The 230,686-nt window shown below is 52.5% G+C and carries 192 protein-coding genes, 1 tRNA gene and 5 pseudogenes (2 of these 198 cut by a window edge); 112 read left to right on the top strand and 86 right to left on the bottom strand.

The genetic code is table 11. The features are described from left to right. Nucleotides 1-135, top strand: the 3' end of a protein-coding gene (locus tag EAH77_RS01030; RefSeq protein WP_140469954.1) for a fumarylacetoacetate hydrolase family protein. The gene continues 555 nt to the left of window position 1, outside the view; 135 of the gene's 690 nt are visible here — the last part of the coding sequence; its start codon lies off the left edge, out of view; its stop codon occupies nt 133-135. Between the two features lie 15 nt (nt 136-150). On the opposite strand, the gene EAH77_RS01035 is transcribed toward EAH77_RS01030, so the two are convergent. From EAH77_RS01035 to EAH77_RS01070, 8 genes are all read right to left on the bottom strand, one after another. Continuing rightward, nucleotides 151-966 (bottom strand): hypothetical protein, encoded by an 816-nt coding sequence (locus EAH77_RS01035; RefSeq protein ID WP_140469955.1) that lies wholly within the window; start codon nt 964-966, stop codon nt 151-153. After that, complete coding sequence (locus EAH77_RS01040; protein ID WP_140469956.1) at nt 966-1,163, bottom strand: hypothetical protein; 198 nt, start codon at nt 1,161-1,163, stop codon at nt 966-968. Before EAH77_RS01040 ends, EAH77_RS01035 begins: the two co-directional genes overlap by 1 nt. 158 nt (nt 1,164-1,321) lie before the next feature. After that, on the bottom strand, nt 1,322-2,803 hold the full coding sequence (gene ansP / locus EAH77_RS01045; protein ID WP_140469957.1) for an L-asparagine permease: 1,482 nt from the start codon (nt 2,801-2,803) through the stop codon (nt 1,322-1,324). A 228-nt stretch (nt 2,804-3,031) separates the two neighbouring features. Then, the gene (gene licT / locus EAH77_RS01050) at nt 3,032-3,880 is read right to left on the bottom strand and encodes a BglG family transcription antiterminator LicT (RefSeq protein WP_140469958.1); all 849 of its coding nucleotides are present in this window, start codon (nt 3,878-3,880) and stop codon (nt 3,032-3,034) included. 163 nt (nt 3,881-4,043) lie between these two features. Next, nucleotides 4,044-5,429, bottom strand: a complete 1,386-nt coding sequence (locus EAH77_RS01055; RefSeq protein WP_140470332.1) for a carbohydrate porin — start codon at nt 5,427-5,429, stop codon at nt 4,044-4,046. A 142-nt stretch (nt 5,430-5,571) separates the two neighbouring features. Continuing rightward, nucleotides 5,572-6,969 carry a glycoside hydrolase family 1 protein gene (locus EAH77_RS01060; RefSeq protein WP_140469959.1) on the bottom strand — a complete coding sequence of 466 codons (1,398 nt, stop codon included), beginning with the start codon at nt 6,967-6,969 and terminating at the stop codon, nt 5,572-5,574. A gap of 25 nt (nt 6,970-6,994) precedes the next feature. After that, nucleotides 6,995-8,872 (bottom strand): PTS beta-glucoside transporter subunit IIABC, encoded by a 1,878-nt coding sequence (bglF, locus tag EAH77_RS01065; protein ID WP_140469960.1) that lies wholly within the window; start codon nt 8,870-8,872, stop codon nt 6,995-6,997. Nucleotides 8,873-9,141: 269 nt separating this feature from the next. Next, on the bottom strand, nt 9,142-10,626 hold the full coding sequence (locus tag EAH77_RS01070; protein WP_140469961.1) for an MFS transporter: 1,485 nt from the start codon (nt 10,624-10,626) through the stop codon (nt 9,142-9,144). A 128-nt stretch (nt 10,627-10,754) separates the two neighbouring features. Between EAH77_RS01070 and ftrA the strand changes: the two genes are divergently transcribed. After that, nucleotides 10,755-11,765, top strand: a complete 1,011-nt coding sequence (ftrA, locus tag EAH77_RS01075) for a transcriptional regulator FtrA (protein WP_140470333.1) — start codon at nt 10,755-10,757, stop codon at nt 11,763-11,765. A gap of 12 nt (nt 11,766-11,777) precedes the next feature. Here the strand turns inward: ftrA and EAH77_RS01080 are convergent, their stop codons facing one another. After that, nucleotides 11,778-12,785: a Gfo/Idh/MocA family protein gene (locus tag EAH77_RS01080; protein WP_140469962.1), complete on the bottom strand. Its 1,008-nt coding sequence runs from the start codon at nt 12,783-12,785 to the stop codon at nt 11,778-11,780. Continuing rightward, a complete protein-coding gene (locus tag EAH77_RS01085) occupies nt 12,782-13,090 on the bottom strand; it encodes a putative quinol monooxygenase (RefSeq protein ID WP_140469963.1) in 309 nt (102 codons plus the stop codon). The genes EAH77_RS01080 and EAH77_RS01085 overlap by 4 nt, the downstream gene beginning before the upstream one ends. Before the next feature lie 298 nt (nt 13,091-13,388). Between EAH77_RS01085 and EAH77_RS01090 the strand changes: the two genes are divergently transcribed. Together EAH77_RS01090 and EAH77_RS01095 are read left to right on the top strand one after the other, a co-directional pair. Further along, nucleotides 13,389-14,576 carry a NupC/NupG family nucleoside CNT transporter gene (locus EAH77_RS01090; RefSeq protein ID WP_140469964.1) on the top strand — a complete coding sequence of 396 codons (1,188 nt, stop codon included), beginning with the start codon at nt 13,389-13,391 and terminating at the stop codon, nt 14,574-14,576. Nucleotides 14,577-14,667: 91 nt separating this feature from the next. Further along, nucleotides 14,668-15,333, top strand: coding sequence for a DUF1345 domain-containing protein (locus EAH77_RS01095; RefSeq protein WP_140469965.1), 666 nt, complete (start codon nt 14,668-14,670; stop codon nt 15,331-15,333). Nucleotides 15,334-15,434: 101 nt separating this feature from the next. Here the strand turns inward: EAH77_RS01095 and EAH77_RS25660 are convergent, their stop codons facing one another. After that, nucleotides 15,435-15,566: a hypothetical protein gene (locus EAH77_RS25660; protein ID WP_277752533.1), complete on the bottom strand. Its 132-nt coding sequence runs from the start codon at nt 15,564-15,566 to the stop codon at nt 15,435-15,437. A 69-nt stretch (nt 15,567-15,635) separates the two neighbouring features. Continuing rightward, nucleotides 15,636-17,300 (bottom strand): lipid IV(A) 4-amino-4-deoxy-L-arabinosyltransferase, encoded by a 1,665-nt coding sequence (gene arnT / locus EAH77_RS01100; protein WP_140469966.1) that lies wholly within the window; start codon nt 17,298-17,300, stop codon nt 15,636-15,638. 423 nt (nt 17,301-17,723) lie between these two features. On the opposite strand from arnT, the gene EAH77_RS01105 reads away from it, so the two are divergent. Next, nucleotides 17,724-18,680 (top strand): bifunctional helix-turn-helix transcriptional regulator/GNAT family N-acetyltransferase, encoded by a 957-nt coding sequence (locus EAH77_RS01105; protein WP_140469967.1) that lies wholly within the window; start codon nt 17,724-17,726, stop codon nt 18,678-18,680. Nucleotides 18,681-18,835: 155 nt separating this feature from the next. Here EAH77_RS01105 and EAH77_RS01110 read toward each other — a convergent pair whose 3' ends face one another. Then, nucleotides 18,836-19,723: a LysR family transcriptional regulator gene (locus tag EAH77_RS01110; protein ID WP_140469968.1), complete on the bottom strand. Its 888-nt coding sequence runs from the start codon at nt 19,721-19,723 to the stop codon at nt 18,836-18,838. A 90-nt stretch (nt 19,724-19,813) separates the two neighbouring features. On the opposite strand from EAH77_RS01110, the gene EAH77_RS01115 reads away from it, so the two are divergent. Beyond that, on the top strand, nt 19,814-20,614 hold the full coding sequence (locus EAH77_RS01115) for an isocitrate lyase/PEP mutase family protein (RefSeq protein ID WP_140469969.1): 801 nt from the start codon (nt 19,814-19,816) through the stop codon (nt 20,612-20,614). A 44-nt stretch (nt 20,615-20,658) separates the two neighbouring features. Continuing rightward, the gene (locus EAH77_RS01120; protein WP_140469970.1) at nt 20,659-21,177 is read left to right on the top strand and encodes an AAA family ATPase; all 519 of its coding nucleotides are present in this window, start codon (nt 20,659-20,661) and stop codon (nt 21,175-21,177) included. Between the two features lie 25 nt (nt 21,178-21,202). Here EAH77_RS01120 and EAH77_RS01125 read toward each other — a convergent pair whose 3' ends face one another. Beyond that, entirely contained in the window at nt 21,203-22,765 is a 1,563-nt protein-coding gene (locus EAH77_RS01125; RefSeq protein ID WP_140469971.1) for a methyl-accepting chemotaxis protein, read from the bottom strand. Between the two features lie 544 nt (nt 22,766-23,309). On the opposite strand from EAH77_RS01125, the gene EAH77_RS01130 reads away from it, so the two are divergent. Both EAH77_RS01130 and EAH77_RS01135 read left to right on the top strand, forming a co-directional pair. Continuing rightward, the gene (locus EAH77_RS01130; RefSeq protein WP_140469972.1) at nt 23,310-24,965 is read left to right on the top strand and encodes a methyl-accepting chemotaxis protein; all 1,656 of its coding nucleotides are present in this window, start codon (nt 23,310-23,312) and stop codon (nt 24,963-24,965) included. A gap of 61 nt (nt 24,966-25,026) precedes the next feature. Beyond that, nucleotides 25,027-25,335, top strand: a complete 309-nt coding sequence (locus EAH77_RS01135; protein WP_140469973.1) for a hypothetical protein — start codon at nt 25,027-25,029, stop codon at nt 25,333-25,335. An 84-nt stretch (nt 25,336-25,419) separates the two neighbouring features. Here the strand turns inward: EAH77_RS01135 and EAH77_RS01140 are convergent, their stop codons facing one another. Then, entirely contained in the window at nt 25,420-26,082 is a 663-nt protein-coding gene (locus tag EAH77_RS01140) for a TetR/AcrR family transcriptional regulator (protein ID WP_241673368.1), read from the bottom strand. 42 nt (nt 26,083-26,124) lie between these two features. On the opposite strand from EAH77_RS01140, the gene EAH77_RS01145 reads away from it, so the two are divergent. Together EAH77_RS01145 and EAH77_RS01150 are read left to right on the top strand one after the other, a co-directional pair. Then, nucleotides 26,125-26,991, top strand: coding sequence for an aldo/keto reductase family oxidoreductase (locus EAH77_RS01145; protein ID WP_140469974.1), 867 nt, complete (start codon nt 26,125-26,127; stop codon nt 26,989-26,991). Between the two features lie 325 nt (nt 26,992-27,316). Continuing rightward, a complete protein-coding gene (locus EAH77_RS01150) occupies nt 27,317-29,104 on the top strand; it encodes a methyl-accepting chemotaxis protein (RefSeq protein ID WP_140469975.1) in 1,788 nt (595 codons plus the stop codon). Between the two features lie 84 nt (nt 29,105-29,188). On the opposite strand, the gene EAH77_RS01155 is transcribed toward EAH77_RS01150, so the two are convergent. The 3 genes from EAH77_RS01155 to EAH77_RS01165 all read right to left on the bottom strand — a co-directional run bounded on the left by EAH77_RS01155 (nt 29,189) and on the right by EAH77_RS01165 (nt 31,974). Beyond that, nucleotides 29,189-29,998, bottom strand: coding sequence for a pyrroline-5-carboxylate reductase family protein (locus tag EAH77_RS01155; RefSeq protein ID WP_140469976.1), 810 nt, complete (start codon nt 29,996-29,998; stop codon nt 29,189-29,191). Nucleotides 29,999-30,032: 34 nt separating this feature from the next. Continuing rightward, nucleotides 30,033-31,190: a M20 aminoacylase family protein gene (locus EAH77_RS01160; RefSeq protein ID WP_140469977.1), complete on the bottom strand. Its 1,158-nt coding sequence runs from the start codon at nt 31,188-31,190 to the stop codon at nt 30,033-30,035. Between the two features lie 70 nt (nt 31,191-31,260). Continuing rightward, nucleotides 31,261-31,974 carry a GntR family transcriptional regulator gene (locus EAH77_RS01165; protein WP_140469978.1) on the bottom strand — a complete coding sequence of 238 codons (714 nt, stop codon included), beginning with the start codon at nt 31,972-31,974 and terminating at the stop codon, nt 31,261-31,263. A gap of 605 nt (nt 31,975-32,579) precedes the next feature. Between EAH77_RS01165 and EAH77_RS01170 the strand changes: the two genes are divergently transcribed. The 9 genes from EAH77_RS01170 (at nt 32,580) to dcuR (ending at nt 42,413) form a co-directional block, all read left to right on the top strand. Then, on the top strand, nt 32,580-33,698 hold the full coding sequence (locus EAH77_RS01170; protein ID WP_140469979.1) for an ABC transporter substrate-binding protein: 1,119 nt from the start codon (nt 32,580-32,582) through the stop codon (nt 33,696-33,698). A 50-nt stretch (nt 33,699-33,748) separates the two neighbouring features. Then, the gene (locus EAH77_RS01175) at nt 33,749-34,642 is read left to right on the top strand and encodes a branched-chain amino acid ABC transporter permease (protein ID WP_140469980.1); all 894 of its coding nucleotides are present in this window, start codon (nt 33,749-33,751) and stop codon (nt 34,640-34,642) included. Further along, on the top strand, nt 34,635-35,522 hold the full coding sequence (locus tag EAH77_RS01180) for a branched-chain amino acid ABC transporter permease (protein WP_140469981.1): 888 nt from the start codon (nt 34,635-34,637) through the stop codon (nt 35,520-35,522). The genes EAH77_RS01175 and EAH77_RS01180 overlap by 8 nt, the downstream gene beginning before the upstream one ends. Next, a complete protein-coding gene (locus tag EAH77_RS01185) occupies nt 35,519-36,298 on the top strand; it encodes an ABC transporter ATP-binding protein (protein ID WP_140469982.1) in 780 nt (259 codons plus the stop codon). Before EAH77_RS01180 ends, EAH77_RS01185 begins: the two co-directional genes overlap by 4 nt. Beyond that, nucleotides 36,295-37,014, top strand: a complete 720-nt coding sequence (locus tag EAH77_RS01190) for an ABC transporter ATP-binding protein (protein ID WP_140469983.1) — start codon at nt 36,295-36,297, stop codon at nt 37,012-37,014. Before EAH77_RS01185 ends, EAH77_RS01190 begins: the two co-directional genes overlap by 4 nt. A gap of 55 nt (nt 37,015-37,069) precedes the next feature. Then, nucleotides 37,070-37,921, top strand: coding sequence for a VOC family protein (locus EAH77_RS01195; protein WP_140469984.1), 852 nt, complete (start codon nt 37,070-37,072; stop codon nt 37,919-37,921). Nucleotides 37,922-38,393: 472 nt separating this feature from the next. Then, nucleotides 38,394-39,998, top strand: coding sequence for a methyl-accepting chemotaxis protein (locus EAH77_RS01200; protein ID WP_140469985.1), 1,605 nt, complete (start codon nt 38,394-38,396; stop codon nt 39,996-39,998). Between the two features lie 73 nt (nt 39,999-40,071). After that, nucleotides 40,072-41,697: a sensor histidine kinase gene (locus tag EAH77_RS01205; protein ID WP_140469986.1), complete on the top strand. Its 1,626-nt coding sequence runs from the start codon at nt 40,072-40,074 to the stop codon at nt 41,695-41,697. Beyond that, a complete protein-coding gene (gene dcuR, locus EAH77_RS01210; RefSeq protein WP_140469987.1) occupies nt 41,694-42,413 on the top strand; it encodes a two-component system response regulator DcuR in 720 nt (239 codons plus the stop codon). The genes EAH77_RS01205 and dcuR overlap by 4 nt, the downstream gene beginning before the upstream one ends. Here dcuR and EAH77_RS01215 read toward each other — a convergent pair. Further along, complete coding sequence (locus EAH77_RS01215) at nt 42,407-43,366, bottom strand: FAD:protein FMN transferase (RefSeq protein WP_140469988.1); 960 nt, start codon at nt 43,364-43,366, stop codon at nt 42,407-42,409. The genes dcuR and EAH77_RS01215 overlap by 7 nt on opposite strands. 63 nt (nt 43,367-43,429) lie before the next feature. Then, the gene (locus tag EAH77_RS01220; RefSeq protein ID WP_140469989.1) at nt 43,430-46,207 is read right to left on the bottom strand and encodes a flavocytochrome c; all 2,778 of its coding nucleotides are present in this window, start codon (nt 46,205-46,207) and stop codon (nt 43,430-43,432) included. A gap of 699 nt (nt 46,208-46,906) precedes the next feature. Between EAH77_RS01220 and EAH77_RS01225 the strand changes: the two genes are divergently transcribed. Both EAH77_RS01225 and fumA read left to right on the top strand, forming a co-directional pair. Beyond that, on the top strand, nt 46,907-48,418 hold the full coding sequence (locus EAH77_RS01225) for a DASS family sodium-coupled anion symporter (protein ID WP_194150464.1): 1,512 nt from the start codon (nt 46,907-46,909) through the stop codon (nt 48,416-48,418). A 193-nt stretch (nt 48,419-48,611) separates the two neighbouring features. Beyond that, complete coding sequence (gene fumA / locus EAH77_RS01230) at nt 48,612-50,258, top strand: class I fumarate hydratase FumA (protein WP_140469990.1); 1,647 nt, start codon at nt 48,612-48,614, stop codon at nt 50,256-50,258. 88 nt (nt 50,259-50,346) lie between these two features. Here fumA and EAH77_RS01235 read toward each other — a convergent pair whose 3' ends face one another. Beyond that, a complete protein-coding gene (locus EAH77_RS01235) occupies nt 50,347-51,291 on the bottom strand; it encodes an AEC family transporter (protein ID WP_140469991.1) in 945 nt (314 codons plus the stop codon). A gap of 495 nt (nt 51,292-51,786) precedes the next feature. On the opposite strand from EAH77_RS01235, the gene EAH77_RS01240 reads away from it, so the two are divergent. The 8 genes from EAH77_RS01240 to EAH77_RS01275 all read left to right on the top strand — a co-directional run bounded on the left by EAH77_RS01240 (nt 51,787) and on the right by EAH77_RS01275 (nt 60,474). Further along, a complete protein-coding gene (locus EAH77_RS01240) occupies nt 51,787-53,472 on the top strand; it encodes an NAD-dependent malic enzyme (RefSeq protein WP_140470336.1) in 1,686 nt (561 codons plus the stop codon). Between the two features lie 194 nt (nt 53,473-53,666). Further along, a complete protein-coding gene (locus tag EAH77_RS01245) occupies nt 53,667-54,548 on the top strand; it encodes a glycerophosphodiester phosphodiesterase family protein (protein WP_241673369.1) in 882 nt (293 codons plus the stop codon). Between the two features lie 120 nt (nt 54,549-54,668). Continuing rightward, nucleotides 54,669-55,901: a SpoIIE family protein phosphatase gene (locus EAH77_RS01250; protein ID WP_140469992.1), complete on the top strand. Its 1,233-nt coding sequence runs from the start codon at nt 54,669-54,671 to the stop codon at nt 55,899-55,901. A gap of 30 nt (nt 55,902-55,931) precedes the next feature. Further along, nucleotides 55,932-56,489: a SiaB family protein kinase gene (locus tag EAH77_RS01255; protein WP_431306739.1), complete on the top strand. Its 558-nt coding sequence runs from the start codon at nt 55,932-55,934 to the stop codon at nt 56,487-56,489. Nucleotides 56,490-56,504: 15 nt separating this feature from the next. Beyond that, nucleotides 56,505-56,897 carry a DUF1987 domain-containing protein gene (locus EAH77_RS01260; RefSeq protein WP_140469993.1) on the top strand — a complete coding sequence of 131 codons (393 nt, stop codon included), beginning with the start codon at nt 56,505-56,507 and terminating at the stop codon, nt 56,895-56,897. 4 nt (nt 56,898-56,901) lie between these two features. Then, complete coding sequence (locus tag EAH77_RS01265) at nt 56,902-57,612, top strand: GGDEF domain-containing protein (protein WP_140470339.1); 711 nt, start codon at nt 56,902-56,904, stop codon at nt 57,610-57,612. 467 nt (nt 57,613-58,079) lie between these two features. After that, nucleotides 58,080-59,735 carry a methyl-accepting chemotaxis protein gene (locus tag EAH77_RS01270; RefSeq protein WP_140469994.1) on the top strand — a complete coding sequence of 552 codons (1,656 nt, stop codon included), beginning with the start codon at nt 58,080-58,082 and terminating at the stop codon, nt 59,733-59,735. A gap of 196 nt (nt 59,736-59,931) precedes the next feature. After that, complete coding sequence (locus tag EAH77_RS01275) at nt 59,932-60,474, top strand: chorismate mutase (RefSeq protein WP_140469995.1); 543 nt, start codon at nt 59,932-59,934, stop codon at nt 60,472-60,474. A 21-nt stretch (nt 60,475-60,495) separates the two neighbouring features. Here EAH77_RS01275 and EAH77_RS01280 read toward each other — a convergent pair whose 3' ends face one another. The 3 genes from EAH77_RS01280 to EAH77_RS01290 form a co-directional block, all read right to left on the bottom strand. After that, entirely contained in the window at nt 60,496-62,268 is a 1,773-nt protein-coding gene (locus tag EAH77_RS01280; RefSeq protein WP_140469996.1) for a sensor domain-containing diguanylate cyclase, read from the bottom strand. A 487-nt stretch (nt 62,269-62,755) separates the two neighbouring features. Beyond that, nucleotides 62,756-64,228, bottom strand: coding sequence for a pyridoxal phosphate-dependent decarboxylase family protein (locus EAH77_RS01285; protein ID WP_140469997.1), 1,473 nt, complete (start codon nt 64,226-64,228; stop codon nt 62,756-62,758). A gap of 9 nt (nt 64,229-64,237) precedes the next feature. Next, on the bottom strand, nt 64,238-65,629 hold the full coding sequence (locus EAH77_RS01290) for a diaminobutyrate--2-oxoglutarate transaminase (RefSeq protein WP_140470340.1): 1,392 nt from the start codon (nt 65,627-65,629) through the stop codon (nt 64,238-64,240). Between the two features lie 726 nt (nt 65,630-66,355). Between EAH77_RS01290 and EAH77_RS01295 the strand changes: the two genes are divergently transcribed. Next, the gene (locus tag EAH77_RS01295) at nt 66,356-67,261 is read left to right on the top strand and encodes a LysR family transcriptional regulator (RefSeq protein WP_140469998.1); all 906 of its coding nucleotides are present in this window, start codon (nt 66,356-66,358) and stop codon (nt 67,259-67,261) included. 117 nt (nt 67,262-67,378) lie between these two features. Here the strand turns inward: EAH77_RS01295 and EAH77_RS01300 are convergent, their stop codons facing one another. Further along, nucleotides 67,379-68,311 (bottom strand): LysR family transcriptional regulator, encoded by a 933-nt coding sequence (locus tag EAH77_RS01300; RefSeq protein ID WP_140469999.1) that lies wholly within the window; start codon nt 68,309-68,311, stop codon nt 67,379-67,381. A gap of 539 nt (nt 68,312-68,850) precedes the next feature. Here EAH77_RS01300 and EAH77_RS01305 point away from each other — a divergent pair. The 5 genes from EAH77_RS01305 to EAH77_RS01325 all read left to right on the top strand — a co-directional run bounded on the left by EAH77_RS01305 (nt 68,851) and on the right by EAH77_RS01325 (nt 74,771). After that, nucleotides 68,851-69,396, top strand: coding sequence for a fimbrial protein (locus EAH77_RS01305; protein WP_140470000.1), 546 nt, complete (start codon nt 68,851-68,853; stop codon nt 69,394-69,396). 91 nt (nt 69,397-69,487) lie between these two features. After that, nucleotides 69,488-72,016 carry a fimbria/pilus outer membrane usher protein gene (locus EAH77_RS01310; protein WP_140470001.1) on the top strand — a complete coding sequence of 843 codons (2,529 nt, stop codon included), beginning with the start codon at nt 69,488-69,490 and terminating at the stop codon, nt 72,014-72,016. A 12-nt stretch (nt 72,017-72,028) separates the two neighbouring features. Beyond that, nucleotides 72,029-72,751 (top strand): fimbrial biogenesis chaperone, encoded by a 723-nt coding sequence (locus tag EAH77_RS01315; RefSeq protein WP_241673370.1) that lies wholly within the window; start codon nt 72,029-72,031, stop codon nt 72,749-72,751. Nucleotides 72,752-72,763: 12 nt separating this feature from the next. Then, nucleotides 72,764-73,933, top strand: coding sequence for a fimbrial protein (locus EAH77_RS01320; protein ID WP_140470003.1), 1,170 nt, complete (start codon nt 72,764-72,766; stop codon nt 73,931-73,933). A 139-nt stretch (nt 73,934-74,072) separates the two neighbouring features. Beyond that, nucleotides 74,073-74,771, top strand: coding sequence for a DUF2461 domain-containing protein (locus EAH77_RS01325; RefSeq protein ID WP_140470004.1), 699 nt, complete (start codon nt 74,073-74,075; stop codon nt 74,769-74,771). A gap of 39 nt (nt 74,772-74,810) precedes the next feature. Here EAH77_RS01325 and EAH77_RS01330 read toward each other — a convergent pair whose 3' ends face one another. Then, entirely contained in the window at nt 74,811-75,584 is a 774-nt protein-coding gene (locus EAH77_RS01330) for a MipA/OmpV family protein (protein ID WP_431306743.1), read from the bottom strand. A 151-nt stretch (nt 75,585-75,735) separates the two neighbouring features. Between EAH77_RS01330 and EAH77_RS01335 the strand changes: the two genes are divergently transcribed. The 3 genes from EAH77_RS01335 (at nt 75,736) to EAH77_RS01345 (ending at nt 78,627) form a co-directional block, all read left to right on the top strand. Then, nucleotides 75,736-76,425, top strand: a complete 690-nt coding sequence (locus tag EAH77_RS01335) for a response regulator (RefSeq protein ID WP_140470006.1) — start codon at nt 75,736-75,738, stop codon at nt 76,423-76,425. A 2-nt stretch (nt 76,426-76,427) separates the two neighbouring features. Next, nucleotides 76,428-77,645, top strand: a complete 1,218-nt coding sequence (locus EAH77_RS01340) for a sensor histidine kinase (RefSeq protein WP_140470007.1) — start codon at nt 76,428-76,430, stop codon at nt 77,643-77,645. Nucleotides 77,646-77,721: 76 nt separating this feature from the next. Next, complete coding sequence (locus tag EAH77_RS01345) at nt 77,722-78,627, top strand: manganese-dependent inorganic pyrophosphatase (protein ID WP_140470008.1); 906 nt, start codon at nt 77,722-77,724, stop codon at nt 78,625-78,627. Between the two features lie 7 nt (nt 78,628-78,634). Here the strand turns inward: EAH77_RS01345 and EAH77_RS01350 are convergent, their stop codons facing one another. From EAH77_RS01350 to EAH77_RS25080, 6 genes are all read right to left on the bottom strand, one after another. Further along, on the bottom strand, nt 78,635-78,982 hold the full coding sequence (locus EAH77_RS01350) for an SLOG family protein (RefSeq protein WP_140470009.1): 348 nt from the start codon (nt 78,980-78,982) through the stop codon (nt 78,635-78,637). Then, nucleotides 78,982-80,622 (bottom strand): Na/Pi cotransporter family protein, encoded by a 1,641-nt coding sequence (locus EAH77_RS01355; RefSeq protein ID WP_140470010.1) that lies wholly within the window; start codon nt 80,620-80,622, stop codon nt 78,982-78,984. The genes EAH77_RS01350 and EAH77_RS01355 overlap by 1 nt, the downstream gene beginning before the upstream one ends. Nucleotides 80,623-80,728: 106 nt before the next feature. Continuing rightward, entirely contained in the window at nt 80,729-83,434 is a 2,706-nt protein-coding gene (gene mgtA, locus EAH77_RS01360; protein WP_140470011.1) for a magnesium-translocating P-type ATPase, read from the bottom strand. Between the two features lie 305 nt (nt 83,435-83,739). Then, nucleotides 83,740-83,985, bottom strand: coding sequence for a hypothetical protein (locus EAH77_RS01365; RefSeq protein WP_140470012.1), 246 nt, complete (start codon nt 83,983-83,985; stop codon nt 83,740-83,742). Nucleotides 83,986-84,329: 344 nt separating this feature from the next. Further along, a complete protein-coding gene (locus tag EAH77_RS01370; protein WP_140470013.1) occupies nt 84,330-85,022 on the bottom strand; it encodes an NAD(P)H-binding protein in 693 nt (230 codons plus the stop codon). 165 nt (nt 85,023-85,187) lie between these two features. Beyond that, a complete protein-coding gene (locus EAH77_RS25080) occupies nt 85,188-85,349 on the bottom strand; it encodes a hypothetical protein (protein ID WP_161985754.1) in 162 nt (53 codons plus the stop codon). A 350-nt stretch (nt 85,350-85,699) separates the two neighbouring features. On the opposite strand from EAH77_RS25080, the gene EAH77_RS01375 reads away from it, so the two are divergent. Then, nucleotides 85,700-86,722 carry a glycosyltransferase family 9 protein gene (locus EAH77_RS01375; protein ID WP_140470014.1) on the top strand — a complete coding sequence of 341 codons (1,023 nt, stop codon included), beginning with the start codon at nt 85,700-85,702 and terminating at the stop codon, nt 86,720-86,722. A 291-nt stretch (nt 86,723-87,013) separates the two neighbouring features. On the opposite strand, the gene EAH77_RS01380 is transcribed toward EAH77_RS01375, so the two are convergent. Continuing rightward, on the bottom strand, nt 87,014-88,108 hold the full coding sequence (locus EAH77_RS01380) for a right-handed parallel beta-helix repeat-containing protein (RefSeq protein ID WP_241673371.1): 1,095 nt from the start codon (nt 88,106-88,108) through the stop codon (nt 87,014-87,016). 443 nt (nt 88,109-88,551) lie between these two features. Further along, nucleotides 88,552-94,569 (bottom strand): autotransporter outer membrane beta-barrel domain-containing protein, encoded by a 6,018-nt coding sequence (locus EAH77_RS01385; protein WP_161985755.1) that lies wholly within the window; start codon nt 94,567-94,569, stop codon nt 88,552-88,554. Between the two features lie 1,018 nt (nt 94,570-95,587). Between EAH77_RS01385 and EAH77_RS01390 the strand changes: the two are divergent. Continuing rightward, nucleotides 95,588-95,766 (top strand): annotated as a pseudogene (locus EAH77_RS01390) (transposase); the annotation flags it as partial. Here EAH77_RS01390 and EAH77_RS01395 read toward each other — a convergent pair. Beyond that, nucleotides 95,729-96,082, bottom strand: a complete 354-nt coding sequence (locus tag EAH77_RS01395) for a recombinase family protein (RefSeq protein WP_140470016.1) — start codon at nt 96,080-96,082, stop codon at nt 95,729-95,731. The pseudogene EAH77_RS01390 and the gene EAH77_RS01395 overlap by 38 nt on opposite strands. A 161-nt stretch (nt 96,083-96,243) precedes the next feature. Between EAH77_RS01395 and wrbA the strand changes: the two genes are divergently transcribed. Continuing rightward, a complete protein-coding gene (wrbA, locus tag EAH77_RS01400; protein WP_140470017.1) occupies nt 96,244-96,864 on the top strand; it encodes an NAD(P)H:quinone oxidoreductase in 621 nt (206 codons plus the stop codon). Between the two features lie 38 nt (nt 96,865-96,902). On the opposite strand, the gene EAH77_RS01405 is transcribed toward wrbA, so the two are convergent. The 3 genes from EAH77_RS01405 to fusA form a co-directional block, all read right to left on the bottom strand. Next, nucleotides 96,903-97,214, bottom strand: a complete 312-nt coding sequence (locus EAH77_RS01405) for a CcdB family protein (protein WP_140470018.1) — start codon at nt 97,212-97,214, stop codon at nt 96,903-96,905. Further along, nucleotides 97,215-97,523, bottom strand: coding sequence for a type II toxin-antitoxin system CcdA family antitoxin (locus EAH77_RS01410; RefSeq protein ID WP_206664872.1), 309 nt, complete (start codon nt 97,521-97,523; stop codon nt 97,215-97,217). Nucleotides 97,524-97,606: 83 nt separating this feature from the next. Continuing rightward, entirely contained in the window at nt 97,607-99,712 is a 2,106-nt protein-coding gene (gene fusA, locus EAH77_RS01415; protein ID WP_140470019.1) for an elongation factor G, read from the bottom strand. Between the two features lie 351 nt (nt 99,713-100,063). Between fusA and EAH77_RS01420 the strand changes: the two genes are divergently transcribed. Continuing rightward, entirely contained in the window at nt 100,064-100,417 is a 354-nt protein-coding gene (locus tag EAH77_RS01420) for an ArsR/SmtB family transcription factor (RefSeq protein WP_140470020.1), read from the top strand. Here EAH77_RS01420 and EAH77_RS01425 read toward each other — a convergent pair. Beyond that, nucleotides 100,414-101,331, bottom strand: a complete 918-nt coding sequence (locus tag EAH77_RS01425) for a LysR family transcriptional regulator (protein WP_140470021.1) — start codon at nt 101,329-101,331, stop codon at nt 100,414-100,416. The genes EAH77_RS01420 and EAH77_RS01425 overlap by 4 nt on opposite strands. A gap of 111 nt (nt 101,332-101,442) precedes the next feature. Here EAH77_RS01425 and EAH77_RS01430 point away from each other — a divergent pair, with 111 nt between their 5' ends. The 3 genes from EAH77_RS01430 (at nt 101,443) to EAH77_RS01440 (ending at nt 104,651) form a co-directional block, all read left to right on the top strand. Continuing rightward, nucleotides 101,443-102,021 (top strand): chromate transporter, encoded by a 579-nt coding sequence (locus tag EAH77_RS01430; protein WP_140470022.1) that lies wholly within the window; start codon nt 101,443-101,445, stop codon nt 102,019-102,021. Next, nucleotides 102,018-102,539 (top strand): chromate transporter, encoded by a 522-nt coding sequence (locus tag EAH77_RS01435; RefSeq protein WP_140470023.1) that lies wholly within the window; start codon nt 102,018-102,020, stop codon nt 102,537-102,539. Before EAH77_RS01430 ends, EAH77_RS01435 begins: the two co-directional genes overlap by 4 nt. Nucleotides 102,540-102,692: 153 nt before the next feature. Beyond that, nucleotides 102,693-104,651, top strand: coding sequence for a glycoside hydrolase family 3 protein (locus tag EAH77_RS01440; protein ID WP_140470024.1), 1,959 nt, complete (start codon nt 102,693-102,695; stop codon nt 104,649-104,651). Nucleotides 104,652-104,775: 124 nt separating this feature from the next. On the opposite strand, the gene EAH77_RS01445 is transcribed toward EAH77_RS01440, so the two are convergent. Next, the gene (locus EAH77_RS01445) at nt 104,776-105,063 is read right to left on the bottom strand and encodes a Bor family protein (RefSeq protein WP_140470025.1); all 288 of its coding nucleotides are present in this window, start codon (nt 105,061-105,063) and stop codon (nt 104,776-104,778) included. Nucleotides 105,064-105,519: 456 nt separating this feature from the next. Between EAH77_RS01445 and EAH77_RS01450 the strand changes: the two genes are divergently transcribed. Beyond that, the gene (locus EAH77_RS01450) at nt 105,520-107,640 is read left to right on the top strand and encodes a TonB-dependent siderophore receptor (RefSeq protein ID WP_140470026.1); all 2,121 of its coding nucleotides are present in this window, start codon (nt 105,520-105,522) and stop codon (nt 107,638-107,640) included. Between the two features lie 83 nt (nt 107,641-107,723). Here EAH77_RS01450 and EAH77_RS01455 read toward each other — a convergent pair whose 3' ends face one another. Next, nucleotides 107,724-108,308, bottom strand: coding sequence for a TetR/AcrR family transcriptional regulator (locus tag EAH77_RS01455; protein ID WP_140470027.1), 585 nt, complete (start codon nt 108,306-108,308; stop codon nt 107,724-107,726). Nucleotides 108,309-108,373: 65 nt separating this feature from the next. Then, nucleotides 108,374-109,501: an HlyD family secretion protein gene (locus tag EAH77_RS01460; protein ID WP_140470028.1), complete on the bottom strand. Its 1,128-nt coding sequence runs from the start codon at nt 109,499-109,501 to the stop codon at nt 108,374-108,376. Between the two features lie 78 nt (nt 109,502-109,579). Between EAH77_RS01460 and EAH77_RS01465 the strand changes: the two genes are divergently transcribed. Further along, nucleotides 109,580-111,142: a DHA2 family efflux MFS transporter permease subunit gene (locus EAH77_RS01465; RefSeq protein ID WP_140470029.1), complete on the top strand. Its 1,563-nt coding sequence runs from the start codon at nt 109,580-109,582 to the stop codon at nt 111,140-111,142. Nucleotides 111,143-111,408: 266 nt separating this feature from the next. Beyond that, nucleotides 111,409-112,329 (top strand): L,D-transpeptidase family protein, encoded by a 921-nt coding sequence (locus EAH77_RS01470; protein WP_140470030.1) that lies wholly within the window; start codon nt 111,409-111,411, stop codon nt 112,327-112,329. 51 nt (nt 112,330-112,380) lie between these two features. On the opposite strand, the pseudogene EAH77_RS01480 reads toward EAH77_RS01470, so the two are convergent. Continuing rightward, nucleotides 112,381-113,384: pseudogene (locus tag EAH77_RS01480) on the bottom strand (IS4 family transposase); the annotation flags it as partial. Between the two features lie 113 nt (nt 113,385-113,497). Here EAH77_RS01480 and phoA point away from each other — a divergent pair. The 8 genes from phoA (at nt 113,498) to EAH77_RS01525 (ending at nt 122,965) form a co-directional block, all read left to right on the top strand. After that, nucleotides 113,498-114,916, top strand: a complete 1,419-nt coding sequence (phoA, locus tag EAH77_RS01485) for an alkaline phosphatase (RefSeq protein ID WP_140470033.1) — start codon at nt 113,498-113,500, stop codon at nt 114,914-114,916. A gap of 461 nt (nt 114,917-115,377) precedes the next feature. Continuing rightward, nucleotides 115,378-115,644: a helix-turn-helix domain-containing protein gene (locus EAH77_RS01495; protein WP_241673390.1), complete on the top strand. Its 267-nt coding sequence runs from the start codon at nt 115,378-115,380 to the stop codon at nt 115,642-115,644. Nucleotides 115,645-115,912: 268 nt separating this feature from the next. After that, complete coding sequence (locus EAH77_RS01500) at nt 115,913-117,145, top strand: oligosaccharide MFS transporter (RefSeq protein ID WP_140470344.1); 1,233 nt, start codon at nt 115,913-115,915, stop codon at nt 117,143-117,145. A 16-nt stretch (nt 117,146-117,161) separates the two neighbouring features. After that, nucleotides 117,162-119,168, top strand: a complete 2,007-nt coding sequence (locus EAH77_RS01505; RefSeq protein ID WP_140470035.1) for a beta-galactosidase — start codon at nt 117,162-117,164, stop codon at nt 119,166-119,168. 78 nt (nt 119,169-119,246) lie between these two features. Next, entirely contained in the window at nt 119,247-120,149 is a 903-nt protein-coding gene (araC, locus tag EAH77_RS01510; protein WP_140470036.1) for an arabinose operon transcriptional regulator AraC, read from the top strand. 204 nt (nt 120,150-120,353) lie between these two features. Continuing rightward, nucleotides 120,354-121,790: a cytochrome ubiquinol oxidase subunit I gene (locus tag EAH77_RS01515; protein WP_140470037.1), complete on the top strand. Its 1,437-nt coding sequence runs from the start codon at nt 120,354-120,356 to the stop codon at nt 121,788-121,790. Further along, nucleotides 121,780-122,787, top strand: coding sequence for a cytochrome d ubiquinol oxidase subunit II (gene cydB / locus EAH77_RS01520; protein WP_140470038.1), 1,008 nt, complete (start codon nt 121,780-121,782; stop codon nt 122,785-122,787). Before EAH77_RS01515 ends, cydB begins: the two co-directional genes overlap by 11 nt. Nucleotides 122,788-122,818: 31 nt before the next feature. Next, the gene (locus EAH77_RS01525) at nt 122,819-122,965 is read left to right on the top strand and encodes a DUF2474 domain-containing protein (protein ID WP_140470345.1); all 147 of its coding nucleotides are present in this window, start codon (nt 122,819-122,821) and stop codon (nt 122,963-122,965) included. Between the two features lie 232 nt (nt 122,966-123,197). Here the strand turns inward: EAH77_RS01525 and EAH77_RS01530 are convergent, their stop codons facing one another. Beyond that, on the bottom strand, nt 123,198-124,118 hold the full coding sequence (locus tag EAH77_RS01530; RefSeq protein ID WP_140470039.1) for a cation diffusion facilitator family transporter: 921 nt from the start codon (nt 124,116-124,118) through the stop codon (nt 123,198-123,200). A 279-nt stretch (nt 124,119-124,397) separates the two neighbouring features. Between EAH77_RS01530 and EAH77_RS01535 the strand changes: the two genes are divergently transcribed. Genes EAH77_RS01535 through corA form a run of 4 tightly spaced genes read left to right on the top strand, consistent with a single transcriptional unit; the run spans nt 124,398 to nt 129,798 of the window. Beyond that, nucleotides 124,398-125,651 (top strand): HlyD family secretion protein, encoded by a 1,254-nt coding sequence (locus EAH77_RS01535; protein WP_194150465.1) that lies wholly within the window; start codon nt 124,398-124,400, stop codon nt 125,649-125,651. Further along, complete coding sequence (locus EAH77_RS01540; protein WP_140470041.1) at nt 125,648-127,216, top strand: DHA2 family efflux MFS transporter permease subunit; 1,569 nt, start codon at nt 125,648-125,650, stop codon at nt 127,214-127,216. The genes EAH77_RS01535 and EAH77_RS01540 overlap by 4 nt, the downstream gene beginning before the upstream one ends. 5 nt (nt 127,217-127,221) lie before the next feature. Then, a complete protein-coding gene (locus tag EAH77_RS01545) occupies nt 127,222-128,784 on the top strand; it encodes an efflux transporter outer membrane subunit (protein WP_140470042.1) in 1,563 nt (520 codons plus the stop codon). Nucleotides 128,785-128,790: 6 nt separating this feature from the next. Beyond that, nucleotides 128,791-129,798 carry a magnesium/cobalt transporter CorA gene (gene corA, locus EAH77_RS01550; protein ID WP_140470043.1) on the top strand — a complete coding sequence of 336 codons (1,008 nt, stop codon included), beginning with the start codon at nt 128,791-128,793 and terminating at the stop codon, nt 129,796-129,798. Between the two features lie 744 nt (nt 129,799-130,542). Here corA and EAH77_RS01555 read toward each other — a convergent pair. The 3 genes and pseudogenes from EAH77_RS01555 to EAH77_RS01565 form a co-directional block, all read right to left on the bottom strand. Further along, nucleotides 130,543-132,969: a DUF3772 domain-containing protein gene (locus EAH77_RS01555; RefSeq protein WP_140470044.1), complete on the bottom strand. Its 2,427-nt coding sequence runs from the start codon at nt 132,967-132,969 to the stop codon at nt 130,543-130,545. A gap of 179 nt (nt 132,970-133,148) precedes the next feature. Next, on the bottom strand, nt 133,149-133,967 hold the full coding sequence (locus EAH77_RS01560; protein ID WP_140470045.1) for a hypothetical protein: 819 nt from the start codon (nt 133,965-133,967) through the stop codon (nt 133,149-133,151). Next, nucleotides 133,964-134,183: pseudogene (locus EAH77_RS01565) on the bottom strand (multidrug ABC transporter permease/ATP-binding protein); the annotation flags it as partial. The gene EAH77_RS01560 and the pseudogene EAH77_RS01565, both read right to left, overlap by 4 nt. 194 nt (nt 134,184-134,377) lie before the next feature. On the opposite strand from EAH77_RS01565, the gene EAH77_RS01570 reads away from it, so the two are divergent. Further along, nucleotides 134,378-135,664, top strand: a complete 1,287-nt coding sequence (locus tag EAH77_RS01570; RefSeq protein WP_140470046.1) for a DUF445 domain-containing protein — start codon at nt 134,378-134,380, stop codon at nt 135,662-135,664. A 33-nt stretch (nt 135,665-135,697) separates the two neighbouring features. Here the strand turns inward: EAH77_RS01570 and EAH77_RS01575 are convergent, their stop codons facing one another. Further along, a complete protein-coding gene (locus EAH77_RS01575; RefSeq protein WP_140470047.1) occupies nt 135,698-136,795 on the bottom strand; it encodes a glycerol dehydrogenase in 1,098 nt (365 codons plus the stop codon). A gap of 321 nt (nt 136,796-137,116) precedes the next feature. On the opposite strand from EAH77_RS01575, the gene EAH77_RS01580 reads away from it, so the two are divergent. Beyond that, on the top strand, nt 137,117-137,299 hold the full coding sequence (locus EAH77_RS01580) for a hypothetical protein (RefSeq protein WP_140470048.1): 183 nt from the start codon (nt 137,117-137,119) through the stop codon (nt 137,297-137,299). 134 nt (nt 137,300-137,433) lie between these two features. Here EAH77_RS01580 and EAH77_RS01585 read toward each other — a convergent pair whose 3' ends face one another. Next, nucleotides 137,434-139,089, bottom strand: a complete 1,656-nt coding sequence (locus EAH77_RS01585) for a glucan biosynthesis protein D (protein ID WP_140470049.1) — start codon at nt 139,087-139,089, stop codon at nt 137,434-137,436. Nucleotides 139,090-139,503: 414 nt separating this feature from the next. Between EAH77_RS01585 and EAH77_RS01590 the strand changes: the two genes are divergently transcribed. Then, a complete protein-coding gene (locus tag EAH77_RS01590; RefSeq protein WP_140470050.1) occupies nt 139,504-140,898 on the top strand; it encodes a CoA transferase in 1,395 nt (464 codons plus the stop codon). Nucleotides 140,899-140,986: 88 nt separating this feature from the next. Next, a complete protein-coding gene (locus tag EAH77_RS01595; protein WP_140470051.1) occupies nt 140,987-142,411 on the top strand; it encodes a pyridoxal phosphate-dependent decarboxylase family protein in 1,425 nt (474 codons plus the stop codon). A 3-nt stretch (nt 142,412-142,414) separates the two neighbouring features. Here the strand turns inward: EAH77_RS01595 and EAH77_RS01600 are convergent, their stop codons facing one another. Further along, nucleotides 142,415-143,266 carry an AraC family transcriptional regulator gene (locus tag EAH77_RS01600; RefSeq protein ID WP_140470052.1) on the bottom strand — a complete coding sequence of 284 codons (852 nt, stop codon included), beginning with the start codon at nt 143,264-143,266 and terminating at the stop codon, nt 142,415-142,417. A 299-nt stretch (nt 143,267-143,565) separates the two neighbouring features. On the opposite strand from EAH77_RS01600, the gene EAH77_RS01605 reads away from it, so the two are divergent. The 5 genes from EAH77_RS01605 (at nt 143,566) to EAH77_RS01625 (ending at nt 151,005) form a co-directional block, all read left to right on the top strand. Further along, nucleotides 143,566-145,407 carry a DUF2264 domain-containing protein gene (locus EAH77_RS01605; RefSeq protein WP_140470053.1) on the top strand — a complete coding sequence of 614 codons (1,842 nt, stop codon included), beginning with the start codon at nt 143,566-143,568 and terminating at the stop codon, nt 145,405-145,407. 16 nt (nt 145,408-145,423) lie between these two features. After that, a complete protein-coding gene (locus tag EAH77_RS01610; RefSeq protein ID WP_140470054.1) occupies nt 145,424-146,722 on the top strand; it encodes an oligosaccharide MFS transporter in 1,299 nt (432 codons plus the stop codon). A 22-nt stretch (nt 146,723-146,744) separates the two neighbouring features. Next, nucleotides 146,745-147,929: a glycoside hydrolase family 88 protein gene (locus EAH77_RS01615; protein WP_140470055.1), complete on the top strand. Its 1,185-nt coding sequence runs from the start codon at nt 146,745-146,747 to the stop codon at nt 147,927-147,929. A 423-nt stretch (nt 147,930-148,352) separates the two neighbouring features. Beyond that, a complete protein-coding gene (gene rcsA / locus EAH77_RS01620; protein WP_140470056.1) occupies nt 148,353-148,979 on the top strand; it encodes a transcriptional regulator RcsA in 627 nt (208 codons plus the stop codon). Nucleotides 148,980-149,295: 316 nt separating this feature from the next. Continuing rightward, nucleotides 149,296-151,005 carry a methyl-accepting chemotaxis protein gene (locus tag EAH77_RS01625; protein ID WP_241673372.1) on the top strand — a complete coding sequence of 570 codons (1,710 nt, stop codon included), beginning with the start codon at nt 149,296-149,298 and terminating at the stop codon, nt 151,003-151,005. Between the two features lie 149 nt (nt 151,006-151,154). On the opposite strand, the gene dsrB is transcribed toward EAH77_RS01625, so the two are convergent. From dsrB to EAH77_RS01655, 6 genes are all read right to left on the bottom strand, one after another. Further along, nucleotides 151,155-151,352 carry a protein DsrB gene (gene dsrB / locus EAH77_RS01630; RefSeq protein WP_140470057.1) on the bottom strand — a complete coding sequence of 66 codons (198 nt, stop codon included), beginning with the start codon at nt 151,350-151,352 and terminating at the stop codon, nt 151,155-151,157. A 185-nt stretch (nt 151,353-151,537) separates the two neighbouring features. Further along, nucleotides 151,538-151,747, bottom strand: a complete 210-nt coding sequence (gene cspE, locus EAH77_RS01635; protein WP_034789491.1) for a transcription antiterminator/RNA stability regulator CspE — start codon at nt 151,745-151,747, stop codon at nt 151,538-151,540. A 259-nt stretch (nt 151,748-152,006) separates the two neighbouring features. Continuing rightward, on the bottom strand, nt 152,007-152,921 hold the full coding sequence (locus tag EAH77_RS01640; protein ID WP_241673374.1) for an ion transporter: 915 nt from the start codon (nt 152,919-152,921) through the stop codon (nt 152,007-152,009). 163 nt (nt 152,922-153,084) lie between these two features. Further along, entirely contained in the window at nt 153,085-153,429 is a 345-nt protein-coding gene (locus tag EAH77_RS01645; protein WP_140470058.1) for a hypothetical protein, read from the bottom strand. Nucleotides 153,430-153,625: 196 nt separating this feature from the next. Beyond that, a complete protein-coding gene (locus tag EAH77_RS01650) occupies nt 153,626-154,684 on the bottom strand; it encodes an NAD(P)-dependent alcohol dehydrogenase (protein ID WP_140470059.1) in 1,059 nt (352 codons plus the stop codon). A gap of 221 nt (nt 154,685-154,905) precedes the next feature. After that, nucleotides 154,906-155,916 (bottom strand): AI-2E family transporter, encoded by a 1,011-nt coding sequence (locus EAH77_RS01655; RefSeq protein WP_140470060.1) that lies wholly within the window; start codon nt 155,914-155,916, stop codon nt 154,906-154,908. 215 nt (nt 155,917-156,131) lie between these two features. On the opposite strand from EAH77_RS01655, the gene EAH77_RS01660 reads away from it, so the two are divergent. After that, nucleotides 156,132-156,791 carry an epoxyqueuosine reductase QueH gene (locus tag EAH77_RS01660; RefSeq protein ID WP_140470061.1) on the top strand — a complete coding sequence of 220 codons (660 nt, stop codon included), beginning with the start codon at nt 156,132-156,134 and terminating at the stop codon, nt 156,789-156,791. A 104-nt stretch (nt 156,792-156,895) separates the two neighbouring features. On the opposite strand, the gene lpxA is transcribed toward EAH77_RS01660, so the two are convergent. After that, nucleotides 156,896-157,684 (bottom strand): acyl-ACP--UDP-N-acetylglucosamine O-acyltransferase, encoded by a 789-nt coding sequence (gene lpxA / locus EAH77_RS01665; RefSeq protein ID WP_140470062.1) that lies wholly within the window; start codon nt 157,682-157,684, stop codon nt 156,896-156,898. 379 nt (nt 157,685-158,063) lie between these two features. On the opposite strand from lpxA, the gene EAH77_RS01670 reads away from it, so the two are divergent. Together EAH77_RS01670 and EAH77_RS25085 are read left to right on the top strand one after the other, a co-directional pair. Further along, the gene (locus EAH77_RS01670) at nt 158,064-159,695 is read left to right on the top strand and encodes a phosphoethanolamine transferase (protein WP_140470063.1); all 1,632 of its coding nucleotides are present in this window, start codon (nt 158,064-158,066) and stop codon (nt 159,693-159,695) included. A gap of 162 nt (nt 159,696-159,857) precedes the next feature. Continuing rightward, the gene (locus EAH77_RS25085; RefSeq protein WP_161985757.1) at nt 159,858-160,028 is read left to right on the top strand and encodes a hypothetical protein; all 171 of its coding nucleotides are present in this window, start codon (nt 159,858-159,860) and stop codon (nt 160,026-160,028) included. Here EAH77_RS25085 and EAH77_RS01675 read toward each other — a convergent pair. Then, a complete protein-coding gene (locus EAH77_RS01675) occupies nt 160,023-160,922 on the bottom strand; it encodes a LysR family transcriptional regulator (RefSeq protein WP_140470064.1) in 900 nt (299 codons plus the stop codon). The genes EAH77_RS25085 and EAH77_RS01675 overlap by 6 nt on opposite strands. Nucleotides 160,923-161,067: 145 nt before the next feature. Here EAH77_RS01675 and EAH77_RS01680 point away from each other — a divergent pair, with 145 nt between their 5' ends. Continuing rightward, nucleotides 161,068-161,574, top strand: coding sequence for a phenolic acid decarboxylase (locus tag EAH77_RS01680; RefSeq protein WP_140470065.1), 507 nt, complete (start codon nt 161,068-161,070; stop codon nt 161,572-161,574). 127 nt (nt 161,575-161,701) lie between these two features. Here EAH77_RS01680 and arsC read toward each other — a convergent pair whose 3' ends face one another. From arsC to EAH77_RS01695, 3 genes are all read right to left on the bottom strand, one after another. Then, nucleotides 161,702-162,148, bottom strand: coding sequence for a glutaredoxin-dependent arsenate reductase (gene arsC / locus EAH77_RS01685; RefSeq protein ID WP_140470066.1), 447 nt, complete (start codon nt 162,146-162,148; stop codon nt 161,702-161,704). Between the two features lie 63 nt (nt 162,149-162,211). After that, complete coding sequence (locus EAH77_RS01690; RefSeq protein WP_140470067.1) at nt 162,212-163,501, bottom strand: arsenic transporter; 1,290 nt, start codon at nt 163,499-163,501, stop codon at nt 162,212-162,214. Nucleotides 163,502-163,596: 95 nt separating this feature from the next. Next, a complete protein-coding gene (locus EAH77_RS01695) occupies nt 163,597-163,950 on the bottom strand; it encodes a metalloregulator ArsR/SmtB family transcription factor (RefSeq protein ID WP_140470068.1) in 354 nt (117 codons plus the stop codon). A 329-nt stretch (nt 163,951-164,279) separates the two neighbouring features. On the opposite strand from EAH77_RS01695, the gene EAH77_RS01700 reads away from it, so the two are divergent. Continuing rightward, a complete protein-coding gene (locus EAH77_RS01700) occupies nt 164,280-165,818 on the top strand; it encodes an EAL domain-containing protein (protein WP_140470069.1) in 1,539 nt (512 codons plus the stop codon). Nucleotides 165,819-165,874: 56 nt separating this feature from the next. Here the strand turns inward: EAH77_RS01700 and flhA are convergent, their stop codons facing one another. The 6 genes from flhA to hypA all read right to left on the bottom strand — a co-directional run bounded on the left by flhA (nt 165,875) and on the right by hypA (nt 171,622). Continuing rightward, on the bottom strand, nt 165,875-167,980 hold the full coding sequence (gene flhA / locus EAH77_RS01705; RefSeq protein ID WP_140470070.1) for a formate hydrogenlyase transcriptional activator FlhA: 2,106 nt from the start codon (nt 167,978-167,980) through the stop codon (nt 165,875-165,877). A 72-nt stretch (nt 167,981-168,052) separates the two neighbouring features. Continuing rightward, nucleotides 168,053-169,066 (bottom strand): hydrogenase expression/formation protein HypE, encoded by a 1,014-nt coding sequence (gene hypE / locus EAH77_RS01710; protein WP_170215662.1) that lies wholly within the window; start codon nt 169,064-169,066, stop codon nt 168,053-168,055. 5 nt (nt 169,067-169,071) lie between these two features. Beyond that, entirely contained in the window at nt 169,072-170,208 is a 1,137-nt protein-coding gene (gene hypD / locus EAH77_RS01715; RefSeq protein WP_140470348.1) for a hydrogenase formation protein HypD, read from the bottom strand. Beyond that, nucleotides 170,195-170,491: a HypC/HybG/HupF family hydrogenase formation chaperone gene (hypC, locus tag EAH77_RS01720; RefSeq protein WP_140470072.1), complete on the bottom strand. Its 297-nt coding sequence runs from the start codon at nt 170,489-170,491 to the stop codon at nt 170,195-170,197. Before hypC ends, hypD begins: the two co-directional genes overlap by 14 nt. After that, a complete protein-coding gene (gene hypB / locus EAH77_RS01725) occupies nt 170,482-171,258 on the bottom strand; it encodes a hydrogenase nickel incorporation protein HypB (RefSeq protein ID WP_140470073.1) in 777 nt (258 codons plus the stop codon). Before hypB ends, hypC begins: the two co-directional genes overlap by 10 nt. Nucleotides 171,259-171,277: 19 nt before the next feature. Then, a complete protein-coding gene (gene hypA, locus EAH77_RS01730) occupies nt 171,278-171,622 on the bottom strand; it encodes a hydrogenase maturation nickel metallochaperone HypA (RefSeq protein WP_140470074.1) in 345 nt (114 codons plus the stop codon). A 396-nt stretch (nt 171,623-172,018) separates the two neighbouring features. On the opposite strand from hypA, the gene EAH77_RS01735 reads away from it, so the two are divergent. The 16 genes and pseudogenes from EAH77_RS01735 to EAH77_RS25090 form a co-directional block, all read left to right on the top strand. Then, nucleotides 172,019-172,486: a formate hydrogenlyase regulator HycA gene (locus EAH77_RS01735; RefSeq protein ID WP_140470075.1), complete on the top strand. Its 468-nt coding sequence runs from the start codon at nt 172,019-172,021 to the stop codon at nt 172,484-172,486. 206 nt (nt 172,487-172,692) lie between these two features. After that, nucleotides 172,693-173,322, top strand: coding sequence for a 4Fe-4S dicluster domain-containing protein (locus EAH77_RS01740; protein WP_140470349.1), 630 nt, complete (start codon nt 172,693-172,695; stop codon nt 173,320-173,322). Continuing rightward, a complete protein-coding gene (locus EAH77_RS01745; RefSeq protein ID WP_140470076.1) occupies nt 173,322-175,235 on the top strand; it encodes a proton-conducting transporter membrane subunit in 1,914 nt (637 codons plus the stop codon). Before EAH77_RS01740 ends, EAH77_RS01745 begins: the two co-directional genes overlap by 1 nt. Before the next feature lie 10 nt (nt 175,236-175,245). Then, the gene (locus tag EAH77_RS01750; protein WP_140470077.1) at nt 175,246-176,199 is read left to right on the top strand and encodes a respiratory chain complex I subunit 1 family protein; all 954 of its coding nucleotides are present in this window, start codon (nt 175,246-175,248) and stop codon (nt 176,197-176,199) included. 44 nt (nt 176,200-176,243) lie between these two features. Next, entirely contained in the window at nt 176,244-177,968 is a 1,725-nt protein-coding gene (locus EAH77_RS01755) for an NADH-quinone oxidoreductase subunit C (protein WP_140470078.1), read from the top strand. Nucleotides 177,969-177,983: 15 nt separating this feature from the next. Further along, a complete protein-coding gene (locus EAH77_RS01760) occupies nt 177,984-178,541 on the top strand; it encodes a formate hydrogenlyase complex iron-sulfur subunit (protein WP_140470079.1) in 558 nt (185 codons plus the stop codon). Continuing rightward, nucleotides 178,538-179,335, top strand: coding sequence for an NADH-quinone oxidoreductase subunit B family protein (locus EAH77_RS01765; RefSeq protein WP_140470080.1), 798 nt, complete (start codon nt 178,538-178,540; stop codon nt 179,333-179,335). The genes EAH77_RS01760 and EAH77_RS01765 overlap by 4 nt, the downstream gene beginning before the upstream one ends. Then, nucleotides 179,332-179,805, top strand: a complete 474-nt coding sequence (locus EAH77_RS01770) for a formate hydrogenlyase maturation HycH family protein (protein WP_140470081.1) — start codon at nt 179,332-179,334, stop codon at nt 179,803-179,805. Before EAH77_RS01765 ends, EAH77_RS01770 begins: the two co-directional genes overlap by 4 nt. After that, complete coding sequence (gene hycI, locus EAH77_RS01775; protein WP_140470082.1) at nt 179,798-180,322, top strand: hydrogenase maturation peptidase HycI; 525 nt, start codon at nt 179,798-179,800, stop codon at nt 180,320-180,322. Before EAH77_RS01770 ends, hycI begins: the two co-directional genes overlap by 8 nt. A 242-nt stretch (nt 180,323-180,564) precedes the next feature. Beyond that, nucleotides 180,565-181,110: an electron transport protein HydN gene (hydN, locus tag EAH77_RS01780; RefSeq protein ID WP_140470083.1), complete on the top strand. Its 546-nt coding sequence runs from the start codon at nt 180,565-180,567 to the stop codon at nt 181,108-181,110. A 23-nt stretch (nt 181,111-181,133) separates the two neighbouring features. Then, nucleotides 181,134-183,308 carry a formate dehydrogenase subunit alpha gene (gene fdhF, locus EAH77_RS01785; RefSeq protein WP_140470084.1) on the top strand — a complete coding sequence of 725 codons (2,175 nt, stop codon included), beginning with the start codon at nt 181,134-181,136 and terminating at the stop codon, nt 183,306-183,308. Nucleotides 183,309-183,362: 54 nt separating this feature from the next. Then, on the top strand, nt 183,363-185,681 hold the full coding sequence (gene hypF / locus EAH77_RS01790; RefSeq protein ID WP_140470085.1) for a carbamoyltransferase HypF: 2,319 nt from the start codon (nt 183,363-183,365) through the stop codon (nt 185,679-185,681). Further along, nucleotides 185,674-186,702 carry a HoxN/HupN/NixA family nickel/cobalt transporter gene (locus tag EAH77_RS01795; RefSeq protein WP_140470086.1) on the top strand — a complete coding sequence of 343 codons (1,029 nt, stop codon included), beginning with the start codon at nt 185,674-185,676 and terminating at the stop codon, nt 186,700-186,702. Before hypF ends, EAH77_RS01795 begins: the two co-directional genes overlap by 8 nt. Nucleotides 186,703-186,929: 227 nt before the next feature. Beyond that, on the top strand, nt 186,930-187,706 hold the full coding sequence (mtfA, locus tag EAH77_RS01800; RefSeq protein WP_140470087.1) for a DgsA anti-repressor MtfA: 777 nt from the start codon (nt 186,930-186,932) through the stop codon (nt 187,704-187,706). Nucleotides 187,707-187,849: 143 nt separating this feature from the next. Beyond that, nucleotides 187,850-187,925, top strand: a tRNA-Asn gene (locus tag EAH77_RS01805). 184 nt (nt 187,926-188,109) lie between these two features. Continuing rightward, nucleotides 188,110-188,193: pseudogene (locus EAH77_RS25090) on the top strand (hypothetical protein); the annotation flags it as partial. A 115-nt stretch (nt 188,194-188,308) separates the two neighbouring features. Here the strand turns inward: EAH77_RS25090 and EAH77_RS01815 are convergent. Continuing rightward, the gene (locus EAH77_RS01815) at nt 188,309-189,244 is read right to left on the bottom strand and encodes a quinone oxidoreductase family protein (protein ID WP_140470088.1); all 936 of its coding nucleotides are present in this window, start codon (nt 189,242-189,244) and stop codon (nt 188,309-188,311) included. Between the two features lie 71 nt (nt 189,245-189,315). On the opposite strand from EAH77_RS01815, the gene EAH77_RS01820 reads away from it, so the two are divergent. The 3 genes from EAH77_RS01820 (at nt 189,316) to EAH77_RS01830 (ending at nt 190,430) form a co-directional block, all read left to right on the top strand. Next, nucleotides 189,316-189,801, top strand: a complete 486-nt coding sequence (locus EAH77_RS01820) for a MarR family winged helix-turn-helix transcriptional regulator (protein WP_140470089.1) — start codon at nt 189,316-189,318, stop codon at nt 189,799-189,801. A 103-nt stretch (nt 189,802-189,904) separates the two neighbouring features. Then, nucleotides 189,905-190,159: a hypothetical protein gene (locus EAH77_RS01825; RefSeq protein ID WP_140470090.1), complete on the top strand. Its 255-nt coding sequence runs from the start codon at nt 189,905-189,907 to the stop codon at nt 190,157-190,159. Next, on the top strand, nt 190,125-190,430 hold the full coding sequence (locus EAH77_RS01830) for a hypothetical protein (RefSeq protein ID WP_140470091.1): 306 nt from the start codon (nt 190,125-190,127) through the stop codon (nt 190,428-190,430). Before EAH77_RS01825 ends, EAH77_RS01830 begins: the two co-directional genes overlap by 35 nt. Before the next feature lie 143 nt (nt 190,431-190,573). On the opposite strand, the gene EAH77_RS25665 is transcribed toward EAH77_RS01830, so the two are convergent. Further along, a complete protein-coding gene (locus EAH77_RS25665) occupies nt 190,574-192,124 on the bottom strand; it encodes a methyl-accepting chemotaxis protein (RefSeq protein ID WP_140470092.1) in 1,551 nt (516 codons plus the stop codon). Between the two features lie 556 nt (nt 192,125-192,680). Then, the gene (locus EAH77_RS01840; RefSeq protein WP_140470093.1) at nt 192,681-193,277 is read right to left on the bottom strand and encodes a hypothetical protein; all 597 of its coding nucleotides are present in this window, start codon (nt 193,275-193,277) and stop codon (nt 192,681-192,683) included. Nucleotides 193,278-193,364: 87 nt separating this feature from the next. On the opposite strand from EAH77_RS01840, the gene EAH77_RS01845 reads away from it, so the two are divergent. Beyond that, on the top strand, nt 193,365-194,075 hold the full coding sequence (locus EAH77_RS01845; protein WP_140470094.1) for a helix-turn-helix transcriptional regulator: 711 nt from the start codon (nt 193,365-193,367) through the stop codon (nt 194,073-194,075). Nucleotides 194,076-194,167: 92 nt separating this feature from the next. Here the strand turns inward: EAH77_RS01845 and EAH77_RS01850 are convergent, their stop codons facing one another. Further along, nucleotides 194,168-195,061 carry a dihydrodipicolinate synthase family protein gene (locus EAH77_RS01850; RefSeq protein ID WP_140470095.1) on the bottom strand — a complete coding sequence of 298 codons (894 nt, stop codon included), beginning with the start codon at nt 195,059-195,061 and terminating at the stop codon, nt 194,168-194,170. Nucleotides 195,062-195,078: 17 nt separating this feature from the next. Then, nucleotides 195,079-195,777: a B3/B4 domain-containing protein gene (locus EAH77_RS01855; protein ID WP_140470096.1), complete on the bottom strand. Its 699-nt coding sequence runs from the start codon at nt 195,775-195,777 to the stop codon at nt 195,079-195,081. A gap of 43 nt (nt 195,778-195,820) precedes the next feature. Here EAH77_RS01855 and EAH77_RS01860 point away from each other — a divergent pair. Both EAH77_RS01860 and EAH77_RS01865 read left to right on the top strand, forming a co-directional pair. Continuing rightward, a pseudogene (locus EAH77_RS01860) lies at nt 195,821-196,322 on the top strand (helix-turn-helix domain-containing protein). Between the two features lie 25 nt (nt 196,323-196,347). Continuing rightward, nucleotides 196,348-196,800: a GNAT family N-acetyltransferase gene (locus EAH77_RS01865; RefSeq protein ID WP_140470097.1), complete on the top strand. Its 453-nt coding sequence runs from the start codon at nt 196,348-196,350 to the stop codon at nt 196,798-196,800. Between the two features lie 483 nt (nt 196,801-197,283). Here the strand turns inward: EAH77_RS01865 and EAH77_RS01875 are convergent, their stop codons facing one another. From EAH77_RS01875 to EAH77_RS01885, 3 genes are all read right to left on the bottom strand, one after another. Then, complete coding sequence (locus tag EAH77_RS01875) at nt 197,284-198,696, bottom strand: EmmdR/YeeO family multidrug/toxin efflux MATE transporter (RefSeq protein ID WP_140470098.1); 1,413 nt, start codon at nt 198,694-198,696, stop codon at nt 197,284-197,286. A 146-nt stretch (nt 198,697-198,842) separates the two neighbouring features. Next, nucleotides 198,843-199,253 (bottom strand): VOC family protein, encoded by a 411-nt coding sequence (locus EAH77_RS01880; protein WP_140470099.1) that lies wholly within the window; start codon nt 199,251-199,253, stop codon nt 198,843-198,845. 212 nt (nt 199,254-199,465) lie between these two features. After that, nucleotides 199,466-202,327: an inverse autotransporter beta domain-containing protein gene (locus tag EAH77_RS01885; protein ID WP_140470100.1), complete on the bottom strand. Its 2,862-nt coding sequence runs from the start codon at nt 202,325-202,327 to the stop codon at nt 199,466-199,468. Nucleotides 202,328-202,981: 654 nt separating this feature from the next. Between EAH77_RS01885 and EAH77_RS01890 the strand changes: the two genes are divergently transcribed. From EAH77_RS01890 to EAH77_RS01900, 3 genes are read left to right on the top strand one after another with little or no spacing between them, the layout of a single operon-like run. Then, a complete protein-coding gene (locus EAH77_RS01890; RefSeq protein ID WP_140470101.1) occupies nt 202,982-204,010 on the top strand; it encodes an Ig-like domain-containing protein in 1,029 nt (342 codons plus the stop codon). 58 nt (nt 204,011-204,068) lie between these two features. Beyond that, complete coding sequence (locus EAH77_RS01895; RefSeq protein ID WP_140470102.1) at nt 204,069-206,150, top strand: hypothetical protein; 2,082 nt, start codon at nt 204,069-204,071, stop codon at nt 206,148-206,150. Further along, complete coding sequence (locus EAH77_RS01900; RefSeq protein WP_140470103.1) at nt 206,143-208,701, top strand: hypothetical protein; 2,559 nt, start codon at nt 206,143-206,145, stop codon at nt 208,699-208,701. The genes EAH77_RS01895 and EAH77_RS01900 overlap by 8 nt, the downstream gene beginning before the upstream one ends. Before the next feature lie 328 nt (nt 208,702-209,029). On the opposite strand, the gene EAH77_RS01905 is transcribed toward EAH77_RS01900, so the two are convergent. The 5 genes from EAH77_RS01905 to EAH77_RS01925 form a co-directional block, all read right to left on the bottom strand. Beyond that, nucleotides 209,030-209,710, bottom strand: a complete 681-nt coding sequence (locus tag EAH77_RS01905) for an amino acid ABC transporter permease (protein ID WP_140470104.1) — start codon at nt 209,708-209,710, stop codon at nt 209,030-209,032. Beyond that, the gene (locus tag EAH77_RS01910; protein WP_140470105.1) at nt 209,700-210,485 is read right to left on the bottom strand and encodes an amino acid ABC transporter permease; all 786 of its coding nucleotides are present in this window, start codon (nt 210,483-210,485) and stop codon (nt 209,700-209,702) included. The genes EAH77_RS01905 and EAH77_RS01910 overlap by 11 nt, the downstream gene beginning before the upstream one ends. Continuing rightward, a complete protein-coding gene (locus EAH77_RS01915) occupies nt 210,485-211,318 on the bottom strand; it encodes an amino acid ABC transporter ATP-binding protein (RefSeq protein WP_140470106.1) in 834 nt (277 codons plus the stop codon). The genes EAH77_RS01910 and EAH77_RS01915 overlap by 1 nt, the downstream gene beginning before the upstream one ends. 15 nt (nt 211,319-211,333) lie before the next feature. Beyond that, nucleotides 211,334-212,161, bottom strand: coding sequence for an ABC transporter substrate-binding protein (locus EAH77_RS01920; RefSeq protein WP_140470107.1), 828 nt, complete (start codon nt 212,159-212,161; stop codon nt 211,334-211,336). 176 nt (nt 212,162-212,337) lie between these two features. Next, the gene (locus tag EAH77_RS01925) at nt 212,338-213,708 is read right to left on the bottom strand and encodes an LLM class flavin-dependent oxidoreductase (protein ID WP_140470108.1); all 1,371 of its coding nucleotides are present in this window, start codon (nt 213,706-213,708) and stop codon (nt 212,338-212,340) included. A gap of 262 nt (nt 213,709-213,970) precedes the next feature. Between EAH77_RS01925 and EAH77_RS01930 the strand changes: the two genes are divergently transcribed. From EAH77_RS01930 to EAH77_RS01970, 9 genes are all read left to right on the top strand, one after another. Further along, nucleotides 213,971-215,155 (top strand): M20 peptidase aminoacylase family protein, encoded by a 1,185-nt coding sequence (locus EAH77_RS01930; protein WP_140470109.1) that lies wholly within the window; start codon nt 213,971-213,973, stop codon nt 215,153-215,155. A gap of 320 nt (nt 215,156-215,475) precedes the next feature. After that, entirely contained in the window at nt 215,476-217,068 is a 1,593-nt protein-coding gene (locus EAH77_RS01935) for an amidohydrolase family protein (protein ID WP_206664873.1), read from the top strand. Nucleotides 217,069-217,200: 132 nt separating this feature from the next. Continuing rightward, the gene (locus tag EAH77_RS01940; RefSeq protein WP_206664874.1) at nt 217,201-218,223 is read left to right on the top strand and encodes an ABC transporter substrate-binding protein; all 1,023 of its coding nucleotides are present in this window, start codon (nt 217,201-217,203) and stop codon (nt 218,221-218,223) included. A 38-nt stretch (nt 218,224-218,261) separates the two neighbouring features. Further along, complete coding sequence (locus EAH77_RS01945) at nt 218,262-219,011, top strand: ABC transporter permease (protein ID WP_161985758.1); 750 nt, start codon at nt 218,262-218,264, stop codon at nt 219,009-219,011. Between the two features lie 15 nt (nt 219,012-219,026). Further along, entirely contained in the window at nt 219,027-219,803 is a 777-nt protein-coding gene (locus EAH77_RS01950; protein WP_194150466.1) for an ABC transporter ATP-binding protein, read from the top strand. 287 nt (nt 219,804-220,090) lie between these two features. Beyond that, on the top strand, nt 220,091-221,023 hold the full coding sequence (locus EAH77_RS01955) for an ABC transporter substrate-binding protein (RefSeq protein ID WP_140470112.1): 933 nt from the start codon (nt 220,091-220,093) through the stop codon (nt 221,021-221,023). Between the two features lie 25 nt (nt 221,024-221,048). Then, on the top strand, nt 221,049-221,579 hold the full coding sequence (locus EAH77_RS01960; RefSeq protein WP_140470113.1) for a GNAT family N-acetyltransferase: 531 nt from the start codon (nt 221,049-221,051) through the stop codon (nt 221,577-221,579). Beyond that, nucleotides 221,572-222,480 carry an amino acid ABC transporter permease gene (locus EAH77_RS01965; protein WP_140470114.1) on the top strand — a complete coding sequence of 303 codons (909 nt, stop codon included), beginning with the start codon at nt 221,572-221,574 and terminating at the stop codon, nt 222,478-222,480. The genes EAH77_RS01960 and EAH77_RS01965 overlap by 8 nt, the downstream gene beginning before the upstream one ends. 19 nt (nt 222,481-222,499) lie before the next feature. Then, nucleotides 222,500-223,351, top strand: coding sequence for an amino acid ABC transporter ATP-binding protein (locus EAH77_RS01970; protein ID WP_140470115.1), 852 nt, complete (start codon nt 222,500-222,502; stop codon nt 223,349-223,351). Here EAH77_RS01970 and EAH77_RS01975 read toward each other — a convergent pair. Together EAH77_RS01975 and EAH77_RS01980 are read right to left on the bottom strand one after the other, a co-directional pair. Then, entirely contained in the window at nt 223,346-223,939 is a 594-nt protein-coding gene (locus tag EAH77_RS01975) for a GNAT family N-acetyltransferase (RefSeq protein WP_140470116.1), read from the bottom strand. The two genes, EAH77_RS01970 and EAH77_RS01975, sit on opposite strands and share 6 nt — an antisense overlap. Before the next feature lie 45 nt (nt 223,940-223,984). Continuing rightward, nucleotides 223,985-224,875 carry a LysR substrate-binding domain-containing protein gene (locus tag EAH77_RS01980; RefSeq protein WP_140470117.1) on the bottom strand — a complete coding sequence of 297 codons (891 nt, stop codon included), beginning with the start codon at nt 224,873-224,875 and terminating at the stop codon, nt 223,985-223,987. A gap of 124 nt (nt 224,876-224,999) precedes the next feature. Here EAH77_RS01980 and EAH77_RS01985 point away from each other — a divergent pair, with 124 nt between their 5' ends. Further along, nucleotides 225,000-225,581: a nuclear transport factor 2 family protein gene (locus tag EAH77_RS01985; protein WP_140470118.1), complete on the top strand. Its 582-nt coding sequence runs from the start codon at nt 225,000-225,002 to the stop codon at nt 225,579-225,581. 37 nt (nt 225,582-225,618) lie between these two features. On the opposite strand, the gene EAH77_RS01990 is transcribed toward EAH77_RS01985, so the two are convergent. Further along, nucleotides 225,619-225,819 carry a hypothetical protein gene (locus tag EAH77_RS01990; protein ID WP_140470119.1) on the bottom strand — a complete coding sequence of 67 codons (201 nt, stop codon included), beginning with the start codon at nt 225,817-225,819 and terminating at the stop codon, nt 225,619-225,621. Nucleotides 225,820-226,033: 214 nt separating this feature from the next. On the opposite strand from EAH77_RS01990, the gene EAH77_RS01995 reads away from it, so the two are divergent. Beyond that, entirely contained in the window at nt 226,034-227,761 is a 1,728-nt protein-coding gene (locus EAH77_RS01995) for a potassium/proton antiporter (RefSeq protein ID WP_140470120.1), read from the top strand. Between the two features lie 95 nt (nt 227,762-227,856). Here the strand turns inward: EAH77_RS01995 and osmE are convergent, their stop codons facing one another. Further along, the gene (osmE, locus tag EAH77_RS02000; RefSeq protein ID WP_140470121.1) at nt 227,857-228,192 is read right to left on the bottom strand and encodes an osmotically-inducible lipoprotein OsmE; all 336 of its coding nucleotides are present in this window, start codon (nt 228,190-228,192) and stop codon (nt 227,857-227,859) included. 253 nt (nt 228,193-228,445) lie between these two features. On the opposite strand from osmE, the gene EAH77_RS02005 reads away from it, so the two are divergent. Beyond that, nucleotides 228,446-229,048 carry a cupin domain-containing protein gene (locus EAH77_RS02005; protein ID WP_140470122.1) on the top strand — a complete coding sequence of 201 codons (603 nt, stop codon included), beginning with the start codon at nt 228,446-228,448 and terminating at the stop codon, nt 229,046-229,048. 4 nt (nt 229,049-229,052) lie between these two features. Here the strand turns inward: EAH77_RS02005 and EAH77_RS02010 are convergent, their stop codons facing one another. Together EAH77_RS02010 and EAH77_RS02015 are read right to left on the bottom strand one after the other, a co-directional pair. Next, nucleotides 229,053-229,553 (bottom strand): GNAT family N-acetyltransferase, encoded by a 501-nt coding sequence (locus EAH77_RS02010; RefSeq protein ID WP_140470123.1) that lies wholly within the window; start codon nt 229,551-229,553, stop codon nt 229,053-229,055. 57 nt (nt 229,554-229,610) lie between these two features. Then, nucleotides 229,611-230,686, bottom strand: partial view of a methyl-accepting chemotaxis protein gene (locus tag EAH77_RS02015; protein WP_140470124.1) — the 3' portion only. It continues 574 nt past the right edge of the window; 1,076 of the gene's 1,650 nt are visible here — the last part of the coding sequence; the start codon falls outside the window, past its right edge; it ends in the stop codon at nt 229,611-229,613.

Here is a 230,686-nt window from a genome sequence, read left to right on the forward strand (position 1 = left end):
TCTCAGGCAGTCGAACTGCAACCCGGTGACCTGATTTATACCGGCACCCCCGCTGGCGTGGGCGAGATAAAACCGGGCGACGTGGTGACTGGCGGTATCAATAACATCGGTACATTCCGCTTCACTATCGTCTAATGTCACTCCGTTCAATTACCGCAACGGCGTCCGATCTGCGGGCGCTGTCTGCTCAATTGGCTTTTCCATCATCGGGGCAAATTTTTCAAATCCGCAGGCGGTGGCCGGATCAAACAGCGACAGGGATTCAATCTGGCTCAGCAGAATCACCTTACGGAAGTTCAGTGCATTATTCGGCTCCGACACCTGCGTTATCCAGTGTTTTTGAAAATACGCCGCATAGTTATGTTCCACCACCAGCCGCTGGGTTTCACGGTCGCGGTAACCACTGATCATCGGGATGACCACCACGTTGTCCGTCGATGAGGTCTCGCAGCGTGCGGTATGCACCATGCCGATATACACCCGGTGCGAACTTAGCGTGATATACACCATGTCACCCTGCTCCATGCACTGGTACAAAATCCCTTCTACGCCGTTGGCGCTGGTGAGCTGTTTGTATAACTGCTTGCGCCCGGCAGTATTGAGCCTCAGCCCCGGCCCCCAGGTGGTGCGAAACAGACACAGCATCACCGAGACACACAACATAATCACTACCGGGGCCTGAATGCCTAAGAAACTCCAGTTGATGAAATCGCGGTGATAATGCACGTTCTGGCTCAGTGAATAGATCTCAGGTAGATGATTAATTGCCGACGACACACCCCACAACAGTATGTAGACCATGGCTATCGCCAGTACGCCCTGCAAAACGAAGACGCAACCGTAAAGCGCCACCAGAAAGTAGACGTCCCAGCCAAAGGTACGTTTGAGTTTAAAACGCGTGGAAATATCTCGGGTGGTGTACCAGTAGCCGCACACCATGAGCACCATAAAAACTGCCGTTGCCATTAAAGTACGCTCATCTTTTTCACGTGACGGGTGAAGTCCTGCTGCACCTGCTCATTGGCCGGATTCACTGACGCGATGCCATTTTCGTCGATGATAATACGCTCACCCTCTTCGAGGGTTTCCTGAATGTCGTTCGCACTGAACAACCCCAAGAATTTCTCGGGACTGGAAAAGATCCGCATACAGATTTTCAGCATGTCAGCTCCTTGTGGCTAAACATACAGAGTAGCGAAGAAAGCGGGCTGTGCGGTAAAAGTGCCAGGTTTTCGGATTAGTTACTGGCTGGAAAGAAAAAAGGGCGCAGCAATTAAGCCGCGCCCTTCGCATTCTTCACATCAGCCGGAGCCGTCAGTGATTATTTATTCTCTTCACTCGCATGATGCGCTTCTTCGTGGGCAACCTGTGCGGCTTGCACCTCTTTGGCGCGATTACGCAAACCGTACCAGCCAAGCACCAGCAGGAGAATGATGATAGGAATGGTCGAGATCGTGAAGGTGCCGTTCGGATAGTCAAAGGCCATCAGGACTAATACGCTGGCGAGGAAACCCAGCGTTAACCAGGACGTGACCGGTGCCCATGGCATCTTGAAGGAGACCTCTTTGGCCTTGCCCTCTTTGATGGCTTTACGCAGTTTCATCTGGCAAACGATGATAAAGGCCCACGAGCTAAGAATACCCAGAGATGCCACGTTCAGTACGATCTCAAATACCTGCGACGGTACGTAGTAGTTCAGTACCACACCGATGATGTAGATGCATACGGTGACCAGGATCCCGGCGTAAGGCACCTGTTGCGAATTCATTTTTGACATGAACTTCGGCGCAGAACCGCCCATCGACAGGGAGCGCAGAATACGCCCGGTGGAATACAGACCAGAGTTAAGGCTCGAGAGTGCCGCAGTTAATACCACGATATTCATGATGGTACCGATGTACGGCACGCCCAGTTTGCTGAAGAAGGTCACGAACGGACTTTGTCCCGCCTGATAAGCATTCCACGGCAGCAACAGCACCAAAAGCACCACGGAACCGACGTAAAACAGCGCGATACGCCAGATAACGCTGTTAATGGCTTTCGGCAACACGGTTTCAGGATCTTTGGTTTCACCGGCGGCGGTTCCCACCAACTCGATAGCCGCAAAGGCAAACACCACGCCCTGCACCAGCACCAGCGCCGGTAACAGACCGTGCGGGAAGATCCCGCCGTTGTCGGTGATCAGATGCAGGCCGGTCGCATTACCGCCGACCTCCTTGCCAGTACCGAGTACCACCACACCGACAATCAGGAACAGCGCAATCGCTGCCACTTTGATCAGCGCAAACCAGAACTCCATTTCGGCAAACCACTTCACGCCGATCATGTTCATGGTGCCGACAATCGCCAGCGCACCGAGGGCAAACATCCACTGCGGGATATCGCCGAACGTGCCCCAGTAGTGCATGTAGAGCGCGACGGCGGTGATGTCCACAATGCCGGTCATCGCCCAGTTGAGGAAGTACATCCAGCCAGCCACATACGAGGCTTTCTCGCCGAGGAACTCACGAGCATAGGAGACAAAACTGCCGCTGGTTGGGCGGTGCAACACCAGTTCGCCCAGTGCACGGAGGATGAAGAAAGAGAAAATACCGCACACCGCATACACAATCGCCAGTGCCGGACCGGCCATTTGTAAACGCGCACCAGCACCGAGAAATAACCCCGTACCGATAGAGCCACCGATAGCAATCATCTGAACCTGACGATTGCCCATGCTTTTGTGATACCCGTCGTCATGTGAATCCAACCAACGTCGCTTGGCGGCTTGTTTCGCCTCAGCAGACTTTCTATGTAATCGCATTCGATCCTGTTCTCCAAAATGCCCGATGCCTGATGTCCTTACAGGCAAACGATTGCAGATGCTGACGTTTGCACGGCTCTGCCGCTGTATTATTTTTAGTCTGACGCTATATCAGTACATTTCCGGCGTTGGATGCTACCCGTTCTCACCATTGGTGGCAAAAAAAAACGTAGGGTAAAATTGTGAACACTCATAATTCGTGACAAAAATTTTCTAGCCAAAAAGTGCTTAATGCCCGTCTGCGTTCCGGCTCTCTTTACGCACTCTTTCTATATTAATCGACAGATACATGATCTCTTCGGTACTGAGTTCACGCTGATAATGCGCGGTCAAATAGGCACTTATTTTCTCGGCACAAGCCCAGGCCTTGGGGTAATTCTCTTTCACCGCGACGTGCAGCATCAGGTCATCGTCAGGGACCACAGAACGGCTGAGCATACGCTGGGAGAAAAATTTAAGATGGGTGACAAATCGCTGATAAATCAGAGATTCTTCGTCATAGTCGAGCCGCAATTGGTATTTGACCATATGCAGAATTTCCTGCATCACCTTGGTGATTTGCGTCACTTCTGCCATTTCACCGTTGAGCTGCGCATTGACCAGATGCAGGGCAATAAATCCGGCTTCGTCAACCGGCAGACGAACACCGAGCCTGCTGTCGATCATCTCCAGCGCTTCCAGCCCCAAAGCGTACTCTTTCGGGTACAGCCGCCGCGTTTCCCACAGCAGCGCATTACGGATAGGCACGCCCTGTTTTTGCCGCTCGATGGCAAAATTGCAGTGATCGGTCAGCGCAATGTACAAATTTTCCTGTAATTTCCCCAGACGTTGGCTGGCCAGTTGAATGATCTGGTCACAGGTGGTCATCACCTCTATCGAAATATGACCCAGTAATTCGGCAAGCCGTGCCACCAGTTGATCATTCTTCAGCGCGAAAATTTTCTCAATTTTGCTGTCGTCTACGCTGTCCCCAACCTGTTTTTGAAAAGCCAGCCCGCGGCCCATCACCACCTGCTCACGCAGCTGTTCATCAAGCACTACCACCACATTATTATTAAGTATTTTGGCGATTTTCATTTGCTTCCCCTGAAAACAAAAAAACCTGACCGCCCGGACATTAGGGTGATCAGGTTTTGCCTGCCGGAGCAGTAACAATCCAGCGACGAATTTTATCAGCTTTGGCCGCCGTCTCAACGGCGGCTTGCTACAAACGTGATAAAGATCGCCAGTGTCTGGAATTTTAAAAGGTGACGATGGCCTTCAGTCCGGTTATCCATGCATCCTGCGTCTCTTTAATACCCGCCGGACGGTACCAATATTGTAGGTCAGGTTGCAGAATCAGCCATGGCCTGACTTTTATTTGATAGTAAAAATCAGCATTCACAGAATGCCCCGGCAGCGGGCGATAAAGCGCATTGCCGTAGTCATCCACCTGATTGAAATCATTGATGTTGACCTGATTCTGGCGGTAGTGATCGCTCATTTTAATGTAAGTCACGCCAAACCCCAGCCAGTCATCTGGACGGGCATCAAACAGACCGCGATAGCGCATGGATGCAGCCTGAGAGTAATGAATATAATTACTGCGCGGGTCACCGACTCCGAGGCTGTAGGAGAGACTCATCCCCCGGTTTGGGTCACCGTCTCTTTGCGTGATCTGCTGGTTAAAACCAGTATACATAAACCAGGTGCGGTCATGGCTGTCATACCCTTCGGGATCGGTTGCCCCATTGCTTTGGGATTTCCCCTCAGACAGGTCCTGCTGCGGTGCATTGGTAAACAGCACGCCGAGGTTATAAATTCCTGGCAGACCGTTGACCGTGGTTTTCAATTCAGCTTCCACCGGCAACAGCACACCTTTGCTGCCCTTGGTTGACCAGCTCCAGGCATGGCTTCGAGCCGGCGCTTGCGGGTTTTGTTCCAGCACACCGGTTTTTAACGTCAGTTCCGGCGTCAATTTATACTGAACGGTGGTGCCCCAATAGTGAACATTCCAATTGTACCAGGTTAAAGAGTTCGCCGATTTCCCGCCGCACTGGTTCAGCACCTGAAAATCACAGGGAATGATTTGGTCGAAGTCCTGATTTTTATTCATCATACCGATACGCCAGTGCAAACGGCGATCGTCAAAACTACGGGCAAAAGTCAGCCAGCCGAGGCGGGTGATTGACTGTCCTCCCCAACTCTCCTGTGCAATATCATTAAACGAAACGCGAGGGTCTTGCGTGCGTTCAGTGGTCATATTGTCATTATGATTACGATTAACAATATTGCCTTCAATGGCGGCATCGGGAATACCGGTCCACATTTCGAGATCCTGAGTGAACGTCAGTGAAAACTGATCAATATAGGCGGTCTTTTTATCATGATTATATCCGCCACCCGCGTTATAAGCGGATTCACTCAAATAACCCAGATTATAATGAAAACCGTTATTTTCAAGAATAGGACGAATACCGAGCATATCGCCCAGCATACCTTCCGGCTGAGCCTCAAAGCCAAGCACGGTACCATTCCAGGCAGTTTCTGCCTGAACAGATATGGGGAGCGTCAGGCAACCGGCGATGACAGCGGCGCATCGTATTTTACTGCGGGTAGGAATAAGAGTATTTGAATGGGGCTTCATCATGATAACCTTATTGATCATTTTATTATTTTACTCATCCGCAGGACATAGAAATCCCTGCGAAATAGGTCGCATCTGCTTTTTAATTATTTAAAAAACCGGCTTAATTGAGGGAATTCAATTAAGCCGTTATAGAGATTAATTATGCTTTAAGTGTCGCACCGTTATTTTTAATAATATCGGCATACCAGTAGAAGCTTTTTTTACGGCGACGTTCCAGCGTGCCATTCCCCTGATCGTCACGGTCAACGTAAATAAAGCCGTAGCGTTTGGAGAACTCTGCTTTTGAGGCGCTGACCAGATCAATGGGTCCCCAACTGGTGTAACCCATCACTTCCACACCGTCTTCAATCGCTTCACGCACCTGGACCAGATGGTCATTGATGTATTGAATGCGGTAATCATCGTTGATGCTGCCATCGGCTTCGACGGTATCGCGTGCGCCTAAACCGTTCTCGACGATAAACAGCGGTTTCTGGTAACGGTCATACAGCTCGTTCATCAGATAGCGCAGGCCTTCCGGGTCAATCTGCCAGCCCCATTCGGAACTCGCCAAATGCGGATTTGGCACCATATTGAGAATATTAGCGCGGGCTTTGTTGTTTAGCGTTTCGTCAGTGGTCACACAACCGGTCATGTAATAACTGAAGGAGATGAAATCGATAGTCTCTTTCAGCGCCGCTTTATCCTCTTCGGTGATAGTCAGTGCAATATTATTCTGCTTAAAGAATCGTTTCATATAAGCCGGATAATAACCGCGCACCTGCACGTCACCGAAGAACAACCAGTCGCGGTTCTGTTGCAACGTTTCCATCACGTCAGTGGGTTTGCAGGTCAGCGGATAAAGCATACCGCCGAGCAACATATTACCGATTTTCGCGTCCGGGATGATCTCATGGCAGGCTTTGACCGCTTTGGCACTGGCCACCAACTGATGGTGAATAGCCTGATAAACGGCCTGCTTGTCACTGCCCTCCGGTAAACCCACGCCAGTAAAGGGTGCATGCAGCGACATGTTGATTTCATTGAAGGTCAGCCAGTGTTTCACTTTGTGCTGATAGCGCTGGAAGACCGTGCGGGCGTAGTTCTCGAAGAAGTCGATGGTGTCACGACTGCCCCAGCCGCCATGTTTTTTCACTAATCCGTAAGGCATCTCATAATGTGACAACGTCACAAGAGGCGTAATGCCGTACTTTTTCATCTCATCAAACAGGCGATCGTAATATGCCAGGCCCGCCTCGTTCGGCTGCGTTTCATCCCCTTCAGGGAAAATTCGGGTCCAGGCAATTGAAGTGCGCAGTACGCTAAAACCCATCTCGGCAAATAGCTTCATGTCCTGCGGGAAACGGTGATAGAAATCGATAGCGATATCCTTGACGCCGAAATCACCTTCCACACGCGGCTTAATGTCACCAAAGATACCGTTAGGTTGCAGATCTGAAGTGGACAGCCCTTTGCCGTCAGTCAAATAGGCACCTTCAACCTGATTTGCAGCAACCGCGCCGCCCCATAAAAAACCATCAGGAAAACGTAAATTCATTGGAACCTCCTCTAAAGAAACGAAATTAACGTAAAAGTGTCAGTAAGGGTGCATTTTGCGTGATGTCCTGCCCGCTGCTCGCAGGAATGACATCCAGATAGTCGTCGCTGTTGGTGATAATCACCGGCGTAGTCAGGTCATAACCCGCTGCGGTAATGCCCTGCATATCGAACTCGAGCAACAAGTCACCCTGTTTCACCACGTCATCAACCTTAACGTGGGGTGTGAAGAACTGGCCGTCGAGTTTGACGGTATCAATGCCGACGTGGATCAACACTTCTGCGCCGTTGTCGCACTCAATGCCTATTGCATGATGGGTGCGAAACAGCGAGGCAATCACGCCGTCCGCTGGTGCAAACACCTGCCCGACCGTCGGTTTTACCGCCACGCCTTTCCCCAGCAAACCACTGGCGAACGTCGGGTCCTGTACATCGGCAAGGTCAACCTGTGCTCCGCTTAGTGGGCTGCTGATAGCCGTTTTTTCGCGGACGATGCTGGCCGGAACCGCGTCCGGGGCTTGTGTCACCTCAATCACCGGTTGCCTGGTTTGCTGACCAAACAGATAGGTGCTGACGGCGGCAAAAATCAGGGCGGCCAGAGTCCCGACAATCGCGGCGGTTACCGTCTTGTCAAAGCCCGTCGCCGGGATAACCTGCGTAAAAGTAAAGATGTTGGCGAAGCCGAAAGAGTACGCCGTCGTGTGGAAATACCCCAGGATCGCCGACCCTATGGCACCACCAACGCAGCCGAAGATAAACGCCCGGCGATTAGGCAGCGTGATGCCATAAACTGCAGGCTCGGTGATACCGAAGATCCCGGCGCTGATGGCTGAACCTGCCAAGGCTTTGGTGCGCGCATCTTTCGTATACAGCATCACACCCAGCGTGGCCCCGACCTGTCCCATCACCGCAGGCAGCAACAGCGGCAGCATGGTGTCATGGCCCAGGATGCTCAGATTGTTAATCATCAGCGGGACCAGCCCCCAGTGCAGCCCGAAGATCACACACACCTGCCAGAACGCTCCCATAAATGCACCGGCAATCACCGGGCTGACGTTGTAAATCGCCAGATAACCGTGCGCCAGCTGCTGACTCGCCCAGGTGGCCAACGGGCCAATCACCAGGAAAGTCAGCGGAACGATCACCGCCAGACAGATCAGTGGCGTAATAAAGTTACGTAATGCACCAGGCAATATTTTCATCACCCTGCGCTCAAGCCAGCTGGATGCCCACGCGGCAAGAATAACGGGGATCACCGATGACGCGTAATTAATAAACACCAGAGGGATGCCGAGAAAATGCTCGGATACCGCGCCAGCTTGCTGCGACAGGTTAAAAGCAGTGATCATCAGTGGGTGCATCATCGCGCCGCCGATCATCATGGTGATAAAGGGATTCCCGCCGAATTTTTTACCGGCGGTATAGCCGATGATCAGCGGGAAGAAATAGAACATCGCGTCACTGGCGGCAAACAACACTTTATAGGTGCCGCTTTCGGCTGAGGTCCAGTGGCAGGCCATCGCCAGCGCCAGAAATCCTTTCAAAATACCCGACGCCGCCATAATGCCGATAAATGGCGTGAAAATACTGGAGATAACATCGATCAGGCGCGCAAACAGCCCCTCGCTGCCAGGCTGCTCTGATCCCGGCGTTTCGGTTATTTCAGCGCCGTGATTCAGTGCATTAAACACGTCACCCACGTGATTACCGATCACCACCTGAAACTGCCCGCCGCTCTCCACCACCATGATCACACCCGGATTCAGCTTAAGCCGTTGTGCATTCGCCTTAGTGGTGTCTTTAAGTTTGAAGCGTAAACGAGTGGCGCAATGCACCACGCTTTTCACATTCTCCCGGCCACCAACACCCGAGAGGATCTCTTCCGCTAATATTGTGTATTCCATTAAGTTATCTCGTAATAATGACTTTTCTGCGAATGAAATGGCGTCGTGCACGACATTGCCGTTAAGAGTCTGAGTAAAAGGATGTCGCTGATTTCAGGCCAAAAAAAAACCTAAACTTCATGCCTCTTCCACCGTTGGGGTGAAGAAGCAGAAAGTTTAGGTTTTGCCTGATTAACAGTAACAATCCTGTTTTCTGGCAATGATTTTGTTGCGAACCCGCGTCAGATACAAGTAGCAAATTCCGCGGAACGCTTAATTTGTGACGGACTTCAGATTTTGGCTTCAGGTGATTCGCGTGGACAATTAATCCGCCAGTTGAAGAGCAGATAGCTGGCCAGCGCCAGCAGCCAGACGCCCAGCGCGCCATAAAGCAGTACGCCACCGAAGCCGTCAATCAGCGCCTGTCGGGCTGCGCTTTGCGCCGTATTCAATTCTGCGCCACCGGCGATCCGTTCGGCCAACCGGTACAAATCGCCTTCCACCACCGGTAACGGCAAACGCCCGCGCAGGCTGACCGCAATACCCGCCACCAGCAGGCTTCCCATCAGCGCAATATTGATAGCCAGCGTGATCAGCCGTGCACTGATATCAATCCCCGACGCCATCCCCGCGCGGTCACCCGGCACCGATCCGGTGGTGGTATTGGTGACGGGCGTGTTAGTCAGCCCGAGCGCCGTTCCTGCCAACAGCGCGCCGGGCAGCAGCGTCAGGCCGTGCGCGGCGGCGTATTTCATCAACATAAAACCCGCGCCGATAGCGAACAGGCCAAGCGGAATGACTTTCGCCGCGCCGTATCGCGCTACCAGTTTCTCGGCCAGCGGCGGCATGACTAACGTCGGTAAGGTGTAGGCCAGCAGCGCCAGCCCGGTTGCCACGCTGCCATAACCCAGACCGCTCTGATGATAGACCGGCAGATAAATCATCAACGGCCAGAAGCTGAAGTTCATGCCCACCGACCCCATCAGCGCACCAGAGAAACGCCGGATGCGGAACACGGCAAAATCGAACATCGGGTGCGGATGGCGTTTCTCAATCCTGACAAACAGCACGGCGCTTAATACGGTAACCAGCGCAATTGCCCGTGCCGACACGCTTTGCCAGCCAAGGCTGCTGCCCTGCGTAATAAGAAACGTGGTGCCTAATACCGCGAGTGACAACGTCACAAGCCCGCCAATATCGAGTTTTCTCGCGTTCATATCGCGGGATTCCACCACATTTCCCAGTGCTAAAATCAGTGTCACCAACGCAATGAACACATGAACCAAAAACACCCACTGCCAGCTGAACAGCGCCACCAGTGCACCGCCGATAATCGGCCCGAACCCCAGCCCGAAACCAAAGATAATGCCCCAGGCGGCAAATGCCCGGCTGCGCGCTTTGCCATGCGGAAACTGATACGACAGAATAGCGATCAGGCAGGTCAGCATCGCGCCACCGCTCAGCCCCTGCAAAAAACGCCCGGCAATGAGCCACGCCGCGCTGCCCGAAAGCCCGCACATCAGCGACGTCAGCCCGAAAGCGATGATGCTGATAATGAAAATACGTTTGCGGCCGAAACGGTCAGCCAGGGTGCCGGTGGCCATTAACACCGTGGTGCAGGCCAACGTATAAGCATTCATGATCCATTGCAGATCGTTGAAACTGGCGTGCATCTTTTTTTCCAGCACGGGCAGGATCACCGGCACGCTGGAGATTTCCAGCCCTGACATCAATGCCGCCAAACAAACGGCGGTCAGAGCCAATACATTCTTCATGAACATTTCCTGCAAAGCGTTAAGAGAGCGCCAGCATGGAAGAAGTGCGTCACGGTGGAAATCAGCCCGGATGCCATGTATCGTCAAGATTATGCCAACTTCTGTGAATCCTGCCTTTTATGCCAAAAATGACTGCCCTGACGAAAATCTCCATGCCCGCCTCTGCTGCTGCGCCCCGTAACCGGCGGCTGGTGCTGCTGGCTTACGAATGTTTATGCACCTTTGAATTCGGTATTGCGGTCGAAGCGTTTGGCCGGGCCGATGAGCTACTCGGGCAGCCGCTGTATGATCTCGAGGTAGCATCGGTTGAAGAAGGCACCTTTGGCGCACAGGGCGGTGTACGGCTGGTGGTGGATGGCGGTCTGGAATTACTCGAGGATGCCGGAACCATTGTGATCCCCGGCTGGCGCAGTATTGATGAACCGGCCACTGAGCGGTTGATCGTGGCGCTGCAAAAAGCCCATGCACAGGGCACGCGGATTGTGTCCATCTGTGCAGGCAGTTTTGTGCTGGCGGCCGCAGGGTTGCTGGACGGCAAACGCGCCACCGCGCACTGGAACAGCGCGCACGCGCTGGCGCAGCGGTTTCCGAAAATTCAGGTGGAACACAGCATGATTTATGTCGATGAAGGCAGTGTGATCACCTCTGCCGGCGGGGCTGCCGGTGTCGATTTATGCCTGCATCTGATCCGGCGCGATTACGGTATTGACGTTGCCAACCGTACTGCGCGGCGCATGGTAACGCCGCCGCACCGTGAAGGCAGTCAGGCGCAATTAATTCAACAACCGGTGCCGGTGCGCCCGGCCAAAACGCTGTCACCGCTGCTGGACGAACTGCGCACCCGTGTGAATAAACCACTGGCCATTGACCAACTGGCGGCCGAAGCCGGTATGAGCCGCCGTACTTTCCTGCGCCGTTTTCATGACGCCACCGGCACCTCGCCGGGCGAATGGATGCTCGGTGTGCGGCTGGAAAAAGCCTGTGCGCTGCTGGAAAGCGGCACGCTAAATATTGACCGTGTGGCCGAGCAGTCCGGCTTCGGTTCACCAGAAAGCCTGCGCCACCACTTCCGTCAGCGCCTCGGCACCACGCCGACGCTTTACCGCCAGCAATTCAGTGACCGCGCGCTGACCTTATAACGACATAGCGCCTTACCGGCAGACTGTGTTGCTTTCCCACTCAGTCAACAGCTGCATGATCTCGCGGGAGTCCGCCGGGCGCGCCGCTGGTCGGTTCAGAGCAACCTCACCCGCCTTCAGCGCCTGCCATACCTGACGCACCTGATAATGGAATGCATCTCCTTTCGCATCCAGCGAGTAAGTCTGCGGCTCGCCTTCCCCTTCATAGGGCAGCACGCGGATCTGGTTGCCCTGCGCTTCGGGCAGCCACGGATTGGAAATAACCTCCATACGCCCTTGGGTACCGGCCACGGAGAACGCCCAGAACATGCCGTAATCTTCCGCGCAGTGCAGCTGTGCCAGCGTACCGTTGGCGAACTGGATCACCGACGCCGTTTCACACACATTATCGTCGCTATTGCGTCGGCCCTGGGCCGTCAGGCTCCACGCCGGGCATTGGCCATCGGCACTGGCATTTTGCATCACCAGATGAATCAGTGATGCCGGATAGCAACCCAGGTTGTAGATAGCCCCTTTACTGCCAGGATTGACGAACTGGGCGATTGACGCGCAGTAGCTGGCATTGATGGATTTAATCTCCCCCAGGGTACCGGCGCGGATAAGGTCGGCGATTTGCGTGGCGAAAGGATGGGTCAGGTACATCAACCCTTCGAGGAAAAACACCCCGTTGCGTGCCACCGCATCCAGCGCAGCATCGGTGTCGGCCATATTCACAGAGAGCGATTTCTCACACAGAATGGCTTTACCGGCGTTGGCCGCTTTAATCACATATTCATGATGAATGTGGTTCGGCAGGCCGATATACACCACGTCAACATCAGGATCGTTAATCAATGCATCGTAGTGGTCATACTGCTGCTGTACCGGATGCTGCTGCACAAAGTCTGCCAGCCCTTGGGGCGAACGCCCGGCCACGGCATACAGTGTAGAACCATCATGCTGCTCAATCGCATCGGCCATGATGCCGGAAATAAAGCTGGTGCCGAGCACGCCCCAGTTGAGTGGTTTGGTCGTGGTCATGCGGCAGGCTCCTGTTCCGGTAACTGGCACAGCGTCGCCTGGACAAACTCAGTGAAACCAGACTGGATAAAGCGCTGGGTATGGGGTTCATCAAAATGACGGTGTGAAGCGGCCTCATCCTCATAGCGCTCCCAGAGAATAATGCGGCGCGGATCCTGTTTGTCCTGCAACGCCATAGCGAAAGAGCACCCGGCTTCGCTGTTCATATCGAGACAAAATTGATGAATAGCGGCAAGTGCATCGTTGATCTGCACATCCTCTTTGATGCGGATCTCGGCGTTAACAAAGTGACCTTGAATAAACATATTTCCCCAGGGGTTTTGCAGATGAAGCAAGGTTCAGCCTTGCATAAATAATCTCTCTTTCTAGCAGAGCAAAAAATGAAAAGCCAATATTATTAATATATCGACACTCCCCAAAATAGTGCGAAGTAATAGAAATCTCACCATGATGGGGCGTTATTTAAATTAGCAGAGCTTCTTCGTTGCTTTTTTGAACGCAAGCGATTACCTGTGAGAAACGTAATGAAAAAACCGGATGAGTTTTGTGAGCTTGCTGTTATAGTTCGCTTTTAAAACACCACTCAAACTTTCTGGGATCCTTATGGCGTCAAATATTCTGCATTTCCTGCTGAGTCTTATAATGGTATTCGGTATTAGCTGGCTGATTAGCTACAACAAACGCGGTGTTAAACTGCGTTATGTGTTGCAAATCCTGGTGATTGAGATTGCGCTGGCATGGGTTCTGTTGTACAGCCAGGCGGGTGTCTACTTGATCTCTGGTCTGTCTGGTGTGTTCACTAACCTGATGAGCTATGCCCGCGTCGGCACCGATTTTGTTTTCGGTGGTCTGGTCAATGAAAACCAGTTCAGCTTCTTCTTATTTGTTCTCTGCCCTATCATCTTTATTTCTGCGCTGATTGGTATTTTGCAGCATCTGCGTATTTTACCATTAATGATTAAAGGTATCGGCTGGGCTTTATCCAAAATTAATGGCATGCCAAAACTGGAATCTTTTAATGCGGTGAGTTCATTATTAGTTGGTCAGTCTGAGAACTTCATTGCGATTAAAGATATTGTTCCTCATCTTAATGAACGCCGCATGTACACGTTATCGGCAACGGCCATTTCGACCGTTTCCATGTCGATTGTCGGTTCGTATATGACGCTGCTGGAACCGCGTTATGTCATGTTATCGCTGATCCTGAATATGCTCTCTACCTTCGCCGTTTTGCAGGTGGTGAACCCGTATTCCGATGAAGCCGACAACGAAATGCCTAAGATGGAAAGACCCAACCACAGTTTCGTAGAAATGTTGGGGGAATACATTATGGCCGGTTTCAAAATGGCGATGATCGTGGCGGCGATGTTGGTCGGCTTCAACGCCTTGCTGGCGATGATTAACGCTATCTTCTTGCACGGCGTCGGTCTGAGCTTCCAGGACATCATTGGTTACTTGTTCTATCCGGTAGCCTGGCTGACCGGTATTGTCAGTCACGACTCCCTGACCGCAGGCAGCATCATGGGCACCAAGATTGTTGCCAATGAATTCGTGGCCATGTTGCAGATGAAAGACTTGATTGCCCAGCTAGAACCGCGCACCGTCGCCATTCTGTCGGTGTTCCTGGTCTCATTCGCCAACATCTCCACTGTCGGTATTATTGCCGGTGCGGTAAAAAGTATTGCGGAAGTTCAGGGCAATATGGTCGCCCGCGCGGCCTTCCGCCTGTTGGTCGGCGCAACGTTGGTCAGCCTGCTGTCCGCGTCTATCGTCGGTCTGGTTTACCGCTAAGTTCCTCGTCATCTTTTAAGGGCAGCGCGTTGCTGCCCTTACTCTCCACTTAAGCTACAGTTAAGCCATTATCTTTCCACAAGGTTTAACTATGCTTTCCGTTAAGCACTACATTCACGCCCGTCCGCGCTTACTGATCGCCATCGCTGCCGGTATTGCCTGTTATTTTTCGCTGCCTCTATTGCCTGCGCATTTGTCGCAATTTGAACGGCTGATGGTCAGCTGGAACGTACTGGCGTGGTTGTATCTGATCATGATTTGGCTGTTAATGATGACCGCCCCACTGCAGAGGATCCGCACGATTGCCCGCGCACAGGATGAGAGCGCCACTCAGGTGTTGATGCTGGTGAGCATCACCTGTCTGGTGAGTATGCTGGTGATTTTTATGGAGCTGAGCACGGTCAAACAGCTTTCCGGTGCGGCCAAATCATTCCATTTGATCCTCACCGCCACGACGCTCATTGTCTCGTGGTCACTGCTGCCGACCGCCTTTTCGATGCACTACGCCCATCTCTATTACCGGCAGGGAGCGGAGCAACATAAAGCGCTGCTGTTCCCGGATAAAATCGAAAAACCGGAGTATTGGGATTTTCTCTACTTTTCCTTCACGCTGGCCGTTGCCTGCCAGACCGCCGATGTTGCCACCGGCAGTACCGAAGTTCGCCGCATTACGCTGATTCAGTCCGTCATGGCGTTTGTGTTTAATTTGGCGATTTTAGGCCTGTCAGTGAACGTGGCCGCCGGGCTGATGAGTTAAACGATAAACGAACGTGACCTCAAGCGAGCCGGCAATATTGCCAGACGTAGGCCTTACCCTGCGGAGAAACCCTTCGACCGTCGAGATCAAAGAACGCATTATCAGCGCAGATTCACTATCATCAGCGCCTTTTCTTTCATTTCGTGATAACTCATATCAGCCAGCGCCTCAATAACGAAGCCGCTAACGAGCAACACCGAAAGCAACGCTAAGCTGTAGATTGTATAACGCATTGTGGATCTCACCGTTGAGGGAATGATCTCTCAGACAACACAGCCGGGAGATCATTCACCGCCGGCACACTAGGATTTCTGGTACCAAAATAACGCCATCCTGCCGCTGCGTATCACTTTATCCGCTGCGGGTAGATTGTCTGGCAGTTCATCATTTCCAGGCAGTTGTATAACCAGAGAAATATTCCCCTGTTTCCTTGCTTCAGCTAACCATGCAGGGAAATCATCGCGCTTCACAAAATGGCTGCGGCTTTCAGGGTAAGAAAGACCATATTTCATCTCACCTTTTGCATCATACATGATGATATCGCTGCGTTTTAATTCCCACGCCAGTCCCGTTGCAATACCCACATTATTACTGAGCACCGTCTGGCTTTCGCTCAACATATTTTCATTATTGGCAATAAAATTCTGCGGCTGGTTTATATCAACAATCTGCTGAGGAATGATGTATCCGATGGAGAGCGCCAATAATAATGGACATGCTGCCGCAAACGGCCAATATCGTGCATCCTCGCGCAGCGTAATAAATCCAATCATCGCCCATGCTACAAACGCCAGCGCCGCTAATACTGTTTTCGAATATTCCTGCGGTCCATAAATCACCGCATGAGGAAAGAGTCCCCATCCAAACAGGCAAATAGCCAGTGCGCCGGTTAAGCCAAAGAGCAGGTTAATGTAGCCATTAACCTTAAATACCCGCCGCGACATCTGCGCCACACGCTCTTTCGCATACGCGGCGATAAGCAGCGAGATGGGCGCCATACATGGCAGTATGTAGGTAAGGAGTTTTCCTTTTGCCAGGCTAAAAAACAGCAGCGGCATAATGACCCAGCACAGTAAAAAGAACAGCTCAGGCCGCATAGCTCTTTCACGCCAGCCGCGCAACAGCGCATGCGGGAACAGCGCCAACCACGGCAAAACGCCCACACACAACAAAGGTAAATAGAACCAGAAGGGAGATTTATGCTGTGCATTATCGGAGGCAAAGCGTTGAATATGCTCTACCCAGAAAAAATAGTTCCAGAAATCAGGTTCACGAAGAGCGATGGCAATAACCCAGGGTAACGACAGTAATAAGGCAAACAGCACCGCCACCGGCCCAAAGCAGATCAACTCTTTGACCTTACGCTGTTGTACCACTGCCGGCACCATCGCAATAGCCGGGATGAGCAGCGCCAAAAAGCCTTTGGTCATAAAACCCATCCCACACGCCAGCCCGAGCAAAGCATACCAGAAGCACTTCTTCCATCGCGTGGTGGCCTGGAGCGACAGGCAGGAAGCCACCATGCTGGCGGTGAGCCACAGCGAGATCATTGGGTCCAGTACACTATACGTACCGACACTGAACACCAGCATTGAGGTCAGATACACCATAGTCGCCAGTGCCGCCGTGCTGCGGTTTTGCCACAGTTTCAGTCCCAGCCAGAAAATAAGCGCCGCGCTGACTGCCGTGCAGAACACCGATCCAAACCGAACGGCAAAGTTATTATCCCCCAACAGCCATTGGCTAATATTGTTTATCCAATAACCTGCCACCGGTTTTTCAAAATAGCGTAACCCGAGCAGATGAGGCACAACCCAATCCCCACGCTGCAACATTTCCCGGCTGATCTCTGCATAACGTGTTTCATCAGGTTGCCAGAGCAGGCGACCATTGAGCGGTAATAAATAGAGCAGTGCATAGAGAAGGCCTAATATGAAGATATTAATACGCTTTAAAAATACGAACATCAGAAATTCCTTTTAGTTCTTCTCAGGCTAACGATATGACTCGAACGCGGATAATGAGCGCCCATTTTCTGGCATAAGAATATTCAGTGATGGGCCTCACTGTATAGATAATTACCCATTGCCTCCATCAGCCTGACGACTATTTCGCGATATTCTACTGTTTGTTGAGGGTCGGTTTAGTCTTTACATCATCGATATTGGTTAGTGTATAAAAAATTCGCTTATTAAGGTTTTCCTAAGCTTTCATATATAATGAATTTGTCGATGGGTTAATATTATTATATTTGACCCACTCCCCAGGACGAATATACGGCTATTTGAGTATAGGAAAAAAATGATAAATGGCGGGTTCTGCTCTGCGACCTATTGACAGGACCACACCCAAATGGTTGTATGTTACAACAACTTCCAGAGAACTCACCGATGAACACTGAATCCCCCCTAGTTGAAAACATCCGACTCGCCTCCCGCCTGATGGTTCGGGAGCTCGGATTTATGAATACCACCCTGGCGGCGACAAAATATTCACCGTCGGCGGTTCATAGCCTGCTTGAGATTGAAGCCAGGGGGAAAATGACAGCAAAACAGCTGGTTGATATTTTGTGCTTAGAAAAATCAAGCGTGAGTCGGATGTTGGGGAAGCTAGTCAGTGCCGGGGAATTACGTGAAACAGCCTCTGAAGAAGACGCGAGAATTAAAGAGCTTGCACTCACCGAGCGCGGCCAGGAGAGCGTTAACCGGATAAATGCTTACGGTAAAAAACAGGTATTTTCTGCGCTGGCTAAGCTTAATCCGGGTCAGCAGCAGGCGGTAACGCAGGGAATGGCGGCTTATGCCTATGCCCTGAAATCCTGCCGTGAAGAGAACGCAGCAATAATCTCGCCACCGGTGGTCATCAAAATGGGTTATCAGTCAGGACTGATTGGGCGTATTGCGGAAATGCATGCCCATTACTACTCCCTAAATCATGGCTTTGGCCGTTTTTTTGAGGCAAAAGTGGCCGCAGGACTCTCCGATTTTACTGGCAGTCTTGATGAACCCTGCAACCAGGTTTGGACTGCCATGGTGAACGGACGGATAGTGGGCTCGGTCGCCATTGATGGTCAAGATCTTGGCAACGGTGAGGCGCATTTACGCTGGTTTATCCTTGATGACAGTTGCCGGGGAAATGGGCTGGGGAAAAGGCTTCTGCATGAAGCTATTAAATTTTGCGATGATTATGGGTTCTCTTCTGTCCAGCTCTGGACGTTCGATAAACTGACCGCAGCCCGTCGCCTGTACGAATCCTTCGGCTTTGAACGGGTCAAAGAGTGGCAGGGAGAACAATGGGGCAATAGCATTATGGAACAACAATTTACAAGAAAATTCGCGGCATCCTGATCATGAAGCATCCATACCAAAACCGCTAAACGTCACCTTAAATCGGCGCCCCGCCGGTTAGAGCCGGTGCCGTTAGATAAAGGGAATGGCGACGCCCCCGAAACCAGCCTATTTTTCACGACGGTGTCGCTCTCTGTGCGTCATATCACCTCTGATTAGCGCTGCCAGCATGAGGTCAGAAATTCGAGAAAGGCTTTAGCGGCAGGCCCGATGCGTCGGGTTGGCCGCACACAATAAACACCGGTTTCCCGACCCGTCCATCGCGGCAGTACCTGAACCAAATCACCCGAGTGCAGCGCCGCCTCCATCGTAACCGCTGAATGAAAAGCAATGCCGAGGCCGTCTATGCAGAGTCTTCGGGCCGCATCGGCGTTGTTGACTTTGATCGGGCCTTTGGGGGCCAGCGTACGCTCCTCTCCCGCAGAAAATAGCCGCCAGAGCATGCCATCTTGACTGGCCGACGAGACAATGCACTCATGCTGGTAAAGATCTTCCAATGTTGTGGGAGCTCCACGCCTGTCAATATATGCCGGAGCCGCAACCAGGATACGGCGGTTCGCGAGTATTTTATGCGCCACTAACGACGAATCTTTCATGCGGCCGATGCGCAGCGCCAACATGATGCCGTCAGTAATCAAATCCGCGTAGTCATCGCTCAAGCGCAAATCCAGTTGCACGAGCGGATAGGCAGCCAGGAATTCAGCCAGGTAAGGCACCACATGAGTGTGACCAAAAGCAATGGGAGCACTGACTACCAGTGAACCGTAGGGAAGCTTTTGTTCGTCCCTCACCATTTCAGCGGCATTTCTAAGCTGTACCAGCGCCTGGTTACATTCGGAAAAATAGCGTTTGCCGGTCTCGGTCAAAGACATCGCGCGCGTTGTGCGATTCAGGAGGGTGGTGCCTAAATGCTGTTCGAGTGTCTTGATGAAACGACTGACTGATGAGGGAGTAATACCGAGCGCGTCGGCGGCACGGGCAAAACTATTATGTTCAACCACAGCGATAAAAGCTTGCACCAGGTGCAGTGAAGGCGGGTTCATTATTGCTCTCAAAGAATTAATGAATGTCATTCTGAGCTATTATCAAGCAAATTTAGCATGATTAGAATGTTTCTTTTTTGAGGAAATATCATGAATACGCCGTCTACATCCGCATTTCACGCCCTTCATCTGCACGCCGCTCCCCTGAGATTACCAAACGCCTGGGATGCAGGCAGCGCACGGTTGATCGAGAGCCTTGGCGCAGCGGCGATTGCCACAACAAGCGCGGGCGTGGCATGGTCGCTGGGATATCGCGACGGCAATGCGCTTCCGGTGGAGGAGTATGTCGCACGGGCTTTGTCTATTGCGCGGGTCATTTCGGTGCCCCTCACCGCGGATATCGAGGGCGGATACAGCGATGACCCTTCCACGGTGGCCTTAACCGTATCGCGACTGATCGATGCAGGGGTGGTCGGTATCAATATTGAGGATGGTGCGGGAGATCCGCATTTATTGTGCAAGAAGGTCGAAGCGATAAGAACAGAGAGCGCCCGGCGGGGTGTGGCATTGTATATCAATGTACGTACTGACGTTTATGCACGCAATTTGGTTTCTCAGGACGATAAAGCCGCTGAAGTCATGGCGCGGGCACAGGTCTACCAACGTGCCGGGGCTGACGGACTCTTCGTCCTTGGATTGGCCGATGCCACAGATATGCGAGCTATTGCTGACAGCAGTAAATTGCTGCTCAATGTTGTCGTCTGGCCAGGCCTTCCGCCCGTGGATGAACTGGCCAATTTGGGTGTGCGCCGTCTCAGCGTGGGTTCGTGGTTACCGCAAACGCTATGGGCGCATAACGCACAGCTCGTCAGCGGGTTCTTACAAGATAATGCCATGGCGCCCTTGATGGAAAATGCCGCGCCATATTCTGAAATCAATGCCATGTTTTAAATTTGATGCCCTGAATGCAAACGCTTAAACCTGTGAGGTGAATAATGACAAACGCAACCAACGCCGATACCGTTATACAAAAAGACCCACCCACCCTGCATATTTTATGTGGAAAAATTGCCTCAGGGAAATCGACGCTTGCATTAAAATTGGCAACATCACCTGTCACGGTGGTGATCAGTGAAGACCCGTGGCTATCTCTGCTTTATAACGATGAAATGCAGACGGTAGAAGATTACATTCGCTGCTCTGCCAGGCTTAAAAACGCCATAAAGCCGCATGTTATTTCATTGCTCAACGCGGGGATATCCGTTGTCCTGGATTTCCCCGCCAATACGGTGGCAAACCGCAAATGGATGATGAGCATCATCAATGAGTCATGTGCAGATCATCGTCTGCATTATCTCAATGTCTCCAGTGAGGTATGCAAATCCCGGTTGCACACCCGTAATCAGTCAGGTACTGCTCACTTTAAGGTCACTGATGAGCAGTTTGAATTGATATCTCACTATTTTACTGAGCCCGTGGCCGCAGAAGGTTTCACGATTATTCAGTACAGCTAACCACGGGGCTCGGCAGCACGCGACATTACTCTGAGGCCGTGCGGAAAAATCGTACGGCATTGCGTAATTCAAGACTTTGCTCAGTCAGCGACTGGGCGGCGGCGGCGGCCTGTTCCACCAGCGCGGCGTTTTGCTGGGTCACCTGATCCATCTGATCGACGGCAATACCGACTTCGTGAATGCCCGTATGCTGCTCGGTGCTGGCGGTGGAGATTTCACTGACAATGCCCGCCACTTTGTTCACCGAGCTGACAATATCATTCATCGCCTGACTGGCGCGATCGGCCTGCTGCGAACCTTCGGCAATTTTGGTGACCGTACCGTGGATCAGGTTTTTAATCTCTTTCGCCGCCTGCCCGCTTTTTTGCGCCAGTACCCGCACTTCGCTCGCCACCACGGCAAAACCTTTACCCTGCGTGCCCGCACGCGCGGCTTCCACCGCGGCATTCAGCGCCAGAAGGTTGGTCTGGAAGGCAATACCTTCAATCACGCTGATGATATTGATGATCTCTTTCGAGCTGCCGGAGACTTCACGCATGTGCAACTGCATATCGCTGACAATCGTGCCGCCTTCCGATGCGGTTTGCGAGGTCGCATGCGCAAGCGTACTGGCCTCACGTGCATTCTCTGCATTCTGGCTGACGGTGGTGGTCAGGTTCTGCATGTTGGCGCTCGTTTGCACCAGCGATGCGGCCTGCTCCTCAGTGCGTTGCGATAAATCGATATTGCCTTGCGCGATCTCGCTGGCGGCATGATTGATCGACTCGCTGCCGCTCATGATCTGGTGAATGGTCTGATTTAGCTGCTGATTCATGCAACTGAGCGACGCCAGTAAACTGTCCTTGTCACCAGGTTTCAGGATGATTTCCGTCGCCAGATTCCCCGCGGCAATTTCCTGCATGATCGAGGCGGCGTAAGCCGGTTCACCGCCCAATTGCCGGTTCAGATTGCGCGCCAACAGTAATGCCATCGCCACCGAGATGATCAAGGCAAAAGCCACCAGCACCATGAACAGCACGCTGGCGGTATGGTAATGACTGCGGGCTTGCGACGCCGCCTGCTCGCTGTTACTGACTTCGTTATTGACCAGCGTGGCGAGGTCGGCCATCAGTTGCGTACGGTATTTCCGCGAGTTATCGCCGCTGATTTGGGTGGCCTGCGCAATATCATTGAGATTCATCGCGGCAATCACCTGATCATTCGCCAGTGAAAACTGCGTAAAGTTTTGAATGATTTGCTTAAACAGGGCCGACTGACTGCCGTCGCTGTTCAGCTTTTGGTAAGCGTTTTCTGCCGCTTTAAACGTCGCCACCGCTTGCATGATTTCATCCCGGTGGCCATCACGCGGTGCCCCCGCCGGTGAGGCGATGTATTGCACCTGTTGCAGACGTAGCTCAGCCAGTGTGCCGCGCATCACCAGCGGATACTGAACGCCCGGCAGACGGTATGCCCGGTAGTCTTCAATCTGCTGGTTGATGCTTTTCAGTTGCCAGGCTGACGTTGCTGCAAGCACCAGCATCAGGGTAAGAACGAGTGCAAACGCGCCCAGTAAGCGAGTCAGCACGGAGAGATTTGTTATGTTTTTCATCGGGACACTACAAAGTGAGTGACAGGAAATAGAGATAACGGCAGGAAAAGGGAGAACTTTATGGCGAATTAAAACAATATTTCATTTTGTTAAAACCTGTTGTTCAAAATGTGATTTGAGAGTTACCGGACAAATCTACGATGTTACTTAAGTGGGCGAAAATAGGCTGTAATCGCCACTTTTGTTCTTTTTTCTCCTTACCCGCAGCAGGCGCGAGCGAGGGTCTTTCGTCCCTCTGGGATGCCAGCACATGGCTGATATACGCCGCCCGGGATCTGTTCGCGCAATGATGGGTTATCTGACAGCCATTGTTGATAAATGCCTGCATTTCGATCCGTTCCGGCACGGTGAGTAGAAAGGCTCAGGTGCAATTAATTCATTAAGCGAATAAAATCCACACAAAAGAAACAAACGAAGTATTGACTTAACGTAAATTATTGAATTAGATCATTTTAATTAACGTTGTTGAAACCCTTGCCGATAACCTTGATTCACTGCCTCTCTTTATGTTGAAAAGCAGGCACTACCATTTCAGGGGGATAATATGAACATTACACAGCGTCTTTTATTGACGTTTTCTCTGCTTTCTGCGGCGCTCATCGCTTCAGGTGTCGTCGCCATCATGTTGATTTCGGGTTTTCAATCCCGCTTTGAATATGTCCAGGTCAACACCATTCCTTCAATAAAAGACCTCAGTAAACTCGTAGACCAAAGTAACGAGCTTTCCCTGACGCTTTACAAACACCTGAGCCAGACCGATGACAGTAAAATGCCTGATGTGGAAAAGCGCATTGAGCAGCAGATTAACAGGCTAAAGTCCCTGACGGATTACTATCTGGCAAACGACATCTCCAATGATGAAGATGCCAGGCTGACTCGCGTGGCTTTTGACAATATCCGCAAAGTTGAAGAGAAATTGCCGGTCTTTCTGACCGCGTCACGGGCGCATCAAGATGCGGTCAGTCTGGCGCTTATTGAGGGTAATGAGGGTATCGGCAGTGCTATTCGTCAGCTCATCGCAGATTACCAGAAACAACTCACCCTCAATGTCGACATCGGCGACGGCCTGCGGGCGAGTAACCACAGCATTTTCAACACCACGCTGTGGGGGATGGGGGGCGGCGTGACGGGTACGATCCTGCTGCTGGGCATATTGGCCTTATCGACAATCCGCCGGGTGCGCAGGAGCCTCCTGGCCATCGGTAATATTATGACGATGGCCAGTGAACGGCTTGATCTTACTGTCAGCGCTGACGCCAGCCGCCATGATGAAGTGGGCAACATGGCCCGTGCGTTCAATAACCTGATGCAACGCGTGTCCGGCGCGCTGCGGTCAGTCAGTGCCGCCTCTCAGTCGGTCAGCAGTGCCTCGGCACAAATTGCAGCCGGCAATGAGGATCTCTCTTCACGTACCGAACAACAGGCCGCCTCCCTGGAAGAAACCGCCGCCAGCATGACACAACTCAGTGAAACGGTACGACAGACGGCTGACAACACCCGTCAGGCGAGCCAACTGGCTGATAACATGAATGTACTGTCTGAGAAAAGTGCGTCATCGCTTGAAACGATGCTGGGTACAATGGGGGATATTCGCAGCAGTTCCCGCAAAGTCACGGAAATTATTACGTTGATTGAAGGTATTGCCTTCCAGACCAATATCCTGGCGTTGAACGCCGCAGTAGAAGCGGCACGCGCGGGTGAACATGGTAAAGGGTTTGCCGTGGTTGCCGGTGAGGTCAGAAACCTTTCGCAGCGCTCCACAACCGCCGCGCGTGAAATCAAAGAGCTCATCGATGTTTCTTACAGTCTGATAGAAGCCGGAGCCCATCAGGCGGGCGACGTGAGCGAGAATATGAACTCCATGGGCAATGCTATTCGTCAGGTTACCGATCTGGTCAATGAGATTGCGGCGGCGGCAACGGAACAGAGTCAGGGAATTGCACAGGTTCATCAGGCCGTTAATCAGATGGATGATGTGACCCAGCAAAACGCCGCCTTGGTGGAAGAAGCGTCGGCTGCATCCCGTTCATTGCAGGAACAGGCTGATGCACTGGCCCGTCTGGTGGGAGAGTTCAAGGTCGAACAGGAAACGGAGCACCGCCCCATGCCCGTGCAATATCCACAGAAACTTGCCTCACTTGCGCGAGTGGCAAAATCGGGCGAGACAGTGACAGGTGACACTGATTGGCAAAGCTTCTGATACGGCTGAGACCGTGACAGAGCAGTAACATGATTGTCTCAGCACAGGGAGAAAAACGACCATGGATATCCCTCAGGAGCAGGCTGAACACCTGGCAAAACACAGGGCACTGGTGGAGAGTTTCGAGCAGATGGTTGCTCTGGTGAATCAACTCGCCGTCGGGGAATACCTTTCATTGGATCTGTATATGAATAACTGTAGCCATTTCCGTGACAGGAGCCTTGAGGTTCAGGCATTGCTTTCCAGCCAATCTTTTGAAACGTATCTGATAAGAAATGATATTGCGCTGTATTACAGCATACACAGTGTCAATATGGCATTTGGCATGATGGCCAACATGCTCAATAACCTTAAAGGATTCTTAACCTGAACGGCAACATAGTGAAATAGCCTGTAGAACACAGGGACGATCCGTCCCTGTGTTCTGTTAAGTCCGAAATCTTACTCGCCAACGTTATGTTGTTGCACAGCACTTAAAATAGCCCTGTAACAACAAGGTAAGTTGCTCTGCCAGGCAGGCATCAAACCCTGGCGCAGTGAGCCCTTCCAGAAAAGTCCGCACGGGTCCAGAAAGTGCCCCCAAAGCAATACCCGCCGTCAGCGCCGGGTCATCAAAATGAGCATCCGGGGCGCTGACCAGCATTTGCGTGATGGCGATGACCATCCGCCCATGCATGATGGCGACAAGTCTGGCACCATCCCGTTCCCCGGCAACGCTGTAAAGTGCCTTTGACTCGTCAGGGCTGTGCAGTTTTGCCGCCAGATAGGCCGTGACCAATCCCTCCGCCATATGAATGACGGATTGTCCCCTGCACTGCTGGCAGGCGGTTTCAACCGCTGTCGCCACGGTATTCAAATGCTGCTCCAGCACGGTAGCCAGCAGTGCGTCCCGGTTGGGATAATACTGATAAAGGCTGCCGACCGACATTCCCGCGCGTTTGGCCACCAAGGTGGTGGTGCAACGGCTCAGCCCTTCACGGGTTAAAACCTGAATGGCTGCCGTATGCAATGCAGCAACCGACGCGGCAGATCGCGCCTGGACCGGTGATTTCCGTGGCTTGAGTGTTTTCGTTGTGACGTTCATGAATGCGAATTCAAAACCTGAAGGATCATTCATATACTTGTACTTTCCTCAACGCCCTAAATCAAGCAGGTAACCATGAACAGAATCGATGAAGGTGACACTTTCACACTTGGCACGCGCACAGTTAAACGTCTCGGTTATGGCGCCATGCAACTTGCTGGCCCCGGCGTCTTTGGCCCACCAAAGGATACCCAGGCAGCGATTTCTGTGCTGCGCGAAGCGATTGCATCGGGTGTTAATCATATCGATACCAGTGATTTTTACGGGCCCCATATCACTAACCAGTTAATCCGCGAAGCGTTACATCCTTATCGGGATGACCTTACCCTGGTGACCAAAATCGGTGCCAAACGTGGGGATAACGGCGCCTGGCTGCTGGCATCTTCTGCGCAGGAGTTGACCCAGGCCGTGCATGATAATCTGCATAACCTCCAACAGGAGGTTCTGGATGTGGTCAATTTACGCATCATGTTTCAGGTGGGCGCCCCCACCGAAGGCTCCATCGCGGAACCCTTGTCTGCACTGGCTGAATTGCAACATCAGGGGTTGGTTCGCCACATTGGCCTGAGTAATGTGACCGCCACGCAAGTGGCCGAAGCACAAACCATCACGCCGATTGTTTGCGTGCAAAATATGTACAACATCGTCAACCGGCAAGATGATGCCTTAATTGACAGTCTGGCCCGGCAGGGCATCGCGTATGTTCCCTTTTTCCCTTTGGGAGGGTTCACTCCCTTGCAGTCATCCACCCTGCAAAAGGTTGCAGATTCCCTCAGCGCCACGCCTATGCAGGTTGCATTGGCATGGTTGCTCCGTCGCTCACCGAATATTCTGCTGATCCCCGGCACGTCATCGGTGGCACATTTGCACCAAAACCTCGCGGCCGGCAAACTCGCCCTACCGCAAGAAGCCCTCGATAGACTGAATAACCTCGCCGATTAATCCCGGTCAGATCCTTTCACACCGTGGGATAGCGCGAAAATAATCCCTAAATCGCACGATCCCTGCGGTGTTTTTCATCAAGACATCAGGGCTTCATCCTTTGGCAGAATGGGGCTGAGCCCGCTGTTGCAGAGAGTCTTCAGCAGTAATGGGCAGAGATAATTAAGATGGTAGCGTTTTAACGCTGGATGCTGCGCCATTTCACGCTGAAATAGAAAGGATGGACATCACTGCACTACAAACATCCGTTTTTTGCGCCACACCTCAAGTTTTGTCCATTTCTGCCGTTAGTTAGTTATTAAGATTCCTTCCAGGGAAGTGCCTCATGCTTAAAACTATCCGTTCACGTATCATCATGGCTTGCATCTCGATTGTGATTTGCTCGCTGGCTATCAACACATTCCTCAGTTACACCGTTGCCGATAAATACAACAGTCAGGCAACCGACAGTACGTTGAATGCTCTTACAACCAGCCATACGCAAGGGATAGGCGATTGGGTTAGTTCGAAAACAGCGATGATTGTTTCACTGCAATCCGTGGTGCTGACAGCCGATCCGGTTCCGGCCATGAAGCAGATTGCGACGGCGGGAAACTTCACTAATGTCTACGTCGGCTATGCCAATAAAACCGCGAAATTCTCCGATCCAACCGGCATACCCGCTGATTACGACCCGACCGGACGGCCCTGGTACAAACAGGCCGAAAGCGCCGGGCACCCGGTGGTAACACCGCCGTACATCGACGCTGGTACCGGCAAACTGGTAGTGGCATTCGCCGTGCCGGTGATGGAAAATGGCGCGCTGAAAGGCGTTGTGTCCGGTGACGTGTCGATGGACAGCGTTATCAACAACGTGAAGACCATTCACCCGACGCCGGAAAGTTTTGGCATGTTGGTTGACAGCACGGGGACGATTATTGCTCACCCGAACGTCAAACTGACGCTGAAGCCTTTTAGTTCGATGGCGCAAGGGGTGAATTTGCAAACTTTATTCGCCGCCAAAACCCCGGTCGATATTCGTCTGAATAATGCGCAGAAACGCGTTCGTACTATGCCGGTGCCCGGTACGAACTGGTTTACGCTGATCATTGAGGACAAGGACGAATCCACGGCGGGTATGCGCTCCCTGCTTACGTCGTCACTGATTACGCTGATTGTCATCGTGCTGATTTCTACCGCCGTGATCAGCCTTATCATCAGTAAAGCGTTCCGCCGCCTGTCGGAAGTGCGCGATACGCTGAATGCCATCAGCTCCGGCGAAGACAACCTCACCCAGCGCTTACCGATTGACGGGCATGACGAAGTGACGCAAATCGCCATCGCTTTCAATACGTTTGTCGATAAACTCAGTAAGGTGATGGCCGAAATCCGCACCACCAGTGAGTCAGTGAAAATCGCGGCGGATGAAATCGCCGCGGGTAACCACGACCTGTCCGGCCGTACCGAAGCCGCCGCCGCCAGCCTGCAACAGACGGCGGCCTCACTGGAACAGATCACGGCAACAGTGTCGCAATCCGCCAGCTCAGCCAAACAGGCCAGTGAAACCGCGAAGTCCGCATCGGCGGCCGCATCACGCGGTAACGATGTGGTGACCAACGTGATCACCACCATGGAAAGCATTGAGAGTGCATCATCAAAAATCGGGGATATCACCGGCGTGATCGATGGTATCGCCTTCCAGACCAACATTCTGGCGCTAAACGCTGCCGTGGAAGCGGCCCGTGCCGGTGAGCAGGGGCGTGGATTTGCCGTGGTCGCCAGCGAAGTACGCAGCCTGGCACAGCGCAGCGCACAGGCGGCCAAGGAGATCAAAGTGCTGATCGAATCCACCGTCAGCAGCGTGGCCTCCGGTTCGGCACAGGTTCGCCTGGCGAGCAGCAGCATGAGCGAGATTGTCAGCAACGTATCGAACGTCAGCAGCGTCATGCTGGAAATCACCCATGCATCGGAAGAGCAGATGTTGAGTATTAACGAAATTAACCGTGCTATTACCCAGCTCGACAGTATGGTTCAGCAGAATGCCGCGATGGTTCAGGAGTCCACCGGAGCCGCGTCAGCCTTGCAGGAACAGGCTACCGGGCTGGCCGTCGCCGTCGGGCATTTCAGGGTTTAAGCTGACCGGACATTGAAGGTCAGCGGGTAATACAAACGGCCAGGCGCTTATCACGCCTGGCCGTTTTTTCAATGTGACAACAGATTATGCCGGCTTATTTCCCGACAGTTCCGTGGTTCTTCGTACGGCGGTCATCACGCTGCGCTGTAACCCTGCAGCAAAATCGCTGTTGTTGAGTTCATACAATCCGTTAATCCCCACGCCTGCGGGTGAGTTATTGATGTCCATTAACTGCCGCGGGTGCTTGTCACTGATTTTCAGCATTTCTACGCCGCCGATCAGATTTTCCCACACCACCTTACTCGACTGCGCCCGGGACAAACCGCTCAACACACCGGCATCGGTGAGCGATTCGATAAAGTAATAGACGTAGTTCACCCCGGCGACCGCAAAGCCGGTGAAAGCATCGATCAGGCGCTCTTCCAACAGCATGACTTTGCCAAAACTTTCCAAAAACGGCATCAGCGGTTCGGCTTGCACATGCGGGTTAAACACCACGCCGCTATAGCCGTAACCGGTATCGGTCAGGGTGTTAGGGATCATCCTCACTATGGGCCGCGTGGCACCAAACAGTGCGCCCAGTCGTTCGAGCGTCACCCCGGCAATAATGGAAATGAGGGTGGCATTCGCAGACGCATGCTGGCAGATATGCCGGGCCACGCCGTCAATATCATCCTGCGGACGGACGCCAATCACGATGTGATCTGCCGCAGCAAGGGCTTCGCTGTCGTGGTACACCGACGTAAGCTGGTAGCGATTACGCAGCGTGGTGATCCGCTCCTGATCGATATCAGCAAGGGTGATATCCCCGGCAGAGACCGCCCCCCGGCTAAGGGCTGCGCGGATAATGGCTTCCGCCATCTGGCCAGCACCGACAAAATGAATATGACTCATGGTTGACTCCGTTAAGGTAAAAATACGGTGGGAATTATTCCTTCAATGATCGTTCCACCAGCGTCGCCCAGATACCGATACCCAGCGGGATCAAATCGTCATTAAAGTCGTAACGGGCGTTATGCAGCGAGGCCGAAGGCTTCGCGCCATCGGCACCCAGCCAGAAATAAGCACCCGGACATCGCTCGAGCAGATAGGCGAAATCCTCTGCCGCCATCGACGGCGCATTATTGAAATGTACCTGCTGAATACCGGGCGAATTCTCTGCCGCTTCGCGCAAAATAGTGGCCTGCGCCGGAGCGTTTTTTGTCACCGGGTAACCAAACTCCCACCGCACTTCGCCTCGCACGCCGAAGGGTAATGGCACAGATTGAACAAACTCTTCAATCAGCCGCCAGCAGGCCATACGCGTTTCATTACTCAGGCAGCGCAAGGTGCCGGACATATGCAGCGTTTCCGGGATAACGTTGATGGCATCTCCCGCCTGCAATTGCGTGAGGCTTATCACCGTCTGTTCCAACGGCGACAGACGCCGTGAAATCAGGCTTTGCAGCGACAGGATTAACTGCGCCCCCGCCACCACCGGATCCGCCCCCAATTCTGGCATCGCCGCATGGCAGCCTTTCCCGGTCAGCGTGATGTAGAAATTGTCTTGTGAGGCCATCATCGGTCCCTGGCTGACCGCCACTTCGCCGACCGGCAAGCCCGGCCAGTTATGCATGGCGTAAACCTCCTGCATCGGAAAGCGTTCAAACAGCCCTTCATTCACCATCATCTGCCCGCCTCCGGCGTTCTCTTCGGCAGGCTGAAAAATAAAATGAACGGTACCGCGAAAATGGCGGGTTTCACTCAGATAGCGGGCCGCCCCCAGTAAAATAGCCGTATGACCGTCATGGCCGCAGGCGTGCATCAAACCGGGATGCTGAGAAACGTGGCCAAAATCATTCAGTTCCTGAATCGGCAATGCGTCGATATCCGCACGCAGGCCAATCGATGGCCCTTCGCCGTTACGCAGCGTGGCAACAATACCGGTTTCGGCGATCCCGCTGTGCACTTCCAGACCAAAGGACAGCAGCAGTTCGCTGATTTTTTGGGCAGTACCATGTTCTTTCAGGCCAAGCTCAGGCCGGGTATGGAAATCCCGGCGCCAGTGTCTGGCCTGGTCAATAATCTGTTGGGAAATGACGGTCATAGATCCTCTGTGGTGATCTGTATTGAGATGCAGGTGATTATTCAGACAAGTGCGGGTCTTGATTCAAACGTCACAGAGCCTGTTTCTTACCGAAATAGATTCTCGCCAGCCCTTCTTTTGTCACTTCGACTGCGTGTTCTGAGCTAAGCGACACATGGCGTTCAATTAATCGCGCGCCTTTTTCTACATCGCGATGACGTAGCGCGGAAATAATTTCGACATGTTCATCGTAGGCATTAATACGGCGACTCGGTGTTTCCAGATCGATACGGCGGAAAAAGCGAATTAGCGAGTTCAGGCTATCGAGCATTTCATACAGCCGCGTATTTTGCGAAATACGGGCGATTTCCATATGAAACCGTTCATCAGCCTGAGCGATATCCGACCAGTCAATGATTTCGCTCGGATCCGGCTGCTGCTGGCTGACCTCCTCCCAGATAGCCGCCGTGGTGGCAATGTCTGCGTCGCTGGCGCGCTGGCAGGCAAAACGAAAGGTGGCCTGCTCGATGATCATGCGCACTTCATACAGTTCCCGGACGCCTTCTGGTGTGATGTCCCGGGCATAAAAGCCGCGATTGGGCACAAAACTCATGAACCCGTCTTTCGACAGGCGGTTCAGCGCTTCGCGCACCGGGGTTCTCGACACCCCAAGCTGACCGGCCAGCTCAACTTCATTGACGCGCTCGCCGGGTCGAAAGTGATAGTCGATGGCCAGCAGTTTCACCTTCTCATAAACCTTCTCAACGCTGTCTGCGCTGCGGGACTTTTTCTTGGGAACGATCACAGTGCCTCCTGTTCTGCTTATTCTTCTGATGACATTTTTTGTTCTTTAACATTCGATCGTTAAAAATCTAAGCAGACTTAAAATGAGAGATAACGTTTTAATTGATAACACAGCGATAAAAGCGACTCAACACAAGATTGCATACACTTTTGCATTCACTTTATTAATGTCTTATTTTTCAAATAACTAAATGATATATAATATTTCAAACTTTGTTATTCCCGCAGAAAAACTTTATTTGCACTATTGCAGTGCGGTTATTGCCCTAAAAAAGTGAAAGAATGAATAATAGTAAAAAATAAACATTCCATAAAACTGAAAAATAAATAGTCGTCACTCGCTCGCTATTATTTTTTCTCTCATTCACTGCCGCTGTTTTTCCTGGTTATTTGTTCTTTTTATCCCTTTCCTGCGTCTCCCGACCCGTACACATTGCGCACATGGCATAGAACTTGCCTGTAAACATAAGTGTATGCACTTGTTAATTCACTACTGAGTGCATACGTTGCGCCACACCAGGGAACACACACGCCATCCGCAACGCCCAATCAGGGCTGTGACGATGCCGAACGCCAAATTGCGTCCAAAAAAGCCGGAGATACATCATGAACACTTGCTTTCGCCGTAACCTCGTCCTGTCTGCGATGACCAGTATGACCCTTCTGAGCGTGATCCATCCTGCCTTCGCTGATATCAAACTGGGTGCCATCCTGCCATTAACCGGCACCAGCGCCAGCATTGGTGAAGACCAGCGCCGTGGCATTGAACTGGCGGTTGAGAACCTCAATGCCAAAGGCGGTGTCGCCGGGCAGAAATTGGATGTGGTCGTAGAAGACTCCGCGGGAAGCCCTGTCACCGGGCTGAATGCGGTCAGAAAATTAACCCAGGTGGACAACGTCCCGCTGGTGGTGGGCGATTTCTCCTCCAGTGTGACGATTCCTGTCGGCCAATTTCTGGTGAAGAACAATCGGGTTCATATCAACATTTCCGGCACCAGCGCCGATGTACGCAAAATTGGCCAGTCCTCTTATAGCGTGATCGGGCTTGATGACCTTTCCGCGCGCTTCTCCGCCGAAGATGTCTGGAAGCAGGGTTATCACAAGGTGGCCTTTATCGCACCGGACGGCGCTTACGGGCAAGGCATGGCACAGCAGTTCAAACAGGCGTTTGAAAAACTGGGCGGAAAAGTGGTCGCCAAAGTGCTTTATACCAGTGGTCAGCCCTCTTACCGCCGCGAGCTGGAACAGATCTCCCGCGCCAAACCTGACGCCTATGTTTATACCACTTACGGTCAGGATGCCATTGTGCTTAACCGCGAAGCCTGGGAGCTGGGCCTTAGCCACACCGCGTGGTACGGCATGTATCTGACCATGGCGATTGCGGATTCACCGGCACAGTACACCAACGGGCAAATCGGCATGGAAGTCTCCGGGATGGCACAGAAAACCGAAGGTCAGAGCTACACCGAAAACTACCAGAAACGCTTCCACGAAAAACCACGTTCCGTTTATGGCAGCTACGCCTATGACAGCATCATGCTGGCGGCGGCGGCGATCAATAAAGCCCAAAGCGCCAGCCCAGAGGCCCTGGTCGCCGCAATGAAAACCGTTGCACCACAGTTTACCGGCCTCACCGGCACGCTGAACCTGGATGCCGATAATCAGCGCCAGACCCAACCGTACCTGAAAGTGAAAGCACTCAACGGCGAGCCGGTGGCGCGCTAACGCACGACGACGCGATCGTTTCCTTATGTCACTTTGTTCAGGAAATCACCATGTTTCAGTTTATTGTTGATACGTTGATCCGCACGGCAGATTTATCACTGGTCGCCCTCGGACTGAGTCTGGTTTATGGCCTGGTGCGGTTTGCCAATATCGCCCACGTACAGTACGCCATGGTCGGGGCTTTCCTGACCGCCGGTGGCCTGAAAATGGGGATGCCCTTTTCACTGGCGGTGCTGTTTTCTGCCCTGTCGTGCGGCCTTTTAGCCGTACTGCTGCATCACTGGGTGTTTCAGCGATTGATCCGCGCCGGGGCGGCGAATGCCATGATTGGCTCCCTTGCGGTCTCGATGGTGATGATTGCGTTGATGTTAGGCGTCGAAGGATCGGCGCCCGTCAGCTATAACCTGCCTGTCAGCAACATCTTGCAGTGGGGAACGATCCGTCTCTCCGCCGATGAGTGCTGGAGCCTCGGCACCACCGTCGCCATTATCATCATTTTCAACCTTCTGCTGTTCTTCACCCCTCAGGGGCGATCTATCCGTGCGCTGGCCAGTAATCGCGAACTGGCGGCAGCTTCCGGGCTGAACGCCAACGCCATCGTGCATACCGTCAATATGATTTCCGGCATGATCGCCGCCGTGGGTGGCTCGCTGATTGCCATGACCAGCAGCGCCTATATCAATCAGGGGAATGACCTGATGCTGCCGGTGCTGGCCGCTGCAATCCTCGGTGGGCTGGGGAACCCAATGGGGGCGATTCTGGGCGCGTTACTGATTGCCGTCACTGAAACGCTGGTCACTAACATTAATTGGGGAGGGTTGTACGGCGAGGAGATGGTGTTCATGCCGACCACCTGGATCAACGCCGCCTCGTTCGTGATGTTGTTACTGGCTCTTTTGTTACGCCCCTATGGCTTGTTCAATAAAGAGGTGCGCCGTGTCTGAGTTTCTGCTCCATATTTTCTGCATCGCAGGCATCTACGCGATGATCGCGCTGGCCCTCAATCTTCAGGCCGGTTATGCAGGTTTACTCAATTTCGGACACATTGCGTTTGTCGGCATCGGCGCTTACGCCATCGGGATCGGCAGCCAGTTCTCACTGCCACTGTGGGGGGTGATCCCCGCCGCCATTGTGCTGGCGATGGCCGTTGCTGCCGCGATGGCGCTGCTCGGACGCCAGCTTTCTGCCGACTATTGGGGAATTGCCACCTTGGCCCTGGCAGAGATCATCCGCATTTCGGTGATCAATGAAGAGGCGTTTACCGGCGGTGGTCAGGGCATTGGCGGCATTGTGGCGCCCTGGGCCAGCGGCGAGCAACAGCATGACGTGCTGATTTTCGCGGTGCTGATCCTACTGTGCATTGCCCTTTGCACGTTGATATCCCTGCGTTTCGGCTCCAGCCGGTTTGGACGTGCCCTGCGGCTGATGCGTGAACAGCCTCAGTTGGCAATGTGCATGGGGTATTCCCTGCTGTGGCTGAAATGCCGTGCGCTGATGTGTAGCGCGATCATGTGCGTCATCGCCGGGATGCTGCTCGCCTGGTACACCAACTATGTCAGCCCGGATTACCTGCTCTCGTCTGAGACGTTCCTGATCTGGAGCATGGTGATGATCGGCGGTATCGGTAATGTGCGCGGCGTGTTGGCGGGCGTATTGGTGGTTGAGGGGTTGTACAACTTTATCCCCTTCGCCAAAGATCTGCTGCACATGAGTTCTGACTTAACTGGCGCACTGCGGCTGGGGCTGGTCGGGCTGGTGATGCTGGTTGGTTTGTTATTGCGTCCGGGTGGCATTCTGCCGGAGAAACTGAGGATCCTGCCATGACTACACTGCTCACCGTGGATAACATCAGCAAAGCTTACGGCGGCAATCAGGTGTTGAAGTCCGTCAGTTTTGATTTGAAAAAAGGCGAGATTCTGGGCCTGCTGGGACCGAACGGCTCAGGAAAAAGTACCCTGCTCAACGCCATTTCAGGGTTTACTGCCATTGACAGCGGCACCATTACCGTCGGGGCCGGGCGCATCGACAAGATGCCGCCGCACCGCATTATCAGCACCGGGATCGCCCGTACTTTTCAGCTTCCGGCAATGCCAGCAAAAATGACGGTAATGGAAGTGGTGATGTCAGCGGGCACCCGTCATCACGGTATCTGGAATGGGCTGTTGTCGCTGCCGTCCGGGCGACGGGCAGAACGGGAAGATAGCCTAAAAGCCTCGGCACTCCTCGCCACCCTGTTACTGACTCACGTGCGGGATCTCCCCGCCGCCGCGCTCTCCGGCGGGCAGAAAAAACTGCTGGGCATCGCCTGCGCACTGATGGGTGAACCGGACATTTTGATGCTCGATGAACCAATGGCCGGTGTTCATCCTAAATTGCGTCAGGAATTGGTCGAAACCTTGACCGCCCTCAGCCACCAGGGGATTTCGCTGATCATTATCGAGCACGACATGCACTTTATTAAGTCGCTCTGTCAACGCTGTATTGTGCTGGACCGCGGGCACATCGTCGCCAGCTGCCACCCCGATGATCTGTCTAAAAATCAGGACGTGTTGGATGCGTATCTTGGGCGCGGAAGCCGCACATTGAAGGAGGCCGTATGATCAGACTCAATGATGTTGTCGCCGGTTACACGCCGGGTGTCGATATTTTGCAGGGTATTTCGCTGGAGGTGTCACAGGCCGAGATCGTGACACTGCTGGGGCCAAATGGCTGCGGCAAATCCACCCTGCTCAAATGCATTGCCGGTTTTTTGACGCCACGCAGGGGCGAGGTTCAGTTGAATGGACAGCAAACCGCCGCCATCCCTATCCACCGCAAAGTCCGTGAATGTTCGCTGGGGTTTGTCCCTCAGTTGGATAACGTCTTTAACAGTTTGAGCGTGGCAGAAAACCTGCAAACCGGCGGGCAGTTTTTGCCGCCGATGAAACGCAAAGCGCGCATGGAACAGCTTTGTGAACTCTATCCGCTGCTGCGTAAGAAGTGGCAGGCACCAGCCTCGGCACTTTCCGGCGGTGAGCGGCAAATTCTGGCACTGACGCGCGCCCTGATGCCCGAACCGGCTATTTTGCTGCTGGATGAACCTTCCGCCGGGTTGTCGCCAAAAATGCTCGACGAAGTCTTCAGCGCCATTCAGGTCATCCGCCAGTTGGAAAAGGTCACCATCTTAATGGTCGAGCAAAACGCCATGGAGGCCCTGCACATCTCAGATCGCGCCTATATTTTGTCGCTTGGCAAGGTCGCGCTGACCGGCAATGCACGCGATCTGCTCAACGACCCGCGCATGAGCGAGCTTTATTTTGGAGGGCGTAGCGCTTAACACCATGCATCCAGACGCGGATAACACCATCAAACACCGGCCGGGAGAACCTTTAATGCCTCAATTACTCTGCGTGGTTGATCATGCGGTGATCAACGTTGATGACCATCTGGATGACGCCCAGGCGTTATTCCAGCGCATGGGATTTCAACTGACCGAACGCGGGCACCATTCGATGGGGTCGAGCAATCATCTGGCCATATTCGGTGAGAACTATCTGGAGCTGCTCGGTTACGAGCCGGATGGCGCAGATAACCCCGATGTGCCCAAAGGCTTATGGCAACCACCTTCAGGTTTAGCCGGGCTGGTCTGGAAAACAGATGATGCCGAGGCCACCTATCAACATTTACAGGCCTGCCAGTTGGCCGGTGAGCCGCCGACGGCATTTTTCCGCCCGGTGACCCTTCCCGATGGCAGCATTAAGGATGCCCGTTTTTGCATCACGCGCATTGACGCCCGCCACGTCCCTAACGGTTTCAGCTTTTTCTGCCAGCACCTGACGCCCGAGGCCGTGTGGCAACCCGCGTGGCAGCAGCACCCCAATGGCACACTGGCGTTGAGTGAATTCGTGATTGTGGCCGACGATCCGCACAGTGCGACCCGGTTATGTACGCGCATGTTCGCACCGGACAGTGAAATGAGCAGAGCGGGCGAGACGTTTTATTTGCAGGCGGGGCCAACCCGGCTGCGGTTTATCTCACCACAACAGGCGGAGTCGGAATTTATCGCCTTGCCGGATGACTATCACGGGCAACCGCGCATGAGCGCTCTGGGGTTTACCGTGTCATCCCTTACGCAGGTACGGACGTGTCTGCGCAACGGTGAGATCTGTTTTAGCGACACCGGCAACGCGATTGTCATTTCCCCGCGCCATGCGTTGAATGTCGCGCTGCGGTTTCGCGAGTAAAAAACAGCCGCGAATGTCTTAGCCTGCGCCTGCGGATTCATTTTCAGAATTAGCCCAGTATTTCTCTGTTTATTTAACGGATGGCGCTGAAATAAGCGTCTATCCCACCGTATTTTCTGGTTATAAATAAACCAACGTCGCATAAAAACGCACTAACGTATATTGACCGAGATTTAATGCATTAATTTAACTTAGTGTGAATTATTTCCCTTCTCAATATCGGCACCCTATTTATACATAAAAATTACATTACTATTAATTCAACAATAAAATTAACCTTTTATTTTTAATCACTAAAATAGCAATAATTAATTTTCAAATAGTACTGGTCAGTCACAACAATTCGCTGCATAGTCGCCACGCCGTGAAATACGATCACAATAACCTGCACACTATAGCGCCGTATTAACACAGCCAATTAACAATATAACAACGATATTAACCATTACTGATCAGCGGTTAGAGGATCCACATGCGTGTAAACATGCCAGTGACACAACGGGAGTATGGGCTAGACCCCGATACCACGTTAATGTCCACAACTGATGTCAACAGTCGTATTATTTATGCTAATTCAGCTTTTATTAATGTCAGCGGATTCTCTGAAGAAGAACTGATTTTTAAACCTCACAATATCGTGCGTCACCCGGACATGCCGGTCGAGGCTTTCGCCGACATGTGGTTTACTTTACAACAGGGTGACAGCTGGACCGGGCTGGTGAAGAACCGTCGTCAAAATGGCGACCACTACTGGGTGCGGGCAAATGTCACCCCGGTTTATCATCTGGATACGCTGACGGGTTATATTTCTGTGCGTAATAAACCCGATGCGCAAGAAATAGAATCCGCTGAAAGTCTCTACCACCTGGTCAGGGAAAATAACGCGGGGAGCCGCAAGTTTCATAAAGGATTAGTCGTACGTACGGGGTTATTTTCACCGCTCTCGCTTTTGCAAAAACTGTCCGTCAGTTGGCGTTTACGATTACCGCTGTTTATCGCCGGCCTTTTCCCGCTGTTATTCTCGCTGGCAGGGGGCAGTATTATCTGGCTGGTTGCGCTAACGCTTATTACTCTGCTCGCTGCTGACGCCTTCCTGCAAACCCAGATCCGCAATCCGATAAAAACCCTTCTGACTCAGGCGCAGCAGGTGGTTTCTGGTAAGAAAGTAAATTCAGTCCATATGAACCGCGTGGATGAAATAGGTCTGCTGATGCGTTCCCTGAATCAGTTTGGGCTTAATCTGCACTCACTGGTGGAAGATGTTGGCACTCAGGTCAGCGGGATCACGGATATCAGCAAGCAGCTGTCGAAAAACAGCACCGCCCTCAGCGCGCGCACAGAAGAAACGGCCGCCAATCTCCAGCAAACGGCAGCAGCGGTTGAACAGATCACCGGCGCGGTTCAGCAAAGTGCCGACACCGCCGTACAGGCTACCCGCCTGGCTGATATCACCACCGCCGTGGCAAACAAAGGCGGCCACATCATGCAAGAAACCATTGGCATGATGCAGTCGATCTCTCACGCCAGTAATAAGGTGGTAGACATCATTGCGGTTATCGACAGCATTGCGTTTCAGACCAATATTCTGGCGCTCAATGCGGCGGTAGAAGCAGCAAGAGCCGGTGTCGAAGGCCGTGGTTTTGCCGTGGTGGCCGCTGAAGTTCGCGTGCTGGCACAACGCTCTGCCACTGCCGCCAAAGAAATTAAAGCGCTTATCGACGCCAATATGCACAGCGTCACAACCGGCGGCCATATGGTCGAAAGCGCCGGGAAACAGATCAGCGAGATTATCGAGGAAGTCGTGCAGATGTCGGGGCTGATTAAAGAGATCAGCCACGCCACGCATGAGCAAACGTCCGCGCTGACGCTCATCAATACCTCTCTCGCCCAAATTGAGACCATGACGCACAACAATGCCGAGATGGTGTTGCAGTCATCGCAATCTGCCGACAGCCTGAACTATCAGGCCACCCGGCTAAGAAGTGCGATTGATGTGTACAGCGGGCAGATGACCAAAATGGAGGCGGCGAAACACACAGCCCCTGAAGCGGATTTTAGTGAAGTAAGACTCGGATAAATAAGGTCATGGGGTAGACGCCGGAGTCGCAAACGTAGACCATGAGACATCTATAATAGCCTCCGGGGCTTCAATGAGCGACTCGCAGCATCCCGTGCGCAAGCACCCCATGAAATTGAGTACTTCGGTCATCTTGATGATCAGCGGCGTGATTATTTCCGTGTTGCTGGTCGTCCATTCACTCTATTTTGTTCAGGTCAGCGATACGACCCGCGACGGCGTGAAAGATAAAGCCCTGGCGGTCGCCAGAACGCTCGCCGATTCCCCCGATATTAAGCATGGCCTATTGCTGCCACCGGACAGCGGCATTATTCAGCCTGTCGCCCAAGCGGTACAAAAAAGGAATGATTTGCTGTTTGTGGTGGTCACCAACATGGACGGCATCCGTTTCTCGCATCCCAATCAAGATATTATCAGCCACCATTTTATCGGTGAGGACATCGGCCCGGCCCTGCTGGGGAAAGAGAATGTCTCTATCAATAAGGGCGTACTGGATGAAGCCCTGCGTGTCTTCACGCCGGTCTATGACGATCACCATCGCCAAATTGGCGTGGTGGCCATCGGGATTTCGCTTGAGAAGGTTGCCGCGCAGATCAATAAAAGCCGCTGGAGCATTCTGTGGACGGTGCTATTTGGCATGATGGTCGGCGCGCTGGGCACCTACTGTCTGGTGAAAATGCTCAAACGCATTCTGTTCGGGCTGGAACCGTATGAAATATCGACGCTGTTTGAGCAGCGACAGGCGATGCTGCAATCGATCAAAGAAGGCGTTATTGCCGTTGATGAGAATGCACAGGTGACGCTCATCAATGATCAGGCCCGGCAAATGTACCAGGAAACCGGTACCGAGTTCACCATCAGCCCTGAGAACAACCGCGAATCGCAGCCGCTGATCCTCAATCTGTGTGATGTATTACGCACCGGGGTCCCACGTCGGGATGAAGAGATTAACTTTAAAGGCCGCTTCCTGCTGAGCAATACCGTGCCGGTACGCAGCAACGGTGTGATTATCGGGGCAATTTGCACCTTCAGGGACAAGACCGAAGTCAGCCAGTTGATGCAGCGCCTGAGCGGCATGGTAAACTACGCGGATTCGCTGCGTGAACGCTCACATGAATTCATGAATAAACTGCATGTCATTCTTGGATTACTGCACATGAAAAGCTATGCGCAGCTCGAAGATTACATTCTCAAAACGGCCAATAACTATCAGGCAGAAATTGGTTCCTTGCTGTTGAAAATCAAATCGCCGGTGATCGCTGGCTTCTTGTTAAGCAAGATTAACCGGGCCTCTGATACGCGTCACCTGCTCACCCTGAGTGATGACAGCCTGTTGCCGGATAACGCTAATGAAAATCAGGTTGCGGCGCTGATCACCGTGTTAGGCAATGTGATCGAAAATGCGCTGGACGCGCTGGGTGAACAACCCGACGGTGAAGTCAGCGTATTGTTGCATTACCAGAATGGCTGGCTGGCCTGTGTGGTCAGCGATGATGGCCCGGGCATCGCACCGGAAAATCTGGATGCCATTTTTGAGAAAGGTTTCTCGTCCAAAGGCGATGAACGCGGCGTCGGGTTGTTCCTGGCAAAACAACAAATAGAAAGCCTTGGCGGAACGATTGCTGTTGAATCGGAACCCGACGTTTATACTCAATTTTTTGTTCAAATCCCCTGGGATGGTGAGAGGAAAACTCCATGATCAATGTGCTGGTAGTCGATGATGATGCCATGGTCGCAGAGCTAAACCGCTGCTATGTGAGCCAAATTGCCGGGTTTACGTGCTGCGGGACGGCCTCCACGTTGCAGCAGGCCAAAGAGATGGTTTTAAATACGCAGCTGCCTATCGATCTGATTTTGCTGGACGTGTATATGCAGCAGGATAACGGGCTGGATTTACTCCCGGAACTGCGCAATGCCAGGCGGCCCATCGATGTGATTGTGATCTCTTCCGCCGCCGACGCAAAAACCATCAAGAAGTCGCTGAACTATGGCGTGGTGGATTACCTGATCAAACCGTTCCAGTTTTCCCGTTTTGAAGAGGCCCTGACCGGCTGGCAGCAGAAAAAGACGCTGATGGATAATCAGCAATATTACGAGCAGTCGGACGTTGACCGGTTAATTCACGGCAATAATCAGGCGGTGGTGGATAATAAAAAACTGCCAAAAGGCTTAACCCCGCAGACGCTGCGCACATTGTGTCTGTGGATTGATGCGCATCCTGATACGGAATTCTCAACCGATGAGCTGGCGCACTCGGTGAATATCTCGCGGGTTTCCTGCCGTAAATACCTGATCTGGCTGGCGGACAGTCATATCCTCTTTACCAGTATTCACTATGGTGTGACAGGCAGGCCGGTGTATCGCTATCGTTTGCAGGCGGAACATTATTCGTTGCTCAAGCAGTATTGTCAGTAAACCGTGCGGTCACTGTTCTCCAGCGGCACGAAGGTAAACTGGCGCTGTGAGGAAAAAATCACCTGGTGATCTTTAGTGACGAAAATGGCCTCGATGTTCGGAAACTGTTGTAAATAAACGAGGCTTTTTTCGACCCCCATCCCGTACAGCAGCGTGGTGTAGATGTCTCCGTCGATAGAATCATCAGAAATGACGGTCACACTGAGCAGTTCGTTATCCAGCGGGTAACCGGTTTTAGGATCGAGGATGTGATGGTAGCGGCGGCCATGGTGTTCAAAATAGCGTTCGTAAATACCGGACGTCACCACTGACTTGCCGGTCACGTTAATCACACCCATGAGCGAATCAGGGGCTGAGAACGGTTTTTTGAGGCCAATAGCCCAGTCACCGTCCCCCCCTGCGCCAAGCGTTTGCACATTCCCGCCCAGATTGATCAGCGCATGTTCAACCTTTTCCCGATGCAGAAAATCCCTCACTACATCAGCGATGTAACCTTTGGCGATCGCCCCAAGGTCAATTTCCATTCCCGCTTTTTGTAGAAATACAGAGCGCGTCGTTTCATCGAGGATCACGTCATTGGGGTCTGTCAGTGCGATCAACGCCCGCAGATCACCGGCGTCGGGAACGCTGTTGCCGCTGAAGCCAATTTTCCAACGTTTAACCAGCGGGCCGATAGTGACGTTAAAACAACTGCCTGGCAGCAGACTGACCGCTTTCGCGCGCTGGATCAGATCAAACACCGGCTGGCTGACCGCGACGGCATGACTGCCCGCCGCATGGTTGATCGCCATGACGTCAGAATCGTGGCGGTTAACCGTGAAGATATTTTCCTGTTGTTTGATCAACCTGAAGACGCGGGACGCCAGACTTTCGTTATGTTCAAACAACTTGAGAAGAATGGGCGAGCCCATCAAAACAGCGGAATAAGCATAAACACGGGCGTCTGGCGTCATAGAATGTACCTGAACTGAAGGGGAGAAACCTGCACCGCATAAGACAATGCAGGTTGTTAACCGTTACCGCATAGCGTGTTTAGCGGCATTACGTCCCGCCAGAATACCGAAGATGATGATATCTGCAACGGCATTACCGCCAATACGGTTAGCCCCATGAAGACCACCGGCCACTTCACCTGCCGCATACGCACCGTGGATCACCTGTTCCTGAAGGTCCAGCACACAGGTGTCGGTGTTGATCATCACGCCACCCATCGTGTGATGCACGCCCGGTGCGATACGGATAGCGTAGAACGGCCCTTCATGAATCGGCTGACGCAGCGCCGTTTTGCGGCCAAATTCGCTGTCGTCCTGCTTTTCGACGGCGACGTTATAGCTTTCCAACGTGGCCAGGAAGGCGTGGTGATCCATCTCCAATTTGGCAGCCAGTTCACGCGGTGAGTCAGCGCTGATGACAAAACCGCGGGCAATATATTCATCCGCCGCTTTGTTTTTCATGCGAATCTGTTCGTCAAAGATCACGTAGGCGAATTTCTCAGGCAAGCCAATAATGTTGGCCGACACTTTGTCACGGGTTTCCATCTCGTTGAAGAAACGCTTACCCGCCTGACTGACCAAAATCGCACCGCCGCCGCGAATGGCTTCGGAAATCAGATAAGAGGTGGTTTGTTCAACGGTGGGGTGGATCTGAATCTGGCCCATATCCACGGTACCGGCACCGATTTTTTGCAGCATCGCGATACCGCCGCCGGTGGCACCTTTATGGTTGGTGGTCACAAAACCATCCAGCTCAGGGCGGTATTTCACCACCATCTCACTGTTTGCGCTGAAACCGCCGGTGGCCACAATCACGCTTTTGGCGTTGATGGTCAGGATTTCATTGTCATCATTAAGCAGTTCAACACCCTGCACTGCGCCATCCGCGTAACGGATTTCGGTCACAGAAGTGTCCAGCATCACGTCGATGTTGCGCTGGTTAAGATTCTTCACCAGACCGCTGATCAGGAAACCGCCCACCGCGCTACAGTCTGCCGGACGGTGTGTGCGGTCGATGCTCATGCCGCCGGTAATGGTGATGTCACTCAGTTCAATGTTGCGCTCTGCCAACCATTCGATCGCCTGCGGGGCGTGCTCCACAAACTCTTTCAGCAGTGCGGTATTGTTCTTGAACTGGCCGCCTTTTAGCGTTTCCTGATAGAACAACGCTTTGCTGTCGACGATGCCTTTGAGTTTCTGGAAGCGGGTTTCTGCGGCGTTCATGCCGACAGACGCCTTGATGGTATTACCGCCAATGGTGGACATTTTTTCCACGATCAACACTTTTGCCCCTTCGTCACAGGCCTGAATCGCCGCCGCCAGACCGGCACCGCCGCTGCCAACCACCACCACGTCGTAGCTTTGTGGCTCAGTCAGGCTGCCGCCCTCTTCCAACAACTGCGCTTTACAGGATTTAGCCATCGCTTTGGAGACGGCTTTTTTCACCGCTTCGCTCTGCTCGGTTGCACCGGTCACGGCATCGACGTGCGGGCTGTTGGCGTCCAGAATACGCGAACGGATGATGTCAAAGCTGGTGGTGAATTCGACATCAATATCATCACCGGTTTGCAGCGTAATATCGGCAATGCGGTCGGTTTCCAGACTGACGCTGATCGCCAATTCATTGGTTACATTCTGTACTTTTTCCTGGAATACACCGGCTTTGAATTTCTTCGAGGTCATGCTGATGTCACGGATCATTGCATCCACCAGCGAGAAGCGCCACAGCGGCTCAGGAATGGTCAGCGCTTCGCGGTGGGTGCTGTCGATGAACAGTTCGAGGTTCTGATCGCGGGCAATACGGTCGGTCCAGTCGGGATAGGCGATGCAGGCTTTACCGATGGCAAGCATGTCGTAGCCGTGTTCCAGCGCCAGTTCGGCATCGGCTTTATTCACGATACCGCCCACCCCCATCACCGGGATTTTCGCCAGGGTGTCTGAACGCATCGCGACGTACTTGTCGATAAGCGGTGTCGGGTCCGTGGTATCGATAATAGACGGACGCAGTGAATACCCCAGAGAGAAATGCAGGTAATCCAGACCGCGCGCCGCCAGCTGTTCCAGCAAGTACAGGGTATCGGCAAAACGGATGCCCGGCACTTCAAGCTCTTCCGGCGAGAAACGGTAACCAATAATGAACGAGGAGTCGGCGTATTTTTGCGCCATGCGGTGTGTGATGTCGAGAATGGCCAGCGGGAAACGGGCGCGGTTTTCGCGGCTACCGCCCCATTTGTCGTCACGCTGGTTGGAGTTGGGGGAGAAGAACTGCTGAATCAAATAGGTATTAGCCCCGTGGATTTCCACGCCGTCAAACCCGGCTTCAATAGCACGACGCACACCTTCACCAAACTTGGTGATCATGTCTTCCACTTCTTCTGCCGTCAGCGCCACAGGGGTCGCTGCGCCATCACGCGGCGCGGCCAGCGCACTCGGTGCAACCGGTGTCTGGCCACCAATCAACTTAGGTTCACTCATACGGCCGCCATGGTAAATCTGCAGCACGGCCTTAGACCCCTGGGATTTTACAGCCCTGGCGATTTTCGCCAGGCCATCAATTTTACCGTCGTTATCAATGCCAATGGCTCCGGGGAACGCCAGGCCTTTATCATCAATAAAACAGCATTCAACGATGACCGTACCGATGCTGCCAGCACGCGCACGGTAATACTCCACCAGCTCACTGGTCACTGTGCCGTCGTAGAAACCGGTACAGGTGGTCATCGGTGCCATCAGCACACGGTTTTTTAGCACAGTGCCATTTGGCAATGTGAAGGGGCTTAATAATTGTGGGTTCTGGCTCATAATAATAACTCCAAATTTCAAAATGTTTAATAATCTATGAATTCTTTATCGGATTAATTTTATACATTTTATTTTCGCCCGATCTCATGGTGGTAATATAACGATATCTTTAGTTTCAAAAGGTCTAACGTTAGTTAATTAACTATTTATTCATTAATAGAGAACCTGTTTTATTAAATTAATGTTAACCATGTTATTAAATGATCACATTAATTTAAATTACGGGCTTTTTATCCTTTATATGAGGGAGGAAATATTACAATTGCGCGTGCAGTAAGGCGCGAAGCCCTGCGGCATAAAGGGAGATTTGTGGCAACATGAGGAGGTTAACGACCTCCTTTTCTGGCGAGATCTTCTACCTCTTCTTTCACCGGGTTTAGTTTTTAAAATACCCCCAAATACAGTCAATAATAAACAGTCAAAAAATAGCGCCAGCGGGCACCTCACCCTCCTTTTTAAAAATTAAAGCAGCCCCGTATTTTGTTGATCGAGATCAACAGCAATAAATATGAAAAACGCATTATATAAACATTTACCCCCTCCTTAAGGGGAATGTAAGTAACCCAACATAAATAACAATAATGGAGCAGTTCAAATGCCACCATTAAATAACTAAAAAAGCTTAAGTAACTAAAGAAAGCACAAACATCTTACCTATGCGCCATTAAAAGAATTCTCAACTACTCGTAGACAAATAAAATGACAGATATCTCAAATACTACTGTTACACCACCGGTGAACAAAGCGGCAGGCGGTAAAAAACACCGCATGCTCTTCATGTTCTTGCCCGTGCTGGTTGCCGTGTTGTTGCTACTCACCCCTGTACCCAACGGGCTACAGCCTTATGCATGGCATTTTTTCGCCATCTTTATGGGTGTCATCGTTGGCCTGATCTTCGAACCTTTGCCCGGTGCCGTTATCGGCCTGACGGGGGTCGTGATCATCGCGTTGTTCGGACAATGGGTGCTGTTCAGCCCGGCTGAACTGGCCGACCCTAAGTTCAAAATGGCGGCACAGTCCTTTAAATGGGCGGTAAGCGGGTTTGGTAACTCAACGGTGTGGCTGATCTTCGGCGCATTTATGTTTGCCGCAGGCTACGATAAAACCCAGTTTGGCCGCCGCCTGGCGCTGATTCTGGTGAAATATCTTGGCCGCCGTAGCCTGACACTGGGCTATGCCATCGCGTTTGCCGATCTGCTGCTGGCACCGTTCACCCCGTCCAATACCGCACGCAGCGGGGGCACGATTTACCCGATCATTGCCAATCTGCCGCCGTTGTACGGCTCCAAACCCAATGACCCAAGCGCGCGCAAAATTGGCTCCTACCTGATGTGGGTCGCCATCAGTGCGGCCTGTATCACCAGCTCGATGTTCCTGTCTGCGCTGGCCCCTAACCTGCTGGCACTGGCGCTGGTGAAAAGCATCGTCGGTATCGATATCTCGTGGGGAACCTGGTTTATCGCCTTCCTGCCATTGGGTGTGCTGCTGCTGCTGGCGATGCCATTACTGGCGTACTGGCTCTATCCGCCTGAAGTCAAAATTAACGACGAAGTACCACGCTGGGCCAGCCGTGAGCTGGAAAAACTGGGCAAATTATCGCGTAATGAAATCCTGTTGATGCTGTTCGTTTGTAGTGCATTAGCCATGTGGATTTTCGCTGCCAACTTCATCGAACCGGCACTGGCTGCGTTACTGGTCGTTACCCTGATGTTGTGGACTGGCGTATTGAACTGGAACGATATCACCAGCAATAAACCGGCCTGGAATACCTTTGTGTGGTTCGCCACGCTCGTCGCACTGGCTGATGGCTTGTCCCGCACCGGCTTCATTGGCTGGCTGGGCCAGGCCGGCGGTTCGCTCATGGTCGGTATCTCTCCGGGCGTAGCGACTATCGTGCTGCTGGTGGCGTTCTACCTGTTGCACTACCTGTTTGCCAGTACCACCGCACACACCACCGCATTGTTACCGGCTATGTTGACCATCGGTGCGACAATTCCGGGTATGAATATGCAAGTGTTCTGTCTGCTGATGGTGACATCACTGGGGATTATGGGGATCATCACCCCTTACGGTACCGGCCCAAGCCCGATTTACTACGGCAGTGGCTACCTGCCAACTGCTGATTACTGGCGTCTCGGCACCATCTTTGGCGCGATATTCCTGGTAGCATTGCTGGTGATTGGCTACCCGTGGATGATGATGATGTTCTGATCGACGGGTTAATTCATACTTATAGGCATTAACAGAACATTTACTGAAATAAAACATCTATATCCCGTTGCCAGTCAGAGCCTTTGGCTGGCAACATATGGAACGAATAAAAACGTCGCCCTGATTTTCCCGTGATTTACTCCAAAAATCGGCCTTACCTAATGGCGGCAATAACGGATTAAGTGAGAAAACAATGTCGAATAAATCCTTCTATTATCAAAATCCCTTCCCCGTTTCCAAAGAAGATACCGAGTACTACCTGCTGACCAAAGAGCACGTTTCTGTCAGCAAGTTTGAAGGCGAGGACATATTAAAAGTCGCGCCTGAAGCTCTCACCTTGCTGGCACAACAGGCCTTTCATGATGCGTCATTTATGCTGCGCCCTGCCCATCAGCAACAGGTTGCTTCCATTCTTCATGATCCTGAATCCAGCGAAAACGACAAATACGTTGCGCTGCAATTTCTGAGAAACTCCGAAATCGCCGCAAAAGGCGTGCTGCCGACCTGTCAGGACACCGGCACTGCGATCATCATGGGAAAAAAAGGCCAGCGCGTCTGGACCGGCGGTGGCGATGAAGCCAGCTTGTCAAAAGGCGTCTACAACACCTTTATCGAAGACAACCTGCGCTATTCGCAAAACGCAGCGCTGGATATGTACAAAGAAGTGAATACTGGCACCAACCTGCCAGCGCAAATCGACCTCTACAGCGTGGATGGCGACGAGTACAAATTCCTGTGTATTGCCAAAGGTGGCGGTTCAGCGAACAAAACCTATCTGTATCAGGAAACCAAAGCGTTGATCACGCCAGCGAAGCTGAAAGATTACCTGGTTGAGAAAATGCGCACGTTGGGTACTGCGGCCTGCCCGCCATACCATATCGCGTTTGTGATCGGTGGCACCTCCGCTGAAGCAACGCTGAAAACCGTGAAACTCGCCTCCACACATTACTACGATGGTCTGCCAACCGAAGGCAACGAGCACGGACAGGCATTCCGCGATGTGAATCTGGAACAAGAGCTGCTGGTCGAAGCGAATAATCTGGGTCTGGGCGCACAGTTCGGGGGCAAATACTTCGCCCACGACATCCGCGTCGTTCGTCTGCCGCGTCACGGCGCTTCCTGCCCGGTCGGCATGGGCGTTTCCTGCTCCGCAGACCGTAACATCAAAGCCAAAATCAACCGCGACGGCATCTGGATCGAAAAACTGGAAGACAATCCTGGCCAGTACATCCCTGACTCCCTGCGTCAGCAAGGTGAAGCCGGCGTTGTACAGGTGGATTTGAACCGTCCGATGACCGAAATTCTCGCCCAGCTCTCCGAGTATCCGGTGTCTACCCGCCTTTCCCTGAGCGGTACCATCATCGTTGGGCGAGATATTGCTCACGCTAAGCTGAAAGAGCGTCTCGACAATGGCGAAGGGTTGCCGCAGTACATCAAAGATCATCCGATCTACTACGCAGGCCCGGCGAAAACGCCTGAAGGTTATGCCTCCGGTTCCCTCGGTCCGACAACCGCTGGCCGCATGGATTCCTATGTTGACCTGCTGCAATCCAACGGCGGCAGTATGATCATGCTGGCAAAAGGCAACCGCAGCAAACAGGTGACGGATGCGTGTCATAAACACGGCGGCTTCTATCTGGGCAGCATTGGTGGCCCGGCAGCCGTTCTGGCACAGAACAGCATCAAGAGTCTGGAATGCGTGGAATACCCTGAGTTAGGGATGGAAGCTATCTGGAAAATTGAAGTGGAAAACTTCCCAGCTTTCATACTGGTTGATGATAAAGGCAACGATTTCTTCGAGCAGATTCAGCGCAACCAGTGCGCAAAGTGTGTGAAGTAAATACCAGGGTGACGAATGTCACTGTCTGAAAACCAAAGGCTTGCCCGACAACGGCAAGCCTTTTTTCATTGAGGAACGCTGAGCAACACTACGACATCATGTAAATCATCACCCCTTCCGTCACAATGCCGACGGCGGTGCCTATCAGGATCGAAGAAGAAGCAGACTCTACATAGGTATCGCTGCGTACTGCGAACATCCCGGCTGCAATCGCCGATGGCGTAGCGCCAATGATCACCACCTGCTGCATCAGCGTGTGGCTAAGTCCGAATGCCATCCCCGCCGCCGCCATAATCGCAGGCTGGATCAAATTCTTCATGCCGATGTTGGTGAATGTATGAATATTCAGCGTCGGACGTTCTCCGAAGAACAGCAGACCCAGTGCAAATAGTGAAATCCCTCCCGCCGTTTTACCCATCATTTCAACCGACGATGAGAGCAGCTCTGGAATTTTAATACCCGCCAGACTCATCACCACACCGAGCACCGGGATCCAAACAATCGGGTTACGCGCTGCTTTGAACAGATTGGTCAGGATCATTTTGCCCAAACTTCCCTGCTCCGCCAGCTCACTGTTTTTATCCCCCATGCGGATCAGGACGATAGTCAGTGGGATCATCAGCACGCTGGTGACCAGATTACCAATAAGTACGCCCAGAAAGCCTTCCGGGCCAATGAGCACCGCCAGAACCGGCGCACCAAAGTACGCCATATCCGGGAATGCGCAGACCAGCGACTGGATGGCGCTGGTTTTGATGTCGTGGCGAAACAGAAAGCGGGAAATGCACAATGTCAGGAGATAAGAGCCCATCAGCCCGATCACCAGTACCGCCATAAACGACAGATTCTGTATTTTCGAAGGGTCCGTATGCAATGCTCCGATGAAAAGATGTAGCGGCAGTGCAAAACGAATGACCACGGTGGCAAGCACCGTGGCGTCATCACGTTTCATATAACCGAGTTTTCCACTCAGCCAGCCTAACAACATGACAAATACTAAAGGAAATAAAGAAGATAAGAGTAACGTTGGCATAATATAACCTTTTTATTTTTATAGTTAACAGAAGAGATAAAGTGGCGAGTATTTATATTCTTTTAAATTTGGTACCATTGTGATAATCATCACATCCATTAATTGGGCAGTAATAACAATAATTACTTAACCACAATGTACTTATCAATCAATGAGATGAGTAATAAATCAATTTATTCAAAATTAAATGAAATTTAATTTCTTATTTGGACACATTCTGAAAAAACCAACAGATTTATGGAGATATTCGTCACTAAGTAAGTATTAAAATACTTTTGTAATTTAAGTAAGCGGAACTCACCCGCTACGCGTGCTATAAAAAATATCGATAAACATGTTTTTAAAAAATGTTTCAACCACTCAGGCTGCTATGTGCCACGGTTATATTTATCTATCTTGTTTACATTGATTATGGGGTTTTACTGCGAGGGATCCTGAAGCATAGTCGCAACGCTTCGGGAAATAATTGAGTTAAGATTTATTAAGGCTTCAATGATGTTAAAAAAACGCCCACTCTACACGCATTACACAGGTTCACTCTTACTGGAAAATCCGCTGCTGAACAAAGGCTCAGCTTTCAGCCGCGAGGAACGCCTGGCACTCAATCTGAACGGTTTATTGCCCAATCAGGTTGAAACTATCAGCGAACAAACTGACCGAGCTTATTCCCAATTCTCAGATTTCAAACGTGATATTTCCAAACATATCTATTTGCGTAATATCCAGGACACGAACGAAACGCTGTTCTATAACCTGGTGAATTCGCATTTGGAAGAGATGTTGCCGATCATCTACACCCCGACCGTCGGGGAAGCGTGCGAACACTTTTCTGATATTTATCGCCGTGCGCGCGGCCTGTTTATTTCCTACCCGGACCGCGACCACATCGATGAAATGTTGCAAAACTTCTGCAAAAACGACATCCGCGTCATTGTCGTTACCGATGGCGAACGTATTCTGGGGCTGGGCGATCAGGGCATCGGCGGCATGGGCATCCCGATTGGTAAACTCTCGCTCTACACCTCCTGCGGCGGAATTAATCCTGCCAACACGCTGCCTATTATGCTGGACGTCGGCACTAACAATGCCCAGCGTATTGATGATCCGCTGTATATGGGCTGGCGCCACCCGCGTATTACCGACGGTGAATACAATGACTTTATGGATCTGTTCATTCAGGCGGTGAAAACGCGCTGGCCGGATGTGCTGTTGCAGTTCGAAGATTTTGCCCAGACCAACGCGATGCCCTTGCTGGAACGCTATCGCGACCAGTTGTGCTGCTTCAACGATGATGTTCAGGGTACCGCCGCCGTCACGCTCGGCTGCCTGATTGCCGCCAGCCATGCCGCGGGGACACAACTGCGCGATCAGCGCGTCACTTTCCTCGGGGCAGGTTCAGCCGGTTGTGGTATTGCTGAGAAGATCATCGCGCAGATGGTTGCCGAAGGGGCGACGCAAGAGCAGGCACGCAGCCAGGTCTTTATGGTTGACCGTTTTGGATTATTGACCGATGACATGCCTAATCTACTCGATTTCCAGCGCAAGCTGGTCACGAACAAAGAGAAGATCAGCCATTGGGCGGTCGATGCGCAAAACATCTCCCTGCATGATGTGGTGCGTCACTCAAAACCGACCATTCTGATTGGTGTATCCGGGCAACCGGGGCTGTTCACCGAAGAGATCATCCGCGAGATGCATCATCACTGTCATCATCCAATCATCATGCCGCTGTCTAACCCAACCTCCCGTGCGGAAGCCCGTCCGCAGGATGTGATTGCCTGGACAGAAGGCGCAGCGCTGATGGCAACCGGTAGCCCATTCGCACCGGTTCATTATCAGGACCGCACGTATGTGATCCCGCAGTGTAACAATGCCTATATTTTCCCAGGTCTGGGACTGGGGATCCTGGCCTCAAATGCGCGCCGCGTGACCGATGGCATGTTGCTGGCCGCCAGTCAGGCGCTGGCCGGCCTCTCGCCGCTGGCGACGACCGGCCATGGTTCATTATTACCGGCTCTGGCCGATATTCAGCAGGTGTCTAAAGTGATTGCGGCAGAAGTGGCCCGCGCAGCGCAGCGTGAAGGCGTGGCCCCGGTGATGTCAGAAGAGACGCTGCAAAGCCGGCTGCATACCGAGTTTTGGCAAGCTACCTATCTGCCTTACAAACGATCCTCGTTCTGACCCTCCTCTCAGCCGGTACATCAGTACCGGCTTATTCATGCCGCCAGTCGTTCACTTCGCCAGTCCCTGTAGGATTGAGCGGCACGCTATATCAACACGTTGTCATTTCTTCTTCATGATTTCCCCTCCGGTTTGTCATACCGGCGTGCCAGGGTACCCCCCTGATACCCCGAAGCATTCCAGCCTGAGGGAACATGAAAAAACCCACTTACCTGAGTTTACTGGCGATGATGAAAACGTTGACCCACCCTTTGATTGCCCCGGAAAACCCAGATGTTCTGGTCATTGCCCATCGTGGTGCGTGGCAAACCACCCCCGAAAATTCCCTGGCCGCGCTGGATGAAGCCATTCATTTGGGTGCCGATATCATCGAAATCGACGCGCAAACCACCGCCGATGCGCAGTTGGTGGTGATCCACGATGCCCATCTCGACCGCACCTGTGATTATCAGGGCGAAGTGGCGACGATGCCGCTGTCAATGGTGCGTCGCGCCAGACTCAAAGCCGCTGACGGACGAGAAGGCATGGTGCTGACCAGCGAACGTGTGCCGTTATTAGAAGAGTTACTTGAGGAAGCACGCGGACGCATTGTGGTCAACGTGGATATCAAGTACCCGCGAGATCTTGAACGCGTCGTGTCGCTGATTCTCAGCATGAACATGGCTGATGGCGTGCTGCTGAAAAGTAAAATGGACATCACCGCGCAGCGTTTTCCACTGGCGCTGGCCGGGGTGCCTAAGCCGATCCCGTTTATGCCGATCCTGCACGCCCGACCCGGCCTTTTTGCTGCCGACCTGCGCAATATCAAACAGTTCGGTGCACAAATGATTGAGCTGAATTTTACCGATCTCGCCGACGTGACCGCCGCCCGTGATGAGCTGAAACGTCTCGGCGTGCGGTTGTGGGTCAATACACTGGATGTCTCTCATTCATTGGATTTCTGTGACAGCCGTGCGACACAGGATCCCGAAGGCGTTTGGGGCGTTTTGATCGAGGCAGGCGTGCGGGCATTCCAAACTGACAATGTCGGACAACTGGTGCGTTGGTTGAAAGACCGCGGAAATAAGAGGTCGTAAATGAAGCTGTGAGACGTTATCGGCACAAGGCTTCAAACTCGGAATTATCTTAGCCCGCCCCGCGAACTGTCATAATTCCGCAGTAATCTGTTCATCTTGTTCATCAACGGGTCCAGCCAGATGGAACACGCAGCACAGCCACTGAGCCATTTTACTGCCCGCTCCCGCCTGCTCACCGCGCGGGAGCTGTGCATTGATGTGCCTTTTGTCACACCCGACAGCGATAACCTGAAGGTGATGGCGCTGTTCACCGAACATAGCTCGCTAATCAGTCTGCCGGTTGTCGAAGGCACTCGCCCGTTCGGCCTGATCAACCGCCACATATTTCTTTCGCAAATGGCCCGGCCATTTTTTCGCGAACTATACGACCGCAAAAGCTGCATCGCCTTTATGGATAAGTACCCGCTGGTGATTGATTCTGCCAGCACACTCGATGCCGTGGGGCAGAAGATGGTGGAGTCTGGCGACAGATCAGTCACCGACGGTTTTATTCTGACCACCAACGATGAATATATCGGTATGGGGTTGGGCATTGACGTGATTAAAACAGTGTCGAGTTTGCAAGCCCAGCAGCATCAGCAAATCGTGCAAAGCATTGAATATGCCCGCGTGATTCAGGAGGCCATGCTGAATCAGTCTCAGCAATCTCTCGCGTCACAGCTGACAGACTGGAGCCTGGTCTGGCAGCCGAGAGATTGCGTCGGTGGCGATTTTTATGCTTTTCATCAGGTAGACGGCGGCGAATTGTTGTTTATGGCCGACTGCACTGGCCACGGGGTACCGGGGGCATTTATGACCGTGATCCTGTCATCCGCGCTGGAGAAGGCGATGAGCAAATGTCAGCCCGACCAGCCAGAACAACTGCTCACCCACATTAATCACGTGATCAAACAGACACTGGGACAACAGCGCCAGTCTCAACAAACCTCAATGTCCAACGACGGCTGCGACGCCATGGCAGCGTTTATCGACCATCGCCACCAGCGCCTGATCTGGTCCGGCGCGCGGTTATCCGGGTTCCTGCTACCGGCATCCGGTGAAGAGGCGGTGATGCTCCGCGCTGACCGGATGGGTATAGGTTATACGGATACGCCGCTTGACTACTGCTGGGAGCGCCATGAGATGCCGCTCAGCCCACGGGACCTGCTGTTTATCTTTACCGACGGTCTGACCGACCAGATTGGCGGTAAACGCAACATTATGTTTGGCAAGAAACGGATCAAAACGCTGCTGGAACAGCATCGCACACGACCGATGCCTGATATTTCAGAGGCGCTGATGCAGGCCTATCTCGACTGGCAGGGTAATCAACCGCGCCGGGATGATATGACATTTTTAGGTTTCCGGTATTGAAGCCTTCCAGGACGGCAACGTCAGAGTCTAATGATGAAAAACGATCACCTGTTTTCCGGTCTGTTCAGTGCGCCCATGCCTGATGTGGTCGCGCTGCAGTACACCGGATTTTTTTCCCAGCACAATATTACGGCGATGGGCGAGGTGCTGCGTCTCTATCTGGAGCAGCATGAGAGCTCTTTAATCATCCGGCGTAAGCTCTTTTCCACGTTTATCGAGATGGTCCAAAACATCCTTCGTTATTCCTCGGACAGCCGTGCGCTGACCAGAGAGGATAATGAGATGCGCTTTGGCTCGGTGACTTTTGGGATCGATAACGGTAAGTACGTGTGCGAAAGCACCAATTTAGTCAAGGCCAGTGAGATAGCGCGCCTGCGCCAGTGCCTTGAAGCTCTGAATATGATGAGTGCCGATGAGATTAAGCTTAATTATAAAGCCTCACTGCGGGCCGACACGCCGGCCTGGAGCAAAGGCGCGAACGTCGGTCTGTTGACGCTGGCCCGCGATGTCAGCGTGCCGCTAGAATTTACGTTTCGTCAGGTGGAATCATCCGATTTTTCCGCCTTTCATTTGAAAGCCATTATTTAAAACGGACGCAGCACAATGAACAACATCAGCATCCCTGCGACTTCCTGCACGCCGGAAGTTGAGTTTGATTTTGACGGCTGCACGCTGTCGCTAACCGGGGAGTCCTACCCGGAGAATGCGGCGGCTTTCTACCGCCCGTTGGTGACGGCGGTGGAAGGTTTTGTGGCGGCCCATACGCAGCGCAGTGGCGCAGTGCTGGCGCTGCACGTCTCGCTGAGCTACTTCAACAGCTCCAGTACCAAAATGCTGTTTAGCCTGTTCGGCGCCCTGAACGGCGCCGACACCGCGGGGATCGCGACCACCCTGCACTGGTATTACGACCCGGAAGACGATATTTCAGAAGAGTTTGGCCAGGAGCTGAGCCTTGATTTTCCGTCTATCACTTTTCATCTACATCCGGGGCGCTGACATGATGAGTCTCGATGAGCTGTTTATCACCGAAAATGCCATTTTGCACCATGCCCGCGAGCTGGCAAGCCAACGAGGGCTGGAGACCGAGACCTATCGCGAGGCGCTATTCAGACTCAGCGGGCATTATCAAAAGATGATGAGCGAATCTTACCGCCTGATCTCGCGCAGTGACCGCGCCGAACGCGAGCTGAACCGGCTCAACGAGCAGTTACAGCAGTTGGCAATCAAACTGGAATATGAGGCCACCCACGATCCGCTGACGGAAGTATTCAACCGCAGCGCCATCATCCATCAGATTGATCGTGCGCTCCATGACGGCGAAGCATCGCTGATCTTGCTGGATATCGATCACTTCAAGGCCATTAACGACCGCTACGGGCATCCGGCCGGTGACGCGGTGATCTGCGAGCTTATCCGGCGCATCGCACAATCCGTGCCGGAGGCAGGCAGCATCGGGCGAGTTGGCGGCGAGGAGTTCACTATTTTGCTTCCCGGCTATACACAGGCGCAGGCAGTGATCGTGGCGTACTACATTCATGCGGCACTCAATGCCTCACCGTTAGCCGCTCTGCCGCAACAATTAGTGACAGTCAGCATGGGCGTCAGCTGGGGCGGCCAGCTCGGTGGTTTCAATGCGTTGTACAGTGAAGCGGATGTGGCAATGTACGAAGCCAAAAGAAGAGGCCGCAACCGGGTTCACTGCGGCGCGTGAATCCCGTCATTACCCCGCTACACCGGCAAAGGGACTTTGCTCATCGACACAACCTCCGTTTAAAGCAGTGTTTATCATGTCGGCATTCTGGTTTTAACTGGCGCAGGATTTTGGGAGAGGATCCGGCATGGTGCTTCCCTTCAACCTGCTATGCCCGACGAGCCCGTTGTCACCCAAGTTGCGATGGTAATGGGCCTCGTTGTAGCACACCTTAAATGTCGTCGAAAATATACGAACGCAAGACTAATTGAATATTTATTGCCATTAAGCAGGGCTTGCGTGTGAACTCTCTCTTACTGCACAAAACAAAAAGAAATGACTCAAGATAAAAATCAGTTATCCGATACTAAAGATGGGAAGACATGTTATCCCGATAAATAGCATCGCCTTTTAACTGACAGAGAAGAGCACCCTCAACGTTTTTTAATTGACGACCTTAATGCATGTGCCACTCGAGGTTTCAAATTATGAACTTTTTGCGGAATATTAAAATAAGAACGGCACTCGTACTCATTCTCATCTTTTTCTCACTATTATGGGCAGGGGCATCGGGTTTTGCCTTGTACTCTCTTAAAGAACTCAAGCTTGAACTGAGTGTGACCAATATTCAGCAGAATAATGGCGATATTATCAACGGAGCCAATGCACAGTACTACCGCGCGATCACCTCGCTGGAACGTGCTATGAGCAGTTTAGATAAAAATAACAGCGCCATTTATGACCTTGAAATGAATGCCACCGCCATCGAGTTAGACAGCCTCAAGAAAGGGCTGGAACAATTTAAGGCCATTAATCACGGAAATCTCGATGCCGCAACAGTTGATGATATTTATAATAGTTCATTTAACCTTTATAATACGTCAATGTTACCATTGTTTGACTCAGCAAAAGAAAAAAGAATCGGCGATTTTGAAAAAATTAAAGATGATAAATATCTGCCGCTTAGACGTGATTTCAGCTCAGCCATTGACAAGTATAATAATAAAATCACTTCATTAAATGCAGAAGCGAATGAAAGAATTACGCTTTGGGTTACGTGGTGTCAGTATATTCTCATCAGCGCATTGATTATTAGTGGGCTGATTATGCTGGGCACCGACCGTTATCTGGCGAACTTCCTTGTTAAGCCTCTAAATATTATGAAAGCGCATCTTGAAGCGCTGGCCGTGGGCGTACTTGACAGCAAAATTGCCGATCAGGGCAAAAACTGTATTGGCCAGTTGATCCCGTATATCGACAAAATGCAGGAGAACTGGGCCAAAACCGTGCGCGAAATTCGTAACAGTGCAGATTCTATTTACAGAGGGGCCAGTAAGATCTCCATCGGCAATACCGATCTCTCTTCACGTACTGAAGAACAGGCGTCGGCGCTTGAAGAGACAGCCGCCAGCATGGAAGAACTCGGTTCGACGGTGAAGCAGAATGCTGATAATGCCGGTCAGGCAAGTACGCTGGCAGGTCATGCAACCCAGGAAGCCCATCAGGGCGGCGATATTGTCAACGGTGTCATTGTCACCATGACCAAAATCACCGGCAGCTCACATAAGATCGTCGACATCATTGGGGTCATCAACAGCATTGCTTTTCAAACCAACATTCTTGCTTTGAACGCCGCCGTAGAAGCCGCACGGGCTGGTGAACAGGGCCGTGGGTTTGCGGTGGTTGCCAGTGAAGTTCGCAGTCTGGCGCAGCGCAGCGCCCAAGCGGCAAAAGAGATCGGAGTATTGATCAACGAGTCGGTTGAAAATATTAAGTCCGGTTCGGAACAGGTCACCCGCGCAGGTGACGCGATGGAGAAAATTGTCACTTCAGTCAGTCATGTGAATGACATTATGAGTGAGATAGCCTCCGCCTCAACGGAACAAAGCAAAGGAATAAGCCAGATTGGTACCGCCGTGGTGCAAATGGACAGCGTCACGCAGCAAAATGCCACCCTGGTGCAACAGTCAGCCGCCGCCGCCGCTTCGCTGGAAGAGCAAGCCCGTCAGCTGACTGAAATCGTCTCGGTGTTTAAAGTCGAAGAGAGCCCTGCCGCATCGGCCAATAGCCCGCTGCTCAGGCCTGTCCCACGAAGTAAAACCCCGGCCTTAGCCACCGATCAGGGAGGTTGGACGAAGTTCTAATCGTCACCGTCCTTCTCAGGATCGCTGAGAAGGACGACTTTCCTCGCAGGGCCCCACACAAATTGCTGCGTTAACACAACGCGTTAGCCATCATCGCATGAACATTACATCCTCCCTCAGACTTGCAGATTGTAACACTCCGGTATTATTTATTTTGTATGCTGTCTTTTTCTTACCCCCCAAAGGAGGAGGCCACATGCGCTATATCGTATTGTTTCTGTCGTCATTATTTATGGTTGAATCTGTTTTCACCAACGCGGTAGCGGCTGTTTCGCTGCCCTCACTTTCGTCGGCCATGAACCAGCGCCTGCTGGTGATGAAAGATGTCGCAGGTTATAAGGCGGAGCATCATTTACCGGTAGAGGACCTCGTCCGGGAGCAGAAAGTGATGTCTTTAGCCAGGGAGGAAGCCACGGCAGCCGGCCTTGAACCCCAGTCGGTGGTGCCTTTTATTCAGGCTCAGATGGATGTCGCGAAAGCCATTCAATACCGTTATCTCGCTGACTGGTTATCCCGGCCCGAAAAAGACTGGCGGGCCAGAGACCTGGATGAGGTTAGGAAGATTATTTCTGACCAGGACAACGTCATACTGCATTCGATCAGTCAGCGCTTACTGGTGGGGGGGCTAAGTGAGGCGGATAAGTCGGCGATGGTGAGCGAACTGACTGCGCCGCAATTAAGTAACGCGGACAAACATCGGCTGGTTGACACGATGGCGGCGATAAAACGCCGCACCTAGATGCCGATAACTGCCGCCTGTTCAGGTGCGCCTGATTGTCAGCCATTTTTCGAGCGCAGCAGGTTCGAGGGGTCTGGAGTAGAAGAACCCCTGAACCTGGTCACAACCATAGTCTTGCAGGATTGCGACCGTTTCGGCGTTCTCTACGCCCTCGGCGACCACGGTATACTTCAGGTTCTTCAACATCTGGATGGTACTGTTCACAATGATTTGGCTGTCCATGTCCGTCAGCAAGGCGGTGATGAGTGCCCTGTCGAGCTTAATCGTATCCAGCGGCATCCGGCGGAGGTAATTAATGTTGCTGTAGCCTGCGCCAAAATCGTCCAGTGAAATGACAAAACCAAATTGCTTTAACCTATTCAGACCGCTCAGCGCATCGGTATCTTCGGTGATTTCTTCCGTTTCGAGGCACTCAATGCCCAGCATTTTTGCCGCCAGGTTTGCTTCGCGCATTTTCCTCTCAAGGGATTCAGCAAAACCTTTGCGCGAGACATCACTGGCACTGACGTTTATCGAGACCGGCAGGGCAAAAGGCGTGCCGGTCCATATTTTCATCTGACGGATAGCATCATCTACCACCCAGTCTGTCAGTGCGGCCATCAAATTGGTTTGTTCCGCGAGAGGTAAAAAATGGCAAGGAGACAGTTCACCGCGATCGGGGTGACGCCAGCGGATAAGCGCTTCAAGGCCCACCGGCTGGTTAGTCAACAGACACACCTTAGGCTGGTAAACCAGATAGAGTCCCTGGATATCCTGCAATGCCGTCGCCAGTTCGTTCATTAAGCGGAAATCACTGTTACGTTGGGCGTCCGTCGTCTCATCAAATTTGCAGGAGGGTACTTTCAGGTTAATGGCTTCATGCAGCGCGCTTAAGGCGCGACGGAGTATCTCCTGCGCGGAGTACTCAGATGGCGTGAAGCATACTTCGCCGGTATGCACCTCCAGACGCACGGAGACCCCGCCTTCGAGCGTTGCACTGGCGCCCTCTAACCTTGCGCTGATTTGCGCCGCCGTCATGGACTGGTGGGTGGGCGCAAGGATAGCGTAGCGACCGACAGCCACCGTATACAGTAACTGTTCTGTCGACATGTTCAGCCTCTCCCTGAGCAGGGACGCCATCGCTTTCAGTAAACTCTCGACCGGCGCCATCCCCATTGAGCGGGCCAGTTCATACAAGCGTTGTATCGCAACGCAGTCGATAATGACCAGGCAATAAGCGTCACTGATCTCGTCGGTTTGCAGCAGTTGCAGCTCACGAATAATTCGCTGTCGGTTGGGCAGTCCCGTAGCCGCATCCGTAAACCCTGCCGAATGCCAGATTTCAAGGAAAGACATCACCAGACTGGCCAGCAGCTTTAGCGTTTGGAGCTTCTCCTCGGGGAATACGTGAGGTGTGGTGTCAGTCACGCAAAGTGTGCCAAGGATAATACCCTCGCGGTTTTGCAGCGGCACACCCGCATAAAAACGGATATACGGTGCGCCACGGGTCAGCGGATTTGACGAAAAACGGTCATCAAGATAGGTGTCAGAGACGACTATTGCTTCGCTGTTGTCCACAACGTAGCGGCAAAATGAGTCCTCTCTTAATGACTGGCGAAGATCAAAGTTATGCGCCGCCCTGACGTACTGATGTCGGTCGTCAATCACGGAAATAAAACTGCCAGGAATATTCAGCGCCTTACCTGCCAGCATCACAAATTTCTCGAGAACATCATCCCTGCTTTCATCTGGAGCCTTCAGCGCGGCAATAGCTTCATGCCGTAACAATTCATCGCCCGTCAGGTTAATTAACATCTATGCTCCTACTCCGGCAGTAAGGTTCCGAAGTGACAGTATCGAATGATACCTAATAGACTTATCGTCAATTTGACTGTTTTCTTGAGGGACGCACGCATTTTAATTATTGATCTGTGAAAGGGATGCCGCTGTGCAAATCACGGCGACAATCCAATAAATCTGACCCGCCAACGGCGTATGTTTATCAATACCGACAAGGGCGACGATGGAATGTCTAACTCATTGAACATGGGTTTATTTTATTGCTATTCGTTTCGCCTAAACAGGCACAAGAGGGTCCGCGCAGCGCAATTATTGAGCGAATTGAGACTAGCGTAAAATCTGTGGTGATTCGTCATGTGGGTGCTGTCGAGGCTCTCAGAGACTAAACACGCTGATATGGATGCGTCATTAACGGTCAGTACCGGAATGCAAAACAATAAAAAAGCCGATAACCATGAAATGGTATCGGCTCTTTCGCTGCGGGTGGGTGCAGAACGGGCAGTTAAGCGTTCAGTAACGGCTGCGCAGTGCTCTCGACCAGTGCCAGCAGGACTTTAATATCCTCCAGGCTGACCGTTGGGTTAAGCAACGTCAGTTTCAGACAGGTGACACCGCTGTGCTCGGTAACACCGACGTTGGCACGACCAGACTCCAGCAATGCATCGCCGATCTTCTGGTTCAGCAACCCGATGGTCGCATCGCTGCTCGCCGCCAACGACTCGGGACGGTAGCGGAACAATACGCTCGCCAGCTGCGGCCGCATCACCAATTCCAGCGACGCCTGTTCAGTAACGTATTTCGCGACGTCCTGCGCCAGGGTCACACCGTGATCGATGATTTCAGCGTACTGCTTCTGCCCTAACGCCTCCAGGCCCATCCACAGTTTCAACGCATCGAAACGGCGGGTGGTTTGCAAGGATTTAGACACCAGATTCGGTACGCCCTGCGCTTCATCAAATTCGGAGTTCAGGTATGCCGCCTGGTAACGCATCAGCTCATAGTGGCGCGCTTCTTTCAGCAGGAACGCGCCGCAGCTAATGGTCTGGAAGAACTGCTTGTGGAAATCCAGTGTAATGGAGTCGACTAACTCAATCCCATCCAGATAGTCACGGTATTTCTCAGACAACAACAACGCGCCGCCCCATGCTGCATCCACGTGCACCCAGATCTGATGCTCTGCTGCAAGCTCGGCAATCGCACGCAGCGGATCGATAGCACCCGCATCGGTGGTACCTGCGGTCGCAACGATCGCCAGAATCTGTTCACCGTTGGCTTGCGCCTGTGCCAGTTTCGCGGCTAAATCGCTTACGTCCATACGGGCAAACTGATCGGTTTTCACCAACGTGACCGACTGATAACCCAGTCCAAGTAACGCCATGTTCTTCTGCACCGAGAAATGCGCATTTTCAGAACAAAAGACTTTCATCTTTCTCAGGTTACCCACCAGACCGTCTTGCTGGATAGAGTGTCCCTGACGGGCGAAGAAAGCGTCGCGCGCCAACATCAGCCCCATCAGGTTACTCTGGGTGCCACCGCTGGTGAACACGCCTGCATCGCCAGCCTGATAGCCGACCTGAGTACGCAGCCATTCAATCAGTTTCATCTCGATGATGGTGGCTGACGGACTTTGATCCCAGGAGTCCATGCTCTGGTTGGTGGCGTTAATCAACACTTCAGCGGCCTGGCTTATCACCAGGCTCGGGCAATGCAAATGCGCGACGCACTGTGGGTGATGCACCGACAGGCTGTCTTTTAAAAAGTACTCAATCGCGCGTTCAATCGCGGCCTGGTTGCCCAGCCCCTGCGGATTAAAATCAAGCGTTATGCGTTCACGCAATTCAGCAACGGTTTTACCCTGATACATCTCAGGTTGTTGCAGCCACTGCACGACAGCTTCGCTACTTTGTGCAATCGCCTGCTGGTAAGCCTCAGTGCTTTGCACTGAGGCTGCCAGAATCGGGTTTAACTCGGACATCGCGATCGTTTACTCCACTGAGACAGGTTTAAGGCCAGCGCCTAACAGCGCCTGCTCAAACTTATCCAGGAAAATACCCAGCTCATCGTTAGTGATCAGCAAGGAAGGCAGCAGGCGCAGAACGCAACCATTACGGCCGCCACGTTCCAGAATCAGCCCTGCTTCGAAGCATTTTTTCTGCAACAGTGCGGACAACTCGCCATCAGCCGGGTAGCAACCCATGTGATCCTGCGCTTCATTTGGTTTAACCATCTCAATGCCGATCATTAGGCCAAGACCACGCACATTACCTATGACCGGATAACGTTTTTGCAGCTCAGCCAGCTTGCCTTTCAGCCATTCGCCCTGAACAGCCACTTTGTCAGCAATATTGTGATCTTTAAGATGTTGCAGGGTGGTCAGGCCGGTTGCCATCGCCAGTTGGTTACCGCGGAATGTCCCGGTATGGTGGCCAGGTGCCCAGGCATCAAACTGTTTCTTAATACCCAATACCGCCAGCGGTAAACCACCGCCGATCGCTTTGGACATGACGATGATGTCAGGCTCAATACCCGCATGTTCGAAGGCGAACAATTTACCCGTACGGCAGAAGCCAGCCTGAACCTCATCAATGATCAACAGAATACCGTGTTCCTGAGTCACTTTGCGGATACGCTGCAACCATTCAACCGGTGCAGGGTTAACACCGCCTTCACCCTGAACGGCTTCGAGAATGACCGCAGCAGGTTTGCGCACACCACTTTCGACGTCATTAATCAAATTTTCGAAGTAATAGGTCAATGCTTTGACGCCCGCTTCACCACCAATGCCCAGCGGGCAGCGGTATAGGTGCGGGTAAGGCATAAACTGGACTTCAGGCATCATACCGTTGACGGCTTCTTTCGGTGACAGGTTACCTGTCACTGCCAGCGCGCCATGCGTCATACCGTGATAGCCGCCTGAGAAGCTGATGATGCCGGAGCGGCCGGTGTATTTTTTTGCCAGTTTCAGCGCAGCTTCAACCGCATCGGCGCCCGATGGCCCGGTGAATTGCAGGCAATACTCTTTACCCTGTCCTGGCAATATAGAAAGCAAATATTCAGAGAACTGATCTTTCAACGGGGTTGTCAGATCCAGTGTATGTAACGGCAAGCCGCTGGTAATGACATTTTGGATGCTTTGCAGCACGTCAGGATGGTTATGTCCAAGCGCCAGCGTTCCCGCACCAGCAAGGCAGTCAAGATATTGATTATTCTCAACGTCGGTGATCCAAACGCCCTGGGCTTTCGCAATGGCTAACGGCAACTTGCGTGGATAACTCCTAACATTCGATTCAAATTCAGCTTGTCTCGCCAAATAGGTTTCATTGTTTCCATGTAATGAATTCGCACCTAAATTATCAATACGGACTTTATCCGTCATCATATCTCTCCTACAACTGGGGTTATCGCTAACACCGAAGTTGAATAATTGAATTAAAAAAGTAACTACCATGAGAAAATCGCGGCCAATATATGGCTTTTTTGCCCCCACCTCAATAATTTATTTTGTATGGAATTGTTTACTGTTTTTCATACGAATCAATATGTTGCTGATTTAACGAGCGATCATGCTACCAACGGCGTGTTACGTAGTCATTAATAGTGGTCGAATCATGCAATTACCCGCGAAGAAAAGGCTGCTGCACGGGGACTTCCCGGCGAAAAAAGTCACCAGGCTGGCTGCAACAGATCCCGCAATACCGGGCAAAATGCCTTGTCGCTGGAAGATGCATCGCCCGGACGATGAACAACGGAGAAATTGATCATCAGCGGGCATGCGTCGGCCATCTCACCAAACCGAAATTATGCCCCACGTACCGACAAACTACCCAGACAGTATCCATGACAAAAACATATCGGGTTGGACCAGCATCTTCCGTGACCCTGCTGAACATCAACAACATTAGTTATGGTTAAATAATCCGTATGTAATTATTAATCCATAGTTACAGACGAATGAACCCACCTGAGTTAAAATTATGTACGCAATTAACGCTTCTTATTGGGTAATACGTTAGCCTGTTCAGTAAATTACTGGTGATATAGGAAAATATTTAGGTTGTAAGAATATAAAGGCCACAAAACCACCAGAATAAGGATATTCGTCATGGAGCATGACAAAAACAATAGGACTTTTTTGGATCGTTTACACATTTTTGATGTGGTAATGAAGCGCAGAAGCATGACAGAAGCAGCAATATCACTCAATATGACGCCATCAAGAGTCAGTATGGCGATGAAGAAATTAAGGGAGCTATATTCAGACCCTCTATTCATTCGCAAAAAAAATGTTCTTGAGCCCACTGAATTCGCCAGAATTTTACATCGGGAAATACAGCATAACCTGCAAAAAAGTAATATCACGAATGAATTACAGATCATTGATAGTGATCAAAATCAGCTGCTTATTTCATGTTCGCCGCATATTGCAACGAATGTGATCCCTTTGGCATTTCAGCTTATTCAAGAGTTACCGCTCATTTCCATGAAACACATTGACTTACCCATGTCAAGGAAAGACCACACCAAACTTCTGATAGACAATGCAGTAGATATTATTTTCGATTATACTCCTGTTGACCACCCTGATATATTTTTCAGAAGACTGTTCAAGGAAGAATATTGTATTGTTTGTTATAACAATCACCCACGTCTTTCTCATTCAATTAGCCTGAAAGAGTATACTCAGGAAACTCACGCAGTGTTAGAAACCCCGTCAAGCCACGAGAGAAAAAGTGATTACAGTCAACACATTCATAATGAAGATAAAATAATTGGTTTTTGCAGCCACTACTATTTGGATCTACTTGCCGTTGTCGAAGTCAGCGATATGATCTGCACCTTGCCGCAGAATATTTATCTCAAGTTGCGCGCTTCATTCAATGTTAAATCATTAAACTATAACTTTAACCTTGGATTCAAAAAACCCAGTCTCTATATGAGCTATTTGAAAGAGTTGAAAAAATCCAAATACAAAAGCATTCTTCTTAAGAAGATGGAAAAGATGCGCTAAGGAAATTATATTATCGTCTCAACAATAATAAGTCATTTAAATGCGTGGACCCACATGAGAACCCGGCCAGAAAAAGCACCGAGATTAACCTGTTGTTTTTCTATAATCGCAAAAATGCTACACGAGTTCTTTTAGCGTATTCATTATTTTCAACAACGCCACAAAACTTGGGTTTTTCAGCGAACTTTTATTGTAGGTCATATATAAAGGAACTGGCTCAGGGACGAAATCACATTCAAGAATTTTAATATTGAAACTGTGACTAAACTTCTCGGCGAACCATCGTGGAATAAATCCAACCACATTAGACTTCTCAATAATGGAAGTATTAGCAATAATTGAACTGCTGCTAAAGAAAAAGTCACGATGTCCGAAGAAATCTAAAATGCCATTTTGCATGCGTTTTACGCCTTCAGAACCCGCGTTCAAAAAAGTAAAACTCTCATGATTAATATCCTCCGCCCTCAACCTGGTCCCCAGCCGCGGGTGCTCCTTACGGCATACGGGTACAGGGTATTCAGTCAAATAGACTTCAGTTACCGTTGAGAAGTTGTAATACGGTTTGCTATCAAAAATAATATCCGCTTTGCGGTAAATCAAAACATCCTCGACAGAGTCAATAAGCGCATCCGAGTTTATATGGCTAATTTCACAATTTAGCTGATCCTCCAGGATTTTGGCACAAATGTCTGGCAGTAAACGCATTGCCGCATAGGGTGTGGAGTGTATAACAAATTTGCTTTTTGTACTTGTGTCCGAAAAATAGTCGAGGCTGTTAATCAGTTGACTAAAACCGTCACTCAGATGAATGTGCAAATTCTCAGCAACCGTCGTGGCGACCAGCCCCTTACCTTCACGAATAAATAATGGATCGGCAAAATAGCTACGAAGCCTGCTCAGTGACTGACTCACGGCTGAAGGGCTGACACTTAACAACGCAGCGGCCTTGGAGACACTCTTGTGAATGAAAATGGCCTCGAAATTCAGCAACAGGTTTAAATCGAAACCTTTGATTTTTGCGATACTCGCGATAAGTGAATTGTTTGACATTTAATCGCCTGATTTGATTGATGTTTTCTATTAAACCCTGATGAAACTTAAAGGTAATAACGTATTTTTGATAATTATAGCAGAAGAAATCGAGCATCACTTTAAACGCTCTGAAGATTTACTCTTTGAAATCAGTCATCTAACAACGAAATACTTTTGTATTACTTTTAATCCGATAAGCTGCTACATGCGAACGGTAACCGTAGATACCCCTCATCCGCACGAGAGTATAGGTAGAAGATTTCTACCTGATAGTATTTATCATATCAAGTAATAAACCAGAAATGCAGCTGCAATATTTTAGCGTCGTTATCCCTCTGAGTTGTTAATGTCAAAGATTTAGATTTAAAACAATAAACCCAATATATTTTATAAAAAATTATCTTATCACCAAAATAATTAACATAAGCAATGCTTAAAAATGATTTAAGCATAAATATATTCCGTTATGGATATAATCCCACTTTAATGATGGGCAAGCTGGATTATTAGACCTGACTATCAACACGAAATTAATCAAATCATTTTTAAGGTGGTTTATGAAAATAAAAACGTTAGCATTAATGACTGTCTGCCTTTCCCCTGTGTCCTCATTTGCCTCTGATGGTGACATTACTTTCAATGGTGAAGTGACGGCAGCCTCTTGTAGCCTGAAAGGTTTTAACAACGGCACAACCACGACTGGCGAAATAATGACGCTGTCCAATGTGACACCTCAGTCCTTCACAGAAAACAGCGGTTATGCGGGCATGCAGGATTTCACCATTGATCTGAAAGAATGCAATATCACCACGATCAAAAATGCCCAGGTGGCATTTAGCGGGTCGCCTGACAGCGCGGATAACTCCATTTTAAGCAACATCGCGACAGCGACCCCGGCAACAGGTGTTGGCGTCGCTATTTTGGAAAGTAACGGGACTACGCTGGTTGATATCAACGGGGGTACACCGTCTAATGCTCAGGCACTGGTTGAAGGTGACAACGCATTGAAGTTTAAAGTTGCCTATAAAGCGAATAGTACAACACCCGCTGTAACTGCCGGTAAAGTGAGCGCCAAGACTTTTATTGATATTACATATAACTGACATTGCCGAAAATATTTTTAACATTTTCAATGTTTATTAATTATTAATAAAAAGCAGGCCATCTGTGAACAGAAATCATTTATCCTTAATAATGAAAACTTTCATTTTTTCGCCTGCTTTTTTTAGTCTCCCCTCCTATGCAACGGAAAACCAGCCAGCACCAGACAATGGCGAGGCGGCCTTTGACGTGGATTTTTTGCGCAAAGATACACAGGTTATTCCTCAACAATTTTATCATCCCAAAGACGTCACTCCCGGAATTAAAACAGCGGATATTGTTTTAAATGGACACACGTTATTTAAAACAAAAGTCGAGTTTATTACGCTTAAAGAAAGCAACAGTGCCTCTCCTTGTTTAACACAAGCATTATTGCATCAGTTGGGTCTGGATCATCATCTTGAAGAGCTGACAAAAGCCGGTAATGAAGTGTGCTATGACCTGTTATCCAAATGGCCTGACGCCAAAATTCAATACGATGACGCGATGCAGCAATTGCTGATCTCGGCACCGCAAGCTGCGATGAACGTCGCCAGCCAGAGTGAAATGATTGACCCGTCGTTATGGGATAACGGCGTCAATGCACTGCGCATGAGCTATTCCGGCTATGTTTATCATACAGATAACCATGGTTCCAATTCAGATTCGTCAGGCAGCGATACGGCGTATCTTAGCCTGAACTCCGGTCTTAATCTCGGTAGTTGGCGTTTCTACAGTTTCGATACTTTCAATAAATCTGACACAGGCTGGGAGCAAAATCATGACCGCGCTTATGCCGAACGAGACCTGGCCTCACTGGTTTCACGGTTTACCGTCGGGGATGTGTATGCCAATACCTCAAGTGACGTTTTGGGGATTTTACCCGTTCGCGGTATGACGCTGGAAACCAACAACCAGATGCTGCCATCAGGCACCTTTAGCTATTCACCGGTCATCCGCGGCGTGGCGCGAAGTAATGCCCGGGTGGTGATCCGCCAGCGTGGCAACATTATTTACAGCAAGACCGTATCACCCGGCAGCTTTGCCATCACCGACCTGACGAATGGCCAGATTGGCGCTGATTTGGCCGTAACAGTAGAAGAAAGTGACGGCAGCCAACAGCAGTTTACGGTGCCCTACACCTCTTTGCCGAACATGCTCAGACCCGGCACCTGGCGCTACAGCCTGAGCGGTGGCCGTTATCGTGATAACGGGCTGTTCTATCAACCCTTAGTCGCGCAAGGTAGCCTGCAATATGGCTGGGACAAACTCACCCTGAGCGACTTAGTGGTCACCGGCGAGGGCTATCAGTCCATGGCCCTGAGCAGCGCATTCAATCTGGGTTCCCTCGGCAGTGTTTCCCTTGACTGGGCACTGGAACGTCATCAATCCGTTGCAGAGGTCCGCCCCGATGACGCTGACCAGACAGCCGCCCGGAACGTGGGTGACAGTGGCCGGGCGCTGCGCCTGCTTTACGCGCGACGTTTTGATGTCACCGATACATCATTACAGCTGATGGGGTTTCGCTATCAAAGTGCTGACTTTATGGATTTCCCCGAATATGCCGGGTGGCGCTGGGGTAACGATAACAGTCATCATCACCGTAAAAATGAAGTTCAGGCCACGGTAAATCAGGGATTAGGTCATTTCGGCAACGGCTATCTGACATTACAGCGCGATACTTATTATGATTCGAGCGTAGCAAACACCTCGTTAACCCTCGGCTACAGTTTCAATATACGGGCAGTCAATGTCAGCATGAACTATAGCTATCAGGCCAATACCGGGGACGACTCTTTCTCAGGAAATAGCCCAGACCGGCAGCTGTCGTTGAATTTTTCCGTACCGCTGGATATGGGCGAAAGACGTAGCCGCAATCTCTCATTCAGCACGACCAGCAGTAATCATTCTGGTGATGCACAGATGGCGACGGTATCCGGAACTGAACTGGATAGCGCGATGAATTACGCCCTGTCGGCACAGCATGACAGCAGTGGTTACTCGCCGTCGGCGTCGGTGGCCTATCGCAACAGCATGGCCAATATGAATGCCAGCGCCAGTGCCAGCCAGGGTAGCAACCAGTATTCGGCGGGGATTTCCGGGGGGATCGTGGCATATAACCACGGCGTGGTGTTATCCCAGCAGATGGGGGATACCATCGCCATCATCGAAACGCCTGGCGCAAAAAATATCAGAGTGGAAGGCCAGCCAGGCGTATCCACCAACCGGTGGGGACGTGCCGTAGTACCGTCAATTTCACCCTACCGGGACAACGCGTTGTCGTTGGATACGCGTTACGCGGCGGATAATGTAGAACTGATTGACGGTGGGGAAAACGTGATCCCCACCCACGGTGCGGTAGTCGTTCGTCGCTTCCAAACCAAAGTCGGCCGCCGCGCGATAGTGATGCTATCACTGCCCGACGGCAAGCCAGCCCCTTTCGGGGCAAGTGCATGGCAAGGGAAAGAACAGGTCGGCATGGTCGCCGATAACGGATTGTTGTATCTCAACGGCATCCTGGCCGAAGGCGACACGACACTGCACGTGACACTGGAGAATGACACCCAATGCCAGTTCGAATTACCGGTCACTAAAGGTCCGTCAGACCCGTGGTATCAACAAGTTAATGCGGTTTGTCGCTAAACAGAGAAAATGATGAAATTTCATAAAATTGCCGTATCCGTAATGGTGAGCGCCTTATTATTCTCCAATGCGGCCAGTGCCGCAGTACGCCCGGCATTGACCCGGATTGTTGCGCTGGAGAGTGATAAAGAGACCTCCATCAAGTTACTGAATGACAATAAAACTCAGGATTACCTGGTTCAGTCCTGGTTGGAAGATCTGAAAGGCAACGATAAAAACCTGCCTTTTATTCTGACACCGCCGTTATTTAAAATCAGTGCGGGCCGTGAAGGCAAACTGCGCATGGTGGTTGTTCCTGGCAAAATCCCCCAGGACCGCGAGTCCGTCTATTGGTTGTGGATCCAGGAAATACCGCCAGTCAGCAAAAGCAAAGAAAACCAGTTGCAGATTGCGGTACGCACACGTCTGAAAGTCTTTATTCGCCCAACCAGTTTGGCGGAGAAACCGACTGACACCCTTAATAAATTGCAGTGGCAGGTGGTCAATGAAGGGGGGGAAACCTGGCTGAAAGCGAACAACCCGACCGAATATTACGCCAGCCTGGCTGAACTTTCCGTGATGGTCGCGGGTAAAACAGTCCCCGTAGCCGGTAAAAATGACATGGTTCCGGCCAAAGGTGAGGCACGTTACGCGTTACCTACCGGTGTGGCAGGCAAATCAGGTGTCCTGAATTATTCTGTTATCAATGACTTCGGTGGCGACTCATCGGTTCAGCATCAGCAACTGACCTTTTAACGGATTATCACCATGAGAAAACCGTCTCTGCCAATCAGAACCTTACTGCCTGGTGCAGCCCTGATGCTGATCGGCTTATCCCCAGGCTTCAGCCAGGCTGGGGTTTTACATTGTGACATCGACTCCGGGGGAGCCATGCCCTTCTCTCCCTACACCCGCGAAAACCCTATCGCCGCAGACCAAAACACACCCGATTATACCGTGGTGTTGTCATTGGATTACGCCCAGTTCCTGCCCAATATGCGCCTGACTTGTACCTCTGATGGCCAGGACTTTACCGCCCCGGCTGCATTTGATGGCATGATTTCTCTCAGTCTCAGCGCCATTAATGACCGTGCGCTGGACTGGACAGGTGAAGCCCAAACCACCAACAACGGCATCAAAATGAAGATGTACATCAAGGCCGTGTCGATTAATGAAGAAACACTGGCGAACAGTTATCCCCCGGCGAAAATGCCGACGGGCAAGCGCCTTGGTGTGGAATATCCGATCATTAATGGTAAAGATGACACCACGCTTGTCCAGTTTGGCGCTCAATATAATACTGATAAGTCGTTGTTTAAATACGATACCAAATACAATTTCGCCATTGAATCCATGCGCGCTGAGCTTATCAAGTTTGGCTGGATGGAGTACGGTTCAGAAGCTGTCATTCCCGCAGGTTCACATTTAACCTTCACTATTGATGGAATGAGCGGAATTGCCACCGTCGACGTACCTTTAGGCTCGGGCGTCTATATTGCTGCACCGTCATGCAAACTCGACGATAAACACCAGGCCGTCGAGCTAGGCAGTATCCGTAAAAGCAGCGGAGAAAGTTACCCTGTGACTGGCCCACTGACCCGCTTTGGAATGGATTTCACTTGCAGCAGCTACACCAATAATGTGGAACTTACTTTTGAGGATGCCAACTCGATCCTTAAAGGCCGTAACATGCTGGTCGCTCATAACCCTGCTGATGGCAAAGCGCTGAATGGCATCGCAGTCGAAATGTATGACAGCCAGGGGCAAACTGTGCATATGGGCGTGAAACAGAATATAGGTATTGGCCAACAGGGTAAAAACACGGCCTCTTTTCAGGCCGCCATTGTGCAGACAGCCGCTGATATCACTGACGCCAACAATAAAGATTTCACCGGTAAATTCACCGCCAAAGCCAATGTCACGATCTCCTATTACTGATCACCACAGGGCCTCCGCTGACTTTCTGCCTCCAGCGAGGCCTTCTTCCTTTGATCTCTCGCGCCGCTTCGTTGATACTGTATTAATACACAGTTAACCGACCCGTACAGCCAACAGGTTTTGTCATGCAACAGGGAGCATCATGGGAGCATTTACCGGTTTTACTCAATCTGGTCTGACTTTCTTACTGCAGCTCAGCCAGAATAATAATAAAGAGTGGTTTGAGGAGCATCGCGATATCTATCAACAGCAGTTGCTCGAGCCCGTTCGTACACTGGTGACAGATTTAAGCCAGGATATGCAGATCATTGATGACCTGTTTGAACTGCGCCCGGCGATTGGCAAAACCATCTCCAGAATGCACCGGGACACGCGTTTTTCCCATGATAAATCAATATATCGCAGCAATATCTGGATCACCTTTAAACGATCACGTAAAAACTGGACCGACGCACCGACCTACTTTTTTGAATTTGGTCAGGACTGGTGGCGTTATGGTCTGGGCTACTACAGCGCGTCCAAAACCACCATGGACCTGTTCCGTCAGCAATTATTGCGTGACCCGACAGGCTTTCTTAAGATAGCAAAATGCATCGAACCCAATTTTACCCTTGAGGGGGACAGTTACAAACGCCCGCTGGTTAAAGATCAAGCCCCGGAACTGGCAGCCTGGTACAACAAAAAGTCCTTTGCATTAATAAGCAGCCATATGGACATGGACACGCTGTTCTCTGATCGACTGGTGAGCATTCTGAGCAAAGATTTCCAAAAAATCGCCCCGCTTTACCACATGCTGATGAAAATTGAAGCAATGAAGAAAAACCAACTGCCGTTTTGATGAACTGCGCGGGGTGATCCCGCGCGGTCTGCTTGCCTCTTAAAACGTATATAAGACGGCCAACGTGGTATTAAAAGAAGAACGCTTATCGACAATCTGGCTTTTATCCGCTTTATCTGTCAATAACGTATAGTCCACTGCGGCCAACGTACTCCATGAGGCAGTAAATTGATGGCTCCAGCTTAACGTCGCGGATTGCGCATATAATCCCCCTGCAGCGTTATATTCATTGAATGATGTATTTTTGCTTTGCTGTGCTGAAACCCCATAAAAAAGATTATTATTACGATGATCGCCGAATAATAAATCACCTTGCAGATCGACCTCGTCTTTATTTCCCTGCCAGAGAACACCTTTTATTGAACCCTGATAACGTACGCCCTGGCTGTCGGTTAAAGGCAGCGTGGTCATGGCTTCAACCGCCAGACGTGGCGAAAATTGATACCCCAAAGTCAATGAGGTATTGAGCACCCCTTTGATATTGCCCATCCCTTTGAGTTTTTTAGACCCGTCACGCCATGAAGAATCACTTTCTGTCCGGCCAGTCCCATAGCCCAGTGAGTGCTCGAGATACAACCCACCGGCTATCGGCAGGTCGTAGCCAATCCCTTTCGTCGAATCAATAAACATCGCCCCACGGTGGACCTGCACCAAGGGTACCGCCCCCCAGGTCGTCTGTGATGACCCGCTGTATCGCGGTTTATTAACTGCCCCCGCACCTAATGAAACATCCGTATGATCGCCCCAAAAACCGCCGTCCGCCGCCTGAGCCGAAAATTGTAAACACCCCGTTGTGATAATTGATATTGACAATATTAAAGAGTTCTTCATTCTTACAGCTCTCCAAATTCTTTTATTTTTTGCTACACAACACGATCATTGTGACCGCGGTTAAGAGCAAGAATGAAGAGGAAACATCAATTTCCGTTGTGTAATTTATCAAGATTTCATCAAGAGAATAAATATGGTTAACGAACGCATTCTGGTTATTGAAGATGATATGGATGCCGCCAATGTTCTTGAGGCCTATCTTTTAAGGGATAATTTTAACGTTGCCATTGCCGGGAACGGAATTCAGGGTCTTGAAACAGCACTTAGCTGGAAACCACACTTAATCCTGCTGGATGTCATGCTACCGGGAATGAATGGCACCGACCTGCTGTCTGCCCTGCGCAAAAGAAGTGATGTACCGGTCATCATGGTGACCGCCATGGGGGATGAGCCGGACAAAATTGGTGCACTGCGCTACGGTGCTGATGACTATGTCGTCAAACCCTATAACCCCCGTGAAGTGGTAGCACGGGTGCACGCGGTGCTTCGGCGCAGCCGCAAGCAAAATGCCCCGGCGACCTTACTGATCCACGAAACGTTGACGCTGGATCTTGACGCTTTCACCACCAAGGTACAAAACCCCGGGCAATCACCCTTGACGCTGGATCTCACCGCCACAGAATTTACGCTGCTCGCCACCTTATTGCGCGCGCCTCACAAAGCCTTCTCACGCCAGGAGCTGCTTGAGGCGTGCTTGCCAGACAGCGAAGCGCTTGAGCGTGTCGTCGATACTCACGTCTATAATTTACGTAAGAAGTTGGAGTTGCAGGGTATCACTGGCGTCTTGCTGACCGTGCGCGCCATTGGTTACAGGTTCAGATAATCATGAAGAAAACATCTACGCACATCTCTCTTTGGCGCTGGATCTGTGTACGCATCCTTTCCCTGGCGATCGGCACCGTCATTCTCATCGCCTTCTGTATGTGGTTGCGTTATGCGGTGTGGTATTTTTACGCCGTTGACAGCATGTCCCCGCAGGTCCGCCAGGAGTTTGCACAACTGAGCCAAAACCCGTCAGAAAATACAGCGCGCTATCACAGTATCATCGACACCTATTTTGGTGAAAAAGCCACCGACCCGTCCATCTCCTCCAGTGACTGGCTGATGCTGGCTATACTGGTTCTGGTGGCGATTCCGCTGATCGTCATTTTGGGTCTGAAGGCCGCACGCCCTCTTTCCAACCAATTTAGCCAGATCGCCATGGCAGCAAAAGCGGTCGCGCGCGGTGAATTCTCTAAGCGTGCGGGAATAGAAAAACAAGCACCCAATGAGTTGACCCAGTTGGCCGAAGACTTTAACTCGATGACGGCTCAGCTTGAACGTTACGAAAATGAACTGCGTGACTCCAATGCCGCCATGGCCCACGAACTTCGCTCACCACTGACAGCGGCTATCGGGCGTTTACAGGGCATGATGGACGGCGTATTCCCGGCGGATAGCCATCAGATCAGTATCGTGATGCGCCAGTTGTATCAGTTGAACCGTTTGATTGATGACCTGCATTTGCTCTCGCTGGCCACCGCCGGAAAACTGACCCTGGATAAAACCCCCTTTGATTTGAATGATCTACTGGATGAACGTGTCGCCTGGATGAAACCCCGCACGGAAGATACCGATTTCACTATCGTTTTTACGCGGCAGAACACGGCAAATTGTCATGCGGATCCCTACCGGATGGGCCAGGTGATTTCTATTTTGATGGATAACGCGCTGCGCTACGCCAGAGAAGGCAAAGTGCTTGAGATCGCCGTGGTACAGCAGGTCAAAACAGTAAACATTACGTTTAGCGATCACGGCCCAGGCGTCGATAATCTTTTTCTCACGCAGATTTTTGAACGTTTTTCACGGGCTGAAACCTCGCGGGCCAGAAACTCCGGGGGCAGCGGTCTGGGTTTGTCCATCGCACGGGCCATCTGTGAGGCACACGGTGGGACGCTTGAGGCCGCCAACGGGCCGCAAAACGGGATGTGTTTTGTGGTCAGTTTACCGGTACAAGAACTCGCCCAACACAACAGCTTTAGCCAACGCAGAGACATCCGATAAAGAAATCGTGGTTTCTGATATACACTTCGCGCAGCCGGAGAACGCGGTTCTCTGAATAATCACTTTTGAGGTCAACATGATATCTGTTTTCGGGCACCTGAATCCTGACAGCGACACCGTTTGTAGCGCGCTGATTGCCGCTGACTGGCTTAATGCGCAGGGACGTCCGGCGCAAGCCTTTCGACTGGGGGAGATAAACCCGGAAACCCGCTTCATTCTGCACGCAGCAGGCGTAGAAGCCCCGCCGTTACTGGCAGAAAGTGTGGAAGATAAAGATGTCTGGCTGGTGGATTTCAGCGAAATGGAGCAAGGCCCGGCTTCGCTGGCACAAAGCAACATTCTCGGCATCGTGGATCATCACCGTCTGGGGACCGTCACTACCCGCAACCCGGCCGAAGTATGGGTTCAGCCGCTGGGCAGCTGTGCCACCTTGCTGTGGCAGTTGATCACCCGCGAAACCGATCAGACGATCACGGCGTCTCAGGCCACGCTGATGCTCGGCGCGCTGCTAAGCGATACCGTCGCCCTTACCTCACCAACCACTACGCCAGTGGATATCAAAGCAGCAGATGAACTCTTTGCCATCAGCCAACTGGACCGTGAAACTTTTATCAGCGGTCTGCTGGCGGCGAAGACCGATCTGGCCGGTATGAGCCCGAAGACGCTTATCAATAAAGACGCCAAAAATTATCACATTGCCGATCTGAACGTGCTGCTGGCGCAAATCGAAGTCAGCAGCTTTACCCAGACCGACGCGCTCTTGCCACAGCTGATTGCCGCGATGGACAGCCAGTGCAGCGAAAGCACGCTGGACCTGTTTGCGCTGATCATTACCGACATCCGCACCAAAAATTCGGTGATCTACTTCTCGCAAAATACGCTGTTTGACGCCGTCTCCATCTCGCTGCCGGGTATGCTCAGCCGCAAGAAAGAGGTGTTGCCGTGGCTGACGACGACGCTGGAAAAACGTCAGGGCGCGTAACCGCCGCCTAAAGATCCACCTCAACCACCGTAATACCGGCTTTCTTCGCCTGTCGGATACAGTCCGCTGTATCTTCGCCGCCGGGGAAAGCCAGTATTGCATCGGGCTTGCTGTCTTCGAGCATAAACAGATTACGGCGCAGCTCCGCGTATTTGCCGTGCATCGCCCAGTTGGCCGGGTAGCGCACTACATGAAGGTCCGCGTCCCTGGCCCAACGCTCTATTACCCCTCCCGAACACTGATGCCCACCGTGGATCACCACCTGTATCTGATGCAACTGTGAATAGAGATCCAATATCCGGGTCATGCTTTTTGCATCGGCATAAAAGCGCCCGGCGCAGATTAAAACTCTCATTACACGGATTCCTGAAGCCGTATGTCTTCACCCAGCCGGTCAATAACCGGATAGGCGACGGCAGCAATATGGTGATGTACCCGGCGGTAATCCCGCAGTACCCGCTGGAAAATATCCCCAGATTCAGCCCAGGCATTTTTATCCTCCCGCAGCTTTTTGAAATGCTCGCGGCTGGCCGAGGCCTCCAGTTGGCGGATAACCTCTTTGCGGTTCACCAACTGATGCGCGGCATACAGATCTTCCCCCAGAAAGGCGCTGATCGCCAAACGCAGGCTGGTGAGGATTTCCCAGTGCAACAGGCGGATGTGGTTCTGTTCGAAGGGGTTAAACAGTTCACCCCGGCGTGCGCGGCGGGTCGCCAGTTGGGTCAGGCTGCTGGAGAGAATATCCCCCGCGTGTTCCACGTTAATCACGAACATCAGGATCTCCTGTGCGCGGTCCGCATCGGTGTCGCTCAGGCCGTCCTGACCGAGGTCAGCCAGATAGGCGCGAATGGCGGCACTGAGCAGATCCAATGACTGATCAACCTGGCGGATTTCGTCCGCGGTGCGTTGCTCCAGCGTTTCAAACAATACGCACAACCGATCGAGCATCATCGCTAACATATCCGCCGCCCGCAGCGATTCACGCACCGAATTGGAGAGCCCGAGGTAGGCAACGTTCAGCCCTGCTTCATCCAGATACAGTGGCATCCCAGGGTCACCGACCCGCTCTTTCTCAACAAACATCCGCTCCAGCAGTCGCGCCAGCGGGCCGGTCAGCCAGATGAACATCAGCGCCAGCACCGCGCTGAAAGCGGTATGGAACCAAACCACCAGCTGCGGCGTGGTCAGCGCTGTTTTGGCCGCCGTCTGCGTCAGCCATGGCAACAGCGCCATCGCCAGCACCGCGCCCAGCACGCGCACCATCAGATTGCCGATCGGCAGACGGCGGGCGACCGGCGAACCGGCATTCAGTACCGGCGGTAACGCGCCACCGATATTAGCCCCCAGCACCAGCACCATCGCCGTGGCAGGCGTCATGACGCCGGTGGCCGCCAGTGAGGCAATCAGCAAAATCACTGCCACGCTGGAGTGGCAAATCAGGGTGAGCATCACCGCCACCATCAGCGCAATCAGGGTATCGCCCTCCAGCCCCTGCATCACTGCATGAAAAACGGGGGTGGATTCAATATGGCCCAGCGTCGCACTGAGCAGGCTGAGCGCCAGCAGCATCAGTCCGAGGCCAATCATGGCGCAACCGGCGCTTTCAAAGCTGGAATTATCGCGCAATTTGAAGATAACAAAGCCAACCATTATGAGCAGAGGAATGGCGAGGGCGGTATTGAAACTCATCAGTTGCACCACCAGCGTGGAACCGATGTTAGCCCCGAGCATCACCGCCAGTGCAGGCGCCAGACTGAGCGTTCCTGCCGCCGTAAACGACGTTGCCATCAGGCTCACCGCCGTGCTGCTTTGCAGAATACCGGTAATGCCAATACCGGACAGCAGCGCCATCCAGCGGTTATTCAGGTGACGCCCCATCCAGTGGCGCAATGGCGTGCCAAACCCGCGTTGTAGCGCGGTAGAAATCATATGACTTCCCCACAGCAACAGCGCAATGGCACCCGCGAGGTTAATTAACAGGGTAGTTCCAGACATGATAATTCCCCCTTATTCAGGGTTGTACGGGTAAAGCGACTTGATGATTCATCGTATTAAAAGCAGGTGCCGCGATACGGTGCGGCACCTGTTGGTTGTCAGACGGTCAGAACCACTGTTTGAAACGGCGGATATAAAACATCTTCATACCCTGCGCCACACAGCAATACGCCAGTAGGGTACCGGCCAGCCACGGGAAGTACTGCCACGGCAGAGCTTGCAGCCCCACCATCGGACCCAGCGGTGAGAACGGTACGTAGATACCCACCGCCATCACCAGTCCGGTCATCAGCATCACCGGCAGCGCGGCGGTGCTCTGGAAGAACGGGATCTTCTGGGTACGCAACATGTGTACGACTAACGTCTGTGACAGCAGCCCTTCAACGAACCAGCCGGACTGGAACAGCGTCTGCATATGTTCACTGTTGGCGGCAAAGACGTACCACATCAGCGCAAAGGTGGTCATATCGAAAATCGATGAGGTCGGCCCAATCCACACCATAAAACGACCGATGTTTTTGGCGTCCCACTTACGTGGCTTCTTCAAAAACTCCTTATCAATTTTGTCCCACGGCAGCGCCAGTTGGGAAATGTCATACATCAGGTTTTGCAGCAACAGTTGGATAGCCAGCATCGGCATAAACGGTATAAACGCACTGGCCACCAGTACCGAGAACACGTTGCCGAAGTTGGAGCTGGCGGTCATGTTCAGGTACTTCATGATATTGCCAAAGGTCTCGCGGCCTTTCAGTACGCCCTCTTCCAGCACCATCAGGCTTTTTTCCAGCAGAATGATATCGGCAGACTCTTTGGCAATATCGGTGCCGCTGTCAACCGAGATCCCGACGTCAGCATCGCGCAAGGCTGGCGCATCGTTTATGCCGTCGCCGAGGAATCCGACAGTATGGCCGTTGGATTGCAACGCTTTCAGCACCCGCGATTTTTGCAGCGGCGTCAGTTTGGCAAACACCGTGCGCTCTTCCACCAGCACTTTCAGCGTGGCGTCGTCCAGTTTTTCCAGCTGTGGCCCCAGCACCGGCTCGCCCGGCTCCAGCCCGACCTGACGACAGATACGGCAGGTAACAACGGCGTTATCCCCGGTCAGCACTTTCACCGCCACACCGATATCACGCAGCGCGGCAATCGCCGGGCCTGCGGACTCTTTCGGCGGATCGAGGAAAGTCAGGAACCCGCGGATGATCAGGTCATGTTCATCCGTCGTGCTGTACTGTTTTTTCGCTTCGCTCTTTTTAATGTCGCGGGTCGCCACCACCAGCACGCGGAAACCGTCTTGGTTGTAGTCATTGGCCAGTTTCAGCAGCGCATCGCGGCGCGCCTCGTCCAGTTCAACCACTTTGCCGTTTTCATGCACATGGGTAGAAATGCTCAGCATCTCTTCCACCGCACCTTTACACACCAGCAGATGATTGGCCTGCGGGTCTTTCACCACAATCGACAGCCGACGGCGGATAAAATCAAAAGGCATTTCATCGACTTTGCTGAAACCCTGCGGTTTAACAAAGCCAGGCGTATTTTCAGAGAAGTAGATCACGGCCTGATCCATCAGGTTTTTGATCCCGCTCTGGTGATGACTGTTCAACCAGGCCAGTTCCAGCACCGACTCATTCTTTTGTCCGTGGGCATCCATGTGGTGCTCAAGAATGATTTTATCCTGCGTCAGCGTGCCGGTTTTATCGGTACAGAGCACGTCCATGGCGCCGAGGTTCTGAATCGCGTTGAGGCGTTTCACTACCACTTTGCGCTTCGCCATCGCCATGGCACCTTTCGCCAGATTGGCGCTGACGATCATCGGCAACATCTCCGGGGTCAGGCCGACGGCCACCGCCACCGCAAACAGCAGCGCATCCCACCACTCACCTTTCATGATGCCGTTGATCAAGAACACCACCGGCACCATCACCAACATGAAACGGATCAGCAACCAGCTGACACTGTTCACACCCCGGTCAAACGCGGTCTGGGCGCGGGTGCCCACCATCGCTTTGGCCAGCGAGCCGAAGTAGGTGCGCGGGCCGGTTGCCACCACGACCGCCTGCGCCGTGCCACTCACCACGTTGGTGCCCATAAAGCAGATGTTCGGCATGTCGAGCAGATTTTCTTCGTCTTCTGCCACGGCACTGGCCGATTTTTGCGCTACATCGCCCAGCGTGTCGTACTTTTCCACCGGCAAGGCTTCACCGGTTAAGACAGCCTGGCTGATAAACAGGTCACGAGACTCAATCAGCCGCACATCAGCCGGGATCATATCCCCGGCGTAGAGCTGCACGATGTCACCGACCACCAGTTCACGCATCGGGATTTCGTGCAGTTTCCCCGGCATCGCCGCGTTATCACGCCGCAGCACCGTCGCGGTGGTCCGCACCATCGCTTTAAGCGCTTCGGCGGATTTCGCCGAACGGTATTCCTGCCAGAAACGCACCAGCCCGCTCAGGCCGACCATCGTGCCAATGATATAAACGGAGGTCAGATCGGCGTCCTCACCGGCACGCATTGGCAGCCAGAAATCGGTGAAAAAGCTGATAACCGCCAGCACGGCTAACACATAAATGAACGGATTATTAAACGCCTTTAACAACTGGACCACCACATGAGGTGGCTTATCGTGGGCGACTTCGTTGTAACCCTCTTTTTCCAGCCGTCCGGCGGCGTGCGAATTCAGCAGGCCATCCCGAGTGGCATTGACGTTGAGTAACGTCACGGCCACGCCGTTTTTGGCTTCCTGAACAGCGCGCATGGAGAGCTTGTTGTCCTTTGGTTTTTTCTTTTGCGTGTTTTTGATTTCTACAGTCATGGTGGTGCTCCTGTCGCCACACAACAGAGAGTATTTAACGGGGTCCCGGATAACAGGCAGCCGTCAATATTCCGCATCGTTTAAAGCGATCGGTTTTTAATTAATTTCGCGCAGGGTTTCCTGCCCTTTAATAAATAAAGGGGTGTAACCTTATGGGGTGTCTTTTATTTTCGCATGGCTTCGCCGCCCTCTATTTTCGTTAATAAGAAAAGCGAGAGGATAACGTTCAGGCGTTAATAATGACGGAATTCAGAACGTGCGTGCTGGTCTTACACAATCGGCTCAACCGGCGTTCACGGCATGAATCAGGCAAAGAAGGATCGACTATGTGGGTCATCGCTATCAGAAAAGGAGCAACGCTGTTCCAGCTGGCCGGTGACAGGACTGACACGCCAGTTGGTGACTCGCTGGTTCAATTCATTGATTTTAGTCGAAAAAATTGAAACGGAGTGTTTTTTACGCGCAGCCAGAGTCCGATCGCGGGAGTGGCGAACACGCAACGTGGATGTCAGTGAATTGACATCAGGGAAAAGAGTCGATTTGAAGTTCATAATACACCTCGGGACCGTGAACGTTCAGGTTGAGGTGTTTAGACGCGAGAGCGTCAGGCTCTGGCGAGGCACACCCAAACGATGAAACGATCACAATCGATTTCATGTTTAATATTCCGAATGGCGTTATCGGCAACATTCGGGAAGCTACTAGATACAGTGTCCATTAGTCTCTTATGTTAAGTTTAGAAAGGCCGCTACTTCCGGCTCGTGCAATCTACCCATGCACTCTATTATTGTCAACTGTAAATTAGGATTAATAGCATCCGTTTATATTCCGTCGATATTCAGCGCCGAAATAAGGGGAATGCCAATTAATCCTCTGACACATTATTCACTGAATATTAAACGTCTGATCCATTAGCCTGAACTGATTTCGCCAGCGCCCCGATATCTTTGCTTTCCAGCACATAGCGTCCTGCCTCACCCCGCGCTGCGTTAAGCATGGCCTGGCCGAGGATTTCGGTCGTGATGATCTGGCGGGGAAAGAGTTTACGGGCGAGCGCCAGCAGCGGTTTGCTCAGACGGTAGAAAATCCGGTAGCTGGCCGTTTTCGACTCAATACCGTGCAGCGGCACAATGATGCCGGGGCGAAACAGACAAACACTGGCAAAAGGCAGTTTCTGCAAGTCGTTTTCCGTCCGACCTTTGACCCGCGCCCACATTACACGCCCTTTCTCTGAGCTGTCGGTGCCTGCGCCGGAGACATAGGTAAAGGTCATGTTGGGTGAGTGAGCGGCCAGCAGCTTCGCCACGCCTAAGGTCATGTCATAGGTTTCCCGGCGATAAACCGCTTCGCTCTTACCTGACGACGACATACCCAGGCAGAAGAAGCAGGCGTCATAACCTTTCAACTGCTCTTCTATCATTTCCGGGCGATACATATCCGCCAGCAGCACCTGATGCAGTTTCGGGTCGCTCTGCGTTAAGGATGTGCGTCCTACGGCGGTAACCTGTTCGACGTCTGCGGCCAACAGACACTCACGCAATACGCCCTGCCCGACCATACCGGTCGCCCCGAAGATGATGATTTTCATTGCACTGCTTTTCCTCTGCCCGCCGATATGGCGATGAGCGGCCAGCATACGGTGTTCTTCGGGCTTATGTGATGGTAATTCGTGGCTTTATCGGGTTTGGCGCAGCTTAGCCGGTTTGCGTCAGCAAGCCCTCCCGGTGAAACCAGAGCATCTGTATCTGATGACTTATAACATCATCGCTAAAAAGGAGCCGAAAATGGCCAGCAGACTGGCAAACACGGCGTGCATTCCGCGCAGTAACGCGGCAAAAACCGCGATACCCAGCGAAGCAACGGAAACAATCACGCGTGACGGGTTTTCAATGACATATCCCAAAAAAACTTCCATGCCCTGTGATTCCTGAAAAATATTTCAAAATATTGCAAGAGCTTAACATGCTGAGATGTCAGGCCGATTTGCTCTTTACAGGACATTACTTTTATGTGCTGTCACCACTCACTCCGCCCCTCTTAACGGTTCACGTTACGCAGTGCATTACAGGGTAAACAACGCTATTATCCGGCCACAAAAAATGTTGTTAGCATCCGCAATTTGTTCATTAATCGCTCATAAACACAATTTTCGTAAAAATTACATGCAACCCAATGAACCAAGCTAAAACGTCCGAGTCTACTGGTCACCGCAATGATGAGAGATAGATCTTGCGCAATAATAAAAAAATCACCAAGGAGTCAGTGTTGAAAGCGTTAATTATTTGTCGGGATAACATTGGTGACACCATTATCTCCACACCTTTGATTAGAAGCGTTTCAGAGGAGCTTAATTTTGATGTGGATATTCTCGCCAACAGCTACAACGCCGCAGTGCTCGATCGCAATGCCAATATAAATAACGTCTATACCTATAAAAAGACCCACCATCGCGTTGCCGGTGAATCCGTGGTGAAAATTATACTTAGCCGCCTTGCCCTGATGGTTAAATTAAGAAGGCAGCACTATGACGTTGTTTTTATCGCTAAAGGTCGTTGGGATAAAAGAGTATTGCGTTGGATACCGTTAATTCGTCCCACAAAAGTCATTGCGCTGGGTCTTACTGAACACCCACGGATCACCGATCTGGTGATCCCGCCAGAATCCTGTAATGAAAATTGTGTGCAGCGTATGCACCGTTTATTAGAACCTTTTGGTGCCAAAGAAGCGCCTGGCCCGCTGGAGATAACGGCAGATCCGCAACAAGTTATCGCGACGCGTGAAAAGTACGGCATCACCCAGACTTTGCCGGTCTTCGCTTTACACATAAGCTCCCGCAAAATAAGGCAACGCTGGTCAGCCGAAAACTTCGCTGCTCTGGCCCACCGTATTGCAACCATGACGCCCTGCCAGTTGATGCTGTTATGGTCGCCGGGGGATGAACACAACCCAAGACACCCCGGTGATGATGCCAAAGCGGCCGACGTGATGTCACTTTGTGCCGATCTGGCGATGATCGCAGTCCCTACTCTTGAGCTTGACGAGATGATAGCGGCGACAGCGCTTTGTGATTTTCTGGTCTGCAGTGATGGCGGCGCAATGCACGTCGCTGCCGGGCTTCACAAACCTATCGTCGCACTTTTCGGCAACAGTGATCCGATCAGTTGGGCACCGTGGGCAGTACCACACAAAGTTATTCAGAAGAGCGATGAGAACGTGATGTCTATTTCGGTAGATGAGGTCTTTGCTGAAGTCCATCATTTAGCGAAGTCCGTTGGAATTACGCAATAAAATATTTATTAATTATCAAAAAAACAGAGGCCTGTGTTACTGGCCTCTATTTTATTAAATCATTGACATAAATATCAATTAATCTGCACTGCCCGCGCCAACCTGTTATTTATTGCCCGCCTTCACAATATATTTACGAATCGGCGCACCGAAATCCTGCACCATCGCCCACCGCTCAAATATCTGGCTGTCAGATTATTTCATAAACCACAGCATCTTTATCGCCGTAATAGCGACAGCGGGGATCTGTGTGACCTTCCCCTGAAATCATAGCAAGGGTTATTCTACGATTTATAAACCTACAGACTTACAATTTACAACTTGTGGTTTATTATCACTGTCGAAATTCATTACACATCCTTCACCATACTTACCATAAACCATAGGGACAGTGAATTTATTGGTAGCCAAAATATCCTCTTTTGTTGGGACGCCACCTTCAACCGATACAGCCGTTTGTGTACCCACATTATAATCCTGACTAAAAAAATTATCGGTTATTGTAGCAGGTCCCTGGCTCGGAACACCGCGCAAACCAATAGAGGATCGGTTAGACGTACCATAGCGGCCATAATCAAACCAGTTATTTTGAATATTGACATACTCTCCACCAATTTCGCCGCTTTTGTGCATATCAAATTGATGGTATGCGCCATATCCCCCACCGTTTAATACTAAATTTGCATGTGCATAATATCCTTCTCCAGCAGATCCACTTCCTGCAATAGCATGCCTGTTAGCGTTGAAAACGTTACAGCTAATTTCAACTTGAGCATTGCCATTCTGAACAACGATGCCATAGCCTAATTCAGATTTAATATTATTATGAATATAGTTATGGTGGACCGTGTTACTTTCTGATTGCTTAATAGATATTCCTGCCCAAGGCCAGCCATAAATTTCATTGTTATCAATCTGAACCCCCTGACTGCCAGGCAAAGTCTGCAGCCCGATAGTTTGAGCGTTTGTATTACTCTCCTGGTAAGGACCTTCTATTCTTAGGCCTGTCAATCTCGCATGACTCTTAATCATAAATACAGGATAGTTATTAGCATTTTCATTGAGGTAAGGCGTTTTTAACAAAGCCCCCTCACTTCCTTTCTCGCCGCGATCGCTAAAAATCGTCTGATTTTCATTAATAACGATGGCATTTTGCTGGCTTGGGATTTCTATAGTCACATCCGGTGGGATATAAATATAGGTAATACCCTGGGCCAATTGACTTTTCAATTCAGCATATGTGGTGGCAGTTGAGTGGGGAACAGTGTTTTTATCAAGATATTTTGTGTACCCAATTCCGCCACCAAGAATGTCGCACATCTCCGCATGAACACTTTGAGGCATAGCTATAAAACCTAGCAATAGCATTAGGATATTTTTCATCATAAAACCTCACAATAGATAATTACACAGACATTAATTTAGGATAGTTAAATAACAGGGTTTATTCTCTATGAGCTTATAAAAGCTTACAGTATAAATACTATGGCTTACCCCCCTAATTAAATACAGTGCTCACCTGTTTTTTTTGTGATTATCGTCTCAATTTTAGTCCATTCAAAAGCAATAATAATCGATTTGTGGACTCCCACATCTCAATTTACCGTTGCATTTAACGTTACGCGTCAGAAATAGAGAAAAGCAGCGTTGATATTGGCTTCATTTTACAAATTTACATTCGCAGGAGTTCGCAGGAGATAAGGAGATGAGGAGATGAGGAGATGAGGAGATCACCTGAACTTTCAGGTGATCTCCAACTTTTAGACCATCACTTTTAAAATGTCAGTTACTGACCTTTGAGAAGGTATTCCTGACTGCTTTTACTTACCTTACCAGGAGTACTTACCGCCCATCTGTCCCTGCACGCTGGAGTAATCATCCTTACCCGCCTGAACGCCGGTATTTATCCATAATTGCCAGTTTTTACTGACGTTGGTCTGGGCACCCACTTTCACCTCATACCGATTTACCGGAATATTCTGGTCTACCGTCGTTTCATCCATCTGGATGCTGTTGCTGCTGCCTCCGTGCCACCAGTTCAACTCAACGTAGGGTTGGGTGAGGGCCGCGTTTTCTATTTGGCCGTAAAAACGTCCGCCTAACCGGGTAGTGACACCGCCTGAGTCCTGGCTATGAATTTGCGTGCCATTGGCTTCACTGTGGTCACCCTGACTGTAGTTGGAGTAAATCGTCTGGAACTGCGGCTGCAAATAAAGCGCGTGCGCCTCACTCACCGCAATGTCATAGCCCGCTTCCAGCGACCCGGTCCAGTTATGACTGTGGTACTTCTCTTCCGGTAAGTCACTGCCGTTGACCGTGTTATGGAAGGTGCCGTACTGCACCCAACTGTCAACGTACGGCCCGGTTTTCTGCTCCGCGGAGCCGCCATACCAGGTACCGTAAAGACCAAAGTTGTATCCCTTCAGGTTACTGTCCGTCGACCCGCTGACACCCTGGGCATCGCTGTGCGTATCCACGTCGGCATACCCAGTCATGACCCCGGCCTTTATCTGCTGATTACCAAAGTCATGGCGGTAGATGTCACTACCAACCCGCAGGACTGCCGTGTTTGACCCGGTGGAAATCGCCCCGCCCGCCGCTTCGCTGTTGACCCGTCCGGCATCAAAGTGTGCCCAGGTCGCTGGCGCATCGTCGCCGGTCTGACGATTTTCACCATTGCGGTCATGCATCGTCGTCAGAAATACGCTGTTGGCCAGGCTCTGGTTGGCCAGATAGGCTCCCGCCTCCGGACGCAGTACCGGTGTCTGTGGGTCCGGCCCCGGCTCTCCGGATTGTGAACGCAGATACCAGTTGCCGTCGTTCACCGTCGGCGTGCCCTGATAGAGGGAGTACTCATAGGCGCCAGCAACGGCACGGCCCTGCAGGGCAAAAGTGCCACCAGACTGACCTTGTACGTTCACCACCTCAATGCCATTTACCGTCTGTTCGCCCAGACCGTGCATATTATTCACAGTGACCTGCGTACTGCCGCTGGTGTTGCCTTTGATAATCAGCTCGTCAGTGGAAGAGCTGTCACCGTTTAGCTCACTGTTGAGCCACAGCTGACCGCCGTCACTGTTATAGTTACCGTCCACCGTCAGCGTATTGCCGACGGCGTTGTTGGTCAGGTCAACCACCCCGTTGTTCGTCAGGTCGCCGGCAATCAGCAGCTGGCTTGGCGTATCGCTCAGCATCCCGATGTGACCGCTGTTGACGACAGAGCCGCCGACGCTGCCGTTGCCGCGCAACGTACCGGCCGTTTCAACATACACTGTGCCGGTGCTGTCCAGACTGCCTGGCGCATCACCAATCTGCAGCGTCCCTTCGCTGATGTGAGTATCACCGCTGTAGGTCAGGCCACTGTTCACAATCAGCGTGCCGCTGCCTGTTTTAGCAAGCCCGCCGCTGCCGCTGATGACGTTGGTCAGCGTCCAGTCGGTTGCGGTATCGAGCACCACCGTGCCGTTGTCGGTCACGCTGGACGAGCCTAATGTCCCGGCCCCCAGAGCGGTTAACTGCGTCCCGCTGGCCACGTCGACATTCCCACTCAGAGTATTGAGGCTGTTACTCAGGCTGACCTGTGCACTATCCTGCAGGGACAACGTACCGGCACCACTGAGCTGATTGCTCAGGGTACCGGTCGCGCTCAGCAGGTTCAGGGTACCGTCAAGTGCAATATCACCAGTGCCGAGGCCCTGGGTATTATCCAGCTCAACTTCTGCAGGTGCGGCTATCAGTGTCGTGGCGCTCATTCCAGCATTAGCGCCGCTTATTTGCATCAGCCCCCCTTCCAGATTGAGCTGACCTGCGCCGGTTAATGTGCCCTGACTGACACCACCCTGCGCAATGGTCAGGACGCCGTTACCCATATTAAGGCTGCTGCCCGCCACACCGTGCAGTGTGGTGATGGTCTGGGTTTTACCGTTGACGTCCAGACCTGCGCCATTGGCGATGCTAACGTCAGCCGTATTGCCCAGCGCATTATCACTGCCCAGCTGTAAAGTACCGCTGCTGACAATGGTATTGCCGGTGTAGTCGTTGTCGATATTATTAAGTATCACCGTGCCCGCACCCTGCACGTCGAAATTACCGGCACCGGTGAGCTGAGCACTGAGTGTATTATCCTGACCCGGCTCATTTTGCAGGGCGAGAGTCTGGCCCGCGTTGGCCTCCAGTTTCAACAGGTCATAGCCTATCCAGACGCCGTCGCTGGTCACCACAGCACCGTAATTATAGGTGGCAATACCGAGCTGAGTACCGTCGCTGGTAATATCCACCAGGGTTGGGGTGCTGACGGGTGTAACACCATCATAACTGTATAGAGACAGGTGATTGCCAACACCACTTACTGTGCCGGTGGTATTGACCGCCTGTATTGTACGGATGGCATCCTGGTCAAAATAGGAAGCATTTACCGAAATGACCGGTGGTGTCAGCGTCGCAGGAATATTGACGGCTATCGCGCCTCCGGCGCTGGCATCCAATGTTTGGGTGGTGAGCGTATAGGTATCGGGCGGGTTGTTATTAATCCTCAGCGTTCCGCCGCCGGTCGTGAGCCCACCAATACTGCGGTCAGCGTCCAGCGTCGCCATACCGTTTGGCGACAAGGCTAAAGTGGCATTCGTCAGTGCCTGCGCGCCGTTGGCATCGAGTAACATGTCCCCTTGTTCCATTTGCACTGTGCCGGTGAAGGCTGAACCTGTGGAGCTGGCAAAGGTGAAATCGTCGTTTTTACTGTTCTGGTTAATCTGCAACGTACCGTTGCCGCTCAACGCATTATTGAAATCACTGCTGAAATTGTTCAGCGCAAGCTGGCTGCCGGTGCCGTCAAGTTGTACGCCCGCGCTGCCAAGCTGAGACGCCTGTGTGACGATAGCACTGCCGGTAATGTCCCACGCTCCCGTAAAGGCGGTGTTGTCGCCACCCAGTGCCACATCCGTTCCGCTGATGAGTGCTTTACCATCGCCACTCACCGCGTTGGCAAAGGTGGCGTTATTGAAAGCCAGGTCAAGCGTGCCTGCGGCATTTATCAGTGCCGTACCGGCCCCAATAGCCTGCGCCTGGGCCAACGACAAGGTTCCGGCATCAATAACCGTGCCCCCGCCGTAGGTGTTCGTGCCGCTCAGCGTCAGCGTGCCCGCGCCGTCCTTCGTGACGTTACCGGTACCGGAAATCACGCCGTTGTAAGCTGACGCATCGCTGCGGTTAAACACCAGCGCGGCGTTGTTGACGATATTGCCCGTCAGCGCACCGGCCGTGCCGCCATTGCCGACCTGCAATGTTCCCGAGGAAAGCGTGGTATCGCCGGTAAAAGTGTTATTACCGCCCAGCACGAGGGTACCCATGCCGGTTTTACTCAATGAACCTGCGCCGGAGATAACGCCGTCAAACTCATTATTCGCCGTGGCACTCACTACGCCAAGAGTGGCATTTCCAAGGGCAATGTTGCCCGCTCCGCTGAGGGCATTCACATTTTGGTCAAAGCCGTTCAGGTCTAAGGTGGCTCCGCTGGCGACGTTGACACCGCTGCTGGCATCAAGCGTATGGGCAGCGCCTGTGGTCAGGGTCCCGCCGTTAATTGCGGTAGCGCCGCTGTACGTATTCACGGCGGAGAGAGTTAAATTACCGTCGCCGGATTTGGTCAGGCTCTTGCCGTCCCAGCCGGTGGTCGCGTTAGCCGTCTGGTCAGACAGCGTCACGTCAACGTTAAAATGGTCGGTCGGCGCGCTGAGGGTAAAACTACCGTTGGAGCCCGAAGTGCCGGACGTCCAGGCCAGTTCGCTGCCCACGCTGTAGCTCAGGTTGTCAGCGGATTTTTTACCGTCAACCAGCAGGTAATCTGGGGCATCGGTCGTCCCAAAGTTCACGCTGGCGAAATCGCCGGTGATACCCTGGGTAGTCTGCAATACGGTGGTACGCGACTGCGCCACCGCACTGGCGGTGTCGGGCGTGTCGCTGGACAAGCCGGTAACGGTGAGTGCGGAATCGGTACCGATTGCGATGCTGTCGGCCGTTATCAGTGGCCCGCCGGTGGAGATATCAACATCCAGGCCGCCGTTGAGGGTAGCGGCACCGCTGGCGGTCAGCCGGGCGGCATCTTCCAGTTTGAGGGTGGCCTGGGCGGCAACGTTGAGGGTGCCGGTGTTAAACTGGCCGTTTTGCGCAAAATCGAGAGCTCCCTGATTCACATTGACGGCGCCCTGCGAGGATCCCGCACCGGTCAGTGTCAGTGTCCCTGCACCGGCCTGGGTCAGGTTCCCCGTCCCGCTCAGCACAGCATCTTCCGTGTAGCTGTTAGCATGGTTAACGACCAGGGTGCCGTTGTTGCTGATATTGCCTGCCACGCTGCCGGTAGTGCCACCATCACCCATTGAAAGGGTACTGCCGCTGTTGATGGTTGTCTTGCCGGTGTAAGTGTTATCCCCTGTCAGAGTCAGGGTGCTGGCCCCGTCTTGTGTGAGGTCACCGGTGCCGGAGATAATGCCAGCATAGGCGAGGTCATCGCTGTGGTTGAATATCAGCGTACCGTTGTCAACAATAGCCCCGCTGACCATGCCGGTGGTGGTGCCATTCCCCAGAGACAGAGCAGCGCCGTTGTTGACGGTGGTAGAACCCGTATAGGTGTTATTACCAGTGAGGATTAAATTGCCGGGACCGGACTGGGTCAGACTACCGGTTCCGGAAATCGCAGAGGAATAAGTCAGGTCGCCGCTGTGGTTGAATATCAGCGTACCGTTGTCAAGGATATCCCCGCTGACTATACCGGTTGTTCCGCCATTTCCGAGCTGCAAGCTACCCGCCTCGACAGTTGTCAAGCCCTGGTAGGTGTTATCATTGCTGAGTATCAGGAGTCCTTCGCCGGTCTTCGTCATGGCTCCCGTTCCCGAGATAATGCCACTTTGGCTTGCCGCCCCGGCGTTAACAATCATGCCGGTGTCCTGATTAAGCACGACGGCATTCGTCAATGAGACACCATCAAGGTAACCGATATCGCCGCCGTTACCACTGATAGTCCCGCCCCCCTGATTTGAACTGCCAAATACTAAGGTTCCCTCTTCATCGCTCCAGTTAATATTCTGCGTAGCGGTACCGTCAAGCGTCCAGGTGCTGCTTCCCTGTTTCTTGAAATTATCAAAATTACGATATTGTGCGTTTTGCCCAATCGTGCTGACGTCAAACGTATCGCCATCAGAACCGGGGTTAGCCTCACCGCCCAGAACAAAGGTATCATTTGAGTCACTGGTAGCAATGACATTACCAATAATGCTGGAACCTTCTTCCAAAACAAGGCTATTATTATTATAATTATTGAGGAGGCCGCCAAATAAAATGGCAGTTCCCGACCCTCCAATTATTTCACCTGAGTTAATTATCTCTAAACCGCCGAAACCATTAATCGCGAGGCCATTTGAACTTATGATACCTTGATTAACGACAGTTTGGTTGCTGTGGACAAAACTGATTGCCGCTGAATTTCCCGCGTTAATTATGGTGCCACTATTTTCAATGGTATTGCCATAACCCAGTACTGATAAAGTAATTGGAGTGCCGTTGGTTTGTGATACCAATGCATCTTTACCAATCGTAATATGCGAGTCGCCAGCCATTGCTATGGCAGAATTATTTGATGATGCTGATATCACTTGCGCACCGGGCTGCAAAATAATATTGGCATTGTCACCAGTAGTAATCCCCGCGTAACTACCGGTATCAAGGATAGCGTCGCTATCTATCGTTACCGTCGCACCGGTCACACTGCTAAAGTCCAGCGTGCTACCAAAAGGGTTCGGGGAAGAAGTATCACACTCCGCTGATGTGGTTGTAATAACACAATCAGCCTGTGCCATCCCGCTTATTCCCGCTAATACGGCAGCAGAAAGAAAACGCAAAGCAAAGGAGTGAGTGGTTGATTTTATTAGAGAATGACTTCTCTTCAGATGTATCATAAATAGTGCCTTTAAATTTAGTCAGTAAAGTTAAAAAGTTAATATTCAATTTTTCATCAAGACATCGCTGCTGGTATTTTACGATGCTACTAATTACTCATCATAAAAGTAGTCGTTGAATTTGGAGGCATCACTGTAAGACAACCCTATAACACCAACTATTTCACACGCTGATACTGGCTGATACTGGTATGGCGGAGGTTATACTCTCAGGCAGTTTTTATGTCTATAGACAGGCATATTTATATCAGACAGGCAGAGAGACAGATTAAAAATAATTATAAAATCAGTTTATACATTTGTCGCATGAATGAATGCCGTATCACATCATGCTATTCTGACTGTTTCATGTGGGCAATAACTCATTCAAAACGAGAGATGCCTGACATGGCAACATGAACCATGCATAATAGTTAATGTTCATCATCGTTAACGTTAACTGTAAATATTTCATGATGTCATAAAAAAACAACCAGATAAAAAACCATCAATGAGGAGAGTCGGATTTATAAATTCAAAATAGCAATGAATTAAATATTTAACTGGTTATAGATGCTGCCGATTTCAGTCAGCAAGATGTAAATCATTTTTTCGATACAAAACCCTCCCGCTTCAGGCGGATTATAGATGGCGCAAGGATATTCAGTAGGCTTGTCATCATTCAGGCACAGTTCCACCTCGCAGAGTGGTCAAAAAATCACAATCACGGCTTTCATAAAACCAAGATTTATATTCTTCAAAGTTTTTTAGAATAATCATCGCACTCTCCTATAAAGTTTATATCTTGAGGAGGCATTATGGCATAACTTGCATAAATTAATTTTAAAAGATTATTTTCGTTTTTATGTATAAGCCATGAATGATTGAGAATCCAATCTAAAAACACAGTCCAACTGCGGCTTTGTTGAATAAATCGAACGCTGATTTATCCCTGAATAATGTGGCCGATGCGGAGGAATTCCCGGGACTTATCCGCCAGACGCATCGGAAAATCAGGGGCGTTTCAGCCGATGGGGCTTATGACACAAAACGTTGCCACGACGAACTGCGGCGCAGAAAATCAGGGCACTGATCCCGCCGCGAACGCGTGCCAGTTACTGACCGGTGGAGTCTGCGGACAGAAATCAGGCAAGGGCTGGCAGGAGGATCTTTTATCTAAATCCGATTTATTCAACAAAGCCCCACGAGTCATGACGCTAACGCCCTTCCTGAGCATTTTCTTCACGTCTTCGATTGCCGTATCAATGTCAGCACAGGAAATCCTGTCAAAATTCTCTACAATAATTAAAGAGCCTGTGGGAATCGCCTTAGAAATAACATTGTCGAACATGCGTTTAAATGCAGCACTTTCAGCTTTGTGTTTTTGGTGAAACCCTGACTTTCCCTTGTCCACATAACGATGCTCAGGCGTCATAGCATATTCATCCTGATGTTTAGCGTAGAAGCTATCTATCAGTTCCTGTTACCAACGCAGGTTATCGCCTGAGTCTTGCTTCTTGGTTGACCAGCGAATAAACGAAACGAGCAATTTCATAGTGTGGACTGCCTGGATTTACGAGATTAGGAGGATAATACATGTCAGAAGAAAAACGTGGTGGGGCAAGAATACTGGTGCTTTATCATTCTATGTACGGCCATATTGAAACCATGGCGCAAAGTATCGCAGAAGGTGCACGCAGCGTTCCCGGCGTGGAAGTCACCGTTAAGCGAGTGCCTGAAACCATGGACCCCGAGGCGTTCAAAGCCGCTGGCGGAAAAACCGGACAGTCTGCGCCCGTCGCCTCTGCGGCAGAACTGGCGGATTATGATGCCATCATTCTCGGCACCCCAACCCGCTTCGGTAATATGACCGGGCAGATGCGTAATTTCCTCGATCAGACCGGCTGCTTATGGGCTAAAGGCGCACTGGCAGGTAAGGTCGCCAGCGTGTTCAGCTCAACCGGTACCGGTGGCGGCCAGGAAATGACCATTACCTCGACCTGGACCACTCTCGCGCACCACGGCATGATCATTGTGCCTATCGGCTATACCACACCAGAATTGTTTGATATTTCCCAGGTTCGCGGCGGTACGCCTTATGGTGCGACAACCATCGCCGGCGGCGACGGTTCACGTCAGCCAAGTGCTGAAGAGCTGCGGATTGCTCATCATCAGGGCAAACATGTGGCAACGATCACCAGTAAGCTGGTGAGTTAAGCGTCAGGCAATCGCAAAAAGGCGCAAAATATTGCGCCTTAAATTCCCATCACCAGGAGATCCAGCGCAGACACCACATCGTCGCGATGGCTTTCTGCATTCATCACCGGCTCATGCCGTAACTCATGATGACTGATACTGGTCAGCAAATGGGTCATCAGCAGATACTGTTGATTCTCAACCCTGACGGCAGGATGCAACTGCCTGATAGCTTTAACGTTATCGATGGAGGTCAAAGGAATGACGACCCGCTCGTTAAGTCTTTCAATCAGCGGATTTTGAATATCCATAAAATAGGGATATCTGTTTTTCCCCTGTCCCCGATTTTCGTAAATATCAAACTGAGCCATTTATAACACTCCCCGACCTTCGGAAAAGAGTCCGGCTTCTTGCGTAAAAGCATTACACGAATCAATGGCCTGCTGGTTTTCTTCCATAAATTGTTTCCTCCGTTGCGCTCGTACGGCTTCCCTCAAGGCGATATCAAAGGTTGCTGATAGATTGATACCCAGTTCTCTGGCCTGCTCGAGCAGATCAGCACTCAGAGTGACGTTGGTTCTTTTCTTTAATGCGGTAGAAACCGGTGGCATGACACACTCCATAAGCACACCCATCATGCGCATAATAGTCACACACTTCCATTGCTCATACCAGTTCATGTTCACTTCCTGCTTAAATCTGGTTAAAAAACAGGCCAAAAAAAACGGCCTATTCAGGCCGTTTCGTTATACTCCTTTGCACATCACTTACCACGCGACGCGATAATGTTTTCGGCGACATTGCGCGGTGCCTCGGCGTAATGGTTGAACTCCATGGTGTAGGTTGCACGGCCCTGCGACATCGATCGCAACGTGGTCGAGTAACCAAACATCTCGGAAAGCGGCACTTCGGCTTTGATGATTTTGCCACCGCCGCCCGCGATCTCTTCCATACCCTGCACCGTACCGCGACGTGAGGATAAATCCCCCATCACGCTGCCCGCATAGTCTTCCGGCGTTTCCACTTCGACGCGCATCATCGGCTCGAGTATCACCGGGCTGGCCAGGCGCGCAGCCTCTTTGAAACCAAAGATCGCCGCCATCCTGAACGCCATTTCAGAGGAGTCCACCTCGTGATATGACCCGAACGTCAGCGTCACTTTGACGTCCACCACCGGGTAACCCGCCAGAATGCCGTTGTTCAGCGCTTCCACCACCCCTTTCTCTACTGCCGGGATGAATTCACGTGGGACCACGCCGCCTTTGGTGGCATCGACAAACGCAAAGCCTTTGCCCGCCTCCTGCGGCTCCAGCGTAAACACCACGTGTCCGTACTGGCCTTTACCACCGGACTGGCGCACAAACTTGCCGTCCACATCTTTCACGGTTTTACGCACGGTTTCGCGGTAGGTCACCTGCGGTTTGCCAATATTGGCCTCAACGCCGAACTCACGCTTCATGCGGTCAACGATGATCTCCAGATGCAACTCGCCCATGCCGGAGATAATGGTTTGCCCGGACTCTTCATCAGTACGGATACGGAACGACGGATCCTCCGACGCCAACCTTGAGAGCGCAATGCCCATTTTCTCCTGATCGGCCTTGGTTTTCGGCTCGATAGCCTGCGAGATCACCGGTTCCGGGAACTCCATGCGCACCAGCGTAATAATGTCCGTTGGGTCGCACAGTGTTTCACCCGTCGTCACATCTTTCAGGCCGACGCAGGCCGCGATATCACCCGCGCGGATTTCGTCGATTTCGATACGGTCATTGGCATACATCTGCACGATACGGCCAATGCGCTCTTTTTTTCCGCGAATTGGGTTGTAAACGCTGTCGCCTTTCTTCAGTACGCCGGAATAGACGCGCACAAACGTCAGCTGGCCGACGTAGGGATCAGTCATCAGTTTGAAGGCCAGCGCCGAGAATTTCTCGCTGTCATCGGAATGACGGAATATTTCATTACCGTCTTCGTCGGTACCGGCAATCGGCGGAATATCCAGCGGTGACGGCATCAGTTCGATCACCGCGTCGAGCATGCGCTGAACACCTTTATTTTTGAAGGCGCTGCCGCACAGCATCGGCTGGATCTCCCCCGCGATAGTCCGTATACGCAGGCCCTGGGTTATTTCGTCTTCAGATAATCCCCCCTCTTCGAGGTATTTATCCATCAGTGTCTCACTGGCTTCCGCCGCTGCAGAAACCATTTTCTCGCGCCACTCTTCGGCCAGCGTTTGCAGTTCAGCCGGAACCTCACCATAGCTGAAGGTCATGCCCTGCGTTTCGTCATCCCAGTAGATCGCACGCATTTTGCGTAAATCCACCACGCCAATGAAGTGCTCTTCACTGCCGATCGGAATAACAATCGGTACCGGATTGGCCTTCAGGCGGTCCACCATCATCTGGCGAACGCGGAAGAAGTCAGCACCCTGGCGGTCCATTTTGTTGACGAAAGCCAGACGCGGCACTTTGTATTTATTGGCCTGACGCCACACCGTTTCCGATTGTGGCTGCACGCCGCCGACCGAGTCATACACCATCACCGCGCCGTCGAGAACGCGCATGGAACGCTCCACTTCGATGGTGAAATCCACGTGTCCGGGGGTGTCGATAATATTGATGCGATGCGAATCAAACGAGTGATCCATCCCCTGCCAGAAACAGGTGACCGCAGCAGAAGTAATGGTAATGCCACGCTCCTGCTCCTGCTCCATCCAGTCCGTGGTCGCGCCGCCGTCATGCACTTCACCCAGCTTGTGATTCATGCCGGTGTAAAAAAGAATACGCTCAGTAGTGGTAGTTTTACCGGCGTCGATGTGTGCTGAGATACCAATATTGCGGTAGCGCTCGATGGGGGTTTGGCGAGCCATATAACGTCCTTACGTGATGGATGGCAAAGTTGACGATCTGTTCAGTACAGTTTTTCGTCATTTCGTTTTACGGAGCGTATAATACAACTGTACGTGTATATTCGTACAATTATTTTTTCTATTGATGAAATCGGTGCATCAGCGAGCCCGCTGTAAAGTAAAGCGGGTATAGGCTATATTGCGCGGCCGGTAATCACCGAGATACACCAACTGATATGCGCAATAGATTTCGCGTTGCATCAAGGCGGCAACTGAGTGAATCCCGGGAGCTTACATGAGTAAGTGGCCGGGATGAGCAAAGGCAGCCAACGCTGAGGCAACGTGAAAGATGAAGCGCACGAGGATAAGCCAATGATAGCCAATCACCCTGAGCGCGAGCAGATCCGCCTTGAAAACGTCCTGACTGCCCTTGGCAATCCACTGCGTCTGGCCGTGGTACGCACGCTGGCAAAAGGCGGCGAACACCCTTGCGGCACGCTGTTGCAGGGGTTGTCGAAATCGACACTGACACACCACTGGCGCGTACTGCGCGACAGCGGTGTTATCTGGCAGCGCCCGGACGGCCGCGCCAATTTACTGTCACTGCGCCGCGACGACCTCGACGCCCGCTTCCCTGGCCTGCTTGCCTCTTTGCTCAACGCCATTGAATCGGACGGCATCACGCTGGAGTCCACTCAAAAACATATTTCTGAACAACATCTTTAGTTTTTCTCCAGTTGGGTGTGTACCAACTGACAAAACCTATTGATTATAGACGATGCGTGACTCTCCTCCCGCCGGGCGAGGTATAACGGTGCATAAAGCTGTGCCTGCGGCGAAAGCTTGAGAAATACCATGCCGTCGCCGCCCAGACGGGTCATCGACTCTGGCACGATCGATACGCCGAGACCCGCCCCGACCAAACTCAGGCATGAGGTCAGGCGCGGCGCTTCCTGCACAATCTTCGGACTAAATCCGGCACGAAAACAGGCGGCAAGAATGGCGTCGTATAACCCCTGACCCGCAGGACGGCGATAGAGCACGAAGGATTCATTCGCCAGCATTTTCAGTGAAATAGGTTCATCAGCCGGTAAACCTGCCAGACGGTGACGCGCCGGGAGTGCCACCCTCATCGGTTCTTCCAACACCTTTTCCACCGCCAGTTCAGGGATCCCCTTAACCGGCATACGCACGAACGCCACGTCCACCCGCTGCGCCACCACGGCCTGCAGTAATTCTCCACTGCCCGCTTCTTCCAACTGGGTGGTCACCGACGGATAAATCTCCCGGTATCGGCGCAGTAACTCAGGAACAAAAGCGTGCAGCGCTGATGAACTGGTAAAACCAATAGTGATATTTCCCTGCTTGCCTTGCGCCGCCCGTTGCATGGCGGCTTCGAGCTGATCGGCGCGGGTCAGTAGCGCTTGTGCTTCAAGTAACAGCACTTTCCCTGCGTCAGTGGGTATCACACCGCGCGGTTGGCGATGCAACAGCGCGACGCCAAATTCGGCCTCCAGCCCCTGCAATAAACGGCTGAGCGGCGGCTGCTGAATAAACAGGCGTTCAGCGGCAGCAGAGATGCTGCCCTGCTCCACCACGGTGACAAAAGCACGCAGTTTGCGCAGATCGAGTTTTGACATACCTTTTAGGTATCCTTAATGGTCATTAAAGGCATTAGACATCATGGCACGCTACCGCGCATGATGGCAAAAAAACCACGGCGTAATGCGCGATTGCAGGGACTTACCGTTATGACACATCACTCCTTAGACACCCCTTCTGCTGACGCAGCAGATCTGACCTCCCCCGACTGCCGCCAGCTTTTTATGGGGTTTTTCGTGCTCGGCCTGACCGGTTTCGGCGGTGTGCTGCCGATGGCACGGCATATGCTGGTGGAAAAGCGCCGCTGGATGAGCAGCGAACAGTTTGCTGAGTTGCTCGGCCTGTGCCAGTTCCTGCCGGGAGGAAATATCATTAATTTGTCGGTCGCGCTCGGTATGGAGTTTCGCGGGCTGCGCGGTGCGCTGTCAGCGCTGCTGGGTTTGATTCTGGCCCCGACACTCTGCGTGGTTTTGCTGGGTATGGTGTATGCGCGCTATCAGAATGACCCGCTGGTCGAGCATCTGTTTGCCGGGCTGGCTGCCGCTGCAGGCGGGCTGTTACTTTCCACCGGGATTAAAATGCTGGCGCCGCTGTGGGGGAAATGGCTGCAACTGGCGATAGTCGTGGCCGGTGTTATCGCCATCGCCGGGCTGCGTCTGCCGATGCTGCCGGTAATGCTGGTGCTGTCTCCCATCAGTATCTTCATCTGCGCGAGGAGCAAAGCATGAGCCCGGTACTGGTCAGTCTGGCCTTGTTATTCACCCAGCTGTCAGTGCTGGCGTTTGGTGGCGGCAATACCATTTTGCCGGAGATGCAGCGCGAAGTAGTGCAAATTCATCAGTGGATGAGCGCCCAGGAGTTCAGCGCCTTGTTTGCACTGGCACAGGCGGCTCCTGGCCCGAATATGATGATCGTACCGCTGATTGGCTGGCAGGTAGCGGGATGGTCAGGTTTGCTGGTGTCATCGCTGGCAAAATTCGGCCCGTCATCGCTGATTACTCTCGTCGCGATGGGGGGCTGGAAGCGCTATAAGGACCGCCCATGGAGGCAGATAATTCAGCGCGGACTGGTGCCGGTTACTGTCGGTCTGGTGGCATCGAGCGGGTTGCTGATCGCCAAAGCCTCCGCCCCGACCTTACCGCTGGCCGGGGTGATCGCCCTCTGCACCCTGATGGCCCTGAGTAAACGGCTCCACCCGCTATGGGTGCTGGCGGTCGGTGCGCTGTTGGGGCTGGCCGTGGGGTGAAGAAGGCGTGCGCTTTTTTGCCAGTTTCTTGAAGAGGTGCGAAGAGGATCGCAGCAATTTTTCGGAAATTGTTGAAAATGTGATGCAGGCTAATTGTAAGAATATCAACAAAGTGCCTCTTCTTTCCCTTGCCCGTGTTTATTAAGGATGATGATGAATATCAACCCTCTGAGCCTTGCGGTTTCTGCCCTGCTTATCTCCACTGGCGCTTATGCTGCCAATACCCAGCCCGAACTCAGTCAGCGCGAAGTGAGAGTGCTCACCGTCGATGGCCTGCAATTTAAAGACCTTAACCATTCGGGCCAACTCGAACCCTATGAGGACTGGCGTCTGACGCCGCCGTTGCGCGCAGCGGATCTGATCAAGCGTATGACGCTGGAAGAGAAAGCCGGCGTGATGATGCACGGCTCCGCGCCAACCGCCAACAGCCCGATCGGCGCGGGTAAAAATTATGATATAACCGCGGCGAAAAAAATGATTGATGACCAGAAGGTCAACAGTCTGATCACTCGCCTTTCCGCCGATGACGCGGCAACGTTTGCTGAAGAAAACAATAAACTTCAGGCTATCGCGGAAGGCACACGGCTGGGTATTCCGCTGACCATCAGCAGTGATCCGCGTAATTCGTTTGAATATCTCGACGGGGCCAGCACCTCAGCCGGTAAATTTACCCAATGGCCGGAAACCCTCGGACTGGCGGCAATTGGCGATGAGAAACTCACCCGCCGTTACGCCGACATTATTCGCCAGGAGTACACCGCGGTCGGTATCCGTGAAGCCCTTTCACCGCAGGCCGATTTAGCCACCGAACCCCGCTGGGCGAGGATCAGCGGGACCTTCGGTGAAGACCCGACGCGGGTTCACAATATGGTGCGCGGTTATATTGAAGGCATGCAGAACGGACCCGACGGTCTCAATAGCGGCAGCGTGATTTCTGTCGTGAAACACTGGGTCGGTTATGGCGCGGCGCAGGACGGTTACGACAGCCACAATGTGTATGGCAAGAACGCCACGTTCCCCGGTAATAACCTAAAAGAACATATTTATCCGTTTACCGGTGCATTTGAAGTTAACGTTGCCAGTGTTATGCCCACCTATTCGATTCTGAAAAACCTGATGATAGAAGGCAAAGAGGTGGAACAGGTCGGTGCCGGTTTTAATCATCAACTCCTGACAGATATTTTACGCGGCCAGTACGGATTCAAAGGTGTGATCCTCAGCGACTGGTTGATCACCAACGACTGCGATGACGTCTGCATCAACGGCACCAAAGAGGGCGTCGAACCCGTACCGGGCGGAATGTCATGGGGTGTTGAAAACCTGACCCAGCAGGCGCGCTTTGTGAAAGCAGTGGAAGCGGGCGTGGATCAGTTTGGCGGCGTGACCGACTCTACTATGATCGTCAAAGCCGTAGAGGAGAAGCAACTGAGCGAAGCGCGGATTAATCAGTCGGTAGAGCGAATTCTGCAACAAAAATTCCGCATCGGTCTGTTTGAAAATCCTTATGTCGATACGCAAAATGCGGCACAAACTGTCGGCCGTCAGGACTGGCAGAAAGAGGCCAACGCGGCGCAGGGCCGTTCACTGGTCTTGCTGCAAAACAGCGATAATCTGTTACCGCTGAAGAAAGGTAAAAAAGTGTGGCTGTACGGCATCGCGCCACAGGCCGCTGTAGCAGCCGGTTTCACGGTGGTCGATGCACCAGAAAAAGCCGATGTGGCGGTGATCCGGGCCCAGGCTCCGTTCGAACAACCGCATAAAAATTACTTCTTCGGCAAACGTCATCACGAGGGTTCACTGGCGTTCACCTCCGACAATGCTGATTACCAGGCCATCGTGAAAGCCAGTGCCAAAGTGCCGGTGGTGGTGACCGTCTATCTTGACCGCCCCGCCATCCTGACCCATGTGCAAAATAAAGCCAAAGCCATCATTGGTAACTTCGGCGTCAGCGATGCGGTACTGTTCAGCCGCCTGACCAGCGATGAAGCCTACACCGGCAAACTGCCGTTTGAGCTGCCATCATCAATGGATGAGGTGCTGAAGCAGAAATCAGATCTGCCGCACGATACCGAAAATCCGCTCTACCCGATTGGCGCAGGTCTGGCGCGTTAAGACAGAAAGATTATTGAATTTAGGAGATTATTTTTTTTCAAAAAAAACGGGCACATAAGGTGCCCGTTACTATTTATAGTCAGTAAAGTTTATAGCCAGTAAAGACTATTCTTCTCAGCTTCATTTATGAGCAGAAGACGCGTGCATCACGTGGTGTATAGATGCCGAAAGTTACCATCCCCAGCAATACATCCGGGAAGGTTTCCTGAGCTTCAACGCGAACGACTTTATCGGCGCCGCCACAGACTTTTGCTGCATCAATGGATTTGCTCTGGCCAATTCCGCTCACAAAGAAGTGGTGTGTCGTCACTACTTTCGGCTTAGTCGCAATGCCCTGTCCCAGGTTGAAAGTCTGCTGTGCACAACCGGTCAACAGTACGGCGAAAGCCGCTGTAAGTAATACTTTTTTCATTAAAAAATTCCTATGAACCCTAATAAATAACACCGGCAAGCAAAGTGCTTTCCGACAAAACACTGACTGAAAAAGGGTTTCTTGTTGACGAAACCGCTGCAGTGAAGCCTGAGTGTTATCGGCACATACTTTTAAAAATGTAGGGAAAGTTGATATTAACCACGTTCTCCCTCCGGGCTTAGACCAAAACCTCACCTAATTCCATGATATTCATGCGGATAAAAATCCCCTCAGTTCACAACTTTTGAAAAAGTTCACTTGAAAATGTAAAATAATAATGATAACAATTATCATTAAGTTTAACATCTGCGCCAACTATTCCTAAATACACATTCTTTTGACCGGTGGGAATCACTGCGCTGAAAAGTAGACCTCTGGGGTTCGTTTTTTACCGGTGACACATGTATGTCATCCATCACTCGATAATTTATTTTGTTATTTATAGGGACTTTGAACTTGAATAAGCTGGCCTTCCCTCTTAAGCGTTCGGTGCTGCTTTGCGCCGTCGCACTGACGCTTCCTGCTGCCTCTTTCGCGGAAGAAACCGTGGTTGTCACTGCATCACCGGCACAGACTGCGGATACCCCAACGCAGGGTTACAACGCAAAAACCAGCAGAACGGCCACCAAAACCGATCAGCCGATTATTACCACCAGTCAGGCCGTATCCGTCGTGACGCGTCAGCAGATGGATGACCAGAACACCACCACCGTCAACGCCGCCCTGAACTATACGCCGGGCGTGTTTACCAACTTTGCCGGTGGCGCAACCCGCTATGACACCATCTCCCTGCGCGGTTTCCACGGCGGTGACGTTAACAACACCTTCCTCGATGGCCTGCGTATTCTCAGCGATGGCGCCAGCTACAACTCCATTCAGGTAGATCCGTGGTTCCTGGAGCGCATCGATGTGATCAAAGGCCCCTCTTCTGCCCTGTATGGTCAGAGCATTCCGGGCGGTCTGGTGATGGAAAGCACCAAGCGCCCGCAGTTTGCTGAAGAAGGCCACTTCCGTCTCTCCGGCGGCACGCAAGACACCAAGGGCGGCGCATTCGATTACACCAACGCCATCAACGACCAGTGGGCATTCCGCCTGACCGGGTTGACCCGCAGCAGCGACACCCAGTACGACCACCAGCGCGAAGAGCGTTATGCCATCTCCCCGCAGCTGATGTGGCAGCCAGATGAAAACACTTCGCTGTTACTGCGCGCCTATCTGCAAAAAGATCCGTCCGGTGGTTACCACGCCGCCGTGCCCGCCGACGGCAGCCTGTATGGCGACAAACTGAGCCGCGGCTTCTTCGATGGCGAATCTTCTCTCAACCAGTTCAAACGCTGGGAGCAGATCTACAGCTACGAATTCCGTCACGCCTTCAACGACGTGTGGTCATTCCGTCAGAATGCCAACTACACCCACTCCAACACCGAGCTGGATCAGGTCTATCAGGCAGGCTGGAATGCAGATCGTACCCTGATGAACCGTTACTACTCCGGTGAGACGTCATCGCTGGACAGCGTTGCCATCGATAACCAGCTGGAAGCAGATTTCGCCACCGGCGAGCTGGAGCATAAAGTGGTGGTCGGTTTCGATTACTCCTACTTTATGAATGACCTGAAATCACTGGGCGCGACGGCCAGTCAGCTGAACCCGTACACCGGTTACACCGGCGGTCCGAACCTGGCTTACTACAGCAGCAAAACCGGTAAAGATCGTTATGAGCAGATGGGCACCTATCTGCAGGATGATATGAGCTGGAACCAGTGGCACCTGACGCTGTCCGGCCGTTACGACACACTGAAAACCAGAAATACCGCCTATGACAGCATTACTGTCAAAGAGACTGACAGTGAGCGTACCGACCGTCACTTCAACAGCCGTGCTTCTTTGCTGTATGCGTTTGAAAACGGTATCTCGCCTTACGTCAGCTACAGCCAGGCGATGACGCCGTCTGCCCTGCCAGGTCAGGACGGCACTCTGCTCAAACCGATGCAAAGCGAGCAGTACGAAGCCGGTATTAAATACCAACCGGTGGGAACGTCAGACCTGTATACCGCCGCGCTGTTTGACCTGACGCAGGATGATGTCGGTAACCGCGTGGTTGTCGGCAGCTACTACGAGCCGGCAGGGAAAGTCCGTTCGCAGGGCCTTGAGCTGGAAGCGAAGAAACAGGTGACCGAGCGCTTCAACGTGATGGCCGGTTATACCTATAACAAAGTGCGCTTTGATGATTCCACCAGTAACGACGGCAATACGCCATACGTGACGCCAAAACAGATGGCTTCAATCTGGGGTCAGTATAAGACGCCGGTGGGTGTGGATCTGGGAGCAGGTGTGCGTTACATCGGTACGCAGTGGGCAGACAACGAAAACACCCTGAGCATGCCGTCAGCCACGCTGGTCGATGCCTCAGTGCGTATGAATCTGGTGCAGTTTAATCCTCAGTTGAAAGGGGCTTACGTGCAGTTCAACGCTAATAACCTGTTCGACAAGAAATATGTCGCGGCCTGTTACGGCACCAGCTATTGCTACTGGGGTCAGGAACGTACCGTGGTGGCAACCGTTGGCTATGATTTCTGATAGCTGACGACAACGGGAAAAACTTCACACAGTTCCTCCCTCCAATATCGGCCCTTTCAAGCCCTGAGCAATCAGGGCTTTTTTTATGCTAATCCGAGCCGCGCTTTGATCCTCACTCTGGCATTTTCCAGCAGCGCATCCGATGTCGCACGATCGGGCTCACAGCGCGCCAGCGACAGAACGCCCATCAGCTCAGCGATAACCGATACCGCAAGGGTTTCCGGGTCAGAGATTTGCATGTCACGTAACTGGCCGATAATCATGCCACGAATCTTGGCAATACCCGCAGCAAACGCCGCCTGACAAGGTGCGGTCATGCGCGGTGTTTCAGATGCCAGCGCCGACACCGGACAGCCCAGCGCACGGTTATCGCGGTGCCACGGCGAAAGATAAAAATCAATATAACCAGCCAGTTGCTCACGCGGCGCAAGGCCCTTGTTGTCTTTTTCCCAGCGCGCCATGACCTGATCAAACATCTGGCCGATAGCCGCCTGAATCAGCGCATCCTTCGACGCAAAGTGCGCATAAAAACCGCCGTGGGTCAGCCCGGCTTTGCTCATCACGCCCGCTACGCTCACCTGCTGCGGGCCTTTGGCGCGAATCGCTTTCGCCGCCTCTTTGACGATACGTTCACGGATTTTCGGTTTATGTTCACTTTCATAACGCATAGTTTTCTCCCTGATAAACGGCGGTTCCAGCTGCGGCCACAGTCTGGCGCACCGCGCCATGACAATCAATCCCGCAGGTTGATTCGTGCATCGACCGACAGACCCGGCCGCAGCGATACCAGCTCCGGCTGCCCGGGATTCAGACGAATACGCACCGGCACACGCTGCACGATTTTAGTAAAATTACCGGTGCCCGGCTCAAACGGCAGCAGTGCAAAGGTGGAACCTGAACCTGGCGCCAGACTGTCCACCACGCCGCTGAATTTGACGCCCGGCAGTGCGTCTACGCTGACGCTGGCTTTCTGCCCTGGCTGAATGCGTTCGGTCTGTGTCTCTTTAAAGTTGGCCATCACGTAGAGATCGCCAAGGGGAACCAGCGTCATCAGGCGCTGGCCGGGCGTGACGTAATCGCCAGTCTGCACCTGACGGTTACCCACCACGCCGTCCACGGCGGCAAAAATCGTGGTGTGTTTTTGGTCCTGCTGCGCCAGATCCAGCGCGGCCTGCGCTTTTTGCACCGTGGCCTGAGCCAGCGCCAGCGCGGCCTGAATTTCTGCGCGCTGGGCATGCGTCACCTGCGCCTGATTCTGCGCCACGTCGAGCATCGCGCTGGCATGAGCGGCTTCCTGCTCGGCGGTGATCGCTACGGTTTTGTAACGGTCTGCATCGTTACGCGATGTGGCACCGCTCACCGCCAGCGACTGATAACGACGCTGCTCATCCTGCGCGTGTTGCTGTTCAGCCAGTGAGGAACGGATAGCCGTGCGCGCGGCCTGAATCTGCGCCTGCGCCAGTTGCTCCTGTGCCTGTTGGCTGATTAACGCCGCCTGTTGGGCAGCCACCTGCGCTTTACCATCGGCCACATCCCCCTGTGCCGAAGCCACGTGGGCATTGAACTCTTCGCTGTCAATGACCACCAGCGGCTGGCCGGCTTTCACCCACTGGTTATGTTTCACCAGCACCGTAGCGACAAACCCCTTCACCTTCGGTGCTACCGTGGTGGCATCGACGCTGATATAAGCATCATCGGTGGATTCACTGGCAGGCGCGGCCAGCAACCACAATGCACCGCCTGACGCGACCGCCAGCGCAATGCCGCTGACGATCCAGATCCGCGACGAACGACGTGCCCCCACTTTTCCGCTGGTTGAAACTGGAACATCTGCCGGTGCTGTAGCCACTGTTTCGCTCATTTTTGTTTCCGCTCATTGCATGATGGCCATCATCTTAATATGATGCCTATCATATAAACAAGCACAAAAGGTCCGAACATGTCCGATGCAAGCATTCCCGCTTCTGCTCTTATGCCCGTCGCCCCCGGTGACCTGCCGACGGCGCGCAAGTTTCTGATCTTCAGCGTGATGGCATTCGGCATGTTTCTGGCGCTGATCGATATCCAAATTGTGGCCGCTTCGCTTAACGATGTGCAGGCAGGGCTTTCGGCCGGGCCGGATGAAATTAGCTGGGTGCAAACCTCCTATTTAATTGCCGAACTGGTGATGATCCCGTTCTCGGCGTTTCTGACGCAGGCGCTGTCAACCCGCTGGCTGTTCAGTGCATCGGCGGCGCTGTTCACGCTGAGCAGCATCGGCTGCGGGCTGGCGTGGAATATTGAATCAATGATTTTCTTTCGCGCCCTGCAGGGGTTTACCGGTGGGGCCATGGTGCCGACGGTGTTTTCCACCGGTTTTACCCTGTTTAAAGGCAAACAACAGGCGCTGATCCCCGCCATTCTCGGCATGGTCAGCGTACTGGCCCCGACGCTTGGCCCGACGGTCGGCGGCGTGGTGACTCAGTGGCTGGACTGGCGCTGGATCTTCTTCATTAACATCATACCCGGCATTCTGGTGGCGACCGGCGCGGTACTGTTTATCCACGTCGATAAGGCCGATTTTCCGATGCTCAAACGCATCGACTGGGTGCATTTGCTGTCGATGGCCGTCGCGCTGGGCTGTCTGGAATATGTACTGGAAGAGGGGCCGCGTAAAAACTGGTTTAGCGATCCACAAATTCAGGTCTCGGCCTGGTTCTCACTGGTGGCCTTCGTGCTATTTCTTGAGCGTTCGTTTTATTCCAAAAATCCGATCGTGCGGCTCACGCCCTTTCGCGACCCCACCTTCACGTTTGCCTGTGTGTTTAATCTGGTGATCGGCTTCGGGCTTTATGCCTCAACCTACCTGACGCCGGTATTTCTTGGCCGCATCCGCGATTTCGACAGTCTGCAAATCGGCACTACGGTCTTTGTAGTAGGCATCGGGCAATTTTTCAGTACGATTTTGGCGGCAAAATTAATCGGCGTGGTCGACCGGCGGATCCTGGTGGCCGTGGGTCTGCTGGGGTTCTCACTCAGCATGTGGCTGACCAGCGCCGTGACCACACAATGGGGCGCAGACCAGTTTTTGTGGCCACAAATTATTCGCGGACTCTTCATCATGTTGTGCATCGTCCCCAGCGTGAATATGGCGTTGACGGCATTTCAGGGACCGGAGCTGCGCTATGCGTCGGGGTTATTCAATCTGATGCGTAATCTTGGCGGCGCCATTGGTATCGCGACCGTCAATACCTGGTTGCAGGATTGGACGCGCGCGCATACTGCCCATTTCGGCGAAACACTGGGGCACTCAGGCCGCGAAGCGCAGGAGGTGATTGCCGCCGTAGCAGCCCGATTTTCGCAAATTACGCCCGATGTCCAGCACGCGCTGATGATGGCCAAAAGCGTATTCGGTGCAACAGTGGCGGCCGATGCCTTCACGCTGGCCTTTAATGATGTGTTTATGCTGATGTCATGGATGTTTCTCGCCGCGCTGCTGATGGTGCCGTTTTGTCGAAAATAAGCGGTGGAGTGTCATGAAATGTAAAAGGTCTGTGATCAATCCGGTAAAAAATGCAGTCTCTTTAGGGAACTTTTCATACTTACTGAGAAAGCTTTGGCCTGTTTGAAATAAATCCTTATAATTGGCGGCCCAGAAATGTGATTGGTTACACATCTTGATTCTCTCTCAAGCCCATGTGTATCTACAATAGTCATCCGGCCATTTAACGCCGGGGGAACAATCTGACAACAACTGCCTGTGTGGCAATAACAATAACCAACGAAAATATGAAAATGAGCATTCGCGCGATCCTTACTATGGTTTTGGCAGTTGCTGCGTACAGCCAGGCAGCCTCTGCCGTGGTCTATCCTCTCCCGACCAATAACGGCCGGCTGATTGGGGAAAACATCACCGTCACCGTTCCAGAAAACAGCAAATTACCGCTGGAAAGCTATGCAGCACAGTTCCAGATGGGCCTGAGCAATATGCTTGAAGCCAACCCTGGCGTGGATCCTTTCCTGCCTGTACCGGGCACTGTACTGACCATTCCACACCAGTTGATCCTGCCAGATACGCCGCATGAAGGTATCGTCATCAACAGCGCTGAAATGCGTCTTTACTACTACCCGAAAGGCAGCAATACGGTGGTCGTTCTGCCAATCGGCATCGGCGAACTGGGTAAAGACACCCCATTGAACTGGGTGACAACTATCCAGCGTAAAAAAGCCGGTCCAACCTGGACGCCAACGGCTAAAATGCATGAAGAATATGCCGCGCGCGGTGAATTCCTGCCCGCTGTCTTCCCCGCTGGCCCGGACAACCCGATGGGTCTGTATGCGCTCTATGTAGGTCGTCTTTATGCCGTTCACGGTACCAATGCTAACTTCGGTATTGGACTGCGTGTGAGCCATGGCTGTGTGCGTCTGCGTGATGCTGACATCAAATGGCTATACGATAACGTGCCGCAGGGCACCCGCGTACAGTTCATCAATGAGCCGGTCAAGGCCACCGTTGAGCCAAATGGCAAGCGTTACATTGAGATCCATAACCCGCTGTCTGCAAATCAGCAGGAATTTGACTCGCAGGAACCCATCCCTGTATCCCTGACCGGTAAAGTCGGTGCCGTGGCTATGGACCCAAGCGTTAACCAAACCATCGTTCAGCGCGCCCTCGAACTGCGTTCAGGTATGCCTACTCAGGTGAATTAATTCAACCTCAGTCGCTGCAAAAAGCTCCTCAAATGAGGTAATGCCGTTCACTTAAGCCTCACGTGACTTAAAACTGAACGGATATTTAGGTGGTATGTAAAGCACTGTACGATCGTATCGTCGGTGCTTTCTTTTTTCCGGAAGGATAAACGCTTTTACATTTTCCCTCATTCCTTTCAGATGCTTAGGGATGTTTCCCGCAGCGCCTTTACCGCTCACTCTGACCTGCGATACCAGGATATTTAATGCCGCAACAAAGCTAATTCGCGTCGGTATGACTCCAGCCTCCCCTGCTATATCAACCATTTCCTTTCTCAGCAGATTATAGGAGACCACATCTCAATAAGCATGTCGTAATCGCTGTATCGTTCGATAACTTCATAGCGAAGCTTGCTTTTTACGGGCGTCAGCCAGTGCGTGGCAGTGCCTGCCTGTTGCCACTCCAGGAAGAAAGCAGCGCTGAAATAACAACGGTCGAACAGCGTCAGAGTGTGGTCCGGAGCAGAAGAAATCAGACGGTGAGCGAGCGTTAACTCGCCTTCGGTAGCGCCACCAAAAGCTGCATCCAGCAGCATATGGGAATGGGTTGCCATCAGCCCAACCATCCGGACCTGAGGGAACGTGCCGGTGGACGGCTCAATAAATCCAAAAGCGGTGGCGTTCTCGGGTGAATCGGGTGTGCGAAAGAGTGTCCCGTCGACGCTCAGTATCCGGAGGCCATGGAAAGTAGCTGGTCCGAGTGCTGCGGGCTGCCATGCTTCGTTGCAGGCATGAAAAAGATAGCGAAGTGGCGCTTCTCCCAGCCGCTGGCGTGCAGCGGTTAAAACACTGGGTGCAAGACTCTGATAACCGTAATCGGGCTGAATGACAATATCCAGATGATGGCAGACATCTTTGATGGATAAATCACGCAACAACCCCATCATCAGGATGAGCCATACAGCCTGCTCAGCAGGCAGACGACGCCTGCGAATACTGGCCTTCTGGCAGGCAGTCAGGGCCTGGTGGATCCAGAGAGGGTCAAGTGAACGTGAAAAGGCATCGCTTTTTTTAACTTAGATTGACGATGTCATAAAAGCGTCACGCCACTGACTTAAGCTCCCGTGTAACAAAGTAAGACAAGTTGTATCTCTTCTTTTCTGACGATTCACTACAAGGAGTTTTCGCTATGCACCAGCCTGTATCTCTGATCGCCCGTGCGGTTCTCGCCGCTCTGATCCTCTCTTCTGCTCAGACTGCATTAGCCGACGAGTCCCTGACGTCCCGTGCCGCCAGGGGCGATATTACCGAACAGGGCGGCGCGCGCCGTCTAAATGGCGATCAAACCGAAGCGCTGAAAGCGTCACTGTCCAACAAGACGGTGAAAAATGTGATCCTACTGATCGGCGACGGCATGGGAGATTCTGAAATCACCTCTGCGCGTAATTACGCGCTGGGTGCGGGTGGTTATTTCAAAGGGATTGATGCGCTACCGCTGACCGGTCAGTACACCCACTATTCGTTGGATAAAAAGACCCATAAGCCAAACTACGTCACTGACTCCGCCGCCTCTGCAACGGCCTGGTCAACCGGCGTGAAAAGCTACAACGGCGCGCTGGGCGTAGACGTTAATAGTAAGGACCACGCCACACTGCTGGAAATGGCCAAAGCGGCCGGTTTTGCGACCGGTAACGTCTCTACCGCCGAGTTGCAGGATGCCACCCCGGCGGCGCAGATATCCCACGTTACATCGCGCAAATGCTACGGTCCCGAAGAGACCAGTGAAAAATGCCCGACTAACGCCCTGGAAAATGGTGGCCGTGGCTCGATCACCGAACAATTACTGAAAGCCCGTGCGGACGTCACGTTGGGCGGCGGCGCCAAATCCTTCAGCCAGCTGGCCAAAAGTGGCGAGTTTCAGGGAAAATCACTCAAAGATCAGGCCACTGCGCAGGGTTATCAATGGGTGGAAAATGCCGATGAGCTGAATGCCGTGACGCTGGCCGATCAGAAAAAACCGCTGCTGGGCCTGTTCTCAGCAGGCAACATGCCGGTACGCTGGAGCGGTCCAAAAGCCAGTTATCATGGCAATATCGATAAACCGGCCGTCACCTGCGAAGCCAATCCTCAGCGTACCAAAGACATTCCGACGCTGGCCGTGATGACCGAAAAAGCCATCGACTTGCTAAAAACGCAGCCAAAGGGCTTCTTCCTGCAAGTGGAAGGCGCGTCGATTGATAAACAGGATCACGCCGCCAACCCGTGCGGGCAGTTCGGCGAAACGGTCGATCTCGACGAAGCCGTACAAAAAGCCCTCGAATTTGCCCGCAAAGAGGGCAATACGCTGGTGATTGTGACAGCTGACCACGCACACTCCAGCCAGATCATTGAAACCGACGCCAAAGCGCCAGGCCTGACGCAGACGCTGACGACGAAAGACGGCGCACCAATGACCATCAGTTACGGTAACTCCGAAGATGATTCTCAGGGCCACACCGGGGCACAGTTGCGCATTGCGGCCTATGGTCCGCATGCGGCGAACGTGGTGGGACTGACTGACCAGACCGATCTGTTCTTTACCATCAAAAATGCGATGGCGATTAAATAACAGAGTCCATTCTTACCTTGGGTAAATAACCCGGCTTACAGGCCGGATTATTTATTGGGTTAACGCCAGTGACTTATATAAAGCCTCATCAGGTGATTGGTTTCCGCTAAGCGATTACGGTATAGTTTCGCTCGCTGCGGCAAAATCCGCAGCCGGGATTTGCACCCTGCATAACACAACGTCGATATATAGATTACCTTTATATATTGAAGCCTTGGCACACCTTTTGTTTGTTACTCGTTCACGTAATAAGCAATTGCTCTATGGTGGCTCAGGCGGGGCAGCCTTCGGGCTGGCCGGTGATCCGTTGTGGCCGGTAGTGCAAACTCCGCCTGGGCTACCACCCAAGAGATTTGCACCTCAGGTTGGTAGCGAAATTCGTTATGCAACGGAAAATGCGAATGTCTATCTCCCATCAAACTGTAAAAAGTACCCGTTACGAGAAGTCCTCACTCTCCTCTCTGCGCCCTCACCCACGTCAGAACTGGCATCCGGCGGATATCATCGCTGCCTTGCACAAAAAAGGCACCACGCTGGCAGCCTTGTCCCGCCAGTCAGGCCTTAGCTCATCAACCTTGTCCAATGCACTTTCCCGGCCCTGGCCGAAAGGAGAGCTGTTGATAGCCAATGCGATTGGTGTCAGGCCTGCTGAGATCTGGCCGCAGCGTTATTTCACTGAAAATGGACAGCCCATCGTCAAAATCATGAGGAATAAAAAGAAAGACTGAGTCTGCTATCTGGCGGTGAAGTGAGCCTGAACGTTTCATGCCCGCTTGTTGTCACCGCCTTAATACGCGGCTGTTGATGAACATCACGTCCTCTCCCTGCCGTTGCCTGAGAGAGTTCTGTCACAAATTCTATTGCCGCAGCAGATTTTTTCATACCGACAGCGACTTTCCCCCTGATGCCCGCTTTCCGCTCTGCGTATTTTAGTGTTCAGGTTGTTTGCACCCTACAACGCTGAAACAGCCAATAACCAGAATAACGGAGAGTATGATGGGAAGAGTAAATCGAAATTACCTGATGTGTTGTTTGTTCTTCTTTTTCTTTTTTATCTGCTGGGGTGCCTGTTATCCCTATTTATCCCTGTGGCTGACCGACACGATTGGCGTTAGCTATAGTGATGTCGGATTGGTTTATTCCTTTACAGCAATTGTCTCAGTTTGTATTCAACCAATATTTGGTTTTATTTCCGATAAACTTAAATTTCGCAAACACCTGATGTGGATGCTGGCCATTATTATGGTGCTGTTCGCGCCCTACTGGATTTATGTCTTCGCTCCCCTGATGAAATATCACGTTATTGCCGGTGCGCTGGCCGGTGGTGTTTATATCGGTTTTGCCTTTGGTGCAGGCTGCGGCGTGTGCGAGGCTTATATTGATAAAGTCAGCCGGATGACCGGTTTTGAATTTGGCCGGGCGCGCATGTTTGGTGGTTTAGGTGCCGCCGTCGGGACGTTCATGGCCGGTGAGTTATATGGCATTAATCAGGATTATATTTTCTGGATGGCCAGTCTGGCCGGGGTATTCCTGCTGTTTGTGGTGTACATGACCGACCCGAAACATGACAGTTCATGCCCGGTACAAGTCGACAGTAAAAAGACCATTTCCCGCGAGGATGTCATCACCCTGCTCAAAACACGGGGTTTCTGGTTCTTCGCACTGTATATGGTCGGCGTCGGTGCAGTGTATGAAACATACGACCAGCAGTTTGCCATTTATTACAGCCGCTTCTTTACGACCAAAGCCGAAGGCGCCGCCGTGTATGGCTATCTCTATACCGGCCAAATCTTCCTCGATGCCGTTGTGATGTTTTTCGCGCCCTGGTTTGTGAACAAAATTGGCCCCAAAAACGCCTTGTTATACTGCGGAATTATCATGAGTATCCGCATTATTGGTTCCGCCTACGCAGTCGGCCCGCTGAGTATCAGTGCAATTAAAATGCTGCACGGCTTCGAAAGCTCGGTATTTTTAGTCGCAGGGCTGAAATATATTTCCGCCAACTTCCCTGCCTATATTTCCGCTACGGTGTATTTGATCGGTTTCCAATTTTCCAAACGCTTCAGCGAGATATTTCTCTCCGGTGCCGTTGGCAAAATGTATAACACGCTGGATTTCCGCGACACCTACATTATTCTCGGACTGATTGCGCTGAGCTTCACCTTTATTTCGATCTTCACGCTGTCACCTACGCGTCAGCGTTTATCTCAGGAAGCCGTTTCAGGCTGATTAATGGAGAGCTGTTATGAGCCAATTATATTATGGCGTCGCTTATTATGATGAATATATGCCGCACGAGCGGCTGGAAAAAGACATTGAGATGATGCTGGACGCAGGCATCAATGTGGTGCGCATCGCGGAATCCACCTGGAGTACGCTGGAGCCGCGTGAAGGGGAATACCACTTCCGCCATATCGATCGCGTACTGGACGCCATGCATAATGCGGGAATTGCCGTGATTATCGGCACACCGACCTACGCGATCCCGGCCTGGCTGGCGCGGAAATATCCCGCCATCATGGTGACGACGCCACAGGGGCAGCAAAAATATGGCCGGCGGCAAATCATGGATATCGTTAACCCTGATTTTTTGCGCCATGCGGAAACGATCATTCGGGTACTCCTGGACCACGTTCAGGATCACCCGGCGGTTATCGGTTATCAGGTGGATAACGAAACCAAACATTATGATAACTGCGGCCCGCTGATACGCGATAAGTTCATCGCTTCGCTACAACAACAGTTCCCCGATATCAGCCAGATGAATGAGGCCTTTGGGCTAAATTACTGGAGTAACCGCATTGACGACTGGAGTGATTTTCCGCCACCGGAGACCTCTATCAATGCCAGCCTGACCTGTGCGTTTTCCCGCTTTCAGCGCCAGTGTGTGACAGATTATCTGGCGTGGCAGGCGAAAATAGTGAATGAATACCGTCAGCCGTCTCAGTTTGTGACACAAAATTTTGATTTCGAATGGCGGGGTTACTCCTTTGGCGTACAACCCAGGGTGGATCACTTTGCTGCAGCAAAAGCCATGACCGTGGCCAGCGTGGATATTTATCACCCATCGCAGGACCATCTGACCGGCAAAGAGATCGCCTTTGGCGGGGATATTGCCCGTGGCATGAAACCGGGGCAAAACTATTTTGTGATGGAGACCGAAGCGCAAGGTTTCGCCCAATGGGTGCCTTACCCCGGCCAGCTGCGGTTACAGGCTTTCAGCCATCTGGCATCGGGGGCTACGCTTCTTTCATACTGGCACTGGCACTCCATCCATAACGCGTTTGAAACCTACTGGAAGGGGCTACTGAGCCATGACTTCGCAGCAAACCCTACCTATCTGGAGGCCAAAACCATTGGCGCAGATTTCGCCCGCCTCGCACCTCAGCTGGCCGGCATGAAGATCACCAATGATGTCGCGATTCTGGTCAGCAATGAAGCGATGGACGCCTTCAATGCCTTTAAACCACAACCCGGCGACAGTAATCAGTACAACGACATCTTCCGGCGTTTTTACGACGCGCTGTATGAAGATAACCTGTCCGTTGACGTGATAAATCAGGTCGGGGTAAACACCCGCCAGTATAAATTGCTGATCGTCCCCGCACTGTACGCCGCCGATGACGCCACACTGCACAGCATAAATGCCTACATTGAAGCCGGTGGGCGCGCCATCATCAGTTTTAAATCCGGCTTTAGCGATCAGCACGTGAAGGTGCGCCAGAGCGCGCAGCCCGGCATTTTGCATGAGAGTTGTGGTGTCACCTATAACCAGTTCATTTTGCCCGATAACAGCCACATTACGTCTGACGTATTGTCTCTGGATGAGCAGCAATCAGCGGTATCGATGTGGATGGAATTACTGACCCCAACCTGCGCACAGGTGCTGGCTCGTTATGAACACCCGGTGTGGGGAGAGTATGCGGCCATTACGGAGAACCCATTTGGCCGGGGGAAAGCGATGTATATCGGATTCCTGCCCGACGGGGCGCTGATAAAACAGCTGGTGCGCCATTTCACGCGGGACATTTCCCTTGGCTCAAGAATGAGTGATCACACCTATCCGCTGATCGTGCGCGGCGGCCTGGGGGCTGACGGCAAACAGATTCGTTATTATCTGAATTACTCGGCCAGCCCGCAACAGGTGGTATTGAGCGGGAATGCCCGGCGTGAATTACTCAGCGGTGAGTCACTTGAAGCCAAACCGTCAATGACACTGGCCCCCTGGGGTGTAGCAATCGTCACAAGCTGATAACATCAATCATCTGCCGCAGGTGTGACACACACCCGGCAGGTACTACGGGTTTATCAGCAGAGACAGGACCGTGACATGAGCCAGCTGGCGGACAGTTTTGATTTTCTCCACCATTCACCGCTGATGAAAAAATTCAGTTTTCAGGCCTATCTGGTGGCAGGCTTTACCCCGATCACCACCGACAGCCCGCTGGATTACTTCATTAACCGGCCCAACGGTATGAAGGGTTATATCCTCAATCTGACCTTATCCGGTCAGGGGGACATCACCTCAGGCAATGACCACCGGGCTTGTCATCCCGGCGACCTGCTGCTGTTTCCGCCGGGCATCCCTCACTATTATGGCCGGGCAGCGCACAGCGACAGCTGGGATCATCTGTGGGTCTATTTTCGCCCGCGCTCTTACTGGATAGACTGGCTGAACTGGCAAACCAGCGGGTGCGCCATCGGTCAGTTATCGCTACCGTCACAGGGAAAAATGGAGGAAGTGATGACGCTGTTCAAGGACATCCTGACCCACAGTGACAGCGGCGGCCAGCTATCAGAAGCACTGGCGATGAATGCGCTGGAAAAGCTGATCCTGCACTGCCAGCAACTTTTGCCTCTCCACAACAACCCAAAGCGCGATCGACGCATCAGCCAGGTGTGCCTGTACCTCAATGAACATCTGGACCGCGACATTAAAATTGATGAGCTGGCACAGCGGGTATTTCTCTCCCCGTCGCGTCTGGCACATCTGTTTAAGCAGGAGCTGAATACCACCATCCTGTGCTGGCGCGAAGAGCAACGTATCAACCGGGCAAAAACGTTGTTGCAGGTCAGCCAGCAGCCCATCGCCAAAATCGCTCAAACCGTCGGCTATGAAGATCAGCTCTATTTCTCACGTATTTTCCGTAAGCACCTGTCCGTCAGCCCGACGCAGTACCGGCGTAATTTCGAGGAGCGGGACGCATCGCGTGACCCGGAAAGCGCGCCATAACGGATGACTCTTCACCTTCTGTTATAGCTTTTATTCATCTTATTGTTACTGTTATACATGCCCTTCGCTGTGCTTAAATTCACGCCTCGCAAAAACCCAACGTGGCATGACCTTTCTTCGAGAATTCACCTGCAAATCTCATCGCGCACCTTCTGCTGCCTGCGCCTATGCTGAAAGAGCCATTCCACAAAAACAGAGGTTATTATGTTTGGTCTGGATGCACTCGAACTGGCCCGGATCCAGTTTGCTTTCACCGTCTCGTTTCACATCATTTTTCCCGCCATCACTATCGGACTGGCCAGTTTTCTGGCGGTGCTGGAAGGCATGTGGCTAAAAACCAAAAAAGAGGAATACCGCGACCTGTACCATTTTTGGTCGAAAATCTTTGCCGTCAACTTTGGGATGGGCGTGGTGTCAGGGCTGGTCATGGCCTACCAGTTCGGCACCAACTGGAGTTTCTTCTCCTCGTTTGCGGGCAGCATCACCGGCCCGCTGCTGACGTATGAAGTCTTAACCGCCTTCTTCCTCGAAGCCGGTTTTCTGGGGGTCATGCTGTTTGGCTGGAACCGCGTCGGCCCCGGCCTGCACTTCTTCGCCACCTGCATGGTGGCCCTCGGCACACTGATGTCCACCTTCTGGATCTTAGCCTCCAACAGTTGGATGCAAACACCGCAAGGTTTTGAAATCGTCAATAATCAAGTGGTGCCGGTGGACTGGCTGAAAGTCATTTTCAATCCCTCCTTCCCCTACCGTTTGCTGCACATGACCACGGCGGCGTTCCTCTCTTCGGCTTTCTTTGTCGGCGCATCCGCTGCATGGCATCTGCTGAAGGGCCGCGATACTCCAGCCATGCGCACCATGTTATCGATGGCGATGTGGATGGCGCTGATCGTCGCACCGATTCAGGCGGGTATCGGTGATGCACACGGTCTGAATACCCTGAAGTATCAACCCGCAAAAATTGCCGCTATCGAAGGTCACTGGGAGAACAAAAACAGTGAACCGTCACCGCTGGTGCTGATTGGCTACCCGGACATGAATCGTGAACAGACGCGCTACGCGCTGGAAATTCCGTGGCTCGGCAGCCTGATCCTGACCCACAGCCTGGACCAGCAAATTCCTGCGCTGAAGTCTTTTGCTAAAGAGGACCGGCCGAACTCCACCATCATTTTCTTCACCTTCCGCATCATGGTCGGGCTGGGTCTGCTGATGATCCTGGCGGGTGTCTGGAGCCTGTGGCTGCGCTATCGCGGCACCTTGTACCGTTCGCGCGCCTTCCTGCATTTTATCTTCTGGATGGGGCCATCAGGTTTACTGGCGCTGCTGGCAGGCTGGTTCACCACGGAAATTGGCCGGCAACCCTGGGTGGTGTATGGCCTGCTGCGCACCAAAGACGCGGTGTCCGGGCACGGTGAGATACAGATGAGCATCAGCCTGCTGCTGTTTATTCTGATTTACTGCTCGGTGTTTGGCGTCGGCTATCTGTACATGATGCGTCTGATCCGTAAAGGGCCGGTGGCACATGAAGGGCTTGAAACCAATCACGGCGGACCGGGGCAACATCGCACACCGTCACGTCCGCTTTCTGCGGCGCAGGAATCGCTGAATGATGCTGATAAAGGGGCTGACAATGAACGTTGATCTTCCGCTGATCTGGTTTTTAATCATCGTCTTTGGCGTGATGATGTACGTGGTGATGGACGGCTTCGACTTAGGCATCGGCATTCTGTTTCCGCTGGTCAAAGCCGAGCATGAGCGCGACGTGATGATGAACACCGTGGCCCCGGTATGGGACGGCAACGAAACCTGGCTGGTGCTGGGGGGCGCGGCGCTGTTCGGTGCTTTCCCGCTGGCCTATGCCGTGATCCTTGATGCGCTGGCGATCCCGTTGACGCTGATGCTGTTTGGGCTGATTTTTCGCGGCGTGGCCTTTGAATTCCGCTTCAAAGCCAGCGCCGAAAAGCGTCACGTCTGGGACAAAGCCTTTATCTGGGGATCATTGTTTGCCACCTTCAGTCAGGGGGTCGTGCTCGGGGCGTTGATTAACGGTATTCCGGTGGTTGACCGTGCCTATGCGGGCGGTGCGCTGGACTGGCTGTCGCCGTTCACGTTGTTCTGTGGCGTCGGGCTGGTGGTGGCGTATGCCCTGCTCGGTTGTACCTGGCTCATCATGAAAACCGAAGGGCCGTTACAGGAAAATATGCAGGGCCGGGTGAAACCGCTGCTGCTGGCCTTCATCGCCGTCATAGCGGCCATCAGCCTGTGGACGCCAATGACACACCCTGAGATTGCCGATCGCTGGTTTACTATGCCGAATATTCTGTGGTTCCTGCCGGTGCCCGTCCTGGTGTTTCTGGTGTCGCTGTGGATGCTGCGAACGGTGAATAAAAAGTCGCACCACGCACCGTTTCTGTTGACGCTGGCCCTCATTTTCCTCGGCTATAGCGGGCTTGGGATCAGCATCTGGCCGAATATTATTCCGCCATCCATCACACTGTGGGAAGCCGCAGCACCGCCACAAAGCCTGAGCTTTATGCTGGTGGGTGCGGTCATCATCATCCCAATCATTCTGGTCTATACCTTCTGGAGCTACTACGTGTTCCGTGGAAAAGTGACCCATGATCAGGGCTATCATTGAGGAGGTAGTAATGAAAAAACTCATCAAAGAGATGGATGTTCAGACCGTGATCCCCCAGCCATGGTGGAAACGCGTAGGCTGGCTGGCCATCATCTGGGGCGGCAGCGTACTGGCGCTGTTCCTGGTGGCGTCGGTGTTCCGGTTGTTAATGACGGCGGCGGGCATGAGGAGTCATTAGGGTGGCTTAAGGTCGTGGGCGCTGGCCCACACCGGGGTAAGGGGATTGAAACCAATCCCCTTACCCATCCCGCGTTTTATTCACTCCGTTGCTGCGCGAATTGGAATGGACCTGTTTCAGATGCAGCAGAGATCACCGCAAAATGTCGCCGCTTAGGCGGTGCCTTCGCTGCGGGTGCGAGCCATTTTTGAATGCGGTTTACTGGCTTTGTAAGTCAAAAGAAAGGGCGATTTTACTTCACAATATTATTAAGCAAATCATCTAAGCGATCGTCGTCGATGCCCGCAGGCTCAAGATGCGCGGTGACGTCGGCGGCACTGAACAGCAGGCTGACCGCCACTTCAGCGGCATCGCCGATATCATGCCCGATATCCACCGACAGATGCCCGTCAACTTCCACATGAAACTCCACGAATACGCGGTCGCCGCCGTTACGGGTGCGGATATCATGCACACCGCTGACCCCGGGCACGCCGAGCACGGCGGCTTTAATACGTTTGCGATCATCAATGTCCAGTTCGCGGTCCAGCAGTTGCTTAAGCGCATCACCCGCCATGCCGCGTGCGTTCCAAATCATATAGAAGGAAATCAGCAGTGCGCCGATGGAGTCAGAACGCGTCCAGCCAAGATGACGTTCCAGTATCAACGCCACCAGCACCGCGATGTTAACCGCGACGTCAGTAATGTAATGCGCGCGGTCAGCGGCAATGGCCGTTGACCCGGTACGTTTCACCACATAGGTTTGCATCAGCACCAGACAGACCGCCGCACAGCAACTGCCGATGATCACCCAAATACCCAGGCCGAGCTGTGCCAGCGGCTGCGGATTGATAATGCGGCTGATAGATTCCCCGCCCAGCACCAGACCGGCAGCACCCAGTAACAGCGCCTGCACAAAGGCGGCCACGGCTTCGGCTTTCCCATGCCCGTAACGGTGGCCTTTATCGGCCGGGCGGCCGGCATAACGCACACCAATCAGCGTCACCATCGAAGCCAGCACATCGACCAAACCGTCAGCCGCTGAGGTCAGCATGGCGATCGATCCGGTGGCCCCCCAGGCCCAGACCTTAATGAACACCAGCACCAGCGCCACGCACACCGAAATCAGCGAGGCAACACGCGTCAGCCCTTTATACGGAATAGTGCGGCTCATGGGGCAGTCCACGAAATAACATCAGTTTGAGAATTTTTCACGCGGGGTTCCTGATACAAAATTTGGCTTGATTGAAAATAACAAGCTATTGGCCAAAATCGGCGGCGAGATTATATCGGTATTTCAGTTTTTCAGAACATACCTATAGTGTGGATCTTCGTGCTCACGCTGCGCTAACTTGACGCTTATTTACTTGCTTTTACATCAATACGATCTAGGGTAAAACGAGAATAATGAGATTTCTCGTTCAGGCATCATGCCGATAACCAGATGAGTATTATGACCACTAATAAAAATGACGCCACCCACCACGACGAAGCATCGTCAAACGACACACTAACCGAACTCGATTCCAGCCAGATAACATCCGGGGAAGGACACCGTTCTTCGGCGTTCAACGACGCAGACAAGTCAACGCGATCCTCTAAAAAAGAGCAAGAGGAGCGCTCGCAGGATGACGAGAACAAAGAGGGGCAGGAAGACGGCGAAAAGCGCAAAGGCCCCGGTAAAAAGCCGCTGATTATCCTGGGCCTGGTGGTGATTATCATGGCCATTGTGGCGCTGGTCTGGTGGCTGATGACCAAAGATCAGATCAGCACCGACGACGCCTTTACCGACGGTGACGCTGTCACCATTGCGCCAAAAATCTCCGGTTATGTCACGAATCTGGCGGTAAAAGATAACCAATTGGTCAAACAAGGCCAACTGCTGGTGCAGATTGATCCGCGCGATGCCACCGCCCAGCGAGACCAGGCGCAGGCCCAACTGGGCGTTGCGGTTTCACAGCTGCATCAGGCGCAGGTGCAGTATGACCTGTCGAAAGTGCAATATCCGGCGCAACTGGCGCAGGCACAGGCGCAACAGGCGAGGGCTGAGGCCAGTTTGCTGAACGCCACGGCGGATTTCCGTCGTCAGCACGGCGTTGACCCACGTGCGACCTCACAACAGAACATTGACAGCGCCAGCGCACAACTGCGTTCGGCGAAAGCCGATCTGGAAAATGCCAAAGCGCAGGTGCGGGTTGCCGCGCAGGTCGGGTTACAAATCCGTCAGGCCGAAACCAACGTCGAAGCACGTCAGCAACAAGTTGAACAGGCAAAAGCCCAGTTGGAAACCGCCACACTGAATCTCTCCTATGCCGATGTTCGTGCTCCCTACGATGGCTACGTGACGATGCGTAATGTGCAACTGGGTACGCTGGTGCAGGCTGGCTCTTCGCTGTTCTCCATCGTTTCACCACATATCTGGATCGCCGCCAACTTCAAAGAGTCACAACTCGAACGTATGCGTCCGGGCAACAAAGTCCTGGTGAAGATTGATGCTTATCCAAACATCGAACTGCACGGCCACGTCGACAGCGTGCAGCAAGGCACCGGCTCACGCTTCTCGGCCTTCCCGGCGGAAAATGCCACGGGCAACTATGTGAAGATTGTTCAGCGCGTGCCGGTGAAAATTGTTATCGACAGCGGTCTGGACCCTAAACAGCCGTTACCACTGGGGCTTTCTGTTGATCCGACGGTTACTGTCGAATGAATGAAGATCGCAGCAGTTGGAAACCCGCCAGCAATCCCTGGGCGGTGGCTGCGGTAGTGACTATCGCGGTGTTCATGGAAATTCTGGACACCACGATCGTTAACGTAGCACTGCCGCACGTCGCCGGTTCCCTCTCCTCGAGTTACGATGAGTCCACCTGGGTGCTGACCTCATATCTGGTGGCCAACGGCATCGTTTTGCCGATCTCCGCCTTTCTCAGCCGGGTGCTTGGCCGTAAGAACTATTTCCTGATTTGTATCGCGATGTTCACCGTTTGCTCGTTCCTGTGCGGCATCGCCACCGAACTGTGGCAGATGATTCTGTTTCGTATTTTGCAGGGCTTCTTCGGCGGGGGGTTACAGCCAGTGCAGCAATCGGTGCTGCTGGATTATTTCAAACCAAAAGATCGCGGCAAGGCCTTTGGTCTGTCATCCATTGCCATTATCGTCGCACCGGTGATCGGGCCGACGTTGGGCGGTTACATCACCGACAACGTCAGTTGGCGCTGGATCTTCTTTATCAATATTCCGGTGGGTATTATCGCCCTGCTGGCGATTTACCAGTTACTGGAGGACCCGCCGTGGGAGCGTAAAGCCAAAGTCAAACTGAGCGTCGATTACATCGGTATTGGACTGATTGCATTGGGCCTCGGCTGTTTACAGGTGATGATGGACCGTGGCGAAGATGAAAACTGGTTCAACTCGGCCTTTATCGTCACCTTTGCCCTGCTGGCCATCACCGGGATTGTCGGCGCGATTTACTGGCTGCTGTATGCCAAAAAACCCGTAGTGGATATTCGCTGCCTGAAAGACCGTAACTTTGCGGTTGCAGGCCTGCTGATGGCGGGTATGGCGATGATTCTTTACGGCAGTTCGGTGGTGATCCCTCAGTTGGCGCAGCAGCAACTCGGTTATACCGCCACGCTCTCCGGGCTGGTGATGTCGCCGGGGGCGATTCTGATCGTGCTGTCGATCCCGCTGGTGCTCAAACTGATGCCCATCGTGCAAACGCGCCTTATCATCGCCTTCGGCTTCTTCTTGCTGGCCGCGTCGTTTATCTACTCTGGCAGCCTGACACCCAATGTCGATTTTGCAACGCTGGTGATGTATCGCAGTGCCCAGTCACTGGGCCTTGGCTTCCTGTTTGTACCACTGACCACCATCGCCTTTGTGACCATTCCGCAGCGTCTGAATGCCGATGCCGCCGCGCTGTTCACCATGTTCCGTAACGTCGCCGGGTCGATTGGTATTTCGCTCTCAACCGCCGGGGTTACCGAGCGAACCCAGGCGCATAGCGCCCATATGGTGCACAACATGACACCGCTCAACGATCGGTTCAATCAGGCCGTCAGCCATAGTGCCGCCGCTATCCGCGATTACGCCCACATTGTGGGTGACCCGATGCAAATCGCCACGGTGCGAATGTATCAGGAGATGATTTCACAATCGCGCATTCTGGCTTACATCGACGTATTCAGTTACTGCGCCATCGTCGCGGTGATTTTGATCCCCTTCTGTCTGCTGCTTTCGCCGGTTAAGAGCGAAGGCAATGCCGGAGCACACTGATAAAAATGAAAACGCTGACATTTACCCTTTCCGCACTGGCCCTGGCATTGACCGGTTGTTCGGTCGGCCCGGATTACCAGCAGCCGAACGCCAAAACGCCTGCAGCGTATAACGACATGAACCGCCCGCAGGTGCAGGACGGTGCGTCTATCGCCCTGCCCTCTGAGCCGAATCCGGTATGGTGGAAAGCCTTTAAAGATCCGCAACTCGACAGCCTGATTGACCGCGCAATTGCCGACAATATCTCGCTGCAACAGGCGGTGCTGCGTATTGCCGGTGCCCGTGAGCAGGTCACTCAGGCGCGTGGCGCATGGATGCCGTCGGTTCAGGGCAACGTCAAAGCCACCCGCCAACAACTTGGCCTAAAGGGGGAACTGGAATCTTCCGGGGTTGAAGGCCAGGCGGTCAATCTCAGCCCGGAAGTCTCCCATGCGATTGACGCCGCCACCGCTCCGGTGAATTTATATCAGGGCAGTTTTGACGCCAGCTGGGAGCTGGACCTGTTTGGCGGCACACGCCGTCAGGTCGAAGCCGCTAATGCACAGCAGCAGTCGTCCATCGAGCAGCGCAACGATGCGCTGGTCTCATTGCAGGCCGAAGTGGCCCGTGCCTATCTGCAACTGCGTGGGGCGCAGAGCATCACCGCCGCTATTCAAACGCAAATTGACGTCGCAGAGCAGACCTTGGCGCTGACCCAAAGCCAGCAAAAAAACGGTCTGGCACCACAAATGGACGTAGAAAACGCCCGCGCTCAGTTGGGTTCACTGCGCGCCCAGTTGCCACAGTATCAGGCGCAGGAGCGTCAGGCGATGAACGGGCTGGCCGTGTTGCTCGGTCAGGCTCCCGGTACGCTCGATGGCGAACTGACGGCGGTGAAACCGATACCCGCCCTGCCTGCTGCGGTCCCGGTCGGGGTGCCGTCCCAGTTGGCGCGACGCCGCCCGGACGTGCGCAAGGCAGAAGCCGATCTCCATGCCGCAACGGCCAATATTGGCGTGTCCGTGGCGCAGCTGTTCCCGAGTATTTCACTTACCGGCCAGTTTGGGATGCGTAACACTGACGCCAGCTATCTCGATAAATGGAGCAGTAATTTCTACTCGTTCGGCCCGTCGGTGACCCTGCCTATCTTCCAGGGCGGACGGCTGGTCTCCAGCGTGCATCTCTCCCGCGCACAGCAAGCCAATGCCGCGCTCAATTACCGCCAGACGGTGCTGACCGCCCTGCAGGATGTGGATAACGCGCTGGTCAATTACCGTACCGATCAGGATCGCGTTACCGGGCTGGACCAAACCACCGAGGCGTTACAAACCACCTTTGAACTGGCGAGCAACAGCTATAGCCAAGGTCTGTCGTCATTTATCAACGTGTTGGATGCGCAGCGCCAACTGGCGCAGGCCAAACAGCAGTCGGCCGAAGCCAAAGTGCAAACCAGTACCGATCTGGTTTCACTGTATAAAGCCCTTGGCGGCGGCTGGGAACCCTACCAGAATGTGAAACTGCCAACTTATACCGTGTTCGGCCCGGCAGAAACGTCAGATGTCCACGTGCAAACTACGACCAAGGAGTAACTCCCCATGAACGCCATTGCAAAAGAAGATAAAAAACCCAGTTGTGATTCCGTGGTCAACAGCGTGGCTTACCGGGATGGGAAGCGTTTGCAGGACGTGACCACCGAGGACATCAGCGAAGTACTGAAAGAGCCTGGGACTTTCGTCTGGCTGGGACTATGGCAGCCGGAAGACAGCCTGATGCGCACCATCCAGGAAGAGTTCGGCCTGCACGATTTGGCGATTGAAGATGCACTCACCGCCCATCAGCGCCCGAAAATCGAGCAGTATGGCGACTCGCTGTTCATCGTCATTCACACCGCGCAATTGGTGGATGACAAAATCGAATACGGCGAAACCCATCTGTTTGTTGGTAAAAATTTCCTGGTCACCGTCCGTCATGGCGCATCGTCGAGCTATAAACATATCCGCGCCCATGCCGAAGAGTGCCCGGCCATGTTAGCCAAAGGCCCGGCGTACGCGCTGTACTGTGTGCTCGATCTGGTGGTGGATAACTATCTGGCGATTGTCACCGAGTACACCAAACAGTTTGATCATATCGAACAGAAGATGTTCAAGGCAGATTTTGACCAGGATGCCGTACAGGAAGTGTATAAATTGCGCCGCCAGTTATTGTCACTGCGCAACGCCGCCGTTCCTGCCGAAGATATCTGTAACCAACTCAGCCACCACTACGAGGATCTGATCCCGAAAAGCCTGCGGGCATATATCCGCGACGTACAAGACCACGCCCATCAGGTGATCACCGTCACCGATGACATGCGTGAAATGCTGGCCAACGCCATGCACGTCAACCTGGCTTTGGTGTCCGTACATCAGAACGAAGTCGTCCAGCGCCTTGCCGGTTGGGGGGCAATCCTGGCCATTCCCACCGTGGTATTTAGCCTCTACGGCATGAACTTTAAGAACATGCCGGAGCTGAATGACGTATGGGGATACCCGGTTACCGTGGGTGTGACGGTGGTGGGGTGCGTGTTGTTGTATTGGAAGTTGAAGAAATCCGGGTGGTTATGAGTGTTTTTCAGCTTTTAGAAAGCTGAGGTAAATTTTTAAATTCAAATCCAAATTCAAATTCAAGGTCGTGGGCGCCGGCCCACACCGGGTTAAGGGCCGTAAACGCGGCCCTTAACAATCCTGCGTTTTTTTAACTGCGCGCTATCGCTGAATCGGGATGGCCGTGTTCCAGTCACCGCGGTTATCGCCGCAAAATACCGCCGCGTTGCGGTCCCCTCCGTTCGGGTTCGGACCAACTCACGATAAACCCGTTCGTCGTTTCTCACCGCTCCTCCGGCGGCATTTTTGAATGCGGCCTACACATTTTTAAAAACAAACACAGTCTGGATTTTGAATTTAGAAAAGCCTCGGCCGCGTTCAAAACGACGTCGAGGGAGAGGCGCAAAACCGCGTGGAAGTTTACGCGGGTTGAAGCCCGAACTGAGAGTACCGCGCAGCGGCGGAGTTTGCGGCTATAACAGAAATACCTGAAACACGGCCATTGTGACCAGCGCAGCTGCTGTTTTTAAAAGAGCCGGAGATTCTTAAGAGGCGCGGCGATAGGCGCCTCTTAAGGCCGGTTTGGGTGGCAACCCAAGGTTTTGACCTTGAATTTTAAAAGCCAGTTTGGGTGGCAACCCAAGGTTTTGACCTTGAATTTTAAAAGCCAGTTTGGGTGGCAACCCAAGGTTTTGAAGTTGAAATTGAAAAGCATTTCCCGGGCTTTGCAAAAGCCCAAAAAGCCCGCCGCGTCAGGCGAAAACCTTACTGTTTTTCGACCGGTTGCTCCAACACCATGGTTTGGGTCTGGCTGAGACTGATGTCCGCCGCGCGCAGGGCTTTGAGGATTTCATACAGTAAATCACTCTTAGTACCGCTCACCACACGCGGACTGGCGACGTAGCCGGTCACGCTGAGCACAATACCCGTCGGGCCGAGCTCTTTGAAACTGACCGACGGTGCCGGTGTGTCGAGAACGGCTTCGTGCAGCTCATAACAGGCCAGCAGCAGCGAGCGCACCTGCTCGGGGTCGATGTCCAGCGGGAAGGTCAGTGTGATGGTGGCAACACCCTGCGCATTCCCCATCGTGGCATTACGCACGTTCTGCGAAATAAACTGCGAGTTCGGTACAATCACCGTTGAGCGGTCGCTGAGCTGAATTTCAGTGGCGCGCACGTTGATGCGACGAATATCCCCCTCCACACCGCTGATCGTCACTAAATCCCCCACTTTCACCGGGCGCTCAGTCAGCAGGATCAAACCCGAGATAAAGTTCTTCACAATCTCCTGCAAACCAAAACCGATACCGACCGACAGCGCACTGACGATCCATGCCAGCCGGTTCCATTCGATACCCAACGTCGACAGCGTAAGCAGGATAATTAACACATAACCGACGTTGCTAAACAGCGTCACCAGCGACGCACGCATTCCCCGGTCCATCATGGTTTTTGGCAGGAAATCTTTGTCCAGCCAACGCTTGGCCGAACGCAGCACGTACCAGCCCACCGCCAAAAACAGGAAAGCATTCACCGCGTGCGCGGGAATGATATTCATGCTTTCCAGACCCTTGCCACCCCAGATATCCACCACTTTGCTGAGTAATTCCAGCGGCGTTGTGGTGCCGAACGTTCCGTTGAGCAAAGCCAGGGCAGCAAACAGGACCAACAGGGTTTTACCCACCGCCGCGAACAGGGTGGCCGCCAGCGACAGGTGGCGTTCATTCAGGCTGAGGGTGCTTTTGAGCAATTTCCCGCTGTAGGTGGTCGGTGAGAAAAAGCTCTCACTGAAATCCACCACCAGGTGAATCAGCAAATAGAGGCAGGTCAGTACCAGCCCAACCCACACCAGTTCATAGGTCAGGAACCGCGCCAGCGGGATATACCCCACCAGCAGGGCGAGAATAATCACCACCGCGGTCACACTGATGGCCATGTGAATCAGCCCGGCCAGCATCGAGCGGGCTTCCGGCTGCTCGCCGCGCGCCAGCAGACGGCGGCGAACACGATTGACCCGCATCGGCGCAATCAGGCAGTTCACCGCCACCAGCAGGGCCGACATGCCGTTACCGAAGAGAGTCACTGCCACGCTGGAGTCAATCAGGCCGTTGAGCACTTCTACAATGCCGAAAATAAAGATAAAGGCGGCCAGCGTGATCGGGAATGACGCCAGTGTCTTCGCGATAGGATCCGCCAGCCCAGGAAGACGCCATGACGGGTGGCGATTTGACAGCAGTGCGGAGCCAAGACCGGCGATCAGCGCCGAAAATACCGCCAGCACAGTGATGGAATTAGCCAACTCCATCAGCAACGATGAGGTGTCCGGCAGACGCACAAAAAACTGGCAGAACAGCGTGGCACTCAGCCACTGCGACACCACGATGATCAGCGTGGCGATACTCGCCAGCAGGCTGCGGCGTAAGCGCCCTCCAGGAAGCCAACGCGGCAGCATCCAGCCCAGAGGACGGTCAAGCGCCCGGCGGCCAAAAACACCAATGGCCAACGCCAGTAACAGATAAATCGCTGATCCGACCCGCCATTCCGGTTGCCACGCCTGGTGCCAGGCATCTTTAACCTGCGCCCCAAAATCATCAAAACGGGCCACGTCGTTATCCTGCGGCGAAAACAGTGGCGTCCAGAAACTAATGCCGAGAATACTGCCAGAGTTAAGGGCAATCTGGGTTTTCAGCGTTTCACGGCGCAGCCCCCTGATTTGTGCCGACAGATTCTGCGCGCTGGTGCGGATAGCACTGGCCTGATCAATTTGTGCATCCAGCAGCGTTTTACTGGCATTGAGTTTATTTCGCTGGCGGATAACTTCCGGGGTTTCAGGCAAAGCCCCGGCTGCCGGGGCGGGGCCAAGGACATCGAGCTGCGCCTGAACTTGTGCGCGCTGCGGGCCGAGAGCCGTCAGCAGTTTTTCTGCGTCGTCGTAAAGCTTCAGCGCGTCGTCATTGAGCGCATTGAGTTTCTTCTCGGTTTTCGCGGTGGCAACTTGCTGTTTAGTGGTATCGAGCCGTTTTTGCAACGCGGTGAGCGCCGCAGGTGCATTGATTTTTACCGGATCGACTGGCTCGCCGTTGGCAGCGGGAGCGGGCGACGCGGCATCCGTCGCAGCCATCGCCGTCACAGGCCCTGTCATTAACGACAACAACAGTGCCCACATCACGGGCATTTTCAAGAAAGTATGCATAAAGGAATGTATCCGCAACCCGGGGAATTATTATTTTTCAGTATGATAAGAATAGCGGTTAATGGGCGTTTAAAGGACAGGTTTTACTGTGTCGCCCATGAAAAACCACAAAACCTTTCAGGCGTTTGATATCCGGGTTCCCACTGAAAGCGCACCAGAGGGAACCTCAGACACCGGCGTCAGCCCTTCTTACCCAGCATCAGGCGTAATACTGCAGCGGAGTCCTGCTCAGGCAACGCCAGAATACCAGAATAGAGAGAGAGGGAGATTTCACAAATTTTCGCGCGATCGACATTTGCAGCGCTCAAATCATTGAACACATTCAGCTGGTCGCCGTATTTATCCTGCAATGCCTGACGAACAGGCGCCATCAGCACCTTGGCTTTTTCGCCGCTCACGGCCGTTGGCTGTGCCGTCTGGCCGCTGCCGCTGGCCAGCAATAAATCATTCATGGTATCCAGATCTTTCTTGAACAGTTCCGGTGGCAGCACCTGTGCGGTGTTGACGCCCCCACTGATTTGCGGATAGAGAAATTTAAAACAACTGCCGTCGTTGCGCGCCTGCAATGCCTGCATCTCTTCAAGGCTGACTTGCATGGCGGCAATCACGCTCGCATCCGGCGCGGTATTCATTCGCTCAGAAAGCAAGTCTGACACCATCGGTTTGACCGTATCAATGGCTTCCTGCTGGGTTTTCCCCTCTTTCTTTAGCCGCAAAATATTGCCGCGAATCTGGCTGTACAGTGCCGGTTCCTGCGCTTTGATGGTGCTGTAAATCGGCAGTGCGGAGAGCGCCTGATCGATGTCCTGGGTCTGCTCATCGCCCGCCAGACGGGGTTTAATCACGCCTTCGTACAGGAAATTCCCACCCAGTATCACTACCAGGAAAATAATAATGGCTGGCGTACGGCCAATTTTGCCTTTCTTGTACAGCGCCTTCAGCACGCCACCCAAAATGACAGCAACCACGGCAGCAATAATTACATCATTCCAGTTCATTCCCTGCTTCCTTTTCGTTCGTTTCCGATTTGTGCAACGGCATCGCAGCTGATACCAGCACGCGCTTCGCCATGGAGTTCGTTTAATTTGCCGGAACGCATCTCCAGCAGACGATCGGCGTGTTCAAAGTAATGATCATCATGACTGATTGCCAGCACGGTTTTACCCCCTTTCACGCAAGTGCGGTAAACGTTCGCGGCAGAAAGTGCGGCGGAACTGCTTAAACGCAACCCGCAACAACGCCATCAGACTCTCACGTTGGTCAATCGGCTCATCAATACAGACTTGGCTTCAGCCCGCAGTGTAATGAGCGGTGGGTTGATATCAAGAATAATTCCCATTTTATCTGCAACAACCGGAATACAGAGAAAAAAACTGACAGCCTTGCCCACAGTTCCTAAACTTCTGTAATGGATAAAGAACATGAACTTCGCAGAAGTAAACGAAATGCACTGGGGTTGCTGCTGGTTGCGGCCGCCCTGTTTGTTGTTACGCTGTTTTTAACCCCCAACTTCTGGGTTTACGGGCTGAAAGCGATCACCGAGGCCGCGATGGTCGGCGCACTGGCCGACTGGTTTGCGGTAGTCGCGTTGTTTCGCCGCGTGCCCGTCCCGTTTATTGCCGCGCATACCGCCATCATCCCCAGGAATAAAGACAAAATTGCTGACAATCTGGCGGTGTTCGTGCAGGAAAAATTCCTCGCACCCGCCTCGATTGTTGAGCTTATCCGCAAGCATGACCCGGCACAGATGCTCTCAGCCTGGCTCAATGCCCCGGATAACGCTCCACGTTTTGCCGGTTACATGATTAAGGTGATGCGCGGTTTTCTGGATGTCACTGACGATCAGCGCATTGCGCAATTGATGAAGCGTGCGCTGTTTCGGGTGATCGATAAAATCGATTTGTCGCAGTCGATCGCCACGTTATTGGAAAGTCTGACCAAAGACGGACGTCATCAGGAGTTGCTTGATCAAGCCATGGATCAGCTGGAATTATTGCTGGCCAAAGAGAGTACCCGCACCTTTATCTCCGCCCAGATTGTTAACTGGATGAAGCGTGAGCACCCTCTCACTGCCAAACTGCTACCTACCGGGTGGCTTGGCAGAAATGGCGCTGACATGGTATCGAACGCGGTTAATTCGGTGCTCGACGACATGGGCAACGATAAAACCCATGCCTTCCGCAAAGGCTTTGATCGCTCGGTACAGGGTTTTATCCACCAATTGCAAAGTGATCCGGCTACCGCGCAAAAAGCCGAAGAGATTAAGCAGTACCTGAAAAATGACGAGAAACTCAACGGCTACGTGATACAGCTGTGGGCCGATATGCGCGGTTGGCTGAAGGAAGATTTAGAAAGCCCAGATTCCAGAGTCCGCGCCAAAATCACCGAGTCTGGGCAATGGCTGGGACAAGCGCTGGAGCAGGATGACAAGCTGCGGGCATCACTGAATGTGCAGATGGAAACGGTCGCGGCCAGAATGGCGCCCGATTTTGCCGCGTTCCTCACCCGTCACATCAGCGACACGGTGAAAGGTTGGGATGCTCGGGATATGTCACGCCAGATTGAGCTAAATATCGGCAAGGATTTACAGTTTATCCGCATCAACGGCACGCTGGTCGGTGCCTTTATCGGCCTGGTGTTATATCTGCTGTCGCAGTTGCCGGTAGTATTACCGTGGGTGATGGCAAAGATCTGACACTCCCCCCGGCACAGGGGGAGTGCCATCATACTATTTCACTGTTTTACTGAACGCATCCACCGCCAGAATCGCGTTGGCGACATCTTCCGCTGACAGATGCTGATTCAGGTTGCCAAGCGTATCGCCCTTACCCCCCGCAAGCGCACCGACTTTCACCAGATTCTGGTAAGACTCATTTTCAAGGTGCATTTCTTTTAAGGTGGTCGGCATTTTGATGGCACGGTAGAAGCGGATGTAACGGGCGATCTCTTCGTCCGGGCGCTGCTCCAGCACCATTTGCGTCAGAGTACCGTAGGCCACTTTCTCACCGTGAGTCAGGTGGTGGATATCCCCTGAAATCGCGGTAAAACCATTGTGGATCGCATGCGCCCCCGCCAGACCCGCGTTCTCAAAACCGAGGCCAGACAGCAGCGTGTTGGCTTCGACCACCGCTTCAACCGCCGGAGTGACCAGTTTTTGCTCCACGGCGGTATACGCACTGTAACCGTAGGTCAGCAGCGTTTTTTCGCAGGCTTCCGCAATCGCCATACCGGCTATCGTCGGGTCGCCGCCCACCATTGAGTGTGAGTGCGAACGCAATACCGCCTGCGCTTCAACAAAGGTCGCCAGGCCATCAGCAATACCGGAGGCGAACAGACGCACAGGGGCCTGCGCGCAAACCTGCGTATCCACCAATACCAGATCAGGGTTTTTATCATAGAAGCGGTAGGTATCGAACACCCCTTCGTCGGTATAAATGACCGACAGCGCACTGCAGGGGGCGTCAGTGGAGGCTACGGTGGGGACAATCACCACGTTCTGTTTCAGTTCATCAGCAATGGCTTTGGCGGTATCGAGCGTTTTACCACCGCCAAGACCGACGACGACATGAGTGCCGGCTTTGCGGGCAATCTCGGCCAGACGGGTTATCTCGTTGGATGACGCTTCCCCCTTAAATTTTTCATAGTGGAATGCCACTTCGGCTTTTTTAAGTGACGCTTTGACACGATCGCCAATGATGCCCCAAACCATATCATCAGCAATCAATAAGGATTTACCGCCCAGCGCAGGCAGATAGCTGCCGAGTTCATCCAGCACACCGCTACCCTGAACGTATTTTCTTGGCGAAGAGAAGATAAATTTACTCATGATTACAACCTCTTTCCGTTGAAAAACCTACTCTGAGAGTAACCTTCTCCCCCGCAAAGTCACATTATTAAATCTAATAACAACCGCATAGAATGCTAAGAAAAAAACAGTGAAATAAAAGTCTGGAATGAAAATTATTATCTCTTAGCGCCAAAGCGGCCAATGTAAGTTTTTAACTATCAAATCTATCAATCAAAGCGACTTTTACTTATCAATCGAATCCGTAGAATGCATTGCATTGGCAGCACGATGTAAGCAGTTGCAACCTATTGAGCTCGCTGTTAGCCATCCTGTATCACTTTTCAATTATTGAGGGATAACATGTATAACTTCCAGCGTTACCAGGCCAAAGAACTGGCACTTGCCTACATGAGCGGCAAATCACACGATTTTTCACCACAAGAATTTTTGCAGCAGGTTAAGAAGATGGAGAAATCCTTCGACTCCTTGCTGAAAACAGGTCAGGAACCTTCACAGCGTCAGGTGCTGGTGAAAGCGTTCTGATTCTATTGCTGCAAGGTCTCCTGTGTCAGGGATACCAGCAAGAATAAGCTTCTGATTCACCTGCGAAAAAGAAGTAAAAAAGAAGCCCCGCTCGCAAGAGACGGGGCTTTGTCATATTTGAGACTTCATCGCCGTTAGCTCATCTGGCGGTCATCAATATAGCGGCGTTTGTCCGGCGCTGGCGGGAAGTACTGATAGAGCCAGGTTTCCGTCAGCGCGGTATTACCCGATTTCACGTACATACGTAGCTCCACCGGCATGACTGAATCGCTGTCCGGGTACCAGTCGAACAGAATGCGGTAGCCATCAAACGGCTGCACATACAGAATTTCGATGTCTTTAATTTTACCGGCTGACACGTTGATCACCGGCGCAAGGCCTTTATCTGCATAGGCTTTCAGCTCGCCACCGATAAAATCGACCGCGAAACGGCGCGCCCAGACTTTCGGATAGTTTTCACCCGGTGCCCAACCTTCAGGGAAACCGCCCATACCCGTGCGGGTCGCTAATACGTTGGAGAGCGGGCTGCGCTCAGGCGGTTCGCTGCTCCAGTAAAGTTTGTAGCTGAAGTCGAAACTATCACCGGCTTTGACCGGTTTTTCCGGCTGCCAGAAGCAGACGATGTTATCCAGTGTTTCACCGGTGGTCGGGATCTCCAGCAGATTAACCGCCCCTTTCCCCCAGTTCCCTACCGGCTCCACCCACAGGCTTGGCCGTTTGTTGTACCAACCAATCACGTCCTGATAATTATTGAACTCATGGTCCAACTGCAACAAACCAAAACCTTTCGGGTTTTCATCGGCAAACGCATTGAATTGTAATTTTTGCGGGTTATTCAGCGGACGGCAGACCCATTCACCATTACCGCGCCACATCGCCAGACGATCAGAGTCATGAATTTGTGGATGAATGGTGTCGCAGCGGCCGCGTTCGCTGGTACCACAGCTGTACATGCTGGTCATTGGCGAGATACCGAGCTGCTTAATGTCTTTACGTGCATTGACGTGTTTTTCGATTTCCATCACCACGCGCTTTGGCTCGCAGTGGATGATAAAGCGATAGGCACCGGTGATGCTTGGACCATCCAGCAGCGCGTAGACCGTGAAGGTGGTGTCGCCCGGTTTCGGGGTATCAAACCAGAAAGCGGTAAAGTCAGGGAACTCTTCGGGCACACCGGCGAAGGTGTCTACCGCCACGCCGCGGGCTGAAAGCCCGTACTGATAGGTGTCATCCACCGCACGGAAATAGCTGGCGCCGAGGAAGGACACCACGTCACGGCGGGTCAGTTCAGGGGCTTTGTTGACCTTAAATCCGGCAAACCCGAGATTGGTAATGCCTTCGAGCTGCTCGGTTTTCACCCCGGCATCGTGGTAGTTGAACAGTTCAGGACGGAAGTGGATTTCGCGTGCCAGATGCTTGTCGGCATCGACGGAATACATACGCACACGGCGTTTAAAGCCCATGCCGACGTGGAACAACTCCACGTCCAGCTGGCGATTCGGCAAGTCATGCCACAGAGAGTGGCCGTGATCGTACTCGATGGCGTTATACGCCTGTGGCGTCAGTTCAGCCAGCGTCTGCGGCAGAGGTTGAGGCGCTCCGCCGTAGGGTTGCGAAGCGAGGGAGCTGGCCATCTTTTGCAGCACGGAGAAGTTGAACGTGGTGGCTCCACCGTCCGCGACGTTCTCCTGCGCTGCCGCAGCAGATCGTGTGAACACTGATGCCATCGCTGGCACCCCGCAGTAGGCGGCAAACGCCATTGACGCTTTGATAAATGCTCTTCGTTCCATGCAAGAAGGGTTTCCTGTGCTGGGCAATTCAAATGATCCGCGGACTGCTTAGCGCCGAAAGGCAAGCTGCCGGACGTGGCGCTCAAAGGCAACCGCGGGATGTCAAAAATACGACCACAAGGCTAACGTAAAATTCACATGGCGAGTACCATAAAATTAAGGGGTTTCAGCTAAAAATAGCTTGCACAGACTGGCGCTTCCGGCATGTCAGAAAACCGCTGCAGGCGGTACAGGCGGCGGCTAACAGAAATCTTAAGCAACCCTTACAGAACGTTTATGAATGGATTTATAAACTGCCTATTGGCGGACTTTTAAGAGGATTCCGTCCGCTAAAAGTTAATGAAAAGTTATGAAAACATTAACTAAGCTAAAAGCAGCGATTTACTTTCTTTTCATCAATGCAGGAGCGCCCTCATGTCTGACAGGCTGATTCAGCAATGGACCCAAACGCTGTATGCACAATTAACCGCCTCCCCTTCTCTGCCCGCCGGGTTGACTCTCACCGGCAAAGGACATCTCCCTTCGGCCTATCCGGTGACGGAACTGGCGACGGCCTCCGTGGCGGTGGCCTCCATGGCGTTAGCCGCTTTTATGGCAGAAAGCGGATTCAGCGTGCCGAAAGTGAATGTCGATCGGCGGCTGGCCTCGCTTTGGTTTTCAACCACATTACAACCGCAGGGCTGGGAGCTACCGCCCGTGTGGGATGCCATCGCCGGGGACTACGCCACGGTTGATGGCTGGATCCGTCTGCATACCAACGCCCCAGCACACCGCAAAGTGGTGGAAGCGGTTCTCGGCCACCACGCAGACCGGCAGATGATGGCAAAAACGGTCAAAACCTGGCAGAAGCGGGAGCTGGAACAGGCCATTGTCGCCGCGGGAGGCTGTGCGGCAGAAATGCGCAGTGCGCAGGCGTGGCAAGAACATATACAGGGAAAAAGCGTGGCGCAGGAGCCGTTGTTCCAGCGTTCGTTATTTCCCAGCCAATCTCAGCCAGCCTGGCCGGTAACCCGCCAGCGGCCTTTGCAGGGTATCCGCGTTCTTGATCTCACCCGAATTATTGCAGGCCCCGTCGCAACACGTTTTCTGGCGGGTTTCGGCGCGGATGTCCTGCGCATCGACCCTTTCGGCTGGGAGGAACCCAGTCAGGAGCCGGACGTTACGCTGGGTAAGCGCTGCGCACGCCTCAATTTGCACAATCCGCAGGACCGCCATACTTTCGAACAACGGCTGCGCGAGGCTGATGTCATTGTTCATGGCTACCGGGCGGGTGCACTGCATAAGTTGGGTTACACCAGTGAGCAACGCCGCCTGCTGTCACCAGGGTTGGTCGATGTGTGTCTGAATGCCTACGGCTGGAGTGGACCATGGCGCGAACGGCGAGGTTTCGACAGTCTGGTTCAGATGAGTTGCGGTATTGCCGAACAGGGAATGCACTGGGCTGAGAGCCAAAAACCCACCCCATTACCGGTGCAGGGACTGGATCACGCAACGGGTTATCTGATGGCGGCAGCGGTTCTCCACGGACTGATGGAGCGGCTTCGTCGCGGCCAGGGCAGCGAAACCCGTCTGTCGCTGGCGCGTACCGCGACCGAACTGATGTGTTTTACCGCCATGGATGGCCGTGACCTGAACGCCAATATCGGCCAGGCAGAGAAAAACGATTATTCCGCCACGCCGGAGCCGACCCAATGGGGCGATGGCTGGCGGTTGCTGCCACCGGTCACACTCGCGGGAACAGAAATGCAGTGGAATTTCCCTGCCTCAGCGCTGGGTTCGGCTCAGCCTGTCTGGCTGGAGCCACAGTGAAAAAGTCTCAGTTTTGCATCATCATGAAATCGGCTAACGTAATGAATCTTCAACCTCATTAACCAGACCCAAAAGGCTTACGCACCCTATGCATCCAGTTCTTCAGCATGACTTCGATACGCTTGGCGATATTTTGCAACAGGCACGTGATACGGCAGTGTCATTTATTGATTCTCTGCCAGACCGTTCGACGTGCCCTCCGCTGACGGCGCAACAGTTGAAGGCCGGAGACGATCTTCTGCCCGAGCATGGCGTAGGTGCCGAAGCGGCGCTGCATGATTTTTGGGACAAATACGCAGAGGGGTTTTCTGCCAGCGCCGGACCGCGCTATTTCGGTTTTGTCACCGGCGGCGGGACACCGGCTTCCATCGCGGCGGACTGGCTGGTCAGCGCCATCGACCAAAATACCCAGCTGCATTTTGACTCGGTTTCACCGGCCATCGAGCTTGCAACCATCAGTCAGTTGAAACAACTGCTTGGTCTGCCTGCCGATCAGTGCGGCAGTTTTGTCACCGGCGCGACCATGGCGAACGTTGTCAGCATGGCGATTGCCCGCCAGTGGCTTGGCAAGCAGCGCGGCATCGACGTCGCGCAGCAGGGTTTACACGCGCTGGGGCCGGTGCGGGTACTGGCTGCCGCTGCGCATTCGAGCAGCGTGAAAGGGCTGAGTATGCTGGGTATCGGGCGCGACGCGCTGGAGAACGTCGCCACACTGCCTGGCAGCGAAGCCATTGACCCACAGGCGCTGGAACAGGCGCTACAGCGGCATCCTGACGCCCCGACGCTGGTGCTGGCCAGTGCAGGTACCGTCAATACCGTGGCCTTTGATGATCTCCCCACACTGCTAAAACTGCGCGAGAAGTACAATTTCTGGCTGCACGTGGATGCCGCTTTTGGCGGCGTGGCGGCAGCATCAGAAAAATTCGCCCACCTGCTTGAGGGCTGGCAGTTGGCGGACTCCATTACGATAGATGCACATAAATGGCTGAACGTGCCCTATGACAGCGCCATTCAGTTTACCCGCGAAGCCCATCTGGCATTGCAAGTTGAGGTATTCCAGAACCACTCGGCGTATCTCGAACCGCCAAGCGTGCGGCCGGATAACTATCTGCACCTGACGCCGGAAAACTCCCGCCGCTTCCGCGCGCTGCCGGTATGGATGGCGCTGAAAGCCTATGGCCGCGCCGGTCTGGCAGAAGTGGTCGAACGTAATGTTGAGCTGGCCGCCCTGTTCGCCCGGAACATCGAAGAGATGCAAGGTTTTCACCTGCTCGCGCCGGTAACCCTCAACGTGGTCTGTTTTGCACTCGACGACGCCGACAGCAGCACGGAGTCTGTTGCACGCCGCAACCGCTTCCTGAGTCGGCTCGATAACGCAGGCGTAGTGCGCTGCACGTCAACATCACTGAACGGCAAACCTGGGATGCGGGCAGCACTGGTTAACTGGATGACGGCTGAACATGACATCGAACTGGCGCTGGCATCGATAAAAGCCTGCCGTGCGGAACGCTGACCGTCACAGCTCCAGCCGGAATGCGGCTTTGCGATATTGCAGCGGCGTTCTGCCAATCAGTTTACGGAAACACGTAATGAAATAGGGCGCGTCGGCAAAACCGCACTGGCTGCCGACCGTTTTGACGGAGAGATCCGTTGAACGCAATAATTCACAGGCACGTTTGATACGCCTGGTTGCCAGAAAATCCGCAATTGAACCGCCTGTTTCCTGACTGAACACCCGCGAAATATAGCTTTGTGACAGCCCCACTGACTCCGATAAATCCGCCAGTGAAAATTTTTGCACATAATTTTCTTCTATCCACTGCATCACTTTTGACGCCGTGGTGCGGCTGATGGTTTTTTGCTGCCCGTCCTGGTCCGGCATGAAGGCCATCAGTTGCAGCACCAGCATAGCGATATCCTCCCACTGATGCGTTTGCGCCTGCTGTAGCCGGTGAAAGCTCTCAAGGATCACCTCGATGTGCGCCGCGCTGGAGGTCAGATCATAGATATGCGCCTCGCAGTCGGTGTCCCACAGACGGCCAAAGCGCGCCCTTCGCTTCGGGAACGGCTGTAAAAAACCGTCGAGCAGTTGGTGGTCCAGATGGACCGTGGTGCGCTCGTACTGATTTTTCTCACTTTGTTCGACAAACACTTTGTGCAGCTTAAAGGGCGGGAAGACAAACAACCGCCCCGGCCGCAGCGTGTATTGCTGGTTATCGACAATCACGATGCCGTAGCCACGGCTGACAAAAAGCATTTCAAGACATTGATGCCAGTGAAAATAGTTAGCGCTGCCTTTATTCATTCGGTTAAATGAGATCTGCCGCTCGTTAAGGGCAATACGCTCGAGGAAGTCTGTCACCGCCATATTTATCTTCCTTAAGGTTAAGTGCACTGGCCCGCGTCAAAGCCAATGACAAGAAATTACAATTTTCTGGCTTAATTTTGCAATTTAAGCCCATTTTATCCCACTCCGCCAATATCAATTTAAAAAAACGCAGCATTATGTGACCCGCATAACAATCAGACTGGTCAAATTCACTATATTTCATTGGCAAGGAAGAGCGTGAATATCATTCCATAAATAATAAACTCGCTAAATTGAAACAATATTTCATATATTTCATTTATTCGATCACATTAATCCCTACAGGTGCGGAGCGTGAAATGAGCCAGGTGAAAATCAATACGGAAAACCCGCTTCGCGATCGCCAGCAGGTGAAAACCTTGCTGAGTGAGTTGCTGTCGGCAGTCACGCCTTATACCGAGGAAGGCAAAAGTGGCATCGATTTAGGTAATACCACCACCCATTACGGTAAACAGATTGCCAAAATGGAAGCGTTGTCGCGCATGTTATGGGGAATTTTCCCGCTGCTGGCCGGTGGCGGAGCGTGCGAAAACCTCTCTTTTTATCTGACCGCCATCCGCCACGGCACCGATCCGCGGCATGAAGAGTACTGGGGCGATATCTGGGACTTCGACCAGCGCTGCGTGGAAATGGCCGCATTTGGCGTCGGGCTGGCGCTGCTGGATAAGCGGCTGCTGGCGTATTTCAGCCCGCAGGAACAGCAAAATCTCATCGCCTGGCTCAATCAGGGAACCGGGGCCACGATCCCCAACAATAATTGGAATTATTTTCCGATCATGGTGCAGATGGGCTGCAAACAGGCCGGTCTGCCCTGGGACCGCGAAGCGGTAGAAGCCCGCTTTGCGCTGATGGAGGACTATTATCTCGGTGACGGCTGGTACTCAGATGGCCCCGGTCGGCCGCGCGATTATTATATTTCGATGGCTTTCCACTATTATGGCCTGCTTTACGCCACGCATATGACTGACGTAGATGCTGAACGCTGCGCCACCTTGCGCGCAAGGGCACGGCACTTTGCGCAGGATTTCATTACGCTGTTTTCTGCCGACGGCTCAGCGGTGCCTTTTGGCCGCAGCCTGACCTACCGCTTTGCCGAAGCGGCATTCTGGAGCGCAGCGGCCTTCAGCGGGCTGGAGGTTTTCTCTCCAGGCGTAGTTAAGGGGCTGATTTTACGCCATTTGCGTCATTGGCTGAAGCAGCCGCTCTTTGACCGCGATGGCGTGCTGAGCATTGGCTATCACACGCCCAATCTGGTGATGGCCGAAGACTACAACGCCCCCGGTTCACCCTATTGGGCCTGTAAGCTATTTCTGGTGTTGGCGCTGCCCGCAGATCATGCGTTCTGGCAAGCCGAAGAGTTGCCGCTGCCGCCGCTCGACAGTCCGCACTGCATTCCCCATGCCAGCCAGATCCTACTGCGCGACGCCAACCAGCAGCACGTGGTGATGCTCACCTCCGGCCAGCTGGAGCTGAATAACTTCGTCAATACTGAAGCCAAATACACCAAATTCGCTTACTCCAGCCAGTTCGGTTTCACGCTCGATCGCGGGCGCTTTGGCCTCAACCATGCTGCCTGTGATTCGATGCTGGTGTTTTCTGAGCACGACGATTACTACCGTGGCCGCCGGGGCTGTGAAGAGACGCAGATCCGCCATGACGCTATCTATTCGCGCTGGCTGCCCTGGCACGACGTTGAAGTGCGCACCTGGCTGATTCCCTGCGGTGACGGGCATCTGCGGCTGCATAACATCACGTCCGCCCGTGAGCTGGACGCCGTGGAAGGCGGTTTCGCCGTCATTCATAACCGCCAGACGCAGGTCGAACTTGATCAGAACAGTGCCTCCAGCCGGGTAATGGCCTGTAACGGCAGTAGCCGAATCGCCAGCGTTGGCGCAGATGCCCGACGTGAAGCGGCAACGGTGGTCACGCCGCCGAACAGCAGCATTATGTTTGCCGAAACGGCGGTGATCCCGGTGCTAAAAACGGTGATCACACCGGGTACGCACTGGCTGATGTCCGTCGTGTTTGCCTCAGCGACAACACCGGGGGCAACCCTGACGCTGCCGGTGGTCAGACGAGATACGCAGCAAATCCATATCGATTATCAGGGCCGCAATTGGGCCGTCGCACTCACCCTTTAGGATCTCTGGAGTCAATATGAAAGCCATAAAAACGGCCAGTAAGACGGCTTACTACAAAATGAGTTGCTTTATATTCCTGTATTTCTTTACCTGGTCTTCCAGCTTTGGGTTATATGCCCTGTGGCTGGGCCAGAAAGCCGGACTCGACAGCATGAGCATCGGCAGCGTCTTTGCCATTAACGGTATTTTCGCCGTAATAATGAAACCGGTCTATGGCTATATCATGGATAAAATAGGCATGAGCAAAAGCCTGCTTTATTTTGTGGTGATTATTTCCGCCATGATGGCGCCGTTCTTTATTTATGTTTATCAGCCCCTGCTCGAAAAACATTTAATGATAGGTATTGTCGTCGGCGCATTCTATCTCAGCCTTGGCTGGTATGCGGGCGTGGCGGCATCGGAATCCTACGCCGACCGTTTCAGCCGTCTGTACAGCATGGAGTTTGGGCAAATCCGTATGTGGGGTTCGCTTGGCTGGGCGCTGGCCGCGTCGTTCTCCGGCATTCTGTTTAATCTGTCGCCGGCGTGGAATTTCAGTCTCAGCAGCGTGACGTCCCTGTTGATGCTTGGCGTGCTGCTCTCGCTGAAAATCGGTGAAGATGAGTTGCGCAATAATGATGTGATTGCCCAGGATAAAATCGTCTTCGGTGATGTGATCCTGTTGCTGAAGAACCGCAAATTCTGGATGTTCTCGCTGTATGTTGCCGGTGTGGCCTGGATGATGTTTGTGGCGGAACAGCAGTTTTCACGCTATTTCGTCACCTTCTTCACCACCAAAGAACAGGGTAATGCCATGTATGGCTACCTGAGTACCGTTCAGTCCGGGCTGGAATTCCTGATGATGATGGTGATCCCGTTCCTGGTGAACTACTTCGGTGCCAAACGAGGCCTGCTGCTGGTCGGCCTGGTCGTTGGGCTACGATTGATCGCCTCAGGGTTGACCAGTGACCCGCTGCTGATCTCGCTGATTAAGCCATTCTACGGGCTGGAAATCGCCTTGCTGCTGGTATCGGTGTTTAAATATATCGCCGAGCATTTCCATAAGCGCGTTAACGCCACCATGTACCTGTTGGGTTATCAGGCGATGATTTACGTCGGCTCCATCGTGGTCGCGCCGCCTGCGGGTTATTACTATGACCGCATCGGCTTTGCTCACACTTACCTGATTATGGGCGGCATCGCACTGCTGTTTACCCTGATATCCACCCTGACTCTCTCCGCCTGCCACAACCGGCGCGATGAGCAACGCGGCCTGACGCATGCCTCACCGCCGGACATCACCCCCTCTGCACAGTTGACCACCATTAAACGCTGATTCAGAAAGAAAAGGACATGATATGACCATCGCTAAAGAAAAATTACTGCCAGTAGAACTGAATCAGCTGGACAGGTTTGCCCTGCGCCAGCAACTGGAAAATGCCCGTCAGCAAGTATTGAGAAAAATCGACCGCAATATCCCGAAATTTGACGGCAAATTCCCCGCAGAAACCTGTGAGAATGGTCGCTATGCGCTGACGGATAACGTCGAATGGACCACCAGTTTTTGGAGCGGTCAGCTGTGGCTGGCCTGGGAAATGACCGGTGATGACAAATACCGTCTGGCGGCCGAAAAACATATCACCTCGTTTGGCAACCGCATCGCCAACCGCCTCGATACCGCCACCCACGACCTGGGTTTTCTTTATACGTTATCGTGCGTCAGCGCCTGGCGTCTGACCGGCAACCGCCAGGCACGCGGTTTTGCGCTGCTGGCCGCCGATGCCCTGCTGGAACGCTTTAACCCGCAGTCCGGCATCATTCAGGCCTGGGGCGATCTGCAAGACCCGGAACAGGCCGGGCGCATGATCATCGACTGCAATATGAATCTGCCGTTGCTCTACTGGGCCACGCAGCAAACCGGTGACAGCCGCTATGCCGACGCCGCACGCACGCACGCCAGTCAGGCGGCGAAGTATATCGTCAGGCCTGACGCCTCCACCTATCACACCTATTACATGGATACCGTCACCGGTGATCCGCGCTATGGGAACACACATCAGGGTTATGCCGATGACTCCTGCTGGTCGCGCGGTCAGGCCTGGGGGATTTATGGTTTCCTGCTCAGCTATCGTTATACCGGTGATAAGGATCAGGTCGAATTGTCGCGCAGGCTGGCACATTATTTCCTTAACCGCCTACCCGAAGATGACGTCTGCCACTGGGATTTAGCGCTGCTGGGCACCGACCAGCCCCGCGATAGTTCTGCAGCGGCAATCGCGGTTTGCGGCCTGCTGGATCTGGCCACCGCTCTGCCCGCCACCGATGCATCCCGCGCCATTTATGAAGAGATGGCACTACGCATAATGGCGTCGCTCACGGCGAATTATCTGGCCGGTGATGACGAAGCGTGCGACGGCCTGCTCAAACATTCGGTTTACCATATGGCGAGCGGTAAAGGGGTGGACCAGTGCGCTAGCTGGGGGGACTATTTTTATGTCGAAGCGCTGGTCCGGCTGACCCAAAGTTGGCAGCCCTACTGGTAAAGTATGTTGATGTTTCACCTGACGGCCACCGCTGGCCGTCTTAACGATGCCTCCTTTACCCGCCTAATGTTCAGTAACAAGTTACATGAATTATTTTTAAGCATACCGGGAATGCAAAATAAACCGACTAATCAATTTTCATAAGGAAAATCCTAATATTTCATTTCACAATTCACGCTATGTGATTACCAACATTAGGAATATTCCTAGTCCATAAAACCTATTATCGTCATTTTCCCCTCCCCCGCAACTTAAGCCAAATTGAACTAACATCTTTGTGCCCGATCATGACTGAAAAATAACTTTGAACTGTGCGCGTTTTTGTTGCAAAAAGGTATCTGAAATACGCAATTCGTATTTCATCATCAGATGATACATCACCCAAACATTACGCAGAACAAGGAGGTCCCATGAGGAGTGACTATGCAAACGATAATATTAGATTCATGCGGTTTTACCTGCCTCGGCTTACTTCAGTCGTTACGTGATAACGGCATCCAGGCGCAGGACATCAGTTTTGTTGATACTTTTGACCAGTTAAAATTACGCAGCCAGCAAAATACTCCCGGTGTCGTTTTCATCAATGAAACTTGCCTGCAGCCACATTGTGACAGCAAAGAACAGATAAGAAGTTTAATCAGTCAGTACCCGGAAACGCTGTTCTTTATTTTTATGTCAGAAACGAGAATTCATTTCGAGGAATATGTTTTCGTCAGGAAAAACGTTATTATTTCTTCGAAATCGATTAAAACTGACACGCTTAATCAGCTGATCCGTAACTATCTGCACCATCATGATTTAGCCGGGCTTGAGTTCGCCATGCTGGATATTACTCCTGTGATGCTTAGCCGCAGTGAATCCAATACGTTAAAAATGTGGATGTCCGGTGAAGGCACTATTCAAATTTCAGACAAATTGCGCATTAAAGTAAAAACAGTTTCCTCCTATAAAGGCAGTATTAAACGTAAAATCAAGTCACCTAATAAGCATATTATTTATCATGTTGTTCGCCTGAGCGATCAATTCACTGGCGGCATCTATGTTAATTAGTATTACTCTTTTATCTCCAGGGGCAATGCGCACGCATTGCTCCTTTTTTTATGCCGCCGGTTTTCTTACATCAGTGAATAGCAAAAGTGAGAGCTGGATCTCACTTATAAATTCAATCTCCGCCCCAAAATGCCGATGACATACTACGGCGTTTTTTCGCCACGGGAGGTATTGCCATAAGGCATATCTACATCGTTGTATACCCGCATAGTTCAAGTTGCAGGGAGAGAGGAAGCACACCTGCACCACGAAGTATGAAAGGTATCGTATGTGCTGCACTCCCGCCGCACATGCAGGATTAACAGAGCGGAATAATATGGATACTTTTACAATGGAACACCCGTTAACCACGGCGAAAAAAAACATCCCCATTATCAGTAATATTCGTCTCATCACCTTAATTAGCGCTATTTTATTTGGAATATTGGTTTTATTTGCCGTTTCTATTGGTTCATCCAGCTTATTTCTGAAACAAAGTAATGACGCACTGGAAAATGCCACACAGGAATTGCAAATCCGTCTGGCGCTGTCGAACAGTTCTAATCACCTGCGCACTGCACGTCTTTTACTGATTCAGGCCACTGCCGCCGCACGTATTGGCGATCAAGAGGTATTTAATAAAAATATAGCTGATGCTGAAAACCGCATTAAACAGTCGCAATCAGCCTTCGCACAGTATATTAACCGCCCGAACAAAACGGCCACCGACCTCTCTCTCGATGAACCACTGAAAAAAGCCTATGACAATTATCTGAAAATCGGTATGGCACCGATGCTTGAATCCGCCCGTCAGGCACATTTTGAGGAGGTCATCTCTCAGGAGGCAGACACAGTGCGTGGTTTGGATCAGGACAATAACATCCCACTGCTGACCGCCATTGCCTACCGTACCGACACCGCCAATAAGATTAATCAGACAGCGCAATCAGATGCCAAATTGGGTTACGCGCTGATGCTGGGTAGTTTCGTGCTGGCTTTAGTACTGACCGTCCTGACCTATATTGTGATGCGCAAAGTGATCATCACGCCAATTAACCGGCTGGTCAGCCACATTCAGAGAATTGCCGAAGGCGATTTAACCCAGCCAGGTGATGTTGCCGGGCACAATGAAATCGGCGTACTGAGCAGCAACGTCGACATTATGCAGGCGTCGTTGGCTAACACCGTGCTGATTGTCCGCGAAGGGGCTACCTCGATTTATCAGGGTTCCACCGAGATTGCCTCCGGTAATACTGATTTATCTTCGCGTACCGAACAGCAGGCCGCTGCACTGGAACAAACAGCAGCCAGCATGGAGCAGCTCAGCGCGACGGTGAAACTCAATTCGGAGAATGCCCATCACGCCAGCAAACTGGCCGCCGATGCCTCCGAAAAAGCGCAGAAAGGCGGAGATATCGTCGCCAGCGTTGTCAGCACCATGGAAAATATTTCCCGCAGCTCGACCAAAATCGCGGATATCACCAACGTCATCAACAGCATCGCCTTCCAGACGAATATTCTGGCACTGAATGCGGCGGTTGAAGCTGCACGCGCCGGTGAACAGGGTCGCGGTTTTGCGGTGGTCGCCAGTGAAGTGCGCCATCTGGCCCAACGCAGCGCAGACGCTGCTAAAGAGATCGAATCGCTGATTGAAGAGTCGGTGGATTATGTCGGCGAAGGCTGCCTGCTGGTCGGAGACGCAGGCGACACCATGTATGAAATTGTCACCGCCGTCACTCATGTCACCGATATTATGAGTGAGATTGCATCAGCCTCTGACGAGCAGAGCCGCGGTATCAATCAGATAAGCCAGGCCGTGTCAGAGATGGACAGCGTGACCCAGCAGAACGCTTCACTGGTGCAGGAAGCCTCAGCGGCGGCGGCATCACTGGAGGAACAAGCAGAGCGTCTGACGCAGTCCGTCGCGGTGTTCCGCCTCGATTCGCGTGCCGCGACGGTGAGCCACAAGCCAACGCTGGTTCTGCCGGACGCCAAACCGGCTTCCAGCGCGAGCAGCAACAACACTCAAAACTGGGAAACGTTCTAAGTGTCAGTGGCCTAACGTTGAACGTTAAAAATTGCGTTAGACGGTTCCTCAAGCACCACTGAAAACAAAAACACCGGACGCTGCCGCTTCCGGTGTTTTTTTAATAGGACCAACTCAGTGCTAACGCGGGGCGAATCTATTCCCCTCGCTTATTTACTTACGACGCGTGGCTCAACGAAGGTGCCATCTTTACTGTCGCCTTCATTGAAGAACCAGATCCCTGCCGGATAGTCTTCCAGCGACACCAGATACATTACACCTTCGTAAAACGCCTCAACGGCCAGAACTTTACCTTCACGACGCGGACCGCCGTCAGTTTTTACTGTCACCAGATCGTTAACTTTCATCGAGTTATCCCATCGTTTTCAATGCTATTGATTGTAGTACAGAGTCAGTCAAAAAGGCACGCAGGCGCGGACTTTGCCAAAGGAGCTGGAGGTAACACGTTTGGCAAAATTCAGGCATAAAAAAACCCGCATATGCGGGTTTTTGTAATCTACGTTAATGTGCTGTAAACAGCGCAGAAGCGAGATTAGATAGCGGTAACGTTAGCCGCAGACGGACCTTTAGCACCGTTCTCGATAGAGAACTGTACATTCTGGCCTTCAGCCAGGGTCTTGAAACCTTGATCCTGGATTGCAGAGAAGTGTACGAACACATCTTTGCTGCCATCAGCAGGAGTGATGAAGCCAAAGCCTTTAGACTCGTTAAACCACTTAACCTGACCTTTCATCATTGACATAAGAATTACCTTTTAAATAAAAATTTCGCCACCATGGGCATGTTATAGCCGGATTTCAGTCGTTACTTATGGAGGCACTAAGAAGGAAATTCGTCAGATCAGTGTTATCATGGATAACGCATTAAATTTGAACAACTTTACTCAGGATGTCGTGCATAAATAGGTCTGTACCACAGGCCGGGATGTATTTACTCATGACAGCCTTCTAATAGCAACTCTTTTTATCTCATAATCTGTGTAAAGACGCTTAAATGATGATTTAAGCGTCATCGCGTTCGTTATTTGCGCAATTAACCGGTTTTTTATCAATAAGTTGGGCGCGAAGTGGCGGCAAGATTGTTCCACAATGTCCGCAAAAACGTGCATCTAATTCATGCCCGGCACGATGACAATGGCGACAGGAACGTTGCTCCCGCCCTTTTTGCAGCTCCTGAGACATATAAGCCGTCAGGATCCCGGTAGGTACGGCAATAATTGAATACCCGAGCAAAATCAGAACGGAAGCCAAAACCCTACCCAGTGGGGTATGTGGTGTGATATCGCCATACCCCACCGTCGTCAGTGTCACGACCGCCCAGTACACCGACGCGGCGAGAGAGGTAAAACCGTCTTTGCCGCCTTCCACTGCGAACATCAGCCCGCCAAACAGACACAGAATGATCGCCACAAAGCCAAAAAACAGCCCCAATTTGTGCCTGGCGCGCATCAGGCTGCGCCAAAGCACACCCGCCTCGTTCATATACCGCAGCAGTTTAAGGACCCGCAGGACGCGCAGAATACGCAGTAAACGGATCAGGACTTCCACATCTCCGGTGCTCAGCAGCGACGGGAATAACCAGAGAATGTAGAGCGGCAGAATAGTTATCAGGTCAATCAGACCGAAGAAACTGAGCGGATAGCGCTCCTTCCGCGGCGTAGAAAACACCCGCAGAACGTATTCCAGGCTAAACACCGCCGTAAACCCAACTTCAATCCAGCCAAAGCGACGAAGAATATCCGGCGTATTGGGAAACAGGTCGGTCGCGCTGGACTCGAAAAACAGCACGATGACGCTCAGGACGGCCGTCAGCAGCCAGAAGGTTTCCATCCACCGACCAGCGCGGGTGCGATTATCAAACAGCAGCGTAAAGCAACGGCGGCGCCAGACGGCGAGAAAGCGGAAACGAGGCGGCATAAAACAGGCATCCCAGCGAGTGAATGACGCAAGGATAACCATTTTTTGCGTTGAAACCTATCGGCTCCCTGCCCTATTTCAGACACATGTAGGGCCGACATAAAAAAACGCCGACCACCCACAGGTGCCCGACGTCTCTTTTTCGAATGCTGTCTGAAGCGGTTTAATCCATTAATTCAGAAACAGCATTACGCACATAGGCGGTGATTTGCGCTAAGTCTTCGGCATTAGCATTGCCACCACCAATGGACCGCACGGTACTTTCGAGATGTCCGATATCCTTTTCGACTTTCTTGGCAATCTGGACTTTCACGATGGTATCGACGGAAGAAATAAACGCCCGCATCACCGCTTTAAGTGCATAGATTTCACAAAAAGAGTCATAGGCAGGCTTGTCAGCAGGCACTGCAGCAACTATTTGTGCACGCGGTGGAAGGTTTTTCAGGCCATCCACATGTTCAATCATCAGATCAATATCTCTGATCAATTCATCAAAATTCTTTGCCACTGATTTTCCTTCGCTCGGCGAAAGCGGAAGAATACCACCGCCGCCACCCAGCGAGAAGCCAGCAAAGCAGTGAAAGATGAAATTTCAGCACGCAATGGTTTCATCGGACAGATTCAGGCTGACCCTAAATAAAAATGCGCCTGTGGGCATTAACCCACAGGCGCATATCAGCGCTTTTTAACCATATTCGAAAAAATCAGGCTTTTTTCAGTGACGCCATATCTATGACGAAACGGTATTTAACATCGCTTTTCAGCATACGTTCGTAAGCGCCATTGATGTCTTGCATATTGATCATTTCGACGTCACAACCGATGTTGTGCTCAGCACAGAAATCCAGCATTTCCTGAGTTTCTGCAATACCGCCGATCAGAGAACCGGCTACGGTTTTGCGGCCCATGATCAACGCGCCGCTGTGCAACGCGGGCTCAATCGGTTCAACCAACCCAACCAGAATATGGGTACCATCACGTTTGAGTGTTTCCAGGTACGGGTTCAGGTCATGCTGATTTGGTACAGTATCAAGGATGAAATCGAAGTGGCTTTTCACAGCTGCCATCTGTTTTTCATCCGTCGACAGCACCACGTGATCGGCGCCCAAACGGTACGCTTCCTGCTCTTTGCCCGCCGAACGGGTGAACAAGGTCACGTCAGCGCCCAGCGCTTTGGCAAATTTCAGGCCCATGTGGCCCAGACCGCCTAAACCGACAACCGCCACTTTATGGCCTTTGCCCACTTTCCAGTGTTTCAGTGGCGAATAGGTGGTGATACCGGCACACAGCAACGGTGCAGCAGATTTGATATCCAGTTTTTCGGAAATGCGCAGGACGAATTTCTCGGCCACGACGATCTGCTCGGAATAACCGCCGTAGGTCATCATGTTGTCATGACGATCATAGGCGTTATAGGTCATGGTCGCGCCTTCTTCACAGTACTGTTCCAGGCTTTCTGCGCAGGATTCACAGTGCTGACAAGAATCGACCATACAACCGACACCGACGGTATCGCCGACGCTGAAGCCTTTCACTTTGGCGCCAACTTTGGTCACACGACCAATAATCTCGTGTCCCGGAACCATCGGATAGATGCTCTGATGCCATTCATTACGTGCCTGGTGAATATCTGAGTGACAAACACCACAATACATAATGTCGATAACTACGTCGGTATCACGCGGATCACGACGCACAAAGTTATGGGGTGCCAACGGTGCATCAGCGGACGTTGCAGCAAAACCTCGGACGTTAAGGGTCATCTGTTTTCTCCTGAGGGGTAATCGATAGACGAAATACGCCAGCGCAAGCTGCACTGACGGTAAGAAGTATGGACCCTGGGAAGAGAAAATCGTTATAACGATCCTCGCCATTACTTGCCTGAATCTGTTTTTCTCAGGATATATGGCTAAGGTCTGCGCAGTGACGTGGCGGAAGATACCGCGTCACTGGCTGCCCGTCAGGCGTTTGAAAGGGAATACCGTCAGATTAAACGGGCTTCTTTCAACTCACTTTTCAGATAAGCATAGTAAATCGGTGCGGCGACCACCCCCGGCAATCCAAACGCTGACTCAAAGATCAGCATCGCCAGTAAAACTTCCCATGATTTGGCGTTAATCCGCGTGCCGACAATTCGCGCATTAAGAAAGTATTCCACCTTATGAATCACAATCAGGTACGCCAGCACCAGTGCGCCGACCCACAGTGACACCGACAGGCCGACAATAAAAATCACCGTATTGGAAATAAGATTGCCAATCACTGGCAACAGCCCGCAGACAAACGTGAAGACCACCAGCGTCTTCGCCAGCGGCAGGTGGATCCCAAACAGGGGCAAAATGCCAAACAGGAACACGCCTGACAGCACAGTATTAATCAGTGAAATCTGGAACTGCGCAAACACCACATTGCGAAAAGCATTACCCAGCAGACGCACACGCTGCAGGAGATCACTCTTGAGTGGCGCATGTTGCGCATCTTTATCGTGGCGTTGCAGGGAGACAATGGCCCCTAAAATCATGCCAATCAGCATAGTGACAAAGGCGTGAGCGGCGTTTTTTCCGACCATCTGAATCATCGCTACATGCTCACGCAGCCATTGCAGAAATTCGCGTTGTAACTCTTCAATATTGGCCGGCAAATAGTGCAGCATCACGGGTGAAATCCGACTCTGTGCATCGGTCAGCAGTCTGGAAACCATGGCATTGAAGGCCGCTGGGTTTTTCACATCCTGCATCAGAAAGTTGGTGATCCCTACCACGGCCAGCGTCAGGACACTGACTACAATGGTGCTGATCAGTGCCACCACCAGCCAGCGTGCGCGCTCGCCGCTGATGATCTTCTGAAAGTGGGGCGTCAGCCCGTTGACCAGCTCATACACCACAAAACCGGCGATAAAACATGCCAGTAAATGCAGGGGAAGAATAAGTAACAACCCGCCCATCACAATAAATAAACTGAGCCAGCGGATGTGATGCGATCTCATTAATTGCATTGCCTGCGTCCTTAACATTCAATAGCCGGGCATCGTCCCGTGTCTTCGGTCAACATCCCGGCCAATATCATAGCACTGTTGTTTCCTGCCCCGCGCAGCACGCCAGTTAAACGGATAAGAAATTTTTGACTGTCAAAATCTGTCTTTTATCATGAGCATCTACCATGATGAACATCATGTGTTTATAAAGAAAATCTTAGCAACAGGTGATAAAGATGTCAGAACTGATCCGAGAGAAATTGTCACTGCCAACAGGCCACAACAAATTATTACTCCACTCCTGTTGTGCGCCCTGCTCCGGCGAGGTGATGGAAGCCATTCAGGCATCCGGTATCGATTACACCATTTTCTTCTATAACCCGAATATTCATCCGCAAAAAGAATATATTTTGCGCAAAGAAGAGAATATGCGCTTTGCCGAGCAGCACGGAATTCCCTTTATTGATGCAGACTACGACAGCGATAATTGGTTTGAACGAGCACGCGGCATGGAAAAAGAGCCCGAGCGCGGCATCCGTTGCACCATGTGTTTTGACATGCGTTTTGAACGAACAGCACTCTATGCTTTTGAACATGGCTTCAGCGCGATCACCAGTTGCCTGGGTATTTCCCGCTGGAAAGACATGCAGCAAATCACCGGCTGTGGCGTACGGGCCGCAGCACCTTATCCGGGCATGGTGTACTGGGACTATAACTGGCGCAAGAGAGGAGGCGCAGCGCGCATGGTGGAAATCAGCAAGCGTGAACGTTTCTACCAGCAAGAGTACTGCGGTTGCGTTTATTCACTACGCGACAGCAATTTGCACCGTAAATCGCAGGGCCGCGACCTGATTAAGCTGGGGGTTAAATATTACGGTGACGAAAACGACCAATAACCTTGGGGCAGGAAAACAGAGAATAACCATGCAAATGACGCCAGAAATGGCGTCCCACCTTGCCGGGATGACGCTGGAGGCCTGACCGGGATCCGCACGGGAAACTAGCGAATGATCCCGCGCGTTGAAAGCCTGAAAAACTCATTAAAGCAGCACAGCAGCGGGTACTCTGCGCTCAGTTGCAACACCTCGGACTTCACCTCATCAATCGCCACACCGTCATGAAAAAGCTTGGCGTGAATTGACAATAATATCTGCCTGAGCGGTGGACTGGCGTTCACAAAAGCCAGGGCCAGCGCATTAAATCCCTGGGGCACGGCATGGTTGCCGCTGGCGCAAACATAGGGCGGGATATCCTGCACCACGCCAGACTGGTCAGCGACCCGAGCCCCCTGGCCCACCACGCAAAACTGATGAATGGCGCACATTGAGCCAATCTCAGCAAAATCGCCCAACACAACATGTCCGGCCAGCCCGCTGTTGTCACCGATGAGTATTGAATTTCCCACCCGACAATCGTGTCCGATATGGACATTGCACAACAGCCGGTTGAGATTGCCAATCACCGTGCTTTGCGCACCCTGAAGTGTGCCGCGGTGAATAGTGGAATTCTTGCCGATCTGGTTACCATCCCCAATGACCACGGAGGTCGGCTCACCCCGGTATTTCAGGTCCTGATTAATCTCGCCAATCGACGAAAACTGACCGATAACATTATTACAGCCAATACGTGTATGGCCGTTAATCACGGTGTGAGAGGCAACAACGGTGCCTTCGCCAATCACGACATCTGCGTCGATGATGCAAAAAGCACCAATACGGACATTCGCGCCGATAATGGCGCCGGAGGCTATAATGGAATTACTTGCCACATTGGCAGTAGTTGAAATCAACGCAAAAATCTCCAGAATCCGACAAAAACGACAACCTTGCCGCCTTCACAGAAGGAAAATCGATAGAGAATTGGAGTCGCGCTGAAAAAACAGAAAGGCATTCAGAGAGCACGCAGTGTTGTGACGTGGTCAATTCATCTGACCATTTTCGTACACACGCCACAGCATACGGTGATTGCACCACTAAGTGACTATCTTATATTTTATTTATTTTATGAACCTTTGAAGCAATACGGATACTCTCGTCGTATTAAGGCTATCTTAAGCTTACTGGGGTAGCATCCCCGGCATTCTGATTCAATCAGCCTTTGACCTCACCTGGCCGTTCACTTTTGCTGTTAATCTCTTCAGCGGGTTGCCTTTTTTGTTGGAGTTCTCCTTGCGCAAGTCCATCCCTAAAGTCAGCTTTCTGACACTGACTTTACTCCTGAGCTTATACTTTGCCTTCGTTGTTAACTTTCCGATTTTGTTGCATTTTTATCGGATACTTCACGCGCTTCCCGCCTTCAGCATTGGCTTTGCCATCACTATTCCACTGGTGCTCTTCGCTGCGCTAAATTTTGTCTTCACGCCCTTCAGTTTTCGCCCATTACTTAAACCCTTCTTTATTGTCATTCTGCCGGTCAGTGCACTCGCCAGTTATGCCATGTACAAGTATCAGATCATTTTTGATCGCGGGATGATAGAGAACATCGTTGAAACTCAACAGAGCGAGGCCACGTCCTACCTCAACATTTCTGTCGTACTGTGGTTCCTGGTGAGCGGCGTGTTACCTGCTGTCCTGCTGTTTTTTACGCCGGTGAAATATGAAAAAACAGTGCTGCGCCGTCTGGGCGTTCGTCTGTTATCGATGGTGCTGTCCCTGCTGGTGGTGGCCTCGGTTGCTGGCGTTTATTACAAGGATTACGCGTCAGTCGGGCGTAATAACCGCACGCTCAATCTTGAAATTATACCGACTAACTACCTCTATAGCGCCTTTCAGTACTACAACCACCGCTACTTCACCCATACCGGGCCTTTCCAAAATATCGGCGATGATGCAAAACTGGTTCAGCTTCCGGGCCAGAAACCGACCCTGCTATTCCTGGTCATTGGCGAAACGGCGCGCGCGCAAAATCAGTCTTCCAACGGTTATGACAAACCGACCAACGAATTCACCCAAAAAGTACCCGACGTGATCTATTTCAACCACACCACGTCTTGCGGAACGGCAACGGCAGTATCGGTCCCCTGCATGTTCTCCAATATGAAGCGGGTGGATTTCGACAATAACCGCGCCCGTAACAGCGAAGGCGTGCTGGACATCGTGCAGAAAGCCGGGGTTTCCGTTTTTTGGAAAGACAATGATGAAGGTTGTAAAGGCGTGTGTGACCGCGTGCCTAATGAGATCATCAGCACAGCTAAAGAGGGCAAATATTGCGACGGTGATACCTGTTATGACATGGCATTACTGGACAACATTGATACCAAAATTAAGAGTGACGGTAAAAATACGCTGATTGGCCTGCACTTGGTAGGCAGTCACGGCCCGACCTACTCCAAACGCTATCCGCCTGAATTCCGTACGTTTATGCCCGACTGCCCGCGCAGTGACATCGAGAACTGTACGCGTGAACAGCTGATCAACACCTATGACAACACCCTGCATTATACCGATTACGTCGTGTCACAAATCATTGAAAAGGCGAAGCAGTATCAGGATAAGTACAACGTAGCGGTGATCTATCTCTCCGATCACGGTGAATCTCTGGGCGAAAATGGCCTGTATCTGCACGGCACCCCTTATGGTATTGCCCCGGCGGAACAGACCCACGTACCGATGCTGTTCTGGCTCTCGCCCGGCTATGTCAAAGCCAACGGCATTAATCTGACATGCCTGAAACAAAAAGGGGCTAAAGCCGATGTGTCACAAGACAACCTGTTTCATACCGTGCTGGATGCGATGAACGTGAAAACGTCCGAACTGGACCCGCAGTTGAACATCTTGCGTGATTGTAAAACCGGGGTTTAACCGCACCTGACGCGGTTGGAGAAAAACCGGAACACTACATTCAAAGCTATCCGTTTTTATTCCGCTTTTTGAGTCATAAGCTGGTTTGGTCAGGCGACAGGCCCCGCAACGGGGTGGTTGCCTGACAGAATCGTCGGCTTACCCCTCTGAAAGGTGATGAAAATGGACACAACTGAAACCGATTTGCGTAACCTCGAACAGCTGTTCCGTCTGGCCGAGAAACAGCATGCTGAACCCCAGGGCGCTCTGGCCCGTCTGCTTTATATTCCCGTTGAAAAACGTATGCGCATCCTGCGCGAGCTGATGCTGCCGCTGGCCCCTAAAGGCTCATAACGGTGTGGCGGCAATTTCCTGTGTCACAATCTGCGCCAGTGCCGTTACCGTATGGTCGTGAGCATCCGGGTCTGCACCCAAGGTAAGATACAACGGTGTCTGGCGCACCGTTCCCGACGCCAGCGGCAAGCGGCACAACGCCCCGTTCTCCAGCGCACGCTTTACTCTCTCAAGCGGCATCCAGCCATAACCGACCCCCACTGAAATAGCATCAATAGCCGCCTCGACCGTCGTAAACGTCCAACTGGCGGCGGGATCCAGACGCCGCTTCTCCTGACGCTGGGCATCACGATCGGCAATGGTGATCAACGGGAAACGCGCCAGATCGGTGGCTGAGAGCGGTACCGGCAATAACAGCAAAGGGTGATCGCAGCTGACGACCGGAATGAAATCCACATCCAGTAACCAGCGGCCGTTGAGCGTGTTTTCCGGTGCCAACGTCGTAATGTACAAATCTGCCGCACGTTCAGAGAGCTGGTGCGCGCTTTCAGTACGCAGAATTTCCGTCAGATGCACCTGCGTTTGGGGAAATTGCTGCTGAAAAGCCCTGAGCGCGGCAAACAACTGGCGTTTGGGGAACACGCTGTCTACCACCAGATGGAGCTGCGTTCGGGTACCACCTTTCAGCCCAATGGCGCGCTGTTCGAGCTGGGTGAATGCGGCAATCAGAGGCCTTGCCTGCGCCAGTAATGCCTGCCCCTGTTCGGTTAGCACAGCCCGGCGGCCCACTATCTCCAGCAAAGGCAAACCGAGCCGCTCCTGCAGACTGCTCAAGGCATAACTGACCGATGACTGACTGCGGTGCAGTTGTGTCGCCGCCTGCGCATAACCGCCCTGCTCAATCACCGTCAATAATACAAACCATTGTTCGAGCGTGGTTTTGGGTAACGCCATCTCTCGCTCCTGGAAGTGTCGACGTACAAAGAATAGACATCTAAATTTTAGATATTTTTTATCAAAAATCAGCATTTTTTATTTAAAAAATGAAAGCGTAGGATCATCACATCGCAAGCCAAACAGACTTTTTGAGGAGAAATACATGAGCAGTTTTGATAAACAGGATTTGAGCCGTTTTGTCGGTAAACATCTGGTGTACACCTACGACAACGGCTGGAACTATGAAATTTATGTCAAAAACGCTAACACGCTTGATTACCGCATCCACAGCGGGTTGGTCGGCAACCGTTGGGTAAAAGACCAGCAAGCTTATATCGTCCGCGTGGGTCAGGACATTTACAAAATTTCCTGGACAGAACCGACCGGCACGGATGTCAGCCTGATCGTCAATCTGGCCGACAAAGTCTTCCACGGCACCATTTTCTTCCCGCGTTGGGTGATCAACAACCCGGAAAAAACCGTCTGCTTCCAGAATGAACATATTGCAGAAATGCTGGCGCTACGTGACGCAGGCCCGGCTTACCCGACCGAAGTGATCGATGAGTTCGCCACCATCACCTTCGTTCGTGACTGCGGTGAAAACAACGAAAGCGTGATTGATTGTGCCGCCAGCGAATTGCCGAAAGATTTCCCGGCCGGTTTACACTGAGAAAATCCTCAGCCGTTTAAAATACACACAATAAACAACGCCCGCCGGGATGATCGCAGCGGGCGTTTTGACATCAAGGTGTCCCCATGACGGTCTCAGGAGTTTCAGCAACGCAGCGTTAAATGTCTTATGCCCGCCGGTCGCCTGATGCGATCACCCGGTTTCCCTGAGCATCCACGACGGCTTCACCGTCTTCTTTGGTGAAGGCGCCTTGCTGTGCGTCCGGGAGAATATCCAGGACAACCTCTGATGGGCGGCAAAGTTTGGTGCCCAGCGGCGTCACAACGATCGGACGATTGATCAAAATGGGGTGCTGCAGCATGAGGTCCAGCAGTTGCACATCGCTGAAATTATCTTCAGACAGTCCCAGCTGTTCATAAGGTTCTACATTTTTTCGCAACAGCGACCTGACTGAAATGCCCATGTTATTGATAAGCATCACCAGTTCATCGCGGGTGGGCGGTGCTTCAAGATAGTGAATAACGGTAGGCTCAACACCGCTGTTACGGATAATTTCCAGCGTATTGCGCGACGTGCCGCAGGCAGGATTATGATAAATCGTGATTGGGGTCATAAAAGTGCTCTCTTGTCAGTAAAACCTGCCCTACGTCATGCCAGGCAGATAATAAGGGCTGAATTAATGGGCGAACGATAAACGCAGGCAGAGTGCGGCCAGCGTCACAAACAGCACAGGAATCGTCATCACAATCCCGACCCGAAAGTAATATCCCCAGGTGATCTTAATGCCTTTCTGCGATAGCACGTGCAGCCATAACAGGGTGGCAAGGCTACCGATAGGGGTGATTTTTGGCCCCAAATCACTGCCGATGACGTTGGCATAAATCATGGCCTCCTTGATCACGCCTGTCGCACTACTGCCTTCAATGGACAGCGCGCCGATCAACACGGTCGGCATATTGTTCATGATTGAAGAGAGGAAAGCGGTCAGGAAACCGGTACCTAGCGTGGCCACCCACAGCCCCTGCTCAGCGAAACGATCGAGCAGCAGAGAGAGATAGTCAGTGAGACCGGCGTTGCGCAGACCATATACCACCAGGTACATACCCAGTGAGAAGATGACAATTTGCCACGGTGCTTCGCGCAGCACTTTGCCGGTATTGATCACATGCCCGCGTTTGGCCACGACAAACAGGATAAAGGCGCCCACCGCCGCCACCGCGCTGACAGGTACGCCCAGCGGTTCCAGCCCGAAAAAACCGACCAGCAGAAGGAGGAGCACAAGCCAGCCGGTTTTGAAGGTCAGAGGATCTTTAATCGCGTCCCTGGGTGCGCGCAGTTTCGACACCTCATAAGTGACTGGAATTGCTTTACGAAAGAACAGATGCAACATCACCAGTGTCGCCACAATGGCCGCGATGTCGACCGGCACCATCACAGACGCATACTCATTGAACCCGAGTTTGAAAAAGTCAGCGGAGACAATATTCACCAGGTTTGAAACGATAAGCGGCAGGCTGGCACTGTCGGCAATGAACCCCGCCGCCATCACAAACGCCAGCGTCGCACCACGACTGAAGCCTAATGCCAACAGCATGGCAATCACAATCGGCGTCAGGATCAGTGCCGCCCCGTCGTTGGCAAAAAGCGCCGCAACGCACGCCCCCAGAAGAACAATATAGGTAAACAGCAAACGCCCGCGGCCATTCCCCCATCTTGCTACATGCAACGCCGCCCATTCAAAAAAGCCAGATTCATCCAGCAATAGGCTGATGATGATCACGGCGATAAAAGTGGCCGTCGCATTCCAGACAATGTTCCACACAACGGGAATATCACCGATATGTACAACCCCGGACATCAATGCCAGAACGGCCCCCATAATGGCACTCCAGCCAATGCCCAGACCTTTGGGTTGCCAGATAACCAACACAATTGTCAGAACAAAAATTGCCCCTGCTAACCACATAACGACTCCTTTTCTGGCAGGTTATATGACCTCGCCAGCCGTGACGTATATTATTTAATAAATCCGTAAAAACGAATATATCATGTTATTTTGCATCACTGGCAAAGAGCCTTTCCACCGGTCATGTTCTGATTACGCGTGATGCCCTTGGCCTGTGCAATGATTTTGTCTTGTTCACTCAAAAAGGCCTGCTCAATAATAGCCGCCGCCCACGCTGGCATGTGGGGAGAGAGCCGATAATAAATCCATTTACCATCCCGGCGATCCATAAGCAGTCCGGTTTCTCTTAGCATGGCGAGGTGTCTCGAAATTTTTGGTTGTGATTCATTGAGCACGCCGATAATTTCGCAAACGCATAATTCTCCGGCCTCCCGGAGCAGCATGACAATTGACAAGCGCGTTTCATCAGACAGGTTTTTAAACAACAAAAGTGAAGACAAGCCGCTCATAGGATCTCCTTTATTTGATGTGGCCATCATAGAATTCGCGCAAACATTGTCAATGACATATTTGATATTTCGAATATGAAAAGAGAAGTAAACCGTCGAAACAGCCTCGTTCAATCCTTTAAATCATCGAGCCTGGTTAGCGGCCTAAAGGACGACCCACAAATTTTACGCCACTCAAGGAACAAAACGGTGGCGCAGTCGCACAAGAAACATCATCTGCGCCATCCCCTCATCCCCCAGCAGTCTGTTTTTGAAAGCTGATTTTCAGGAAATAGGTTATATTTAGGCGATATTTCTACCGCGCTTTTATACCTAAACAGAGATGCCTTTTGTTCCGAGCTAACATCAATAAACGCCGTACACGCATCATCACATCGGTGGTCGCTTTTCTGCTGATCGTCGCGATTGGCGTCGCTTCTATTTCATGGCAAACCTCGCAGGGCCTGAAAAATGACGCACGTGAGCGGCTCAGTATGGCCGTGCAGCAGATTGATATGATGCTCAATAATGCCGGAAAAGCGGCAAAAGCAATGGAACCCTATCTTGGTCAGGCCTGTACCCATGAGGTGGTTTTAGAGTTACGCAGGCAGATTGCAATAGTGCCCAATGTTCGCACCATCAACCTGGCAACAGGCAATAACATCTACTGCACGGCATTATTTGGCCCCAGGAGCGGGACCGTTGACAGCAAAGGTTATGCAGGTAATCAGTTGTTGCTGATGAGCGGCAATGAAGTCACCCCTGATCACCCGTTGATTGCATACCGTGATCCGCATGGTGAAAACAGTATCCTGATTGGGGTTGATGGCTACTACCTGCACAATATTCTTAATCTGCTCAGTACCCGCGTCAATATGACACTTCAGATTGGTAACCAATGGATGGACGACCACGGCAAAGTGTCGAAAGGAATTTACAGCGACAACGGTGACAAAATTGAGCTCAGCTCCGCACATCACCCGTATAAGGTTGTGTTATTTATTCACCACACCAACCACTGGCGCTATGCCCTGGATTACACGCCCATCAGCCTGATTCTATTCCCTTTGCTGGGTCTGTTTGTCGCTACCATGACCTATCTGGCGCTCGGCCGCATCGGTACTCCGCTGGCAATGATGAAGGCGGGGCTGGCACATCATGAATTTATCCCTTACATCCAGCCAGTGGTGGACGGCACAAAACATCGGCTGACGGGCGGTGAAGTCCTGATGCGCTGGCAGCATCCACAAATGGGTCTGGTGCCACCGTATCAGTTCATCCCACTGGCTGAAGAGAGCGGTTTGATTGTTGAAATGACTCGTCAGATGATGGCACAAACTCGTGATTTTTATGCGCCGATGGCTAAAGACCTGCCGAATGATTTCCATTTTGGTTTTAACATCTGTGCAAGTCATTTCAAAAACTTAAGTCTGATAGACGATTGCAAAGCCTTTATCCACGCCTTCAAAGCTAAACCCATTAAACTGGTACTTGAATTGACCGAACGCGAACTGATTGTTCCCAGTGAGATCACCGACAGCTTATTCAAAGCCCTGCGCCGCCTTGGCGTACTCATCGCCCTCGATGACTTCGGCACCGGCCACTCCAGCCTGACCTACCTGCAAAAATTCCACATCGATTTCCTGAAAATCGACCAGAGTTTTATTGCCCGCATCGGCACTGACGCCCTCTCCGGCCATATTGTCGATAACGTCATCAGTTTGGCGAAACGTCTGGATATGGTCATTGTGGCCGAAGGCATCGAAACCCAGACCCAGATCGATTACCTTGCGTCCTATAAACTTGATTATCTGCAAGGCTATTTCTTTGGGAAACCTGCGCCTTTGGAAGCATTCACGCGCCAATGGCTACAGCCCAAAAATGCATAATCACTGAGTTATTTACTGCCTCCCCCGGGTCGGGCACCCTGAGGAGATCTGGGTGATCAGTGAGGGTTAATACCCAACTTTTTCATACGTGACAGCAAAGTAGTGCGTTTCAACCCCAAACGCTGCGCCGCTCCCCGTGGTCCGGCGACGACGCCATTCGTTTCCTTTAATACCTGCATGATCCGCTGGCACTCCTCCTCGTCACTCACTTTTGGCACCGATGCCGCCAAGATGGGCATTTTTGTTACCGGTGCCGGTGTAAAGGTAAAGTTCAGTTCGGGAAGTTGCATATCCAGCACCGTTCCCTGCGTCAATAACACCGCCCTCTCAATGACATTTTCCAGCTCGCGCACATTGCCAGGCCAGGGCATTTTACTGAGATGACGCAGCGTCTCGGCAGGAATGCTGTCGATAGTGCGTTTCATACGCTTGGCAATTTTGTAGGTGAGAAACTTCACCAACTGCGGGATGTCTTCAGGGCGTTCACGCAGGGGGGGAATAACAATCGGGAATACGTTCAGGCGGTAGAAGAGATCGCTGCGAAACTCCCGGTCGCTGACCATCTGTTGCAGGTCGCGGTTGGTGGCGGCAATAAGCCTGACATTGACCGAGATCTGCTTATTACCACCGACTCGCTCAAACTCGCGCTCCTGCAAGATGCGCAACAGCTTGGGTTGCAGCTCAAGCGGGATCTCCCCGACTTCATCAAGAAACAGTGTGCCTTTATCCGCCAGCTCAAAACGCCCCATGCGTTGCGATGTTGCACCGGTAAATGAGCCTTTTTCATGGCCGAAAAGATCGCTCTCCAACAGCCCGGCAGGCATAGCAGCGCAGTTCATCTTCACCATCTGCTGATGGCGGCGATCGCTGAGATTATGTATGGCGCGGGCGATCAGCTCTTTGCCGGTGCCCGTCTCCCCAAGAATCAACACCGAACAGTCGCTTTTCGAGACAATTTCGACCTGTTTAAGTACCGCTGACATGGCCGCACTGCGCCCGACGATGTCACTGAAATCAGGATTGTTGCTGTTGATTTGCTCATTCAGGTAGAGATTCTCATGTACCAGCTTCTCTTTGAGCCGTTTGATCTCTTGATAGGCCAGCGCGTTGTCTACCGCAATCGCCATGCGCTCGGCGATTTGTTGCAAAACCCGTAAATTAGCCGCGCTGAAGTGATCTGGCTGGCACTGCGCCAGTTTTAGCACGCCCAGCGTTTTATCACCGAAACTCAGAGGCAGCACGCACAACGTCTGAGTTTGCTCACTCCATAAGCTAAACAAATTACGCTCATAGCTGGCCATTTCGTCGGAGGGTTGCAGGTTGAGCAGCAACATTTCACCGCGCTGCATCACCTGCTCCTCCAGCGTTCCAGCACGCGCCATACGGTATTGTTCACGCTCGGCCACGTGCTGCTGAACATAATGAGTGGCATATACGCTGAACTGGTCGCTGTCGTCTTCACACAACACAAGGCTGATAGCGTTCAGTTTGAAGAAGTGATGAATAGCGCTGGCAATTTCACCCGTCAAATCATCCAGATCCAATTTTGACAATACCGCGTTGGTGACATCGACCAGAATCCGGTAATCATCGCGCTCGTGGCGCAGAGTAGCCTGGTGGAAAACTGACGCCTCCCGCTGCTGAATCTGCTCGACACCAAGCGCAACCAGCGGCATTAACTCCTGCAACCAGGCAGATTCAGACGATGTAAAAGGCCGTGATTGTAAACGCATAAACTCACAGCCCCCCAGCAATCCGCTGGCGACCACCACCGGCATCAAACAGTAATCGGTAAAGGGGGGGTAGAGGTTCAGCGCGCCCAGTTGCGGAAAACGCAGACGCAGCGCATCGCCCTTCCAGCACTGAAACTGGCTGTTTTTCTGCAATAACCGCACCGGGCCGCTGGCCAGCAATGTCTCGTCTTCATAATTCACTGGCTGATGGTGCAGGTCGATACCGTTGAAGCTGACACGCTGACCATCGGCTTCAAACAGCACCAGCGTCACAACATCGGCAATGCCCGCTTTCTGCACAATTTGAGTAACGTATTCCACCAGCGAAGCAAGCGAACACTGACTGAGCAGAGCCCGAGCCAGTTCAAATAATCCGTGAGGCGAATGTGGATGCGTAAGCGTCGGAGTGGCGGAGATCGGAGTCTGCATGAAGTACTCAATATAAAAAGTTTACATGTCGGAAAGTCTACCGCGTTGTGGCCGGCAGACTCCCCGCTGGGATCAACAAATACGAGGTAAAGGCTCCCCGTGAGGCAGCATAAGCTGGCGCGTCACGCCAAATCGGCCGCGCAACTGCACGCGTGTTTCCTCTGTGACTACGCCAACCACAGTGGCGTCACGACCAAGAGGGTGCGCACGCAGCGCGGACAGAACAACCTCTTGTGCCTGTTCCGATACCACCACGACCAACTTGCCTTCGTTGGCAAAGTCGAGTGGTTCCAGCCCGAGCAGTTCGCAGATGCCACGCACCGCCGGTTTCACCGGCAAAGCATCTTCAGCGATCTCAATACCCAGTCCGCTGGCGGCCGCATATTCATGCAAAATCGCATTAACACCGCCTCGGGTTGCATCACGCAGGGCATGCACGCCGGGAATGGCGCGCAGTGGTGCTATTAGAGAACTTAACACCGCGCAATCACTGACCACGCCAAGTTCCATGCCCAGATTTTCCCGCACGTTAAGTATAGCCGCACCGTGATCCCCCAGCGTTCCGCTGACGATAATCCGATCCCCACACTTAATTTGTGTAGCCCCCCAGTGCACCGCATAGGGGATAACCCCAATGCCAGAGGTGTTAATGAAGATTTTGTCGGCGGCACCACGCTGCACCACTTTAGTATCGCCGGTGACAATCGCGATCCCGGCGTCGCGGGCCGTCGCCGCCATGGAGTTAACCACACGTTCGAGCATGCTCATCGGCAGCCCTTCCTCGAGAATAAACCCGCACGACAGCCATGCCGGTGTCGCACCGCTAACCGCCAGATCATTGGCCGTCCCGCAGACGGCAAGCTTACCAATGTCGCCACCGGGGAAGAAAATGGGGTCAATCACATAGCTGTCCGTGGTGAAAGCCAGCCGGTCGCCCTGTGAGGTGAGGTCTGACAATAACAGCCTTGCTCCATCTTCACGCTGGTTTAACCAAGGGTTGTCGAAGGCCTGTAAAAATAGCCGCTCAATCAGCTGCTGCATGGCTCGCCCGCCGCTGCCGTGCGCCATTGTCACCACGTTATTCATCTCATTCATCCAATAACCTTCATGTTTTCGGCGTCTTCGTACCGGTATTGATACCAGGCAGCACATGCCCCTTCAGACGATACCATCAGTGCGCCAAACGCATTTTGCGGCGTACATCCGTGCCCAAACATCGGGCACTGGTGTGGCTTGCAACGGCCCGTCAGCACATCGCCACAGCGAGCATTCGGGTCATCACTCACCCGTTGCATTACCGGGCGGAAACGGCGCTCTGCATCAAAAACGGCATAATCGTCATTGAGTGAAATACCCGAACCGGCAATCACCCCCAACCCGCGCCATTCGCTGTCCCCCCCCAGCGAGAAAACGTCCTGCATCGCAGATTGTGCCAGTAAATTACCCTGTTCAGGCACCACCCGGCTGTATTGGTTTTCAGTTTTACGTGACACCTCGCAAACTTGTTCAACCAGCATCAGAACACTTTGCAGCATATCCAGCGGTTCAAAACCGCTGACCACCAGCGGTTTGCCAAATTCACGGCTGATAAAGTCATAGGGATGAATACCGATCACCATGCTGACGTGGCCGGGCGCCAAAAAGGCATCAATGCGCGATTGCGGCGTTTGCAGCAAGCTGCGTAAGGTCGGGATCAGGCTGATATGCTGGCAGAACACACTGAAATTAGTGATTTCTTCGCGTCGGGCCTGTTGCAGAGTTACCGCAGTGACCGGCATGGTCGTTTCAAAACCCAGTGCAAAAAATACCACCTGAGACTGCGGGTTTTCCCGCGCCAGCTGCAACGCGTCGAGTGGCGAGTAGACCACCCGCACATCAGCGCCACGCTCACGGGCCTGCAACAGCGAACCATGCTGACCCGGCACGCGTAACGCATCGCCGAAAGTACAGAAAATCACCGCGGGCCGGGAGGCAATCTCACAGCAGGCATCAATGCGACCCATCGGCAGTACACAGACCGGGCAACCAGGGCCGTGGATGAACTCCAGGTTGGCGGGCAGTAACTTATCCAGGCCAAACTTGAAAATAGCGTGCGTATGCCCCCCGCACACCTCCATGATTTGCATCGGTTTGTCAGCGGTGAAAGGCAACTGCGCCGAGCGCTGAGCGAGTTTTTCCAGCAATATTTTCGCTAACGCCGGGTCGCGAAACTCATCAACGTAGCGCATCATTCCCGCCCTCTCCACGCAGAAATAGCCCGACATCCGCTTCAACTTCCTCCATGGCACGCAGCGCGGCCAATGTCTCCTTAGCCTCCTGCTCATCAAGTAAACTCATGGCAAAACCAACGTGAATCAACACCCACCGCCCGACCAGCGTCGTCAGCGGCTGGTCATTTGGCACCACCAGCGCAATATTCACTTCGCGGCGCAACCCGCATACGTCAGCCCAGGCATGATCGGCGCGGATTGCGTGCAGCGCCACAATCTGGCCCGGAATACCTATGCACATGACGCGATGCCCACTGACAGGCGCTGCGTTTCAAGCCACTTCAGCCACTGCTCCATCCCTTCACCGCTGGTCGCCGACAGAACCATCACATCAATCTGCGGATTGACCTGCCGGGCGTTAGCAATGCAGGCATCGACATCAAAATTGACGTAGGGGAGCAGATCGACTTTATTGATGATCATCAGGCTAGAAGCAGCAAACATGTGCGGATATTTCAGTGGTTTATCATCACCTTCGGTCACCGACAGTACGGCGACTTTATGTTTTTCGCCCAGATCAAAACTGGCAGGACAAACCAGATTGCCCACATTTTCAATAAACAACAGACTGTGCGGGGCCGGTGACAGCTGATGAACGGCATCGTGCACCATCTGTGCGTCCAGATGGCACCCTTTTCCTGTGTTGACCTGAATAGCCGCCACGCCGGTTTCACGAATACGGTCGGCATCGCGGGTGGTCTGCTGATCGCCCTCAATCACCGCGCAGCTAACCTGGGTCGAAAGGCGCGTCAACGTATGGGTCAATAAGGTCGTTTTGCCTGAGCCGGGGCTGGACACCAAATTCAGCGCCAGAATCTGCGCCTGTGCAAAATGCTGGCGGTTGTGTGCCGCGATATGATTATTTTTCGCTAATACATCGATTTCAATATCCAGCATACGCCGCTGGCTGATGCCTTTGGCAAAAGGCAGGCCATGATGTTCATGGGATATCCCGCTAATCCCCTCAATGCAAAGCTCGCCGCTGGCGCAACCACAAGTACTGCACATAATGTTTTCCTCGAGCCTGTTATTCAATTTCAATACGTTTGATTTTCATGCCGTCATCTGCAGTAACCCGCAGGTTTCGTCCGCCGCACTGTGGGCAAATCAGTGCTTTCGGGCTAAGCAGCGCAATCTCCTGCTGGCAGTCATAGCACCAGCTTTGTGCGGGCGGCATGATGAGATGCAACTGACATCCTTCCGCCAGCGTCTCGCGGCACACCAACTCGAAACAGAAATTCAGCGCTTCTGACTCGACGCAGGAAAATGCCCCTATTTCCAGCCAAACGGCAGTGATGCGATGCGCATTATTGTGCTGCGCATGGTGGGTGATAATGTCCACCACATTCTGGCACAGGGTTATTTCATGCATTATTTATCGGTCTGCTCCATAAAAATAGCCACACGCCATGATGAAAGACATTGCAAATAAGATGCCAGATTGCATTTCGGCATTTAAATAAGCCGGTAAGTTCAGGGATCACCCTTATTTATCTGAAAAATGAAAAGTGGCGAAAATATCCTGTCAAATTTGACGAAATAGTTCGTCACCGTCACCTGTAACGTCACGATACGTTCCCATCACCGCCGACAAAAAAACAGTTAACACGTTGTTTTTAAATAAAATAAATAAAACGCATTGAAACTGGCACGCTTTATGCCCTAACAGCAGTAACACGACGGAGAAAAGGCAAAAGTGGCGTCATAAATCAGTGCCCCAAAAAGGCCCTTTCCTCCATGAATTCGAACGACCTGACAGGTAACGACAATGAGCACAATCAGTGAATTAACTCACCAGGCGGATTACATCGCCAGTAAAAACAAACGGCTAAAAAACCAGTGGCAGACCTATAGCAGTCACCTCATCACTGCGGTAACTCAATCAAATAAAAGAATAAATCATGAATTCATTTGTGGTGACGGGCAGGATATCTGCTTTATGCTGTTTGACTATTTCATCGTGCGCATTCAGCTAAGCACTGATTTTTACAGTCAGGATATTCTCTACAGCATCAATCTCGCCGCCCCCAGCGAACCAGAGGAATTTATAGAATTCGCCCATGCCACCTTAGGTGAAGACGGGTGCGTTGATACTGCCGTAGACATCAGCGATCGCAATGCGGTACTGGAGCATTACCTCAATAAGATCAGCACAATTTATCAGTGTCTGTTCGATTCAATTCATGAAAATCATTCGAGCCACGCACAGCTAAGAAAATTATTAAGCCATGCCTGAAGAGATGCAGGCTGATTATTTTCAGCAAACAGAATTTTTAAATTATTGGCTGTTCAATGACGTCATTTCTTAATGACAGAACTGTCGAAATGTCATTTTAAATGCCGATTTCGTCAAAGATGACGAAATAACAAGGAACCTTCATGAGCCGTTCCGTGGTTATGCCTGTACCCGTAACCCCATCAGCGCCGGTGAAAAACCGCGCCATGAATCAGTTTGTTATTGCCGATGCGTCACGTTGCATCGGCTGTAACACCTGCATGGCCAGTTGCTCACAGGAACATCGCCAGGTTGGGCTGCAAGATGCGCCGCGCCTGCAGGTGATCCGCAGCGAAAGGGACTCCGCACCGGTGATGTGTCACCAGTGTGAAGATGCCCCCTGCGCACAAGTCTGCCCGGTGAATGCCATCAGCCATCAGGGCAATGCCATTCACCTTAACGAAAGCCTGTGTATCAGTTGCAAACTGTGCGGCATCGCCTGCCCGTTTGGGGCGATTGGTTTTTCGGGCAGCCTGCCAGTGGCTATCCCGCGCGACTGCAATACCGCAAAAGCCCTGCCCGCACCACGAATGCCCAGATCACTCAGCGCCTTTCTGGACTGCATTCCCGGTGTCCGCGCCGTGGCGGTGAAATGCGACCTGTGCAGTTTCAGCGCCGAAGGTCCGGCCTGTATTCGCACCTGCCCGACCAACGCGATTACGCTGGTTACCGCCGAGATGACCTCGCTTGCCAGTGAACAGAAAAGACTGAATGCAATGAATGTGTTCAGCCACGACCTCCCTCTATTGACTTCGTCAGACCCGCTGACAGACAGCGGCCAACGGGAGGCGAAATAATGACTACCGCACTCTTTAACGCACCAAATCTGCTCTCCGTGGCACTCATCCTATTTGGACTCTGTGCGCTGGCAGGTGGCCTGTTAACCGCATGGCCCGTTTTTGCCCGCAAACTAAGCGGTTTGGGAATGGTGTTGGCCGCTGCGCTGGCGGTGACAGCCGCGCTGATGATGATTTCACTCACTGCACCTGTCGGGCTTTACCTGCCATGGCTACATTTGCAGGTTGAACTCAGCGCACTCAATGGCGTACTGCTGCTGGCCATTGCCTTACCCGCCCTGTTTAGCGGCCTGTATATTGCCGGTTCTTACCACGCCGGTTCGGCTGGAGTACTCAAGAAAATAAATGCGCGCAGTGCCGGGTTGCTCAACCTGATGCTGGCGGCAATCACGGCCTCGATATTGGCCGCTGACGCATTGTGGCTGGTGTTGTTTCTTGAGGTCGCGGCGCTTTGCGCCTATTTCCTCACTGCGCTGCATGGCGACAGCAAAAGCCGTCGCGCGGCCCTTAACCAGTTTCTTTTTTCTCACCTCGGCACCTTATGTCTGATCCTGGCCTTTTCGCTGCTTTGCCACACGACCGGCAGTAGCACACTGGCCGCCGCGCGTAGCATCACACTCACTCCGCTGCTGCAGTCGGCGGTCTTTCTATTAGCCTTAACAGGCTTTGGAATCTATGCCGGCGTTATTCCGCTGCATAGCTGGGTACCCCAGGCGCACTCTTCGGCTTCCCCGGAGGCGGCGGCGTTATTCTCAGGTGCGCTAATGAAAGTAGGCCTGCTTGGCATCATCAGAGTAGGGCTGGATCTGCTGGGTGCTCCGCCGCTGTGGTGGGGCGTGGTGGTTCTGGTACTGGCTCTTATCACGGCCTTTATCGGGGGGTTATATGCCCTGATGGAACATGATTTGCGCCGCCTGCTGGCTTATCACACGCTGGAAAATATCGGCATTATTTTGCTGGGTATTGGTGGGGCAATGGTGGGTGTGGCACTTAACCAACCCGCTTTTGCCGCACTGGCGTTGCTGGCCGGGTTATTTCATCTGCTCAATCACAGCCTGTTCAAGACCGCGCTGTTTTTAGGTGCCGGAGCTATCGAACAGCAAACCGGCATTAAAGATATTGAGAAGTTAGGGGGGCTGGCGCGGCGCATGCCATGGATCGCTGCCGCCATGCTCATCGCCCTGATGTCGATGGCCGCATTGCCGCCGCTCAACGGTTTTGCCAGCGAATGGTTGCTCTATCAGTCCCTGTTCCAGATGAGTGCAGGTCACGATATTGCGGGTCGCCTGCTCGGGCCTTTACTGGCGGTGGGACTGGCACTGACCGGTGCGCTGGCGCTGATGTGTATCGCTAAAGTCTTTGGCGTGACGTTCCTTGGTGCGCCTCGCAGTGACGCCGCTGCCAGCGGACTGCCCCCCTCTTTCACGATGACATTGAGCATCGCGATGCTGGCGCTGCTGTGTCTGGCCGTCGGGGTCGCGGCTCCGTGGGTTATCCCTCTCCTGGCTGGCGTGGCGTCATCCATTCTCCAGGCACCGCCAATGCAGGTCGCCAGCCAGGGCGTGCTGCTGACGCGCACGGCGGCTGTATCGCCACCGATGATCGCCATTTTGCTGCTGTCATTGCCGCTGCTGCCTTTATTGCTGGCAAGCCTGTTGCGCGGTGCACGTTTACCCGCACGCCAGCGGGGTGATGCCTGGGCTTGTGGCTATGGCCATTCCCCCGACATGGTGGTAACCGCGACCGGTTTTGCACAACCGCTGCGCGTGATGTTCGCTCCGGTCTACCGGTTACGGCGCATCGCCACACCTGACCGGCTGGTCAGCACGCTGCATCGTGGGGGGATTTCCGCCTTGTGCCATCGTCTGGCTTTCATTGAACTGGCTGTGTTGCTGGTCATCACCCTTGCCTGAGGAATTCATTATGACTTTCCCTGCTTTACTCGCCGGGCCACTGTGGCCGCTGGCTTTGCTCCAGGCGTTGATGTTACTGGCGCTGGCTCCGCTGTTTGCTGGTTTCAGCCGCGTACTGCGCGCAAGAATGCACAGCCGTCGCGGGCCAGGCGTGTTTCAGGAATACCGGGATATCGCCAAACTGCTGAAACGTCAGAGTGTATCTCCGGCCTCCTCCGGTCCGGCATTTCGCACGATGCCGTATCTGCTGACTGGCGGCTTGCTGGTGATTGCCACCGCATTGCCCGTGGTGACGCTGGCTTCTCCACTCGGTGCCGCCGGTGACTTGCTGACGGTGATTTATCTGTTTGCCATTGTTCGCCTGGTCTTCGCCCTGGCCGGGTTGGATACCGGCAGCACCTTTACCGGTATCGGGGCCAGCCGTGAAGCGGTATTGGGCGTTCTGGTTGAACCGATCCTATTGCTTGGCCTGTGGGTGGCGGCACTGGTCGCCGGCTCCACCAGCCTGAGCGCCATCAGCCGCACGGTAGGCCACTGGCCGGTCTCCTCTGGCTTGACCCTGATCCTCGCCGCGCTGGCCTGCGCCTTTGCCACCTTTATTGAAATGGGCAAGCTGCCGTTCGATATGGCAGAAGCGGAGCAGGAGTTACAGGAGGGGCCGCTGACCGAATATTCCGGCGCGGCGCTCGGGGTGCTCAAACTTGGCATCAGCCTGAAACAATTGGTGGTGCTGCAACTGTTCCTCGGCCTGTTTCTGCCGTTTGGTCTGGCGGAAAACCTGAGTGCAGCGTCACTGCTGTGGGCTCTGGTGCTGTGCCTGCTGAAATTAACGCTGGCTATCCTGCTGATCGCGTTGATTGAAAACAGCGTCGCCCGGCTGCGGTTTCTTAAAACTTCCCGCACAACGTGGGCAGGGTTTGGTCTGGCATTTCTGGCGCTGGTTTCCTGGCTGGTTGCCGGCTGACCTGACATTTTTCTTGTCCCGCTGCGGCGGGAAGAGGCTTTGTAATGAGTGATATCAATACCGCGTTAAATCAACATCCCGTTGGTCTGTCTTATCTGGCGGCGCTGGATAAACAGTTCCCATCAGCCATCCTTGGCAGCGAATGGCAGACCGACACCCAGGCGACAGTCACCGTTAAACTCAACGCACTGCCGGAAGTGGTGGAGTGGCTTTATTATCAGCAAGGTGGCTGGCTGTCCGTGCTGTTTGGCAATGATGAACGCACATTGTGCGGCAACTATGCACTCTATTACGTACTGTCGATGGAACAAGGCATCAAGTGCTGGATAACCGTGCGGGCCGAAGTAGACCCGGTCTCGCTGGAGTTCCCTTCCGTGACGCCGCGCATTCCGGCCGCCGTCTGGGGCGAACGTGAAGTGCGTGACATGTACGGCCTGCGCCCGGTGGGCCTGCCTGACGAACGCCGACTGGTACTGCCGGATGACTGGCCAGACGATCTCTATCCGCTGCGCAAAGATTCGATGGATTACCGTCAGCGCCCCGCCCCGACGACGGATGAAGAAACCTACCCGTTTATTTCTGAAGCCAAAGAAGGCAGCAAAATTGTGCCCATTGGTCCGCTGCACGTTACCTCTGACGAGCCCGGACACTTTCGCTTGTTCGTTGATGGCGAAGACATTATCGATGCCGATTACCGGTTGTTTTACGTCCATCGCGGCATGGAAAAACTGGCTGAAACCCGCATGGGTTACAACGAGGTCACCTTCCTTTCTGACCGCGTGTGCGGCATATGTGGCTTTACCCACAGCGTGGCGTACACCTCCTCGGTTGAAAATGCGATGGGGATTGTGGTGCCAGAACGGGCACAGATGATCCGTTCGATTTTGCTCGAAGTAGAACGCCTGCACAGCCATCTGCTCAACCTCGGTCTGGCCTGTCATTTTGTTGGTTTTGACTCCGGCTTTATGCAGTTTTTCCGCGTGCGTGAAATGTCGATGAAAATGGCGGAGATCCTGACCGGGGCCCGTAAAACCTACGGCATGAATCTGATCGGCGGTATCCGTCGCGATATTCTTAAAGACGACATGATCCAGACCATCGCCCTGGCGGGCGGCATGCGCAGCGAGCTTACCGACCTGGTCGACATCCTGCTTGGTACGCCGAATACCGAACAGCGCAGCGTCGGTGTCGGCCTGCTTGATCCGCAAGTTGCCCGCGACTTCAGCAACGTCGGTCCGATGGTGCGCGGCAGCGGCCATCGCCGTGATATGCGACAAGATCACCCTTATGCCGGTTACGCCAAACTGCCCTTTGAACTGTGCAGCGAAAACGGTAACGACGTCTATTCACGGCTGAAAGTCCGTATCCATGAAGTGTTCAACTCGCTGAATATGATTGAGTTCGGTTTGCAATCACTGCCCGGCGGCCCGCTGGCGGTGGAAGGCTTTACCTACATTCCGCACCGCTTCGCGCTTGGGTTCGCCGAAGCACCGCGCGGGGATGACATCCACTGGAGCATGACCGGTGACAACCAAAAGCTGTTCCGCTGGCGTTGCCGCGCCGCCACCTACGCTAATTGGCCGACGCTGCGCTACATGCTGCGCGGCAATACCGTCTCCGATGCGCCGCTGATCATCGGCAGCCTCGACCCCTGCTACTCCTGCACCGACCGCATGACGGTGGTCGACGTACGTAAAAAAACCTCGATTGTCATTCCCTACAAAGAGATCGAGCGTTATGGCATTGAGCGGAAAAATTCGCCGCTTTAACCGGAGGAACAACAGATGCTGAAACTGATAAAAAAAGTCCTCAAAACCGGGACGGCGACGGTGGACTATCCGGCGAAACCGCTGGATCTGTCGCCCAACTTTCGTGGTAAGCCGCTCTACAACCCGCAACAGTGTATTGCCTGCGGCGCCTGCGCGAATGCCTGCCCGTCGAACGCGCTGACCATGACGCCAGCTGACGACGGCGAAACGATCCGCTGGTCACTGTTTCTGGGGCGTTGCATTTTTTGCGCACGTTGCGAAGAGGTCTGCCCGACGGCGGCCATCGCGTTGTCACAAGAATTCGAACTGGCGGTATGGCGCAAAGAAGACCTGTTTGAAATCGCCGACTTTGCCGTTTGTCACTGTCAGCAATGCGGCAAAGCCTATGCGGCGCAAAAAGAGATCGACTTCGCACTGGCCTTGTTGCAGGAAAGCCAGGGGCTGGATGCCATCGAACTTGAAAAACACCGGGTGCAGTACGAAACCTGCCCGGCCTGCAAACAGCAACATCACCTGACCCCAACCGGCCGTATTGATCTGGGCCGCCATCTGACAGCGGAGAACGCGCTATGAGCCAGACCCTGATTGGCCCGCGCGACGAAAACGGTCTGCCGGTGCCGGTAACGCTCGACCAGAGCATTGCCAAATTGAAAAGCACGTTGCTGAAAGATATTCGCCGTTCAGCCTACGTTTACCGGGTCGATTGTGGCGGTTGCAACGGCTGTGAAATTGAAATTTTTGCCGCTATTTCTCCGCTATTCGATGCCGAACGCTTCGGGATTAAAGTCGTTCCATCGCCAAGACACGCCGATATTCTGCTGTTCACCGGCGCGGTGACCCGTGCTATGCGGGTGCCCGCTTTGCGTGCCTGGGACTCGGCCCCTGATCCTAAAATCTGTATTTCCTACGGTGCCTGCGGCAACAGCGGCGGCATATTTCATGACCTGTACTGCGTCTGGGGCGGGACCGACAAGATTGTGCCGGTTGATGTTTATATTCCCGGGTGTCCGCCGACACCGGCCGCCACCATTTACGGTTTCGCCATGGCACTCGGCCTGCTGGATCAGAAAATCAAAGGCCAGCAGCATGATGAAACCGACGGTGTGGCAGCCGCCCTGCTGCATCCGCAAGTCCCGCAGCCATTACGTGTGCTGCTTGATCGCGAAGCCCGCCGGATGGCCGGTTATCGCTATGGCCGCCAGATTGCCGACCAGTTTATGCAGTTACTGGTCGGGGACGACGGGCGTCAGGTAGAGAGCCGGATCGGTGACTTTTTGGCGGAGCGTGGCGATCTGCGTCTGAATGAAATCATCGGCAATTTGCTGGCGATCTACCACCAGGTGCTGCGCGGTGAGGTACGGCTATGAATGACCAGCGCTATGCGCGTCATCAGCCACACGCCGGTGACCGCTACTTCGCCAGCGGCAAAGTGGTGTTTTATGCACTGAGCAGCAAATTTGTCGATGAAAAAAGTGTTCAGACGCGCACACCGCCAAAAGCCCAGGAAATCATCTATTACAGCCTGGCAATTGGCCATCATCTTGGGGTGATTGACTGCCTAAAAGCTCAGCTCGAATGCCCTCTGACGGGCTATCAACACTGGCTGAACACCTTACCGCCGCAGAGCGAAGCGCATCGCAAAATGGCAGGGGTTGAGCGGTTTGGCGAAATCAATATCGACATTAGCCACACCCACCTGCTGGCCCGCGCCCTTAGCGATGCCCGGCCACAGATGAACGAAGAACAACAGGGTTGGAGTGAACAGCTCATCGCCCTGTTACAGCAAATCGAGCATGAACCCGCCATGTACCTGATGGTAAGGAAATACGATGCCTGAACAGATCATACAGACTTTACCCCCTGTGCAATCGCAGGCCAGCTCCGACAAGGTGCTGCTTTGCGTGGGTAATTGCATGATGGGTGACGACGGCGCCGGGCCGCGTCTGGCCGAACTTTGCATCGCTAACCCCCTTGCCGGCTGGACGGTGATTGACGGCGGCGCGGCCCCCGAAAACGATGTGCACTTTATCCGTGAACTGCGTCCGACACATTTGGTGATCGTTGATGCAACCGAGATGGGCCTGCAACCCGGCGAGATACGTATTATCGACGAAAGTGACATCCCCGACATGTTCATCATGACTACCCACAACATGCCGCTGACGTTCCTGATGCAACAGCTGCGCGAAGATGTTTCGCGCACGACCTTCATCGGTATTCAGCCTGATGTCGTGGCGTTTTACTACCCGCTCAGTGCAGCGGTCGAACAGGCGGTCATCCGCCTGCACGAGCTGCTGCAACAACCCAATATCACTACCCGTATTGCGCGTTTTCAGGCGGTGGCGAATGTCTGACACCGCCTCGTCATATCTGTCGATACGGTGTCGATGTCACTGCATGCTGACGCCACACGTTCGTCACAACCCACAAAGATGCCGAGTAACTGAATGAATATATTGAATAAAATATTACCCGCCTGACTGGCATGGTTTATGTATAGCCAGTAGCTGAGAAACGTTAACAACCCAACATAGAAAACCCAAAGTCATTGGCCTTGCAGGAAGGCGTCAAGGACGAAGGGGATTTGGAGAGAAGGATGAACCGGTTCATTATCGCCGATCCAAAAAAGTGTATCGGCTGCCGTACCTGTGAAATTGCCTGCGTCATGGCACACAGTGACTCGCAGGATATCTCACTGCTCAATGCCGCCACGTTTGCGCCGCGTCTGCATGTGATCAAAGGGGTCAACATCAGCACCGCCGTGATGTGCCGCCAGTGTGAAGATGCTCCTTGCGCTAATGTCTGCCCCAACGGCGCCATCAGCAGGATGAATGATCATGTTCAAGTGATGCAGGAGCGCTGTATCGGTTGCAAAACCTGCGTGGTCGCCTGTCCCTATGGCGCAATGGAAGTGGTGACTAAACCGATCTTCCGCCAGAACGGCGCGGCGATGAATGCCACCTCGGATAAAGCAGAAGCACACAAATGTGATCTCTGCCAGGGCCGCGACAATGGCCCGGCCTGCATGGAAATTTGCCCGACCAACGCGTTGTACTCCGTTGACCGCAGCCTGCTACAGGAAATGAACAGCGAAAAGCGCCGTCGCGCCGCGCTGGACAGTACATCTCCCCTGCTGTTTTAACCTCGAAAAGAGGAAGGAATACCATGAAAAAAATTACCACTGTCTGCCCGTACTGCGGGGCTGGCTGCAAAATGAATCTGGTTGTGGATAACGGCAAAATCATTCGTGCTGAAGCAGCAAATGGCGTGACCAATCAGGGTGAATTATGTCTTAAAGGCTATTACGGCTGGGATTTCCTCAACGATACCAAGTTGCTGACACCGCGCCTGACACAGCCGTTGATCCGCCGGGAAAGGGGCGGGAAATTCGAAGCCGTCAGTTGGGATGAAGCGATCCGCTATACTGCGCAGCGCCTGAAAGAGATCAAACAAAAACATGGACCGCGCGCCATCATGCACACCGGCTCCTCACGCGGCACCGGCAATGAAACCAACTATGTGATGCAGAAATTTGCCCGCGCAGTGATCGGTAATAATAACGTCGACTGCTGCGCACGCGTCTGCCATGGCCCTTCGGTGGCTGGCTTGCAGGCCACACTGGGTAATGGCGCAATGAGTAACTCGATCGGTGACATCGAGAATTCAAAATGCCTGCTAGTGATCGGCTATAACTGTGCGGACTCACACCCCATCGTCGCCCGCCGGGTCATTAAAGCCAAAGAAAAAGGCGCACAGATCATCGTCTGCGACCCCCGCCGCATCGAAACGGCCCGCATCGCTGACCAACATCTGCAAATCAAAAACGGCTGTAACATGGCGCTGGTGAATGCTTTCGCCTATACGCTGATTGAAGAAAATCTGTATGACCACGACTATGTCGCCAAATACACCGAGGGTTTCGAAGCCTACCGTGAAAATCTTGCCGGGTATGCGCCGGAAGCCGTTGAGTCGCTGACCGGTGTGACCGCGCAGCAAATTCGCCAGGCCATGCGCACTTATGCCAGTGCACCGTCCGCTACCATTATGTGGGGCATGGGGGTCACTCAGTTTGGCCAGGCGGTGGATGTTGTCAAAGGTATTGCCAGTCTTGCACTGCTGACCGGTAACCTCGGACGCGCCAATGTGGGCGTCGGTCCAGTACGCGGGCAAAATAACGTGCAAGGGGCCTGCGATATGGGCGTGTTGCCAAACGAATTCCCAGGCTATCAGTCCGTCACTGACCCGGCAGTTCGCGCTAAATTTGCTAAAGCCTGGGGTATCGATGCTCAGCAAATGGATAGCGAAGTCGGTTACCGGATCACCGAGATCCCGCACCTGGCCCACGAAGGGAAAGTCAAAGCCTACTACATCATGGGTGAAGACCCACTGCAGACCGAAGCCGATCTTGGGCTGGTACGCAGCGCATTTGAAGCTCTGGAGTTTGTGGTTGTGCAGGACATCTTCATGACCAAAACGGCAGAGCAAGCCGACGTTATTCTGCCGTCGACCTCATGGGGCGAGCATGGTGGGGTCTTCTCCTGCGCCGATCGCGGCTTCCAGCGTTTCGAAAAAGCCATCGATGCAAAATACAATGTTAAGCGTGACTGGGAGATCATCAGCCTGCTGGCCACCGAGCTGGGTTATCCAATGCACTACAACGATAACCAGGAAATCTGGGATGAAATGCGTGAACTCTGCCCACTGTTCTATGGCGCGACCTACGAGAAAATGGGTGCGCTCGGGCATATACAGTGGCCATGTCCAACGCTTGATCACCCCGGTACACCGTTCCTGTATCAGGATAATCAGTTCACGACACCAACGGGCAAAGGCCAGCTGTTTGCCGCTGAATGGCGTGCTCCGGCAGAAGTGCCTGACGACAGCTACCCGCTGGTACTTTGTACTGTGCGCGAGGTCGGTCACTATTCCTGTCGTTCGATGACCGGTAACTGTGCCGCCCTGCAAACGCTGGCCGATGAGCCAGGCTTCGTGCAGATCAATCCTCTGGATGCCGCACCGCTCGGTGTACGTGACCAGCAGTTGGTATGGGTGACTTCACGCCGCGGCAAAGTGATTACCCGCATCAATTTTAATGAACGCATTAACGTTGGCGCGGTGTACATGACCTACCAATGGTGGATTGGCGCGTGTAATGAGCTGACTCAGGAAAATCTGGATCCGATCTCCAAAACGCCAGAGACCAAATACTGTGCGGTTAAACTGGAACCGATCACCGATCAGCGCTGGGCAGAAAACTATGCTCAGCAGGCCTACAGCGATATGAAAGCGCGCCTGCGTAGTGCCGTGGAAGATGTGATCCCAGTCGTTGCTGTTAGTTGATGAGTTAAGTGACTCCCCTGTAAATGGGGGAGTCACTTACTGAAAGGGATTTTTATGTCTGATTCCGGCCTATTGATTCGCGTCAGCGGCAAAGTACAGGGCGTGGGTTTTCGCCCCTTTATCTGGCAACTTGCCCGGCGTTTAAAGCTGTGCGGAGAAGTGCACAACGACAGTGAGGGCGTGGAAATACGTCTGCTGCAACCAGTGAACGTCGAACAATTTCTCCGTGAAATGCAGCAATATTGTCCGCCACTGGCCCATATCGACAGCATCAGCCTGCGTTTTTTTTGCTGGCTCAGCGCTCCAGCCCATTTTCATATCCTCAGCAGCCAGCCCGGCTCGATGAACACTCAAGTGGTTCCTGATGCCGCCACCTGCCCTGACTGTCTGCGCGAGATGAACGACCCGAAAGATCGCCGCTATCACTACCCTTTTCTCAACTGCACTCACTGTGGTCCGCGTTTCACGCTGATTCGTGAGATGCCCTACGATCGCACAGCAACCTCCATGGTCACTTTCCCGCTGTGCGAGGCGTGTGCAAAAGAGTATGCCGACCCTGCCGAACGGCGCTTTCACGCCCAGCCTATTGCCTGCCCTGACTGCGGCCCGCAACTTTCCGCCAGTTTGGCTGATGGCAAGCCGATAGCTGCGGCTGATAACGCATTAATCCTGGCTGTTGAGGCATTGCGGGCGGGCAATATTGTCGCCATCAAAGGGCTGGGTGGCTTTCATCTGGCCTGTGATGCCACTTCGCCGCGGGCAGTGGCACGTCTTCGTGACCGCAAAAATCGCCCCGGTAAACCGCTGGCGGTAATGCTGCCCGATGGTGACTGGCTGGCAGAATGCACCGATTCCACACCGTTGTTTGACGTACAGGCATTATTAGAGTCTGCTGCTGCGCCTGTTGTCTTGGTTTCAAAGGCCGCTACGTCACCGCTGTGTGCCGATATCGCCCCTGGGCTGAACCACATCGGGCTGATGTTGCCCTCCTCACCGCTACAGCATTTACTCATGCAACGGATGAATTCGCCGCTGGTGATGACCTCAGGTAATGCTGCAGGCTTGGCCCCCGCACTTACCAATCAGCAGGCGCTGACGCAGCTCGCCGGCATTGTAGATCTCTGGTTGTTACATGACCGGGATATTGTGCAGCGGGCCGATGACTCCGTGGTGCGTTTCACGTCCGCAGGCCCGGAGATGCTGAGGCGTGCGCGGGGCTTTGTGCCCGACGCCATTGAACTGCCGCCCGGCTTCGCCGCTCAGCCTCCATTATTGGCACTGGGCGGAGACCTGAAAAACACATTTTGTCTGATTCAGGGCAAACAGGCCGTGTTCAGCCCTCATTTTGGTTCACTGGAAAACAGTGACATTTTCGAACAGTGGCAGTTGGCGATTAGCCATTTTTCCCATCTGTTTGACTCTCAGCCCCGGCAACTGGTGTGCGATGCCCATCCAGGCTATGTCAGCCGCCAGTGGGCACAACAGCAGGCGCTGCCGGTTACTGAGGTGCTGCACCATCATGCCCATATTGCGGCTTGTATGGCCGAGCATCGCTGGCCTTTGGATGGCGGTCCGGTCATTGGCCTGGCGCTAGACGGCCTCGGTTTTGGTGAAAACGAGCAGCTATGGGGCGGCGAATGTTTGCGGGTTGACTATCGAGATTGTCAACATCTGGGCGGGTTACCTGCCGTCGCATTGCCGGGTGGTGAGCGGGCTGCGCAACAGCCGTGGCGTAACCAACTGGCACAATGGCAACGCTTTGTGCCCGACTGGCAGACACGCCCGGAAGCCGCTGGTTTGTTAACTCAGCACTGGCAGCCCCTGCTAAAAGCCATCACGGCCGGGCTTAACGCACCGCTCGCCTCCTCTTGTGGTCGGTTATTTGACGCCGTCGCGGCGGCTTTAGGTTGCGCGCCCCCAACGCTCAGTTGGGAAGGCGAAGCGGCCTGCCGCCTGCAAGCTCTTGCCGAGCAAGCGCAGGGTGTGCCTCATCCCATCACGCTAAATTTGTTAACCACAGAGCACGGGCTTAGCCTTGATCTGGCGGGTTTCTGGCAGCAATGGCTTGACTGGCAAGCGCCGTGCCCGGAACGGGCATGGGCATTTCATGACGCATTGGCAAAAGGCTTTGCCAGCATGGCACACCATGCCGCACGTCAGCACGGCCTGAAAACCGTGGCGCTGGGTGGCGGCGTGATTCACAACACCCTGCTGCGCCGCTGCCTGCTCAGGCATTTAGCGCCTCTTCACGTCCTCGCTCCGCAGGCTATTCCAGCCGGAGACGGCGGGCTGGCGTTGGGCCAGGGCGTCGTGGCCTGCGCCCGTATTCAGGCGTCAATCACTTCATCTTCACATAAGGGCTCTCATGATTAACCGCGCATTTTTCCACACCCATCGTCGTGCTTTTTGGCTGCTGCTCGGGCTGGTTGCGCTCAATGTGCTGGCGTGGGTCTGGGCTTTCGCCCTTTTCAGTCAGCATGCCGGGCTGATCGCTGCGTCCCTGCTGGCCTATGGCTACGGCCTGCGTCACGCGGTCGATGCCGACCACATCGCCGCCATTGATAACGTCACCCGTAAACTGATGCAACAGGGCCAACGCCCGGTGGCTGTTGGGGCGTACTTCTCCCTCGGCCACTCAAGCATTGTAGTGATTGCCTGTGCGGCGATTGCCGCCACCTCTTTACTATTTGGTGACAAGATCGGCTGGTTGCACGACTACGGTAGCACCATTGGTACACTGGTTTCGGCACTGTTTTTATTGCTGATGGCGGTGGTCAATGCGGCGATCCTGCGTGATGTCTGGCGCCGTTTCGGTCAGGTAAAGCGGGGAGAATCCTTTGTTCAGGCGGTCGATGCGGATCATGTTCAGGGCGGCGTAATGACCAAAATTTTCCGTTTTGCCTTCCGGCTGGTCAACCGCAGTTGGCAGATGTATCTGGTCGGCTTTTTATTCGGGCTGGGTTTTGACACCGCGACAGAAATTGGTCTGCTGGGTATTTCTGCGGCGGGTGCGTCTTCGGGGATGTCAGTCTGGAGCATCATGGTATTCCCCGCCCTTTTCGCCAGCGGCATGGCGCTCATCGACTCGCTTGATAATTTTGTGATGGTGGGCGCGTACGGCTGGGCTTTCGACAAACCAGTGCGCAAGCTCTATTACAACATGACCATTACGGCCACCAGCGTAGTGATTGCGTTGTTTATCGGCGGTATGGAAGCGCTCGGTCTGTTAGCTGATAAATTCAACTGGCATCAGGGTGGGTGGAAAATCATCGACAGCCTGAATGAAAATATGGGCAGCGTTGGCTATGCTGCCGTAGGGGTGTTCATCGTCTTTTGGGGAATTTCGGCGCTCAACTATCGCTGGAAGGGATACGATAAGTTAGGTACAGAGTAACGTGGTTTTGGTCACAGACATTTGTCGCTGTAAGTGATTGAATAGTCGCAAAGAGAAAGCTGTTTGAACCTGACTGAATATCGCTACGGTTCAGACAGTTATGAGAAAGTGCCATTCAGCGTTTTCAATATCTCTCGTGTTGGTGGTTGTAAAGTGCCCCCGTTTTGCGGCAAGTTTACAGTTCACCTCCAGCGAGCAGTTCAAATGATCACTTTGCGAGCAATCCGATGATTAAGTGGCCGTGGAAAGCGAATGACCTCCAGTCCGATAAGTGGGATGCGTGGCGAGATGCGCTGAATATCCCGCTTTTTACGTCGTTGAATGACGAGGAGCAAAAACGTCTGGTGCAGGTTGCCAGCCAGTTACTGCATCAAAAAAGATTAGTTCCGCTACAGGGCATTGTTCTCAATGAACAGATGTCGGCACGGATTGCCCTGCTGTTTGCTCTGCCGGTGATGGAATTAGGCGCGGAGTGGCTCGACGGTTTTCATGAGATCCTGCTCTATCCCAGCCCTTTTCTCGTTGACTCGCCATGGCAAGACGAACACGGACTGGTGCATGCCGGTTCGCAGATTCATGCTGGCCAGAGTTGGGATCAGGGGCCTATCGTCCTCAACTGGCAGGACGTCGAAGACTCCTTCGATACATCAGGATTTAACCTGGTCATTCATGAAGCTGCGCACAAGCTGGATCTGCGTAACGGCGGCGAGGTGAGTGGGATTCCACCTATCGCGCTGCGTGACGTAGTGGCCTGGGAACATGATTTACACGCCGCGATGGAAAATTTGCGGGATGAAATCGACATGGTAGGAGAGGACGCGGCCAGTATGGATGCATACGCAGCCAGCGACGCTGCTGAGTGTTTTGCCGTACTCTCCGAATACTTTTTCAGTGCGCCAGAACTGCTTTCAACCCGTTTTCCGCTCGTTTACGGCCATTTTACCCGTTTTTATAAGCAAGACCCGCTGGCGAGGCTGCTCCGAAACCAACGCTGTGACTGTTAACCGGCCTATTAATGGCGGTTCAAAGCGAGAAATTTAGCTATTTCGGGGTTTTCTGCTCAGTTGCTGAGCAGTCAGTCTGATAGTGGCAATTTAGCGTTGACACTCAGCGAGGCTCTGGATATTATCCGCCCCGTTCAAACGATTCCTCTGTAGTTCAGTCGGTAGAACGGCGGACTGTTAATCCGTATGTCACTGGTTCGAGTCCAGTCAGAGGAGCCAAATTAGAAAAGCCCGCTTAAGGAAACTTAAGCGGGCTTTTTGCTTTTCATGCACTTGAGCAAATCCCTGTATGATTTTGATGCAATAGGTTTGCGTGAAAAATCTTCCCACTACATTTTCAGTTTTCCCTGTGCATCGGGAGGAATCGGTGGCCTGATCAGTTCGATGATGGTGTGACCACCCAATGTCTTTTAACGACGCGAAAATCCGCAGTCTCAAGCCTTCTGAAAAACCTTTCAAAGTTTCCGATTCACAGGGTCTGTACCTTTCATCGTTAAAATACAGGTGTCAGACTTATTGCTTTGAAATTTCAGAAAATTATCGCATATCTGCATAAGATGTTTGAGAGACTCGCTTAGCCGTATGCGTAAATCATCTTGATATCAGAGGGTAAAAACCGTGCGGCAACGGCTGTCATCTTCATTCCAGGCGTCTTTCACTTCACTTAACGGGCGAAGGCGGAATGGGATGGAGAAATCGCTCTGCACAGCAGCTTGTAAGAGTTCCCCTACAGAAGAAACTAACTCTGCATTGGATACGCTGCCAAGACCACTGCCCATCAGGGTCAGTCCTGATGAGCGCAGCAATTTGCTGTGCAACGGTATTTCTTGTCCGCTCAATGAGCCGATCTGTACAAAACGGACTACCCTGGCACCTCCCGCCACGGCAGACTTCATGATATCAAGTGCACTCTCACCCCAGAGATAATCCAGAACGACATCGATCCCCTCCTCCATCAGTTTGGGAAGTTCAAGCGGCAATTCATCCAGCGTCAGCGTAATATCCGCACCTTGATGACGTAGCTTTTCCAGCACTTCAGTATTACGCCCGGTCGCAATGATTTTGCCAGCGCCCAGGTGACGGGCGATACGCACTGCCAGACCGCCTGACGTGCCGGTCGCGCCATTGATTAGAACCGTTTCCCCTTTTCGCAACTGTGCCCGGCGCGTTAAAGCCGTCCAGGATGACATACCGGGATTACCCATTGCTGCTGCCATTGAGGGGTCAAGTGTTCCAGGGAGCGGCACGATACTTTGGGTGGTAGCCAGTGTCATCTCCGCCATACTTCCAAAGGGAGAGTTCAAGGCGAAGAAAAAGACCGGGTCGCCGTTAGTCAGGTAACCGGCACCATCGATTCCGGGTATGAACGGATATTGAACCGCTGAACTGTAATGAGTTCCTGCAGCCCGTGACTTAGCCAGCTGACTGATCGCGGCCGCTTTCACATTGACCACGATATGCCGTTCATCGCCCTGAGGATCCATGAAATCACCGTAAACCGGCGTTTCGCCTTTCTCAATAACAATTGCTGCTTTCATTGATATCACCTTCTGTTGATGAAATTATAAGTGTATAATACACACATTATTCTTGTTCCCGGAGACCGTCAATGAAAAAAGTGCAAAATACACATAACCACTCAAACTTCGATGATTTGCATGATACGTTGTTGGCTATCGTCGGCGCCTTTAATCGCCCGCAACGTGATGAAATAATGATAAAAGATTCCGGGATAAATCTTGATCGCGCTTTATTTCCACTGCTGGTGCTGATAGGTCGCTTTGGCCCAATGGGTGTTGGAGAACTCGCCGACCGGGTGGGTCGGGATTACACGACGGTGAGCCGCCAAATAGCGAAACTCGAACAAACCGGTCTGGCCCGGCGACAGAAGAATGTAAAGGATAAGCGAATTAATGAAGCCGTCATTACCGCTGAAGGAAAAGTGATGACCGATAAAATCGATCAAACGCGCGCACTCATTTATGGCAGCATCTTTCAGAACTGGCCAAATGATGAGGGTGCTGAACTGGAAAGATTATTGAAGAAGTTTATGACCGACTTTACGACTCTGGAACAAAACAAAAAAACAGACTAACCAGAGACCATCGCCACCAAAAGAGAGTCGAATGCCGGATAACGTGTTCGACGAACGGGTGAGGGAGATGACGGTTCGGAGGAGACGGGGGAAAGAGTCACTCATGCCTGTCGCTATCCGTCACTTTTCACGTTATGGCGATGAGGGCACGTCACTGCGCAGAATCGTTGCCGAAGCTGAGGTGGATATGGCACTGATCGCACGACTCTTTGGCGGCGCTGACCGAAGAGATCATTTCTCTGCTCACCGTCACATTATCATCACCGGAATAATCACCGACCTGCTAGCTATCCAGAATATTTCAACGTCATTAAGGATACGTCATGAAGCAATTAAGAATTTACACACTGAAAAGTAAAATCGCTGCCTTAGAGTATTTTCAACACCACTGGATGAAACACTTATCAAGCCTGCCAAAGTTTGGTATTGCAGTAAATGACGTCTATCTCGGGGCTGAAGAGAATGCGGATAAGGTGATGGCGATAGTCAGTTACCCTGCAGAAAGTGATGCTAAAGCCTTAGACAGAAAATACATGCAGAGCGATGAATTCAAAGCAGACATGACAGGTTTTGACCTTTCTAACATCATTCGCGTGGAAGAGTTCTGGATCAGTGAGCGCCTGTTCTAAGGTTGGGATGAAAACTGAAAGTGCTCTAAATCCGATTTATTCAACAAGGCCGCAAATTATTAGAAGACGGCCTAAAAACACGTTAGGCAGGGAAAAGCATCGAAGGAAGAGGCGTCAGACCTAAAATCTGACGCCTTTAAAGGTCAGACAATAAATACTTTGACCATCTCTTTTAGGCTACGAGCCTGATCTGCAAGAGCATCGGTGGCCGCAGAGGCTTCCTCTACCAGCGAGGCGTTTTGTTGCGTGACACTCTCCATTTGCCCAACGGCCACGTTTACCTGCATGATGCCCAGACTCTGTTCTCCCGATGCCAGTGAAATTTCACTCATCACGGTCGACACGTCATTAATTGATTGAATAATGTCTTCAATAACCTTGCCGGTATCGTTCGCAACGACAGTTCCCTCTTTGACAAAATCCACGGATTCACCGATTAACTGCTTAATCTCTTTGGCCGCCACCGAACTTCTCTGTGCGAGCGTACGAACCTCTCCGGCCACCACGGCAAAACCACGCCCCTGTTCACCAGCCCGCGCGGCTTCTACTGCTGCGTTAAGAGCAAGAATATTGGTCTGGAAAGCAATGCTTTCAATAACCGTAATAATTTCAGCCACTTTTGTCGAACTCCCGGAGATGCTGCTCATCATGGAAATCATTTTTTTCACTGAGCGGCCTCCCTGGTCTGTTTTCTGCGAGGTCAGTTTGGCACTTTGGGTGGCCTCAGCTGCGTTTTCGGTGTTGAGTTTAACTGTTGATGTCAGCTGTTCCATGCTTGCTGCCGTTTCTTGCAGCGCAGCCGCCTGCTGTTCCGTTCTTGCCGATAATTCGGTATTTCCCTGAGCAATTTCATCTGATGCCAGTGAAATTAAATCTGCCGTCTGCTTTATCCCACTCACAATATCCCTGAGGCGACTCTGCATAACACTCAGTGAAAATATGATGCTGCCCGTGTCTTTTTCAGAAAGTATGATGTTTTTGCTCAGGTCTCCTGATGCAATTGCGGTGGTTATTGACTGAGCAATTGCTGGCTCACCACCAATTTGCCTGAGAACGCTCCGGGTAATAAGTAAAGCAAGTGCGCCGCCACATATGATTGAAATAATGGTAAGCAAAATTAATAGCTTGAAAAAAACAGAGAAGGTTTGCTGGGCTTCGCTACCGGCTTGCACATTGAGGACGTTTTCAAACTCTGTCAGCTTATTGAGATTGTCCAGCCACTCTTTCTGCACCGGCCTTGCCTCTTCCAGCAAAACCCTTGTGGCTTCCTGACGATTACTATTTTTACCCAACTGAGCGGCTTTGATGAGTAAGGGCATCGCAGCCGCTTCATTTTTTTCTATTAAAGACATAAGCCGAATTTCGGTTTCTGTCGTTGTCGGCTCCCGGGCGAATAACTCTTCAAGCATCTTCTTGTTTTTAATGTAAATTTCCGACTGCGCAACGAACCTTGCCCACTCTGTATTCAGTTCGTCCTGACTAGTGATCAATGCCAGGTTCCTGACAGCAATAGCCCGGTCGCGCACGGTGGAGGTCATATTGACGGCAAACTTGGTTTCATTCTGGTTTACGTCAACGATCTCACGGAATTTACCATTCATTATCCCCAAACCGTACAGACTTGCGGAAGCGGTGATCATCAGCAAAATGATAATTGCTGTAAAACCTGTAATAAGTCGTGTTGATAGTTTCATCTGTGCAGGCTTGTTTGGATTAGTTGAACCTTGAGTATCGGCAGCAGAAGATTAATAGTTAATCATTTATGAACAATACGGCTTTACCGGGATACCTTCAGGAGCGTTGTGATCTGATAGGCGTTGTTAAATAAATCGAATTGTTGGCCGCAATCAGGATCAGATCACCACATCCCTGACGATAGCCACGAGGCTATGACCATGATCCGTGCATTGAACAAAATGACGCGTGCAGGCATGCCAGAAAGTGTACGGATTGTCTGAGAAAATGACTGACAGGGGGGGATCTGTCATCTAAATCCGATTTATTCAACAAGGCCGGTCGAATCTGTACGCAGAGATTTCCGGGCAACGTCAGCCCAGAGGGATCCACTACAGCAAAGATTGACGGAAGTGTTTATCATGCCGAAATTTTGTTTCTGAATAGAGCAGGATTTTGGGACAGAGCTACTTTTGTTCTACCCGGCATACATGAGCCGGGTAGAACTATTACTGCAGTCAGGCCAAAAACAGAAAGCGTGTATGCATTCGATTTTGGCTAGGCTCCTTTATGCATTTAGCATAACGAGCCAAACTCCATACTTTCAGGTTCAATCATTTCCAGAAAAGCATCACATACGGCTTGCCCTTGCCAGGATGCACAAATTGCTTCTGCACAGAGCTGGCTATCAGCAAATGCAAGATCGACAAATACCGCATTATTCAAACTCACCAGATGCTGACTTTTCCATCCAGGCTGAAGTGCCAGGTGACCTTCAACCATTCGGCTATAAACTTCACGCATTTCACTTTCCTGAACACCCTGTTTTAAACGGAATCTCCCAATTTCGATTCCATACCCTTTTATCAGTGCAGGTGTTTGTTTTTCCTGAGGGATATAGTGCCCCATACTTTGCAAACCACTGACAGAAGCTCTGAAAGAGGAAAATTCGGGTTGGAGCTCGACGGCTTTCGCTGCCGTCAGTGCGTCTTCATGGCTGTTCCAGGTAACGAGGTCCACTCGTTTCGTTGAGTCATCAGTACCAGACAATGCAATCCAGTCGATAAATCCGGGAAAATGCTTAAGAAGACGTTGTGCAGATGATCTCGCAGCATCAGCTTCCGGTTGGGTTTTTACCTGGTAGGTCACTATTTCGTAGCATGGGGTAGTCATTACGCATTCCGTTAACATGGTGAGATGAGGTCCTTATCGTAATACACCACCCTGACAGTTCCTGTCAGGGTGGTGTATTCTCCTGGAATGAAAACTATTCGACTATTCACCTTACTCGACCACCTTCGCGGCCGTGTTCATCCGGTTTCGGCTGAAGTGCTGGCCCAGGCTTTAAATGTATCGGTGAGAACTATCTACAGGGATATGGCAACGCTTCAGGCAATCGGTGCGCCTGTTCGCGGAGAATCGGGCTTAGGTTACATGCTCGAAAAAGATTTTTTTCTCCCACCACTTAACTTTTCCCCCGATGAGTTGGACGCGATCATGCTTGGCATGCGGCTGATAGGAGCCCGTGGCGATGATGTACTTTCAGCCGCCGCTAACCGAGTTTCAGCTAAGATCAGTGCGGTGATCGATGTGAAAAAAACAGATATTTACAAGAGGTTACCTCTCCGTGCTGTTTCTCGACAGACTGTGGAGAATGAGAGGGCTTTTAAACATTTGGCTTTTCTTCGCGATGCTATTCGTAAAAGACTCCAACTGAATATTAATTATCTTGATCTTCGGGGTAGAGAGAGTAACCGAATAGCGCGCCCACTTGGTCTGACAGTATTTGATGATGTGTGGCTACTGACAGTTTGGTGCGAAAATCGCTCGGACTTTCGTAATTTAAGAGTCGATAATATTTCTTTGGCTGTGGGAACTGGCCAACATTTCAGGCAAGAGAGCGGTAAGTTATTTGAGGACTATCTCAAAACAATAAATCCGATTTATTCAACAAAGCCACGATTTGTTTAAATCATCCCTGACTCACTCTTTAATTGCCAGTAACCTCCCCCGACTACAAATAAATAATGACCAGCAGGCTTTATGCTGGTCTTACGCAGAGGTTAGTCCAGCCCAAGTTGTGATATTACCCTGGCAATTTCGGTCACATCATCCGCGTGCAGGGGACGGAGAGGCCGTGGCAGACAGTCAATTTCTGTAATGCCCATTATACCGGCGGCAGCGGCAATGACTCGAAGACTGCCACCGTGCTTGCGAAACAGCGCCCATAAAGGTTCCAGGCGGGCAACCCGTTCTGTAACCCCGTCTTTATCATTTTTTGCTGCAGCCTCGGTAATCTCTTTGGCTGTGATGGGAAACAGCCCACCACAGACGGAATACCAAATATCACAGCCTGCATTCAGACCCAGGCCGGCGAAAGCATCTCCGCTGATCCCGATACTAACGTCAGAGGAAAGATGTGAACGTATTTGTTTCACCCGTTGTGCGGCAGTTGAAGGGCTGTTCGGGACACCGGGTATTTTTACTGAACGTACTCCATGTAATTCTGATAAGCGGCCATAAAGTTCGTCAGAATACTCAAAGTGAGTGGTCCCCGGATTATCATAAATGCACACCGGCAGTGAAACATTCTGGGTTACCGTCTCGAACAGACCGAAGACTTCATCATCACTAAGCCGTTGATAACTCATTGCAGGTAATAAGAGCGCTTCGGCGCCTGCATTTTGCGCATCCTCGGCATGCTGCAGAACCTGTTCAGTACTGACAGCGCCCACGCAAACCATTAAGGGAATACCTGCAGATTGCTCTCTGGCAATCAGCGTGATCCGTTTGCGTTGCTCACGCGTCAGATAGGCATAGCTGCCCGTAGAACCCAGCACACCAATAGAATCCACCCGAGCTTCTGTGAGCCGGGAAAGAAGCTTCGTAAATCCTTTCTCATCAACACCCTGCGTGGTAACAGGAGTCAAAGGGAAAGCACACAACCCCTTGAACATATTTTATTCCTTATAAATTACTCAGGGCCAACGAGTCTGATTAAGGTTGCTTCATACCTTAATCCGGGCATCATTTTCTCCAGGCCATCAGTCAGCATTTTACCCGCGGCATGAAGCGCTTCCAGCGGCATTTCAGGTAGACTTTCAAGAATGAACCACATCTGTCCGTCCGTTGCGCTAAGACGCGTTCTGACACCCTGGCGCCAGTTCCAGCGACGGCAAGTCACACCCGAATCATCACGCCAGACGATCTCTCCAGCTTCCGGGTACTCGATAGCGGGGGCCCCTTCTTTCATGGTATCAAAGAGTTCAGTGCCATCTGCAATGACCAGACGGGGTGCGCCATTGTAGGCCGCAATATTTTCGCCGCCGACGGGAATAGCGTACCGGAGACTGACGGCATTATATAAATCGACAACGGGATCAAGTGCAGCCATCGAGCCATCTCGCTGGACACGCTTACGCAGAGCTTCGGCAGAACAAGGGGTGCGCTTCGGCTTTGCTCCAAACCCACGAAACACTGCGGCCCATGCAGCCAGATGAGCCTCAGCCCATTCAGGCTTCCCTGAGAGAACAGCAGCACAGGCTTCACGCAAAGCTTCTTCCCCCACCTGGGTATTTGCTACTGGGGCAGCTTTTACATAAATACTGAGTGCCCGAAATCCAGGCACTTGACGATAGATATCCTGACTGATTGACGGAGAGACTGTTAGCACTGGATTATCCTATAATGGCTAATTTACTTTATAATATCGACCCATGTTCAAAAAGGTCAATATAATGACCGGCGCGGATGTAAGCACCATAAACGAGGCTATTTCCGCCAGGATAAAACAGTATCGTAAACAGTAGAAAATCTCGTTTGATGAGTTGTCGCGACGTGCAAATATCAGCAAAGGTATGCTGGTTGAAATAGAAGGATTGCGCGTATTATTGATCCGGCGGATATTCCTGAGTTGTGGCAGGGACCAAAAGGAGGACGGGCAAGACTACTGGCGGGATCGACCGGCCCGGATAGGGTTGAGCTCTGGGAATGGGTGATGGAGCCAGGAGAAAAATTTGATTCCCTTGGGCACTCTGAAGGCTCATTTGCACTGTGGTATGTTCTGAATGGTATGCTCGAGCTTAATATAAGCGTTCACGCTTATCGGGTGAATCCAGGGTGTTCTGTGGTGGCTAAAACAGATCTTCCCCACTCGTACAAAACCCGGATAATACACGCACAATTTTTATTATGACGGTGAGTGAAAAAACTCGCTAAGTCTGTCTATAAGGAAAAATGATCGATGAAGTATCAGCATTTGGATCACCATAAAGAGGGTTTTACTGTTACTACCAATCCTTCGTGTTTCGATCTGCACGCCATTCATAGTTATCTCAAAGCAAGCTCATGGGCTCCAGGTATTGATGAGGAAACCGTCCGACTGTCTGTTGAAAATAGTTTGTGTTTTGCCCTGCTGGAGGGAGAAAAACAAATTGGTTTTGCGCGTCTGGTGACAGATTTTGCAACCTTCGGATATCTCTGTGACGTATATGTTCTCAATGAATACCATAAAACTGGCCTTGGTCGCTGGCTGATGGAGTGCTGCCAGTCTCACCCTCTCATGTCTCGTCTTCGCCGTATTATGCTTGTCACAGACAGCGCCCCCTGGCTCTATGAAAAAATAGGTTACAGTCCGGTCAATCGGCCGAACTTTGTCTGGCAAATCAACAAACCGGATATATATTTAAATCGGTAGAAATCCAGCATCTTAAATGACTGTTTTTTTCATATCCAAAAATAACAGTCAGAACTGCACCTGATACCCATGGTGAAATACAGTGGCGATTTCTCGACTCGAATTGAAATAATGGGGAAACAGGATGGCGATATCGACAGTTAAGTCACCATTAATGGCCTCACCCGCGCCAGCAGAATTGACATAAATACCTACAAGCCGCTTATATCTGCCGTTAACAGCATTTAGAAGAACACAGATCGGATCTTTATAACTCTGCTCAGATCGTAATTAATGCATATGACATCATGGAAACGCTGGGAGATCCCGTGTTCGTTCAGGCTGGCCGCAAACGCGTGCCAACCCCGAGGGCACTGGCTTTGCGCGAGCAGGTTAGAGCGGCGGTTAGCCAGGCAACATCCGTGCTGAAACACAACACGGATATACCCCAAACTAACCCGGAAATCGGGCTGGACGATGAACACTTTCGTTGCTGTTTGACGATCAGCGGTACTTCCACAACCATTTGCCGCTCGCGAGGCGCCAGTAGAAAAAGGCGCCGCGGATGATCCAGTCCAGGCACATACCGAGCCAGATCCCCACCACGCCGAAGCCCAGCACCACACCCAGAAGGTACCCGGCGACAATACGTCCGCCCCACATACTCAGCAGTGACACCCACATGGTGAATTTGGCATCGCGCGCCCCTTTCAGCCCGGCAGGCAGCACCCATGAGGCTGCCCAGAAAGGCATAAACGCAGCATTGAGCCACACCAGCACTTTCACCACGTGAATAACGTCATCCTCTTTGGTGTAAAACGAGGCCAAAACCCCGGCCAGTGGCACCGACAGCAAGGAGAGCGCACACAGCCCAATGGTCGACAACCAGAAGATATGTTTGAGCTGATGCTCGGCCTGCGCCATCTGGCCTTTTCCCAAACGCGTGCCGACAATAATGGTTGAGGTCGAGCCCAGTGCGTTCCCCGGCAGGTTGATCAGCGATGCAATAGACGCGGCGATAAAGTTACCCGCGATAACATCGGTCCCCATGCCCGCCACGAAAATTTGTGTCAGCAACTTCCCGCTGTTAAACAGCACTGATTCAATACTGGCAGGCACACCGATACTCAGCACTTCCATCAGGATGCCGGTATTGAGCGGTTTGAAATAACTTTTCAGCGGAATACGCAACGCAGGGTTGAAGCCAATCATCAGAACATAAATGACCACGGCGGCACCGATATAGCGGGCGATGGTCAGCCCCAATCCGGCACCGGTAAAACCGAGTCCGCCCCAGCCAAAGCAGCCATAAATCAGCACGCTGCTGATCATGATATTGAGGATGTTCATGCCGCCGTTAATCAGCATCGGGATTTTGGTGTTGCCCGCACCGCGCAACGCACCGCAGCCGATAAGCGCAATAGCGGCGGCCGGGTAGCTCCAGGCGGTGATAGTCAGATAATTGAGGGCTAAAGCTTTGACCCGCGGCTCGGCGCTGCCGGCAATCAAGTCGATAATGTGCGTCCCGGCAAATTCAATACCGAGCGCCAGCAGAAAGGCAAAACCGGTCATCAGTACCAGCGACTGGCGGGCCGCGGCGCGTGCCCGTTTGCGGTTGAGCTTGCCGAGGCTAAAGGCTACTACCACGGTGGTGCCGAGGTCGATCGCCGCGAAGAAGGCGATGATCACCATATTGAAACTGTCGGCCAGCCCGACCCCCGCCATCGCCTCCTTGCCCAGCCAACTGACCAGGAACGTACTGAGGACCCCCATCAGCAATACGCACATATTTTCGAAAAATATCGGTATCGCCAGAGGGGTAATTTCACGCCAGAACAGCACACGGTTGGAACGTCGTTTGTGATACCACTTCGTGCGGTCCAACGCGTGCTGCACAGTGACTCTGATGTTTTGCAAGATAGTTCCAGCTATGAGGAGGGACGAAGGCCTGAACTAAGAATGGTAAAAACATCCCTGTTTTGCAAAGTCTTTTCTCGCAAAGAACGGGGAAATTCAGGGGAAAAAACGGGGCGGCCAGACCTCAGGCCACACCCGCCCTGATATTATGACTGCGCGGGCTGCACATTCTGATACAAATCCCAGCGGTTCCCGTACAGGTCTTCAAACACCACCACGGTGCCATACTCTTCCTCGCGCGGCTCTTCACAAAAATGCACGCCCTTGTTTTTCATCGCATGGTAGTCACGCCAGAAATCGTCCGTGTGCAGGAACAGGAACACCCGGCCACCGCACTGATCGCCAATAAAGGTTTCCTGCGTGGCATTCGACGCACGCGCCAGCAACAGATGACACTCACTTTCCGGCGAGGGCGCGACCACCACCCAGCGCTTGCCCTCCTGCGGCGTGTCTTCCATCAGCGTGAAACCGAGTTGTTCAGTGTAATAACTGATGGCCCGGTCATAATCATCGACCACAATGGCGATATACCCCATCCCGCGTTTCTGAATTCTCACTCTTTTCTCCCTGATTAACAGTGTGTCATGCGCACTCATACTACAACGCTTTCAATGATTTTCCCTTCACCCATCTCCCGGCCATTGCCGCAAGCCCCGCACAGACGTGACAACCGGTAGCATCTCAAAAAGCGGTCTGGTCTGCTAACAGGCAAAAAAAGCCCAGCCGTTGAAGGCAGGGCTTGATATCGCGCCACAACAATCGCTAATAATTACGCCTGCGTATCGACATTTGCTGACACGGTTCCCGTTTTCTCCATACCTGTCAGTGGGCTATTCACCACGGCTGTCGCCGTCCCCGTCAAACTATTGACTGATTCAGGTTCCAAACCCTCCACCTCAGTTTTAGGCACGGTAAATTTCAATGGGTTACCAATATCCGCCGAAGTCACGGTGTAAGTGGCGAAAGTATGATCCGGCAGAACTTGATTGTGCGATATTAGGGCAACATCGCCTTTCACTACAAAGTTAACCTGCACCTGATCACCAACCTGCATCCCCGTATAGTTAACGTAGATAATCAACCCACTTTTGACTGCATTAACATTGATGCCAGTGCGCGCAGTAGGGAAAGTCACCGCAATGTCCCCCATCTTCACCGTAAAGCGGGTGGTCGTATTTCCACTCTGACCATCAGCCGTCGCCGTCACCGCCAGACCGTCTTCAACGGTATTGTCGTTGAAACTCATGGTGGCATGACCGTTTTCATCAGTGAGTGAGCTATTGGCTGCTGGCGTTGCGCTACCTGTTATGGACCAGTTTACCGTCACCCCGGCCATGGCTTTACCGCCAGCGTCAGTCACCGTCGCCTGCGCAACGTTGGCCGTGGTGCCACCTGCCAGAGAATTATCTTTGGTCATGGTGACCGCCACTGTGCCAACCGGTATTGCCACAAACTGCGTAGCCGCACTTCCGCTCTTCCCGCCCGCATTCGCGGTGACGGTCAAGTTAGCCTCAACGGTCCGATCGGTGAAGTTCATGACCGCATGACCGCTGCCATCGGTTATCGAACTGCTGCCTGTCGGCGTCGCACCACCCGTTACAGACCAGTTTACTGTTACATTGGGCATCGCTTTGCCATTGGCATCCGTCACTGTAGCCTGCGCCTCGTTAGCCGCGCTGCCATCGGCCGCAGAAGCATCTTTGGTCATCATCACCGCAACGCTGGCAACCGGTATTGCCACAAACTGCGTCACCGCACTGTTACTCTGGCCGTCCGCCGTCGCCGTCACTGTCAGGTTGCTTTCAACCGTCAGATCGGTGAAGTTCATGGTGGCCTGGCCGTTAGCATCAGTTATTGAGCTACTGGCTGTCGGTTTCGCGCCACCGGTGACTGACCAGTTTACTGTCACATTTGGCATAGCTTTCCCGCTGTTGTCAGTCACCGTCGCCTGCGCTAAGTTGGCCGCGGTGCCATCTGCCAGAGAACCGTCTTTGGCCATCACCACCGCGACGGATGTCTTCGCTATGGAGGTAAACGTTGAACCCGTTGATGCAGTTTTTCCTGAAGCATCGACACTAAGCGAAACATCGCCCGCCGTACTATTGGTGAAATGCACCTCAGCCTGACCTTGATCATTACTCTGGTTATCGCTGCTCACGATGATCGCCGCGTTATTCACTTTCCACTGAATAGCGACCCCGGACATCAATTGACCATTGGCGTCTTTCACCAGCACACGCCCGATATTCTGGTCGCTGCCATTAGCCTGACTATTATTTTTGGTCATTTGCAGATCAACGGTCGCCACTGACTGGGTAAAAGCACTCATCGTCGAACGGGTAATGGCACCCGATGTCGCGGTGACAGAAACCTGCTCAGCAGACTGATTGGTAACATTCACGAAGGCCACGCCGCTTGAGTCAGTCACGCTGGATGTGGTACTCAATTTCCCCTGACCGGATACGGTCCAGTTGATGACGGCATTGCTGGCGGATGCACCATTGCTGGTAGAGGCTTTGACCGAAACGATATTCGCCGTAACGCCATCTGCGGGACTATTATCTTTCGCGTTGGTTATTTGCATATCGGTCAGGACGTTATCGACCGGTTTCTTTTTATATTGCATAACAATTTCATTATTACGCTCAACCAGATCATAACGGCTACCTGCCAGACTACGTTGAACCGCCACCTGTGCAGGGGATATTTGTTGGGCCCAGGGTTGGCCTATGGTGTAGCGGAAGTTCGCGCCAATCGTGGTTTCATGCATGGCACTCTGGCCGCGCTTATAATCCACTCCCAGCGTAATTAATGGCACAGGCGTATAATTTACCCCTACGGTGACCGCCGACGGGTCATTCTGTAAGGTATCTTTGTCGAATAACGCGACATCATTACCGAAGTATTTTTCATACATTAACTTCCCGCCTAACTGCGGGTAGGAAGGCAAATAGCCTTCCACTCGAACATCATAACCATTGGCCGGTTTTTCATAATAGTTATCAAAATCACGAGAATCATGCCATTTGGTGATCGCGAAATAGCTATTGGCGGACAGCTTAAGATTATCGGTCCAGGCTTCACCGCCTAACCCCATCCGGCGATTTTTTCCGGTAAAATCATCATCGAAAAAGACATTCCCGCCTAACATCCAGTTGTCGAGATAAAAAGTACGCACCCCAGCGCCAAGGTTACCGGTGACCCGACCATCGGGAGCACGCATACCTAATTGGGTAAAGAGCATGGCCTTTTTGCTGTTATAAACCGGCGCCAGAAAATCCAGCGCACTGTTATCCCAGTTGCCCTGATCATCCACATTAAGCTGAACGCGTGCAGTGCCAAATTGATTGAGCCATTGCTCGACGGTGTTGGCCGCATGGCCCGTCACCAGTGAGGCCCCCGCCATCGCAGGGTTCGCATTGGACACGGCCGAAGCCGCCGTACTTAACTCAGAGGAATAAGGGGCAAAACCCTTATCTGCGGGCAATTTACTGCTGCTCCGATCCACAGAGAATGGAGACAAGGCATCATTTTTAGCCAGAGAATAGGGAACAGTAAATACGGGTGAAATAGCAATGACAAACTGCAATGCAATTTGCAACCTTGCCATATTTAAATTTACTTTATTCATGATTAAGTGGTTCTATATTAGCGATAACATTGAACGGGAAATATTTCAACCCCTCAGCATTAACGTAATTAGCAATCTGAAAGGTTATAATTAGAACGACCCGGATGTAAATCAAAACCATTTTTTCGGGAGGGGGGTGTTGAGTGTCAAAGATAAGCAACGAGGTAATTAATATATTAACGCCCCACAGGATACGTCCTTTAATGTGCGTTACATTACAGAGATAACTTAATGCCATCAATAAAAAAACTCGTCCTATTTTGGACTTAAAATACTAACAACACCTATTATTTCTTATAAAAACAGTGTGTTACAGCATCAAACCAATATCGCCTAACCAAAAGTAAAATCCACATTAACATAATGATTTCAATATAAAAAAACCCTCACCAATAAAATGAACTCATCTAATAACGAGCTATTGACAGATGGGGTATTTGATTTTCAACAACATTTAACATCGATAACAATCGTTTATTTTTAGCGCGTCAAAAATGCCCACCTGCTGCGCCTATTTTGCCCATCGGATTTTTTTTATCTCACTATTATTGAGTTGTAGCACTGTTCCGAGATGACGATCCAATTGTGTCGTTTCCTTCTCGTCGTCTCTGAAGCGTTTTAACCCATACACTTTCTTGATAAAGAGGCATTACTATGACTATTTCCACTCAAAAAAACCGCGTCGGCGCGGATGAATTTACCATCAGCAGAGCCACAACTTCCCCTATGGTTGCCGCAATCAATACGCCAGAAGTTATCACGGCCAAAGTTGTCGCAGCGGATGGTACAGCAGCACCTGCGGGTACCGACGTGACCTGGACCACCACGGCCGGTAATGAGGATGCACTCAGCGCCACGACGTCGAAAACCGATGCGCTGGGTATCGCGAAGGTGACTGTCACTTCTGCCTACGAAGGCATTGTCCCGGTAAAAGCCAGCGTTGGCAGCAGCTACAAATTGGCGGCGGCACGTTACCAGAGTGGTAACGTCACTGCGCCCTATGTGTTGGGCAGCCTCGACGGTGATATTGATGAATATGACCTCAAGAACGATATCGTAGTGAAGGTCCCTAAATACAACAATGAGGCAATCGGTGATTCGATCATTTTCTATTGGGATAACGTTCACCACACCTCCATTGATATCACCGCGAAAAATTTAAACTCGGTTATTAGCATCAATATCACCCAAACTTTCCCGCCAGCCTGCCTGATTGATGGCAAATACCAGCTGTTCTATGAACACATAGACTCCAATCAAAACATCGCGGTATCAAAACCCTGTGCCGTGACGGTAACCGGTGGAACATTACCAGCCAGTCTGCCAGAACCGACCTTCCCGGAAGCAACGACAGGGACAATCAATATCAATAAAGCCAGAAGCGATGGTGGTACCCCAATTGATATGACTTACCTGAAAATGACCGCTGGCGATATTCTGCACGTGGTCTGGGAAGGATACAGTGAAAGCAATATCAATCTTCCTGACTCCAATTACGAAGTTGACCACGTCGTGACGGCTGATGAAGTCACGGCGAAGCTGGCCAGCGAAGTCATACCGACTGCCAATATTATGGCAATCCCCACCGGGAGCGCTCAGGCTTATTACAAACTCACCCCTGTCTCTGGAGGCGATACCGCGACGTCGGTGGTTGCTGAAGTTAACGTAGACACTCAGGCCTAACACGATATGCAACCACACCATCCTTTATTGGATGGTGTGGTTGTGTCGGAGAGAAAATATGCCACTAACAAGTACGACGACACTGGCGCTCCCTGACCTTCCGCAAATGACTCTTGATGGAGTCATTACCTATCAGGATCTGAATGAACTGGATCCCCCTGGGGTACTGATTGTGATATCAAAATCAGCACACGCCGCCATAGGGGATTATCTGACGCTCTACTGGAATGGGATTCAGGCTAATATTCTCTATATTGATACCAATACCCCGTCTGATTTTTTCCCCTGGAAAACCATTATTCCTGCGTCACTGGTGCCGAATGGCAGTTACCCCGTGCAGTATATCCGTATGGATGCGGCGCAAAATATCGCGGCATCATCAATTGTCACTGCGTTGGTACAACGCGATGCCAGCGGAGTCTTAGCCGCACCGACCTTCCCTGAAGCCATTAATAATATTTTAAGCGGCAGCGCCATCTCGGACGGCACAACGATCGCCGTACCGGCTTATAACGGCATTGCGGAAAATGACACCCTCCAGATAGCCTGGGTTGGGGCGAACAGCGCGGGAGAAACCATTCCTGACAGCGTCGTCACCCTTAGTCATGTCGTGACGGCCAATGAAGTCGCTGGGGGATTTAAGGTCTCCATCGTCCCCCCTTTTATTGCGGCGATTGGCGTCGGTCAGGCGTCAGCCTGGTATACCGTACAACCCGCTAACCACAACCTCCCCATCAGTTCAAAAATCGCTCAGGCACAGGTCAATATGACGGAAGTCACCTTACCGGCACCGGTTTTTCCTGAGGGTAACGATGGCTGGATTGATGCCAGCGAGGCGACCAGCAGCAGCGGTATTTCACTGGCAATACCGGCTTACCCGGGGATGGGCGTGAACGATATCGTCACCATCTATTGGCAGGGGAAAGTGAAGGGAACGCTCGTTCCCAAGGCGTTTAATATCGATACGCATATCGTGGTTGCCGCTGATCTTATATCAGGATTTACCACCTCTGTTCCTGGTACTGCGATCACGCCCATTGGGATCGGTGAAGGACAGGCCTATTACCGGGTCAGTTTTATCGATCGATCCCAAGGCGTCTCCGCCGCGGCCCTGATCAATGTCGACACCTTACATACCCAGTTACTGCCTGCTCCCAGCTTTCCAGAAGCCGGTAATGATGGAATTACGTTCAGTGAGGCCGCCGACGGGACGACGATGCAAGTCAGTTACCCGGGAATGGCCGAGGGCGACGGTATCAGCGTCAACTGGCAGGGCTATCAAAGCGACGGCATTACTCTTATCTCAGGCTCAGGTTTCTCAGATATCCATACTGTAACCGCGCAGGAAGTCCAGGTACAAAAAGTCACGATAACTATCCCTTCCAGCAACATCACCGTCATTGGCAACGGCTACGCCACGGGCCAATATCAGGCTACTTTCCTGGCCGGCGGCATGGCGAACTCAACCTCCATAAAGGTAACCGTTATGGCAGAACAAACACCCGTTTTTCAGATTAAAACCACATCAGGCGCCCCTTATTGGAGCAACCCGGCTGATATTGTTCGTCCCTGTAATGTTGTGACCGTTTCGGGTGCTCCGGGCACCGAAGTCGAGGTCAACCTTCAGAGTACGCGAGAAGCCTACTTTACAGACGGAACGCAGGCCTGGCGCGGTTACCTACCGGTCGCTGGGTTTGTTAACCTGTCGGTTTATTGTATGGCGATCAGTACGGTTGGCGTATCGGCTTTCGATGTTACCAATGCTTCCAACTTTGCCGCCGGAGCCATGGTATTTAACGATTATTTTACCGGCAGTGGCGGTTTGCTCAAATACGGTTACTCCACCGGGGCATCCGCTAACGGCAGTACGGTGAACAGCCTGTACGTGTGGATGGATGATAATCCCGCTATCACCCGCGTCACTTTTAGTGTCACAGGCAATGCGACGATCCCAGGCTATAAACAGATTGCATTGATCAACCTGTCTGATGCCCGCAGTGCCTCGGTCAATGTTATTGATAGCACCGCTGAACTCAGCGCCTTTACTATCAATGCGCCGCAGTCATCCATTCCCTCTACCGTGACAGGCAATATCACATTTGCCTCCCCGCTTTCTGCTAAGGATACCTCTCATGAATAATGTAAAGAAAACGACTAACGTCGAGGCGTCACGTTCATTAGCGCTTTGGACTGGGGTTAATTATAGCGGGTCCCCTTTGCAAGTGAGCAATGCTCAGGCGGGTATTCTTGCCGCTGATGTGGGTATCTGGGATTACAAATCCGTGGGCATTTCCGCGATGCAACTGTTTGTCTGGAGCGCACCGGACACGGCAACGCCGGGCTACTCTTTTAGCGGTCATATTGAGAGTTTACTCAGCACCAACCAAATCAATCTACCCACACACTATCCGACGGCGGAGTTTCCGTTACAGTTCCTTGGCATTAACCCGTTAGAAGTCGGTGTGCTATTTGTCAGCGTCGACAGCCGCGACGCCCCCGTGGCGCTGGCATTCTCGCAAACTTACCCTAATAGCAGCGTGCCGCTCACCACTTTTGCCGCGCAGGGTATTGACGGCGCATTAGGCTTTTTTTCACTCCTGCTTAATAGCAGCAATACCGTCGCCGTGCAGTATGGCGACTATTCAATCGTGAGTGGCAGCGCCACCTGGACGGGCAACGGTAGCCTTACGATTGAATGGAATGGCAACACCCCGGTGGTCACTGGCTCGAGTAGTTTGCCGATCGGTTGGCGCTTTGGTATCCCTGCGAAACAGAACGATGGCAGTTGGCTGCTGACGCTGAGCGCAGGCACTGCGGCGAATACCGGCACACTCTACACCGGCACTGGCTTCACCGGGTCATCAAAAATTCTATTGCCCCACACACTGACACAGCTTAATAGTGGTATTGGCTGGACTTATCACTCTCTCAAGCTGTCCACTATGCCAGCATTTATTTACTCCTCCTTTAGCCCGACTAACGCAAGCTATGCCTATAGCGGCTACAAGGAGCAGTTACTGACTGCCGATGTCGCCGATTTTGCCACCTCCTTTACCGGCAGTACGCCGGTAAACCTGCTGTCGCTGGACAATACTGATGTGATTGTCCAGCTGATGATCATTACTCAGAAAGACAATAGCAGCGCGTGGATAATGACCCAACCCTATCCTCAGGCCTTCTACACCTTCGCCAGTACCCGCGAGTCTGGGTTGCTCGCGATATTACCGGCCTCAGGCGACAGCCAGCAAATCACCCTGAGTTATGGCAGTCTGAACGGCAGTGGGTATTTTACCCAAACCGGTACGACGACCCTGAGTGCCAATCTGGAAAATGGCGTGCCGACGTTCACTCCCGGCGATGACTGGCCAGCAACCCTGCAATTAAGTGCTGCTACTCAGTTGGACGATGGAAGCTGGAATATGGCCATTGCTGACTCGAGAGTTGTCCTTAATCCAGCCCTGTACCCGCAGGTAAACTATGGCGGCACACCTCAGCCGTTGGAAGAGCATCAGGTGGTGGAATTACGCACTCTGGCTGATTTATGGCAATACGACTCACTGCGGCTCTTCGGCAAACACTGGTTGAGCAGTACGTTGTTTGATCCGCAAAGTAGCACTTACGACTATCGTAAATACCGCGACAGTTACAGTGATGCCGACGTGCCGGATATCAGTAAAGATTATCCGCTGGCGAGTGCGGCGATTAACGGGATCGTGTTGGGGGACAACGACGTGGTGGTTGAGGTGCAATTACAACCTCAGGATACCAGCCAAAACGCGGTATTGAGTGCTTCGCAGAGCTGGCCGCGGGCATTTTATACTGCTGCGGCCTATGTTGCCGGTATCGCACAGCCAGGGGTATTCATCGTATTTGATAAAACCCAGTCAGTGCACACTATCCCGATTCAGCTGGGGTCCCTCAACGCCGATGGCACGGCGAGCTGGGAGACCAATACTACCCTGACAGCACGCTGGGATAATAATCTGGCGAAGCCGGTACTCGTACTGGGTCAGGATGCTCCCTCAGACTTCACCCTGTCACCGGTACAGTCGACTGGCCTGGCGGGCGAATTTACGACGGCTCTCTCATTTGATAACAGTATGAAGATCACGATGTATCCGATCACTCATGCGCCAAGCTCTGCCGAGGACTACTCAGCCAATAATACGGTGGTCCTCTATTCTAATAAGGCAACAACCGTTACTCTGCAATTGCTCGGAGGGGGAATGTTCCGCACCAATAACCAGTCAATGGATACCTTTATTTTACCGGCACGGAGCATGACCCCGATTGAGATTTACAGTAGCGATACTGCATGGGTGACGGTAATACTCTCAGCAGACAATGACAATATTGCTGAGCAACGTACAACGGTTAGCTTCGTCTCCATGCAAAGCGTCGATAGGTATAAAATGGCGGTGACTTCCGGGGCACCGGCAGCAACGGGGATAGCGAATAGCATTTATGTACAGCCTACCCAGGATAACATTTCGGCTAATGCTAAGTTAACGTTAACTCTAAGCGGAAATGCTGTTTTTAGTGATACAAAAACAAATGTCATAACTTATAGCTTTTGGCAACTGCCTTCCAATATCAATATCGTGGATAACTCAGCAGAAACAGTCTCTGTCGTACTCACAGCAGACAGCAGTCAAAGTCAGTCATTAACCACGACCTTTGTGCACGTTTAATAAAAACACAGTGTTTCACATGGCCTTAGTAATATCTAAGGCCATTTTTTACTCGTCTCACATTGACTGTTTACCCACGAGATTTTATGCCACCTATTTACATCATTAATCAAAAATCATTAATCATTAATCAACTCAACAACACGATCAAAATAACCGAGACTATTATCCACACATAATATTCCCGGCGTCATGGTGATATTATCTATACAAAAACGCGTTGCTCTGTGCGCTTAAAAAATCGAAGCAATCGCTCATACCGCTCACTTAATAACGGGCGGTATGAGCAGGGTCTTTTAACTGGAGAAACGCGCGTCGCGGGCTCCTTTCAGACCCGCGCGCGCATCCATCTCCCGGCCATTGCCGCAAGCCCTGCGCACAGCAGGTAGTAGATCAGGCCAATAAACAGGAAAATCTCCGCCGGATAGATCTGCACGCGGTTATTAACCTGCCCGGCTACGGTGGTCAACTCCGGGACATTGACGATAAACGCCAGCGACGTGTCTTTGAGCAGCGCAATCAGCAGCCCCAGGTAGGACGGCAGCAGGTTCGGCCAGGCCTGAGGTAACAGCAATACCCGCAGTACCTGCCACTGACTGAAACCCGAGGCCAATCCCGCTTCGCTCTGTCCGGCGGGTAACGACTCCAGACCGGCCAGCGTCGAGTGCATCACCGCCGCCGACGTAAACCACGCCAGCGCCAAAATCACCGTCAGCGCGCCCGGCATCGAGCTGCCAAAGACGACGGGCAGCAGGAAGTAGAGCCAGAAGATCACAAAAATCAGCGGAATGCCGCGAATAAAGTCGGCCCAGATGAACAGCGCCCGCCGGGTCCAGCCACCAAAACGCCACGCCAGTGCCGCCATCAGCACCCCGAGAAGCAGCGCAATGGCACCGGCAGACAGCGCCATGATCAGCGTCAGCAACACGCCGCCTGGCTCGCCGTCTGCCACCCTTCCCCACAGCAGATAGGTGAAGTTGTCGTGCAGTACCGAGTAATCAAACTCCATGGCCGTCTCCCTGCGCTTTCACCGCGGCAAGCAGCAACGGCTGGCGTTTTCCTGGCCGCCGTGGTCCCAGCGCCATCATCAGCCAGCCCATCACCAGACCGAGCAGCAGATAGAGCACCGTACCCACGGCAAAACCTTCCAGCGCATGGGCGTTGTAGCTTTCGATTTGGCCGATCTGATAGGTCAGTTCGGAGAAACCAATACCGGTCGCCAGCGACGAGAGTTTCATCAGGTTGAGATACTGCCCGGTGATTGGCTGCCAGGCGTTTATCAGCCCCTGCGGCAACAGCACATAACGCAGCATCGCCCAGCGGCCGAAGCCCTGTGATAATGCCGCTTCACTCTGCCCATGAGGTACGGAGTTCAACCCGGCCTGTACCTCTTCGAGCAGAAATGCCGCGCTAAACAGCGCCAGCCCCCAGGCGGCGCAGAGAAACTCCGGCGTCAGCCATGAGACATTCACCGGCAAAACTGCCCACGGATGCACATCGCCGATGTACATCCTCAGCGCCTGCGGCAGTGCGCCATAAACAGCGAAGTACCAAAACAGCAGCTGTACCAGCAACGGCGTATTGCGAAAAATAGAGACATACACCGCCACAATGCTGCGCCCGGCGCGGCCCGGCGCCAGTCGCAGCGCCAGTAACACCAGCGTCAATAACGTCGCCAGCACGCTGCCCGCCAGTGTCACGTAAAGCGTGGTGAGAAAGCCGGAGATAATCCACTGTAGCGGCTGGCCAGTTAATACCCCGGCCCAGTCAAGATGCCACGCCATCAGCCTTCCCTCCCGGTCGCCGCCTGTAACGGGAACAGGACTTTCTGCAAAAAGCGTTGCGCTCGCGGATGGGCCGGACGGGTAAAGAAGCTTTCAGGGTCTGCCTGTTCGAGGATTTCCCCGCCATCCATAAACACCACGCGGTCAGCAATTTCACGGGCAAAACTCATCTCATGAGTCACCACGATCATTGTTATCCCGCTGTGCGCCAATGCCTGCATCACCTGCAGGACTTCGCCGATCATCTCCGGGTCAAGGGCCGAGGTCGGCTCATCGAACAGGATAATTTTCGGATCGGTCACCAGTGCACGGGCGATAGCCACCCGCTGCTGCTGCCCACCGGAGAGCTGAGAGGGAAAATGATGTGCGCGGTCCGCCAGCCCTACGCGTTCCAACAGCTCACGGGCCTTTTGCCGCGCCTGCGCCTGCTTCCAGCCGTGGACTTTCACCAGCGCCAGACTGACGTTGTCCAGCGCGTTCAGATGGGCATAAAGATTGAACTGCTGAAACACGAAACCGATGTGGGTGCGTAACTCGCGCAGCGCCTTGCCACTCAGCCCGGAGGTAGGCTGATTGTGAACGAAAATCTCGCCGTCGGTCAGCGTCTCCAGATGGTTAATCAGACGGATCAGGGTTGATTTTCCCGACCCGGACGGACCACAAACGGCCACAACTTCTCCGGCGGCAACACTCAGATCAACACCGCTAATCACCTGATGGGGGCCAAAATATTTGCTGACCTGACGAAACTCAACCGCGACCGGTTTGCCGTCAGACGCTGGAGACGAAAAAACCGCAGACGAGTCTGCGGTTGTTAAAGAGGGTTGCTGCATAAGGTGCCTGCCTGATTATTTTGCTTCGATCTTAAACAAACGCGGTTGCGGTGATTTAGTCTGCGGTCCAAACCAGACGTTATAAATCTTGGCCGCATCCCCGGTTTTTTCCAGATTCAGCAACTCAGCATTGACGGCTTTCAGCAGGTTGGTTTCCCCTTTTTTCACCCCAACGCCAATCTCTTCTTTGCTCAGCAGCTCAGGCAAGACTTTGTATTTGGCCTTGTCCGGCGCGCCATCGAGCAATCCGGCCAGAATGGTGCTGTCTTGCGTGATCGCCTGCACATTGCCGCTACGCAGAGCAGAAAGCGCCAGCGGAATGTCGTCGTACGACAGCACACGTGACTGCGGGAAGCGATTATGCAACTCCTGTTCACCGGTGGTGCCCTTGACTGCGCCAATGCGTGCCGTCGCGTAAGCGTCCAGCTTGTCAGGCGAACCCGCCGGGACCAGGAACTGCTGGCCGGTCACGAAATACGGTACCGAGAAATCCACCACTTTGGCGCGTTCCGGCGTGATAGTAATGTCCGCAACGATGATGTCAGCCTTGCCAGACTGCAACAGCGGAATGCGGTTAGCCGGGTTGGTCGGCACCAGCTTCAGCTTCACGCCCAGGGATTTGGCCAGCGCTTTGGCGAAATCCACATCGTAGCCCACGATGTCATGGGTTTTAGCATCCACCGAACCGAACGGCGGGTTGGAGTCAAAAGTCGCGACATTAATAACACCGGCTTTTTTGATATCTGCCAGTTGGTCCGCGTGGGCCGCGAAAGCGGCGACGCTGCTAAAAACCAGCAGAGCCAGCGCGGAAAGTGAGGACAAAGGGCGGGCATTACGGGCCATGTGTTTTCCTTATCAAGGACTGCCAAAACGGCAAAAAAGGGTATTCCGCAAACTGCATGCCTGCGGACGTTTTTATCTTGTAAAGCAGAGGATTACACAGGCCACACAACGGTACTACGAACAAAAACTCATATCAATAGCAGTGAAAAATATAAGATAAACTTATTAACAAAAGATTAACCGACCGCTATTTTTTGGCGTACATCGTTCTTCTGTGAATAACGGTTCACTTTGTAAGGAATATCCAGGCGTTCTCTCAGCGTTTGGCTCTCCGTCGCCGGGTGCCAGTAGCCCCGTTCGGCCAGCACCGGCAGCACTAAGCGCGTGATGTCCTCCAGCGCTTCAGGCAGCACCGGTCCGCTGATGATAAACCCGCTGGCACCGCCCTCTTCGACCCAACGGATAAAGGTGTCGGCCACCTGCTCCGGCGTGCCGAAAAACTCCCCCTTAGGCAACGTGGTCTGGAAGGCCACATCGCGCAGCGTCAGGTTGTGCTCCTTCGCCAGTCGTTTGATTTGATCGGTGGTCGAACGGAAGGTGTTCTGCCCGAGATCGCCGACGTCCGGGAACGGCGCGTCGAGCGGGTACTGCGAAAAGTCGTGATGGTCAAAGAAACGCCCGAGATAGGCCAGCGCATCGTCAACGGAAATCAGTGACAGCAGCGTTTGATATTTGGCTTCAGCCTCGGCTTCGGTCGCGCCAACAATCGGGCTGATACCGGGGAAAATCCCCACCGGCTGACGCCCATTTTTCGCCACCTGTGCCTGCAATTTGGCAGAATACTCTTTGGCTTCCTCCAGCGTACGCGCATTGGTAAAGACCGCGTCGGCAGATTTCCCCGCCAGCGCGATGCCCGCTTCAGAAGCACCGGCCTGGAAAATCACCGGCTGGCCCTGTTGCGAACGCTTAATATTCAACGGCCCTTCCACCGAGAAAAATTGCCCCTGATGGTTGAGCTTATGCAGTTTGGCGGCGTCGAAAAACACCCCGCTTTCACGGTCACGGATAAAGGCATCGTCTTCCCATGAGTCCCACAACCCCTGCACCACGCTGATGTACTCTTCGGCAATCTGATAGCGCAGCGCATGTTCCGGATGGTCTTTACCGAAGTTTTTCGCCGAACCCGCCAGCGGTGAGGTCACTACGTTCCAGCCCGCGCGGCCGTGACTGATATTGTCGATACTCGCCAGCTGGCGTGCCACGGTGAACGGGTCACTGTAGGAGGTGGAAATAGTGCCCGCGAGACCAATACGATCCGTCACCGAGGCCAGCGCCGACAGCAGCGCCACCGGCTCAAAGCGGTTGAGAAAATGTGGCAGGGATTTTTCATTGATGTGCAGCCCGTCCGCCACAAACAGGAAGTCGAAATTGGCGGCTTCGGCCTTCAGCGCCAGTTCGCGAAAATAGGGGAAATTCACGCTGGCGTCCGCCGGCGCTTTTTCATGTCGCCATGAATTCATATGACCACCGGCACCGTGCAGCATCAGGCCCAGTTTTATGCTTTTTTTATTGGCAGAACGTTTAGTTGATTCAGGGAATTGGCTCATGTTCAGGCTCCGTAATAATCGCTTGGCGATAAGATACGAAAAGAATTTCATACAAGTTGCCGCAAGCTAAATATAAAAACCGTCGTTCTAATGTCATTAATTAGCTAATGACATTCAGGGCAATAAACCCAAAAAGATATACGAAAAGATATAAATGATAACCAGAGGATATTTAGTAAAGCGGGGGAAACCGTTCAGGATTAAACCGAGCATTCGATCTCCTGCCAGCTCCTGCTGATTAATAGAATAGGACGTAAAAAATATGAGCCTTTACTCTGCCGACGAAATACGCGGCGCCACATCGCACACGCCCGCCTCTCTTGAGGAACGACTGATCGCCCATCGTCGTGAACTGCATCAGAACCCGGAGTTGTCGAATCACGAATTCGCTACCACCAAACGTATTACCGCCTGGCTGAACCAGGCTGGTATTCGCATTCTGGACTTAGGCCTGAAGACCGGCGTGGTGGCTGAAATTGGCCCGCAGGACGGCCCGCTGGTGGCGCTGCGCGGTGATATCGACGCGCTGCCGATTCACGAAATTTCCGGCGTACCGTTCAGTTCGCAACAGGCGGGCGTGATGCACGCCTGCGGCCATGATTTCCACACCTCGGTGATCCTCGGCGCGGCTTACCTGCTGAAAGCGCGGGAAGCTGAACTGAAGGGCCGTGTGCGGTTATTCTTCCAGCCTGCCGAAGAGCGTTTTAACGGCGCACTGCAACTGATTGAGGCCGGAGCGCTCAACAATGTCGATGCCATTTTTGGCCTGCACAATGCGCCGCAGTTGCCGGTCGGCACCTTCTCCACCAAAGGGGGGGCGTTCTATGCCAACGTTGACCGCTTCCAGATAACCGTCACCGGCAAAGGCGCGCACGCCGCACACCCGGAAGACGGTATCGACAGCATTGTCACCGCCAGCCACATCGTCACCGCTCTGCAAACCCTGGTCAGCCGCCACTTCAGCACTCAAGAGTCGGTGGTGGTCAGCGTCACCCGCATTGAGGGCGGCAATACGTGGAATGTGCTGCCACAGGAGGTCTACCTCGAAGGCACGGTGCGCACCCACAATGCACAGATCCGCGAACAGGTGCCGGAGAAAATCCGTCAGGTGATAACCGGCGTAGCCCAGGCACTGGGGGCCGAAGCCGAACTGTTCTGGTTCCCCGGCCCACCCGCCGTCGTCAATACTCCGCGTTGGGCCGAATTTGCCAGCGAAGCCGCCCGTGAGGCGGGGTATAACGTTGAACTGTCGGAGCCACAAATGGGTGGCGAAGACTTCGCGCATTATCTGCATCATGTCCCCGGCGCATTTGTCAGCATCGGTTCGGCCAGCGAATTCGGCTTACATCATCCTAAATTTAATCCGAATGAAAAAGCCATTTATCCAGCAGCCGTTTATTTCCAGCAATTAGCGGAAAAAGCGCTGAATGAATTAAAGGATAAATAGAAAAAATCCATACACGGCGAAACCGGCCCCCCCGGGCTGGTTTTACCTGCGCGTGGTTTAAATAAGCTTAACCTCTGACCCGACGCCACAGAGTCCTTTAAACGCTCCCCTTTTAACCCAATGAATATCAAAGAGTATTAAAATACTCCCCCTCTCTGATACAGATTAATTTCTGCTTCAAACATCATACAAAAACCCTATGAATGACCATGTTGTCATCCTCAGGGAAGCGCGATATTGTTTCGTTGAAGCGCGCTTTGCTACGACAACAGTAGTGAAAGATCTGGGTTGGCGTGCCCGTCCACAGAGAGGTTATCGCCATGAGCGAAAATCCGGTTGGGCAGGCAGTAATGTCATCACGCCCAGTCAATAATCCCCATGATTCACAGACCGTTATACGTTGTGCCCGACTCCTGACTTTCGATCCCGCCCGCCCGGAATGGCTTTGTGCTGACATTCTGATTAAGAACGGGGTGATTCAGGCCATAGATGCCGATCTTAGTGCACACATTGACGCTGAAACCCAGGTCATTGAGGCCCACGGACATCTGGTGATGCCGGGGTTGATCAACGCCCATTTCCACTCTCCTGCTAACTTTTTAAAGGGCATGCTCGACAGCCTGCCGCTTGAGCTGTTCATGCTGTATGAAGTGCCGGAAGGCAAGGATGCGGCAGTCAATGCCCGCACCGCCTATATCCGTACGCTGTTAGGTTGTGCTGAAATGCTCAAGCTGGGTGTCACGGCAGTGCAGGACGATGCATTCTTCCTTCCTTGCCCGTCGGCCGCCGAGATTGACGCCGTGATGTCGGCTTACCGTGACAGCGGGATCCGTGCCAGCGTCGCCCTTGATCAGACTGAAGTGCCCGAACTGCAAAAATTACCCTTCTTATCAGAGTTAGTTCCACCTGAACTCAAAGCCCAACTCCTGACCCCGCCGCCGATGTCAGCCAAAGCGTTACTGGAGTATTACCACCAGTTCATTCAACGCTGGCATGGTCAGGAAAATGGCCGTTTACGTGCGGCGGTATCCTGCTCCGCGCCACAACGGGTCACACCAGAATACCTGCGGGAATTGGACAATCTAAGCAAACAATATGGCTTACCTTTTTATATCCATATGCTGGAAACACGCCTGCAGCGGGTGTTTGGAGAAGTTTGCCTGCAAAAACGTTCATTAATCCGTTATGTGGATGACCTTGGCCTGCTGTCTGAGCGCATGAATGTTATCCACGCGGTGTGGATTGATGACGAGGACATCGCCTGTCTGGCCCGTACCGGGGCTAAAGTTATTCACAATCCTATCAGTAACTTGCGACTTGGCAGCGGCGTGATGCCCTTCCACCGTCTCGCCAAGGCCGGCGTCACTATTGCGCTGGGTTCCGATGAGATCATCGCCGATGACAGCGTGAATTTGTGGTCAGTGATGAAAACCGCAGCGCTCATCCACACTCAGGGAGATGCCAACCCCGACCACTGGCCAAAAGCCGATGAAATCCTTAACAGCATGTTTCACGGCGGTGCAGCGGCCATGTTGCAGGAAGATGAGTTAGGTCGTTTACAGGTGGGTTATGCCGCTGATCTGATCATGCTCGACCTCGACTCACTGCCGTTTACGCCCCTCAATGATCTGCCCCGCCAGCTGGTCTATGCCGACGCCAGCCGAGCGGTTGTGATGACGATGGTGGCGGGTGAGGTTGTCATGCGCGATGGCCAATTATTAACCCTTGATGAAGCCGCATTACGTAAAGAAGCACGGGAATTATTTGCCCGGTTAAGCACTCAACGCGACGCCTTAATGGAGCAAGCAGCGCAACGCCTGCCGTTTTATCGCGCGATGTATAACAAGTCTCTCACCATTGATGTCGGGATGAACCGCTGGGTTGGTGATGCCAATCCTGCGCAGAGTAAATAACTTTCTGCGCGATGTTTCATCAAAACCTGGATAAGCCACAGACATCGAAATACGGCTAAGCGCAGGGGGATCCCCCGCACGTATTTTCCGCTATGACGAGTCTATATCACCGCGAATAATGAGGAATACAGCATGTTGAAGAAAAGCAAATTAACTCAGGCCCTTCTTTCCGCTTCTTTTATTATGGCTGCTTGTTCAGCGACGCCGTCGGCTAATGCGGCAGAGAAAGAGATGCGCGTTATCTGTAATAACTGGTCAGGTTTTGCACCGGTATTTGTTGCCAGTGATTTAGGGTATTTCAAAAAACTGGGACTAAAAGTGGATGTGAAGTTTGACGACGCGCAGTCCGATGCCATGGCCGCCATCACCGCCGGTGATGTGGAAGTTGATATGCGCACCATCGATGACTATCAGCGACGTCCAAGAACCGCCTCAACGCCGGGCGTGATCATCGGTACTATTGATGAATCCACCGGCGGCGATGGCGTCGTCGCCGAGGGTTCGGTGAAAACGGTGGCAGACCTGAAAGGCAAAACTGTTGCCATCGAAAATGACATTCCAGCCTATTTACTGCTGGAGCTGGAATTAAAGAAAGCCGGCATGAGCTATAACGATCTGAACATTAAACAAACCTCCGGCTCCGACGCGCTGTCTGTATTTGCTGATCCGCACGTTAGCGCTATTGGTACCTTCCAGCCGTTTATGAATAAAGCGGTGGAATTACAGAAAAAACGAGGTGCTCATATTATTGTTTCCTCAGCAGCCTATCCCGGCACCATCGTTGATGTGATGATCGTTAACCAGAAGAAGCTACAGGCTGATCCCGTCGCCTATCGTGATTTCCTGATTGGGATCTACAAAGCCGTGGCTTATTACCAACAGAACCCGACAAACTTTATTCATCTGGCAGCGCCGCATTTCGGCCTGAGTGACAAAGACTTTAAAGACAGTATCGACGGCAGTCTCGCCTATACCAATCTGGCAGAGGTCAAAAAATATTTAGGTGAAACCCAAAATCCGGGGCCGGCTTATCAGATTTTTGACTCGCTGATGCAACTCAATGTCGAAAATAAAGCCGCCGATAGCCTGTTATCCGCCCAAAAATCGATCGACACATCGGTGGTCAATAACATCTCAGACTCGGATCTGCACTAATGGGCTTCCTGCAGATAGATTTTTCACTGCGGGGGACGTTGACCCGCACTGAAAAAGTGGTGATTGGCATCAGCACCAGCGTGTTATTGCTCGCCGGGTGGCAGATATCGTCCTGGCTGGGCTGGCTGGATCCGATATTCCTGCCCTCTCCGGTCGCCATTCTGAGCAGTCTTAATACGCTGTTAATACAGCAGAATTTGCTGGGTAATGCGGGGATATCCATCGAGCGAATATTACTGGCGTTCACCCTTTCAGTGGTAATGGCCGTGCCACTGGGATTATTAATGAGCAGCTATCCGGTCATTAATGCCGCACTGGAGCCGGTGAATGATTTCATTCGCTACTTGCCGACGCCTGCGCTGGTTCCCATCAGTATTATCTGGTTTGGTATTGGCGAGGAGACCAAGATATTTCTGCTGTGGCTGGGCACTTTCTTTCAATTAATTTTGCTGGTGGTCGAGGATGCCAACCGGGTACCCGATGAATTCATTGAAATGGCAAAAACACTGGGGGCCAAACCCTGGCAGATTATTAAAGACATTATCTGGCCTACCATGCTGCCTTCATTATTCAATAATCTGCGGGTAATGCTTGGCTGGTGCTGGACGTATTTGATTCTGGCCGAAATTGTCGCCTCCGACAGCGGCCTGGGCTTTATTATCTGGAATGCCCGGCGTTATATGCAAACCGATCAAATGATGGCTGGTGTTTTTGTTATTGGCATCATCGGCATGGTGAGCGATCAGCTAATGCGCTCCCTCCATCGCCGCCTCTTCCACTATCAGTGATACCGGGATATTGCCATGTCAGCAGAGTATTTGGTTTTTGATCGTGTCACCAAACAGTTTGGTGACTTACCGGTGGTCGTGCAGCCGTTTAATCTGGCTATTCCTAAAGGCCAGTTTACGGTTTTTCTTGGCCCCTCGGGCTGCGGAAAAACCACCTTAATGCGCATGTCAGGCGGGCTGGATACACCCACTCAGGGTGAAATCCGCCTCGAGGGCGAAATGATCAGTCAGCCCGATTCACGGCGCGGCATGGTTTTCCAATCCTACTCCTCGTTTCCCTGGATGACTGTGGCGCAGAATGTCGCTTTCGGGATGCGTTATAACTCGAAATTCGATAAGCAGACCGTGCAAAAACGCACCGCACACTATTTAGCGCTGGTGGGATTAAGCGATTTTGCCGACGTTTACCCGGCGAAAATATCCGGCGGCATGCGCCAGCGGGTAGCCATCGCCAGAACATTGGCGGCAGGTTCAGAAATTCTGCTGATGGATGAGCCTTTTGGCGCGCTGGATGCACAACGGCGTGAACAGTTACAACTGGAACTGCGGAAAATACAAAGTGAGGAGTCACGGACGGTTATTTTCGTCACTCATGATGTTGAAGAATCGGTATTTCTTGCCGACCGTATCGTGATTTTTTCATCCCGCCCGACTCGCATATTGGAGGATATCGATGTCACCGCCCTGCTGGGTAGCCAAAGAACGCTGTCTTTGCGCGACAGTCAGGATTTTTTCCAACTGAAAACCCGGGTGCTCCAGGCGGTTCGTGCTGCTAATGCCGAGTCCCTGTAGCCCTGCGTTGATGTAATAGCCCGTAAACCTGAAGGTGCCGGTTCTGGTCACCTTCAGGTCACTCTAGCAGCCTGCTAACCCGCCGCCCTTTTACGCCGCCATTAATTCCTTCCTTTCCCTGTAATTCGCCTTTCCCTTTATTTTTTATGGACAAAATTTTCAGCCCCCTTATTTGCCTTTTATCAGTTTAGTTATTTAATTTTGTTGTTTTACATCCCCTCAGCGCTCGGGAATAGTGAATTCAACACCTGCTAAGACCGATAAAACAATAAGGGATAATAACAAAAATGATGCATAGCGCTAAATTAGCTAAATTAACCGCAGTGGCCGCCGTGGTCCTTTTCTCCGGGGTAGCCAATGCCGCACCGGGCATTGACCTGATCGCCAATGAAACGCCGATTAACACACCAAAGAGTGCGGAAGCGGCGGCAAAAATTCCGGCCAACTTTAAGTTTGTGGAGCCCGGCACGCTGACCGTGGCGCTGGCCGTCTTAGGCAGCGCACCGCCGTTCGGGCTGTTTGCCCGTGACAACAAAACGGTGATCGGCAGCGAAGCGGACATCGCCCGTCTGGTGGCCGACGGCCTGGGGCTGAAACTCAAAGTGGTACCCGCTTCGTGGGAAGACTGGCCGCTTGGCGTTACCTCCGGCAAATATGACGCCGCCATCTACAACATTACCGTCACCAAAGAGCGCAAAACCAAATTCGATTTTGCCACCTACCGTCAGGATACGCTGGGCTTCTACGTGAAAACCGGCAGCAAAATTAAATCCATTACCTCCGCACCGGATATCGCCGGTAAGAAAATCATCGTCGGTTCCGGCACCAATCAGGAAGCCATTCTGCTGGCCTGGGATAAAGAGAATCAGGCCAAAGGTCTGGCGCCCTTCCAGCCGCAATATGTCACCGATGACGCCGCCGCCACGCTGGCGATTCAGTCTGGCCGCGCCGACGCCACCTTCGGGCCGAACGTCACCGGCGCGTATAAATCACTGCTGACCGGCAAAACCGTGCTGGTCGGTACCGTCGCCGGTGGCTGGCCGAAAACCGCCAACATCGCGGTGACGCTGAAGAAAGGCAACGGACTGGTAGATGCGGTGCAGGCCTCGCTCAACAGCGCCATCGCCAGCGGCAGCTACCTGAAAGTACTGGACCGCTGGGGCGAGAGCGTCGAGAAAATCGACCACTCTGAAATCAACCCGCCGGGTCTCGGCGACTAACCATCACGCTCAGCAGGAGCCGACCATGAGCCAGGATATTTTCATACAAACCCTGCCGGATGATCCGCTGATCGCCCCGGTGATCGACGGCTTGTTCGGCGAATACCGCGCCCGTTACGGTGACTATTTTGGCGAACAGGAACAGGAGCCGCTGAGCTATTACGCGCCGCCGGACGGGGTGTTTATTGTGTTACTGCGTGAAGGCGTGCCCATTGCGATGGGCGCATTCAAACGCTATGACGCCGAGACCGCTGAACTCAAACGCATCTGGACCGACCGCACCCTGCGCCGTCAGGGTCTGGCACAAAAAATCCTGATTGAGCTGGAACAGCGGGCGCAGGCATTAGGTTACCGCCAGCTGTTTCTGACCACCGGTTTCCGCCAGACCGAAGCCGTCGGGTTATACCTTTCCAACGGCTATCAGCCGCAGTTCGATACCCGCGTGGATCCGGTGGTCTACTCACTGCCGCCGTATGACGGCAGATTGCCCTTTACCAAGGCGCTGCCGGTGACACACGCCGCGGCGCTGAACGTGGCGGAGAACGTGTATGACTGAAATCCCGCTTCGCCAAAACGATGAGCCACCGCTGAAAGTCGTCCCCGCCCGCTACCCGCTGCGGCTGGTCGGGGCGGTGTTCTCGCTGTTTATTCTGCTGGTGATCGTCCAGTCGATTGCCACCAACCCGCGCTGGGAGTGGTCGGTATTCCGCCAGTGGTTTTTCGAGCCGGCAATTTTGCAGGGACTGGCGAAAACGCTGTTGCTGACGCTGCTCGGTACGCTGTTTGGCATTATCTTCGGCACCGCGCTGGCGCTGGCCCGCTTGTCGAAATCTTACCTGCTGAACGCACTGGCCTGGGGTTATATCTGGCTGTTCCGCTCGCTGCCGTTGCTGCTGGTGTTGATCATTCTCTACAACTTTTCCTATCTGTACGACAGCTTGTCGTTCGGCATTCCTTTTACCTCGATTGAGTTCTTCAGCCACCCGACCGTCGATCTGCTGGATCAGTTCTCCGTCGCGGTGCTCGGCCTGTCGCTGGTGCAGTCGGCCTACACCGCCGAGATCATCCGTGGCGGTATTTTAGGGGTGGAACACGGCCAGCACGAAGCCGCGGCGGCGCTCGGCCTGCCGGGTTACCGCCGCACGTTTCGCATTATTCTGCCGCAGGCGCTGCGGGCGATTATCCCGACCGGTTTTAACGAAGTGATAAGCCTGGCAAAAGGCACGTCGATTGTTTATGTGCTGTCGATGCCGGAGCTGTTTTACACCGTGCAGGTGATTTACAACCGGACGCAGCAGGTGATCCCGCTGCTGATGGTGGCGGCGGTGTGGTATCTGGTCATCACCACCGTGCTGTCGGTGTTGCAGTATTACGTCGAACGTTATTTCTCACGCGGTGCGGTGCGCGAACTTCGCCCGACGCCCATCCAACGATTTCGCCTGTGGGCGCGCGGCTAAGCCGTGAAGGAGCAACCCGATGTCCGAAGCCTTTGATCTGTTCGTCCCCCACCCGCCAGCCAAAACGGCGGATACCGTTTTTCTGCGCCGCCCGCAGGCCAGCAGCGCCGCGCCGGGGCGCATCGAAATCCGCCATCTGAGCAAGCATTTCGGTGCCCATAAAGCGCTGAATGACGTCAGCCTGACGATTGAGCCCGGCACGGTGACGGTGATCCTCGGCCCGTCCGGTTCAGGGAAATCCACCCTGCTGCGCACCATTAATCACCTTGAGCGCGTCAACGAAGGGACGATTCAGATCGACGGCGATTACGTCGGCTACCGGCGCAAAGGCGATAAGCTTTACGAGCTGAAAGAGAGCGCCATCCTGAAACAGCGCACCCACGTCGGTTATGTGTTTCAGAACTTCAATCTGTTCCCGCATATGTCGGTGCTCGACAACATTATTGAAGCCCCCATCGTTCACCGCCTGCTGAACCGCAAACAAGCCATTGCCCGCGCCTATGAGCTGCTCGACACCGTGGGCCTGCGCGAAAAAGCCCACGCCTATCCGCGCCATCTTTCCGGCGGCCAGCAGCAGCGTATCGCCATCGCCCGCGCGCTGGCGCTCAATCCGAAAGTCATGTTATTCGACGAACCGACCTCGGCGCTTGACCCCGAACTGGTCGGCGAGGTGCTCGACGTCATCAAGAAACTGGCCCAGTCAGGCGTCACAATGGTGGTGGTCACCCATGAAATCGGCTTCGCCCGGCAAGTCGCCGATCAGGTGGTGTTTATGGTGGATGGGGCCGTTGTGGAGAGTGGGAGTGCGGAACAGGTACTGGAGAGACCTGTTCATAAGAGGACCCGAAGCTTTTTAGAAAAAGTTTTATAAAAACTGGGCAGCAGCCCAATCCCCTTTCCGCAGCCGATACAGGCAATGCTCCTGCAGCCAGCTCCCCGGCCCGACTGCCGGATGGTCAAAGTTTTCATCCGGGCTAAGGATCATACCCATTCTCTGCATCAGCGCTTGTGAACGGATATTCGGCAACGCGGTGAACGCGACAATCTCATTGAGATTCAGCTGGTTAAAACCAACATTGAACGCAGCGTGGGCGGCTTCGCTGGCCAACCCTTTTCCCCAGGCTTCTGTGCAAAGACGCCAACCCATTTCCACACAGGGAGTAAACGGCAGGTTATAACCCGGCGTATGCAGGCCAAGGAAACCGATAAACTTGCCGTCATCACGGGTTTCCAGCGCCCAGATCCCCCAGCCGCGCTCGACGATAAGCCCGCTACAGCGTGCTGCCATTCCATCACTTTGTTCCCGGGTCAGCGGTGACGGGAAAAACTCCATCACTTTTGGGTCAGCGTTCATAGCCGCAAAAGGCACAAGATCCTCTTCACGCCACTGCCGTATCAACAGGCGCGGCGTAGTGATTTCGATGATTGGGGTGACAACGGGAACGGTAAACGCTTGCATGTTTTCTCCTTGCTGATGGACCGGTTGTAGCTAAGAAACAGCATTTCAGAATACCAGATCCAGCCGGCTTAATGCCAACCACGCCAGCACCGCTCCGGTACTTTCTTGTTTGCGCTGCAGAATAGTCATGTTGGCACGCAGGTTGAAATCATGCAGCGGTTTATAGAGCAGCCCGGGTAGCGGAACCTGTTCGAAGGTGGCCGGTACCATTGCCAGCCCCTGCCCGGCTGCTGCAAGAATTAATACGCTCAGCGTGCTGGAAACGCGATGGGAGATGTTGGGTTCGGCGCCCAGAGCCTGCCGCAGTTGAGCGAGCTGACCGGCATCAGCGGCCCCTTCGGTGGCATACACCACCAGTGGTTCTGCGGCGATCATTCCAGTGGTCAGAAACGGCTGCGCGGCCAGCGGATGGTCAGACGCCATGGCGATCATCATCGGCCAGTCGCCAACCCGCTCGGCACTTAGCTGGTCGTCAACATCAAACCCCATTTCCGGACAATACCCAACGTCAATCTCACCGGCCATGATCGCCTGCCCCTGCAACTGCGGCCCCATTTCGCGCAGTTCCAGTTCGACCTGTGGATAGGCCGCGCTGAAGGTGCGCATATCCGCCAGTAACTTGCCGGTAAACACCGCGTTACCGGCAAACCCAATACGTACCCGGCCAGTTTCTCCGCGCAGGGAGCGCTGCACCAGGGTTTTGGCTCTTTCGGCCTGCGCGACAGCCAGCCCGGCTTCTCTGCGGAACAACCGCCCGGCCTCGGTCAGTTCGACTTTGCGGCTGGTACGCAGAAACAGTGACCCGCCGATCTCCTCCTCCAGCGACTTAATCTGCATGCTCAGTGCGGGCTGTACGATGTTAAGTCGCTGCGCGGCACGGCCAAAGTGCCCCTCTTCGGCTACAGTCAGAAAGTAACGCATTTGACGCAGATCCATTCCGGCGATTCCATCAATTAAAATGATTAATAACTCAATTTAAACTATTTGTTTTGATGGCTGCAAGAACCGATGCTGTGCACAGAAAAATTCAGTTACCCCGCTTTATTTCAGGAAAAACGCCATGAGTAATACATTACAAGACCGTCAGGACATCGCCGACTTAATGACTGGTTGGATCCACCGTGATTTGGCCGAGTGGAATCAGTTGCTGGAACTTTTTCATGATGACGGTGTGATTGAAGTGACCTGGTTTGAAGGCCTGTTCAGCCAGTTCGTAGAAGGTTCGAAAAAGATGGGCGGCTCAGATTTTGCCACCAAACATTTAATCGCCTCGCCGGCCGTTACCTTTAACGGTAACCGCGCCATTGTTGAAACCAACGCCATTATTATTGGTGAAAACACTAAGCTGGGTTTGGGTTGCAACGGCCATAACCGTTTTTATGATTTGGTGGAAAAACGTGATGGCGTGTGGCGTATTGTGAAACGCCAGTCGATTTACGACATGGGCAATTTCACTTTCCCAACGGGCGTGGTTGAGATTGATAAGAGCGTGGTAGCAAAATACCCGCGTGAATACGCGGCGCTGGCCTATCTGCTGGAGAAAAGTGGTTTCCCGGTGAAACGGGTATTCGCCACTAAATTTAGCAGCCAGGAACAAGAGATGAAGGCTGCCGGTAACCAATGGCTGGCTGAAGCGAAGTAATACCAACTTGCTGCATCCGCCTCAACCACTCAAGAGTTTATCCGTTGTCTTTCCCGGTCTTGGGGAATTCGTGGTCAGTAGGGACTTCCGGCAGGTCATCAAGAGCGGGCTGGATCCCTTCTGAGATATAATCTTTTGCCGCTTTGGCCTGTTCATGGCCTGTCGCATCCCGCACCAGGACATGTTTGATTGTGCCATCTTCCAGTACTTCACGGTGAATACCGGTAAATTCGCTCATAAGTTCCTCTTTATGCTAATCAACTGAAGCCGGATACAAGTTACCGACAATGACGTGCTCATGTTTAAGCATAGTTTTTTTCTGGAAAAACTCGAATAACAAAAATCCGAACATTCCTTCAGCGGCAATAACCTTTTCCTGATAAATTAACGGGCTAGTCAGGAGTACACTGGCTTCCTCAGGATTTATCGGCGCACCGACAGGAGAAGGCATTTTGGACGCGAGCACTATCAACACACTTTTTTTTATTGGCGCCCTGTTGGTAGCAGCAAGCATTCTGCTCAGTTCGCTCTCTTCACGCCTTGGGATCCCCATTTTGGTCATTTTCCTCGCCATCGGTATGTTGGCGGGTGTTGACGGCATTGGCGGAATTGCCTTCGATAACTATCCGGCGGCCTATCTGATCAGTAACCTGGCGCTGGCGGTGATTTTACTCGATGGGGGTATGCGCACCCGCGCCTCCTCCTTTCGCGTGGCACTCTGGCCCGCCCTGTCTCTCGCCACCGTCGGCGTACTGATCACCGCCGGGCTGACCGGTCTGGCAGCCGCCTGGCTGTTTAAAGTGGATTTGATTCAGGGCTTGCTGATTGGCGCCATTATCGGTTCAACCGATGCTGCCGCCGTCTTTTCGCTGATTGGCGGTAAAGGTCTGAATGAGCGTGTGAGTGCGACGCTGGAGATCGAATCCGGCAGTAATGACCCGATGGCGGTATTTCTGACCATCACGCTTATCGATATGATCGCCAAAGGCCAACACGGCCTGAGCTGGATGTTCATACTGGATGTTATTCAACAATTCGGGCTGGGGATTGTTTTCGGTCTGGGCGGCGGCTGGCTGCTGCATAAACTGATTAATAAGATTTCACTGGCTACCGGTTTATATCCGCTGCTGGCGTTCAGCGGCGGGCTGATGGTGTACGCGCTGACGGTAGCAATGGACGGCAGCGGAATTCTGGCGGTCTATCTGTGCGGGCTGGTGTTGGGCAATATGCCGATCCGTAACCGTCACGGCATTATGCAAACCTTCGACGGGCTGGCGTGGCTGAGCCAAATTGGCATGTTCCTGGTACTCGGCCTGCTGCTGACGCCGAGCAATTTGCTGCCGATTGCGGCGGGTGCGCTGGCGCTCTCGGTGTGGATGATCTTCTTCGCCCGCCCGCTTTCCGTGTTCGTCGGGCTGCTGCCATTCAAGAACTTTACCCTGCGCGAACGCTTCTTTATCTCGTGGGTCGGTTTGCGCGGCGCGGTGCCGGTGATCCTGGCGGTGTTCCCAATGATGGCCGGCATTCCACAGGCCAATCTGTACTTCAATGTCGCGTTCTTTGTGGTGTTGGTGTCGCTGTTGTTGCAGGGAACCTCGCTTGGCTATGCGGCGAAAAAAGCCCGGGTCATCGTTCCCCCTATGCCAACGCCGGTGTCGCGCGTGGGGCTGGATATCGACGTGTATAACAACTGGGAACAGTTTATTTATCAGCTTGGATCGGAGAAATGGTGCGTTGGCGCCGCGTTGCGTGATTTGAAAATGCCGCAAGAAACGCGGATCGCCGCCCTGTTTCGCGGTACTGAGATGTTGCACCCGACCGGCAGTACCCGCCTGAAAGAGGGCGATATTCTGTGTGTGATTGGGCAGGAGAAGGATTTACCGGAACTGGGTAAACTGTTCAGTGACAGCAACGCCGTGGTGCTTGACGACCGCTTCTTCGGTGACTTTATATTGCAGGCCAATGCGCCTCTTGAAGCCATTTCACAGCTCTACGGCCTGAATCTGGATGATTCCGTCGATAAGTCACTGTCACTGGGCAACTTTGTGATTAAGCTGCTCGGGGGCGAACCGGTCATCGGCGACCATATTGAATGGGACGGCCTGACCTGGACTATCGCGGAAATGGAAGGCAAAGATGTCAGTAAAGTCGGCGTGAGAATTGTGACGCAAAAAGCCTGAGAAATAGAGAAGAAGAGACATAAAAAAACGCCTGTCAGGTTTAACCTTGCAGGCGTTTTTATTTTCGACGTTCAATTAAACCTTACGTCAAACCGTTATTGTGCAGCGGATTGCGGGTCTTTGTCGTAATCAGAACAAGACTGGTAGCCTTTATTCATGACATGACCGGTGTCATTGAAGCTGACGAAATAGGTCTGTGCTTTACCATCACGTGGGGCAACGGCATAAGTCTGGCAAGTCCCTTTAGCATGTACCAGCGTCGCTTCGGTTGACGGTGGTCCTGCAAGGGCGCGTACCTGAGCTTTAGTCATACCGACTTTAACGTCACTGACCACGGGCTCTTTAACGTAGCTTGCCGCACGATCGTAAGTCTGACACCCAGCAAGGACTGAAACGGCTGTAGCAACAATAATCAACATTTTCTTATTCATGACTTCTTTCTCCTGAAGTGCTTTATGTCCTATTAAGCGTAGAAGAGATAAGGATTTTTTCCAGCACATATGACTTTTATTTATCAATTTCACCACAAATTCAGTTTTTTCTGATAACCAACTGTGTCGCAAATTCCTGCCTATTTACCGGCAAATATAATGTTAACCCGCCGATTTTGTTCTATACATGAAGGTTGTAAGCCATTGAGCTTACGTGCTTCATTTTATTTTTTTGCGACAAGGAGCCGTGCTCATGCCTTTGGATCGACGCCAGTTTTGTACGCTGCTTAGTGTGGCTGCCCTGCTGCCGCTCTCCCTGTCACTCAAAGCCCAACCCAGAGAAGTTGCCGTGGAAATTCTGCATATCGATAAACCCGACGGTGGCGTGCCCAATAACCGGCTGCCCCTGCTGATTTACCATCATGTGATCCCGCCGCAGGTGGTGGATAATGCAGACTATCTGGAACATCTTTTTAAATCCAACGGCTGGCCGCCTCAGTGGTGCTATCCGGTTTATCCCTTCACACATTTTCACGCCAATACGCATGAAGTGTTGGGGGTGTTTTCGGGAACCGCACAGCTGCAACTCGGTGGAGAGAAAGGCAAAGTGGTACACGTCAATGTGGGTGATGTGCTGCTGATCCCAGCCGGTGTGGGGCACAAACAGATGTCAGCCGACGAGGATTTTATGCTGGTAGGGGCATACCCGCCGGACGTGACCGCCGATCTTTGTCACGATGAGCCAAAGAAAATGGCCGGGCGGGTAAAAACTATCGAACAAGTCCCGCTACCGCTAACCGATCCGGTGACCGGTCATTCGGAAGGCAGCATGTTGTACTGGCACGGCAAGAACTGAGTTTTCAGCGCAGCGGGCGCTGCATGACCGTGACCTGCTCGTTATCTACTTCGCGGGTTTCAACCTCCTGCCAGCCGAGACGCGCATACAAAGCTTGCTGATCTGGCGTATAGAGCCACAGTGTGTCGACATCGGTCTGACTTGCCCGCGCGATACAGGCTTTAACCAGCGCCGAGCCGATCCCCTTACCGCGCATCGCATGGCAGGTAAACACTTCACCGAGCCAATATTTGCGCTCAGGCACATCATCAAGTTCATAACGCATAACGCTGGCGGTGCCGGTCACCTGGTCGTTTTCATCAAAGGCGACCAGCACGAACTGGCGGCCACTGCTTGCTATGCGCTGTTCAAGACGCTGACGGATGTAGTCTTTCTGTGCCCAGTGCGGGAAATCTGACCATTCGCCATGCAAATGTTGGGTGATCACCTCAAGATATTGGGGAACATCGGCAAGGCTGGCGATTTTCACCGCACAGGCACTGGATGGGGAAGAAGTCTCAGTCATGGGAAAACCGTTTTAAGCTATCAGGGGGAACTAATTTGTCGATTCCCCCCTTGGCTGTCAAGCCGCAGCCGGTATTTCTCCCAATCCAAATCGAGAAACCGCTTTTTCCAGTCGTTGTGACTGCGATAACAGTTGTTGTGACGAACTGGCCGCCTGCTGTGCCAGTTGGCTATTTTGTTGCGTCACTTGGGTCAGCGTAACAATACGTTCTGAAACTTCATCAATGCTCTGGCGCTGATCCTGAGACGCCTCGGCGATTTCACTGACCAGCGTATGCAGGCCGCTGAAAAGGGTGATGATCTCATTCAGGCTTTTACTGAGAAGCGTGACTGACGTTGAACCGCGCCCAATTTGCGTCACAGACTCTTCAATAAGCAGATGAATCCCGCGCGTAGAATGGCTGCTTTTTTGCGCCAGCAGACCGATCTCTTTGGCCACCACGGCAAAACCGCGCCCGTACTGCCCGGCGTGTGCGGCCTCAATCGCCGCGTTTAAGGCCAGAATATTGGTCTGAAACGCCACGTTGTCGATTATCGCCACAATGCTGCTCATTTCCGCCGACTGGCTGACGATCTCTTTCATCGCTGAATCTACTTTTATCATCACATCGCCACCGCTGGTCGCGACTTTCTGCGCCTGTTCTGCGCGCTGGCTGGCCTGATGCGCGTTCTGCGCATTGTCTTTCACACGCTCGGTGAGTGACGTGATGTGATGATTTGCCGCATTAAGTTCATCGTGCTGTTTCAGTGATTGTGAAGATAACTCTTCATTACCCTGCGCAATTTGGTTGATGTTAACCATGATTTGCGAGGAGGCATCGCGCACTTCACTGATAAGCCGTCTCAGACCGGTCTGCATTCCGCGCAGGCTTTCATTAAGCTGATGAACCTCGCTCACCCGTGAGGTTTTGCCGTCAATCTGACCAGAGAGGTCCCCCGCGGCCAGTACACCAATGTGAGCAATCACCTGTTGCAACGGGCGAATGACCCAGCGGGTAATGCCGTGCCAGACAGCAAAGGCTATCAACGCAAGCAACCCTAGCGCCCCAAAAAAAAGTATTTTGGCCTGTGATAACGTCCCCAGTAGCCGGTCACTAAGCGACACGGCTGTCTGCTCGTTAACGCTGAGATATC

The sequence above is a fragment of the Ewingella americana genome, from assembly GCF_006438725.1.
Taxonomy (GTDB): Bacteria; Pseudomonadota; Gammaproteobacteria; order Enterobacterales; family Enterobacteriaceae; genus Ewingella; species Ewingella americana_A.

Excerpts from the sequence above, each read along its gene's own strand:
- EAH77_RS01240 (WP_140470336.1), top strand. The coding sequence starts at position 51,787 with ATGTTAAAAAAACGCCCACTCTACACGCATTACACAGGTTCACTCTTA.
- EAH77_RS01420 (WP_140470020.1), top strand. The coding sequence starts at position 100,064 with ATGATAGCCAATCACCCTGAGCGCGAGCAGATCCGCCTTGAAAACGTC.
- EAH77_RS01080 (WP_140469962.1), bottom strand. The coding sequence starts at position 12,785 with ATGACCACGACCAAACCACTCAACTGGGGCGTGCTCGGCACCAGCTTT.
- EAH77_RS01905 (WP_140470104.1), bottom strand. The coding sequence starts at position 209,710 with ATGGAGTTTGATTACTCGGTACTGCACGACAACTTCACCTATCTGCTG.
- EAH77_RS01380 (WP_241673371.1), bottom strand. The coding sequence starts at position 88,108 with ATGATGAAAAATATCCTAATGCTATTGCTAGGTTTTATAGCTATGCCT.
- EAH77_RS01760 (WP_140470079.1), top strand. The coding sequence starts at position 177,984 with ATGCTGAAACTGATAAAAAAAGTCCTCAAAACCGGGACGGCGACGGTG.
- hypB (WP_140470073.1), bottom strand. The coding sequence starts at position 171,258 with ATGTGCAGTACTTGTGGTTGCGCCAGCGGCGAGCTTTGCATTGAGGGG.
- EAH77_RS01535 (WP_194150465.1), top strand. The coding sequence starts at position 124,398 with ATGACCACTAATAAAAATGACGCCACCCACCACGACGAAGCATCGTCA.
- fumA (WP_140469990.1), top strand. The coding sequence starts at position 48,612 with ATGTCGAATAAATCCTTCTATTATCAAAATCCCTTCCCCGTTTCCAAA.
- EAH77_RS01060 (WP_140469959.1), bottom strand. The coding sequence starts at position 6,969 with ATGAATTTACGTTTTCCTGATGGTTTTTTATGGGGCGGCGCGGTTGCT.
- EAH77_RS01585 (WP_140470049.1), bottom strand. The coding sequence starts at position 139,089 with ATGGAACGAAGAGCATTTATCAAAGCGTCAATGGCGTTTGCCGCCTAC.
- EAH77_RS01245 (WP_241673369.1), top strand. The coding sequence starts at position 53,667 with ATGAAAAAACCCACTTACCTGAGTTTACTGGCGATGATGAAAACGTTG.
- EAH77_RS01215 (WP_140469988.1), bottom strand. The coding sequence starts at position 43,366 with ATGACGCCAGACGCCCGTGTTTATGCTTATTCCGCTGTTTTGATGGGC.
- EAH77_RS02010 (WP_140470123.1), bottom strand. The coding sequence starts at position 229,553 with ATGACTGAGACTTCTTCCCCATCCAGTGCCTGTGCGGTGAAAATCGCC.
- EAH77_RS01695 (WP_140470068.1), bottom strand. The coding sequence starts at position 163,950 with ATGAGCGGCTTGTCTTCACTTTTGTTGTTTAAAAACCTGTCTGATGAA.
- EAH77_RS01765 (WP_140470080.1), top strand. The coding sequence starts at position 178,538 with ATGAGCCAGACCCTGATTGGCCCGCGCGACGAAAACGGTCTGCCGGTG.
- hypE (WP_170215662.1), bottom strand. The coding sequence starts at position 169,066 with ATGAATAACGTGGTGACAATGGCGCACGGCAGCGGCGGGCGAGCCATG.
- EAH77_RS01915 (WP_140470106.1), bottom strand. The coding sequence starts at position 211,318 with ATGCAGCAACCCTCTTTAACAACCGCAGACTCGTCTGCGGTTTTTTCG.
- EAH77_RS01970 (WP_140470115.1), top strand. The coding sequence starts at position 222,500 with ATGTCCGAAGCCTTTGATCTGTTCGTCCCCCACCCGCCAGCCAAAACG.
- ansP (WP_140469957.1), bottom strand. The coding sequence starts at position 2,803 with ATGCGATTACATAGAAAGTCTGCTGAGGCGAAACAAGCCGCCAAGCGA.
- EAH77_RS01830 (WP_140470091.1), top strand. The coding sequence starts at position 190,125 with ATGAAGCAATTAAGAATTTACACACTGAAAAGTAAAATCGCTGCCTTA.
- hydN (WP_140470083.1), top strand. The coding sequence starts at position 180,565 with ATGAACCGGTTCATTATCGCCGATCCAAAAAAGTGTATCGGCTGCCGT.
- EAH77_RS01625 (WP_241673372.1), top strand. The coding sequence starts at position 149,296 with ATGGATACTTTTACAATGGAACACCCGTTAACCACGGCGAAAAAAAAC.
- EAH77_RS01940 (WP_206664874.1), top strand. The coding sequence starts at position 217,201 with ATGTTGAAGAAAAGCAAATTAACTCAGGCCCTTCTTTCCGCTTCTTTT.
- EAH77_RS01560 (WP_140470045.1), bottom strand. The coding sequence starts at position 133,967 with ATGAACTGGAATGATGTAATTATTGCTGCCGTGGTTGCTGTCATTTTG.
- fdhF (WP_140470084.1), top strand. The coding sequence starts at position 181,134 with ATGAAAAAAATTACCACTGTCTGCCCGTACTGCGGGGCTGGCTGCAAA.
- EAH77_RS25080 (WP_161985754.1), bottom strand. The coding sequence starts at position 85,349 with ATGGAAGTTTTTTTGGGATATGTCATTGAAAACCCGTCACGCGTGATT.
- EAH77_RS01185 (WP_140469982.1), top strand. The coding sequence starts at position 35,519 with ATGACTACACTGCTCACCGTGGATAACATCAGCAAAGCTTACGGCGGC.
- EAH77_RS01205 (WP_140469986.1), top strand. The coding sequence starts at position 40,072 with ATGAGCGACTCGCAGCATCCCGTGCGCAAGCACCCCATGAAATTGAGT.
- EAH77_RS01750 (WP_140470077.1), top strand. The coding sequence starts at position 175,246 with ATGACTTTCCCTGCTTTACTCGCCGGGCCACTGTGGCCGCTGGCTTTG.
- EAH77_RS01795 (WP_140470086.1), top strand. The coding sequence starts at position 185,674 with ATGATTAACCGCGCATTTTTCCACACCCATCGTCGTGCTTTTTGGCTG.
- EAH77_RS01655 (WP_140470060.1), bottom strand. The coding sequence starts at position 155,916 with ATGCAATTAATGAGATCGCATCACATCCGCTGGCTCAGTTTATTTATT.
- EAH77_RS01930 (WP_140470109.1), top strand. The coding sequence starts at position 213,971 with ATGAGCCTTTACTCTGCCGACGAAATACGCGGCGCCACATCGCACACG.
- EAH77_RS01470 (WP_140470030.1), top strand. The coding sequence starts at position 111,409 with ATGAAAATGAGCATTCGCGCGATCCTTACTATGGTTTTGGCAGTTGCT.
- EAH77_RS01610 (WP_140470054.1), top strand. The coding sequence starts at position 145,424 with ATGAAAGCCATAAAAACGGCCAGTAAGACGGCTTACTACAAAATGAGT.
- mtfA (WP_140470087.1), top strand. The coding sequence starts at position 186,930 with ATGATTAAGTGGCCGTGGAAAGCGAATGACCTCCAGTCCGATAAGTGG.
- EAH77_RS01290 (WP_140470340.1), bottom strand. The coding sequence starts at position 65,629 with ATGACGGATAAAGTCCGTATTGATAATTTAGGTGCGAATTCATTACAT.
- araC (WP_140470036.1), top strand. The coding sequence starts at position 119,247 with ATGAGCCAGCTGGCGGACAGTTTTGATTTTCTCCACCATTCACCGCTG.
- EAH77_RS01865 (WP_140470097.1), top strand. The coding sequence starts at position 196,348 with ATGAAGTATCAGCATTTGGATCACCATAAAGAGGGTTTTACTGTTACT.
- EAH77_RS01120 (WP_140469970.1), top strand. The coding sequence starts at position 20,659 with ATGACAAACGCAACCAACGCCGATACCGTTATACAAAAAGACCCACCC.
- wrbA (WP_140470017.1), top strand. The coding sequence starts at position 96,244 with ATGTCAGAAGAAAAACGTGGTGGGGCAAGAATACTGGTGCTTTATCAT.
- cydB (WP_140470038.1), top strand. The coding sequence starts at position 121,780 with ATGAACGTTGATCTTCCGCTGATCTGGTTTTTAATCATCGTCTTTGGC.
- EAH77_RS01320 (WP_140470003.1), top strand. The coding sequence starts at position 72,764 with ATGAGAAAACCGTCTCTGCCAATCAGAACCTTACTGCCTGGTGCAGCC.
- licT (WP_140469958.1), bottom strand. The coding sequence starts at position 3,880 with ATGAAAATCGCCAAAATACTTAATAATAATGTGGTGGTAGTGCTTGAT.
- EAH77_RS01170 (WP_140469979.1), top strand. The coding sequence starts at position 32,580 with ATGAACACTTGCTTTCGCCGTAACCTCGTCCTGTCTGCGATGACCAGT.
- EAH77_RS01275 (WP_140469995.1), top strand. The coding sequence starts at position 59,932 with ATGCGCTATATCGTATTGTTTCTGTCGTCATTATTTATGGTTGAATCT.
- EAH77_RS01570 (WP_140470046.1), top strand. The coding sequence starts at position 134,378 with ATGGATAAAGAACATGAACTTCGCAGAAGTAAACGAAATGCACTGGGG.
- EAH77_RS01545 (WP_140470042.1), top strand. The coding sequence starts at position 127,222 with ATGAAAACGCTGACATTTACCCTTTCCGCACTGGCCCTGGCATTGACC.
- EAH77_RS01660 (WP_140470061.1), top strand. The coding sequence starts at position 156,132 with ATGTCAGAACTGATCCGAGAGAAATTGTCACTGCCAACAGGCCACAAC.
- EAH77_RS01085 (WP_140469963.1), bottom strand. The coding sequence starts at position 13,090 with ATGTTTATTCAAGGTCACTTTGTTAACGCCGAGATCCGCATCAAAGAG.
- EAH77_RS01885 (WP_140470100.1), bottom strand. The coding sequence starts at position 202,327 with ATGAATAAAGTAAATTTAAATATGGCAAGGTTGCAAATTGCATTGCAG.
- EAH77_RS01840 (WP_140470093.1), bottom strand. The coding sequence starts at position 193,277 with ATGACTACCCCATGCTACGAAATAGTGACCTACCAGGTAAAAACCCAA.
- rcsA (WP_140470056.1), top strand. The coding sequence starts at position 148,353 with ATGCAAACGATAATATTAGATTCATGCGGTTTTACCTGCCTCGGCTTA.
- EAH77_RS01425 (WP_140470021.1), bottom strand. The coding sequence starts at position 101,331 with ATGTCAAAACTCGATCTGCGCAAACTGCGTGCTTTTGTCACCGTGGTG.
- EAH77_RS01955 (WP_140470112.1), top strand. The coding sequence starts at position 220,091 with ATGATGCATAGCGCTAAATTAGCTAAATTAACCGCAGTGGCCGCCGTG.
- EAH77_RS01265 (WP_140470339.1), top strand. The coding sequence starts at position 56,902 with ATGAGTCTCGATGAGCTGTTTATCACCGAAAATGCCATTTTGCACCAT.
- EAH77_RS01295 (WP_140469998.1), top strand. The coding sequence starts at position 66,356 with ATGGAGCATGACAAAAACAATAGGACTTTTTTGGATCGTTTACACATT.
- arsC (WP_140470066.1), bottom strand. The coding sequence starts at position 162,148 with ATGACCCCAATCACGATTTATCATAATCCTGCCTGCGGCACGTCGCGC.
- EAH77_RS01740 (WP_140470349.1), top strand. The coding sequence starts at position 172,693 with ATGAATCAGTTTGTTATTGCCGATGCGTCACGTTGCATCGGCTGTAAC.
- EAH77_RS01255 (WP_431306739.1), top strand. The coding sequence starts at position 55,932 with ATGATGAAAAACGATCACCTGTTTTCCGGTCTGTTCAGTGCGCCCATG.
- EAH77_RS01440 (WP_140470024.1), top strand. The coding sequence starts at position 102,693 with ATGAATATCAACCCTCTGAGCCTTGCGGTTTCTGCCCTGCTTATCTCC.
- EAH77_RS01960 (WP_140470113.1), top strand. The coding sequence starts at position 221,049 with ATGAGCCAGGATATTTTCATACAAACCCTGCCGGATGATCCGCTGATC.
- EAH77_RS01555 (WP_140470044.1), bottom strand. The coding sequence starts at position 132,969 with ATGCATACTTTCTTGAAAATGCCCGTGATGTGGGCACTGTTGTTGTCG.
- EAH77_RS01190 (WP_140469983.1), top strand. The coding sequence starts at position 36,295 with ATGATCAGACTCAATGATGTTGTCGCCGGTTACACGCCGGGTGTCGAT.
- EAH77_RS01820 (WP_140470089.1), top strand. The coding sequence starts at position 189,316 with ATGAAAAAAGTGCAAAATACACATAACCACTCAAACTTCGATGATTTG.
- EAH77_RS01430 (WP_140470022.1), top strand. The coding sequence starts at position 101,443 with ATGACACATCACTCCTTAGACACCCCTTCTGCTGACGCAGCAGATCTG.
- EAH77_RS01250 (WP_140469992.1), top strand. The coding sequence starts at position 54,669 with ATGGAACACGCAGCACAGCCACTGAGCCATTTTACTGCCCGCTCCCGC.
- EAH77_RS01985 (WP_140470118.1), top strand. The coding sequence starts at position 225,000 with ATGAGTAATACATTACAAGACCGTCAGGACATCGCCGACTTAATGACT.
- hycI (WP_140470082.1), top strand. The coding sequence starts at position 179,798 with ATGCCTGAACAGATCATACAGACTTTACCCCCTGTGCAATCGCAGGCC.
- EAH77_RS01260 (WP_140469993.1), top strand. The coding sequence starts at position 56,505 with ATGAACAACATCAGCATCCCTGCGACTTCCTGCACGCCGGAAGTTGAG.
- EAH77_RS01735 (WP_140470075.1), top strand. The coding sequence starts at position 172,019 with ATGAGCACAATCAGTGAATTAACTCACCAGGCGGATTACATCGCCAGT.
- EAH77_RS01580 (WP_140470048.1), top strand. The coding sequence starts at position 137,117 with ATGTATAACTTCCAGCGTTACCAGGCCAAAGAACTGGCACTTGCCTAC.
- hypA (WP_140470074.1), bottom strand. The coding sequence starts at position 171,622 with ATGCATGAAATAACCCTGTGCCAGAATGTGGTGGACATTATCACCCAC.
- EAH77_RS01500 (WP_140470344.1), top strand. The coding sequence starts at position 115,913 with ATGGGAAGAGTAAATCGAAATTACCTGATGTGTTGTTTGTTCTTCTTT.
- EAH77_RS01350 (WP_140470009.1), bottom strand. The coding sequence starts at position 78,982 with ATGAGAGTTTTAATCTGCGCCGGGCGCTTTTATGCCGATGCAAAAAGC.
- cspE (WP_034789491.1), bottom strand. The coding sequence starts at position 151,747 with ATGTCAATGATGAAAGGTCAGGTTAAGTGGTTTAACGAGTCTAAAGGC.
- EAH77_RS01395 (WP_140470016.1), bottom strand. The coding sequence starts at position 96,082 with ATGACGCCTGAGCATCGTTATGTGGACAAGGGAAAGTCAGGGTTTCAC.
- EAH77_RS01650 (WP_140470059.1), bottom strand. The coding sequence starts at position 154,684 with ATGACCCTTAACGTCCGAGGTTTTGCTGCAACGTCCGCTGATGCACCG.
- EAH77_RS01590 (WP_140470050.1), top strand. The coding sequence starts at position 139,504 with ATGTCTGACAGGCTGATTCAGCAATGGACCCAAACGCTGTATGCACAA.
- dcuR (WP_140469987.1), top strand. The coding sequence starts at position 41,694 with ATGATCAATGTGCTGGTAGTCGATGATGATGCCATGGTCGCAGAGCTA.
- EAH77_RS01310 (WP_140470001.1), top strand. The coding sequence starts at position 69,488 with ATGAAAACTTTCATTTTTTCGCCTGCTTTTTTTAGTCTCCCCTCCTAT.
- EAH77_RS01300 (WP_140469999.1), bottom strand. The coding sequence starts at position 68,311 with ATGTCAAACAATTCACTTATCGCGAGTATCGCAAAAATCAAAGGTTTC.
- EAH77_RS01900 (WP_140470103.1), top strand. The coding sequence starts at position 206,143 with ATGAATAATGTAAAGAAAACGACTAACGTCGAGGCGTCACGTTCATTA.
- EAH77_RS01335 (WP_140470006.1), top strand. The coding sequence starts at position 75,736 with ATGGTTAACGAACGCATTCTGGTTATTGAAGATGATATGGATGCCGCC.
- hypD (WP_140470348.1), bottom strand. The coding sequence starts at position 170,208 with ATGCGCTACGTTGATGAGTTTCGCGACCCGGCGTTAGCGAAAATATTG.
- arnT (WP_140469966.1), bottom strand. The coding sequence starts at position 17,300 with ATGTTCGTATTTTTAAAGCGTATTAATATCTTCATATTAGGCCTTCTC.
- EAH77_RS01680 (WP_140470065.1), top strand. The coding sequence starts at position 161,068 with ATGAGCAGTTTTGATAAACAGGATTTGAGCCGTTTTGTCGGTAAACAT.
- EAH77_RS01040 (WP_140469956.1), bottom strand. The coding sequence starts at position 1,163 with ATGCTGAAAATCTGTATGCGGATCTTTTCCAGTCCCGAGAAATTCTTG.
- EAH77_RS01890 (WP_140470101.1), top strand. The coding sequence starts at position 202,982 with ATGACTATTTCCACTCAAAAAAACCGCGTCGGCGCGGATGAATTTACC.
- EAH77_RS02005 (WP_140470122.1), top strand. The coding sequence starts at position 228,446 with ATGCCTTTGGATCGACGCCAGTTTTGTACGCTGCTTAGTGTGGCTGCC.
- EAH77_RS01145 (WP_140469974.1), top strand. The coding sequence starts at position 26,125 with ATGAACAGAATCGATGAAGGTGACACTTTCACACTTGGCACGCGCACA.
- EAH77_RS01460 (WP_140470028.1), bottom strand. The coding sequence starts at position 109,501 with ATGAGCGAAACAGTGGCTACAGCACCGGCAGATGTTCCAGTTTCAACC.
- EAH77_RS01600 (WP_140470052.1), bottom strand. The coding sequence starts at position 143,266 with ATGGCGGTGACAGACTTCCTCGAGCGTATTGCCCTTAACGAGCGGCAG.
- EAH77_RS01365 (WP_140470012.1), bottom strand. The coding sequence starts at position 83,985 with ATGAACTTCAAATCGACTCTTTTCCCTGATGTCAATTCACTGACATCC.
- EAH77_RS25660 (WP_277752533.1), bottom strand. The coding sequence starts at position 15,566 with ATGCGTTATACAATCTACAGCTTAGCGTTGCTTTCGGTGTTGCTCGTT.
- EAH77_RS01895 (WP_140470102.1), top strand. The coding sequence starts at position 204,069 with ATGCCACTAACAAGTACGACGACACTGGCGCTCCCTGACCTTCCGCAA.
- EAH77_RS01345 (WP_140470008.1), top strand. The coding sequence starts at position 77,722 with ATGATATCTGTTTTCGGGCACCTGAATCCTGACAGCGACACCGTTTGT.
- EAH77_RS01850 (WP_140470095.1), bottom strand. The coding sequence starts at position 195,061 with ATGTTCAAGGGGTTGTGTGCTTTCCCTTTGACTCCTGTTACCACGCAG.
- EAH77_RS01285 (WP_140469997.1), bottom strand. The coding sequence starts at position 64,228 with ATGTCCGAGTTAAACCCGATTCTGGCAGCCTCAGTGCAAAGCACTGAG.
- EAH77_RS01140 (WP_241673368.1), bottom strand. The coding sequence starts at position 26,082 with ATGAATGATCCTTCAGGTTTTGAATTCGCATTCATGAACGTCACAACG.
- EAH77_RS01455 (WP_140470027.1), bottom strand. The coding sequence starts at position 108,308 with ATGCGTTATGAAAGTGAACATAAACCGAAAATCCGTGAACGTATCGTC.
- EAH77_RS01160 (WP_140469977.1), bottom strand. The coding sequence starts at position 31,190 with ATGACCGTCATTTCCCAACAGATTATTGACCAGGCCAGACACTGGCGC.
- EAH77_RS01925 (WP_140470108.1), bottom strand. The coding sequence starts at position 213,708 with ATGAGCCAATTCCCTGAATCAACTAAACGTTCTGCCAATAAAAAAAGC.
- EAH77_RS01745 (WP_140470076.1), top strand. The coding sequence starts at position 173,322 with ATGACTACCGCACTCTTTAACGCACCAAATCTGCTCTCCGTGGCACTC.
- EAH77_RS01435 (WP_140470023.1), top strand. The coding sequence starts at position 102,018 with ATGAGCCCGGTACTGGTCAGTCTGGCCTTGTTATTCACCCAGCTGTCA.
- EAH77_RS25665 (WP_140470092.1), bottom strand. The coding sequence starts at position 192,124 with ATGAAACTATCAACACGACTTATTACAGGTTTTACAGCAATTATCATT.
- EAH77_RS01690 (WP_140470067.1), bottom strand. The coding sequence starts at position 163,501 with ATGTGGTTAGCAGGGGCAATTTTTGTTCTGACAATTGTGTTGGTTATC.
- EAH77_RS01540 (WP_140470041.1), top strand. The coding sequence starts at position 125,648 with ATGAATGAAGATCGCAGCAGTTGGAAACCCGCCAGCAATCCCTGGGCG.
- EAH77_RS01965 (WP_140470114.1), top strand. The coding sequence starts at position 221,572 with ATGACTGAAATCCCGCTTCGCCAAAACGATGAGCCACCGCTGAAAGTC.
- EAH77_RS01410 (WP_206664872.1), bottom strand. The coding sequence starts at position 97,523 with ATGAACTGGTATGAGCAATGGAAGTGTGTGACTATTATGCGCATGATG.
- mgtA (WP_140470011.1), bottom strand. The coding sequence starts at position 83,434 with ATGACTGTAGAAATCAAAAACACGCAAAAGAAAAAACCAAAGGACAAC.
- EAH77_RS01755 (WP_140470078.1), top strand. The coding sequence starts at position 176,244 with ATGAGTGATATCAATACCGCGTTAAATCAACATCCCGTTGGTCTGTCT.
- phoA (WP_140470033.1), top strand. The coding sequence starts at position 113,498 with ATGCACCAGCCTGTATCTCTGATCGCCCGTGCGGTTCTCGCCGCTCTG.
- hypF (WP_140470085.1), top strand. The coding sequence starts at position 183,363 with ATGTCTGATTCCGGCCTATTGATTCGCGTCAGCGGCAAAGTACAGGGC.
- EAH77_RS01605 (WP_140470053.1), top strand. The coding sequence starts at position 143,566 with ATGAGCCAGGTGAAAATCAATACGGAAAACCCGCTTCGCGATCGCCAG.
- EAH77_RS01935 (WP_206664873.1), top strand. The coding sequence starts at position 215,476 with ATGAGCGAAAATCCGGTTGGGCAGGCAGTAATGTCATCACGCCCAGTC.
- EAH77_RS25085 (WP_161985757.1), top strand. The coding sequence starts at position 159,858 with ATGGACACAACTGAAACCGATTTGCGTAACCTCGAACAGCTGTTCCGT.
- EAH77_RS01640 (WP_241673374.1), bottom strand. The coding sequence starts at position 152,921 with ATGCCGCCTCGTTTCCGCTTTCTCGCCGTCTGGCGCCGCCGTTGCTTT.
- EAH77_RS01105 (WP_140469967.1), top strand. The coding sequence starts at position 17,724 with ATGAACACTGAATCCCCCCTAGTTGAAAACATCCGACTCGCCTCCCGC.
- EAH77_RS01055 (WP_140470332.1), bottom strand. The coding sequence starts at position 5,429 with ATGAAGCCCCATTCAAATACTCTTATTCCTACCCGCAGTAAAATACGA.
- EAH77_RS01595 (WP_140470051.1), top strand. The coding sequence starts at position 140,987 with ATGCATCCAGTTCTTCAGCATGACTTCGATACGCTTGGCGATATTTTG.
- EAH77_RS01465 (WP_140470029.1), top strand. The coding sequence starts at position 109,580 with ATGTCCGATGCAAGCATTCCCGCTTCTGCTCTTATGCCCGTCGCCCCC.
- EAH77_RS01235 (WP_140469991.1), bottom strand. The coding sequence starts at position 51,291 with ATGCCAACGTTACTCTTATCTTCTTTATTTCCTTTAGTATTTGTCATG.
- EAH77_RS01615 (WP_140470055.1), top strand. The coding sequence starts at position 146,745 with ATGACCATCGCTAAAGAAAAATTACTGCCAGTAGAACTGAATCAGCTG.
- EAH77_RS01975 (WP_140470116.1), bottom strand. The coding sequence starts at position 223,939 with ATGCAAGCGTTTACCGTTCCCGTTGTCACCCCAATCATCGAAATCACT.
- EAH77_RS01090 (WP_140469964.1), top strand. The coding sequence starts at position 13,389 with ATGGCGTCAAATATTCTGCATTTCCTGCTGAGTCTTATAATGGTATTC.
- EAH77_RS01355 (WP_140470010.1), bottom strand. The coding sequence starts at position 80,622 with ATGTCTGGAACTACCCTGTTAATTAACCTCGCGGGTGCCATTGCGCTG.
- EAH77_RS01515 (WP_140470037.1), top strand. The coding sequence starts at position 120,354 with ATGTTTGGTCTGGATGCACTCGAACTGGCCCGGATCCAGTTTGCTTTC.
- flhA (WP_140470070.1), bottom strand. The coding sequence starts at position 167,980 with ATGCAGACTCCGATCTCCGCCACTCCGACGCTTACGCATCCACATTCG.
- EAH77_RS01530 (WP_140470039.1), bottom strand. The coding sequence starts at position 124,118 with ATGAGCCGCACTATTCCGTATAAAGGGCTGACGCGTGTTGCCTCGCTG.
- EAH77_RS01125 (WP_140469971.1), bottom strand. The coding sequence starts at position 22,765 with ATGAAAAACATAACAAATCTCTCCGTGCTGACTCGCTTACTGGGCGCG.
- dsrB (WP_140470057.1), bottom strand. The coding sequence starts at position 151,352 with ATGAAAGTTAACGATCTGGTGACAGTAAAAACTGACGGCGGTCCGCGT.
- EAH77_RS01920 (WP_140470107.1), bottom strand. The coding sequence starts at position 212,161 with ATGGCCCGTAATGCCCGCCCTTTGTCCTCACTTTCCGCGCTGGCTCTG.
- EAH77_RS01950 (WP_194150466.1), top strand. The coding sequence starts at position 219,027 with ATGTCAGCAGAGTATTTGGTTTTTGATCGTGTCACCAAACAGTTTGGT.
- EAH77_RS01195 (WP_140469984.1), top strand. The coding sequence starts at position 37,070 with ATGCCTCAATTACTCTGCGTGGTTGATCATGCGGTGATCAACGTTGAT.
- EAH77_RS01505 (WP_140470035.1), top strand. The coding sequence starts at position 117,162 with ATGAGCCAATTATATTATGGCGTCGCTTATTATGATGAATATATGCCG.
- EAH77_RS01770 (WP_140470081.1), top strand. The coding sequence starts at position 179,332 with ATGAATGACCAGCGCTATGCGCGTCATCAGCCACACGCCGGTGACCGC.
- EAH77_RS01825 (WP_140470090.1), top strand. The coding sequence starts at position 189,905 with ATGCCTGTCGCTATCCGTCACTTTTCACGTTATGGCGATGAGGGCACG.
- ftrA (WP_140470333.1), top strand. The coding sequence starts at position 10,755 with ATGACTGCCCTGACGAAAATCTCCATGCCCGCCTCTGCTGCTGCGCCC.
- EAH77_RS01135 (WP_140469973.1), top strand. The coding sequence starts at position 25,027 with ATGGATATCCCTCAGGAGCAGGCTGAACACCTGGCAAAACACAGGGCA.
- EAH77_RS01845 (WP_140470094.1), top strand. The coding sequence starts at position 193,365 with ATGAAAACTATTCGACTATTCACCTTACTCGACCACCTTCGCGGCCGT.
- EAH77_RS01070 (WP_140469961.1), bottom strand. The coding sequence starts at position 10,626 with ATGAAGAATGTATTGGCTCTGACCGCCGTTTGTTTGGCGGCATTGATG.
- EAH77_RS01370 (WP_140470013.1), bottom strand. The coding sequence starts at position 85,022 with ATGAAAATCATCATCTTCGGGGCGACCGGTATGGTCGGGCAGGGCGTA.
- EAH77_RS01220 (WP_140469989.1), bottom strand. The coding sequence starts at position 46,207 with ATGAGCCAGAACCCACAATTATTAAGCCCCTTCACATTGCCAAATGGC.
- EAH77_RS01150 (WP_140469975.1), top strand. The coding sequence starts at position 27,317 with ATGCTTAAAACTATCCGTTCACGTATCATCATGGCTTGCATCTCGATT.
- fusA (WP_140470019.1), bottom strand. The coding sequence starts at position 99,712 with ATGGCTCGCCAAACCCCCATCGAGCGCTACCGCAATATTGGTATCTCA.
- EAH77_RS01385 (WP_161985755.1), bottom strand. The coding sequence starts at position 94,569 with ATGGCACAGGCTGATTGTGTTATTACAACCACATCAGCGGAGTGTGAT.
- corA (WP_140470043.1), top strand. The coding sequence starts at position 128,791 with ATGAACGCCATTGCAAAAGAAGATAAAAAACCCAGTTGTGATTCCGTG.
- EAH77_RS01280 (WP_140469996.1), bottom strand. The coding sequence starts at position 62,268 with ATGTTAATTAACCTGACGGGCGATGAATTGTTACGGCATGAAGCTATT.
- EAH77_RS01115 (WP_140469969.1), top strand. The coding sequence starts at position 19,814 with ATGAATACGCCGTCTACATCCGCATTTCACGCCCTTCATCTGCACGCC.
- EAH77_RS01175 (WP_140469980.1), top strand. The coding sequence starts at position 33,749 with ATGTTTCAGTTTATTGTTGATACGTTGATCCGCACGGCAGATTTATCA.
- EAH77_RS01035 (WP_140469955.1), bottom strand. The coding sequence starts at position 966 with ATGGCAACGGCAGTTTTTATGGTGCTCATGGTGTGCGGCTACTGGTAC.
- EAH77_RS01110 (WP_140469968.1), bottom strand. The coding sequence starts at position 19,723 with ATGAACCCGCCTTCACTGCACCTGGTGCAAGCTTTTATCGCTGTGGTT.
- EAH77_RS01130 (WP_140469972.1), top strand. The coding sequence starts at position 23,310 with ATGAACATTACACAGCGTCTTTTATTGACGTTTTCTCTGCTTTCTGCG.
- EAH77_RS01575 (WP_140470047.1), bottom strand. The coding sequence starts at position 136,795 with ATGAGTAAATTTATCTTCTCTTCGCCAAGAAAATACGTTCAGGGTAGC.
- EAH77_RS01990 (WP_140470119.1), bottom strand. The coding sequence starts at position 225,819 with ATGAGCGAATTTACCGGTATTCACCGTGAAGTACTGGAAGATGGCACA.
- EAH77_RS01155 (WP_140469976.1), bottom strand. The coding sequence starts at position 29,998 with ATGAGTCATATTCATTTTGTCGGTGCTGGCCAGATGGCGGAAGCCATT.
- EAH77_RS01405 (WP_140470018.1), bottom strand. The coding sequence starts at position 97,214 with ATGGCTCAGTTTGATATTTACGAAAATCGGGGACAGGGGAAAAACAGA.
- EAH77_RS01445 (WP_140470025.1), bottom strand. The coding sequence starts at position 105,063 with ATGAAAAAAGTATTACTTACAGCGGCTTTCGCCGTACTGTTGACCGGT.
- EAH77_RS01675 (WP_140470064.1), bottom strand. The coding sequence starts at position 160,922 with ATGGCGTTACCCAAAACCACGCTCGAACAATGGTTTGTATTATTGACG.
- bglF (WP_140469960.1), bottom strand. The coding sequence starts at position 8,872 with ATGGAATACACAATATTAGCGGAAGAGATCCTCTCGGGTGTTGGTGGC.
- EAH77_RS01340 (WP_140470007.1), top strand. The coding sequence starts at position 76,428 with ATGAAGAAAACATCTACGCACATCTCTCTTTGGCGCTGGATCTGTGTA.
- osmE (WP_140470121.1), bottom strand. The coding sequence starts at position 228,192 with ATGAATAAGAAAATGTTGATTATTGTTGCTACAGCCGTTTCAGTCCTT.
- EAH77_RS01980 (WP_140470117.1), bottom strand. The coding sequence starts at position 224,875 with ATGGATCTGCGTCAAATGCGTTACTTTCTGACTGTAGCCGAAGAGGGG.
- EAH77_RS01815 (WP_140470088.1), bottom strand. The coding sequence starts at position 189,244 with ATGAAAGCAGCAATTGTTATTGAGAAAGGCGAAACGCCGGTTTACGGT.
- hypC (WP_140470072.1), bottom strand. The coding sequence starts at position 170,491 with ATGTGCATAGGTATTCCGGGCCAGATTGTGGCGCTGCACGCAATCCGC.
- EAH77_RS01525 (WP_140470345.1), top strand. The coding sequence starts at position 122,819 with ATGGATGTTCAGACCGTGATCCCCCAGCCATGGTGGAAACGCGTAGGC.
- EAH77_RS01270 (WP_140469994.1), top strand. The coding sequence starts at position 58,080 with ATGAACTTTTTGCGGAATATTAAAATAAGAACGGCACTCGTACTCATT.
- EAH77_RS01315 (WP_241673370.1), top strand. The coding sequence starts at position 72,029 with ATGAAATTTCATAAAATTGCCGTATCCGTAATGGTGAGCGCCTTATTA.
- EAH77_RS01305 (WP_140470000.1), top strand. The coding sequence starts at position 68,851 with ATGAAAATAAAAACGTTAGCATTAATGACTGTCTGCCTTTCCCCTGTG.
- EAH77_RS01095 (WP_140469965.1), top strand. The coding sequence starts at position 14,668 with ATGCTTTCCGTTAAGCACTACATTCACGCCCGTCCGCGCTTACTGATC.
- EAH77_RS01225 (WP_194150464.1), top strand. The coding sequence starts at position 46,907 with ATGACAGATATCTCAAATACTACTGTTACACCACCGGTGAACAAAGCG.
- EAH77_RS01910 (WP_140470105.1), bottom strand. The coding sequence starts at position 210,485 with ATGGCGTGGCATCTTGACTGGGCCGGGGTATTAACTGGCCAGCCGCTA.
- EAH77_RS01200 (WP_140469985.1), top strand. The coding sequence starts at position 38,394 with ATGCGTGTAAACATGCCAGTGACACAACGGGAGTATGGGCTAGACCCC.